The sequence below is a fragment of the Streptomyces sp. NPDC032198 genome, assembly GCF_040636975.1.
Lineage (GTDB): Bacteria > Actinomycetota > Actinomycetes > Streptomycetales > Streptomycetaceae > Streptomyces.
In genome coordinates this window covers 440,980-633,374 of the sequence record NZ_JBEZVL010000004.1, presented here as the reverse complement: position 1 = coordinate 633,374, position 192,395 = coordinate 440,980, and the positions used below count along the sequence as shown (strand labels likewise).

At 70.9% G+C, this 192,395-nt stretch carries 173 protein-coding genes, 4 pseudogenes and 2 riboswitches; of the genes and pseudogenes, 110 read left to right on the top strand and 67 right to left on the bottom strand.

From position 1 onward, the window contains the following. Positions 1 to 759: electron transfer flavoprotein subunit alpha/FixB family protein (locus AB0E78_RS13955; protein WP_361831711.1), on the bottom strand; the 759-nt coding region annotated here is incomplete at its 3' end. A gap of 46 nt (positions 760 to 805) precedes the next feature. Then, positions 806 to 1,591, bottom strand: a complete 786-nt coding sequence (locus tag AB0E78_RS13950; RefSeq protein WP_361831709.1) for an electron transfer flavoprotein subunit beta/FixA family protein — start codon at positions 1,589 to 1,591, stop codon at positions 806 to 808. Between the two features lie 108 nt (positions 1,592 to 1,699). Here AB0E78_RS13950 and AB0E78_RS13945 point away from each other — a divergent pair, with 108 nt between their 5' ends. Both AB0E78_RS13945 and AB0E78_RS13940 read left to right on the top strand, forming a co-directional pair. After that, positions 1,700 to 2,410 carry a TetR family transcriptional regulator gene (locus AB0E78_RS13945; protein WP_361831707.1) on the top strand — a complete coding sequence of 237 codons (711 nt, stop codon included), beginning with the start codon at positions 1,700 to 1,702 and terminating at the stop codon, positions 2,408 to 2,410. 213 nt (positions 2,411 to 2,623) lie between these two features. Then, complete coding sequence (locus tag AB0E78_RS13940; RefSeq protein WP_361831797.1) at positions 2,624 to 2,953, top strand: zinc ribbon domain-containing protein; 330 nt, start codon at positions 2,624 to 2,626, stop codon at positions 2,951 to 2,953. Positions 2,954 to 2,965: 12 nt separating this feature from the next. Here the strand turns inward: AB0E78_RS13940 and AB0E78_RS13935 are convergent, their stop codons facing one another. The 3 genes from AB0E78_RS13935 to AB0E78_RS13925 form a co-directional block, all read right to left on the bottom strand. Next, positions 2,966 to 4,501 carry an AMP-binding protein gene (locus tag AB0E78_RS13935; RefSeq protein WP_361831705.1) on the bottom strand — a complete coding sequence of 512 codons (1,536 nt, stop codon included), beginning with the start codon at positions 4,499 to 4,501 and terminating at the stop codon, positions 2,966 to 2,968. A gap of 74 nt (positions 4,502 to 4,575) precedes the next feature. Then, positions 4,576 to 6,039 carry a cysteine desulfurase gene (locus AB0E78_RS13930; RefSeq protein WP_361831703.1) on the bottom strand — a complete coding sequence of 488 codons (1,464 nt, stop codon included), beginning with the start codon at positions 6,037 to 6,039 and terminating at the stop codon, positions 4,576 to 4,578. Further along, entirely contained in the window at positions 6,026 to 7,414 is a 1,389-nt protein-coding gene (locus AB0E78_RS13925; protein WP_361831701.1) for a family 2B encapsulin nanocompartment shell protein, read from the bottom strand. The genes AB0E78_RS13930 and AB0E78_RS13925 overlap by 14 nt, the downstream gene beginning before the upstream one ends. Before the next feature lie 399 nt (positions 7,415 to 7,813). Between AB0E78_RS13925 and AB0E78_RS13920 the strand changes: the two genes are divergently transcribed. Continuing rightward, positions 7,814 to 8,671 carry a GNAT family N-acetyltransferase gene (locus AB0E78_RS13920; RefSeq protein ID WP_361831699.1) on the top strand — a complete coding sequence of 286 codons (858 nt, stop codon included), beginning with the start codon at positions 7,814 to 7,816 and terminating at the stop codon, positions 8,669 to 8,671. A 63-nt stretch (positions 8,672 to 8,734) separates the two neighbouring features. Here the strand turns inward: AB0E78_RS13920 and AB0E78_RS13915 are convergent, their stop codons facing one another. Next, positions 8,735 to 11,038, bottom strand: coding sequence for a glycoside hydrolase family 3 N-terminal domain-containing protein (locus AB0E78_RS13915; protein WP_361831697.1), 2,304 nt, complete (start codon positions 11,036 to 11,038; stop codon positions 8,735 to 8,737). A gap of 181 nt (positions 11,039 to 11,219) precedes the next feature. Here AB0E78_RS13915 and AB0E78_RS13910 point away from each other — a divergent pair, with 181 nt between their 5' ends. The 9 genes from AB0E78_RS13910 (at position 11,220) to AB0E78_RS13870 (ending at position 18,199) form a co-directional block, all read left to right on the top strand. Next, on the top strand, positions 11,220 to 13,100 hold the full coding sequence (locus tag AB0E78_RS13910; RefSeq protein WP_361831695.1) for an ABC transporter ATP-binding protein: 1,881 nt from the start codon (positions 11,220 to 11,222) through the stop codon (positions 13,098 to 13,100). Between the two features lie 258 nt (positions 13,101 to 13,358). Continuing rightward, positions 13,359 to 14,144, top strand: coding sequence for a basic amino acid ABC transporter substrate-binding protein (locus tag AB0E78_RS13905; RefSeq protein WP_361831693.1), 786 nt, complete (start codon positions 13,359 to 13,361; stop codon positions 14,142 to 14,144). Positions 14,145 to 14,185: 41 nt separating this feature from the next. Beyond that, the gene (locus AB0E78_RS13900; protein ID WP_361831691.1) at positions 14,186 to 14,971 is read left to right on the top strand and encodes an amino acid ABC transporter permease; all 786 of its coding nucleotides are present in this window, start codon (positions 14,186 to 14,188) and stop codon (positions 14,969 to 14,971) included. 11 nt (positions 14,972 to 14,982) lie between these two features. Then, positions 14,983 to 15,810, top strand: coding sequence for an amino acid ABC transporter ATP-binding protein (locus AB0E78_RS13895; protein ID WP_361831795.1), 828 nt, complete (start codon positions 14,983 to 14,985; stop codon positions 15,808 to 15,810). Positions 15,811 to 15,914: 104 nt separating this feature from the next. Then, positions 15,915 to 16,364 carry an aspartate 1-decarboxylase gene (gene panD / locus AB0E78_RS13890; protein WP_361831689.1) on the top strand — a complete coding sequence of 150 codons (450 nt, stop codon included), beginning with the start codon at positions 15,915 to 15,917 and terminating at the stop codon, positions 16,362 to 16,364. Continuing rightward, positions 16,361 to 16,708 carry a GNAT family N-acetyltransferase gene (locus AB0E78_RS13885; RefSeq protein WP_361831687.1) on the top strand — a complete coding sequence of 116 codons (348 nt, stop codon included), beginning with the start codon at positions 16,361 to 16,363 and terminating at the stop codon, positions 16,706 to 16,708. Before panD ends, AB0E78_RS13885 begins: the two co-directional genes overlap by 4 nt. Before the next feature lie 11 nt (positions 16,709 to 16,719). Then, positions 16,720 to 17,376, top strand: coding sequence for an aspartate/glutamate racemase family protein (locus AB0E78_RS13880; RefSeq protein ID WP_361831685.1), 657 nt, complete (start codon positions 16,720 to 16,722; stop codon positions 17,374 to 17,376). Positions 17,377 to 17,441: 65 nt separating this feature from the next. Beyond that, positions 17,442 to 17,888: a nitroreductase family deazaflavin-dependent oxidoreductase gene (locus AB0E78_RS13875; RefSeq protein WP_361831683.1), complete on the top strand. Its 447-nt coding sequence runs from the start codon at positions 17,442 to 17,444 to the stop codon at positions 17,886 to 17,888. Between the two features lie 116 nt (positions 17,889 to 18,004). Next, on the top strand, positions 18,005 to 18,199 hold the full coding sequence (locus tag AB0E78_RS13870) for a hypothetical protein (protein ID WP_361831681.1): 195 nt from the start codon (positions 18,005 to 18,007) through the stop codon (positions 18,197 to 18,199). Positions 18,200 to 18,259: 60 nt separating this feature from the next. Here AB0E78_RS13870 and gndA read toward each other — a convergent pair whose 3' ends face one another. Next, complete coding sequence (gene gndA / locus AB0E78_RS13865; RefSeq protein ID WP_361831679.1) at positions 18,260 to 19,702, bottom strand: NADP-dependent phosphogluconate dehydrogenase; 1,443 nt, start codon at positions 19,700 to 19,702, stop codon at positions 18,260 to 18,262. A 100-nt stretch (positions 19,703 to 19,802) separates the two neighbouring features. Here gndA and AB0E78_RS13860 point away from each other — a divergent pair, with 100 nt between their 5' ends. Further along, on the top strand, positions 19,803 to 20,774 hold the full coding sequence (locus AB0E78_RS13860) for an acetylxylan esterase (RefSeq protein WP_361831677.1): 972 nt from the start codon (positions 19,803 to 19,805) through the stop codon (positions 20,772 to 20,774). Positions 20,775 to 20,889: 115 nt separating this feature from the next. Continuing rightward, positions 20,890 to 22,083, top strand: a complete 1,194-nt coding sequence (locus AB0E78_RS13855; RefSeq protein ID WP_361831675.1) for a transglycosylase family protein — start codon at positions 20,890 to 20,892, stop codon at positions 22,081 to 22,083. A 69-nt stretch (positions 22,084 to 22,152) separates the two neighbouring features. Here AB0E78_RS13855 and AB0E78_RS13850 read toward each other — a convergent pair whose 3' ends face one another. After that, complete coding sequence (locus tag AB0E78_RS13850; RefSeq protein ID WP_361831673.1) at positions 22,153 to 23,181, bottom strand: DMT family transporter; 1,029 nt, start codon at positions 23,179 to 23,181, stop codon at positions 22,153 to 22,155. 423 nt (positions 23,182 to 23,604) lie between these two features. Between AB0E78_RS13850 and AB0E78_RS13845 the strand changes: the two genes are divergently transcribed. Genes AB0E78_RS13845 through glgC form a run of 4 tightly spaced genes read left to right on the top strand, consistent with a single transcriptional unit; the run spans position 23,605 to position 27,555 of the window. Further along, the gene (locus AB0E78_RS13845; protein ID WP_361831671.1) at positions 23,605 to 24,342 is read left to right on the top strand and encodes a methyltransferase domain-containing protein; all 738 of its coding nucleotides are present in this window, start codon (positions 23,605 to 23,607) and stop codon (positions 24,340 to 24,342) included. An 11-nt stretch (positions 24,343 to 24,353) separates the two neighbouring features. Further along, complete coding sequence (locus AB0E78_RS13840) at positions 24,354 to 25,094, top strand: IucA/IucC family C-terminal-domain containing protein (RefSeq protein WP_361831669.1); 741 nt, start codon at positions 24,354 to 24,356, stop codon at positions 25,092 to 25,094. 51 nt (positions 25,095 to 25,145) lie between these two features. After that, positions 25,146 to 26,312 (top strand): glycogen synthase, encoded by a 1,167-nt coding sequence (glgA, locus tag AB0E78_RS13835; protein ID WP_361831667.1) that lies wholly within the window; start codon positions 25,146 to 25,148, stop codon positions 26,310 to 26,312. A 22-nt stretch (positions 26,313 to 26,334) separates the two neighbouring features. Continuing rightward, positions 26,335 to 27,555 carry a glucose-1-phosphate adenylyltransferase gene (glgC, locus tag AB0E78_RS13830; RefSeq protein ID WP_361831665.1) on the top strand — a complete coding sequence of 407 codons (1,221 nt, stop codon included), beginning with the start codon at positions 26,335 to 26,337 and terminating at the stop codon, positions 27,553 to 27,555. Here glgC and AB0E78_RS13825 read toward each other — a convergent pair whose 3' ends face one another. The 5 genes from AB0E78_RS13825 to AB0E78_RS13805 form a co-directional block, all read right to left on the bottom strand. Further along, complete coding sequence (locus AB0E78_RS13825) at positions 27,556 to 28,545, bottom strand: ABC transporter permease (RefSeq protein WP_361831793.1); 990 nt, start codon at positions 28,543 to 28,545, stop codon at positions 27,556 to 27,558. Between the two features lie 29 nt (positions 28,546 to 28,574). Beyond that, the gene (locus AB0E78_RS13820) at positions 28,575 to 29,537 is read right to left on the bottom strand and encodes an ABC transporter permease (RefSeq protein ID WP_361831663.1); all 963 of its coding nucleotides are present in this window, start codon (positions 29,535 to 29,537) and stop codon (positions 28,575 to 28,577) included. A 179-nt stretch (positions 29,538 to 29,716) separates the two neighbouring features. After that, the gene (locus tag AB0E78_RS13815) at positions 29,717 to 31,237 is read right to left on the bottom strand and encodes a sugar ABC transporter ATP-binding protein (RefSeq protein ID WP_361831661.1); all 1,521 of its coding nucleotides are present in this window, start codon (positions 31,235 to 31,237) and stop codon (positions 29,717 to 29,719) included. 1 nt (position 31,238) lies between these two features. Further along, positions 31,239 to 32,336: an ABC transporter substrate-binding protein gene (locus AB0E78_RS13810; RefSeq protein ID WP_361831659.1), complete on the bottom strand. Its 1,098-nt coding sequence runs from the start codon at positions 32,334 to 32,336 to the stop codon at positions 31,239 to 31,241. Between the two features lie 154 nt (positions 32,337 to 32,490). Beyond that, on the bottom strand, positions 32,491 to 33,504 hold the full coding sequence (locus AB0E78_RS13805; RefSeq protein WP_361831657.1) for a LacI family DNA-binding transcriptional regulator: 1,014 nt from the start codon (positions 33,502 to 33,504) through the stop codon (positions 32,491 to 32,493). Positions 33,505 to 33,707: 203 nt separating this feature from the next. Between AB0E78_RS13805 and AB0E78_RS13800 the strand changes: the two genes are divergently transcribed. The 6 genes and pseudogenes from AB0E78_RS13800 to AB0E78_RS13775 all read left to right on the top strand — a co-directional run. Next, complete coding sequence (locus tag AB0E78_RS13800; protein ID WP_361831655.1) at positions 33,708 to 36,317, top strand: PA14 domain-containing protein; 2,610 nt, start codon at positions 33,708 to 33,710, stop codon at positions 36,315 to 36,317. A gap of 93 nt (positions 36,318 to 36,410) precedes the next feature. After that, complete coding sequence (locus AB0E78_RS13795) at positions 36,411 to 37,139, top strand: hypothetical protein (RefSeq protein ID WP_361831791.1); 729 nt, start codon at positions 36,411 to 36,413, stop codon at positions 37,137 to 37,139. Between the two features lie 141 nt (positions 37,140 to 37,280). Beyond that, a complete protein-coding gene (locus tag AB0E78_RS13790; protein ID WP_361831653.1) occupies positions 37,281 to 39,632 on the top strand; it encodes a GH92 family glycosyl hydrolase in 2,352 nt (783 codons plus the stop codon). A 280-nt stretch (positions 39,633 to 39,912) separates the two neighbouring features. Beyond that, a complete protein-coding gene (locus tag AB0E78_RS13785) occupies positions 39,913 to 41,202 on the top strand; it encodes a wax ester/triacylglycerol synthase family O-acyltransferase (RefSeq protein WP_361831651.1) in 1,290 nt (429 codons plus the stop codon). A 70-nt stretch (positions 41,203 to 41,272) separates the two neighbouring features. Then, positions 41,273 to 42,769 (top strand): SDR family NAD(P)-dependent oxidoreductase, encoded by a 1,497-nt coding sequence (locus AB0E78_RS13780; protein ID WP_361831649.1) that lies wholly within the window; start codon positions 41,273 to 41,275, stop codon positions 42,767 to 42,769. A gap of 94 nt (positions 42,770 to 42,863) precedes the next feature. Next, positions 42,864 to 43,283: pseudogene (locus AB0E78_RS13775) on the top strand (GtrA family protein); the annotation flags it as partial. A gap of 8 nt (positions 43,284 to 43,291) precedes the next feature. On the opposite strand, the gene AB0E78_RS13770 reads toward AB0E78_RS13775, so the two are convergent. After that, the gene (locus AB0E78_RS13770) at positions 43,292 to 44,113 is read right to left on the bottom strand and encodes an SDR family oxidoreductase (protein WP_361831647.1); all 822 of its coding nucleotides are present in this window, start codon (positions 44,111 to 44,113) and stop codon (positions 43,292 to 43,294) included. A gap of 306 nt (positions 44,114 to 44,419) precedes the next feature. Here AB0E78_RS13770 and AB0E78_RS13765 point away from each other — a divergent pair, with 306 nt between their 5' ends. The 9 genes from AB0E78_RS13765 to AB0E78_RS13725 all read left to right on the top strand — a co-directional run bounded on the left by AB0E78_RS13765 (position 44,420) and on the right by AB0E78_RS13725 (position 51,483). Then, positions 44,420 to 44,593, top strand: coding sequence for a hypothetical protein (locus AB0E78_RS13765; protein ID WP_361831645.1), 174 nt, complete (start codon positions 44,420 to 44,422; stop codon positions 44,591 to 44,593). Between the two features lie 106 nt (positions 44,594 to 44,699). Then, positions 44,700 to 44,900 (top strand): hypothetical protein, encoded by a 201-nt coding sequence (locus AB0E78_RS13760; RefSeq protein WP_361831643.1) that lies wholly within the window; start codon positions 44,700 to 44,702, stop codon positions 44,898 to 44,900. 64 nt (positions 44,901 to 44,964) lie between these two features. After that, a complete protein-coding gene (locus tag AB0E78_RS13755) occupies positions 44,965 to 45,948 on the top strand; it encodes a YihY/virulence factor BrkB family protein (protein WP_361831641.1) in 984 nt (327 codons plus the stop codon). 141 nt (positions 45,949 to 46,089) lie between these two features. Further along, positions 46,090 to 46,461, top strand: coding sequence for a phage holin family protein (locus tag AB0E78_RS13750; protein WP_361831789.1), 372 nt, complete (start codon positions 46,090 to 46,092; stop codon positions 46,459 to 46,461). After that, positions 46,458 to 46,892 carry a DUF3618 domain-containing protein gene (locus AB0E78_RS13745; protein ID WP_361831639.1) on the top strand — a complete coding sequence of 145 codons (435 nt, stop codon included), beginning with the start codon at positions 46,458 to 46,460 and terminating at the stop codon, positions 46,890 to 46,892. Before AB0E78_RS13750 ends, AB0E78_RS13745 begins: the two co-directional genes overlap by 4 nt. Further along, the gene (locus tag AB0E78_RS13740) at positions 46,889 to 47,155 is read left to right on the top strand and encodes a DUF4235 domain-containing protein (RefSeq protein ID WP_361831637.1); all 267 of its coding nucleotides are present in this window, start codon (positions 46,889 to 46,891) and stop codon (positions 47,153 to 47,155) included. The genes AB0E78_RS13745 and AB0E78_RS13740 overlap by 4 nt, the downstream gene beginning before the upstream one ends. A gap of 162 nt (positions 47,156 to 47,317) precedes the next feature. Continuing rightward, on the top strand, positions 47,318 to 49,204 hold the full coding sequence (locus AB0E78_RS13735; protein WP_361831787.1) for a family 20 glycosylhydrolase: 1,887 nt from the start codon (positions 47,318 to 47,320) through the stop codon (positions 49,202 to 49,204). 91 nt (positions 49,205 to 49,295) lie between these two features. Then, positions 49,296 to 50,960: an alpha-L-fucosidase gene (locus AB0E78_RS13730; RefSeq protein ID WP_361831635.1), complete on the top strand. Its 1,665-nt coding sequence runs from the start codon at positions 49,296 to 49,298 to the stop codon at positions 50,958 to 50,960. A 124-nt stretch (positions 50,961 to 51,084) separates the two neighbouring features. Next, on the top strand, positions 51,085 to 51,483 hold the full coding sequence (locus AB0E78_RS13725) for a nuclear transport factor 2 family protein (RefSeq protein WP_361831633.1): 399 nt from the start codon (positions 51,085 to 51,087) through the stop codon (positions 51,481 to 51,483). A 33-nt stretch (positions 51,484 to 51,516) separates the two neighbouring features. On the opposite strand, the gene AB0E78_RS13720 is transcribed toward AB0E78_RS13725, so the two are convergent. Together AB0E78_RS13720 and AB0E78_RS13715 are read right to left on the bottom strand one after the other, a co-directional pair. Beyond that, positions 51,517 to 51,981, bottom strand: coding sequence for a hypothetical protein (locus AB0E78_RS13720; protein ID WP_361831631.1), 465 nt, complete (start codon positions 51,979 to 51,981; stop codon positions 51,517 to 51,519). A gap of 61 nt (positions 51,982 to 52,042) precedes the next feature. Continuing rightward, on the bottom strand, positions 52,043 to 53,059 hold the full coding sequence (locus AB0E78_RS13715) for a LacI family DNA-binding transcriptional regulator (protein WP_361831629.1): 1,017 nt from the start codon (positions 53,057 to 53,059) through the stop codon (positions 52,043 to 52,045). Between the two features lie 274 nt (positions 53,060 to 53,333). Between AB0E78_RS13715 and AB0E78_RS13710 the strand changes: the two genes are divergently transcribed. The 6 genes from AB0E78_RS13710 to AB0E78_RS13685 all read left to right on the top strand — a co-directional run bounded on the left by AB0E78_RS13710 (position 53,334) and on the right by AB0E78_RS13685 (position 61,634). Then, a complete protein-coding gene (locus tag AB0E78_RS13710; RefSeq protein ID WP_361831786.1) occupies positions 53,334 to 54,617 on the top strand; it encodes an extracellular solute-binding protein in 1,284 nt (427 codons plus the stop codon). Positions 54,618 to 54,640: 23 nt separating this feature from the next. Then, the gene (locus AB0E78_RS13705; protein ID WP_361831627.1) at positions 54,641 to 55,576 is read left to right on the top strand and encodes a sugar ABC transporter permease; all 936 of its coding nucleotides are present in this window, start codon (positions 54,641 to 54,643) and stop codon (positions 55,574 to 55,576) included. 95 nt (positions 55,577 to 55,671) lie between these two features. Continuing rightward, positions 55,672 to 56,517: a carbohydrate ABC transporter permease gene (locus tag AB0E78_RS13700; RefSeq protein ID WP_361831784.1), complete on the top strand. Its 846-nt coding sequence runs from the start codon at positions 55,672 to 55,674 to the stop codon at positions 56,515 to 56,517. A gap of 124 nt (positions 56,518 to 56,641) precedes the next feature. After that, the gene (locus tag AB0E78_RS13695) at positions 56,642 to 57,883 is read left to right on the top strand and encodes a glycosyl hydrolase (RefSeq protein WP_361831783.1); all 1,242 of its coding nucleotides are present in this window, start codon (positions 56,642 to 56,644) and stop codon (positions 57,881 to 57,883) included. A gap of 110 nt (positions 57,884 to 57,993) precedes the next feature. Continuing rightward, positions 57,994 to 61,017 (top strand): glycoside hydrolase family 38 C-terminal domain-containing protein, encoded by a 3,024-nt coding sequence (locus AB0E78_RS13690; protein WP_361831781.1) that lies wholly within the window; start codon positions 57,994 to 57,996, stop codon positions 61,015 to 61,017. Positions 61,018 to 61,262: 245 nt separating this feature from the next. Beyond that, entirely contained in the window at positions 61,263 to 61,634 is a 372-nt protein-coding gene (locus AB0E78_RS13685; RefSeq protein WP_361831625.1) for a VOC family protein, read from the top strand. A gap of 80 nt (positions 61,635 to 61,714) precedes the next feature. On the opposite strand, the gene AB0E78_RS13680 is transcribed toward AB0E78_RS13685, so the two are convergent. After that, positions 61,715 to 62,416, bottom strand: coding sequence for a FadR/GntR family transcriptional regulator (locus AB0E78_RS13680; RefSeq protein WP_361831623.1), 702 nt, complete (start codon positions 62,414 to 62,416; stop codon positions 61,715 to 61,717). Positions 62,417 to 62,626: 210 nt separating this feature from the next. On the opposite strand from AB0E78_RS13680, the gene AB0E78_RS13675 reads away from it, so the two are divergent. The 8 genes from AB0E78_RS13675 to AB0E78_RS13640 are packed head-to-tail and all read left to right on the top strand — an operon-like array spanning position 62,627 to position 70,651. Beyond that, entirely contained in the window at positions 62,627 to 63,712 is a 1,086-nt protein-coding gene (locus AB0E78_RS13675) for a sugar ABC transporter substrate-binding protein (protein ID WP_361831621.1), read from the top strand. Between the two features lie 8 nt (positions 63,713 to 63,720). Continuing rightward, positions 63,721 to 65,280, top strand: a complete 1,560-nt coding sequence (locus tag AB0E78_RS13670) for a sugar ABC transporter ATP-binding protein (protein ID WP_361831619.1) — start codon at positions 63,721 to 63,723, stop codon at positions 65,278 to 65,280. Then, a complete protein-coding gene (locus AB0E78_RS13665) occupies positions 65,273 to 66,316 on the top strand; it encodes an ABC transporter permease (protein WP_361831617.1) in 1,044 nt (347 codons plus the stop codon). The genes AB0E78_RS13670 and AB0E78_RS13665 overlap by 8 nt, the downstream gene beginning before the upstream one ends. A 49-nt stretch (positions 66,317 to 66,365) precedes the next feature. Beyond that, positions 66,366 to 67,706: an L-fuconate dehydratase gene (locus AB0E78_RS13660; RefSeq protein WP_361831615.1), complete on the top strand. Its 1,341-nt coding sequence runs from the start codon at positions 66,366 to 66,368 to the stop codon at positions 67,704 to 67,706. Beyond that, positions 67,703 to 68,467, top strand: a complete 765-nt coding sequence (locus tag AB0E78_RS13655; RefSeq protein WP_361831613.1) for an SDR family oxidoreductase — start codon at positions 67,703 to 67,705, stop codon at positions 68,465 to 68,467. Before AB0E78_RS13660 ends, AB0E78_RS13655 begins: the two co-directional genes overlap by 4 nt. A gap of 5 nt (positions 68,468 to 68,472) precedes the next feature. Then, positions 68,473 to 69,468, top strand: coding sequence for an aldo/keto reductase (locus AB0E78_RS13650; protein WP_361831612.1), 996 nt, complete (start codon positions 68,473 to 68,475; stop codon positions 69,466 to 69,468). After that, the gene (locus tag AB0E78_RS13645) at positions 69,465 to 69,779 is read left to right on the top strand and encodes an L-rhamnose mutarotase (RefSeq protein WP_361831610.1); all 315 of its coding nucleotides are present in this window, start codon (positions 69,465 to 69,467) and stop codon (positions 69,777 to 69,779) included. Before AB0E78_RS13650 ends, AB0E78_RS13645 begins: the two co-directional genes overlap by 4 nt. Beyond that, complete coding sequence (locus tag AB0E78_RS13640) at positions 69,764 to 70,651, top strand: amidohydrolase family protein (protein WP_361831608.1); 888 nt, start codon at positions 69,764 to 69,766, stop codon at positions 70,649 to 70,651. Before AB0E78_RS13645 ends, AB0E78_RS13640 begins: the two co-directional genes overlap by 16 nt. On the opposite strand, the gene AB0E78_RS13635 is transcribed toward AB0E78_RS13640, so the two are convergent. After that, positions 70,635 to 72,053, bottom strand: coding sequence for a lipase maturation factor family protein (locus AB0E78_RS13635; protein WP_361831606.1), 1,419 nt, complete (start codon positions 72,051 to 72,053; stop codon positions 70,635 to 70,637). The two genes, AB0E78_RS13640 and AB0E78_RS13635, sit on opposite strands and share 17 nt — an antisense overlap. A gap of 124 nt (positions 72,054 to 72,177) precedes the next feature. Here AB0E78_RS13635 and AB0E78_RS13630 point away from each other — a divergent pair, with 124 nt between their 5' ends. From AB0E78_RS13630 to AB0E78_RS13620, 3 genes are read left to right on the top strand one after another with little or no spacing between them, the layout of a single operon-like run. Continuing rightward, the gene (locus AB0E78_RS13630; protein ID WP_361831604.1) at positions 72,178 to 73,296 is read left to right on the top strand and encodes a DUF6777 domain-containing protein; all 1,119 of its coding nucleotides are present in this window, start codon (positions 72,178 to 72,180) and stop codon (positions 73,294 to 73,296) included. A gap of 42 nt (positions 73,297 to 73,338) precedes the next feature. Next, positions 73,339 to 75,408, top strand: coding sequence for a SpoIIE family protein phosphatase (locus tag AB0E78_RS13625; protein WP_361831602.1), 2,070 nt, complete (start codon positions 73,339 to 73,341; stop codon positions 75,406 to 75,408). Positions 75,409 to 75,452: 44 nt separating this feature from the next. Further along, positions 75,453 to 76,313, top strand: coding sequence for a DNA-formamidopyrimidine glycosylase family protein (locus tag AB0E78_RS13620; RefSeq protein WP_361831600.1), 861 nt, complete (start codon positions 75,453 to 75,455; stop codon positions 76,311 to 76,313). 18 nt (positions 76,314 to 76,331) lie between these two features. Here AB0E78_RS13620 and AB0E78_RS13615 read toward each other — a convergent pair whose 3' ends face one another. Both AB0E78_RS13615 and AB0E78_RS13610 read right to left on the bottom strand, forming a co-directional pair. Next, entirely contained in the window at positions 76,332 to 76,985 is a 654-nt protein-coding gene (locus AB0E78_RS13615) for a zf-HC2 domain-containing protein (RefSeq protein WP_361831598.1), read from the bottom strand. 106 nt (positions 76,986 to 77,091) lie between these two features. After that, positions 77,092 to 77,607: a hypothetical protein gene (locus AB0E78_RS13610; RefSeq protein ID WP_361831596.1), complete on the bottom strand. Its 516-nt coding sequence runs from the start codon at positions 77,605 to 77,607 to the stop codon at positions 77,092 to 77,094. A gap of 289 nt (positions 77,608 to 77,896) precedes the next feature. On the opposite strand from AB0E78_RS13610, the gene AB0E78_RS13605 reads away from it, so the two are divergent. From AB0E78_RS13605 to AB0E78_RS13595, 3 genes are all read left to right on the top strand, one after another. Next, positions 77,897 to 79,141 (top strand): CapA family protein, encoded by a 1,245-nt coding sequence (locus tag AB0E78_RS13605; protein ID WP_361831594.1) that lies wholly within the window; start codon positions 77,897 to 77,899, stop codon positions 79,139 to 79,141. Between the two features lie 131 nt (positions 79,142 to 79,272). Then, positions 79,273 to 80,205: an NAD(P)-dependent oxidoreductase gene (locus AB0E78_RS13600; RefSeq protein WP_361831592.1), complete on the top strand. Its 933-nt coding sequence runs from the start codon at positions 79,273 to 79,275 to the stop codon at positions 80,203 to 80,205. Next, positions 80,202 to 81,137, top strand: coding sequence for an RNA polymerase sigma-70 factor (locus tag AB0E78_RS13595; protein WP_361831591.1), 936 nt, complete (start codon positions 80,202 to 80,204; stop codon positions 81,135 to 81,137). Before AB0E78_RS13600 ends, AB0E78_RS13595 begins: the two co-directional genes overlap by 4 nt. A 64-nt stretch (positions 81,138 to 81,201) precedes the next feature. Here AB0E78_RS13595 and AB0E78_RS13590 read toward each other — a convergent pair whose 3' ends face one another. After that, entirely contained in the window at positions 81,202 to 84,123 is a 2,922-nt protein-coding gene (locus AB0E78_RS13590) for a glycoside hydrolase domain-containing protein (RefSeq protein ID WP_361831590.1), read from the bottom strand. Positions 84,124 to 84,262: 139 nt separating this feature from the next. On the opposite strand from AB0E78_RS13590, the gene AB0E78_RS13585 reads away from it, so the two are divergent. From AB0E78_RS13585 to AB0E78_RS13570, 4 genes are all read left to right on the top strand, one after another. After that, complete coding sequence (locus tag AB0E78_RS13585; protein ID WP_361831588.1) at positions 84,263 to 85,435, top strand: ROK family transcriptional regulator; 1,173 nt, start codon at positions 84,263 to 84,265, stop codon at positions 85,433 to 85,435. A gap of 206 nt (positions 85,436 to 85,641) precedes the next feature. Next, on the top strand, positions 85,642 to 86,589 hold the full coding sequence (locus AB0E78_RS13580) for an ABC transporter permease subunit (RefSeq protein WP_361831779.1): 948 nt from the start codon (positions 85,642 to 85,644) through the stop codon (positions 86,587 to 86,589). Next, a complete protein-coding gene (locus AB0E78_RS13575) occupies positions 86,586 to 87,509 on the top strand; it encodes a carbohydrate ABC transporter permease (protein ID WP_361831586.1) in 924 nt (307 codons plus the stop codon). The genes AB0E78_RS13580 and AB0E78_RS13575 overlap by 4 nt, the downstream gene beginning before the upstream one ends. 69 nt (positions 87,510 to 87,578) lie before the next feature. Next, entirely contained in the window at positions 87,579 to 89,207 is a 1,629-nt protein-coding gene (locus AB0E78_RS13570) for an extracellular solute-binding protein (RefSeq protein ID WP_361831584.1), read from the top strand. 74 nt (positions 89,208 to 89,281) lie between these two features. On the opposite strand, the gene AB0E78_RS13565 is transcribed toward AB0E78_RS13570, so the two are convergent. The 3 genes from AB0E78_RS13565 to AB0E78_RS13555 all read right to left on the bottom strand — a co-directional run bounded on the left by AB0E78_RS13565 (position 89,282) and on the right by AB0E78_RS13555 (position 92,029). Continuing rightward, positions 89,282 to 89,914: a GNAT family N-acetyltransferase gene (locus AB0E78_RS13565; RefSeq protein WP_361831582.1), complete on the bottom strand. Its 633-nt coding sequence runs from the start codon at positions 89,912 to 89,914 to the stop codon at positions 89,282 to 89,284. Between the two features lie 105 nt (positions 89,915 to 90,019). Then, positions 90,020 to 91,444, bottom strand: a complete 1,425-nt coding sequence (locus AB0E78_RS13560; RefSeq protein WP_361831580.1) for an amino acid permease — start codon at positions 91,442 to 91,444, stop codon at positions 90,020 to 90,022. Between the two features lie 123 nt (positions 91,445 to 91,567). After that, positions 91,568 to 92,029, bottom strand: coding sequence for a universal stress protein (locus tag AB0E78_RS13555; protein WP_361831579.1), 462 nt, complete (start codon positions 92,027 to 92,029; stop codon positions 91,568 to 91,570). Between the two features lie 108 nt (positions 92,030 to 92,137). Here AB0E78_RS13555 and lysX point away from each other — a divergent pair, with 108 nt between their 5' ends. Both lysX and AB0E78_RS13545 read left to right on the top strand, forming a co-directional pair. Next, entirely contained in the window at positions 92,138 to 95,440 is a 3,303-nt protein-coding gene (lysX, locus tag AB0E78_RS13550; RefSeq protein ID WP_361831578.1) for a bifunctional lysylphosphatidylglycerol synthetase/lysine--tRNA ligase LysX, read from the top strand. A gap of 91 nt (positions 95,441 to 95,531) precedes the next feature. Beyond that, complete coding sequence (locus AB0E78_RS13545) at positions 95,532 to 96,380, top strand: polysaccharide deacetylase family protein (RefSeq protein ID WP_361831577.1); 849 nt, start codon at positions 95,532 to 95,534, stop codon at positions 96,378 to 96,380. Between the two features lie 57 nt (positions 96,381 to 96,437). Here AB0E78_RS13545 and AB0E78_RS13540 read toward each other — a convergent pair whose 3' ends face one another. Further along, the gene (locus tag AB0E78_RS13540; RefSeq protein ID WP_361831575.1) at positions 96,438 to 97,094 is read right to left on the bottom strand and encodes a class F sortase; all 657 of its coding nucleotides are present in this window, start codon (positions 97,092 to 97,094) and stop codon (positions 96,438 to 96,440) included. Positions 97,095 to 97,444: 350 nt separating this feature from the next. Here AB0E78_RS13540 and AB0E78_RS13535 point away from each other — a divergent pair, with 350 nt between their 5' ends. After that, entirely contained in the window at positions 97,445 to 97,945 is a 501-nt protein-coding gene (locus AB0E78_RS13535; RefSeq protein ID WP_361831574.1) for a hypothetical protein, read from the top strand. Positions 97,946 to 98,186: 241 nt separating this feature from the next. Here the strand turns inward: AB0E78_RS13535 and AB0E78_RS13530 are convergent, their stop codons facing one another. Continuing rightward, positions 98,187 to 98,732 carry a hypothetical protein gene (locus AB0E78_RS13530; RefSeq protein WP_361831572.1) on the bottom strand — a complete coding sequence of 182 codons (546 nt, stop codon included), beginning with the start codon at positions 98,730 to 98,732 and terminating at the stop codon, positions 98,187 to 98,189. 717 nt (positions 98,733 to 99,449) lie between these two features. Further along, positions 99,450 to 99,668: a hypothetical protein gene (locus AB0E78_RS13525; protein WP_361831570.1), complete on the bottom strand. Its 219-nt coding sequence runs from the start codon at positions 99,666 to 99,668 to the stop codon at positions 99,450 to 99,452. A 321-nt stretch (positions 99,669 to 99,989) separates the two neighbouring features. Between AB0E78_RS13525 and AB0E78_RS13520 the strand changes: the two genes are divergently transcribed. Next, the gene (locus tag AB0E78_RS13520; RefSeq protein WP_361831568.1) at positions 99,990 to 100,631 is read left to right on the top strand and encodes an HAD-IIIA family hydrolase; all 642 of its coding nucleotides are present in this window, start codon (positions 99,990 to 99,992) and stop codon (positions 100,629 to 100,631) included. Positions 100,632 to 100,711: 80 nt separating this feature from the next. On the opposite strand, the gene AB0E78_RS13515 is transcribed toward AB0E78_RS13520, so the two are convergent. After that, positions 100,712 to 101,476: a hypothetical protein gene (locus AB0E78_RS13515; RefSeq protein WP_361831566.1), complete on the bottom strand. Its 765-nt coding sequence runs from the start codon at positions 101,474 to 101,476 to the stop codon at positions 100,712 to 100,714. Between the two features lie 14 nt (positions 101,477 to 101,490). Beyond that, positions 101,491 to 102,081, bottom strand: coding sequence for a hypothetical protein (locus AB0E78_RS13510; protein WP_361831564.1), 591 nt, complete (start codon positions 102,079 to 102,081; stop codon positions 101,491 to 101,493). 202 nt (positions 102,082 to 102,283) lie between these two features. Between AB0E78_RS13510 and AB0E78_RS13505 the strand changes: the two genes are divergently transcribed. The 4 genes from AB0E78_RS13505 (at position 102,284) to AB0E78_RS13490 (ending at position 107,293) form a co-directional block, all read left to right on the top strand. Beyond that, complete coding sequence (locus tag AB0E78_RS13505; RefSeq protein WP_361831562.1) at positions 102,284 to 103,276, top strand: SCO0930 family lipoprotein; 993 nt, start codon at positions 102,284 to 102,286, stop codon at positions 103,274 to 103,276. Positions 103,277 to 103,578: 302 nt separating this feature from the next. After that, positions 103,579 to 104,391, top strand: a complete 813-nt coding sequence (locus tag AB0E78_RS13500) for an SAM-dependent methyltransferase (RefSeq protein WP_361831560.1) — start codon at positions 103,579 to 103,581, stop codon at positions 104,389 to 104,391. Next, positions 104,388 to 106,523 (top strand): EAL domain-containing protein, encoded by a 2,136-nt coding sequence (locus AB0E78_RS13495; protein ID WP_361831559.1) that lies wholly within the window; start codon positions 104,388 to 104,390, stop codon positions 106,521 to 106,523. The genes AB0E78_RS13500 and AB0E78_RS13495 overlap by 4 nt, the downstream gene beginning before the upstream one ends. A gap of 11 nt (positions 106,524 to 106,534) precedes the next feature. Beyond that, positions 106,535 to 107,293, top strand: a complete 759-nt coding sequence (locus AB0E78_RS13490; protein ID WP_361831557.1) for a VOC family protein — start codon at positions 106,535 to 106,537, stop codon at positions 107,291 to 107,293. A gap of 71 nt (positions 107,294 to 107,364) precedes the next feature. Here the strand turns inward: AB0E78_RS13490 and AB0E78_RS13485 are convergent, their stop codons facing one another. Beyond that, on the bottom strand, positions 107,365 to 108,243 hold the full coding sequence (locus tag AB0E78_RS13485) for a LysR substrate-binding domain-containing protein (RefSeq protein WP_361831555.1): 879 nt from the start codon (positions 108,241 to 108,243) through the stop codon (positions 107,365 to 107,367). Between the two features lie 135 nt (positions 108,244 to 108,378). On the opposite strand from AB0E78_RS13485, the gene AB0E78_RS13480 reads away from it, so the two are divergent. From AB0E78_RS13480 to AB0E78_RS13465, 4 genes are all read left to right on the top strand, one after another. After that, positions 108,379 to 109,050 carry a succinate dehydrogenase gene (locus AB0E78_RS13480; protein WP_361831778.1) on the top strand — a complete coding sequence of 224 codons (672 nt, stop codon included), beginning with the start codon at positions 108,379 to 108,381 and terminating at the stop codon, positions 109,048 to 109,050. A gap of 3 nt (positions 109,051 to 109,053) precedes the next feature. Next, positions 109,054 to 111,027, top strand: coding sequence for a fumarate reductase/succinate dehydrogenase flavoprotein subunit (locus AB0E78_RS13475; RefSeq protein ID WP_361831553.1), 1,974 nt, complete (start codon positions 109,054 to 109,056; stop codon positions 111,025 to 111,027). Next, the gene (locus AB0E78_RS13470; RefSeq protein ID WP_361831551.1) at positions 111,024 to 111,770 is read left to right on the top strand and encodes a succinate dehydrogenase/fumarate reductase iron-sulfur subunit; all 747 of its coding nucleotides are present in this window, start codon (positions 111,024 to 111,026) and stop codon (positions 111,768 to 111,770) included. The genes AB0E78_RS13475 and AB0E78_RS13470 overlap by 4 nt, the downstream gene beginning before the upstream one ends. 78 nt (positions 111,771 to 111,848) lie before the next feature. Further along, entirely contained in the window at positions 111,849 to 113,360 is a 1,512-nt protein-coding gene (locus tag AB0E78_RS13465) for an acyl-CoA synthetase (protein ID WP_361831549.1), read from the top strand. Between the two features lie 36 nt (positions 113,361 to 113,396). Here AB0E78_RS13465 and AB0E78_RS13460 read toward each other — a convergent pair whose 3' ends face one another. Beyond that, complete coding sequence (locus AB0E78_RS13460) at positions 113,397 to 114,296, bottom strand: LysR substrate-binding domain-containing protein (RefSeq protein WP_361831547.1); 900 nt, start codon at positions 114,294 to 114,296, stop codon at positions 113,397 to 113,399. A gap of 154 nt (positions 114,297 to 114,450) precedes the next feature. Between AB0E78_RS13460 and AB0E78_RS13455 the strand changes: the two genes are divergently transcribed. The 4 genes from AB0E78_RS13455 (at position 114,451) to AB0E78_RS13440 (ending at position 118,371) form a co-directional block, all read left to right on the top strand. Then, a complete protein-coding gene (locus AB0E78_RS13455) occupies positions 114,451 to 115,461 on the top strand; it encodes an aldo/keto reductase (protein ID WP_361831545.1) in 1,011 nt (336 codons plus the stop codon). A 50-nt stretch (positions 115,462 to 115,511) separates the two neighbouring features. After that, entirely contained in the window at positions 115,512 to 115,928 is a 417-nt protein-coding gene (locus tag AB0E78_RS13450) for an SRPBCC family protein (protein WP_361831543.1), read from the top strand. A 140-nt stretch (positions 115,929 to 116,068) separates the two neighbouring features. Further along, a complete protein-coding gene (locus tag AB0E78_RS13445) occupies positions 116,069 to 116,863 on the top strand; it encodes an SDR family oxidoreductase (RefSeq protein WP_361831541.1) in 795 nt (264 codons plus the stop codon). Between the two features lie 2 nt (positions 116,864 to 116,865). Next, the gene (locus tag AB0E78_RS13440; protein ID WP_361831539.1) at positions 116,866 to 118,371 is read left to right on the top strand and encodes an FGGY-family carbohydrate kinase; all 1,506 of its coding nucleotides are present in this window, start codon (positions 116,866 to 116,868) and stop codon (positions 118,369 to 118,371) included. Positions 118,372 to 118,381: 10 nt separating this feature from the next. Here AB0E78_RS13440 and AB0E78_RS13435 read toward each other — a convergent pair whose 3' ends face one another. The 3 genes from AB0E78_RS13435 to AB0E78_RS13425 all read right to left on the bottom strand — a co-directional run bounded on the left by AB0E78_RS13435 (position 118,382) and on the right by AB0E78_RS13425 (position 122,857). Then, positions 118,382 to 119,251: a glycoside hydrolase family 16 protein gene (locus AB0E78_RS13435; protein WP_361831537.1), complete on the bottom strand. Its 870-nt coding sequence runs from the start codon at positions 119,249 to 119,251 to the stop codon at positions 118,382 to 118,384. A gap of 185 nt (positions 119,252 to 119,436) precedes the next feature. Further along, positions 119,437 to 121,782, bottom strand: a complete 2,346-nt coding sequence (locus AB0E78_RS13430) for an excinuclease ABC subunit UvrA (RefSeq protein WP_361831535.1) — start codon at positions 121,780 to 121,782, stop codon at positions 119,437 to 119,439. A gap of 40 nt (positions 121,783 to 121,822) precedes the next feature. Then, the gene (locus AB0E78_RS13425) at positions 121,823 to 122,857 is read right to left on the bottom strand and encodes an LLM class flavin-dependent oxidoreductase (protein WP_361831533.1); all 1,035 of its coding nucleotides are present in this window, start codon (positions 122,855 to 122,857) and stop codon (positions 121,823 to 121,825) included. Here AB0E78_RS13425 and AB0E78_RS13420 point away from each other — a divergent pair. After that, a complete protein-coding gene (locus tag AB0E78_RS13420) occupies positions 122,856 to 123,263 on the top strand; it encodes a hypothetical protein (protein WP_361831531.1) in 408 nt (135 codons plus the stop codon). The genes AB0E78_RS13425 and AB0E78_RS13420 overlap by 2 nt on opposite strands. Positions 123,264 to 123,278: 15 nt before the next feature. On the opposite strand, the gene AB0E78_RS13415 is transcribed toward AB0E78_RS13420, so the two are convergent. Next, entirely contained in the window at positions 123,279 to 123,500 is a 222-nt protein-coding gene (locus AB0E78_RS13415; protein ID WP_361831529.1) for a dodecin, read from the bottom strand. A 237-nt stretch (positions 123,501 to 123,737) separates the two neighbouring features. On the opposite strand from AB0E78_RS13415, the gene AB0E78_RS13410 reads away from it, so the two are divergent. Continuing rightward, on the top strand, positions 123,738 to 124,991 hold the full coding sequence (locus AB0E78_RS13410) for an extracellular solute-binding protein (RefSeq protein ID WP_361831776.1): 1,254 nt from the start codon (positions 123,738 to 123,740) through the stop codon (positions 124,989 to 124,991). A gap of 22 nt (positions 124,992 to 125,013) precedes the next feature. Here AB0E78_RS13410 and egtD read toward each other — a convergent pair whose 3' ends face one another. The 4 genes from egtD to egtA are packed head-to-tail and all read right to left on the bottom strand — an operon-like array spanning position 125,014 to position 129,396. After that, positions 125,014 to 125,976, bottom strand: a complete 963-nt coding sequence (gene egtD, locus AB0E78_RS13405) for an L-histidine N(alpha)-methyltransferase (protein ID WP_361831527.1) — start codon at positions 125,974 to 125,976, stop codon at positions 125,014 to 125,016. Continuing rightward, a complete protein-coding gene (gene egtC, locus AB0E78_RS13400; protein WP_361831525.1) occupies positions 125,973 to 126,728 on the bottom strand; it encodes an ergothioneine biosynthesis protein EgtC in 756 nt (251 codons plus the stop codon). The genes egtD and egtC overlap by 4 nt, the downstream gene beginning before the upstream one ends. Further along, entirely contained in the window at positions 126,728 to 128,056 is a 1,329-nt protein-coding gene (gene egtB / locus AB0E78_RS13395; RefSeq protein WP_361831523.1) for an ergothioneine biosynthesis protein EgtB, read from the bottom strand. Before egtB ends, egtC begins: the two co-directional genes overlap by 1 nt. Beyond that, positions 128,053 to 129,396: an ergothioneine biosynthesis glutamate--cysteine ligase EgtA gene (egtA, locus tag AB0E78_RS13390; RefSeq protein ID WP_361831521.1), complete on the bottom strand. Its 1,344-nt coding sequence runs from the start codon at positions 129,394 to 129,396 to the stop codon at positions 128,053 to 128,055. Before egtA ends, egtB begins: the two co-directional genes overlap by 4 nt. Before the next feature lie 260 nt (positions 129,397 to 129,656). Here egtA and AB0E78_RS13385 point away from each other — a divergent pair, with 260 nt between their 5' ends. Continuing rightward, the gene (locus tag AB0E78_RS13385) at positions 129,657 to 130,514 is read left to right on the top strand and encodes a TIGR02452 family protein (RefSeq protein ID WP_361831519.1); all 858 of its coding nucleotides are present in this window, start codon (positions 129,657 to 129,659) and stop codon (positions 130,512 to 130,514) included. 3 nt (positions 130,515 to 130,517) lie between these two features. Here the strand turns inward: AB0E78_RS13385 and AB0E78_RS13380 are convergent, their stop codons facing one another. Then, positions 130,518 to 130,976, bottom strand: a complete 459-nt coding sequence (locus AB0E78_RS13380; RefSeq protein WP_361831517.1) for a type II toxin-antitoxin system PemK/MazF family toxin — start codon at positions 130,974 to 130,976, stop codon at positions 130,518 to 130,520. Positions 130,977 to 131,047: 71 nt separating this feature from the next. On the opposite strand from AB0E78_RS13380, the gene AB0E78_RS13375 reads away from it, so the two are divergent. Further along, positions 131,048 to 132,106, top strand: a complete 1,059-nt coding sequence (locus AB0E78_RS13375; protein ID WP_361831515.1) for a glycosyl hydrolase family 18 protein — start codon at positions 131,048 to 131,050, stop codon at positions 132,104 to 132,106. Here the strand turns inward: AB0E78_RS13375 and AB0E78_RS13370 are convergent. After that, positions 132,103 to 133,506, bottom strand: coding sequence for an amidase (locus tag AB0E78_RS13370; RefSeq protein WP_361831513.1), 1,404 nt, complete (start codon positions 133,504 to 133,506; stop codon positions 132,103 to 132,105). The two genes, AB0E78_RS13375 and AB0E78_RS13370, sit on opposite strands and share 4 nt — an antisense overlap. Before the next feature lie 181 nt (positions 133,507 to 133,687). Between AB0E78_RS13370 and AB0E78_RS13365 the strand changes: the two genes are divergently transcribed. After that, positions 133,688 to 134,728, top strand: a complete 1,041-nt coding sequence (locus AB0E78_RS13365) for a LacI family DNA-binding transcriptional regulator (protein ID WP_361831511.1) — start codon at positions 133,688 to 133,690, stop codon at positions 134,726 to 134,728. 22 nt (positions 134,729 to 134,750) lie between these two features. Here the strand turns inward: AB0E78_RS13365 and trxA are convergent, their stop codons facing one another. After that, positions 134,751 to 135,146: a thioredoxin gene (gene trxA, locus AB0E78_RS13360; RefSeq protein WP_361831509.1), complete on the bottom strand. Its 396-nt coding sequence runs from the start codon at positions 135,144 to 135,146 to the stop codon at positions 134,751 to 134,753. Between the two features lie 146 nt (positions 135,147 to 135,292). On the opposite strand from trxA, the gene AB0E78_RS13355 reads away from it, so the two are divergent. Continuing rightward, entirely contained in the window at positions 135,293 to 136,723 is a 1,431-nt protein-coding gene (locus AB0E78_RS13355) for an NAD(P)/FAD-dependent oxidoreductase (RefSeq protein WP_361831507.1), read from the top strand. A 69-nt stretch (positions 136,724 to 136,792) separates the two neighbouring features. On the opposite strand, the gene AB0E78_RS13350 is transcribed toward AB0E78_RS13355, so the two are convergent. Together AB0E78_RS13350 and AB0E78_RS13345 are read right to left on the bottom strand one after the other, a co-directional pair. Beyond that, entirely contained in the window at positions 136,793 to 137,401 is a 609-nt protein-coding gene (locus AB0E78_RS13350; RefSeq protein ID WP_361831505.1) for a chemotaxis protein CheB, read from the bottom strand. 321 nt (positions 137,402 to 137,722) lie between these two features. Beyond that, positions 137,723 to 139,714, bottom strand: a complete 1,992-nt coding sequence (locus AB0E78_RS13345) for a heavy metal translocating P-type ATPase (RefSeq protein WP_361831503.1) — start codon at positions 139,712 to 139,714, stop codon at positions 137,723 to 137,725. A gap of 95 nt (positions 139,715 to 139,809) precedes the next feature. On the opposite strand from AB0E78_RS13345, the gene AB0E78_RS13340 reads away from it, so the two are divergent. From AB0E78_RS13340 to crcB (AB0E78_RS13330), 3 genes are read left to right on the top strand one after another with little or no spacing between them, the layout of a single operon-like run. Beyond that, positions 139,810 to 140,175: a metalloregulator ArsR/SmtB family transcription factor gene (locus tag AB0E78_RS13340; protein ID WP_361831501.1), complete on the top strand. Its 366-nt coding sequence runs from the start codon at positions 139,810 to 139,812 to the stop codon at positions 140,173 to 140,175. Between the two features lie 43 nt (positions 140,176 to 140,218). Next, positions 140,219 to 140,626 (top strand): fluoride efflux transporter CrcB, encoded by a 408-nt coding sequence (gene crcB, locus AB0E78_RS13335; protein WP_361831499.1) that lies wholly within the window; start codon positions 140,219 to 140,221, stop codon positions 140,624 to 140,626. A 22-nt stretch (positions 140,627 to 140,648) separates the two neighbouring features. Next, on the top strand, positions 140,649 to 141,023 hold the full coding sequence (crcB, locus tag AB0E78_RS13330) for a fluoride efflux transporter CrcB (RefSeq protein WP_361831497.1): 375 nt from the start codon (positions 140,649 to 140,651) through the stop codon (positions 141,021 to 141,023). A 55-nt stretch (positions 141,024 to 141,078) separates the two neighbouring features. Here the strand turns inward: crcB (AB0E78_RS13330) and AB0E78_RS13325 are convergent, their stop codons facing one another. Beyond that, positions 141,079 to 141,426: a tetratricopeptide repeat protein gene (locus AB0E78_RS13325; RefSeq protein WP_361831495.1), complete on the bottom strand. Its 348-nt coding sequence runs from the start codon at positions 141,424 to 141,426 to the stop codon at positions 141,079 to 141,081. Positions 141,427 to 141,615: 189 nt separating this feature from the next. Here AB0E78_RS13325 and AB0E78_RS13320 point away from each other — a divergent pair, with 189 nt between their 5' ends. Further along, complete coding sequence (locus tag AB0E78_RS13320; RefSeq protein ID WP_361831493.1) at positions 141,616 to 142,581, top strand: pirin family protein; 966 nt, start codon at positions 141,616 to 141,618, stop codon at positions 142,579 to 142,581. Positions 142,582 to 142,630: 49 nt separating this feature from the next. On the opposite strand, the pseudogene AB0E78_RS13315 reads toward AB0E78_RS13320, so the two are convergent. Further along, positions 142,631 to 142,756: pseudogene (locus tag AB0E78_RS13315) on the bottom strand (transcriptional regulator); the annotation flags it as partial. Positions 142,757 to 142,797: 41 nt separating this feature from the next. Here AB0E78_RS13315 and AB0E78_RS13310 point away from each other — a divergent pair. The 5 genes and pseudogenes from AB0E78_RS13310 to AB0E78_RS13290 form a co-directional block, all read left to right on the top strand. Beyond that, a pseudogene (locus AB0E78_RS13310) lies at positions 142,798 to 143,139 on the top strand (zinc-binding dehydrogenase); the annotation flags it as partial. A 113-nt stretch (positions 143,140 to 143,252) separates the two neighbouring features. After that, positions 143,253 to 143,594 (top strand): metalloregulator ArsR/SmtB family transcription factor, encoded by a 342-nt coding sequence (locus AB0E78_RS13305; protein WP_361831491.1) that lies wholly within the window; start codon positions 143,253 to 143,255, stop codon positions 143,592 to 143,594. 3 nt (positions 143,595 to 143,597) lie between these two features. Continuing rightward, positions 143,598 to 144,107, top strand: coding sequence for an SRPBCC family protein (locus tag AB0E78_RS13300; protein WP_361831489.1), 510 nt, complete (start codon positions 143,598 to 143,600; stop codon positions 144,105 to 144,107). Then, on the top strand, positions 144,107 to 144,727 hold the full coding sequence (locus AB0E78_RS13295) for a dihydrofolate reductase family protein (RefSeq protein ID WP_361831487.1): 621 nt from the start codon (positions 144,107 to 144,109) through the stop codon (positions 144,725 to 144,727). Before AB0E78_RS13300 ends, AB0E78_RS13295 begins: the two co-directional genes overlap by 1 nt. A 220-nt stretch (positions 144,728 to 144,947) precedes the next feature. Beyond that, positions 144,948 to 146,144 carry a cytochrome P450 gene (locus AB0E78_RS13290; RefSeq protein ID WP_361831485.1) on the top strand — a complete coding sequence of 399 codons (1,197 nt, stop codon included), beginning with the start codon at positions 144,948 to 144,950 and terminating at the stop codon, positions 146,142 to 146,144. Between the two features lie 358 nt (positions 146,145 to 146,502). Here the strand turns inward: AB0E78_RS13290 and AB0E78_RS13285 are convergent, their stop codons facing one another. Then, a complete protein-coding gene (locus AB0E78_RS13285) occupies positions 146,503 to 147,333 on the bottom strand; it encodes a PIG-L family deacetylase (RefSeq protein ID WP_361831483.1) in 831 nt (276 codons plus the stop codon). A 421-nt stretch (positions 147,334 to 147,754) separates the two neighbouring features. Next, positions 147,755 to 148,582, bottom strand: coding sequence for a MarR family transcriptional regulator (locus AB0E78_RS13280; RefSeq protein WP_361831481.1), 828 nt, complete (start codon positions 148,580 to 148,582; stop codon positions 147,755 to 147,757). A gap of 178 nt (positions 148,583 to 148,760) precedes the next feature. Between AB0E78_RS13280 and AB0E78_RS13275 the strand changes: the two genes are divergently transcribed. The 3 genes from AB0E78_RS13275 (at position 148,761) to AB0E78_RS13265 (ending at position 151,273) form a co-directional block, all read left to right on the top strand. Next, complete coding sequence (locus AB0E78_RS13275) at positions 148,761 to 150,020, top strand: sensor histidine kinase (protein WP_361831479.1); 1,260 nt, start codon at positions 148,761 to 148,763, stop codon at positions 150,018 to 150,020. Further along, positions 150,005 to 150,652: a response regulator transcription factor gene (locus AB0E78_RS13270; protein WP_361831477.1), complete on the top strand. Its 648-nt coding sequence runs from the start codon at positions 150,005 to 150,007 to the stop codon at positions 150,650 to 150,652. Before AB0E78_RS13275 ends, AB0E78_RS13270 begins: the two co-directional genes overlap by 16 nt. 84 nt (positions 150,653 to 150,736) lie before the next feature. After that, positions 150,737 to 151,273, top strand: a complete 537-nt coding sequence (locus AB0E78_RS13265; RefSeq protein WP_361831475.1) for a MarR family winged helix-turn-helix transcriptional regulator — start codon at positions 150,737 to 150,739, stop codon at positions 151,271 to 151,273. Positions 151,274 to 151,517: 244 nt separating this feature from the next. Here the strand turns inward: AB0E78_RS13265 and metE are convergent, their stop codons facing one another. After that, positions 151,518 to 153,839 carry a 5-methyltetrahydropteroyltriglutamate--homocysteine S-methyltransferase gene (metE, locus tag AB0E78_RS13260; protein WP_361831473.1) on the bottom strand — a complete coding sequence of 774 codons (2,322 nt, stop codon included), beginning with the start codon at positions 153,837 to 153,839 and terminating at the stop codon, positions 151,518 to 151,520. A 162-nt stretch (positions 153,840 to 154,001) separates the two neighbouring features. Then, positions 154,002 to 154,219, bottom strand: a riboswitch (cobalamin riboswitch). A 159-nt stretch (positions 154,220 to 154,378) separates the two neighbouring features. Here metE and tsaD point away from each other — a divergent pair. From tsaD to AB0E78_RS13230, 6 genes are all read left to right on the top strand, one after another. After that, the gene (tsaD, locus tag AB0E78_RS13255) at positions 154,379 to 155,443 is read left to right on the top strand and encodes a tRNA (adenosine(37)-N6)-threonylcarbamoyltransferase complex transferase subunit TsaD (protein WP_361831471.1); all 1,065 of its coding nucleotides are present in this window, start codon (positions 154,379 to 154,381) and stop codon (positions 155,441 to 155,443) included. Then, positions 155,443 to 156,081, top strand: a complete 639-nt coding sequence (locus AB0E78_RS13250; protein WP_361831469.1) for a GNAT family N-acetyltransferase — start codon at positions 155,443 to 155,445, stop codon at positions 156,079 to 156,081. The genes tsaD and AB0E78_RS13250 overlap by 1 nt, the downstream gene beginning before the upstream one ends. A 72-nt stretch (positions 156,082 to 156,153) precedes the next feature. Continuing rightward, positions 156,154 to 156,352: riboswitch (cobalamin riboswitch) on the top strand. Between the two features lie 29 nt (positions 156,353 to 156,381). After that, positions 156,382 to 157,107: an energy-coupling factor ABC transporter permease gene (locus AB0E78_RS13245; RefSeq protein WP_361831467.1), complete on the top strand. Its 726-nt coding sequence runs from the start codon at positions 156,382 to 156,384 to the stop codon at positions 157,105 to 157,107. Next, positions 157,107 to 157,517, top strand: coding sequence for an energy-coupling factor ABC transporter substrate-binding protein (locus AB0E78_RS13240; RefSeq protein ID WP_361831465.1), 411 nt, complete (start codon positions 157,107 to 157,109; stop codon positions 157,515 to 157,517). Before AB0E78_RS13245 ends, AB0E78_RS13240 begins: the two co-directional genes overlap by 1 nt. A 6-nt stretch (positions 157,518 to 157,523) precedes the next feature. Further along, the gene (cbiQ, locus tag AB0E78_RS13235; RefSeq protein WP_361831463.1) at positions 157,524 to 158,273 is read left to right on the top strand and encodes a cobalt ECF transporter T component CbiQ; all 750 of its coding nucleotides are present in this window, start codon (positions 157,524 to 157,526) and stop codon (positions 158,271 to 158,273) included. After that, positions 158,270 to 159,169: an ATP-binding cassette domain-containing protein gene (locus AB0E78_RS13230; RefSeq protein ID WP_361831461.1), complete on the top strand. Its 900-nt coding sequence runs from the start codon at positions 158,270 to 158,272 to the stop codon at positions 159,167 to 159,169. Before cbiQ ends, AB0E78_RS13230 begins: the two co-directional genes overlap by 4 nt. 26 nt (positions 159,170 to 159,195) lie before the next feature. Here the strand turns inward: AB0E78_RS13230 and AB0E78_RS13225 are convergent, their stop codons facing one another. Together AB0E78_RS13225 and AB0E78_RS13220 are read right to left on the bottom strand one after the other, a co-directional pair. Next, positions 159,196 to 160,305 (bottom strand): hypothetical protein, encoded by a 1,110-nt coding sequence (locus AB0E78_RS13225; protein WP_361831459.1) that lies wholly within the window; start codon positions 160,303 to 160,305, stop codon positions 159,196 to 159,198. 2 nt (positions 160,306 to 160,307) lie between these two features. After that, entirely contained in the window at positions 160,308 to 161,378 is a 1,071-nt protein-coding gene (locus AB0E78_RS13220; RefSeq protein ID WP_361831457.1) for a hypothetical protein, read from the bottom strand. A gap of 151 nt (positions 161,379 to 161,529) precedes the next feature. Here AB0E78_RS13220 and argG point away from each other — a divergent pair, with 151 nt between their 5' ends. Continuing rightward, positions 161,530 to 162,978, top strand: coding sequence for an argininosuccinate synthase (gene argG, locus AB0E78_RS13215; protein ID WP_361831455.1), 1,449 nt, complete (start codon positions 161,530 to 161,532; stop codon positions 162,976 to 162,978). Between the two features lie 117 nt (positions 162,979 to 163,095). On the opposite strand, the gene AB0E78_RS13210 is transcribed toward argG, so the two are convergent. Continuing rightward, positions 163,096 to 164,088 carry a winged helix-turn-helix transcriptional regulator gene (locus tag AB0E78_RS13210; RefSeq protein ID WP_361831453.1) on the bottom strand — a complete coding sequence of 331 codons (993 nt, stop codon included), beginning with the start codon at positions 164,086 to 164,088 and terminating at the stop codon, positions 163,096 to 163,098. Between the two features lie 199 nt (positions 164,089 to 164,287). Here AB0E78_RS13210 and AB0E78_RS13205 point away from each other — a divergent pair, with 199 nt between their 5' ends. After that, entirely contained in the window at positions 164,288 to 166,348 is a 2,061-nt protein-coding gene (locus tag AB0E78_RS13205) for a serine/threonine-protein kinase (protein WP_361831451.1), read from the top strand. Between the two features lie 184 nt (positions 166,349 to 166,532). Further along, positions 166,533 to 167,573: an NAD(P)-dependent alcohol dehydrogenase gene (locus tag AB0E78_RS13200; RefSeq protein ID WP_361831774.1), complete on the top strand. Its 1,041-nt coding sequence runs from the start codon at positions 166,533 to 166,535 to the stop codon at positions 167,571 to 167,573. Positions 167,574 to 167,643: 70 nt separating this feature from the next. Here AB0E78_RS13200 and AB0E78_RS13195 read toward each other — a convergent pair whose 3' ends face one another. From AB0E78_RS13195 to AB0E78_RS13185, 3 genes are all read right to left on the bottom strand, one after another. Then, a complete protein-coding gene (locus tag AB0E78_RS13195) occupies positions 167,644 to 168,177 on the bottom strand; it encodes a hypothetical protein (protein WP_361831449.1) in 534 nt (177 codons plus the stop codon). Beyond that, positions 168,174 to 168,797 carry a hypothetical protein gene (locus AB0E78_RS13190; RefSeq protein ID WP_361831447.1) on the bottom strand — a complete coding sequence of 208 codons (624 nt, stop codon included), beginning with the start codon at positions 168,795 to 168,797 and terminating at the stop codon, positions 168,174 to 168,176. The genes AB0E78_RS13195 and AB0E78_RS13190 overlap by 4 nt, the downstream gene beginning before the upstream one ends. Before the next feature lie 234 nt (positions 168,798 to 169,031). Continuing rightward, positions 169,032 to 169,973 carry a helix-turn-helix domain-containing protein gene (locus tag AB0E78_RS13185; protein WP_361831445.1) on the bottom strand — a complete coding sequence of 314 codons (942 nt, stop codon included), beginning with the start codon at positions 169,971 to 169,973 and terminating at the stop codon, positions 169,032 to 169,034. Between the two features lie 108 nt (positions 169,974 to 170,081). On the opposite strand from AB0E78_RS13185, the gene AB0E78_RS13180 reads away from it, so the two are divergent. Continuing rightward, entirely contained in the window at positions 170,082 to 171,161 is a 1,080-nt protein-coding gene (locus AB0E78_RS13180) for a saccharopine dehydrogenase NADP-binding domain-containing protein (RefSeq protein WP_361831443.1), read from the top strand. Here the strand turns inward: AB0E78_RS13180 and AB0E78_RS13175 are convergent. Further along, positions 171,158 to 171,754, bottom strand: a complete 597-nt coding sequence (locus AB0E78_RS13175) for a TetR/AcrR family transcriptional regulator (protein ID WP_361831772.1) — start codon at positions 171,752 to 171,754, stop codon at positions 171,158 to 171,160. The genes AB0E78_RS13180 and AB0E78_RS13175 overlap by 4 nt on opposite strands. A gap of 221 nt (positions 171,755 to 171,975) precedes the next feature. On the opposite strand from AB0E78_RS13175, the gene AB0E78_RS13170 reads away from it, so the two are divergent. After that, a complete protein-coding gene (locus AB0E78_RS13170) occupies positions 171,976 to 172,344 on the top strand; it encodes a hypothetical protein (RefSeq protein ID WP_361831441.1) in 369 nt (122 codons plus the stop codon). 37 nt (positions 172,345 to 172,381) lie between these two features. Here the strand turns inward: AB0E78_RS13170 and AB0E78_RS13165 are convergent, their stop codons facing one another. The 4 genes from AB0E78_RS13165 to AB0E78_RS13150 form a co-directional block, all read right to left on the bottom strand. Next, complete coding sequence (locus tag AB0E78_RS13165) at positions 172,382 to 172,642, bottom strand: hypothetical protein (protein WP_361831439.1); 261 nt, start codon at positions 172,640 to 172,642, stop codon at positions 172,382 to 172,384. Between the two features lie 69 nt (positions 172,643 to 172,711). Next, positions 172,712 to 173,014 (bottom strand): carboxypeptidase-like regulatory domain-containing protein, encoded by a 303-nt coding sequence (locus tag AB0E78_RS13160; RefSeq protein ID WP_361831437.1) that lies wholly within the window; start codon positions 173,012 to 173,014, stop codon positions 172,712 to 172,714. A 10-nt stretch (positions 173,015 to 173,024) separates the two neighbouring features. Further along, complete coding sequence (locus tag AB0E78_RS13155) at positions 173,025 to 173,957, bottom strand: serine protease (protein WP_361831435.1); 933 nt, start codon at positions 173,955 to 173,957, stop codon at positions 173,025 to 173,027. Between the two features lie 273 nt (positions 173,958 to 174,230). Next, positions 174,231 to 174,623: a VOC family protein gene (locus tag AB0E78_RS13150; RefSeq protein WP_361831433.1), complete on the bottom strand. Its 393-nt coding sequence runs from the start codon at positions 174,621 to 174,623 to the stop codon at positions 174,231 to 174,233. A gap of 308 nt (positions 174,624 to 174,931) precedes the next feature. Between AB0E78_RS13150 and AB0E78_RS13145 the strand changes: the two genes are divergently transcribed. The 5 genes from AB0E78_RS13145 (at position 174,932) to AB0E78_RS13125 (ending at position 180,136) form a co-directional block, all read left to right on the top strand. Further along, positions 174,932 to 175,333 carry a BlaI/MecI/CopY family transcriptional regulator gene (locus AB0E78_RS13145; RefSeq protein ID WP_361831431.1) on the top strand — a complete coding sequence of 134 codons (402 nt, stop codon included), beginning with the start codon at positions 174,932 to 174,934 and terminating at the stop codon, positions 175,331 to 175,333. 6 nt (positions 175,334 to 175,339) lie between these two features. Next, complete coding sequence (locus AB0E78_RS13140; RefSeq protein ID WP_361831429.1) at positions 175,340 to 176,272, top strand: M56 family metallopeptidase; 933 nt, start codon at positions 175,340 to 175,342, stop codon at positions 176,270 to 176,272. A gap of 210 nt (positions 176,273 to 176,482) precedes the next feature. After that, positions 176,483 to 177,820 (top strand): hemolysin family protein, encoded by a 1,338-nt coding sequence (locus AB0E78_RS13135; protein WP_361831427.1) that lies wholly within the window; start codon positions 176,483 to 176,485, stop codon positions 177,818 to 177,820. Next, the gene (locus AB0E78_RS13130) at positions 177,817 to 178,842 is read left to right on the top strand and encodes a hemolysin family protein (RefSeq protein WP_361831425.1); all 1,026 of its coding nucleotides are present in this window, start codon (positions 177,817 to 177,819) and stop codon (positions 178,840 to 178,842) included. Before AB0E78_RS13135 ends, AB0E78_RS13130 begins: the two co-directional genes overlap by 4 nt. Before the next feature lie 130 nt (positions 178,843 to 178,972). Then, a complete protein-coding gene (locus tag AB0E78_RS13125; protein WP_361831423.1) occupies positions 178,973 to 180,136 on the top strand; it encodes an acyltransferase family protein in 1,164 nt (387 codons plus the stop codon). Here AB0E78_RS13125 and AB0E78_RS13120 read toward each other — a convergent pair. Next, positions 180,075 to 180,282 (bottom strand): annotated as a pseudogene (locus AB0E78_RS13120) (helix-turn-helix transcriptional regulator); the annotation flags it as partial. The gene AB0E78_RS13125 and the pseudogene AB0E78_RS13120 overlap by 62 nt on opposite strands. Positions 180,283 to 180,429: 147 nt before the next feature. Between AB0E78_RS13120 and AB0E78_RS13115 the strand changes: the two are divergent. Continuing rightward, on the top strand, positions 180,430 to 180,678 hold the full coding sequence (locus AB0E78_RS13115; protein ID WP_361831421.1) for a holin: 249 nt from the start codon (positions 180,430 to 180,432) through the stop codon (positions 180,676 to 180,678). Here AB0E78_RS13115 and AB0E78_RS13110 read toward each other — a convergent pair. The 4 genes from AB0E78_RS13110 to AB0E78_RS13095 all read right to left on the bottom strand — a co-directional run bounded on the left by AB0E78_RS13110 (position 180,675) and on the right by AB0E78_RS13095 (position 185,296). Then, on the bottom strand, positions 180,675 to 182,306 hold the full coding sequence (locus AB0E78_RS13110; RefSeq protein ID WP_361831419.1) for an ABC-F family ATP-binding cassette domain-containing protein: 1,632 nt from the start codon (positions 182,304 to 182,306) through the stop codon (positions 180,675 to 180,677). The two genes, AB0E78_RS13115 and AB0E78_RS13110, sit on opposite strands and share 4 nt — an antisense overlap. Positions 182,307 to 182,347: 41 nt before the next feature. Then, positions 182,348 to 183,361 carry a hemolysin family protein gene (locus AB0E78_RS13105; protein ID WP_361831418.1) on the bottom strand — a complete coding sequence of 338 codons (1,014 nt, stop codon included), beginning with the start codon at positions 183,359 to 183,361 and terminating at the stop codon, positions 182,348 to 182,350. Continuing rightward, positions 183,358 to 184,689, bottom strand: coding sequence for a hemolysin family protein (locus AB0E78_RS13100; RefSeq protein WP_361831416.1), 1,332 nt, complete (start codon positions 184,687 to 184,689; stop codon positions 183,358 to 183,360). Before AB0E78_RS13100 ends, AB0E78_RS13105 begins: the two co-directional genes overlap by 4 nt. Positions 184,690 to 184,870: 181 nt before the next feature. Then, the gene (locus AB0E78_RS13095) at positions 184,871 to 185,296 is read right to left on the bottom strand and encodes a GNAT family N-acetyltransferase (RefSeq protein ID WP_361831414.1); all 426 of its coding nucleotides are present in this window, start codon (positions 185,294 to 185,296) and stop codon (positions 184,871 to 184,873) included. 171 nt (positions 185,297 to 185,467) lie between these two features. Here AB0E78_RS13095 and AB0E78_RS13090 point away from each other — a divergent pair, with 171 nt between their 5' ends. Next, entirely contained in the window at positions 185,468 to 187,039 is a 1,572-nt protein-coding gene (locus tag AB0E78_RS13090; protein ID WP_361831412.1) for a PQQ-binding-like beta-propeller repeat protein, read from the top strand. Between the two features lie 63 nt (positions 187,040 to 187,102). After that, positions 187,103 to 188,746, top strand: a complete 1,644-nt coding sequence (locus tag AB0E78_RS13085; protein ID WP_361831410.1) for a PQQ-binding-like beta-propeller repeat protein — start codon at positions 187,103 to 187,105, stop codon at positions 188,744 to 188,746. Between the two features lie 56 nt (positions 188,747 to 188,802). Here AB0E78_RS13085 and AB0E78_RS13080 read toward each other — a convergent pair whose 3' ends face one another. Both AB0E78_RS13080 and AB0E78_RS13075 read right to left on the bottom strand, forming a co-directional pair. Beyond that, entirely contained in the window at positions 188,803 to 191,367 is a 2,565-nt protein-coding gene (locus AB0E78_RS13080; RefSeq protein ID WP_361831408.1) for an FtsX-like permease family protein, read from the bottom strand. 14 nt (positions 191,368 to 191,381) lie between these two features. Continuing rightward, positions 191,382 to 192,227 (bottom strand): ABC transporter ATP-binding protein, encoded by an 846-nt coding sequence (locus AB0E78_RS13075; RefSeq protein WP_361831406.1) that lies wholly within the window; start codon positions 192,225 to 192,227, stop codon positions 191,382 to 191,384. Positions 192,228 to 192,395 lie beyond the last annotated feature (168 nt).

Below are 192,395 nucleotides of genomic sequence, written 5' to 3'. Positions count from 1 at the left end.
CTTGCCGGTCTGGCCGACCTGGTTGGAGTGCGGGTACCAGCCCGCGTCCACCGCGGCACGCGAGGCGCCGACGGCCGCACCCAGGGAGTCGGCCAACGACTCGATGAGGTGGAAGTTCTCCGCACCGTTCACACCACGGCCGCCGGAGACCACGATCGCGGCCTCGGTCAGCTCCGGACGCCCGGTCGACTCGCGCGGCGTGCGCCCGGTCACCTTGGTGCCGGTGGCCTGCGCCGAGAAGGAGACGGCCAGGGCCTCGACAACGCCGGCGGCCGGGGCGGCCTCCACGGCGGCCGAGTTGGGCTTGACCGTGATCACCGGAGTGCCCTTGGAGACGCGGGACTTGGTGCTGTAGGAGGCGGCGAACGCCGACTGCGTGGCGACCGGACCCTCCTCGGAGGCCTCCAGGTCGACCGCGTCGGTGATCAGACCGGCCTTGATACGGACCGCGAGGCGCGCCGCGATCTCCTTGCCCTCGGCGGACGACGGCACCAGCACCGCGGCCGGGGACACGGCCTCGTAGGCGGCCTGCAGCGCGTCCACCTTCGGCACGACGAGGTAGTCGGCGAACTCGGCGGCATCGGCGGTCAGTACCTTCACCGCGCCGTGCTCGGCCAGGACACCGGCGGTCTCCGCGGCGCCGTTGCCCAGCGCCAGCGCGACGGGCTCACCGATCCGACGGGCCAGCGTCAGCAGCTCCAACGTGGGCTTGCGGACGGCACCGTCCACGTGGTCGACATAGACGAGAACTTCAGCCATGACTCTTCCAGTTTCCTTGAGGTGTCAGCGAATCGGGGGAGGGGGACTAGATGAACTTCTGGCCCGCGAGGAACTCGGCGAGCTGCTTGCCGCCCTCGCCCTCGTCCTTGACGATCGTGCCCGCGGTGCGCGCGGGACGCTCGGTGGCCGAGTCGACCTTCGTCCAGGCACCCGCCAGGCCCACATCCTCGGCCTCCAGGTCCAGATCCGACAGATCCCAAGCCTGAACCGGCTTCTTCTTCGCCGCCATGATCCCCTTGAACGAGGGGTAACGCGCCTCACCCGACTGGTCGGTGACCGACACGACGGCGGGCAGCGAGGCCTCGAGCTGCTCGGTGGCGCTGTCACCGTCCCGGCGGCCCGTGACCTTGCCGTCCGCCACCGACACCTCGGAGAGCAGCGTGACCTGGGGGACACCAAGGCGCTCGGCCAGCAGCGCCGGCACCACACCCGCCGTGCCGTCGGTGGACGCCATGCCGGAGATCACCAGGTCGTACCCGGCCTTCTCGATCGCCTTGGCCAGCACCAGCGACGTACCGATGATGTCCGTGCCGTGCAGGTCGTCGTCCTCGACGTGGATGGCCTTGTCCGCGCCCATGGACAGCGCCTTGCGCAGCGCGTCCTTGGCGTCCTCGGGGCCCACCGTCAGCACGGTGATCTCCGCGTCGTCCGCCTCGTCCGCGATCTGCAACGCCTGCTCGACCGCGTACTCGTCCAGCTCCGACAGCAGGCCGTCCACGTCGTCACGGTCGACGGTCAGGTCATCGGCGAAGTGCCGGTCGCCGGTGGCGTCGGGCACGTACTTCACGGTGACAACGATCCTCAAGCTCACGCCGGCTCTCCTACCTGATCTGGTTCGTTACGACGACGGTATGGCACTCAGTACCCCCTGTAAAGGTACGTAGTGCCAGACAGGCGTTCCCGATGCTACGTTCCCCGCATGAGTGAGGCACGCGGACCAGCGAAGAAGGCCCCCATGCGGGAGGTGCTCGCCAAGGCGGCGTTCCAGTTGTTCATGGAGCGGGGCTTCGAGCGGACCACGGTGGACGACATCGTGGCGCGGGCCGGGGTCGGACGGCGCTCCTTCTTCCGGTACTTCCCGTCCAAAGAGGACGCGGTCTTCCCCGACCACGAGAGCTGCCTGGCCGACATGACGGCGTTCCTCGACGCGGCCGACGGCGACGATCCCGTGGGCGCCGTGTGCGACGCGGCCCGGATCGTGCTGCGCATGTACGCCACGAACCCCGAGTTCTCCGTGCAGCGCTACCGCCTCACGCAGGAGGTCCCCGGTCTGCGTACGTACGAACTCTCCGTGGTACGCCGCTACGAACGCACCATGGCCGGCTACCTCCGCGGTCGTTACGCCGACGCCGAGGACGGCTCCCTGCGCGCCGAGGTGATCGCCGCATCCGTGGTCGCCGCGCACAACAACGCCCTGCGCTCGTGGCTGCGTTCGGGCGGCGACGGTGACGCCGAGGCGGCGGTGGACCACGCGCTCGGGCTGGTCCGGGACGGGTGGGGGAGTGGCGCCACCGGCGGTGAAGGGGCGGCCCCCGACACCGCTGACGAGGTCGTCGTCATGGTGGTCTCGAAGCGCGCCCCCATGTGGCGCGTGGTGCAGCGCGTCGAGTCGGCCCTCGGCCAGGACTGACCCCCGACCGGAGCCGGGACCGAGCACCCGACGGCGGCGGGAACGAGCGAGTAGCACTCAGTACCTTTACGCGCTGGCACTCAGTGCCATATGGTGCGGATGCGTCGACGCCGAGCGTGGCGCATCCGAGCCGAGTGCAGGTCGAATGCAGGGGGTCGAGTCGTGTCCCAGCAGGAATTGAGCATCGCGCCGACAGAGCACGAGCGAACCGGCATGATCTACCAGCGCTGCCGGTGGTGCGGCACCGCGTCCTTCCGGCGCATGCTGTGTCCGGTGTGCGCGTCCAGTGATCTGGAGTCCGAGCAGAGTGACGGCGAAGGTGTCGTCGTCCAGTCGAGCGTGGTCAACCGCTACACCGGCACCGCGCGCAACGAGTCCCTCGTCCGTTTTCCCGAAGGGTTCGTGTTCCGCTGCCGTGTCGTCGGTGCCTCGCCGCATCTTGTGTGGGTCGGCGCGCGCGTGCGGCCCGTGGCCGGGTCCGATCCGGAGACCGGGGAGGCCGTGTTCGAGCTCTGCGAGACGCACGCGAGCGCCGAATGGTAGGGCGGCAGCAGCTCAGTTGACGCCGCGCTCGCGCCCTTCCCAGTAGGGTCCGCGCAGCTTGTACTTCTGGAGTTTTCCGGTGGCCGTGCGGGCCAGTTCCCCGCGGAACTCCACCGAGGTAGGGGCCTTGAAGCCGGCGAGGTGCTCCTTGCAGTGCCGGATGAGCTCCTCTTGTGACGCGTGTGCGCCGGGGGCGAGGACGACCAGGGCCTTGATGGTCTCGCCCCACTTCTCGTCCGGCACCCCGATGACCGCGACCTCGGCGACCGCGGGATGGCTGAAGAGCACGTCCTCCACCTCGATCGAGGACACGTTCTCGCCGCCGGTGATGATGACGTCCTTCTTGCGGTCACTGATCGTCAGATGGCCGTCCGCGCCGATCGACCCGCCGTCGCCCGTGTGGAACCAGCCGCCCTCCAGCGCCTTGGCCGACTCCTCGGGCTGCTCCCAGTACCCCTCAAGGATGACGTTCGAGCGGGCGAGCACTTCGCCGTCCTGCGACGTACGCAGCGTCACGCCCAGGGCGGGAGCCCCGGCCTGGACCAGCTTCTCCGCGCGCTGCTGCGAGCTGAGACCGTCCCATTCGGCGCGGCCGCGGTTGATGGTGAGCAGGGGAGAGGTCTCGGTGAGTCCGTAGATCTGGATGAACTCCCAGCCGAGCTCGGACTCGACCTGTTCCACCGTCTTCGTCGGGGGCGGGGCGCCCGCGACGATGATGCGCACCCGGTCCCGTCCCGGGATCTCCCCCTCCCACGTCCGCGCGGCGGCAAGGACCGCGTTGACCACGGCGGGCGCCGCGCACATGACCGTGACGCCGTGCTCGGCCACCCGGCGCAGGATCTCCGCGCCGTCCACCTTGCGCAGTACGATCTGGCGCGCGCCCATGCCGGACATCGCGAACGGCATGCCCCAGCCGTTCGCGTGGAACATCGGCAGGGTGTGCAGATAGACGTCCCGGTCCGTGACCCCGGCGTGCAGCGCGAACGTGAGAGCGTTCACCCAGATGTTGCGGTGCGTGATCTGAACGCCCTTGGGGCGCGCGGTCGTTCCGCTGGTGAAGTTGATGGTCGCGGTGGCGTTCTCGTCGTGCTGCCAGGGCTCGGGCTCGGTGTTGAACCGGTACAGCTCCGAGTCGGCGTCCGCCCCGAGCGTGAAGCGGTGCTTGCAGGTCACACCCGAGAGGTGGTCCTCCAGCTCGGGGTCGACCAGCAGGACGCTCGCCCCCGACTGCGCGACGATGTAGCTCACTTCCTCGGCCGAGAGACGGAAGTTGACCGGCACGAGGACGCGGCCGTGGCCGCTGATGCCGAAGAACGACGTCAGCAGCCGTGCGCTGTTGGGCGAGACCACCGCCACCCGTGCGCCGTGCGACACCCCGAGTGCGTCGAGACCGGCGGCCTGGGCCCGCGCCAGCTCGCCGACGCGCCGGTAGGTGAGCCCTTCCCAGGGCTCGGCCGGCTGATCCGGCTCGTCGACGATGCCGACCCGGTCCCCGTATACGGCCGTGGCGCGGTCCAGAAAATCAAGGGCCCCGAACGGGACGAACATCCTGGCCTCCCGAAGCTCAGTCGATGTACGCCGCCTATCCGACCATGCCCCACGGGAAACCGGACACCGACCTGTCAGGTCCGCCCGGGTTGTTCCGCCTCCGGCGCCTCCTGCAGCCGTCGCAGGGACGCCACCAGCTGATCCACCTCCTCGGACGTGTTGTAGAGCGCGAGCGATGCGCGGGCTGCCGACTCCAGGCCGTAGTGGGCGAGCGCGGGCTGGGCGCAGTGGTGGCCCGCGCGGATGGCGATGCCGTCGCGGTCGAGCCAGTCCGCGATGCCTGCCGGATCGTGGCCCGCGAGGGTGAACGTGAGGACCGCGATCCGGTCGGGCGCCGAACCGAGGACCTCCAGGCCGGGCACGGTGGCCAGGGCCTGCTGCGCGTACGTCATGAGCGCGGTCTCGTACGCGGCGACGGAGTCCCGGTCGAAGGACGTGAACCAGTTCAGTGCCGCGAGGAGGCCGACCACGCCCGAGATGTGGCCCGTGCCGGCCTCCAGGAGGTGCGGGACCGGCGCGAACGTGGTCCGCGTGAAGTCGACGGACTCGATCATGTTGCCGCCGCCCTGCCACGGCCGCATGCCCGCCAGGATCTCCGGCTTGGCGTAGAGGACGCCGATGCCGGTCGGGGCGAAGAGCTTGTGCCCCGAGAAGGCGTAGAAGTCGGCGTCCAGATCCCGCACGTCGACCGGGAAGTGCGCGACGGCCTGTGCCCCGTCCACCAGGACCTTCGCGCCGTAGCGGTGGGCCAGGGCCGTCATCTCCTTCACCGGCGGGACGGTGCCCAGGACGTTCGACGCGTGGCTGACCGCGACGAGCTGGGTGCGGGACGACAGGAGATCGGCGTAGGCGTCCTGGTCGATCGCACCCTCGGGGGTGAGGGGGATCGGGACGACCCGCGCACGGGTCTCCTTCGCGATCAGCTGCCACGGCACGATGTCGGAGTGGTGTTCGAGGGTGGCCACCAGGATGTCGTCCCCAGGGCCGAGATTGGCCCGCCCCCAGCTCTGGGCGACGAGGTTGATGGCCTCGGTCGTGCCGCGTACGAAGACGATGTCGTCCGGCGACCCTGCCCCCAGGAATGCGGCGACCGCGGCCCGCCCCGCCTCGTAGAGCTCCGTCGCCTCGCGCGCCATGGTGTGCGCGCCCCGGTGGATGTTGGAGTTCGCGGTGCCGTAGAAGGCGCCGAGCGCCTCGATGACCTGGCGCGGCTTCTGCGTGGTGGCGCCGTTGTCGAGCCAGACGAGCGGATGGCCGTTGACGGTGCGGTGCAGGATCGGGATGTCCTGGCGGGCCGACTCGGGGGTGAAGCCCGGGGGTTGGAGCTGCGGGAGCTCGCCCGTGCCGGGTGCCGCGGCCGTGGGGGCGGGTTCCGCCGGGTTCGACGGCAGCACCGCCGTCGAACCCGGCGCAGCTCCCGCACCCGGCAGAGATCCTGCACTCGGCACGGCCCCCGTACCCGGCACGCCCGTCCCCCCGGGGAGCACCGGCAGCACCGGAACCCCCAGCCCTCGCGCGGTGAGGTCAGGAATAGTCATGGTAGTTCGACACCTCGACGTTCTGCAGGACGGCGATGGCGTCCTCGACCAGGACCGCGGTGTTGAAGTACGCCGTCATCAGGTACGACGTGATGCCCTTCTGGTCGACGCCCATGTTCCGCATGGACAGGCCCGGTTCGACCTCGTCGGGGACGCCCGTGGGACGCAGCCCCACCACACCCTGCTCGGCCTCGCCCGTCCGCATCAGCAGAATCTCGGTGGTGCCCATCCCCGCGCCCATGCCGCCCGAGAACCGCACCTTGTCCGACGGCAGCAGCGGAACACCGCGCCAGGTCAGCAGCGGGCTGCCGAAGCGGCTGTCCGTCACCGGGGGCACGCCACGCCGCGTACATTCGCGGCCGAACGCGGCGATCGCCCTGGGGTGGGCCAGGAAGAAGCCGGGCTGCTTCCACACCCGGGTCAGGAGCTCGTCCAGGTCGTCGGGGGTGGGAGCGCCGGTGCGCGCCTGGACCCGCTGCCCGGGGGACACGTTGTGGAACAGGCCGTGCTCCGGGTGGTTCAGGAGCGAGGACTCCTGCCGTTCCCGCAGCGCCGCGACGGTGAGGTTGGACTGCGCGCGGGTCTGGTCGATCGGCCCGTTGTAGAGGTCGGCGACCCGGGTGTGCACGCGGAGCACCGTCTGCGCGAGCGTCATGTGGTACTCGCGGGGCGCGTCCTCGTAGTCGACGAACGTCCCCGGCAGGTCCGGCTCCCCGACGTGTCCCGCGGCCAGGTCCACCGGCACCTCGGCGCCGGGCGTCATGGTGTCGCCTTCGCAGTACGCGGTGATCGCACCCCCGAGCGCCTCGTCCCGGTCGGCTATCGCGGCCAGCGCGCTGCGGTCCGCGCAGAGCGCCGTACCGGGAGTGAGCGCCTTGACGCGGTACGGCATCTCCTCGGACCGGGTCCACGCGCCGAGGTCGAAGAACTGGCCGTCGCCGACGACTTCGAGCAGCGCGTCCTCGCCGTACCGCCCGGTCACCCGCTTCTCGGCCTTGCCCTGCACGATCACCCACAGCCGGTCGGTGGGGTCGCCCTCCTGGGCGAGGACCTGCCCGGCCTCGAAGGTGACCTCGGTGAAGGCGCCGGCCAGCTCCGCGAGCGCCGCGTCGTCGGCGTCACGGAGGTAGGCGATCTCGCGTAAGTCGCCGGGCACGACGCGCTGCGTGCCGCTCTCCTCGTACGTGGTGATGCGGTCGTCGCCGAGCACGAACGTCCTGCGGCGGTTCACCCGGTAGATGCCCGACTCGACGTCCACCCAGGGCAGGGCGCGCAGCAGATAGCGCGGGGTGATGCCGCGCATCTGCGGAGTGGTCTTGGTCGTCGTCGCCAGTTGCCGTGCGGCATCCGGACCGAGTGCGAGCCGGTCGTTCACTGGAACCTCCTGGAAGAACGGTCTTTGTGGCTGCCGTGATGGCTTTCGGCGCCGATCGTCTTCTCGTTGTTCCACGACCGCAAGTGGTCATTTATCAGGGCTAGTTGAGAAAAGGCCGGAAATGAACGGACGGTTGGCCTTGCACCCGGTGACCACCCTCGCAGGGCCCTTCAGGAAAATCCCTCCACAGCAGATATCAGGCTCAAATCACCCCAATACCGGAGCCAAGCACCCCTGAAAGGAGCGCTTATGAATCGGGTATCGGGGCGAGGAGTCGGGAAGGATGGTTCCGGTGCGGCCGGTGATCGTGGCCGCACCGGGGCGGCCTCTCTCCGACGTGTGGGGCGGCCCCTTTCCGGGGCGCGGGACGGTCCCCTCCGGCGTACGAAGGGTGCAGCGATGACAGATTCGGCCCCTGGGCGGCTCACCATCTCGCGGGCGACGCTCGACGACTGGCGGATCGTCAGCGGATGGGCGGCGGACGAGGGCTGGAATCCGGGTCTGCGGGACGGCCCGTCGTTCTTCGCGCAGGACCCCGAGGGGTTCTTCATCGGCCGCATCGGGGGCGAGCCCGTCTCCGCGATCTCGGTCGTGAACTACGACGAGCTGTATGCCTTCCTGGGTTTCTACCTCGTCCGCCCCGACATGCGAGGACGAGGCCATGGGCTCGCCACCTGGCGGACGGCTCTCGCCCACGCGGGCAAGCGCACCGTCGGCCTGGACGGCGTGGTCGCCCAGCAGGACAACTACCGCCGCTCGGGCTTCGAACTCGCCCACCGCACCATCCGGTACGTGGGCCCCGTGCCCGGAGGCGGCCCAAGACCCGCACGGGTCCTGCCGGTCGAGGCCGCGGGCCTGCGGGCGATCACCGCGTACGACGCCGCGAGCTACCCCGCCGACCGCCCGCGCTTCCTGGAATCCTGGCTGACCGCTCCCGGGCACCGCGCCCTCGCCCGGATCGTCGACGGTCACATCACCGGATACGGCGTGCTCCGCCCGGCCCAGGGCGCCCTGCGCGTCGGGCCCCTGTTCGCGGACACGCGCGCCGACGCGGAGGAGGTCTTCGACGCGCTGACGGCCGAGACGGACGGTGAGCCCGTCGTCATCGACGTCCCCGAGACCCAGCCGCACGCGGTCGCCCTCGCCGAGGCGCGCGGCATGAAGCCCACGTTCCCGACCGCCCGGATGTACACCGGGCCGGTGCGGGAGTTCGCGAAGGAGCGGGTCTTCGGCGTGACGACGCTCGAACTGGGCTGATCCGCAAGGGGCCGGGCCCGCCGCCAGGGCCCGGCCGTTTCCGCACGGCCCTTTCCGCATGGCCTACGTGATCGTCAGCCTCTTCTTCGCCTCGGCCTCGGAGCTGTTGCCGACGTAGAGGTCCACCGCCCCCTCCTCGACCCGGAACTCACCGTCCTGGGCGTTCGTCCAGAACCCCAGCTCGTCGGCGCCGAGCTGGAAGCGGACGGTCCTCGACTTGCCGGGCTCCAGCGTCACCCGGCGGAATCCGCGCAGCTTGCGCACCGGTTGCGTGATGCTCGCCGCGATGTCGTGGACGTACAGCTGGACGACCTCGTCGCCCGTGCGGTCGCCCGTGTTGCGGACGGACACCGAGACCTCCAGGGTGTCGCCCTTGCGCAGCGCCCGCCCGGACACGCGGTCGCGGCTCAGCTTCGGCTCGCCGATCTCGAAGGACGTGTAGGAGAGCCCGTGGCCGAAGGCGAACTGCGGGTCCGGGGGCAGGTCGAGGTACTTGGACGTGTACTTGTTGTCCGCGCTGTACGGGCGGCCCGTCGACTCGTGGTTGTAGTGGACCGGGATCTGACCGACCGTCCTCGGGAACGAGACGGGCAGCTTGCCGCCCGGATTGACCTCTCCGAACAGCACGTCGGCGATCGCGTTGCCCGCCTGGAGGCCCGGGTGCCAGGCCTCCAGGACGGCGGGCGCCGACTTCAGCCAGTCGCCGACGGTCAGCGGGCGCCCGTTGACCAGGACCACCACGAACGGCTTGCCCGTCCCTGCGATCGCCTCGATCAGCTTCTCCTGCCCGCCCGGCAGGCTGATGTCGCTGCGCGCGGCCGCTTCACCGCTCATCGCCGGGGGCTCGCCGACCACGACGACGGTGACATCCGCGCCCTTGGCCGCGGCGACGGCCGCCGGGATGCCGCCGGTGTCCTCGCCCTCGGGGTCGACGCCCTTCGCGTACGTCACCTTCGCCCGCGGAGCCGCGGCCTTCACCGCGGCGAGGACCTTCCCCGAGGGGAAGCTCTTCGCGGCGCCGGGGAACGTCCACGTGCCGAGCAGGTCGTCGGAGTCGCCGAACGGACCCACGACCGCGATCGACCCGGTGGACGCCTTGAGCGGGAGCGCCCTGCCGTCGTTCTTCAGGAGCACCATCGAGCGGGCCGCGGTCTCGCGGGCGGCCTTGCGGGCCGCCGCGGACGGCTTGTCGATGGCGTCGCCCTCGTCGACGTACGGATTCTCGAAGAGCCCGAGCGCGAACTTCAGGCGCAGGATGCGCGTGACCGCCTCGTCCAGGCGCTTCTCGCTGATCCTGCCGCCGCTCAGCAGCTTCTTGCCGTGCTTGGCCAGGTCCGTGCTGGCCATCTCCATGTCGACGCCGGCGTTCAGCGCGAGGCGCGCCGCGTCGGCGCCGTCCTCGGCGAAGCCGTGCGCGATGAGCTCGTCGACGCCGTTCCAGTCGCTGACGACGAAGCCGTCGAAGCCCCACTCCTTGCTCAGCACGTCGGTGAGCGTGTGGGAGTTGCCGTGGGCCGGGACGCCGCTGATGGTGTTGAAGGAGGCCATCACCGTGGCCACGCCCGCGTCCAACGCGGCCTTGAACGGCGGCAGATAGTGGTTGCGCAGGCGCGACTCCGACACGTCGACCGTGTTGTAGTCCCGGCCGCCCTCGGCCCCGCCGTACGCGACGAAGTGCTTGGCGCAGGCGGCGATGCGGTCCTTGGCGTCGAGTCCCGAACCCTTCTCGCCCTGGTAGCCCTCCACCTTGGCCACCGCGAACGCCGTCGTCAGGTACGGGTCCTCGCCGCAGCCCTCGGCGATCCGGCCCCAGCGCGGCTCGTGCGTGACGTCCATCATCGGCGAGAACGTCCAGTGCACGCCGTTCGAGCGGGACTCCTTCGCCGACACCTCGGCGTCCCGCCGGGTGACCTCCGGGTCGAAGCTCGACGCCTGGGCGAGGGGGATCGGGAACGTCGTCCAGAGGCCATGGATGACATCGAGTCCGAAGAGCAGCGGAATGCCGAGCCGGGACTCCTCCACCGCGATGCGCTGCAGGGCGTTGCTGCTCTTGGCGCCGAAGATGTTCAGGACCGAACCGAGCCGTCCGGCGCGCGCCGCGTCCTCGACGTCCTTCGTCTCGCTGCCGCCGGGTCCCGTGCTGACGGCCCAGGGGAGCTGCTGAAGCTGGCCCAGCTTCTCTTCGACAGTCATACGGTGGAGCAGCTTCTTGATCTTCGGGTCGAGGGAGCTCGGCTTCGGGTCGAGCGTGCTCGGGCGTTGCGGCGCGGCCTGGGCGATCCCTGTGCCCGCGGCCGTGAGACCGCCTCCTGCGACGGCTGTGCCGCCGATCGCGGACAGCAGAGTACGCCTTCGTAGCTCTCGCATGTGTTCGCCTTCTCGCATCAGGAAGTCGACAACCTCTGTGATGGCCACAAGAGTTGAAGCGAAAGTACGTTCCTGTTACACGCGGGTCAAGGGCTGCGACAGGGACGCGCGGGGGGTCTCGTTCGGGTGCCTCACCACCGACCCTTGACCTCAAGGAAGCTTGAGGTTCTACGTTCTCCTCATGAGCATGGAAACGACAGCCTGGACCCAGCTGCAGAGCGTGATGCGCGCCGAGCAGGACAGCCGTCCCTTCGCCCGCGCCACCTTGCGCCGCATCGGGGCCTTCGCCCGCCCGCACAAACGCCGCATCGTCTACTTCGTTCTCCTGAGCATCGTCACCGCGCTGCTCGCCGTGGCGACCCCCGTCCTCGCGGGCAGCGTCGTGGACGTGATCGTCAAGGACGGCGACTCCTCGCTCGTCGTCCGGTACGCCCTGCTCATCGCCGTGATCGCCATCGCTGAGGCGGGCTTCGGACTGCTCGGCCGCTGGCTGTCGGCGAACCTGGGAGAGGGGCTCATCCTCGACCTGCGGACGGCCGTCTTCGACCACGTACAGCGCATGCCCGTCGCCTTCTTCACCCGCACCCGCACCGGTGCGCTGGTCAGCCGCCTCAACAACGACGTGATCGGCGCCCAGCGCGCGTTCAGCAACACGCTCTCCGGCGTCGTCGCCAACGTGGTCACGCTGCTCCTGACCCTGGCCGTGATGCTGAAGCTCTCCTGGCAGATCACGCTCCTTGCGCTGGTCCTGCTCCCCGTCTTCGTCGTGCCCGCGCGCCGCATGGGCTCCCGGATGGCGAAACTCCAGCGCGAGGCCGCGCACCACAACGCGGCGATGGGCACGCGCATGACCGAGCGCTTCTCGGCTCCGGGCGCCACGCTCATCAAGCTCTTCGGGCGTCCGGGCGCCGAGTCGGAGGAGTTCGCCACACGGGCCCGGCGGGTGCGGGACATCGGTGTCCGTACGGCCATGGCGCAGTCCACGTTCATCACCGCGCTCACCCTGGTCTCGGCCCTCGCCCTGGCCCTCGTCTACGGCCTCGGCGGCTACTTCGCCCTGGACGGCACCCTGGAAGCGGGCGCGATCGTCTCCCTCGCCCTGCTCCTGACCCGCCTCTACGCACCGCTGACCTCCCTGGCGGGAGCGCGGGTCGAGGTCATGAGCGCACTCGTCAGCTTCGAGCGGGTCTTCGAGATCCTCGACCTGAAGCCACTGATCGATGAGAAGCCGGACGCGCGTGAGGTCCCCTCGGGCCCGGTGGCGGTGGAGTTCGACGACGTCCGCTTCGGCTACCCCTCCGCCGAGAAGGTCTCCCTCGCCTCCCTCGAAGAGGTCGCGTCCCTCGACACCCGGGGCGGCGAAGAGGTCCTGCACGGCCTCTCCTTCCGCGCGGAGCCCGGCCAGACGATCGCACTCGTCGGTTCCTCCGGGGCAGGCAAGTCGACGATCGCGCAACTGCTGCCGCGCCTGTACGACACGGACTCCGGAACCGTACGCATCGGCGGCGTCGACGTCCGTGACCTCTCCGCGGCGTCCATGCGCCGGACCCTCGGCATGGTCACCCAGGACGGCCACCTCTTCCACGAGTCGGTCCGCGCCAATCTGCTGCTCGCCCGCCCCGAGGCCACCGAGGACGACCTGTGGGACGTCCTGCGCAGGGCCCGCCTCGAAGACCTCGTACGCTCCCTGCCCGACGGCCTGGACACCGTGGTCGGCGAGCGTGGCTACCGCCTCTCCGGCGGCGAGCGCCAACGCATGACGATCGCCCGCCTGCTCCTGGCCCAGCAGCGGGTGGTGATCCTCGACGAGGCCACCGCGCACCTCGACAACACCTCCGAGGCAGCGGTCCAGGAGGCCCTCGCCGAGGCGCTGGAAGGCCGCACGGCGATCGTCATCGCCCACCGACTCTCGACGGTACGGTCCGCCGACCAGATCCTGGTCGTCGAGGCGGGACGAATCGTGGAACGGGGAACGCACGAGGAACTGCTGGAGGTGGAGGGCCGGTACGCGGAGCTCTACCGCACACAATTCGCCAACAAGGCGGCACAGGCGGCAGCCTGACGACTGCCGACCACCGCAAGAACGGCCCTGACGCAGAGCAAGTACCCGCTCACACAGGGAAGTTGATGCAGTGGAGATCGAGTGTGTTACCCATACGCAATCCCGAGGGCAGGACAAGAGCCCTGGCCGGTGGCAGGATGCACCGCAGCTCGCGCAGCACACAGCGCTGTTGATCTCGCTCGCGCCCTGGTTCGAGCCTGCCCTGGAGGTCCTGTGTCCGCTCGTCCCCCGAAGTCCGTTCGTTCCCTGGTGGCTGTCATGGCCCTGACTGTGGCCGCCGGCCTGCTGGCGGCGGGCTGCACCAGCACCAAGTCCGACAGCGACGGTGACAAGGGCGGCTCGGGGGTCAAGCTCGTCTCGTCCGGCACGCTCAAGACCTGCACGCATCTGCCCTATCCGCCGTTCCAGTCGAAGAAGGACGGCAAGATCGTCGGCTTCGACGTGGATCTGGTCGACCTCATCGCCAAGGAACTGGGGGTGAAGCAGGAGATCGTCAACACGCCCTTCGAGGGCATCGAGACCGGCCAGGATTTCAACATCCGCAAATGCGATCTGGCCGCCGCGGGCATGACGATCACCAAGGAACGCGACAAGGTCATGGACTTCTCGGACCCCTACTTCAACGCCACCCAGGCACTGATCACCAAGAAGGGCGAGCCCTACAAGACCTTCGACGACCTCAAGGGCAAGAAGCTCGGCTACCAGAAGGCAACCACCGGCGGCATCTACGCCAAGAAGGAGAGCAAGGGCCTCGACATCGAACTCGTGGAGTACGAGGACGTCGGGCTGCTGCTCACCGCCGTCAAGGCAGGCAAGGTCGATGCGGGCATCAACGACAACGGCGTGCTCTTCGAGTACGTCAAGGAGAACCCGGACACCGAGGTGACCGCGGAGTTCGACACCGGCGAGGAGTACGGAATCGGCTTCCGTACGGGCAATGACGCGCTGCGCGCCAAGGCCGACAAGGTCCTCAAGGAGGCGCGAGCCGACGGCAGTTACGACAAGATCTACAAGAAGTGGTTCGGTACCACTCCGCAGAGCTGACCTCGAGCACTCAAACGGCTGACCAGAGGAGTTCTGCACGTATGACCATGTCCCGACGGAAGCGGGCACGGCTGGTCCGCGGCGTCCAGTACGCCGTGCTGATCATCGCCATAGCCGTGTTCGCCCTGGTGGCCGACTGGGGGACACTGCGCCAGGCGTTCTTCGACGTGGAGATCGCCAAGGCGATGTTCCCCGAGGTGATCACCACCGCGCTGGTCAACACCGCCTACTACACGCTGCTCGGCTTCGGCTTCGGCCTGGGGCTCGGCATCGTCCTTGCGCTGATGCGGCTGTCCACGGTGGCTCCGTACCGCTGGATCGCGATCGCCTATATCGAGTTCTTCCGCGGCGTCCCCTCCCTGCTGGTGTTCATCGCGCTCGGCTTCGGCGTGCCGCTGGCCTTCGAGGTCGCGCTCGACATGGACATCACGGTGATGCTGTCGCTGGGCCTGGTGGGCGCCGCCTATATGGCCGAGACGATCCGCGCGGGCATTCTGGCGGTGCCCAAGGGGCAGACGGAGGCGGCCCGTTCGCTGGGCATGTCATCGGGGCGTGCGATGGTGTCGATCGTGATGCCGCAGGCGTTCCGGATCGTGCTGCCGCCGCTGACCAACGAGCTGATCCTGCTCACCAAGGACTCCTCCCTGGTGTATCTGCTCGGCCTCTCGCTCGGCCAGTTCGAGCTGGCCAACTTCGGCCGGGACGCGCTGAACGAGCACAAGAGCCTGACCCCGATCCTGATCGCCGGACTGCTGTATCTCGTCATCACCCTCCCGCTCGGCCATCTGGTGCGGCGGCTCGAGGCCCGTACGGCGAAAGCCAGGTGAGCACCGTGAAGTTGGACAGGACACCCGACGCGCCCGCACCCTCGGGCCAGGCGATCGAGGTGCGCGAGCTGCACAAGTCGTTCGGCGATCTGGAGGTGCTCAAGGGCATCGACTTCACGGTCGGGCGCGGTGACGTGGTCTGTGTCATCGGCCCTTCGGGCTCCGGCAAGTCGACCCTGCTGCGCTGTGTCAATCTCCTGGAAGAACCCACGTCGGGCACGGTGACGGTGGCCGGCACGGAGGTCACCGACCCCGATGTGGACATCGATCGCGTACGCCGCCGGATCGGCATGGTCTTCCAGTCGTTCAACCTCTTCCCGCACCTCACGGCACTGGAGAACCTGACCATCGCGCAGCGCCGCGTGCTGCGGCGCGGCAAGGAGGAGGCCGAGCGCATCGCGCGGGCCAACCTCGCGCGGGTCGGCCTCGTCGACAAGGAGCAGTCCTATCCGGCGCAGCTCTCCGGCGGCCAGCAGCAGCGGGTCGCGATCGCCCGGGCGCTGTCCATGGACCCCGAGCTGATGCTCTTCGACGAGCCGACCTCCGCGCTCGATCCCGAACTGGTCGGAGACGTACTCGCGGTGATGCGCTCGCTCGCCAAGGAGGGGATGACGATGCTGGTCGTCACCCATGAGATGAGCTTCGCGCGCGAGGTCGCCGACCGGGTGGTCTTCATGGACGACGGAGTGATCGTCGAGGAGGGCACGCCCGAACGTGTGGTGGGCGACCCGCAGCATGAGCGGACCCGGACGTTCCTGGCGCGCGTACTCGATCCTGCGGCGGCGGAGATCGGCGAGGTCCCGGACACAGGACCGCACGAGAAGCGGGTGGACCGCTGAGCGCACCTCGGAGTATCCCGGCGTGCGGGCGTACGCCCATGTAGAGTGAATAACGCCCTTGACCTGCAATAACGCGGGCAGGGAGCCGATCCCAGGAGTTCAACATGCTGCGCACCATGTTCAAGTCCAAGATTCACCGCGCCACCGTGACCCAGGCCGACCTGCACTACGTGGGCTCCGTCACCATCGACGCCGATCTCCTCGACGCCGCCGACCTGCTGCCCGGCGAGCTCGTGCACATCGTCGACATCACCAACGGCGCCCGTCTGGAGACGTACACCATCGAGGGCGAACGCGGCAGCGGCGTCATCGGCATCAACGGCGCGGCCGCGCACCTCGTACACCCCGGCGATAAGGTGATCATCATCAGCTACGCCCAGGTCGACGACGCCGAGGCCCGCACCCTGCGGCCCAAGGTCGTGCACGTCGACGGCGTCGACGGCGCGGTCAACCGCATCGTGGCCCTCGGCGACGACGCGTCCGCGCCGGTGCCGGGCGCCGACGACATGGCGCGCAGCCCGCAGGCGGTGCACGACCTCCAGGAGAGCCGATGAGCAGTGGGATCGAGATCCGCGACGACCGGGCGCGCGGCGCCCTCGAAGCGCGCGTGGACGGTGAAGTCGTCGGCCGGATCGCCTACTTCACGCTGGACGCGCCCGAGTCCGCCCTGGTGCCGGTGCACACCGAAGTGGTGCCCGCGCACGAGGGCGAGGGCATCGCGGGATCGCTGGCCAGGGAGCTGTACGCGATGGCCGCGCGGGAAGGCGTCGCCGTCGCGCCCCTGTGCCCGTACGTCGTGAAATGGGCCGAACGGCACCCCGACGAGGCGCCCGTGCCCTCGGGAGAGCTGGTCGCCGCCGCTCTGGACAAGGTGAAGTCGGACCCGGCCGCGTGGTGACCCCGGCGGTGGTGACCCCGACTCTCGCCCTGCTGCACACCTCGCCCGTGCACGTCCCCGTCTTCGAGGGGCTGCGGGACCAGGACCATCCGGGGTTCGCCCTGCGGCACCTCGTCCACGAGGACCTGCTCGCGCGGGCCCGTGCCGAGGGGCCGGACGCGGTGGCCGACGACATCCAGGAGCTGCTGGAGCAGGCCGTCGCCGAGGGGGCGAGTGCCGTGCTCTGCACCTGCTCGACGATCGGCGCCGTCACCGAGGCCCGCGCCGCGGCCGTCGGCGTCCCCGTCGTGCGGGTCGACCGGCCCATGGCGGCCGCCGCCGTGGCCGCGGGGCGGTCCGTGGCCGTCGTCGCCACCCTGGAGAGCACCCTGGGTCCGACCCGCGCACTCGTCGAGGAGGAGGCCGCCCGCGCCGGACGGCCCGTCGACGTCACGACGGTCCTGGTGGTCGGCGCCTGGGAGCGGTTCGAGGCCGGTGACCGGGAAGGCCACGTACGTCTGGTCGCGGAGGCCGTCGACGCCCTGGAAGGCGTCGACTCCGTCGTCCTCGCCCAGGCGTCCATGGCGGACGCGGCGGACCGCGCCACCCTGCCCGTACCGGTCATCGCCAGCCCGCGTCCCGGTCTGCGCGCGGCCGTTCTCCGATGCGGCGTCGGCGCCAAGTCGTAGGCTGATCCCGGGGGTTGAGTTGCCACTCGGCCCCCGCGTACCCCTTCGACTTCACAGGAGTGGACATGGCGCAGCAGGACGAAGAGGTCATCGTCAGCCCCACCGGCTGGGTAGCCGAACAGGCCCGTGTCTACGAGGAGTCCGGCGGCACGGAGGGCCACGAGACCCGGGGCGTCACCTGCCTGCTGCTCGACTACCGCGGACGGCGCACCGGGCAGTGGCGCCGCACCGTACTGATCTACGGCCGCGACGGCGACGACTACCTCGTCGTGGCCTCGAACGGCGGCAACGACGAGCACCCCTTGTGGTACCGCAATCTCGTCGACGAGCCCGACGTACGACTCCGTGTGGGCACCGAGGAGCGGTTCGCCGCCCGCGCCGAGACCCTGTCGGCCGAGGAGAAGGCCAGGGTCTGGCCGGGCCTCGTCGAGCTGTTCGCCCCCTACGCGGACTATCAGGCCAAGACTGATCGCGACATCCCCGTCGTGCGCCTCAGCCGTACCGGGAACTGATCGGACGGCACTCGGAACTGATCGGACGGCGCGAGGACGCGTGGACTCGGCAGGCGTGGGCACGCGAGGCGGGAGAGAGTGGTCACGACCCCTCTCCGACCTCGATGGAGGAGACCATGACCGTCCCGTTCCCCGACCCCATGCCGCCGAGCCCGATCCCCGACCCGAACGCACCGAACCCCGTTCCGGACCCCGACCGGCCCACGCCGGGCCCCGGCCCGGGCCCCGTGCCCCGGCCCACGCCGGGCCCGCCGCCGACCCCGCTCCCGCCGCCGGGACCGGAGCCCGAGACCGAGCCGAAGCCGGTCTGACGGCGGACGGGGAGGCCTGGGGCCCGACGGCGGCCCAGGGCCTCCCGGCTGGATCAGGCCCTAGGCCCGGACCTCCGAGCGGTCCCCGCCCCACAAGGTGTGGAACGACCCCTCGCGGTCCGTACGCCGGTAGGTGTGCGCCCCGAAGAAGTCCCGCTGGCCCTGCGTGAGCGCGGCCGGCAGGCGTTCCGCACGCAGCGCGTCGTAGTACGCGAGGGCCGCCGAGAAGCCCGGCGTGGGGACACCCTGCCGGGTGGCCGCGACCAGGACCGCGCGCCAGTCGTCCTGGGCCGCACCGATCTCCTGCGCGAACGTCTTGTCCGAGAGCAGGCTCGGCAGATCCGCGCGCGCGTCGTACGCGGCGCGGATGCGGTCCAGGAAGGCGGCGCGGATGATGCAGCCGCCGCGCCAGATGGCGGCGACCGCGCCCAGGTCGATGTCCCAGCCGTACTCCTCGCTGCCCGCGGCGACCTCGTGGAAGCCCTGCGTGTACGACACGATCTTCGAGGCGTACAGCGCCTGCTCGACCTGGTCGGCGAACGCCGCGGCCTCCGCCTCGTCCAGCGCCCGCGCCGTCGGGCCCGCCAACTCCTTGGAGGCCGCCCGCAGTTCGGAGTGGCCCGAGAGGGACCGGGCGAACACCGCCTCCGCGATGCCCGACACCGGGACGCCCAGGTCGAGGGCGATCTGCACGGTCCAGCGGCCGGTGCCCTTCTGCTCGGCCCGGTCCTCGACCACGTCCACGAACGGCTTGCCCGTCGCGGGGTCCACGTGCTTCAGGACCTCCGCCGTGATCTCGATCAGGTAGGAGTCGAGGCGGCCGGTGTTCCAGGTGCGGAAGATGTCCGCGATCTGCGCGGGGGAGTAGCCCGCCACATCGCGAAGCAGCTGGTACGCCTCCGCGATCAGCTGCATGTCCGCGTACTCGATGCCGTTGTGCACCATCTTCACGAAGTGCCCCGCGCCGTCCGGGCCGACGTGCGTGACACACGGCGATCCGTCCTCGGCCTTCGCCGAGATCTTCTCCAGCATCGGGCCGAGCGAGGCGTACGACTCCTGCGATCCGCCCGGCATGATGCTCGGGCCGAGCAGCGCGCCCTCCTCGCCGCCGGACACGCCCGTGCCGACGAAGTGGATGTCCTGCTCGCGCAGTTCACGCTCGCGGCGCCGGGTGTCCGCGAAGTGCGCGTTGCCGCCGTCGACGATCATGTCGCCCGGTTCCAGGAGCGGGGCGAACTCCCGGATGACGGCGTCCGTGGGCTCGCCCGCCTTCACCATGATGACGAGGCGGCGCGGGCGCTCGAGCGCCGCGACGAACTCCTTGGCGGTCTCGGTGGCGATGAACTCACCCTCGTGACCGAACTCCTCGACCAGCGCCTGTGTCTTGGCCGCCGTGCGGTTGTGCAGGGCGACGGTGTAGCCGTTGCGTGCGAAGTTGCGGGCCAGATTGCGCCCCATGACCGCGAGGCCCGTGACTCCGATCTGGGCTGACGTGCTGCTCATGCCGTGACTCCTGGAAGTGGAAGTGCCGGTGATGTTCGCCAGTATCGCCCCGCGGCGTAGCGTGACATTGACGACACTGTGTCCGACGAAGGAGCCGCCCGTGCCCCATTTCGACATGCCGCTCGACGAACTGCGCCGCTACCGGCCCGAGGTGACCGAGCCCGAGGACTTCGACGCGTTCTGGGAGAAGACCCTTTCGGCCGCACGCGAGCACGACCTGGACGCCCGCTTCGTCCCCGTCGACGCGCACCTGAGCACGGTCGACGTCTTCGACGTGACGTTCGCGGGATTCGGCGGCCACCCCGTCAAGGGCTGGCTGATACTGCCCGCCGGGACGACCGAGCCACTGCCCACCGTCGTCGAGTACATCGGGTACGGCGGCGGCCGAGGCCTCCCGCACGAGCGGCTGCTGTGGTCGGCGGCGGGCTTCGCGCACTTCGTGATGGACACCCGGGGGCAGGGCAGCGGCGGTTCGCCGGGCGACACCCCCGACCCGGTCGGCAGCGGGCCCGCCTACCCCGGCTACATGACGCGTGGCATCGAGGACCCCCACGAGTACTACTACCGCCGCGTCTTCACCGATGGCGTACGGGCGGTCGAGGCGGCCCGCTCGCATCCGCTGGTGGACTCCTCGCGGGTCGCCGCGGTCGGCGGCAGCCAGGGCGGCGGGATCACGCTCGCCGTCGGCGGACTCGTCCCGGACCTGGCGGCGATCGCGGCAGACGTGCCGTTCCTCTGCGACTTCCCGAGGGCCACGACCCTCACCGACCGGCCGCCGTACCGGGAGATCGCGCTCTACATGAAGGCGAAGCGCGGCGTCGAGGAGCGCGTCTTCCGTACGCTCTCCTACTTCGACGGCGTGCACTTCGCGGCGCGGGGCACGGCGCCCGCGCTCTTCTCGGCGGCGCTAGAGGACATGACGTGCCCGCCGTCCACGGTGTTCGCCGCGCACAACGCCTACACGGGGGCGGAACGTTCGATGGAGGTGTACTCCTTCAACGATCACGAGGGCGGTGGCCCCTACCAGCAGAGTGTCCAACTGCGTTGGCTCCCGGAGCACTTGAAGGGCTGACCGATGGCGCGCCCCCTCGGTCGCGCGCCCTTGTCACGGTTGGGTCGGACCGGCTAACTTGCCGCCTTGTCGTGTGTCCGACGTGACTGTGATGTGTGTGACCGAGGGAGCTCTCATGGCCGTACGCGGTCGGCACCGCCGGTATCAGCCGAACCGGATCAACCGAGCTTCGCTGACCGTCACGGCGGGGGGCGCCGGGATGGCGCTGCCGCTGATCGGCACGGGCACGGCGGAGGCGGCCGACGTCGACACCTGGAACAAGGTCGCGGCGTGCGAGTCCACCAGTAACTGGAGCATCAACACCGGCAACGGCTTCTACGGCGGCCTGCAGTTCACACAGTCCACCTGGGAGGCGTACGGCGGCACGGCCTACGCCCCGCGTGCCGACCGCGCGACCAAGGACCAGCAGATAGCCGTCGCCGAGAAGGTCCTCAAGGCGCAGGGCCCGCGGGCCTGGCCGGTCTGCTCGGAGCGTGCGGGCCTGACGCGGGGCGGCGACGCACCCGACGTCACGCCGGTGAGCGCGCCCAAGAAGGCCGCGCCGAAGGCACCCCAGCGCCAGGTCAAGGACGTCAAGCCGGAAGTGACCCCGCAGTCCACCGCGGGCCGTGGCCAGATGTACACGGTCGTCCGCGGCGACACGCTCTCCCAGATCGCCGACGAACGCCGGGTCCGCGGCGGCTGGCAGCAGTTGTACGAGGCCAACCGCACGACCATCGGCGGTGACCCCGATCTGATCACGCCGGGCCAGCGGCTCGCACTGCAGGCCTCGCAGAAGCGGGCGGCCGCCGGGAAGCCGAAGCCGCACACGGAGCCCAAGCAGCGGGCCGAACCGAAGGCAGCGCCGAAGCCGAAGGCCCAGCCCAAGGCCGAGCCGAAGAAGGCGAAGCCCGCCCAGGCCTCGCGGGGCATGTCCGCACCTGTGGCCGCCTCGCCGAGCACGCCGTACCGCGCCGCGGGCGGCTCCTGGTCGAAGGGCTATCACACGGGCGTCGACTTCCCCGTGGCCACCGGCACGTCCGTGAAGGCCGTCGCCGCGGGCACGGTCGTCTCGGCGGGCTGGGGCGGCTCGTACGGCTACGAAGTGGTGATCCGGCACGCCGACGGCAAGTACTCCCAGTACGGCCATCTCTCGGCGCTCACCGTGAAGGCCGGGCAGAAGGTCGGCGCGGGGCAGCGCATCGCGCGCTCGGGGTCCACGGGCAACAGCACGGGCCCGCACCTGCACTTCGAGATCCGCACGGGGCCCGGCTTCGGCTCCGACGTCGACCCGCTCGCGTATCTGCGGGCCGGCGGCGTCCGGATCTGACACGCGTAAGCCCCTGAGGAACGCATCCTCAGGGGCTTCAGGACGTGCTGCGGCCTCGGGCCAAGGCCCTCAGGAGCCGATGCGCTCGCGCCCGTGGCCGTGACGGAACAACACCCGGCGGTGCGGGTGCGGATGCGGGTGTGCGTCCGGTCCGGCCGCGGGCTGTGGGGGCACCGCGGGCAGCTCGTGCGTCCGCGCCTCGGAGGCCGTGGCGTCGGCCGCCACCGGACCGCCCTTGGCCACCGGCACTGTCGCCGGAACACCCTGCGCGCCGATCCGCTCCGTGGTCAGCAGGATCAGACCGCCCGCCGCGACGACCCCGAAACTGAGGGCGACGATCGTGCCCGCAGCGCCGTAGCGGAACGATTCGCCGAAGAGCGTGAGGCCCACCGCGGCGGCGACGACCGGGTTGATGACGGTCACCGTCGACAGCGGCGCCGCGAGGCCCGCACCCCGGTAGGAGGCCTGCGAGATCAGTACACCGGCGCCGGCCAGGACGGCGATGACGGCGAGGCTCGGCACCTGCCGCGTCAGCGACACGTGCGCGTCCAGGTCCACCGCCACCGTCTTGGTGAACACCGAGGCGATGCCGAAGGCGACGCCCGCCGCACTGGCGAGCAGCACGCTGCGCACCACCGGATGACGGTGCACCGCGTGCGCCACGACCATGAGCGCCACCACGGCGCCCGCCGTCACCAGCGCCACCATGACCCGCTCGGCGTCGTCCAGGGACTGCGCGTCGGCCGACTGCGTCAGGGAGAGCAGCCCGGCGAGACCCACGGTCGCCATGATCGCGCCGCGCCACGCGGTGGCCCCTGCCTTGCGGCGCACGAAGAGGGCGGCCATCGGCAGGGCGAAGACGATGGTCAGGGCGCCGAGCGGCTGCACCAGGCTCAGCGGCCCGTACGCGAGCGCCACGACGTGCAGGAGCGCACCGAGGCCGTTCAGCGCGATGGCGAGCCACCAGATGCCCCGGCGCATCGGGGCGTACCGCCGCTCCGGCGTGCTCACGGCGACGCGCTCCTGCAGAATGGCCCCGCCCGCGTAGGCCACGGCCGAGACGAGGGAGAGCAGCACGGCGAGCGTGAGGGCACTCATGAGGTGCTCCACGGCTTGCGTTGCGCCCCCTGGTGGGCCCGGGGCGTCCGGCGCGGCGAACGGTCGGCTTCCATAGTCACTACGATCTCGCGAATTTCGCTCCACGTCGTCGTACCTCAGCAGGCATTGGGTCCTACTGCCGATGGAGTACGACCGGGAAGATGTCCTCCCCCGGGTGGGTTACGCGGCGGTTCGGCAGATCATCCAGAATCTCGAAAATTCTTGCGAGAGCGCACTCCGGAACGCCCCCGTACAGGCCCCTGGGCGCGCCCTGGACGCACCGGACCGCCTTGTGCGGGGTGCGGCCCCTCCGCGCCGCTGCCACCCCCTCGAACGACCGTCAACGGGCTTACGCTCACACGGTCTGACCTGGGCTTTCATGGCGCCCGACCGTATTCTTGACCCTCGTGGAAAGGGGTCCGGATGCACCGGAACATACGCAGTGTCGATGACGTCCTGAAGCTCATGGACGGCCTGTTCGCGGCGGAGGCCGACCGGTGGACCGCCGACGCGGCGAGCTGGTGGGACGGCTTCTACACCGACCGGTCGAGGCCGGTGCCCTTCTTCGTGGCGAAACCGGACGAGAACCTGGCCTCGTACGTCGAGCGAGGCCTCGTCACGCCGGGCCGCGCCCTCGATCTGGGCTGCGGCCCCGGACGCAACTCCCTGTATCTGGCGTCCCTGGGGTTCCAGGTGGACGCCGTCGACCTCTCCCCGGCAGCCGTCGCCTGGGCCGAGGAGCGGGCCCGCGAGGCCGGGGCGGACATCCGCTTCCGCCGCGGCGACGCCTTCGCGCTCACGGAGGCCGAACTGGGCGGCCCGTACGACCTGATCCACGACTCGGGCTGCTTTCACCACCTGCCGCCCCACCGCCGCGTCAGCTACCTCTCCCTGCTCGACCGCGCCCTCGCCCCATGCGGCCACCTCGCGCTCACCAGCTTCGCCGCCGGAGACCCGGGCTCCGGTTCCGAGCTGCCCGACGCGGACCTCTACCGTGCGTCCGGGCTCCAGGGCGGCCTCGCCTACACGCCGGAGTCCCTGCGCTGGATCTTCTCCGACCTCACGGAGGTCGAACTGCGCCGCATGCGCGACGAACCGGCCGGCTCCCCGTACTTCGGCGAGCCCTTCCTGTGGACGGCCCTGTTCCGCAGGGACGCCTAGGCTCTGCTGTCGTGACAGCCTCTCTCGACCTGACCGAAGTCGGCTCCGTCGGCGGATTCTTCGCCCTGCGCACGGGGGCGCCGCCCGACGGCGCCCACGTGACGCCCCTGGCACGGCTGTACGCGGGGGATGCCGGGCCCCTCGCGTTCCGCGTCGACAAGGTCGCCGCCCGGCTCGGGGCGCCCGACGCGCGCGTCGCGGTCTCCGTGGCACAGCTGGGGCTCGCGGCACGGCTGTGGTCGGTGGCGCTCGGCTCGGCCGCGCTGCACGGCGAGCTGCCCGACCTCGACCCGGGGCTGCTGCACTGGGACGCGGACGGCAGCTCGCCCGACGACCTGTGGCTCACGGACGTGCGGACACGGCCCGGCGACGCCGCGAGCATCCGGGAGGCCGTACAGCACGGCCATCTGGCGCCCCTGGCCGACGTGTTGCGCACGCGGTACCGGATCTCCGCGCCCCTGCTGTGGGGCAACGCGGGCTCCGCGCTCGCCGGGGCGGCCCGCGAACTGGACACCTGGGCGCGCCGCACGGGACGTACCGATGTGGGGGAGCGGGCACGGGCGCTGGCCGCCGCACTCTTCGACCACCCCGACCTGCGCGGCACCGGAACTCGGCGCGGCACCGCGTTCCGCCGCCGCAGCTGCTGCCTCTACTACCGCTGCCCAAGCGGCGGCCTGTGCGGCGACTGCTGCTTCGACCGGCCGCCCCAGAGGTCGGTGCGGGCCTCTTCCCCACCGGGCGCTTCTGGGTGACCATGAGGGGGCGGGCGACCGACGGCTGGGGCGGACGGACGGAGGTTCTGCGTGCGAGTGGGACTGCTCACCCGGGAATACCCACCTGATGTGTACGGCGGAGCCGGAGTCCATGTCGAGTTCCTCGCACGGGAGTTGGAGTCCCTCGTCGACGTGGACGTGCACTGCTGGGGGAATGGCGGGTCCGTCGGCGGACCCATGCGCCACCAGGCCTGGAACTCCCTGGAGGGCGCCAACGACGCCCTGCGCACCTTCTCCGTGGACCTGTCCATGGCGGCCGCCCTCACGGGGTGCGACCTGGTCCACTCCCACACCTGGTACGCCAACCTCGCGGGCCACTTCGGCAAACTCCTGCACGGCATCCCGCACGTCATGACCTCGCACTCCCTGGAGCCACTGCGCCCCTGGAAGGCCGAGCAACTGGGTGGCGGGTACGCCCTGTCCAGCTGGGCCGAGCGCACCGCCGTCGAGGCCGCGGACGCCGTGATCGCCGTCTCGCGCGGCATGCGGGACGACATCCTCGGCTGCTATCCCGCCATCGACCCGGCGAAGGTGCACGTCGTGCACAACGGCATCGACACCGGCCTGTACCGCCCCGACCCCGGCACGGACGTCCTCGAACACCTGGGGATCGACCCCGAGCGGCCCTACGTCCTGTTCGTCGGACGCATCACCCGGCAGAAGGGCGTGCCCCACCTGCTGCGCGCCGCGAAGGAGCTGGACCCCGCGACGCAGCTCGTGCTCTGCGCCGGAGCCCCCGACACCCCGCAGATCGACGCCGAGTTCCGCGTGCTCTTCGAGGAGCTGAGCCGCGTCCGCGGGGGAGTCCACTGGATCCCGGAGATGCTGCCCCGGCCGCAGATCATCCAACTCCTCGCGCACGCCCAGGTGTTCGTCTGCCCGTCCGTGTACGAGCCGCTCGGCATCGTGAACCTGGAGGCGATGGCCTGCGGCACCGCGGTCGTGGCATCGGACGTCGGAGGCATCCCCGAGGTCGTCGCCCACGGAAGCACGGGACTCCTCGTCCCGTACGAGGAGAAGGAGCCGGCGGCCTTCGAGGCGCGGCTCGCACAGGCCCTGAACGAACTGGTCGCCGATCCCGGCGCCGCGACCCGCATGGGCGCGGCCGGACGTGACCGCGCCGTCAGGGAGTTCGGCTGGGACGCGGTCGCGCGACGCACGACCGGCGTGTACGAGGAGTTACTCGAGTCCAAGTGATCCCAGTTAAGGGGGCGGCGCGATGCGCGGTGGACCTTCGGTGCTCGGAATAGTCCTGGCGGGTGGTGAGGGGAAGCGCCTGCAGCCCCTCACGGCCGACCGGGCCAAACCAGCGGTCACGTTCGGCGGCACGTACCGCCTCGTCGACTTCGTGCTCTCCAATCTCGTCAACGGCGACATCCTGCGGATCTGCGTGCTGACGCAGTACAAGTCGCACTCCCTGGACCGGCATGTCACCACCACCTGGCGGATGTCGAGCCTCCTCGGCAACTACGTCACGCCGGTCCCGGCACAGCAACGCCTGGGCCCGCGCTGGTACTTGGGAAGTGCGGACGCGATCCTGCAGTCCCTCAACCTCGTCCACGACGAACAGCCCGACTACATCGCGGTGTTCGGTGCCGACCACGTCTACCGCATGGACCCCCGGCAGATGCTCAACCAGCACTTCGAGAGCGGCGCCGGGGTGACGGTGGCGGGCATCCGCGTGCCGCGCTCGGAGGCGTCGTCCTTCGGCATCATCACGCCCGCCCGGGACGGCCGGCGGGTCGACCGGTTCCTGGAGAAGCCCACCGACCCGCCCGGCCTGCCCGGGTCGCCGCAGGAGGTGTTCGCCTCCATGGGCAACTACGTCTTCACCACGAAGACCCTCGTCGACGCGATCCAGCAGGACGCCGAGGACGACAACTCCAAGCACGACATGGGCGGTTCGATCCTGCCCATGCTCACCGAGCGCGGCCTTGCCCAGGTCTACGACTTCGACGACAACCACGTGCCGGGGGAGACCGCGCGCGACCACGGCTACTGGCGGGACGTCGGCACGCTCGACGCGTACTACGAAGCGCACATGGACCTGATCTCCGACCAGCCCGTCTTCAACCTGGACAACCGCCGCTGGCCCATCTACACCCACCCGGGCGGCTTGCCGCCCGCCAAGTTCTGCGCCGCCGGCATCGCCAGCGAGTCCATCGTCAGCCCCGGATGCGTCATCCGGGGGCAGGTCACACGCTCCGTGCTCTCGCCCGGCGTGACGATCGAGGACGGGGCGGTCGTACAGGGTTCGGTGCTGCACGACAACGTCAGTGTGGGCAGGGGAGCGGTGGTGCGGGGCGCCGTGCTCGACAAGAACGTGGACGTCCCGCCCGGGGCGACGATCGGCGTCAACCCCGAGCGGGACGAAGAGCTCTACACGGTGTCGAAGGGGGGAGTGATCGCCCTGGGCAAGGGCCAGATCGTCCCCCTGTAGCTACAGCACACGGCGCCTGCGGCCCAGCCATGTCTGCGCGATCACGACGAGGGCCAGGAAGGCGCCGCTGACCACCTGTTGGTAGGCGGAGTCGAGCGAGCCGATCTGGTTGATGACGTTCTGGATGACCTTCAGGAGCAGCACGCCGACGAGCGAGCCGCTGATGAAGCCGAATCCGCCGGTCAGGAGCGTGCCGCCGATGACGACCGCCGAGATCGCCTCCAGTTCCATGCCCGAGCCGAGGATGGTGACGCCCGAGACCAGCCAGGCCGCGTTGAGCGCGCCCGCCAGGCCCGCGCAGAGCCCGGAGATGGTGTAGACGGTGACCTTGGTGCGGGCCACGGGGGCACCCATCAGGGCCGCCGCGTCCTCGTTGCCGCCGACCGCGTACACGTACTGGCCGAAGCGGCTGCGGCGCAGGACCACGGCGCCGGCGACGAAGAGGACGAGCGTGATCCAGACCGGGGCGCCGACGCCGAGGACCTTCCCCTGGCCGAGTGTCGCGAAGAACGAGTCCTTGTCGACCAGATAGGTCTTCGACCCCTCGTCGGTGATGGACAGGAGGATGCCGCGGGCGCCCAGCATCGCGGCCAGCGTCACGATGAAGGGGGCCAGCCGGGAGCGGGCGATGAGGAGGCCGTTGACCAGGCCGATGAGTCCGCAGACCGCGAGCGGCAGGAGCAGCGCCACCGCCGTCCCGTACTGCGAGCCCCAGGCCGCGAGGACCCCGCCGAGCGCGAACAGCGACCCGACGGAGAGGTCGATGCCGCCGGTGATGATCACGAAGGTCATGCCCAGGGCGACGACCGCGAGGAAGGCGGAGGAGACCGCCATGTTCTCCAGGTTGTCGCCGGTCAGGAACGTGTCGAAGCTGGCCGACGCCGCGATGACGGCGACCACCAGGGTGACCAGGGCGCCGTGCTGCTGGGCGAGTGCGCTGACACGCTCGGAGCGGCTCGCGCCGGTGGGTTCGTCGTCGCTCGGTTTCATGGACTTGGCCTCGGATAGGACGGTGCCGGTCACCGCTTGCCCCTCTCCCGTGCCGCGTAGACGGCGAGAATGATCACTACGGCCTGGGCGATCTGTGTCCAGGAGGGCGGCAGATCGTGCTTGATGAGCGTGGCGGTGAGCAGCTGGATCAGTACGGCGCCCGCGACGGTGCCGCCGATCCGTACGCGCCCGCCGCTGAGCGGGGTGCCGCCGACCACCACGGCGGTGATCGCGGACAGTTCCATCAGGTTGCCCAGCGAGGTGGGGTCGCTGGCGGTGAGACGGGCCGTCGCCAGGACGCCCGCGATCGCCGCGAGGGCGCCGGAGCAGACGTACACGAGGATCAGGACACGGCGTACGGGGAGTCCCGCGAGGCGCGCGGCCGGGCGGCTGTCGCCGATGGCGAGCAGTTGTCGTCCGAAGGTGGTGCGCCGGACGACGAACGCGACGAGGAGTGCGAGTGCCGCCGCGATCAGGACGAGGTAGGGGATGCCGAGCACGGCGCCGGAGCCGAGCGAGGCCATGGTCGGGTCGCGTACGTCCTTGAGCTGGGGGAGGAGCACGAGAGCGAGGCCGCGGCCCGCGACCATCAACGCCAGCGTGGCGACGATGGGCTGGACGCCGATGAACGCGATGAGCGAGCCGTTCGCGATGCCGATGACCGCACCGCCGATGACCGCGACGATGATCGCGATCCATGTCCCGTAGCCGAGGTAGAGGGAGAGCAGTGACGTGGAGAGCGCCATGACGGAGCCGACGGAGAGGTCCACGCCCTCGCTGCCGATGGCCAGCGCCATGCCGAGCGCGACGATGAGGACGGGGGCGACCTGGACCGCCTGGGTGCGGAAGTTCTCGGCGGAGAGGAAGTGCGGGGTGAGCGCGATGTTGAGCAGCAGGAGGACGGCTACGCCCAGGTATACGCCGTAGTTCTGGAGGAAGCGGAGGATGCGTTCGCGGTCGGCGGCTTTTGCTCCTAGGGCGAGGTCAGTCATGAGTACTCCGGGTGCGCCTTGGCTTCTCGGTGAGGCGGGGCCGCGCCGGTATGTCCGTCCTCGCTATCGTCCGGTGGCCCCATGGGTACTTCGGCACCGGAGTCCTGCGAACCGTGCTCCGGGCGGACATACCGGCACGTCCCCTCGGGTTGGTCTGGCGGCTGCGGGCGGGTCGGGGGCTAGTCACCTGGGCTCCCGGTTGTTGCTATCGCTCGCATGAGGGCGTCCTCCGTGACCTGGGCGCCGGTGAGTTCTTCGATCACCGTGCCGTCCTTGAGGACAATCACTCGGTCTGAGCCCTCGATCAGCTCTTCCATGTCGGAGGAGATCAGGAGTACTGCGAGGCCGTCGTTGGCCAGCTCGTCGATGAGCTTCTGGACCTCGGCCTTCGCGCCGATGTCTATGCCTCGGGTGGGCTCGTCGAGGAGGAGGACCTTGGGGTTCATGGCCAGCCAGCGGGCCAGCAGTACTTTTTGCTGGTTGCCGCCCGAGAGTTCGCCCACCTTCTGGTGGGGGCCCGAGGCCTTGATGCGCAGGCGCTTCATGAAGGTGTCCACGATGGAGTCGATCGCCGACTCGTTCACCAGGCCGAAGCGGGAGAGGCGGGGAAGCGCGGCGAGGGCGATGTTCTCGCGGACCGAGAGGCCGGGGACGATCCCCTCGGCCTTGCGGTCCTCGGGGAGGAGGCTGATGCCCGCGCGGATGGCGGCGGGCGGTGAGCCCGTACGGACCGGCGCGCCCGCTATCACCACCCGTCCGGAGTCCGGCGGCAGTGCTCCCGCGATGGCCTTGGCCGTCTCGCTGCGGCCCGAGCCGAGCAGTCCGCCCAGGCCCACCACCTCGCCGGGACGGATCTCGACGGACACGCCATGCAAGTGGTGAAGCATCGTCAAGTTCTCTGCCCGAAGCACTGGTTGGGTCTCCGGGGCGTGTTCTCCGGAGAACTTGGTGACGCCCTCCTCGCGTACCTCCCCGACCTCGCGCCCCAGCATCAGCGAGACGAGGCGGAGCCGGTCGAGGTCCGCGATCCGGCCCGTGTGCACCAGCTTGCCGTCGCGCAGGACCGTGACCGTGTCGCACACCTCGTAGAGCTCTTCGAGGCGGTGGCTGACGTAGATCACCGCGATGCCGCGGTCCCGCAGCATGCGGATCACGCCGAACAGCGTCTGGACCTCGCGGGGTTCGAGGGACGACGTCGGCTCGTCCATGATGACGACCTGCGCGTCGACCGAGACCGCGCGGGCCAGGGCCACCATCTGCTGGGTTCCGACCCCCAGTTCACGCAGGGGGCGGCGCACGTCGACCCGAATACCGAGCCGCTGCAGGGCCTCGTCCGCCTCGCGGTGCATCCGGCGGAAATCGATGAGACCCAGACGGCCGCGCGGCTCGCGGCCCAGGAAGAGATTGCGGGCCACGCTCATCAGGGGGACGAGGTTGACCTCCTGGTAGATGGTGGAGATGCCCGCGTGCTGGGCGTCGAGGGGAGTGGCGAAGCTGACCGGTTCGCCGTTGTGGGTCAGCTCGCCCGCGTCCGGCGCGTACACGCCCGTCAGGACCTTGATGAGGGTGGACTTGCCCGCGCCGTTCTCGCCGATCAGGGCGTGCACCTCACCGGCGCGCGCGGTGAAGTCGACCCCGTCCAGGGCGCGTACGCCCGGAAACGTCTTGCTGAGGTGGGTGACCGAGAGGACGTCGGACATCTCAGTACGCCTTGCCGAGGTCCGCCTTGGCGTTGTCCTTCGTGTACGCGCTGTCCTTGATGACGATGTCCTGCGAGACCTTCGTGCCCTTGGTGAAGGTGTCCAGGGTCTGGAAGGCGAGCGGGCCGAAGCGCGGGTTCGACTCGATGACGCCGGAGATCCAGCCGTCCACGATGCCCTGCACGGCGTTGCGCGTGCCGTCGACCGTCACGATCTTCACGTCGCCGGCCTTCTTGCCCGCGCCCTTGAGGGCGTTGACCGCACCGAGGCCCATCTCGTCGTTCTCGGCGTAGATCCCGTTGATGCCGGGCTTGGACTGGATGAGCTGCTCGGTGACCTGCTGGCCCTTCTCGCGGGCGAACTCGCCCGTCTGCTTGAAGACGACCTTCAGGTCGGGGGCCTTCTCCTTGATGCGGTCCTGGAAGCCCTTGGTGCGTTCGGTGGTGACGTTGTTGCCCGCGGCGCCCAGCAGGATCGCGACGTCGCCCTTGCCGCCCGTCGACTTGATCATCTGGTCGGCCGCGCGCTTGCCCTGCTCGACGAAGTCGGAGCCGATGAAGCTGACGTAGTCCTTGCAGGCCTTGGCGTTGATCTTGCGGTCGATGGTGATGATCGGGATGTGCTTGGCGGAGGCCGCGCGCAGCACCGGCTCCCAGCCGTCGGAGTTCAGCGGTGCGATGACAAGCAGGTCGGCGCCCTTGGCGATGAGGTCCTGGACGTCGCTGATCTGCTTGGAGAACTGCGACTGGGCGTTGGCGGTGAGCAGCTTGACGCCGCGCTTCTTCGCCTCGGCCTTGATGGACGCCGTCTCCGCGATGCGGAAGGGGTTGGCCTCCTTCTCGGACTGCGAGAAGCCGACGGTGGCGCTCTTGAGGTCGAGCTTCTTGCCGCCGTAGGCGTCGATCGCGCAGGCCGGTCCGCCGCCCTCGCTCGGCTCCGAGACGACCTGGCCGGAATCACCCTTGTCCTGTGACGCTGAGCTCTTGTCGCCGTCGTCCTCGGACTTGGCGCAACCGGTGGCCAGCGCGAGGCTCGCGACGAGACCGGCGGCGAGGAGGGTCCTGGCTGAGGTACGGCTAAGGCGTGTGGTCGGCTTCATGGAGTCCCCAAAACGGCACGGCCCCGGCGCTGAGAGCGCTCACGGGAGGATGGCACTTGCGGTCAACTCGGCGGTACGGGGAGCTTTTTACATCGTTGAAAGAGGGCTGTAAACCCTCCGCGCAAACGGAGGCCTCCGCTGCCGACGGGACCGCTCAGCGCCGGCCGAGCGTGCTTTCGCGCTCCACCAGGCGGAATTCCGCGGCCAGTTCACGCCCTTCGGGCTCGCCCGGGCCCTCCAGGCTGCGCAGCAGCGAGGCCACCGCGAGCCGGGCGATGGCCTGCTTGTCCGGCGACACCGTGGTCAGCGTGACCGCCCCGAACTGCCCCTCGGCGATGTCGTCGAAGCCGACCACCGCCACGTCCCACGGCACGCGCAGGCCCCGCTCGTGCAGCACGCGCATGGCGCCGATCGCCACCAGGTCGTTGTAGGCGAACACCGCGTCGGGCCGCACTCCCGCGTCGAGCATCCGCGCCATCGCCTTCGCCCCGTCCCAGCGGTTCCAGCCACCGACCGGGCCGACCAGATTGTCCGGCGCGGCGATCCCCGCCTGCGTCAACTCCTCGCGCCAGCCCTGGAGTCGAAGATTCGCGGGACGGTTCGCGGAGTCCGTGCGGGCACCGAGATACGCGATGCGGGTGCGGCCGCGGCTGATGAGGTGGCGTACCGCCGTGCGGGCCGCCGCGACGTTGTCGATCGCGATGTGGTCGTAGGGCAGGTCGTACTGGCGCTCGCCGAGCAGTACCAGCGGGACGTCGTCCTCGCGGCCGAGGAGGTCGGCCGCCTCCAGCTCCAGCGGGCTCAGGATGAGACCGTCGATGACCCGGGCGCGAAAGCCCTGACTGACCAGGACCTCCTGCTCACGGTCGCCCCTGGTGTGGTCAAGCAGGACCGTGAAGTCGTGCTCGGCCGCCGCGTCGATGACCGCGCCCGCGAGCTCGGCGAAGTATGGGTTGCCCAGCTCCGGAACGGCCAGCGCGATGATTCCCGTACGGCCTTTACGCAGGTGACGTGCCGTCAAGTTCGGTCGGTAGCCCAGCTCGTCGATGGCCTCCTGGACGCGTGCCCGCATCGCCGGGGTGACGTGCTGATACTTGTTCACCACGTTCGAAACGGTCTTGATCGAGACGCCCGCGCGCTCCGCGACGTCCTTGAGGCTAACCCGCACGTGCAGCTCCCTGCGTCGAGGTGCACCCCTGTCCTGGGGTGATTGTCGTGACCCTGGACAGCGCGCCGGAGAGCGTGCTGTCATGCCAACTGCCGTTCCTTCCAACGTTGTACAGATTCGTTGTACAGACTGCGGCGGCGGCCCGCCACCCCCTTCCCCGGCCTTCGAAGCACCGCTTCAAGCAAGGAGGATCTGTGCGCCCCATGAGACCCAGACGAGTCAGGCAGCGGCTGATACTGCTGCTCACCGTCGCACTCGCCTGCGCCGGACTGACGGCCGTCCCGGCCGCGACGGCCGCCGACGAAACCCCCGACGTCCACGGCCTGAAGGGCGAGTACTACACCCAGTCCGCCCCCGGCGCCTTCGACTTCCACGAGCTCAAGGCCACCGGCTTCGACCAGAAGATCGACTTCGACAACCTCGACCCCCGCCTGGCCTTCGCCACCGGAAAGGCGGATGACGCCACCGTCCGCTGGACCGGCAAGGTCGTCCCGGAGAAGACCGGATCGCACACCTTCTCCATGATCGGCGACAACGGCTTCCGCCTCTGGGTCGACGGCAAGCTCGCCATCGACCACTGGGTCGACGACTGGGACAAGGAACAGACCGCGCAGCCCGTCGAGTTGACGGCCGGCAAGGCCTACGACATCAAGGTCGAGTACTTCGAGCACTACGGCGGCTCCAACCTCCACCTGCGCTGGACCGAGCCCGGCGGCAGCAAGGAAGCCGTCCCGCAGTCGGCCTTCCGCCTCCCCGACGGCTTCGACTACGACGGAGCCACCGCCGCCACGGTCCTCAAGGACGGCCGCACCCTGAAGCTGGACTTCGCCCAGAAGCTCGGCGCGCCTCCGAACGGTCTCGCGGACCACATCGAGGCCGTCATCGGCGGCGCGAAGTGGCCGATCAGCACCGTCAAGGCCGACCCCAAGGACTCCCGCGCCCTCCTCGTGGGCCTCAAGGAGCCCGTGGTCGGCAACAAGACCGGCACCGCGAAGGGCACCGCCGACCTGCGCTACGACGGCAAGGGGGGCCTGGCCGGCGACGACGGCAAGGCGGTCGCCGCCTTCTGGAGCAGCGGCCCCAACCACTCCGAGCACCAGCTGCGCACCAAGTTCGCCGATGACGTGAAGCCGGGCAACGTGCTCCCCGAGTACCCCCGCCCCCAGCTCACGCGTGACTCCTGGCGCAACCTCAACGGCTCCTGGCAGTTCGCCTCCGCCAAGGAGGGCGAGAAGCCGCCGGTCGGCAAGAACCTCGCCGAGAAGATCCTCGTCCCCTACCCGGTGGAGTCCCAGCTCTCCGGCCTGGAACGGCACGAGGACCGCATGTGGTACCGCAGGACCTTCACCGTCCCCCAGGGCTGGAAGGTCGGCGACGGCAAGCGCCTCAAGCTCAACTTCGGCGCGGTCGACTGGCAGTCCGAGGTCTTCGTGAACGGCAAGAAGGTCGCCGAGCACAAGGGCGGCTACGACAAGTTCAGCGCCGACATCACGGACGCCCTGAAGCCCGGCAAGACCCAGGAACTGATCGTCGGCGTCTATGACCCGACCGACGCCAAGAACGGCGAGAACCCGCCCGTCGGCAAGCAGCGCCTGGACCCCAGCGGCATCTGGTACACCCCGTCCTCCGGCATCTGGCAGACGGTGTGGATGGAGCCGGTGGCCACCGACCATGCCGACTCGCTCAAGATCACGCCCGACGTGGCCACCAAGCAGGTCACCGTCGAGCCCAAGGGCGTCCGCGACGGAGTGCCGGTCAAGGCAGTCGCGTACGAGGGCAAGAAGAAGGTCGCCGAGGCGAGCGGACGCACGGGCACACCCCTCAAGTTGAAGATCGCCAAGCCGCACCTCTGGTCGCCCGACGACCCCTTCCTCTATGACCTGAAGGTGACCGTCGGCCGCGACAGCGTGAAGAGCTACTTCGGGATGCGCTCCCTCGCGGTGGAGAAGGTCAACGGCACGACGCGCACCATGCTCAACGGCAAGCCCACCTTCCTGATGGCCACGCTCGACCAGGGCTTCTGGCCCGACGGCCTGCACACGGCGCCGACCGACGAAGCGCTGGCGTACGACCTGAAGATGCACAAGGAGATGGGCTTCAACTCGGTCCGCAAGCACATCAAGGTCGAGCCCGACCGCTGGTTCTACTGGGCGGACAAGCTGGGCCTGATGGTCTGGCAGGACATGCCGGCGATGGACGCGGGCCGTAGTCCGAGCGCGGCGGCGCGCACCCAGTACGAGTCCGAAATGAAACAGATGATCGACGAGCACGCGAACCACCCGTCGATCGTCATGTGGGTCACCTTCAACGAGGGCTGGGGCCAGTACGACGAGGGCCGCATCGCCACCCAGGCCAAGGCCTGGGACCCGACCCGCCTGGTCAACGGCATGTCGGGCCTCAACCTCGGCCGCGACGGCGGCACCGGCGACATCATGGACGAGCACGGCTACCCGAGCCCGGCCCTGCCGCCCAAGCCCGACGGAGTACGGGCGCAGATCAACGGCGAGTACGGCGGTCTCGGACTCGCGGTTCCCGGCCACGCCTGGTCCGTCCAGCAGAGTTACGTCGACGTGGACCCGGCGACGTACACGGACGACTACCTCACCAAGCTCGACGAGGTGCGCGCCCTCGCCTGCAAGGGGGGCAACGGCGCCGTCTACACCCAGATCTCGGATGTGGAGGGCGAGTTGAACGGTCTGATGACCTACGACCGCAGGGTCGTCAAGCCCGACGTGAAGCGGCTCAAGGCAGCACATGAGGCCTTGATCGGCGACGCGTCGCGGCCGGATCCGGCGGGGTGCCCGGGTTCCTGACCCGGGTGCGGTGGCGCTCCGGCCCGGTCGGCGGGCCGGAGCGCTTAACCCGTGGACGCGGGCCGGTTCTCCGTGCACCATCAGTTCGTGATCATGGATGACGAGAACAGCGGGTGGGTGCGCGCCGCGGCCCGCAACAACGCCGAATGGTGCGACGCGGTCTGCCGCGCGCACGGACTGCCGGGGGAGTTCGGCGCCGGGGTGTGGAGCAGCGCGCGGCGGACGCCGCCGCTGTACCCGGACGCCGCGACCCTGACCGCCGGTGCCGATGCACGTGACGTGGTCTCCCGCATCGACACCGCGTCGCCGGGCTGCTCGGTCAAGGACAGCTTCGCCGACCTCGATCTGGAGCCGTGGGGTTTCGAGGTGCTCTTCGAGGCCCAGTGGATCCACCGCCCGGCGGGCGAGGCCCCCGGGGGCGGATCCTCCGAGGTTCGCTGGGAGCCGCTAGGCGGCGCGGACTCCCTGCCCGCGTGGGAGACGGCGTGGAGCGGCGGCGACGAGCCCACCGGCCTGTTCCGGCCGGAGCTCCTTGCCGACGGCGAGACCACGATCTTCCTGGCCGGTCATGCGGCAGGGCGGATCGTCGCGGGCGCGATCGCGAGCCCCGGCGATGCGGTCCTTGGCATCTCCAACCTCTTCGCCACGGATGACGCGCCGGGCGGCGAGGCGGCCGCCTGGGCAGGCTGCCTGGCAGAGGCCGCCCGCCGCTGGCCCGGCCTGCCCGTCGTCGGATACGAGAGCGGGGAGAGCCTCGACGCGGCGGTGAGCCAGGGGTTCACGCCGGTCGGACCGCTGCGGGTGTGGCTGCACACCGGCTGACAGGACGGGACAAGACGTGCCGTGACGGTCGCGTCGTCGGGCAGCCGGAGGTCTCCCACCTCTTGACGCCTGCGACGCGACCACCGAAGAATGATCGCGTTCCGCGCTGTGACAACGTTGTCCAAGGAGGCGTTCCCACCCATGAGATGGACCCAACGGCTACGCGGTACGGGGGTGGCGGTGGCCGCGGCCACGCTCCTCGGGGGAGCCCTCGCCATTCCGGCGGCCCAGGCTGCCCCGGCGGCGGGCGGTCAACTGACCGACCTGGTCAACCCGTTCATCGGCACCGAGAACGAGGGCAACACCTACCCCGGAGCGGCCGTGCCCTTCGGCATGGTCCAGTTCTCGCCCGACACCGGGCACAACACCGGCTACGACCACTCCGACACCCACATCCGCGGCTTCTCCACCGTCCATCTCTCGGGCGTGGGCTGCGGGTTGGGCGGCGATCTGCCGGTGCTCCCCACCACGGGTGACGTCAAGGAGACGGACTACGCGAAGTACGCGGCGGAGTTCAGCCACGACGACGAGAAGGCGAGCCCCGGTGCGTACCGGGTGGGCCTGAAGTCCGGCATCGACGCCGAGCTGACCGCCACCAAGCGCACCGGCGTGCAGCGCTACACCTTCCCCGCCACCGACAAGGCCAACGTCCTGCTCAACGCGGGCCAGTCGTTGCACAAGACCGGCGGCACCAAGGTCGAGATCCTCGACAGCCGTACGGTCCGCACGGCGATCACCGGCAGCGGCTTCTGCCAGGACACCAAGCCGTACACGGTCTACACGATCACCCGCTTCGACCGGCCCTTCACCACGTCGGGCACGTGGAAGGGCGACACCGTCACCGCGGGCTCCAAGTCGTCGTCGGCGGGGGAGGAGCGCAACGGCGCCTACGTCCGCTTCGACACCTCCAAGGACCGCACCGTCGAGGCGACCACCGCCCTCTCGTACGTCGACGCCGAGGGCGCCGCGCTCAACCTCCGGGCGGAGGGCGGGCGTTCGTACGACCGTGTGGAGAAGGCGGCCCAGCGGGCATGGGAGGACCGGCTCGACGACGTGCAGGCGCAGGGCGGCAGCGAGACCGTGCGCCGCACCTTCTACTCGTCCCTCTACCGTTCGTTCCTGGCGCCGAACATCGGCAGCGACGTCGACGGCCGGTACACCGGCTGGGACCAGAAGACGCACCGCACTGCTGATGACGGGGGCTTCACCTACTACCAGAACTGGTCCCTCTGGGACACCTACCGCACCCAGGCGCAGCTCCTCGCCCTGCTCGCGCCGCACGAGTCCCGGGACATGGCGCTCTCCGTCCTGAAGATCGACGAGGAGAGCGGCTGGCTGCCCAAGTGGGGCTACGGCACGGTCGAGACGAACATCATGACCGGCGACCCGGTCACCCCTTTCCTCACCAACGCCTACCAGCAGGGTCTGCTGAAGGGGCATGAGGAGGAGGCGTACCGCGCGCTGAAGAAGAACGCGGACGGCGTGCCGCCCGCCGACTCGGCGCCCGTGGGCCGCGAGGCCAACAAGGAGTATCTGAGCGAGGGCTTCGCGCCGTACATCAAGGGCCGCCCGCACGCCAAGCCCGGCGACTCGGACTTCGACCACGGCGCCTCCGCCACCCTGGAGTACGCGCTCTCGGACGCGATGCTCGGTCAGATGGCCGGCGACCTGGGGCACAAGGCCGATGCGAAGCGCTACGCGGACCGTGCGCAGAACTACCGGAAGATCTTCGACAGCTCGACCGGGTTCTTCCGTGCCCGGGACGCCGCGGGCGCCTTCACCGGTCCCGCCGACCCGGCCAAGAGCGAGGGCTTCCACGAGGGCACGTCCTGGCAGTACCAGTGGCTCGTCCCGCAGGACCTGCCCGGCATGGTCGGCCTCATCGGCGGCAAGAAGGCCGCCAACGACCGCCTCGACTCCTTCTTCGCGTACGAGCAGCTCCTGAAGGACCCGGCGAAGACGGCGCGCGAGGTGTGGGTCAACGGCCCGTACGACTACTACAACGCGGACAAGTACAACCCGCAGAACGAGCCCGACCTCATCGCCCCGTACACCTATCTGTCGACGGGCCAGCCGTGGAAGACCACTGATGTCGTGCACGCCGCGCTCACGCTCTTCACGGACGCCCCGACCGGCATGACCGGGAACGACGACCTCGGCACCATGTCCGCCTGGAACGTGCTGTCCTCGATCGGCGTCTTCCCGGTGCAGCCCGGCACGGACACGTGGGGTCTGTCGACGCCCGTCTTCGAGCGCGTCGACCTGACACTGGACCGCCGCTACTACCCGAAGGGCCGTCTCACGGTGAAGGCGCCGGGCACCTCGGACACCCGGCGGTACATCCAGTCGGCACGCGCGGACGGTGCCGACTACGGCAAGACGTACCTGACGACCGACGACATCCGCGACACCCGTGAACTGTCCTTCACGGTGGGCGACAAGCCCTCGGAGTGGGGCACGTCGCAGGACGCCGCACCGCCCGCGCTGAAGTGACACCGCCCGTCCCCCGCTGAAGTGACGTAATCGATACGCCACTTGCGCACCACGAGGCCCGCCTCTCCCAGAGAGGCGGGCCTTAATCTGTTGTTAACTGAGCGTAGCTTGATCGTACTTGACCGTAGTCGCGCAACGGCGATTGACTGCACCTTCGTGCCATCCCCCGCATCGTCCTCGACGCGAGAGCAGCCCGTTGATACCTCTGTCCGCTGAGCCCTCAGACCTGCTCGCACCTCTCGACCTCGCCTTCTGGAACATCGAGTCCGCGGAACACCCCATGCATCTGGGGGCCCTCGGCGTCTTCGACGCCGACTCTCCGGACGCGGCCGAGCGCGCCGCCGAGCTGCTCGCCTCACGCGCGGCCGCCGTGCCGGGACTGCGGCTGCGGATCCGGTCCGTCTGGCTTCCGGTCGGCGGGGCCGTCCGCGCCGCCGCACCCGCCTTCGACCCGCTGGACCACGTCCGCCTGGCCGAGCCCGCAGGGGACTTCCACGCCGCGGCGGGCGCGCTCATGCAGCGCCCCCTGGACCGCGACAGGCCGCCGTGGGAGGCGCATGTGCTGCCGGGCGGCGACGGCACCTCCTTCGCCGTGCTGTTCAAGTTCCACCACGCCCTCGCGGACGGACTGCGCGCCCTGATGCTCGCCGCGGCCGTCATGGACCCCACCGATCTGCCCGCCGCGCGCCCGGCGCCCGCCGTGCCGGAGCCCTCCCGGTGGTCCTGGCTGCCGGACCCGCGCAAGCTGCCGGGCCTGGTCCGCGACACCGTCGGCGACGTGGGGCAGGCCCTGGACATCGGCTCGTCCGTCGCCCGCGCCACCTGGGGCGTACGGTCATCGGCGGCCCTCACGTCGCAGGCCACCGGCACGCGGCGTACCGCGGGGGTGCTGCTCGATCTGGACGACGTGCACCGGGTGCGCAAGACCGTGGGCGGCACCGTCAACGACGTACTCATCGCCGTGGTCGCGGGAGCCCTGCGCCGCTGGCTGGACGAGCGGGGCGACGGCAGCGAGGGGGTGGAGCCGCGCGCCCTGGTGCCCGTCTCCCGCCGCAGGCCGCGCACCGCGCAGCCGCCGGGCAACCGGCTCTCCGGGTATCTGGTCCGGCTGCCCGTCGGCGATCCGGACCCGGTCGCGCGGCTGCGGTCGGTGCGGGCCGCCATGGACCGCAACAAGGACGCGGGGCCGGGACGCGGCGCGGGCGCGGTCGCCCTGCTCGCCGATCATGTGCCGCCGCTCGGCCACCGCATCGGCGGTCCCGTCGTCGCGCAGGCCGCCCGGCTGCTCTTCGACATCCTCGTGACCAGCGTCCCGCTGCCCAGCCTCGGCCTGCGGCTCGGCGGCTGCCCGCTCACCGCCGTGTACCCCTTCGCGCCGCTCGCCCAGGGGCAGGCACTGGCCGTCGCGGTGTCGACGTACCGGGGCCGGGTGCACTTCGGTCTGGTCGCGGACGCAGCCGCCGTGCCGGACCTGGATGTTCTGGCGCGGAGCGTGCGGGAGGAGCTCGCGGGGCTCGTCGATGCGTGCGTAAACCGTCCGCGTTTGGTAGAGGGGCCCGTCGCTACGTAAAGTTCTCTTCTTTGGAGCTTCCGCGGTCACCCAGACGAGCCGCGGCATGAGTGACGCGAGGACAGCGGCGATGACGGTGACAGAAGGCGGCCCGGAGGCTGCCGAACCTGCGGAGGCGTTCGGCCCCGGCATCGACCCCGACCGGCTGGCCGTCTGCCTCAGCGTGCTCGACGAGCTGGACAAGCTCGACGTCGACCACCCCGACGCGATCGCGGTGCGCCGGGCCACGGCCGGGATCTACCGGACCGTGAAGCAGCGCCGCCGCCAGGAGCGCCGGGCCGCCAAGACCGCACACGACAAGGCGGTCACCGAGTCCACCGCCACCGGCTCCGCCGAGCGGATCGACGACGAGACCGAGGGTCTGCTGCCCTCCTCACGGACCGAGGAGGGCCGGATCGCGGGGATACTCCAGCGCCCGCGCTCCTGCTACACCTGCAAGACCCGGTACGTGGAAGTCGACTACTTCTACCACCAGCTGTGCCAGGACTGCGCCGCCCTGAACCGCTCCAAGCGCGACGCCCGCACCGACCTCACCGGCAAGCGCGCACTGCTCACCGGCGGCCGGGCCAAGATCGGCATGTACATCGCGCTGCGTCTCCTGCGCGACGGCGCCCACACCACCATCACGACGCGCTTCCCCAAGGACGCCATCCGCCGCTTCAAGGCGATGGACGACTCGGCCGACTGGCTGCACCGTCTTGAGGTCGTCGGCATCGACCTGCGCGACCCGGCCCAGTCCGTCGAGCTCGCCGAGCGGCTCGCCGCGGCGGGTCCGCTCGACATCCTGATCAACAACGCGACGCAGACCGTGCGCCGCCTGCCCTCCGCGTACGCCGCCCTGGTCGACGGGGAGAGCGCGCCGCTGCCCGCCGGGGAGCTGCCCGCCCACTCCGTCATCGGCGCCTTCAACTCCGGCGCCGTGGACGGCCTCGCCGCGCTGCCCGTCGGCACCAGCGGCCTGGAGGCGCAGCAGGTCGCCGACCTCGCCCTCGTCGCGGGCAACGCCAGCGTCGCCCGGCACCTGGATGGCACCGCCATCGACGCGGGCGGTCTGGTCCCGGACGTCGTCGACAGCAACACGTGGGTGCAGACGATCGAGCAGATCTCCCCGGTGGAGCTCCTCGAGACCCAGCTCTGCAACTACACCTCGCCGTTCATCCTGATCAGCGCGCTGCGTCCGGCGATGGCCGACGCCGCCAAGAAGGCAGCGAGCGGCCGCTCCTACGTCGTCAACGTGTCGGCGATGGAGGGCGTCTTCGGCCGCGGCTACAAGGGCGCGGGCCACCCGAACACGAACGCGGCGAAAGCCGCGATGAACATGGTGACGCGGACCAGCGCCCAGGAGATGTTCCAGACCGACGGCATCCTCATGACGTCGATCGACACCGGCTGGATCACCGACGAGCGCCCGCACTACGACAAGCTGCGCCTGGCCGACGAGGGCTTCCACGCCCCGCTGGACCTGATCGACGGCGCGGCCCGGGTCTACGACCCGGTCGTGCGGGGCGAGGCGGGCGAGGATCTGTTCGGTGTCTTCCTGAAGGACTACGCACCCGGCAAGTGGTAGGCCGTGGGCGGCCGATGGCCGCCCACCGTCGATAAACGGGCGTCTTATACAGGCGACCTATACAAGCGTCATAGACGTCCGTATGGTTACCGCCATGACGCAGACAGCGGCACGCCGACTTCCCGTGTCCCCGGGCCCCTCAGTCACGTTCGCGCGGTTCGTGCTGTGCGGAGGAGGGGTGGGCGTCGCCTCCAGCGGCGCGGTCGTCCTGCTGGTGTCCTGGATGCCGTGGGCCGTGGCCAACGCGCTCATCACCCTGGTGTCGACGGTGCTCGCCACCGAGCTGCACGGCCGGTTCACCTTCGGTGTGCGCAGCGCGAGCCGCGTGCGCACACACCTGCAGAGCGCCGGGACGGCGGCGGCCGCCTACGCCGTGACGACCTTGTCCATCGCCGCCCTGCACCAGCTCCGTCCGGAGCCCGGCGCCCTGTGCGAGCAGGCCGTGTATCTCGGCGCCTCCGGGCTCGCGGGCGTCGGCCGGTTCCTGGTGCTGCGGCTCGTCGTCTTCGCCCGGCCGCCGCGTCAGACCTCGCCCGTCGTGGCCCGCAGCCGCTCGTGCACGGCGTACGGGGCGGTCGTGCCGGCGGCGGCCCGCACCCGGGTCCCGCCGTCCACCAGGACATCGGCCCCCGTCACCCATTCGGCCGCGTCCGAGACCAGCCATGCCACGGCCCGCGCCACGTCCTCCGGCTCGCCGATGCGGCCGAGCGGGAGGCTCGCGGCGAGCTGCTTCTCGGCGCCGTCCCATACGAAGCGGGCCATCTCGGTGCGGATGAGGCCGGGGGACACGGAGTTGACCCGCACCAAGGGCGCCAGTTCGCCCGCGAGTTGGGCGGTCAGGTGCAGGAGCGCCGATTTGCTGGTGCCGTACGCGCCCACGTTCGGGCCCACATGGGACGCACCCTCGGTGCAGATGTTCACCACCGCGCCGCCGTGCTCGCCCATCCAGGCCCGCCAGGCGAGCTGCGTCAGGCGCAGCGCGGCCTCGACGTTCACGGTGAAGGCCTCGCGCCATCGGGTGAGGTCGACGTCCATCAGCGGGCCGTAAGGGGCGTTCGTCGCGGCGTTGTTCACCAGCACGTCGAGCCGCCCGAACTCCCGCAGCGCGAGAGCCACGCATTCCTCCGCCCGACCGGAATCGGCCACACCGCCCACGCACCCGACGGCCTCCGCGCCGTCCGCGCGCAGTCCGGCCACCGCCGCGTCCAGGGCGTCCGGTGCGCGGGCGGTCACGACCAGGCGGTGTCCGGACTCCGCGAGGGCCCGCGCGACCGCGAGCCCGATGCCGCGCGACGCGCCGGTCACCAGGGCCACCGCGCCGTCCCGTGCCTGGGCAGAAGTCATCCCCGTACGGTCCCATGGAGGCCTGGAAAGGCCCATGGGGTCGACCCGTTGGAGATTTTTCGACCCGCGGGCCACCCCCACACCGGGATCAACTGTCCGAAATCCACTCCATCGGCGGAACCCATAGAGCGCGGGCGCGCTCATTTGGTTAATGTGAGGCGAACGGACGGTCTCCAGGGATCCACAAGCGCCCCTTGGCCGCCCCGGGACAGGCTCGCCACCATGGCCGCGATCCCGCCCGAACAACGGCGCCACCGCGACCGAACAGCCCTTGTCCTTCCGTTACGCGACACAAAGGAGTGCGCGGTGACACCAGATCTGACGAAGCAGGAAAAGCGACCGGCGGAACGCGGCAGTGAGCGGGCCGGCAGACCACGCAAGCTCAGCAACCTGGACTCGTGGGCAAAGGCGGCTCCGATCCGCCTCGCCGGCTATGAGGACGACCTCGCGGAGCCGCACATCCTCCCCGGTATCGACTGATCCCTCCGCTTTCGCCGCGTGCCCCCTGCCGATCCCGGCCGGGGGCGCGCGGCGTTGCCGTGGCGCCGTTTGCCTTCAAAATCGAACACATGATCTAGTCGAAGGTATGAGCCACCCCCTCCCCGACGACCTCGTACGCATGCAACGGGAGTGGACCGCCACCTACCGACGGCTGGCCGACCAGCCGGGGCGCACCGTGCTGCGCCGACGCCTGATCCGCCTGTCCGTGCGGCTGCACTTCCATCCGCGGTTGAAGACCGCGGCGGCCCGTACGGAACTGCGCCGCCGCGCGCAGGGCGAACCATGACCCCGCGGAAGGAGAACGGGCCTGGTCGCGCATGGCCCGGCGGTTGCGGGTTACTCCGGGGTGTATGGACGGAACAGCGGATACCGGCAGCGTGGACCGCGCGCCGGAGGAACCGACACAGTTGCCCAAGCGGTCCTGGCGGGCGGTGCTCACCGGCGTCATCCGGGAGTTCCAGGACGACGAGCTGACGGACCGGGCGGCGGCGCTCACCTACTACGGGGTGCTGTCGCTCTTCCCGACGATCCTGGTGCTTGTCTCCCTGCTCGGCGTGGTCGGGAAGTCGGCGATCGACTGGCTCCTCAAGAGCCTCGAGGAACTCGCGCCCGGTTCGGCACGGGACATCATCGGCGACGCCGTGCGGCAGCTGGAGGGCCGGGGCGGTGTCGGCTCTCTGATGGCTGTGGTCGGCATCGTCCTCGCGGTGTGGGCGTCGTCCGGCTACGTGGGGGCGTTCATCCGCACCGCCAACGCCGTCTACGACATGCCCGAGGGGCGGCCCGTGTGGAAGGTGCTGCCGATCCGGGTGGGCGTGACGGTGGTGCTCCTGACCCTGGCGGTCATCAGCGCGCTCATCGTGGTGTTCACCGGCGGCATAGCCCACACCGTGGGTTCGGCTCTGGGGTTCGGCGACGCGGCGCTGACGGTGTGGGCGATCGCGAAGTGGCCCGTACTCGTCGTGCTGGTGACCTTCATGATCGCGCTGCTGTTCTGGGCGACGCCGAACGTGAAGGGCCGCGGCTTCAGGTGGATCACCCCGGGCAGCGTGGTCGCCCTGCTGATCTGGTTGATCGCCTCGGCCGGATTCGCCTTCTACGTGGGGAACTTCAGTTCCTACAACAAGACCTATGGCGCACTGGCCGGAGTGATCATTTTCCTGGTGTGGCTGTGGCTCAGCAACATCGCGATCCTGCTCGGCCTGGAGTTTGACGCGGAGCTGTCCCGGCAGCGTGCCATCGCCGGTGGCCTGCCCCCCGAGGAGGAGCCCTACGTACCGCCCCGCGACACCAGTGCGTGGGACGAGCAGGACCGTCGTCGCATGGACGAGTGACGCACGAGCGACCATGTGCCGATCCCGGAGATTCGGGTACTCGGCCGCTGAACAGACAGGAGGTTGATGACGATGGCCCAGACAGGCCCGCACACCACCGGCCGTGACAGCGCCGGACAGACCGCCACCCACAGCGAGCCGGTGGGCGAGCTCGTGCAGCGCGCGTCGCAGCAGCTCACGGAGCTGGTACGCGGCGAGATGCGGCTGGCGCAGGCGGAGATGAAGGAGAAGACCAGGCGCTACGGCAAGGGCAGCGGCTTGTTCGGCGGAGCCGGTCTCGTCGGCTTCCTCACCCTGCAGGCTCTTGTCGCCACCGCGATCGCGGCGCTCGCCGTGCCGCTTCCGGTGTGGGCCGCGGGGCTGATCGTCACCGCCGTCCTCGGTCTGATCGCCGCGGTACTGGCCATGACCGGCAAGAAGGAGGTCGGCCGGGCCGCCCCGCCGATCCCCGAGCAGGCAATCGACGGCGTGAAGGCCGACGTCGCAGAGATCAAGGAGAGTGCACAGCGATGAACCAGCCCGACAAGAACACCCCCGCCCCCGGGGAACTGCGCGACAAGGTCGAGCAGACCCGCCAGGACCTGGGAGAGACGGTCGAGGCGCTGGCGGCCAAGGCGGACGTCAAGGCCCGCGCGCAGGAGAAGGCGGTCGCGATCAAGGGTCAGACGGCCACGAAGGCCGCCGAGTTGAGCGGGCAGGCCGTGGCGAAGGCCACCGAGGCCGCCCATGTGCTCCAGGACAAGGTGCCCGACCAGGTCAAGGACAAGGCCGCCGCCGCCACCGGGCAGGTGAAGGCCGTGGCAGAACAGGCCTCGGAGGTGTGGCAGGACAAGGCGCCGGAGCAGGTCCGCAACCGTCGTACGGCCTTCATCGCGGGTGGCGTGGCGCTGGTGGCGACGTACGTCCTGGTGCGGCGCAAGCGGAAGCACGGGAGCGCGGTGTGAAGGCATCGAAGATCGCGTACAAGCCCGTCGGGATGGCGCTCGGCGCGCTCGCCGGTGTGGCCGCGGGCGGGCTGTTCAAGCAGGCGTGGAAGATGGCAGGCCATGACGAGGACGCGCCCGACGCCACCGACGAGGACCGCGGCTGGGGCGAGATCCTGCTGGCGGCCACGTTGCAGGGTGCGATCTTCGCCGTGGTCAAGGCGGCCGTCGACCGGGGTGGCGCGGTCGCCACGCGCAGACTGACGGGCGCCTGGCCGGGCTGATCCCGGCCGGCCCCTGCTGGCTCTGCCGACAGAGCGCCCGCCGACAGCGCCGGGATTCATCCGATGGATCTGCGCAGGGCGGCGCAAATGTCCAAGTCCCGGCTGCGGGCAATGCATTGACACCCTCGCGGGGCGCTTGAATCATCGGATGTCATGACTGACATGCGCATGATGGTCGCGCCCCGTGCGCGGCTACGCCGGTGGAGAGGCGCCGCAGTGGCCCTGCTGCTGCTCGCGGCGCCCGTCCCGGCGGCCGGGGCGACCGGTGCCCCGCAGCCCGCCGCGGACCCGCCCCGAACCGTCCCCGCCCTGACCGACTGGACGCCGGGCAAGGGGAGTTACGCCTACGGCCCCGGCGCCCGGCTCGTCGCGCACGGGCCCGCTGCGCGCGAAGCCGCCCGCACCCTCGCCGACGATCTGCGCGCCGCGGGCAGGGGCCGGGTGCCGGTCACCGGCGGCGCCCCGCGCGACGGCGACATCGTGATCGACGTCGCGCCCCGGCACAAGACGCTCGGCGCCGAAGGGTACGAACTCCGCGCGGGCAAACGCCTGGAGATCACCGGAGCGACCGGGGCCGGAGCCTTCTACGGCACCCGCACCCTGCTCCAACTCCTCGCCCGGAGCGACCGCGTACCCGCCGGACGCACGGTGGACGTGCCTCGGTACAAGGAGCGTGGAGTCGGCGTCTGCGCCTGCTACATCCACATCTCGACGCCCTGGCTGGAGAACCTCGTACGCGACATGGCGTACGACAAGCAGAACCAGCTGCTCCTCGAACTCAAGGTGAAGAGCGACAAGCACCCCGAGGCCAACAGCTGGGGCTACTACACCAAGAGCGAGATACGCCGCCTCGTCGCCCTCGGAGAGAAGTACCACGTCACGATCATCCCGGAGATCAACTCGCCCGGCCATATGGACCCCTGGCTGGAGAAGCGCACCGACCTCCAGCTCACCGACTCCGACGGCAAGCGGCAGCCCTCGCGCCTCGACATCACCCAGGACGAGGCCTTCGCGTACTACACGAGCCTGATCGACGAGTACGCCGAGGTGTTCCCCGCGAAGTCCTGGCACATGGGCGCCGACGAGTACATGCTCGGCTCCGACTTCGCCAAGTACCCCCACATCCTCGAGTACGCGAAGAAGAAGTACGGCGAGAACGCGACCCCGCAGGACGCCTTCGTCGACTTCGTGAACCGGGTGCACGCCTACACGGCGGGCAAGGGCAAGCAGCTGCGCATCTGGAACGACGGCCTGACCGGCGCGAACACGGTGCCGGTCGCGGCGGGCACGAGCGTGGAGCACTGGCTCGACGTGAAGACCAAGCCGAGCCAACTCATCTCCCAGGGCCATCCGTTGCAGAACGCCGCCTACTCCCTCTACCTCGTGCGCGGCGGCTTCCACACCGACACCAAGGCGCTGTACGACAAGGCGTGGGACCCGCGCAGCTTCGAGGGCGAGAAGCTCGCGTCTCCCGAGGGCGTCACCGGGGCGAAGATCAGCCTGTGGCCGGACAACGGCCGGGGCGAGACCGAGAACGAGGTCGCGGCCTCCATGGTGATGCCGCTCAGCCACATCGCCCAGGTCACCTGGGGCTCCGCGCAGCCGGACCCGACGTACGCAGGCTTCGCCGCGCGCGCCGAGTCCGTCGGACACGCGCCCGGCTGGCGGGACCTGACGAAGCCGAGGGTGGCTGACGGCACGTACACCCTGCGCGACACCAAGGGGAACGCGGAGCCCGCCGCCTACGAGATCAAGCGCACCCGCGACGGCTACCTCACGCTGAAGTCCACGGCGGGCGGCACCTGCCTGGAGACCCGCAGCGGAAAGCTCACGCTCAACGTGCCCCTGGAGCCCGGAAGTTCGGTCACACGGGAGACGTGCGACGCGGCGAACACCTTGCAGCGCTGGCAGCTGACGAAGGCGGCGGACGGCTACCGGCTGACGAACGCGATCACCCAGATGTCGGTGTACGCGGCCGAGGACGGAAGCCTCCAGCAGTATCCGGCGGATCAACGGACCCCGGCCACCTGGACCTTGACCACACACTGACCGCCCCCTGGTCCCATCGCCCCGAGATTCGCCCCCGAGATTCGCCCCCTCGAGATTGCCTTCGACACCCGACAGGGAGACCCGCGCGCCCATGACTGTCAGCAGACGCCTCTTCGTGACCGCCGCCGTCACCACGGCGGTCGCCGCGTCGAGCAGTTCCCTTGCCCTCGCGGTACCCGGCTCCATCGGGACAGCCGCTGCCGCCGCCCCCGAACCGCCCTACCGCATCCCGATCGGCCCCAAGGACTCCCCGGACGAAGTCGTCGCCAAGGCGTCCCAAGTCCGGCCGACGGAACGGCAGATCGCCTGGCAACGCCTTGAGCAGACCGCGTTCCTGCACTTCGGGGTCAACACCTTCACCGGCCTCGAATGGGGCACGGGCGACGAGGACCCCGATGTCTTCCAGCCGTCGGAACTCGACACCGATCAGTGGGCGCGGGCCCTGCGCGACGGCGGATTCAAGCTCGCCATCCTCACGGTCAAGCACCACGACGGCTTCGTCCTCTACCCGTCCCGCTACACCAAGCACAGTGTGGCGAGCAGCAGTTGGCGAGCCGGGGAGGGTGACGTCCTGCGCTCGTTCGCCGGCTCCCTGCGGCGGCACGGGATCAAGGTGGGCGTCTACATCTCGCCCGCCGACGAGAACCAGTACCTGCATGGCGTCTACGCCAACGGCAGCGCGCGCTCCCGGCGGACCATTCCCACGCCGGTCGAGGGCGACGACCGGGCGGGCGAGTCTTCCGTACGGTCCTTCACGCTCGACGCGACCGACTACGGCGCCCATATGCTCAACCAGCTCTACGAGGTGCTCACCGAGTACGGGCCCATCGACGAGGTGTGGTTCGACGGGGCCCAGGGGCGCATCCCGCCGGAGAAGGTCGAGACGTACGACTGGGACAGCTGGTACGCGGTCATCCGTGCCCTGGCCCCGAACGCGACGGTCGCCGTGCGCGGCCCCGACGTCCGGTGGGTCGGCAACGAGGGCGGGCTCGCGCGCGAGAACGAGTGGAGCGTCGTCCCCGTCAAGGACTCGGGGAACGGCAGTGTCGACTACGCGCTGAAGTACGACGCGCCCGACCAGGGAAGCCGGGAGGCGCTCGCCGAGGCGCGGGCCGTCGCCCAGTACGTGCAGTGGTGGCCGGCGGAGTGCGACGTCTCGATCAGGCCGGGCTGGTTCTACCACGAGGACGAACAGCCCAAGTCCGTCGAGCAGTTGACGGACATCTGGTTCCGCTCCGTGGGCAGGAACTCCGTGCTGCTCCTGAACATCCCGCCGGACGACCGGGGCCTGCTCCCGGAGGCGGACGTGGCGCGCCTGCGGGACTTCCGCGAACGGATCGGGCGCGAACTGCCGGAGGATCTCGCGCGGGGTGCACGGGCGCGCGGTGACGGCAGCCGCCCGTCGTACGCGGTCGACGGCGACCCGGACACGGCGTGGGCGTGCCCTGCGCCCTCCCGGGGGACGCTCACGGTCGACCTGGGCAAGGCGCGGGAGATCGACCGGATCCGGCTGGGGGAGGAGATCCGGCGCGGGCAGCGACTGGAGCACGCAGTGATCGAGGCGCGGCTTCCGGGCGGATCTGGCGGATCTGGCGGGTCTGGGTGGTCCCTCGTGACCGAGGTGGACACGGTGGGGGCCAGCCGGGTCCTGACGCTGGCCACGCCGGTGCGGGCGCGGGAGTGGCGGCTTCGCGTGACCGGGTCGCGCGGGGCGGTACGCCTTGCGGAGTTCGGTCTGTACCGGTCGCGGGTTTAGGCGCCTGCCGGGAGCCGCGCCCGTGGACGGCCTCGCCCGCCACGAGCACGGCTCCCGGTGGCTCCCGGTCCCCGGCCGGGCCCGGCGAAGACCCGTACTCCGAGCCGGTGTTACCGTCACGGCCATGTCCAGGAGCGAGATCGACGCGGTGACCGCCGAGTTCTTCGGCGCCTTCGACAACCGGGACGGGAAGGCCGCCGACGTGGCCCGGCTCCGTCGACTGATGATCCCGGGCGGGGTGATCGTCGTGACCGGCCCCGACTTCAGGGTCTACACGGTGGAGGAGTTCATCGAGCCGCGCGAACGCCTCCTGGGGGACGGCCGGTTGGTCGACTTCTCCGAGTGGGAGACGTCCGAACGGACCGAGATCGAGGGTGACATCGCCTCGCGGTTCGGCACGTACCGCAAGTCCGGGACGCTGGACGGCGAACCGTTCGAGGGGAGCGGCACCAAGGCCATTCAGTTCGTCCGCACCCCGGACGGCTGGCGGATCACGGCATTCTCCTGGTATGACAAGCCCTGACCGACGCTTACGAACAAGCCCTGACAGGCGCGCCTATGAGGGCCAGCCGACCCGGCCGCCGCATACGGTCAATGGGTGGGTCTTGTCCTCCTCGTGGAACCTGGTCCAGCCGACACGGACGGAGCCGTCGAACCGCTCGTGATGGCCCTCGGCCTTGGCCGCGAGCCACGTGAGCAGTTCGCCGACGCGGTCGAAGTCGTCCGGGTGGACCTCCTGCCGAGCCGTCAGCGCCCAGCCGCCCTCGCGCCGGAGCAGCACCGAGGTGAGCGCTCCGCCCGCCTTCGAGGCCGTGTCATGACACCCCAGGAGCGGCGCGGGGTCGTCCTCCGTGACCGGCTCGCCCCGGTCGTCCTCCACCACGACAGGGAACGCGCGCACCACGGTCAGCTCCACCGGGCGGGGGCCCAGGCCGAGATGCCACCGGAGCTCGGCGATCTCTTCCCCGGAGAGTTCGTCACGCAGGTCCAGCGCGATCGAGAGTTCGTAGATGTCCGCCATACCGGCACCGTAACGGCGGGGTGTGACAGACCTGCCGCCGGGCCGGGTGAGCAGGGGCGGCTCAGCCTCCGGCCGCCCCTCCCGTGCTCTCCCGCTCGATGAGCGTGGGCAGCGGTACCTGGACCGTGGCCGCGGGGCCGTCGTCCAGGAGGGACAGGAGTTCGCGGGCCGCCGTCCGGCCGAAGGACACCGTGTCGCGGGAGAGTGCCGTCAGCCACGGGTGCACCATCCGGCACAGCGCCGAGTCCTCCCACGCGATGACTGACACGTCTCCCGGGACGGCGAACCCGAGCGAGGCCGCCGCGGCGACCCCGGCGACGGCCATCACGTCGTTGTCGTACACGAGCGCCGTCGGCGGAGACGCGGCGGAGAGCACCCGCCGTGTCACCGCGGCGCCTTCCGCGTCCGAGTAGTCCGTGGTGACCGAGCGGACCTCCGACAGGTCGCGCCGCTCCGCCTCGGCCCGCAGCGTGCGGATCCGCCGTTCCGTGTGGGCGAGGCCGGGCAGTCCCGCGATGTGCACGATGCGGCGGTGGCCCAGGGCGTGCAGGTGGTCCACGATCGACGCCATCGCGCCCGCGTCGTCCGCCCAGACCGTGGAGAGGTTGGGGTGGTGCGCCTCCGGGTCCGGCACGCCGCCCGTCACCACCGCGGGCAGCCCCAGCTCGTCCAGGAGCGCCGGGCGGGGGTCGTCCGTGCGCGGGTCCACGACCAGGACGCCGTCCACCCGGTGCTCCGCCCACCACCGCTGGTAGACCGCGCACTCGGCGGTCACGTCCTCCACCACCTGGAAGAGCAGACCCAGTTGACGCTCCGCCAGGACTTCCTGGATGCCCGAGATGAGCTGCAGGAAGAACGAGTCGACGCCCAGTGTCCCGGCGGGCCTCGCCACCACGAGCCCCACCGTCGCCGAGCCCTCACCGGACAGCGCGCGGGCTGCCGTGCTCGGGTGCCAGCCCAGCTGCTCGGCGACCCGGCGAACCCGGTCGCGGGTGACGTCGGAGACTCCTGGCCGGTCGTTGAGCGCGAAGGACACGGCGCTCTCGGAGACTCCGGCGCGGCGCGCGATGTCCTTCATGGTCGGCCGGCGTGCCGGGGACCGCTTGCCTTGCACCGGTGTTGCCCCTTTCCTCTGGCGCGCATACTAATGCGCTTGAGTCAGCACACTCTAAAGCGCTTTAGTCGATCCCCGCAAGAAGTTCAACACACCTCGCTGACCTGCAGAGTTGTTGAGATGTGCAGGATTGTTAAACGAATCCATTGACTTTTTACCGGAGTTCCATGCAAGGTCTGCCTCACGCTGGGCCGAGCAAAGGAGCCGTTTCACCGTGCGCATCTCCCATCACCCCCGCATCCCCCGAAGGGCAGCCGCCGCTGCCGCCGTCATCGCCGTGCTCCTGCCGCTGAGCGCCTGCGGTGACGGAGGCGACGGCGGCGGTTCGACCGACGCGTCAGGCAAGGTCGAGGGCGAGATCACCTTCCAGACCTGGAACCTGAAGGCGAACTTCAAGTCGTACTTCGAGGGCGTCGTCGACGGCTTCGAGAAGAAGTACCCGGGCACGAAGGTGCACTGGGTCGACCAGCCCGGCGAGGGCTACGCCGACAAGATCAGCGCCGACGCCGCGGCCGGCACCCTCCCCGACGTCGTCAACGTCTCGCCCGACCTGGTGGCCCCGCTCGCCAAGGCCGGTCTCGCGCTCGACCTCGACAAGGCCGCCGGGAAGTACGAGAAGGAGTACCTGCCGGGTGCGTGGAAGAGCCACCAGATACCGGGCACGGAGGGCACGTACGCCTTCCCCTGGTACCTGAACACCGGGCCGCTCTTCTACAACAAGCGGATCTTCAAGGAGGCGGGGCTCGACGCCGACAAGCCCCCGACGACGTACGACCAGCTCTTCGACGACGCCCTGAAGCTGTCGAAGGAGACCAAGGGCAAGACCGCCACGCTCGCCAACGTCCCCACCATCGAGGACTTCGGGCGCTACGGCGTGCCGCTGATGGACAAGGCCGGGACCAAGTTCACCTTCAACGGCCCCAAGGGCGTCGAACTCCTCACCAAGTACAAGGAGTTGTACGACGCGAAGGCCCTGGACGGCCAGGCGCTCACCGCGACGCCCGAGTCGACGGGCAAGAAGTTCCTCACCGAGGCCGTCGCCATGAACCCCGGAAGCGCCCTGGACCTCGGCAAGTTCAAGAAGGACGCCCCCAGCCTCTACAAGAACATCGGGATCACCCCGCAGATCACCAACACCGGCAAGGACAACATGTACGTGATGGGCGTGATGGTGAACACGCGCACCAAGCAGACGCCCGCCGCCGTGGCGTTCGCCCACTACGTGACGGACGCGCAGCGCCAGATGTCCTTCGCCAAGAAGGTGGCGATCTTCCCCAGCACGGAGGGTTCGCTCGACGACCCGTACTTCACCAAGCAGGACGGCACCGATGACACGCGTGTGCGGATCGCCGCCGCCAAGTCCGTGAAGACCGCGGTCAATTACACGCCCGTGCTGTTCAGCGAGCAGATGAAGATCGAGCTGCGCAACGGCGTCGCCCGGGCGCTGCAGGGCAAGCAGAGTCCCAAGGAAGCACTTGACAACGCTGTCAAGAACTGCGACCGGCTGCTGAAGCAGAGCTGAGAAGACGACACGGGACCACCACCATGAAAAGCTCCAGCGCCGCCACCGTTCCCCGTGCCCCCGCCGACGACCGCGGCCCCCGCCGCCGCATCAGGCGTCAACTCCCGAGCAGCCCCTGGCTGTTCGCAGCCCCCGGGCTGCTGGTCGTCGGCATCTTCATCCTCTATCCGTTCGTCAGCACGGTCATCAACTCCTTCACCGACAAGCGCACCCTGATTCCGGGGGAGTACGTCGGCCTGGACAACTTCCGGGAGCTGCTGCACGACGACATGTTCTGGATCGGGCTTCGCAACTCGACGCTCTACATCGTCGGGGTCGTCCCGGCGCTCGTCCTGCTGCCGCTGCTGCTGGCGATGCTCGTCCAGAAGCACATCCCCGGCATCACCTTCTTCCGGTCGGCGTTCTACACGCCGGTGGTCGCGTCCATCGTCGTGGTGGGCCTGATCTGGGTGTGGATGCTGGATGAACGGGGCCTGGTCAACGCGGTGCTTGAGGCCGTGGGCGTCGGCTCGGTCGGCTTCCTCAGCGACCAGTGGCTGCTGCTCCTGAGCGCCATGGCCGTGACGGTCTGGAAGGGCCTCGGCTACTACATGATCATTTACCTGGCGGCGCTCGCCAACGTGCCACGTGAACTCCACGAGGCGGCATCGGTGGACGGCGCGGGCGCGGTGCGCCGCTTCTTCACGGTCACCGTGCCCGCCGTGCGCTCCACGATGGTCCTGGTCGCCGCACTCTCCTCGGTCGCCGCGTTCAAGGTGTTCACCGAGGTCTACTTGATGGCAGGGCCCAACGGCGGCCCCGCGGGCGAGGACACCACGCTCGTGATGCTGGTGCAGCGCGTCGGCACCGGCCTGACCGGCCGCGTCGGGTACGCGTCGGCCATCTCGGTCGTCGTCTTCATCGTCACCGTCGCGCTGATGCTGCTCGTGCTGCGCGCGGACCGGAAGGAGGACGCGTGAGCACCGCGACGGACACGCGCAAGGCCGAGCAGACGGCGAAGTCGGAGAAGGCGGCGCGGAAGGGCCGGAAGGACGGCTCCCGCAGCCGCGGGCGGATCACCGACGAGAACGGCCGCAGGATGCCCGTGTGGGAGATCATCCTGCGCTACGTGCTCCTGCTCGCCGTACTGGCGCTGATGATCGGGCCCTTCCTCTGGCAGCTCTCCACCTCCCTCAAGGGCCCGCACGAGAACATCTTCAGCTCCCCGCCCAAGTTCCTGCCGAGCAGCCCGACCTTCCACAACTACGAGCGCGTCGCCGACACCATCCCCGTCTGGGACTACGCCTTCAACTCCCTGAAGGTGGCCGCCGCCAACGTGGTGACCAACTGCGTGGGCGCCACCCTCGCCGGCTACGCCCTCGCGCGCCTGCGCTACCGGGGCCGCAGGGCGGCCACGCTCGTCTTCATCCTGGCCATGCTGGTGCCCGTGGAGGGCATCATCATCGCCCAGTTCACGACGATGCGGGAGCTGGGCCTCAACAACACCCTCATCGGGGTGCTGCTGCCGGGCTGCGTCTCCGCGCTCAACGTCCTGCTGATGCGCAACGCCTTCCTGAACCTGCCGTACGAGATCGAGGAAGCCGCGTACGTCGACGGCGCGAACGTCTGGCAGCGGTTCACGCGGATCGCCCTGCCCGCGGTCAAGGGCACGCTCGCCGTGGTGGCGATCTTCGCCTTCATGGGGGCCTGGGACGACTTCCTGTGGCCGCTGATCGTGCTGAGCGACCCGAGCCGGTTCACCCTGACCATCGGCCTGAACTACCTGCACGGCACCTTCGCCAACGACGAACGGCTCGTCGCCGCGGGCACGGTCATCGCCGTACTCCCGCTGATCGTGCTCTTCGCCTGTCTCCAGCGGTACTTCTTCCGCGGGGTGGGCGAGGGAGCGGTCAAGGGCTGACCTGCCGCCCCCTGCCTGCTGCCGTCCCGCCCGCACCGGGCCCCCCACACCCCCGAGAACCAGGACTCGCATGTCTCGTACGACTCGTGTGCCCTCTGTGCCCTCTGTGCCCTCCGCGTCTTCCGTGCCGTCCGGCGCGCCGCGCTTCGGCGCGAACTACACGCCCAGCCAAGGGTGGTTCCACCACTGGCTGGACTTCGACCTCGACGCGGTGCGCGCCGACCTCGACGCGATCGCCGCGCTGGGCCTCGACCACATCAGGGTCTTCCCGATCTGGCCGTACTTCCAGCCCAACCGCACCCTGATCCGGCCGCGCGCGGTGGAGCAGCTCGTCGCCCTCGCGGACGCGGCGGGGGAGCGCGGGCTCGACGTTAACGTCGACGGGCTCCAGGGGCATCTGTCGAGCTTCGACTTCCTGCCCGCGTGGACGCAGACCTGGCACCGGCGGAACATCTTCACCGACCCGGAGGTGGTGGAGGGCGAGGCCACGTACCTGCGCACGCTGGCCGCCGCGCTGGCCGACCGGCCGAACTTCATCGGCATGACCATCGGCAACGAGGTCAACCAGTTCTCGGCGGGCCCCCACCCCGACCCGGACCGCATCACACAGGACCAGGCGGAGGCGTGGCTGCGCCGGGTGCTTGCCGCGTGCGAGGAAGGCGCTCCCGGCAAGCTGCATCTGCACGCCGAGTACGACGCAGCCTGGTACCAGGACGACCAGCCCTTCACCCCGGCCCAGGCCGCCCGCCTTGGCGGTGTGACCGCCGTGCACTCCTGGGTGTTCAACGGAACGGCCCAGCGGCACGGGCGGGAAGGCGTCGCCACCGCGCAGCACGCGGCGTACATGATCGAACTGTCCAAGGCGTGGGCGGACGATCCGCACCGCCCGGTCTGGCTCCAGGAGGTGGGCGCGCCCGCTCCCCTCATCCCCGCCGAACACGCGGCGTCCTTCACCGAGGCGACGGTGGAGGCGGCGCTCGACTGCGCGGACGTGTGGGGGGTGACGTGGTGGTGCTCGCACGACGTGTCGCGGTCGCTGGCGGACTTCCCCGAACTCGAGTACAGCCTGGGCCTGTTGAGCAACGAAGGCCAGGTCAAGCCGGGAGGTGAGACGCTGGCCCGGCTCGCGAAGGAGTGGCGGGGGCGGGAGTACGCGCCTGCGGTGCGGGCCACTGCCGTGGTGGTGGATGACTCGGCCTCGGTGCGGTCCGCGTGTGCTCCTGGGGGAGCGGTGTTCGAGGCGTTCATGAGGCTGGTGGGGGACGGGGTGCGGCCCACCACCGTGCTGGCCGGCCGGGCGGGGGACTCGGCGCACTTGGCTGCGCGGGGCATTACGGAGGTCGTGCGGCCGGGGGAGGTCGGCTAGGCCCAAGACCTGTCCCCAACCCCGCCCGGAAGGGCGGGGTTGGGGACAAGATCATGTACACCGCACCCCCACGCACCCGCACCCGCACCAACAACACCACGGAGAAGCCCATGCACGACGACCGCACCCTCATAGAAGCCCGCCTCAAGCGCGTTCTCGACGAGCGCATCCGCCCGGCGGTCTACCCGGCGTCCGTCCCCCTGGACGTCGCCGTATGGACCGCCCCGGGTGAGCCCGTACCAGTAGAAGAGGGTCTCGCGGCCACCCCCGAACCCACCGAGGTCGGCGCCCCCTGGGGTGCCCCCTGGTCCACCAGCTGGTTCCAGGTGACCGGCACCGTCCCGAAGGAGTGGGCCGGGAAGACAGTCGAGGCCATCCTCGACCTCGGCTTCGACGAGAACATGCCCGGCTTCCAGTGCGAGGGCCTGGTCTACCGCCCCGACGGCACCCCGGTGAAGGGCCTCAACCCCCGCAACCAGTGGGTGCGGATCGCCGCCCCAGCCAGCGGCGGCGAAGACGTTCACCTGCACATCGAGGCCGCCTCCAACCCCGTCATCCTCGACTACCACCCCTTCCTGCCCACCCAGCTCGGCGACAAGGAGACGGCCGGCAGCGAGCCCCAGTACAAGCTCGCCCGCATGGACCTCGCCGTCTTCGACGAGACCGTGTGGCAGCTCGTCGTCGACCTCGAAGTGCTCGGCGAGCTGATGCAGGAGCTGCCCGAGGACTCCGGCCGCCGTTACGCCCTCGTGCGCGCCATCGGCCGCGCCCTGGACGCCGTCGACCTCCAGGACGTGAACGGCTCCGCCGCCGCGGCCCGCGCCGAGCTCGAAGGCGTCCTCACCACCCCCGCCGAGCCCTCGGCCCACCGCATCAGCGCCGTCGGCCACGCGCACATCGACTCCGCCTGGCTGTGGCCGTTGCGCGAGACGGTGCGCAAGGTCGCGCGTACGACGTCCAACATGACCGCACTCATCGAGGACGAGCCGGACTTCATCTTCGCGATGTCGCAGGCCCAGCAGTGGGCGTGGGTCAAGGAGCACCGGCCCGAGGTGTGGGCCAAGGTCAAGAAGGCGGTCGCCGACGGGCGGTTCGTGCCCGCGGGCGGTATGTGGGTCGAGTCGGACACGAACATGCCGGGCTCGGAGGCGATGGCCCGTCAGTTCGTGCACGGCAAGCGGTTCTTCCTCGACGAGTTCGGTATCGAGAACGACGAGGCGTGGCTGCCCGACACCTTCGGCTTCGCGGCCGGGCTGCCGCAGATCATCAAGGCGGCGGGCTCCAAGTGGCTGCTGACGCAGAAGATTTCCTGGTCGCAGACCAACCGCTTCCCGCACCACACCTTCAACTGGGAGGGCATCGACGGGACCCGCATCTTCACGCACTTCCCGCCCGTCGACACCTACAACTGCTCCATGAAGGGCAGCGAGATCGCCCACGCGGCGAAGAACTTCAAGGACAAGGGAGTCGCCCGGCACTCCCTCGCCCCGACGGGCTGGGGCGACGGCGGCGGTGGCACCACCCGCGAGATGATCGCGAAGGCGGGACGCCTGCGTGACCTGGAGGGCTCGGCGACCGTCGAGTGGGAGACCCCGGCGGCCTTCTTCGAGAAGGCGGAGGCGGAGTACCCCAACGCCCCTGTCTGGGTGGGCGAGCTGTATCTGGAGCTCCACCGCGCCACGCTCACCAGCCAGGCGGGCACCAAGCAGGGCAACCGCCGCAGCGAGCACCTGTTGCGTGAGGCGGAGCTCTGGGCGGCCACGGCAGCCGTCCGTTCGCCGGAATTCTCCTACCCCTACGAGGAGTTGGACCGCATCTGGAAGACGGTCCTGCTCCACCAGTTCCACGACATCCTGCCCGGCTCGTCCATCGCCTGGGTGCACCGGGAGGCCCGCGCGACGTACGCGGCGGTCGCCGACGAGCTGAACGGCATCATCGACGCGGCCCAGCGGGCGCTTGCCGGGGAGGGCGGCACAGGCACGCTCGTCTTCAACTCGGCCCCGCACACCCGGGACGGGGTTCCCGCGGGCGGCGCGCGGCCCGCCACCGTCGACGGACAGTCGGCGATCGCCTCGCGCGCCGACGGCGGCTACGTCCTCGACAACGGTCTGCTGCGGGTCGAGATCGACGCACGCGGGCTCGTCGTCTCGGCGTACGACATCGTGGGCGACCGGGAGGCCGTCGCACCCGGCCGGGCGGCGAACCTGCCGCAGATCCACGCGGACTTCCCGAACATGTGGGACGCGTGGGACGTCGACGAGTTCTACCGGAACACGGTCACCGATCTCACCGAGGCGGACGCGGTCGAGCCCGGTGAGGACGGCGCCTCGGTCCGTGTCGTACGCAGCTTCGGCGCCTCGCGCCTGACGCAGGTGCTGTCCCTGACGCCGGGCTCCACGCGCCTGGACATCGAGACCGAGGTCGACTGGCACGAGACGGAGAAGTTCCTGAAGCTGGCGTTCCCGCTGGACGTCCACGCGGAGCGGTACGCCTCGGAGACGCAGTTCGGTCACTTCTACCGGGCCACGCACACCAACACGAGCTGGGAGGCCGCCAAGTTCGAGGCCTGCAACCACCGCTTCGTGCACATGGAGGAGCCGGGCTGGGGCGTAGCGCTTGTCACGGACTCGACGTACGGCCACGACGTGACCCGCACGGTCCGTGCCTCGGACTCCGGTACGACGACGACGGTCCGTGCCTCGCTGCTGCGCGCCCCGCGCTTCCCCGACCCCGAGACGGACCAGGGCGTCCACCGCTTCCGGCACGCGCTGGTGCCGGGGGCCGGGATCGGCGACGCGGTGCGGGAGGGCTACCGGATCAACCTGCCCGAGCGGGAGCTCACGGGCGGCGCCGAGGTGGCTCCGCTGGTGACGGTCGACAATGACGCGGTCGTCGTTACGGCGGTCAAGCTCGCCGACGACGGCAGCGGCGACGTGGTCGTCCGCTTCCACGAGGCACAGGGCGGGCGCGCGAAGGCGACGCTGGCCGCGGGCTTCCCGGTCGGCTCCGTCGAGGTGACGGACCTCCTGGAACGCCCCCTCGCGGACGCCGCGTCGCCGGAGCGCTCGGGCGACGGAATCGCCCTGAAGCTGCGGCCGTTCGAGCTGGTGACGCTGCGGCTGACGCGGGCGTGACGGTGCTGTCCCGCTGAGCGGAAGTCGTGCTCCCCGGTGAAGTGACACCTGGTTTTGGACGGGTTGGAGGCCAGAGGGTGACCCGCCTGGCCAGGTGTCACATGATGAGTGCCTGAGACTGCCGATCACCGGGGGCACGGTGTGTACGAAGCCCGGCTGCACGAACTGACCCGCACTTTTGTCGGACGGGTGGAACAGACCCTGACCGACGGCTGAACCCCCGCTTCCGGCGCACACTGGCCCACATGCCCGTATCCCTGCATCACATCGTCATCGACGCCCATGATCTGCCCGCCCTGGCCCGCTTCTGGGCCGAGGCGCTGCGCTGGCGGATTCTGTCCGAGCGGGAGCGGGAGGTCGTGATCGGGCCCGATGAGACCGCGCCGATGGGCATTTGCTTCATGCCGGTGAGAGAACGCAAGGTCGTCAAGAATCGTCTGCACTTCGACCTGACGTCCGGTGCGCAGGACCGGGAGACCGAGATCGAGCGGCTGCTCGCGCTCGGGGCGCGCAGGGCCGAGGTCGGACAGAGCGGCGCGGAGTCCTGGACCGTCCTTGCCGACCCGGAAGGGAACGAGTTCTGCGTGGTCCGCCCGAAGAGAACCCTCATCGACTAGCAGCCAGGAGCCGCGCCCAGGTGGGCCGCCGGTGGTGGAACGCCCGCCGGAGGGACGGGAGCCCGTCCGTCGCAAGGCGCCTACTCGTCCAGCTGCCCCCGCAGCCAGTCCTCCACCTCTCCCACGTGCGCCGCCGCCGCGGCCCTTGCCGCCTCCGGGTCTCGGGCCACCAGGGCGCGGTGGATGCGCGCGTGCTCCCGGCGGGTGCGTTCGAAGGCGCCCTCTTCCTGGTAGCCGCGCCATACCCGGGCGCGGAACGTGCGGGACGACAGGCCCTCCAGGATGGCCGCCATCGTGTCGTTGCCCGCCGCGAAGGCGATCGTGCGGTGGAACGCCAGGTCGTGGGAGAGGATCTCCTCGGGGTCCTCCGTGGCGTTCATCGCCTCCAAGTGCTTTTCCACGTCGGCCAGTTGGTCGGGCGAGATGCGTGCCGCCGCCAACGCCGTAGCCGTGGACTCAAGGACTCTGCGTACCTCCAGGAGCTCCACCAGACGCGGGCCGCGCGACAGGTCGGCCACTACGCCGAACGTCTCCAGGAGATCCCCGGCCTCCAGCTGCGTGACGTAGATGCCCGAACCGTGCCGGGCTTCCAGGACCCCCATCACCGTCAGCGCGCGGATCGCCTCGCGCATCGAACTGCGCGAGATGCCCAGTTGGGTGGCCAAGTCCCTTTCTGTGGGCAGGCGTTCACCCGGCTCCAGCCTGCCCTCGCCGATCATCGCCTTGATCTGCTCGATGGCCCGCCCGGTCACGGTGCCCTTCTGCGGGGCGGTCTGGTCCACGTAACGCTCCTCCACTAGCCGAGTGCGCCGCAGTCTAATCAGAGATGTGGTCGGACCACTACGGCCTGAAAGCAGGAAAACTTGGCGCCGAGGGGTGTTGTGAGCACCAAGTGGTCTGATAAATATTCGCCCATCAGTCGCTAGGACGCACCAGAACTCACCAGGACTCGCCAGGACTTCGTCCGTTCACGCTCGATGAGGAGCCGTCAGATGGCCGGCAGAACAGTGCGCAACAGGAGCAGCAGGGCGGGGACTTCGCGGATGGTGCGGATCGCCGCCGCGGCCGCCTGCGCGTCCCTCGTGCTCACGGCATGCGGCAGTACGAAGGACAGCGCGGCGCCCGCGGGCGGCGAAGGGGGCGGCGAGGGCAAGGTGGGGGTGATCCTGCCCCTGCTGACCTCGCCGTTCTGGCAGTCGTACAACGACTACGTGCCGAAGATGGCGAAGTCCGAGGACGTCGACACGAACAAGACGGTCAACTCCAACAGCGACCCCTCGCAGCAGATCACCGACATCAACAACCAGCTCAATCAGGGGGTCAAGGGCCTCGTCGTCGCGCCCCTCGACAGCGCCGCGATCTCCGCCGGACTCGACCAGGCCGAACGCAAGGGCGTGCCCGTGGTCGCCGTCGACGTCGCCCCCGAGAAGGGCAAGGTCGCGATGGTGGTACGGGCCAACAACGTCGCGTACGGCGAAAAGGCCTGCGACTACCTCGGTGACCAGGTCAAGACGGGCAAGGTCGTCCAGATCATGGGAGACCTCGCCTCCGTCAACGGCCGTGAGCGCTCCGAGGCGTTCCGCACCTGCGTGAAGAAGAAGTACCCGGGGCTCAAGGTCCTGGAGATCCCCGCCAAGTGGGAGTCCGACACGGCCGCGTCGAAGCTGGACACGCTGCTCAACTCCAACCCCGGCATCAAGGGCATCTACATGCAGGCCGGCGGCGTCTACCTCGCCCCCACCCTGCAGACCCTGAAGTCCAAGGGAATGCTGAAGAAGGCGGGCGAGAAGGGGCACATCACCGTCATCTCGAACGACGGCATCCCGCAGGAGTTCGACGCCATCCGCAAGGGCCAGATCGACGCCACCGTCTCGCAGCCCGCCGACGCGTACGCCAAGTACGGGATGTACTACATCAAGGCCGCGATGAACGGGAAGAAGTTCAAGCCGGGCCCGACCGACCATGACTCCAAGATCGTGAAGCTGCCCAGCGGCATCCTCGAGGACCAGCTGCCCGCTCCACTGGTCACCAAGGAGAACGTGGACGACTCCAAGCTGTGGGGCAACACGGTCAAATGAGTACGCCGATGACCAAGTCCCCGGCTCCGGGGCCGACGCCGCTCGTCGAAGCGGCCGGCATAGCCAAGCGGTACGGACCCACCGTCGCGCTGCAGGACGGTCAACTGACCGTCCTGCCCGGTGAGTCCCACGCCCTCGTCGGCCGCAACGGCGCGGGCAAGTCCACCCTCGTCACCATCCTCACCGGCCTCCAGACCCCGGACGCGGGCACCGTCCTCTTCGACGGCGAACCGGCGCCCGCGCTCGCCGACCGCGACGCCTGGCGCCGCAAGGTTGCCTGCGTCTACCAGAAGCCCACCGTGGTGCCCGACCTCACCGTCGCCGAGAACCTCTTCATCAACCGGCAGCCCGAAGGGCGCGGCGGCTTCATCAGCTGGCGCAAGCTGCGCGCCCAGGCCGCCGAGGTGCTCGACACCTGGGACGTCCGGGTCGACCCGGACGCACGGACCGCCGACCTCAAGGTCGAGGACCGGCAGATGGTCGAGATCGCGCGGGCGCTCAGCTTCGGGGCGCGGTTCATCGTCCTGGACGAGCCCACCGCGCAGCTTGACAACCGGGAGATCGAACGGCTCTTCACGCGCATGCGGGCGCTCCAGGAATCCGGCGTGACCTTCCTCTTCATCTCGCACCACCTCCAGGAGGTGTACGAGGTGTGCCAGACCGTCACGGTCCTGCGGGACGCCCGCTGGATCACCACCGCGCCCGTGGCCGACCTGCCACGCGCGGCCCTGGTCGAGGCGATGGCGGGGGAGGCCCTGCGGGAGAAGGAGGCCGCCGAGGAGTCCGTCGCCCGCACCGAGGTCCCCGCCGACGCCCCGGTGATGCTCGACGTCACGGGCCTCACCAGCGAGTCGTACGAGAACATCGACCTCACCGTCCGCAAGGGCGAGGTCGTCGGCCTCGCCGGTTCCAGCGGCAGCGGCAAGATCAACCTCGCGGAGACCTTCGCGGGGCTGCACATGCCGACCGGCGGCAGCGCCCGACTCGACGGCAGGCGACTGCCGTTCGGGGACGTCACCGCCACGCTGCGGGCCGGCGTCGGCTGCGTACCGCGCGACCGGCACGACCAGGGCCTGGTCTTCGGGATGACGATCGGCGACAACGCCACGATGACCGTGCTCGACCGGCTCGGGAAGTACGGCTTCGTCCGCACCGAGCGCAAGCGGGGCTTCGCCGAGGAGCTGATCGACCGCCTCGACATCCACGCCGAGGGACCGGACCAGCCGGTGTCCGACCTCTCCGGCGGCAACGCCCAGAAGGTCGTCATGGCGCGCGCCCTGGCCTCCGACCCGCGGCTCCTCGTCCTCATCAACCCCACCGCGGGCGTCGACGTGAAGTCCAAGGAGTCACTGCTCGCCCGCATGGACAACGCCCGCGAGGACGGCACCGCCGTCCTCGTCGTCTCCGACGAGCTGGACGACCTGCGGCGCTGCGACCGCGTCCTGGTCCTCTTCCACGGCCGGGTGGCCGCCGAGCACGTAGCGGGCTGGCACGACCACGAGCTGATCGCATCGATCGAGGGCGTGGAAGAAACCGAAGGAGCGCAAGGAGTGAGTGACCGTGGCTGACACGAAGGCCCCGTCGGCCTCGACCGCACCGGACCTGACCGCGAAGACCGACAACGCCCGAGCCCAGGCACGCTCCGTGCTGTTGCGGAGGGCACGCGAACTCGCCCTGGTTCCCGCCCTGTTGCTGCTCATGCTGCTCGGCACGCTGGTGAACGACTCGTTCCTCACCGAGCGCAACCTCATCTCCATCCTCGGCGCCTCCGCCGCCCTCGCGATGGTCGTGCTCGCCGAGTCGCTCGTCCTCATCACCGGCAAGTTCGACCTGTCCCTCGAATCGGTCGTCGGCATCGCGCCCGCCCTCGGCGCGCTGCTCGTGCTGCCCGCCGCGCAGGCCGGATTCGGCACCGAGATGCCCGTCGCGGTGTCGCTGCTCGCGATCCTCGTCGTCGGCGCGGCCATCGGCGCCTTCAACGGCATCCTCGTGGTGAAGCTCAAGCTCAACGCGTTCATCGTGACGCTCGCCATGCTGATCGTGCTGCGCGGACTGCTCGTCGGCGCGACCAAGGGCAAGACGCTCTTCGGCATGCCCGAGGCCTTCTACACCCTCGCCACCTCGACGTTCCTGACCATCCCGCTCTCGGTGTGGCTGGCCGCCGTCTCCTTCGGCGTCGCGGGCTTCGTCCTCAAGTACCACCGCGTGGGACGCGCCCTGTACGCCATCGGCGGCAACGCGGACGCGGCACGCGCGGCCGGCATCCGCGTCGAGCGCGTGATGCTCGGCGTGTTCATCGTCGCCGGATGCCTAGCCGCCGTCGGCGGGCTCATGCAGACCGGTTACGTCGGCGCGATCAACGCCAACCAGGGCCAGAACATGATCTTCACCGTGTTCGCGGCCGCGGTCATCGGCGGCATCAGCCTCGACGGCGGCAAGGGCACCATGTTCGGCGCCCTCACCGGCGTCCTGCTGCTCGGCGTCGTACAGAACCTGCTCACTCTCGCCCAGGTGCCGTCCTTCTGGATCCAGGCCATCTACGGCGGAATCATCCTGGTCGCCCTGATGATCGCGCGCGTCACCACCGGCCGCGCACAGGACTGACCCCGCTCCGGGTTCCCCGTCTCCTTGCCCCTTTCCGGAAAGGCCTCCTGTGTCCCCGACTCCCGCCCGCATCACCGCGGTTGACACCTATGACGTACGGTTCCCGACCTCGCGGGAGCTGGACGGATCCGACGCGATGAACCCGGACCCCGACTACTCCGCCGCCTATGTGGTCCTTCGCACCGACGCCGACGACGGCCTGGAGGGGCACGGCTTCACCTTCACCATCGGGCGCGGCAACGACGTCCAGGTCGCCGCGATCGAGTCGCTGCGCCACCACGTGCTCGGCCGGTCCGTCGAGGACGTCTGCGCCGATCCGGGGACGTTGAACCGCGACCTCATCGGGGACAGCCAACTGCGCTGGCTGGGACCGGAGAAGGGCGTGATGCACATGGCGATCGGCGCCGTCGTCAACGCGCTGTGGGACCTGGCGGCCAAGCGCGCGCGCAAGCCGCTGTGGCGCTTCCTCGCGGACGCCGAACCCCAGTGGCTGGTCTCCCAGATCGACTTCCGCTACATCGCCGACGCCCTCACCCCGCAAGAGGCCCTGGACCTCCTCCAGGCGGGCAGACACGGGTCCGCCGAGCGTGAGGTCCTGCTGCGCGAGCGCGGATACCCCGGCTACACGACGTCGCCGGGGTGGCTCGGCTACAGCGACGAGAAGCTGACCCGCCTGGCCCGCCAGGCCGTGGCGGACGGTTTCACCCAGATCAAGCTGAAGGTCGGCGCGGACCTGGCGGACGACGTACGCCGCTGCCGCACCGCCCGCGAGGCGATCGGACCCGGCATCCGGATGGCGATCGACGCCAACCAGCGCTGGAACGTCGGCGAGGCCGTCGAATGGACGCGTGCCCTCGCGGAGTTCGACCCGTACTGGGTCGAGGAGCCCACCAGCCCCGACGACGTCCTCGGTCACGCGGCGATCCGCACGGCGGTCGCCCCGGTCAAGGTCGCCACCGGCGAGCACGTGCAGAACCGCATCGTCTTCAAGCAGCTCCTCCAGGCAGGCGCGATCGATGTGTTGCAGATCGACGCCGCCCGCGTCGGCGGCGTCAACGAGAATCTCGCGATCCTGCTGCTCGCCGCCAAGTTCGGCGTCCCTGTCTGCCCGCACGCGGGCGGCGTCGGTCTGTGCGAACTCGTCCAGCACCTGTCGATGTTCGACTACGTGGCGCTGACCGGGACCACCGAGAACCGCGTCATCGAGTACGTCGACCACCTCCACGACCACTTCATCGACCCGGTCGTACTGCGCGAGGGCCACTACGTCGCGCCCACCGCACCGGGCTTCTCGGCCACCATGCGGGCCGAGTCCCTCGCCGAATTCACCTACCCGGGCGGCGCCTTCTGGGCCGCCGACCTCGCACAGGGCAAAGGAGCAGCCGCATGACGGACGCCCAGGACTTCGAGGGCCTGAAGGCCCTGGTCACCGGCGGAGCCGCCGGCATCGGCCGGGCCACCGCCGAGCTGCTCGCCGGGCGCGGCGCCCAGGTCGCCGTGCTCGACCTCGACCCGAGCGCCGTGGAGAAGCCGCTCACCGGATACCGCGCCGACGTCTCCGACGACGCCTCGATGCGCGAAGCCGTCGCCGCCGCGGTGGCCGGCCTCGGCGGACTCGACGTACTGATCAACAATGCCGGGATCGGCGCGCAGGGCACCGTCGAGGACAACGACGACGCCCAGTGGCACCAGGTGCTCGACGTGAACGTCCTCGGGATCGTCCGCACCACCCGCGCCGCCCTGCCGCACCTGCGCGTCTCCACCCATGCGGCGATCGTCAACACCTGCTCGATCGCCGCCACCGCGGGCCTCCCGCAGCGCGCCCTGTACTCGGCGTCGAAGGGCGCGGTGCTCTCCCTGACGCTCGCCATGGCCGCGGACCACGTACGCGAAGGGGTGCGCGTCAACTGCGTCAACCCCGGCACCGTCGACACCCCGTGGGTCGGCCGCCTCCTGGACGCCGCGCCCGACCCGGCGGCCGAACGCGCCGCGCTCGCGGCCCGCCAACCCACCGGGCGCCTCGTCTCGGCGGCCGAAGTCGCGGGCGCCATAGCCTACTTGGCGAGCCCGCTCTCCGGCGCCACCACAGGCACCGCGCTCGCCGTCGACGGCGGCATGCAGGGCCTGCGGCTCCGGCCGGCCGGCCAGTGAGCGGCATGGCCCGGCGCGGCATCGGACCCGGCGGCGTCGAGGTGACCGAGCTGTCCTTCGGCGCCGCCGGACTCGGCAACCTCTACGCCCCGATCACCGACGAGGAGGCCGCCGCGGCGCTCGACGCCGCGTGGGACGCGGGCATCCGGTACTTCGACACGGCACCGCACTACGGCATCGGCCTGTCCGAACGCCGGGTGGGCCAGGCACTGCGGACACGCCCCCGGGAGTCGTACACGCTCTCCACCAAGGCGGGCCGCCTCCTCGAAGCGGTGGAGCGGCCCGTGGGCGACGACCTCGCCCACGGTTTCGCCGTCCCCGCCACGCACCGCCGCGTCTGGGACTTCAGCGCGGACGGCATCCGCCGCTCCCTGGAGGCGAGCCTGACCCGGCTCGGCCTCGACCGCGTCGACGTCGTCTACCTCCACGACCCGGACGACCACGCGGAGCAGGCCTTCCGTGAGGGGTATCCGGCCCTGGAGCGGCTGCGTTCCGAAGGTGTCGTGGGCGCGATCGGCGCGGGCATGAACCAGACGGCGATGCTCACCCGCTTCGTCCGTGACACGGACGTCGACACCGTGCTGTGCGCGGGCCGCTACACGCTCCTGGACCAGAGCGCCCTGACCGACCTGCTCCCCGCCGCGCACGAGCACGGCAAGGCGGTGGTGATCGGGGGCGTCTTCAACTCGGGCCTGCTCGCTGCCCCCGGGCCCGGCGCGACCTACGACTACACGACCGCGCCCCGGGCTCTGGTGGACCGCGCCTGCCACCTGAAGGCGATGGCGGAACGGCACGGCATCACGCTGCGCGCCGCCGCGCTGGCCTTCCCCTTCGCCCACCCGGCGGTCGCCACCGTCCTCGTCGGAGCCCGATCACCCCACGAAGTCCGGGACGCGGCAGCACAGTTCGCAACCGCCGTCCCCGACGACTTCTGGAAGGAAGCCCGCGCCGAAGGGTTGCTGCCCCTCGGCACACCCGTCCCCGGAGAGGACCCCGCGTGAGAATCGCCCTGCACACCAAGGTCCGCGCCGACCGCCTCGCCGAGTACGACGCCGCGCACCGCGAGGTGCCCGCCGAGCTGGTCGCCGCCATCCGCGCGGCGGGCGCCACCTCCTGGACGATCTGGCGCGACGGCACCGACCTCTTCCACGTCCTGGAGTGCGAGGACTACGCCCGTATGCTCGCGGAGCTGGACAAGTTGCCGGTCAACATCGCCTGGCAGGCCCGCATGGCCGAGTTGCTGGACGTCGTCCACGACTACTCGGCCGAGGGCGCGGACGCGGGACTGCCCGTCGTATGGGAGCTGCCGTGACACCGGGAATCGTCGACGCCCATCACCATGTGTGGGACCTCTCCGCACGCGACCAGGAATGGATCACCGGTGAGGCGCTCGCCCCGATCCGCCGGAACTTCTCCCTTGACGACCTTCTGCCCGATGCGCGTGCCGCGGGCGTCGGCGCGACCGTGCTCGTCCAGACGGTCACCGCCGCCGAGGAGACCCCGGAGTTCCTCGCCCTGGCCGCGGAGGGCGACCTCGTGGCGGGCGTCGTCGGATGGACCGACCTCACCCGCCCGGATGTCCCCGACGTGCTCGCCGCAATACGTCAACTCCCGGGCGGCCAGCACCTTGTGGGCATCCGGCATCAAGTCCAGTCAGAGCCCGACCCGCAGTGGCTGCTGCGGCCCGACGTGCGCCGGGGCCTGGCCGCGGTCGGCACGGCGGGCCTCGCCTACGACCTCGTGGTCCTGCCCCATCAGCTCCCGGCCTGTGTCAAGGCGGCTCAGGAGCACCCCGAACTCACCTTCGTCCTTGACCACGTGGGCAAGCCGCCCATCGCGTCCGGCGCCCTCGAACCCTGGGCGGGGGCCGTACGCTCGCTCGCCGCGCTCCCCAACACCGTCTGCAAACTCTCCGGCCTGGTCACCGAAGCCGACCCGAAGGCCTGGACGGTGGACGACCTGCGCCCGTACGCGGACACCGTCCTGGAGGCCTTCGGCCCCGACCGGCTGATGTTCGGATCGGACTGGCCCGTCTGCACCCTGGCCGCCACGTACGCGGAAGTCGTCGAGGCAGCAAGGGAGTTGACCGACGCGCTGAGCGCCACCGAACGCGCCGCGCTGTTCGCCGGGACCGCGACCCGCGTCTACCGCCTCCGGCCGCCCCGGCTCAGCGTCGTGGGCTGACCCGGGTCGGCGGCCAGAACTCCCGCACGTATGTCCGCTCCCAGCAGGCGCCCGTCTCCCGCAGCTCACGCCAGGTCGTGTAGCGGTAGCGGTAGAGGCGGGCGCGGATGTACGCGGGAGGCGCGTCCGGCGGGAACGGGACGTGGCCCAGCAGCCGCAGCGTGTCCCGGTCACCGTCCAGGAGCCGCTCCACCAGCGGGCCGAACCACGAGCGCGCGTAGGCGGGGGAGAGCGCGGCGAACCACATCATCCAGTCCAGCCGCAGATGGTAGGGCGCGAACTGCCGTGGCCAGCGGCGCACATCGCCGGGCTTGCCCTTGAACCCGTACTCCCGCCACTCCGCGTCCTGGCGGGGTGCCGTGTCCGCCGTCCCCTCGATGACCACTTCCTGGCGGACGCGGCTGACGCTGCCGAACGCGCCGTACGTGTTGACGAGATGCAGCGGGTCGAAGGAGGAGTTCATGATCTGCCGGCGCGAGAACAGATTGCGCGCGGGCCGGTAACTCAGCCCCAGGACCAGGGCCGTCACCGCGATGACGACCACCTCGTACCAGAGCGGGGCGGCGGGCGACGTCGACGGTGTCCCCGCGCCGCCCAGGTCCACGACGGACACGGCGAGCACGATCGTCATCCAGTTCAGCCAGGAGAAGTTCCCCGAAAGGACCAGCCACAGCTGGGTGACGATCATCAGGCAGGCGGCGGCAGTGGCGACCGGCTGGGGCGTGAACAGCAGGACGGGCACGACGAGTTGGGTGAAGTGGTTCGCCGCGACCTCCATCCGGTGGACCGGCCGCGGCAGATGGTGGAAGAACCAGCTCAGCGGGCCCGGCATCGGCTGTGTCTCGTGGTGGAAGTACAGGCAGGTGAGCCCCCGCCAGCACGCGTCGCCGCGCATCTTGATCAGCCCGGCCCCGAACTCGACGCGGAACAGCACCCAGCGCAGCAGGAAGAGGACGAGCACCGGCGGCGCCGTCTCGTCGTTGCCGAGGAAGACAGCGAGGAAACCCACCTCGAGCAGCAGTGACTCCCAGCCGAAGCCGTACCAGGTCTGCCCCACGTTCACGATCGACAGGTACAGGGCCCACGGCACCACCCACAGCAGCATGCCGCCCCACAGGGGGAGGAGGCCGTCGGCGCCCGCGAGCAGCGCGACCGCGCAGGCACAGCCCGACCATGCGACGAGGGCGAAGAAGCGGTCCGAGTAGTGCAGCTGGAAGAGGCTCGGCGCCCGGCGGAACGGCACGCGCCGGACGTAGCGCGGCACCGGCAGCATGCCGCGTTCCCCGATCAGCGCCCGGAACTGCAGCGCCGCGCCCAAAAACGCGACGAGGTAGACCGCGGCGAGAGCCCGCTGGAAGACGAGGCGGCCGAGCCAGTACTGATCCGCTGTGAACCACTCCACAAGGCCATCTTGCGCCCTGACCGGACCGGCTCCCTCCGGGCTCGACCCCCCGCCCGGCTTGCGCACCGGCTGCGCCTGCCTCAGAGAATGGGGCAAAGTGCCCGATAGTAGGCGGGAGAACGCGGTGCGTGTGCCCACCAGGACCTATGCGACGGCCTTCGCGATATCCGCGGCCCTCGCCGTCGCGGGATGCTCCGGCGGAGGCGACAAGAACTCCGCCGACGGCGGCTCCGAGCTGTTCATGCAGCCGGTCGCCGCCCAGGGCCCCGACCCGTTCACCGACTCCACGGCGACGTCCACGGCGACCCCCTCGCCCGTCACCCGTTCGCAGCAACCCTCGCCGAGCGGAACCTCCTCGCCCACGGCCCAGGACGTGCGCTCCCTCTCGGGCGGTACACCCGGGCTCTACGGCGGTACGCACTCCGTGAGCAGCTGCGACGTCGCCGCCCAGGTCCGCTTCCTCACCGCCGATCAGAGCAAGGGCCGCGCCTTCGCCCAGGCGTCGGGCATCGCCCAGGCCGACATCCCCGGCTTCCTGCGCGGCCTGACGCCGGTCGTGCTGCGGGCCGACACCCGCGTCACCAACCACGGCTACCGCGACGGCGCCGCCACCGGCTTCCAGTCCGTGCTCCAGACGGGCACCGCCGTCCTCGTCGACAACCGGGGGCTGCCCCGCGTGCGGTGCGCCTGCGGGAACCCCCTGAAGCCGCCGGTCGCGCTCAAGGGCACCCCGAGCCATCAGGGCAAAGCGTGGTCGGGCTACCGCCCGGCGCAGGTCGTGGTGGTGACTCCGGCCCCAAAGATCATCGTGAACATCACCATCGTGAACATCGTCGACAACACCTGGATCGAGCGGAAGATCGGCGACCAGGACGGCGGCAAGGACCACACGGTGCCGCCGCCGCACCCGACCCCCACGCCGACCCCCACCCCGACCACGCCGTCCCCGACCGACCCGAGCGACAGCGACACCCCGAGCGGCAGTGACACGCCGAGTGACAGCGACACGCCCAGCGACAGCGACTCGCCCAGGGACAGTGACACTCCGAGCGACAGCGACTCACCCAGCGACAGCGACTCGCCGAGCGGCAGTGACACCCCCAGTGGCAGCGATACGCCCAGCGACCGGGGCAGCACCTCCACGGACTGCCCCACGCCCCTTCCCGCCACGGGCACGGAGCCGCCCACCGGCTCCCCGTCCGGGATCCCGCCCGGCTGTCCGACGCCCACGCCGAGCGGCTGAGCGTGCGCGCTCGGGCCCGACAGCGAAGAATCATGAAGTGTCATGACGCCCACGCCACTGCCGGACGACTGGCCAGCGGATCCACGGTCGATCCTGGCGTCCAACCGCACAGGCTGCTTCGACTGGGACCTCGACAGCCGCCTGCTGCATTTCGACGCCTCGGCACTGGACGTCTTCGACCTGCGGGCCGACGAGTTCGACGGCCATCCGGAGAGCCTCGCCATCCGGGTCTCCGCGGTCGAGTCCCACCGTCTGGACGCCCTCGTCTCGCGCGCGCTGAAGGACGGCAGCGAGACCTACGGCGTCTACTTCCGGGTACGGCTGCGCGCGGGCGGCCTGCGCTGGACCCATACCCAGGGGTTCATCCACCGGGACGGGACGGGGCGGCCGTACCGCATCGTGGGCATCGTCCGTGACGCCACCCAGGAGCTTCGCGACAGCTCGGCCCGCCAGCAGCGCGCCGACGAGGAGGAGGACCGCCGCCGCCGTACGAGCATCGTGCAGGGCACCACGGCGGCCCTCGCGCACGCCCGCACCGTCCGGGACGTCATCGACGTACTCAAGGACACCCACGGCCTCGCGCACCTGGGCGCGTCGAATCTGGTCATGGGCCTGGTCGAGGCCGGGCGGATCCGGCTGGTCGCCGAGGGACCCGTGGGCAGCTTCGTGCCGGGCACCAAGTTCACGCGTATCGACGAGCGCTACCCGATGAGCGACGTCGTGCGCACGCTCTCGCCGCGCTTCATCGAGACGGCGGCCGAGTTCGCGGCCTCGTACCCCGACCTGTGGCCGCACATCGACAAGCTGGGCATCACATCGGCCGCGTATCTGCCGCTGATCGCGCAGGCCAGGCCGATCGGCGTGCTCGGCCTGCTCTACCAGGACAAGACCGGCTTCACCGAGGAGGAGCGCGACGTCCTGGTCGCCCTGAGCAGCGGCATCGCGCAGAGCCTGCAGCGCGCCATGTTCTACGAGCAGGAGAAGGACCTCGCCCAGGGACTCCAGCAGGCGATGCTGCCGCGCACCATCCCCGGCGTGCCCGGCGCCGACATCGCGGTCCGCTACCGCTCGGCGGCGCTCGGCCGGGACATCGGCGGCGACTGGTACGACGTGATCCCGCTGCCCGGCGGTCGCGTCGGGGCGGTCATCGGCGACGTACAGGGCCATGACACCCACGCGGCGGCCGTCATGGGCCAGCTGCGCATCGTGCTGCGCGCCTACGCCGCCGAGGGGCACACACCGGCCACCGTCATGGCCCGCGCCTCGGGCTTCCTGCACGAGCTGGACACCGAACGCTTCGCCACCTGCCTCTACGCGGAGGCCGACCTGTCGTCGGGCATGGTCCAGCTCGTGCGGGCCGGCCATATCGACCCGCTCGTCCAGCAGACCGACGGGAGCTGCCGCAGGGTGCCGGTCGACGGCGGTCTCCCGCTGGGCCTCTCGGCCGAGTTCGGCCGTCTCGAATATCCGGTCACCACCTTCGAACTCGACGCGGGCCAGACCCTGTTGCTCTTCACCGACGGCCTCATCGAGGAGCCGGGCGCCGACCTCGACGACGGTCTGCGCGCCCTGGGCGAGCTCGCCTGTTCGGGCCCGCGCGACCTCCAGCAGCTCGCCGACCGGCTCTGCGGGATCGTGGACGAGCGGGGCGGCGAGGACGACGCGGCGCTGCTCCTCATGCGCCGCCGCCCGAACGACGCGCCCCGCTCCGGCGGCCGCCTCCAGCAGCACGTGGGCCCCGGGGACCCGGAGGCACTGGCCGAGGCCCGGCACATGATCCGGGCCGCGGTGCGCGCCTGGGGCGCCCGGGAGCGCACCGACGAGGTCGAGCTGGTGGCCGACGAGGTGATCACCAACGCGCTGATGCACACCGACGGCGCGGCGGTCGTGACCCTGCGGGTCGTCAGCGGCACCGACCGGCGCCTGCGCGTCGAGGTCGAGGACTCCTCCAGCGCCCTGCCGCGCCGCCGGGAGGCGGGGGAATCGGGAGTGTCGGGGCGCGGGCTGCTGCTGGTGGACATGCTCGCGGACGCCTGGGGCGTCGAGTCGCGGGGCAGCGGCAAGTGCGTGTGGTGCGAGTTCGTCGTGCCCCCGCGGGAGAGCCAGGGTTAGGGGCGAGCTGATGACGCCGTCGGAACTGGGTCAGGAGTGAGTGGATGCCGGAACTTCCCGAGGTCGAGGCGTTGCGCGCCTTCCTCACCGACCACCTCGTCGGCCACGAGATCGTCCGGGTGCTGCCCGTGGCGATCAGCGTCCTCAAGACGTACGACCCGCCGCTCACCGCCCTCGAGGGGCGCACCGTCACGGCCGTGGGGCGCCACGGCAAGTTCCTCGACCTCGACGCGGACGGCCTGCATCTGGTCACCCACCTCGCCCGCGCGGGCTGGCTGCACTGGAAGGACCGCCTCCCCGACGGCACGCCACGCCCCGGCAAGGGCCCCCTCGCGCTGCGCGTCGCCCTGGAGACGGGGGAGGGCTTCGACCTGACGGAGGCGGGCACGCAAAAACGCCTCGCGGTGTACGTGACCGGCGCCCCGGCGGAGATCCCGGGCATCGCCCGCCTGGGCCCCGACCCGCTGGCCCCGGACTTCGACGAGGCCCGCTTCGCCGCCCTCCTGTCGGGCGAACGCCGCCAGATCAAGGGCGCGTTGCGGGACCAGAGCCTGATCGCGGGCGTCGGGAACGCGTACAGCGACGAGATCCTGCACGTGGCCCGCATGTCCCCGTTCAAGCTCACGTCCAGCCTCACCGAGGAGGAGGTCCACGGGCTGTACACGGCGCTGCGGACCACGCTGACCGAGGCGGTGGAACGCTCGCACGGCGTCGCGGCGGGCCGCCTCAAGGCGGAGAAGAAGAGCGGCCTGCGCGTCCACGGCCGCACCGGCGAGCCGTGCCCCGTGTGCGGCGACACCATCCGCGAGGTCTCCTTCAGTGACTCCTCGCTGCAGTACTGCCCCACCTGCCAGACGGGCGGGAAGCCGCTGGCCGACCGGAGGATGTCGCGGCTCCTGAAGTAGCCGCGCGCGAGGCCGGGTTCAGGGCCGTCGCAAGGTCAGCAGGCGCTGTCCGTCCGTCGTGCGCACCTCGTAGCGTGCGATGTCCTGGCGGGGCAGTGCCGCGCCGCCTCGGGTCGAGAGGGCGGCCCACGGCTCGTCCGCGGGCACCTTCCACGTCGTCACCGTCTGCTCGGAGCCGTCGGTGCCGACGGCGACGAGCTCGCAGACATGGGCGCCTACCGGGTCGCTGATGCGCAGCCCGACGTCCGTGCCCCAGTCGCGGCCGCGCGCGGTCAGGGTCGCGGAGACGCCGGTGCGGCCGTCCCGGGCGGAGATCTGTTCAGGGCCGGGCCCCTCGGCGCGCAGGATGGCGGCCGCGGGAGCCGCCAGCGCCAGTGTGACGCCGGCCGCGACCACGCACAGCCACCGTCTGCGCCCGGCCCCGCGCAGCCGCACGGCCTCGGCGAGCAGCCGGTCGAGGAGGCCGGGGCCGGGCACGGCCAGCGGGTCCACGCGCGGCGGCGTGAGACGGTCGTAGGCCGCCAACTGCTCTGCTGCCGGGCCGAGTTCCGCCACCAGGGCCCGGCACTCGGGGCAGTCCATGAGGTGGTCGTCAAAGCGGAAGGTGTCCGCCGCGTCGAGGACACCGAGCGCGTAGGCGCCGGCGTCGCGATGCCGCTCCAGGGACCTCATGGCGTTCCTTGCGTGACGAGACGGGCAGGGGGTGCTTCCTGCCCTCCCGTACGCAGTGGACCGCCGAATCACTCAAGTCATGGGACGCGAACACACGCGCGGGGCGTCAGAACAGATGGATCGCCAGGTGTCCGAGCGGCAGCCCCAGGCGCCAGGCCGCCGTCCACACCTTGGGGCCGTCGTCCTCGCCGCACGGCGAACCACCGCCCGGCACCGCGTCCAGATCGGGTGCGAGCAGCTCCGTCTCCTCCAGCCATCGCCATGCCAGGTCGGCCAGTTCCAGGTCGGGTGCGGGTTCACCGGAGGCGACCGCGTCCGCCGTGAGCACGGCCATCCGTTCGCCGACCCAGTCCAGCCACGGCTGGTCGTAGGCAGTCAGGGACAGCCAGGTCTCCAGCTGCGAGACCACGCGGATGCCCGACAGCTCTCCATTCGTGTCGGAGAGGAAAATAGTCAGGGCCAGAGCATCACGCCCCGCGCGGTATTCGAAAGATGTCGGCGGCATCAAATCGCCGGTGCGCAGCAATTCGTCCGCGATGTACTCGGCGTACAACCACGCCATCGGCACGGCCAGTTCGCCACCACTCGGCCCCTCCGTGTTTCCTCGGCTCTCGTGCAGCATCCCGTCTCGCCTTCCTCCGATCCGTGCGCGTCGCCGGCCTCTGGCCCCCAATCCGGAACACGGATGAGGACAGCCGATTACCAGAAGGGGGCGCTGAGCAAGGCGCTTTACGGAGCCTTGACCCGGCTCTCGGTTTCGTCGCAGGTCGGAGCCGGTCTGTTCTTCGTGTCACATGGCTGGATGATTTACATCCTTTTCGGGGAGTATGACGGCATTGCTGCTTGACTCGACAGTGTGTCCGAATGTGGATTCGTTTCGCCGAATATCCCCCATTCACGGAGCCTGGTCGATGACGCAGCGAACACCACGGAAAACCGCCGTTCTGACCGCCGTAATGATCGGAGCCGCACTCGCCACGACCGCCGCCTGCACGGCGAATGCGGACCCCGAACAGGAGCGGAGTCCGAAGCACGGAAGCGAAAGACACCCGGAAGGCACCCGGGAGGGAAATCGGGACGCCTCACCCCCCGCCCCGTCGGCCGCCGGCGGCGCTCAAGAGGCCCGGCGCGCCTTCACGCTCGTCGCCTCCGGGGACGTGCTCCCGCACTCCTCGATCATCAGCAGGGCCAACGCCGACGCGGGGGGCGACGGATACGACTTCGAACCGATGCTCAAGGGCGTCAAACCCGTCGTGTCCAAGGCCGATCTGGCGATCTGTCACATGGAGACGGTCTACGGCGAGAACGGCGACTACACCGGCTACCCCAACTTCAAGTCCCCGCCCCAGATCGCCCACGCCCTGAAGGCCACCGGCTACGACGCCTGCTCCACCGCCTCCAACCACACGCTCGACGACGGCGCGGCGGGGGTGCGCCGGACGCTCGGCGCGCTCGACAAGGCAGGCGTCAAGCACGCGGGTTCGGGCCGCACGGCCGCCGAGGGCAGGTCCCCCGCCTGGCTGAGCGCGGGCGGCGCGAAGGTGGCGCAGCTCGCCTACACGTACGGCACGAACGACTATCCGCTGCCGGAGGGCAAGCCCTGGACGGTCAACCTCATGGAGCGCGAGCGGATCATCGCGGACGCGCGCGCGGCGCGGAAGGCGGGCGCGGACGTGGTCGTCGTCTCGGTCCACTGGGGCACGGAGTGGCAGGACACCCCGGACAGTCAGCAACTGAGCCTGGGCAAGCAGCTCACGGCATCCCGGACGCGGGGCCGCCCCGACATCGACCTGATCCTGGGCACCCACGCGCACGTCCCGCAGGCGTACGAGAAGGTCAACAAGACCTGGGTCATCTACGGCATGGGCGACCAGATCGCCGGCGACATGATCAATGACGAGGGCGCGCACGACCCGCGGGGCAATCAGGGCACGATCGGCCGCTTCACGTTCGCCCCGCCCGCGGCGCCCGGCGGACGCTGGGAGGTCAGGAAGGCCGAGTTCATCCCCCAGTGGTTCGACACGGGGACGGGACGCGTGACCAACCTGAACGCGGCGCTGGACCGTGGCGCCGACGTCTCCGCCGTCCGCGACCGCATCCGGCGGATCGTCCTGGGCCGGGGCGCGGGCAAGGACGGCCTGGTCATGGGCCAGTAGACGGGGCGCCGCCCGCGAGAACCCTCCGCATGTCACAGACGTCCGGGGCTGCCTCGTCTCTGGAATGAGAGGCAGTTCCGGACGTCCGTATCCGGACGCCAGGTGTCCGGAGACCGGGAAGGTGATGCGGGATGCGCGTTTTTGTGGCCGGGGGGACCGGAGTCCTGGGGCGACGCCTGGTGCCCCAGCTCGTGGCCAGGGGGCACCAGGTGACGGCCACGACGACGAGCGCGGCCAAGACGGCCCTGCTGGAGCGGCTGGGTGCCGAGGCGGTCGTGATGGACGGGCTCGACGCCATGTCGGTCGGCGAGGCGGTGGCCGGGGCCCGGCCGGACGCGGTCGTGCACCAGATGACCGCCATCTCCGTGGCGCACGCGGGCAAGCCCGACATGAAGCACCTGGACCGCTGGTTCGCCACCACGGTCCGGCTGCGCACCGAGGGGACGGACCACCTGCTGGCCGCCGCCGAGGCGACGGGCGTGAGCCATGTCGTCGCACAGAGCTACGCGAGCTGGAACGGCATCCGCCGGGGCGGTTGGGTGAAGACCGAGGAGGACCCGCTCGACCCCGAGACGGGCACCCTGGCGCGCGCGGGGGCGGACGCGCTGCGCCACGTCGAGACCGCGGTCGTCGAGGCCGGCGGCGCGGCTCTCCGGTACGGCGGGCTCTACGGCCCCGGCGCCACCGACGACCAGGTCGAGCTCGTGCGCAAACGGCAGTTCCCGCTCGTCGGCGGCGGGGCGGGCCACAGCTCCTGGGTGCACCTCGACGACGCGGCGAGCGCTACCGTCCTGGCCGTGGAGCAAAAGGCGAGGGGTGTGTTCAACATTGTCGACGACGAACCGGCTCCGGCGAGCGAGTGGTTGCCGTATCTGGCGGCCTGCGCGGGCGCGAAGCCTCCGATGCGGGTGCCCAAGTGGCTGGCGCGGCTCCTGGCCGGGGACGTGGCGGTGACGATGATGACCGAGGGGCGCGGTTTCTCCAACGCCAAGGCCAAGCGGGACCTCGGCTGGGAGCTGTGCCATCCCTCGTGGCGCCAGGGATTCAAGGAGGACCTCAGGTGAACCGGACCGAGGAGTTCGAGGAGCTGCGGCCCCTGCTGTTCGCGATCGCCTACCGGATCCTCGGCAGCGTGAGCGAGGCCGAGGACGCGGTGCAGGAGAGCTGGCTGCGCTGGGAGGCCTCCCCGACGGAGCCCCGGTCGACCAAGGCCTTCCTGTCGGCGGTGGTCACCCGGGTCTCGATCGACGTGCTGCGCTCGGCCCGCGTCCGGCGGGAGGCGTATGTCGGGCCGTGGTTCCCCGAGCCGCTCCTGACCGACCCCTACCAGGACCCGGAGCGTTCGGCGGAGCTCGCCGATTCGCTGTCGATGGCGGCGCTGGTGCTGCTCGAACGGCTGACCCCGCTGGAGCGCGCGGTGTTCGTGCTGCGGGAGGTGTTCGGGTTCGGCTTCCCGGAGATCGCGTCGTCCGTGGAGCGCTCGGAGTCGGCATGCCGCCAGCTCGCCGTGCGGGCGCGGCGGCACATGGACGCGGGCCGGCCCCGGTTCGAGGCCGACCGCAGGGAGCGGGAGGAACTCGCCGACCGCTTCTTCGGCGCGTTCAGGGAAGGCGACGTGGACGGGCTGCAGGAGCTCCTGGCCGCCGACGTCACCATGGTCGGGGACGGCGGCGGCAAGGCACCGCAGTTCGCCCGGAGCATCGTCGGCGCCGCGAACGTGGCCCGGGTGTTCGCCACGCTCGCCCCGCAGTTCCTCAGCATCGGCGTCGTGGTGGAGCCGCGCCGGATCAACGGCCAGCCCGGCGCGATCTTCCGGGACCGGGACGGCAAGGTCGTCAGCACCTTGGTCCTTGAGTTCCTGGACGGGCAGATCCAGACGATCCGCTCGGTGCTCAACCCCGACAAGCTCACGCACGTGGGCCCGGTGGCGGACGCCTGGGCGCTCAAGCGGGAGGCGGGCGAGGCCCGCAGGCCACGGACCGGCCGGCAGGGCTGAACCGCTCCGGTGGGGGCGGCCGGTGGGGGCGGCCGCGCCCCGGCCGCCCCCACCGGAGGACGTCTCAGCCGATCCGCACCAGCCACCCTCGCCCCGGCTCCACCCGCATCGCCTCACCCGCGGCGAACCTCCGCTCCGGCTGGAACCCCTCGACCGCGGGAGCGTACGCGGCGACGGGCCCGCCCTCCGAGGAGAGCACCACGTCCACCGCCTCCGGTGCCCACGAGGCGAGCGCCGTCACGGTCCCGCCCGGCCCCTCCCACGTGGTGGCGAGGATGTCGTCCCGCCCGGTCCGCACCGGCGGCGTGCCGGTGGCCCACCACCCCGTCATCTCCGCCTCCGGGAGCCGGAGTCGGTCGAAGGCCCGCCACAAGGGCCGTACGTCCGTCATGGGCGCCCGCGCGGTCATCCCGAAGACGAGTCCGCGCCAGGGATTGCCGCCGCCCTCCAGCATCTCGCCCATCAGGCCGAAGGGGATGCCCGAGATCTCCACGAGCCAGTACGCGGGGTCGGCTCCGGCGGACCCGTCCGCGCCGTCGTAGTCGAAGAGCTCGCCCAGCCAGAGCCGGTCGACATAGGGCAGCAGCTCCGCGTACAGGTTCGCGCTCGAGGCGAAGCCGTCCGGCTCGCGGAACTGGTTGCAGGAGTGCAGGTCGACCAGGGGCGGCGTCTCACCGGACGCGGAGAGCACCTTCCGGACCCGCTTCATGGTCGTCCGGTCGTACGCCACGTCGTCGAGGTAGAGCCCGTCGACGCCGACGACCCTGCGCAGCCGCTCGATCCCGTTCACATAGGAGTTGTGCCACCGCGAGTCGCCGGACGTGACGACCGCGACGTCCCCCACATCGGGCGCCACCCACCCGGGCACGTAGTCCCCGCCCAGATGCTCGCGCAGCCACGCGTGCCCGCCCCCGGGGCCGGGCGCGAAGATCTCGTCGCCCAGCGACGCGAGCACCGGCAACTCCGTTGTGTGGCGCGTCAGTTCACGCACGGTGTCGTACACCTTGACCTGGATCCCGAGCCGGTGCGCCTCCTCGGTGTAGGAGCGCAGGGCGTCCGCGCCCAGGAGCGGGTCGTTGATGTACGGATTGGGCGGCGTGGCATGGTGCAGATTGGCGACGTTCGCGCCGTACTCGGCGATCTCCGGCGGTGACGCGTACGCGTGGAAGTAGCGCTCGGACAGCTGCCGTGCCGGGTCGAGCGGCTTGAACGGGGTCAGGAGCAGCCGGAATTCAAAGCACCGGCTCTCGCCCGCGCGCAGCATGAGCGCCCCGCTGAAGGCGGTGAGGCGGCGCACCCCCTCGCTCGTCCGCAGCCGCACACCGCCCGCCCCGTCGCCCGCCCAGGAGCGCGGGGTGCGCAGGGGCTTCTCGCGGTAGTAGTTGGTGTTGAGCGGCCGCGCGTAGTGCTCGTCACGAAGGCTGAGCTGGAGTCCTGCCGCCGGGTCGCCGAGCCAGAACGCGTCCTGGTTGCGGGTGGGCGTGTCCCACTCCCAGTCGTACGCCGCCGGGCACGCACGGCCGGTCAGTCCGAGCCCCATTGCGTACCGCGCGACCTCCTCGTGGACCGGCACCTCCAGTGTCACGTCGAGCTGGGTGTCGGCGGTGGCCTCCACGGCGGCGCGGATCACGAGGAAGCCGTCGGCCTCCAACTCGCCCTCGGTACGCAGGATTACGTCCTGTCCGGCGGCCCGCGCCGACCAGCACACCCGCGCCGGGCCCGGCCGGTCCAGGCTGAGCGGCCCGTGCTCCAGGGGGCGGCCGAGGTCCAGGGTGACGGGCGCGGCGAGCAGGTCGCGCGGCGGTCCGTCGGCGCGTGTGACGCTCGGTGTGAAGGTGGAGACCAGCCGCCGGGGGAGCCCCTCGGGGCCGAGCTCGACCGTGCGGCCGAGCAGCGTCAGCCGCTGTCCGCCGGCCGTGGCGGCCGTCTCGACCGGGGTGAACGGCGCCACCGGCTCGTCGTCCTGGGCGAGCGTCGAGTCCAGCCATCCGAGTCGCGAGAGCCGCGACGGTTCACCGGCACCGCCGTCGCGGACGAGGTCGGGGCCGACGGTCAGGCGCAGCGGCAGCACCCGCTCCGGGACACCGGCCGCGCGTACGGCGACCTCCCCCTCGTACCGGCCGGGCCGGGTGTCCTCGGGCACGTCCACGCCGAACCAGAGCGATCCCGCGCGCCCCTCGCCGACCGTGACGCGCCGTTTGAAGGCCCGGCCGCGGGCGTCGGTGCCGCCCGTGCTGACACACCGGGCGGAGAAGGGCAGCCCGCGGATCTCGGCGCGCACATCGGGCAGCTCCTGGAGCGCGTACACGCCGACCTGCACCGCGTAGAACTCGCCGCGTTCCGCCGTGACGTCGAGTGGCGCGAAGGGGGTGGCCAGCGCCCAGCGTGCGGGCAGCCGTTCGTAGCGGCCCAGCGGATGGGCGCGGTCCTCGCCGAAGAGCAGCAGCCGGGCGTCGCCGTGCTCCTGCCGGAGGCGGGCGCATTCGTCCTCGGTGGCCGCGAAGCCGAGCGGCGCGAAGGAGTCGACCGCGCTCGCCGCCTCGTAGCCGAAGGCCTCGGCGCGCGGCAGCTTGTCCCATCCGGAGTCGTCGTGCAGGCCGCAGCGGTGGACCCAGCCCGGGTCCGCCGTGCGCGTCGGGGGCCGGTAGGCGGCCTGCGGATAGTAGGGCTTGCCCGTGTGCGCGTACGGGAGGTAGTGCACGGCGTAGGTGCCCGGGCCGTCCACCGGCTCGAAGGCGATGCGCCCCACCTCGCCGGTGACCTGCACGGCGACGGTGTTGCGCACGCGTTCCCCGGACGGCCCGACCACGATCACGTCCACCGCCGCGGGGTCCGGGTCCTGGCGCCGCCACGGAAGTTCGGCCGCCACGGCGGGTGCCGCGGTGTCGGAGGCTTCGGCGCGCACGAGAAGCCGGTGGTTACCGTAGACGTCGCTGTCCCAGGATCCGATCCCGCATGCCAGCTCCGGATGACCAGTCTCACCCATCTGTGCTCCCCCAAGGGCGCTATTTATTAGGTAAGTTTCTCAATCGCTCCGGGTCACCCTGGAGATCAACCGACCGCGCTGTCAAGGGGGACGCCTTGAATCGCGGAGACCGGGAGCGGAGTCCATGAAGAAGGAACCCATGAGCCCCACGAGTGCTGCGGGCGCCACGAGCACCACGGGTGCCATGAGCGGTGACCCGTCGCTGCTGCGCCGCCTCAACGCGGCCGCCGCCCTGCGGGTGCTGCGCGAGCGGGACGAGATCACCGTGCCCGAACTCGCCTCCCTCATCGGGGTGTCGAGGCCCACGGCCCAGGACCTCACGGCCCAGCTCCTGCGCGAGGGCCGCCTGGTGGAGCTGACGCCGGGCAGCGGCAGTGTGGGCAGGCCCGCCCGCAGGTTCCGCTTCCGGGCCGAGGCCGCCCATGTCCTGGGCGTGGACATCGGCGCGCACAAGATCCTGGTGCACGCCGCCGACCTGCTGGGCCGCACCGTGGCCACCCAGCGGGTCGCCGTCACGCCCGAACTCCCGGCGGACCGGCGCCTCGACGCCGTCCGCGAGGCGATCGCGGGCTGTCTGGCCCAGCCTGCCGCGACGAACGTGCGCCCGCTGGCGACCGGCGTCGGCACCAGCGGCATGGTGGACGCCGCGGGCCGGGTCGTGGAGAGCGACTCGCTGCCCCAGTGGACGGGCCTTGACCTCACCAGGGAACTCGCAGACCCGGGCCACGGCCCCGTCGTCGTGGGCAACGACATCCAGCTCGCGACGCTCGCCGAGTGCACCGGGGGAGTGTCGGTGGGCGCGGGCGACTGCGTGTACCTGTATGTCGGCAACCGGCTCGGCATCGGCCTCTGGCTCCGCGGCGAGCTGCACCGCGGACACCGTGGCGCGGCGGGGGAGATGGTCGCCGGGGACGGCTGGGAGCGGTGCTACCAGCGGCTCCTGGACTGGTTCGCGGGGCACGAGGGCGCGGACAGGCCCACGCGTGAGAACGCCGCCCGCGCGGTGGTGACCGCGGCGGCGGCGGGCGACGGCGGGGCCCGGTACACCCTGCGTGCCTTCGCCGAGGCGCTGGCCGACAGCCTGGCCCGCCACGTCGCCGTACTCGACCCGCAGTCCGTCGTGCTCGGCGGCGGCATCTCCCGGGCGGGCGCCCTGCTCAGCGAGCCGTTCGCGGCACGGCTCGGCGCGCTCTGCCCCTACCGGCCGACGGTCCAAACCTCCGTACTCGGCGAGGAATCCACCGCAATCGGGGCAGCTCGTCTCGCACTGGAGCACATCGACCACGCCGCGGAGAAAAGTCCAACTCTCTAGGACCGGCAGGTGGTTGACGGGCGGGAGTCACGCTTCGATGATGTGGCTCTCTTTCGGCAAGTTGGCTTCTTAATTGGCCGGCTCTCGACGGCCGTCCCGGCTGTCGGCTGCCATTTTTCTGTTCCGTCGTGCCGCCAGGCCAGGGAGTACGTGTGACATCCCCAGCAACGCAACGCAGGCCACGCGCCGCGTCGCCGCCACCGTCCGTGTCGGATCCGAAGTCCCCGAACCCGCCGCGCCACCGCCGCGTCCCACTCCGCGTCCGACTGCGGAACAACTGGGTGATGCTGGCCCTCATGGCCCCTGGCCTGCTGTTCTTCCTGCTGTTCTTCTATCTGCCGATGCTCGGCAACGTCATCGCCTTCCAGGACTACCAGCCCTTCATCGGCTTCAAGGACAGCCCCCTGGTGGGCCTCGCCAACTTCCAGGAGCTCTTCGCCGACCCGGCGTTCTGGGAAGCGGTCCGCAACACCCTCGCCTTCGCCGCGCTCCAGCTGATCTTCTTCTTCCCGGCACCGCTGGCCCTCGCCCTGCTCATCAACAGCCTGGTCAGCCCGCGCATCAAGAAGTTCGTGCAGAGCGTCGTCTATCTGCCGCACTTCATCTCCTGGGTCCTGGTCGTCGCGCTCTTCCAGCAGGTCCTCGGCGGAGCCGGTCTGTTCAGCAACTACCTGCGCGACCACGGCATGTCCGCCCTGGACGTGATGACCGACCCCAGCACCTTCTCCCTCCTCATCACCGGCCAGGTCATCTGGAAGGACATCGGCTGGGGCATGATCATTTACCTGGCGGCGCTGGCGAGCGTCGACCAGAGCCTGTACGAATCGGCGGCCGTCGACGGCGCCGGACGCTGGCGCCGCATGTGGCACGTCACCCTGCCCGCCGTACGCGGCGTCACGATCATGCTGCTCGTGCTCCGCCTCGGTGACGTCCTGTCCGTGGGCTTCGAGCAGTTCCTGCTTCAGCGCGACGCGGTCGGCGCCCGCGCCTCGGAAGTCCTCGACACCTACATCTACTACCACGGCGTCGTCTACGGCGACTGGGGCGTCGGCGCCGCAGCCGGCCTGGTCAAGGGCGTCATCGGGGCCTTGATGATCTACGGCGCCAACAAGGTCGCCCACGCCTTCGGAGAGCACGGGGTGTACAGCAAATGAGCAGCTTCGGATTTCCCCTGCGATCGCCGCGCACCCGCGAGGAGCGGCCCGCCTGGGAGGAGCCGCCGACGAAGATCGGCTCGACCGCCAAGGCCGTCGTCATCACCGTCATTTGCGCCGTGATGATCCTGCCCTTCCTCACGGTCCTCTCCACCAGCCTCGCATCGCGCGAGGAGATCACCGAGGCGGGCGGCTTCGTCCTCTTCCCCACGGACCCGACCCTGGAGGCGTACCGCACGATCCTCTCCGGCGGCATCGTCTCCCGCGCCGTCGTGGTCAGCGTCCTGATCACGCTCGTCGGCACGGCGCTCTCGCTCCTGACGACGATCGCGCTCGCCTACGGCCTCAGCAAGCGCGGCGTCCCCGGCAGCAAGCCGATCCTCCTGATGGTGCTCTTCACGCTGCTCTTCGTGCCGGGCATGGTGCCGATGTACGTGGTGGTCAAGGAGCTCGGACTCCTCGATTCCTACTGGTCGTTGATCCTCCCCGTCATGATCAACGCGTTCAATCTCGTCGTCCTGCGGGCGTTCTTCATGAACATCCCCGAGGAGCTGTACCAGGCGGCGCGGATCGACGGCGCGGGTGACTGGCGGATCCTGACGCGCATCGTGATGCCGCTCTCCAAGGGCGTCGTCGCCGTCGTCGGCCTCTTCTACGCGGTGACGTACTGGAACGCCTTCTTCAACGCGATGCTCTACCTGAACGACTCGGGCAAGTGGCCCATCCAGCTGGTCCTGCGCACCTACGTCGTCCAGGGCAAGTCCATCTCGGGCGACCAGCTCGGCGTCAGCCACATGCCGCCCCAGCAGTCGATCTCCATGGCGGTCGTGATGATCGCGCTCATCCCGATCCTGCTGCTCTTCCCCTTCCTGCAGAAGTACTTCACCAAGGGCGTGCTCACCGGCGCCATCAAGGGCTGAACCTCCCTCCCTCCGAGCTCCCTCCCCCGAGACCCCCTGACACCTTTCGCGGAGATTCCCATGACAGGCATGTCCCGACGCACTTTCCTGAGCCTCTCCACCGCCGTCGCCGCGGGCGCGGCGGCCACTTCGCTGGCGGGCTGCGGCTCGGGTGCGAAGAAGACCGGCGAGGCGGCGTCGTCGAAGGTGAAGCTGCCTTCGTACGTCCCCTACACCAAGGTCAAGCCCGACCTGCCGCCGAACGCGAAGGGCCTTTCGGCGGGGTTCCTCTCGTACCCGAAGGACCTGGTGCGCAGCGTCCCGAAGAAGCCCGGCGACGGCTCGAAGATCACGCTGCTGACCGAGATCTGGACCCAGCCGCCGGCCCCCGCGGGCTCCAACTCCCACTGGAAGAAGGTGAACAAGGAACTCGGCGTCGACCTGGAGGCGATCCTCGGCACCGACCCCGGCTACGAGGAGAAGTTCTCCGCCGTCATCGCGGGCGGCGACCTGCCCGACCTGATGTGGATACCGCCGAACCAGGGCATCCAGCACGTCGCCGAGCTCCTGGAGGCCAAGTGCGCGGACATCACGGAGTACGTCTCCGGTGACGCCGTGAAGGACTATCCGAACCTCGCCGCGATGACCCCCGCCCACTGGAAGACCGCGGTCGTCAACGGCAAGATCTGGGGCGCGCCCAGCCCGTATCCCGCCTTCGGGCAGGTTTATGGCGGCAACCCGAAGGTCTGGGAGAAGGCGGACGGCTTCTCGGCCACCAGCCCCGACGAGTTCCTCGCCAAGTGCAAGGAGGTCACGGGCGGCAAGGTCTGGGCCCTCGAGCCGATCTACGTCAACGCGGCCAGCGTGCTGAGCCAGTGCTTCGGCGCCCCCAACAAGTGGCGGCAGAACAAGGACGGTTCACTCACCTGGTTCCAGGAGACCGACGAGTACACCGAGGCCCTGAACTTCGTCCTCAGGCTGAAGAAGGCCGGGGTCTTCTACCCCGGCAACCCCAAGATGGCGGACGCGAACACCAAGCTGGCGCAGGGGTCGATCGGTGCCACCGTGCACGCCAACCCCTTCAACGCGCGCCACGACATCCGCGTCCAGGACCCCGGCCTGGCAGCCGAGATCCTGATCCCGTTCGGTGTGGACGGCAAGAAGCCGAAGCACCACTACCACCTCGGCACCATCGGCTACACGGCCATCAAGAAGGGCGACGAGAAGCGTGTGCGCATGCTGCTCGGCGTGCTCAACTACCTGGCCGCGCCCTTCGGGACCACCGAGCGCGAGTTCCTCGAGTTCGGCACCGAGGGCGAGGACTTCACGTACGACAAGAACGGCTTCCCGGAGCGCTCGAAGCAGGGCAAGCAGCAGGTCGAGGGTCTCTTCAGCGGGCTGACCACGGCGACCACCTCTCCTTTCGCGCTGGTCGCCTCGTCGTTCCCGGGCACCGACCGTGCCCAGGACGTCAAGGACGTGTACGCCGCCGAGCAGAAGCTCATCGGGACCGCGATCCAGAACCCGGTCGTCGGCCACTACTCGGACGCGTATACCCAGCACTACGGCCGCATGTCGACGGAGGCGAACGACCTGGTCAACGACATCGTCAGCGGCCGCAAGAAGCTGAGCGAGTGGAAGCCCTTCTGGGCGGAGTGGCGGAACAAGGGCCTGGAGCAGATGGCGCGGGAGTTCCAGAAGTCCATCGAGAGCGCCTGACCCCCGGCCCGCCCAGTCGCGGCCCGCGACCCGCGTCCCGGCGCACCGCGCCGTCCCGGGACGCGGGTCTCGGTTCACGGAGCGACGGGTTTGTGGAGGAAGCCGGTCAGCGGTGCGAGGACCTTCCAGTCGAGCGTTTCGTAGAGCGCCCGGCCCGCGACGGTCGCGCCCAGGAGGCCGGTGTCCGCACCGCTCTCGATGGCCGCGTCGGTGAGTGCGCCCATCACGAGGGTGCCGAGGCTGAGGCGCCGGTGAGCCTCCTCGGTGACGATCTGGTCGAAGACGCAGGCGCCACCCGTCAGACCGGTCTGACCGCGCGCGGCGAGTTCCCCGTCGGCGGCCAGCACGCGCACGGTGATCACACCGTCGGCGGCCTCGGTGGTGGCCGTGTAACCGTCGGGTGCGCGCACGGCGGACGGCCGCAGGTCGACCGCCATCAGGAAGCCGGGGTCGGTCGGCTCCCACTCGGGCGGGAACCAGGGCTCCATGACGTCCGGTTCGAGAAAGGCCTTGACGCAGGTGGTGGGTTCGGTGACCGAGCCGATGAGCCCGCGGGCCGTCCCGGTATCGGCGTCGAGCAGGACGTGACGGACCGTCTGGGTCGGCAGCCCGACCTGGATGCTCAGCCCCCACGGTTCGTCCACCGGCCTCGGCGTCCTCCGCGAGACGGTCCATCCCTCGACCCACGCGCGCGCGAGCTCCCCCATCAGAACACCCCTCCCAGTAATGACTGAAACCCGAAAGTGGATGTTACACAAGCTCCCTGCTCGTGTGCGCGCCGGCCGGAGCCCGGCCCTTCCGGAGCCCGGCCCTCAGGGAACGCGGTCGGTCTTGGCGAGCTCCGACTTCCGGTAGGAGTAGCCGAAGTACACGATGAGGCCGACCACGAACCACACCGCGAACCGCACCCACGTCTGCCACTGCAGGAACGTGATCAGCCAGATGGAGAAGACGACCCCGATGGCGGGCACCACCGGCATCCCCGGACAGCGGAACGTACGCGGCAGGTCGGGCTGCTTGTAGCGCAGCACGATCACCGCGACGCACACCACGACGAAGGCCAACAGGATGCCGATGTTGGTGAGTTCGGCCGCCTCGCCGATCGGCAGGAACCCGGCGATGGCCGCCGACGCGAAGCCGACGATCCAGGTCACGCGGGTCGGCACGTGCCGGGTCTTGTGCGTCTTGGCGAACCACTTCGGCAGCAGCCCGTCGCGCGACATGCTGAACCACACGCGGGTCACGCCGAGCATGAAGGTGAACATCACGGTGAGGATGCCGATGATCGCGCCGACCGCGATGACATCGGCGAGACCGCCCAGGCCCACCGACTTGAAGGCGGTGGAGAAGCCGCTCTCCGGGTCGATGTCCTTGTAGCTCTGCATGCCCGTCAGGACCAGGCAGGCCAGCACGTACAGAACCATCGAGATCGCGAGCGAGTAGAGGATCGCCTTCGGCATGTGGCGCTGCGCGTCCTTGGACTCCTCGGCGGCGGTGCTCATCGCGTCGTAGCCGAAGACCGCGAAGAAGACCGTCGCCGCACCCGTGAACGCCCCGCTGACACCGAAGGGGAAGAACGGCTTGTAGTTCCCGGTGTTGATGTGGAAGAAGCCGACCGCGATGACGATGAGCACCACGATGACCTTCAGGACGACCACGATCATCTCGAAGCGGGCCGCGTTCTTGATGCCGAGGGTCAGCAGGTACGCGATGAGCAGGCAGAGCACCGCCGCGAACAGATCGACCCTGTGGCCGTCCCCGGTGCCGGGCGCGCCCAGCATCCAGTTCGGCAGCTCCGCGCCCATGTCCTCGATCAGGAAGTTGAAGTAGCCGGAGATGCCGATCGCGACCACCGCCACGATCGCCGTGTACTCCAGGAGCAGGTCCCAGCCGATGAACCAGCCGGTGAGCTCGCCGAGCACCACATAGCCGTACGTGTACGCCGATCCCGCCTTCGGGATGAGGCCCGCGAACTCGGCGTACGAGAAGGCCGCTGCCGCGCTCGCGACACCGGCGATGAGGAAGGAGATGAGGACGGCGGGCCCGGCCGTGCCGTTGGCCACCGTCCCGGCGAGCGTGAAGATGCCGGCGCCGATGATGCCACCGACGCCGATCGCGGTGAGCTGCCAGAGGCCGAGCGAGCGGGAGAGCCCACCGCCCGATTCCCCCTCGGTCTCTTCGATGTTCTCGATGGGCTTGCGGCGCAGTACGCCATGCCCCATCCGGAGTCCCGCCATGAGCTCCACCTTTTCGCGGACGGCAGTCGGCTGATGGCGGATCATGATGGCGCAGGCATGGGCATGACGGAAGACGCCACACCCCTCATACCTGTGCGGGTTCAGCAGTCTGGCGCCCGCGGGTTACGGCACCACGGTGACGGGCCAGCGGCCCGCCTTGACGAGACGCACCGCGACCGAGCCGACGATCCGGTGGCCCGCCTGCTCGGAGGCGCCGACGACGACGGCGTCCGCCTTGAGGTCGTCCGCCGCGGTGACCAGACCGCTGTAGGGGTCACCACGGAAGGTGTGAAATTCCCAGCGGATGTCGAATATGTCCTTCACCCGCTCGGTCGCCTCCCTGATGTCCGCGATCAGGCCCTCCGCGATCTCGTCCGTCGTCTCGGCCACCGGGGCGCCGAGGGCGGCGCCCGCGGCCATCACCGGCTGGATGTAGACGACGGCGAGCAGGGCACGCTGCCTCCGCGCCAGACCTCCGGCATATGCCGCGGCCCGGAGGGAGGAGTCCGAACCGTCGACGCCGACGACGATCACCTTCGGTCCGTCGGTGCCGCGTTCGAACTGGTGGGAGTGGTCTTCAGTCACAGCCGAGAGGTTAACGGAGAGCGCCGTTCCTGTTGAGGGCGCCCATGGCCGACGCGATGGGCACCGTCTCGACGGGCGGCACCGGCCGACCCTTCCTAGGGTCGGTCCATGAGCATCACCGTGGAGAGGCCGACCGCCGAGCCGCCGCAGCACGCCCGAGAGCGCTTCCTGAGGCGCGTCCCGGAAGGGTTCGCCACCTTCTTCGGCACCCTGGGCCTCTTCTGCGCGATCCTCGCGGTCATCGCCCCGCTGCGCCACCTCCTGCGCCCGGTGGTCCGCGTCCTCGACCTCCTCACGGTCCCGGTGAGCCCCAACCTGGCGTACGCCGTCTTCCTCTTCCTTCTCGCCGCGGCCACCGCAGCCCGCAAGAAGGTCGCGTGGTGGCTGGTCATCAGCTACCTGGGGCTTCTCCTCGCCTTCGACGTACTGGGCATCGCCCTCGGCTACTGGGCGGACTCGCTCCCTTCCCTCGTCGTCTGCGGCATCGCCTTCGTCCTGCTGGTCCTGGCCCGCAAGGAGTTCTCCGCGGACTCCCGCCGCGGCGCGGTCCGGCGGGCCGTCCTGGTGCTCGCCGCGGGCCTCGCCCTGGCGGTCCTGGTCGGCTGGGGTCTCGTCGCGCTCTTCCCGGGGACGCTGCCACGCGGCCAGGCCTTGCTGTGGGCGGCGGACCGCGTCTGCGGCGGGCTCTTCACCGGCGGCGACTACTTCGACGGCAGACCGCCGCGCGCCCTGCACTTCTGGCTCGGCCTGTTCGGCGCCCTCGCCCTCCTGAACGCCGCCGCGACCCTCTTCCGCTCCCAGCGCATGGAAGCCGCCCTGCACGGCGACGAGGAGCCCCGCATCCGCGCGCTCCTGGGCACGTACGGAGCCCAGGACTCGCTCGGCTACTTCGCCACCCGGCGCGACAAGGCCGTCGTCTTCTCGCCCAGCGGCAAGGCCGCCGTCACCTACCGCGTCGAGGCGGGCGTCTGCCTGGCCAGCGGCGACCCCGTGGGCGACCGCGAGGCCTGGCCGCACGCGATCGGCGCCTGGCTCGACGTGGCCCGGCGGTACGCCTGGGCGCCCGCCGTGATGGGCGCCTCCGAGGAGGGCGCCACCGCCTACGCACGCTCCGGGCTCGGCGCGCTCCAGCTCGGCGACGAGGCGATCCTGCAGGTCGCCGGCTTCGACCTGGACGGCCGCGACATGCGGGTCACCCGCCAGGCGGTGAACCGCGTCCGCCGCACCGGCGCCACCACCCGCATCCGCCGCCACTCCACCCTCACCGACGAGGAGATGGAGGAGATCATCGACAAGGCGGACGCCTGGCGGGACACCGAGACCGAGCGCGGCTTCTCGATGGCGCTCGACCGCCTCGGCGACCCCGAGGACGGCGACTGCCTGCTCGTCGAGGCGCTGGACGCCGACGGCCGGCTCATCGCCCTGCTCTCCCTCGTCCCCTGGGGCAAGGACGGCATCTCCCTCGACCTGATGCGCCGCGACCGCGCGACCGCGCCCAACGGCGTCATGGAGTTCATGGTGGCCGAACTCTGCGCGGGCGCGGCCAAGTTCGGGGTGCGCCGCATCTCCCTGAACTTCGCCGTGTTCCGCTCGGTCTTCGAGGAGGGCGCCCGCATCGGCGCCGGGCCCGTCCTGCGGCTGTGGCGCAGGCTGCTGCTCTTCTTCTCCAAGTGGTGGCAGCTCGAAGCGCTCTACCGCTCGAACGCCAAGTACCACCCCGAGTGGTATCCCCGCTTCATCTGTTACGGCGACGCGGGCGCCCTCGCCCGGATCAGCCTCGCCTCGGGCATCGCCGAGGGCTTCGTCTCCGTGCCCTCGCTGCGCAAGCTCTGGGGCAAGGGCCGCGGCTCCAAGGGCGTCACCAAACCCACCAGCACCGAGGGCCTCCCGCCGATCTCCGCCCTCGGCCTCGCGGGCCACGGCGACACCGCGGACGCCGACCCCCTGGCCGCGCTGCCCGACCAGGTCCGCATCCGCCACCGCAAGCTCGAACGGCTGCGCGCCGACGGCGTCGACCCCTACCCCGTGGGCCTCCCGCCGCGCACCCACACCCTCGCCGAGGTGACCCCCGCCCTGACGGGGGAGGAGGTCACGGTCGCGGGACGCGTCATGCTCGTACGCGACTTCGGCGGGGTCGTCTTCGCCGTCCTGCGCGACTGGTCCGGCGACCGCCAACTCGCCCTGACCCGCGACCGGTCGGGCCCCGGCGTCCTGGACCGCTTCACCTCCGGCACCGACATCGGCGACCACATCACCGCCACCGGCACGGTCGGCGCCAGCGACCGGGGCGAGCTCACCGTCTTCGTCACCGGCTGGCAGCTCACCGGCAAGTGCCTGCGCCCGCTGCCCGACAAGCGCCGCGGCCTCACCGACCCCGAGGCCAAGGTCCGCCGCCGCTACCTCGACCTGGTCGCGAGCCCCGGCGCGCGCGACGTCGTACGGGCCCGCTCCACCGCCGTACAGGCCCTGCGGCAGGGGCTGTTGGACCGCGGCTACCTGGAGGTCGAGACGCCGATGCTCCAGCAGATCCACGGCGGCGCCAACGCCCGCCCCTTCACCACCCACATCAACGCCTACGACCTCGACCTCTATCTGCGCATCGCACCCGAGCTGTATCTCAAGCGGCTCTGCGTCGGCGGCATGGAGAAGGTCTTCGAGATGGGCCGCACCTTCCGCAACGAAGGCGTCTCGTACAAGCACAACCCCGAGTTCACGATGCTGGAGGCCTACCAGGCGTTCGCCGACTACGACGTGATGCTCGACCTCACCCGCGAGCTCATCCAGGGCGCCGCCACCGCCGCCTTCGGCGCACCCGTCGCCCGCAAGGCCGACGCGGACGGGCGGCTCACCGAGCACGACATCTCGGGGCCCTGGCCGGTCAAGACGGTCTACGGCGCGATCTCCGAGGCGCTCGGCGACGAGGTCGACGCGGACACCCCACTGCCGCGCCTTCAGCGGCTCTGCGACCGCGCGCACGTCCCGTACCAGCCGGACGACGGCCGCGGTGACGTCGTACTGGAGATGTACGAGCGCCTCGTCGAGGAGAAGACGACTCTGCCCACCTTCTACAAGGACTTCCCGACCGACGTCTCCCCGCTGACCCGCCAGCACCGCACCGACCCGCGCCTCGCCGAACGCTGGGACCTGGTCGCCTTCGGCACGGAACTCGGCACCGCCTACTCGGAGTTGACCGACCCCGTCGAACAGCGCCGCCGCCTCACCGCGCAGTCGCTGCTCGCCGCCGGGGGAGACCCGGAGGCCATGGAGCTCGACGAGGACTTCCTGGACGCGCTGGAGTACGCGATGCCGCCCACCGGCGGGCTCGGCATCGGTGTCGACCGCCTCGTCATGTTCCTCACCGGCCTGACGATCCGGGAGACGCTGCCCTTCCCGCTCGTACGCCGCCGCTGATCCCCTTGGTTGCTGGTCCCATCGGGTGCTTTCGGGGCCCGGCCCGGTGTTGATGTCCCGTGTCGGTCTTCCGCCATGCGACTGATTAGTAATGAAAAAGGATCACATGACTCCAGGGCGTCGCGCACTCCTGCGCGGCGCCGCTGTCTTCGGTCTGGCCGCGACCGCCGGCTGCGCGGGCACGGAGCGGTCGGCCGCTCCAGGACCCACGGCTCCCAGCGGCGCGGCGGCCGGTGGCCCGCCCGCCGCACGCGCCGCCCTCAAGCCCTCCGCGTACCGCCTCCAGCCCATGGCGGGCAACGGCCCGCCGCGCGCCGCACGCGCCCTGCCCCGCGTCCGCAAGGCGCCGATCCTGCGCATGGACGGGCAGGGCCGCACCATCGTGCTGACCTTCGACGACGGACCCGACCCGCTCTACACGCCGGGCATCCTGAGGACGCTGCGCAAGTACGACGTCCGTGCGACGTTCTTCGTCTGCGGCGAGATGGCCGTCGACAACCAGGACCTGCTGCGCGAGATGGCCGACGACGGGCATGTGATCGGCAATCACACCTGGACGCATCCGCTGCTGCCGAAGATGAGCCGCAGCGCGATGCGCGAGGAGATCGAGCGCACCTGCGAGGTCATCGAGGACGCCGTGGGCGAACCTCCCGCCTGGTTCCGCGCCCCCTACGGAGCGTGGAACCGCAACGCCTTCCAGCTGGGCGCCGACCTCGGCATGGAGCCGCTCGCCTGGACCGTGGACACCCTGGACTGGACCGAGCCGGGCACCGCCACCATCATCCGGCGCGTACGGGCCGGTGCGGCGCCCGGAGTCGTGGTGCTCTCGCACGACGCGGGCGGCAACCGTTCCCAGAGCGTGGAGGCCCTGCGGACGTATCTGCCGGAGCTCATCGATTCCGGATACCGGCTCACCGTGCCGAGCCGCCACGGAATGTAGCGGAACGCAGGACGGTATTTCGCCCGCCCGGTGCCGTGTGCCGCGACGCATTCGCCGTCAGCGCACGTCCACCAGGCGGGCGAAAACGACGACATTCCCGTCGTATCCGGACCGCTTCGAGAATCCGCCGCCGCAGGTGATGACGCGCAGTTCTGGGGCTCCCTTGTCGCTGTAGACGCGGCTGCCCGGGAAATTGCTCTTCTCGAACACTTCAATTCCATAGATCTCGAAAACCGCGGTCTTGCGGTCCCTGCGCAGGACCTCGACGCGATTTCCCTTCTTCAGCGAGCCCAGGCCGTAGAAGACGGCAGGACCCTGCTGATTGTCCACATGGCCGACGATCACCGAGGTGCCCCGCTCTCCCGGCGAGACGGCTCCGGTGAACCAGCCGGCCAGGTTCGGGTCCTCCGGGGGCGGCGCGTCCACCCAGCCGTCCTGGTCGAGGCCCACCGGCATGACCGGCGCGTCCACCTGGATGCCCTTGATCCCCACCCGTTCGGCGGGCGAGAACGTCAGCGGCGCGACGTCCTGCCCCGACCCGTCGGGCGCCCGGTCCGCCGCCGCGGCCGACGCGGGCTGCGGAGGACCCACGTCGAATTCCCCTGAACCATTCCGGATCAGCGCGAGGCCGGTCAGCAGAACTAGCGCCATCGCGCCCCACGGCGCGCGCTTCCGCTGCGGTTCCTCTTCATCGGCCGGCTGGGACGAAGGCATTCTCTGATCCCCTCTCAACGCGGCATTCGAACCGCGTCCGTTGCGCGTACAAGAACGCTAAGCGCGGCGCGCGCGACGGGCGACAGAGCGGGAGCGAACGGGTGGCGCCCATACCGGGCATGCGCCATCCGAGTCGCGGGCGGCAGGAAATTTCTGACGGTCCGTGACCTGCGGCAATATCGGCTTGTGCGTTCACGCTTCGGCGTGTCGCCTCACCAGGACGGCCGATCGCCGAAATGCGGGTCTGTGCAGGGCAACTGAGGGTCAGTCTGGGAGGCGCTCTCGCCGATCGACCGGGGACGGTTACCCCGGGGCGTCTTCCGCGGAGGATTCACATGCGTACTTCTCGTATGCGCACCACTCGTGCCCTCGCGGTCGCAGTCACCGCGGGTGCCGTCGTCGGCCTCGCCGCCCCGACGGCATCGGCCTGGGCCGATCCGTCCAACATCGTCGCCATGCCGAGCGTGATCCCCCGCGGGGGACAGCTGACGGTCACGGTCGACGGCTCGGCCTGCCACACCCCTGGCAGCAAGGTCACGTCGGACGCCTTCCCCGACACGAACCTGCGGACCATGGGCGGCGGCACGGCCAGCGCGAACCCCATGATTCACCACCACGCCACTCCCGGGGCCCACAGCATCACCGTGCACTGCGGCGGCAAGACCCTCACCAAGCCCGACGCGTTCACCGTCATCCACGGTGGCGTCCGGGGTGGCCTCGGCGGCAGCAACAGTTCCGGGGCGACCGGCACCGACATGGCGATCGGCGGGGCGCTGGTGACCGTCGCCCTGGTCGGTGGCGGGGTGTTCTGGATGCGCCGCCGCTCGGAGAACGCGGGACGCGGATTCTGACGTCGGGCGCCGGCGACCGGCACGCCCGTCACTCGCACGGAGGGCGTCGCCCCCTCGCCCCCCGGCTTGCTCGCCCGCTCGCCCACGCCGGGTGAGAACCGTTCCGCCTCGCCTTCCTGACCGGTGCGTCCCCCTTCCGCGCCGGTCGGGCGGGCGGCGGTCCGAGCCCGGCCAGGCCGCATGCCGCTGCCCGGTCACCCACTGAGCGCAGCGGGCGACCGGGCAGCGGCATGCGGCCGGGTCAGGAGTCGCCGTTCCCGGTGCGACGGCGCATCCGGTAGTACGCGGTGCCGAGTGTGCCCGCGATCAGGGCGCCGCCGAGGGCGATTTCGTGCAGGTCGAGCCCGCCGAGGCTGCCGCCGACGCCCGCCTTGACCCCGTGGTGGGTCGGGCCGGTGGGGTGCGAAGTGGGGTGATGGGTGGGACGGCCGGTGGCGATGGTGAGGTCCGTGGTCCCCTTCTCGCCCTTGCAGTCGAAGGTCACCTCGTACATCGCGCCCGGCTTGGCGTCCTCGAAGACCGTCGCGGTGGCCGACTGCTGCCCCTGGGCGATCTTGGTGTCGTCGAAGACACCGGAGGTGACGGTCGTGTCGCCCTCGCAGCCGTCCACGCTGAGCGTGACCTGGCCGCCGGCGGCGATGGTGGACGGGGTGACGCGGAAGCCGAACGAGGTGATGTTGCTGTCGGAGCCACCGTCGTCCGCGACGGCCGTCGTGACGGTGGTGGCGGTGAGGGTCAGGGTGGTGGCGGCGAGCAGTGCGGCCGAGGCGACGCGTATCGCGCGCATGATGATTCCTCCGGGTCCCCGAGGAGCAGCCGCGGACCTTCTTCCGCTTTCACCTGATATGCACCTCGATACCGCAGACGCTAAGCAGCACCCGGCCCACCCGCGATCGCAGCCGCGCGAACGGGGCAACGGTGTGGGCCGGACAGGGGAACGGGGCGGGGTGTCGCGGGGGTGGTGCGGGGGTGCGGGGTGCGGGGCGTGTAGGGGGCTCGCGCTCGGCGAGGGGGGATGCGGCTTGTGGGCCGCCTGGGCTCTCTGCTTGTGCTGGGTGTGGGGGGCGGGGTTGTGCCCGCATGGGGCGCGTTCGGCCGGGGCAGGTACGTCGCGTCCGCGAGGGCCGCACGGTGCTCGTACCGAGCGTGCGGGAGAGGCGGGGCGAGCCCGAGGACTCGTGCTCGGCCCACATCAGGTCCCACTCTTACGGCGATGGTACTGAGCTCGTGCCGCGGGGGCGTCAGGGCGGGCCCGTGCTCGACTCGGCCAGGTGCGTCGCGTCTGCGAGCGGGGTGCTGGGTTCGTGCTGGCGGCGGCAGGGCCCGGGACACCTTCCAGGGCACAGCCGCCGCGGATGCCAGATGCCAGATGCCGGACGCCGGATGCCGGACGCCGGGGCGTGCGGCGCGGTGTGACCAGCCCCCGGCGGCGGGCTCAACCCGCCCTCCTCGCAGAGGAGTCCGGGCCCGCGGACGTTCGGGGAACGCGCACCCCGAGGCCGGGTCAGGAACTCTTCGTCCATTCATGTGCCCCGCCGCCGCGCCACTCCACGAGGTGCGGGTCGTCGAGGGCCATGTCGGCGTCGCCGAGGCCCGCCCGGCGTAGGAACTCCACCAGGTCGCGGTCGTCGCGCGCGACGCCGACGTCCTGCCCGCGCACGGAGATCCGCCGTCCGCCGTCGGGAGCGGGCGGGTGAACGATGATGGGTGTCTGCCAGGTCATGCCACCAGAGTGCGCCGCGCGAGGCCGCCGCGCAGCCCGGTTTACGGACCTGTGTGCGAAGCCGGTGCTAACGAGCGGGGGTCGGAACCCTGGTGGGACCCGGGGTACCCCTGCGCCGGCATCCCTCCCCAGGCGCGCCCGCCGACCGGCGCGCCGACGCGTCGGGGTGCCACGCCTCGGTCAACTCCTTCGCCGACCGGGTGGGTTCGAGGCTCTCCATGGATCGGCTCCGCCGCATCTTCGTGGCGTACACGTGAACCCGCCTGCGCGGCGCGGGCCAGGCGGCCGGTCGGGCCGTGGTGGGCCCATAGGCTGGGCCCGATGATTGAGACCGTCGTGTTCGCCGTGGGGGAGACCCTCACCAAAGATGACCGCTACTGGGCGTCCTGGGCCGATTGGCTCGGCGTGCCCCGCCACACTGTCTCCGCGCTCGTGGGAGGTGTCGTCACGCGGGGCCGTGACAACACCGAAGCGCTGCGGCTGCTGAGCCCGGACATAGATGTCGCCGCCGCCTATCAGGCCCGCGAGGTCGCGGGGCGCGGCGAGCACCTGGCCGAGACCGACCTCTACCCCGATGTGCGTCCCGCTCTCGGCGGGCTGCGCAAGCAGGGGCTGCGGGTCGTCATCGCGGGAAACCAGACGCCGCGCGTGGGCGAGCTGCTGCGTGCCCTGGATCTGCCCGCCGACCTCGTGGTCACCTCGGGGGAGTGGGGCGTGGCGAAGCCGGACCCCACGTTCTTCTCCAGGGTGATCGAGGTGGCTCAGGCCGCGCCGGAGCAGACCCTGTACGTGGGCGACCATCCCGCGAACGACATCTACCCCGCGAAGGCCGCCGGGCTGCGGGTGGCGCACATCCGGCGCGGGCCCTGGGGGCACTGGTGGGCCGACGACCCGACCGTCGTCGAAACCGCGGACTGGCGGATCGACTCCCTCACCCAGGTCGCTTCGATCATCGCTGAGTGAGCGTCAGCTGCTGCCATCGCCGTCAGACCTGCGGCCCCATCCAGCACTCTTCCGTTCTGGGTGGGGCCGCAGCGCATCCCTCATCTTCCGAGATTGCTGAACAGCGCCTGGAACGGCTCCGGAGTCGCCGCGACGCCGCGGCTGTAGGGCGCGTCGAAGTCCCAGATGAGGAAGAGCAGGAACGCGAACAAGGCCGAGAACAGCCCCGCGAGGACGAGTTCGCGCGGGGTCCGGCGGATCTGCAGGATGAAGATCATGCCGATCGTGACGAGGCCACCCGCGATCAGACCGAACCAGACCACGCCGGGCATGGTCGCCCCGGCACTGTCGCCCCGGGAGGAACGCGCGTCGTCGGCGGCGGCGACCTGGTCGACGAGCGGCTGGTAGGCCTGGGCCTCGAAGTCGGATTTTGGCTCGTAGTCGGTGACGTCGTGGCGTACTCGGGACAGGAGTTGGGAGCCGCGGTCGGTGAGTTCGCCGTGCTGGGCCATGTAGTCCCACTCGGTGGTGACGACATGGCTGACGTACGTGTGCACGTCCGTGCGAATGCGCTCGCGGACGTCGGCCGGATAGACCCGCGCACGTTCGGACACCTCGTGCAACGCCTGGGCCTCGGCGTGCACATGGTCCTGGGCGACGCTGCGGGCCTCCCAGACACCGGCGATGGCGAGGCCGAGGACGATGGCGTACACCACGCCGATCATCATCGTCATGTACTCGATGACGTCCGGGGTCTCCGAAGCGTCATAATCCGGACTCGTCCTGCGGTGTCGCAGGAAGGTGACGACCAGGACGACGCCGCACGCGGCTGCCATCGCGAGGGTGAGAACAAGCCATTCCGACATGTGACCTCCTACGGTCAGCGCGGCCGCAGCGCGGCGACGGCGAGCACCGCGGGCGCGGTGATGAGCAGGGTGAGAGTGACCAGGGACGGGCCGCCCCGGGGCGGCGGCTTGCGGGGCGCGGCACGCTGTGAGGGGTAACTCACCGGCTGCGGCATGACCTTGGCCCGGGCGGAGGGGCTGGGCTTCGGCTTCGGGGCCGGACGCGGCGGCGGGGGCGGCGCGGGCTCAGGAGGGGCCGGGCGCACGGGCGGTGGCGGAGGCGGCGGAGGTGGCGGCTCCGGCGCCGGTGGCTCCGGACGGGGCGGTGGAGCCGGAGCGGGCGGCGGTGGTGGTGGAGGCGGGGGTGGTGGCGGAGGCGGCGGTGGCGGTGGCTTCGGGTGCCGCGTGGGACCCGCCCTGCAGACGACTCCGTCACCCGCGACCGCCACCGCGTCACCGCCGGGAGAGTCACCGATCGAGGCATAGGCGCAGTTGTCGGCGGGCGCGATGGCGGGCGCGATGACCGGCGCCGCGGCGGCCGTCGGCGCACCGAGCAGCCAGGCCAGCACCAGAAGCGCCAGTAAGCGTGTGACCAGGCCGGACGAGGCTCTAGTGGATCCATGCACGACAGGGATCATGGGCAGTATGTCGCCCTGCCACGCCGCTGCGGCCCTCCTATGGCCCGAAGGGGGGAGACGCCGGGCGCGAGATTGACGAACAAAAGAATTTTGAACCCGGGTTGAACGCATCAGCCATTCCCACCCGTACCTAGGGCCATGCGTGACGCACTCAGCGGCGCGACACCCAAGCGGACAGCGGGAGTTAGAGATGCTTCATCCAACAGGGGGTTCCCCCCGAGCCTGGCGGAGCGCCTCGCTCGTAGCGACGGCCGCGGCCATGCTGGCGCTGACGACGGCGTGCGGCCAGGACCAGGGTGACCAGTCGCCGAACGGACAGAACGTGGGCAACCAGGCCCCGGCCAAGCAGGGCGGATACGGGGCGGGCGACGGCTACGGCGCCGACACGGGGGACGCGAAGGAAGGCGCGGGGGAGGCGAAAGCCGCCGGTCAGCTCGCTGTCTGGGACAGCAAGAAGCTCGGCAAGGTCGTCACCGACAGCGAGGGCTTCACGCTCTACCGCTTCGACAAGGACACCGCCCAGCCCCCCAAGTCGAACTGCGACGGCGCCTGCGCCACGACCTGGCCCGTCGCGTCGCCCGATGGCGCGGTCGCCCCGCCCGGCGTCGACAAGTCCCTGCTGGGCGAGGTCACCCGGACCGACGGCAGCAAGCAGCTCACCATCGACGGCTGGCCGATGTACCGGTACGCCAAGGACACCAAGGCCGGCGACGCCAAGGGCCAGGGAGTGGGCGGCACTTGGTACGCCTCCGCCCCCGACGGCAAGAAGGCCGCGCCCGCGGCCGAGGCCGAACCCCCCGCCGAGAAGGCCCCCGTCGACCCGGCGGGGCTCTCCACCCGCAAGGACCCCAAGCTCGGGGAGATCGTCGTCGACAAGAACGGCATGACCGTCTACCGCTTCACGAAGGACTCCGCCTGGCCGATGAAGTCCGCGTGCACCGGCGCCTGCCTCCAGAAGTGGCCGGTGGTACCGCCCGTCGAGAAGAACGACACCAAGGGAATCCTCAAGAAGGGGTTCGTCGTCTTCGACCGCCCCGACGGACAGCGTCAGCAGACGATCGACTGCTGGCCGATGTACACCTTCGCCGGTGACAAGAAGCCCGGCGACACCAACGGTCAGGGCGTGGGCGGCACTTGGTACGCCGCCGGGCCTGACGGAAAGCCTGTCGGCGCCCCGAAGTAGGCGTACAGGAAATAGACGTACAGGAAATAGAGGTACAGAAGCAGGGCGCCGAAGGGCACGTGCGAAGAAGAAGTCAGCCAGGAAGGGGGTCAGTCAGAAGTACCTCGCGTACGGTCTACCGGTCCGTTCCTTTCCCCCTCCCGGGGAGGAACGGACCGGTTCTTTGGGTTGATATTCGGCACTTGCCACAGGCAGTGACCGAGAACGGACGGCCAATTTCCGTTTTGACTCGCTCCCTTGGCGGACGATCAGTAGCCTCACCTTCGAACACCGGCTCGTCTCGCCTACGTCTTGGAGTCCTGATGGAGCGTCCCGCCTGGGCCCCGCAGGGCATCGACCTCACGATGCCCAGCGTGTCCCGCATCTACGACTACTACCTGGGCGGTTCGCACAACTTCGAGGTCGACCGGGACGCGGCCCGCCGGGCCATGGAGTTCATGCCGGGGCTGCCCAAGATCATGCAGGCGAATCGTGCCTTCATGCGCCGAGCAGTGCGTTTCGCCGTGGGCGAGGGCATCACCCAGTTCCTCGACATCGGTTCGGGCATCCCCACCTTCGGCAATGTCCACGAGGTCGCGCGGCGGGCGGACCCCGAGGCCCGTGTGGTGTACGTCGACCACGACGCGGTGGCCGTCGCGCACAGCCGTGCCGTGCTCGACGGTGACGAGAAGGCGACCGTCGTCGCCGCGGATCTGCGCAAACCACAGGACATTCTGGGCAGTTCGGAGGTCAACGGACTGCTCGACCTGGACCGCCCGGTGGCTCTTCTCCTCGTCGCCGTCCTGCATTTCGTGGAGGACGCGTACGATCCCTACACAGCGGTCGCCGAACTGCGGGACGCACTCGCGCCCGGCAGCATGATCGCCCTCACGCACGCCTCGTACGAAGGGATGCCGATCCCCGCCGAGCAGGCCGGTCAGGCCGTCGGCGTCTACAAGGACATCCGCAATCCACTGATCATGCGCTCGCGCGAAGAGATCGCGCGGTTCTTCGAGGGATACGACATGGTGGAACCCGGCCTCGTGCCGATGCCGCGCTGGCGGCCCGAGACCGCGCCCGAGGAGGAGGATCCGTACTCCTTCTCCGGGTTCGCCGGCGTTGGGCGCAAGGCATGAGCGGGGAACCGGACGGCCCCGAGGGCAGAGTGCGCAGGTTCGCCACGATATGGAGCCGCGCCATCTTCCCGGTCACGGCGACGTCGCTGACCCGCCCCGAGTTCGAGCTGCAACTGGTGCCGCTGGCCCGGAGGTTGCGTGCCGCGCTGCACGAGCGGATCTTCGACGCCGCCGAGGGCCAGGCGATCGGCGCCGCGCTCGTCGGCACGCACTGCACCGACCCCGAGGCGCTGAGCCGCACGCTCGACTGCGTGGACGCCTACCTCGTCCTGTACTGCGGCGACGACGGCCCCCAGGAGGAGCTGCGGGCCCGGTGCGCGCGCCTGCAGCACGCCGTGGCCGCGGGGTTCGCGGCAGCCCTGCGTGAGCGGACCCTCGCCGAGCAGGAGGCGATATCCCGGGCCGCCCTGAACGCCCGCAGTGCCGTCGCCGAAGCCCTGCACGCGAGCGAGGCACGCTTCCGTGCCGTCTTCCACGGCGCGGCGATCGGCATCGGCATCGCCGACCTCACGGGCACGGTCCTCGAGGTGAACGACGCGCTGATCCGCATGTTCGGCGGCCTGGAGAGCCAGCTGCGCGGACGCAACGTCGCGAACTGGACGCACCCGGACGACTCACCCCACGTATGGAAGCTCTACGAGGAGCTGGTGCGCGGGGAGCGCGAGCACTACCGCGTGGAGAAGGCCTTCTACCGGCCCGACGGCACCGTCCTGTGGACCAACCTGACCGTCTCGCTGCTGCGTGACGCGGACGGAGTGCCGCAGTACCAGCTGGCGTTGATGGAGGACACCACCGAGCGCCGGCTGCTCAATCTGCGCCTTCGCTACGAGGCCACGCATGACGCGCTCACCGGCCTGCCGAACCGCACCCTGTTCTTCGAGCGCCTGGAGAAGGCCCTCGCGGCGGGCGACGGTGCCCGGTTCGGGCTCTGCTACCTCGACCTCGACGGCTTCAAGACCGTCAACGACAGCCTCGGGCACGCGGCGGGCGACCGGCTGCTCGTCGAGGTCGCCGACCGGCTCCAGTCCTGCGCCACCGCCCCCGGCGAGATGGTCGCTCGGCTCGGCGGCGACGAGTTCGTGGCGCTGACCACGGGCCGCGACACCGAGTCCGAGGTGGACGACCTGGCCGGGCGCATCATGCACGCGCTCTCCACGCCCATCCGCGTCGAGGGCCGGGAACTGACCGTGCGCGGCAGCATCGGCATCGTCGAGGGCCCGGCCGGGGAGCGCGGCGCGGCGGAGGTGCTGCGCAGCGCGGACATCACGATGTACCGCGCGAAGTCCGCGGGCGGCAACCGCTTCGAGCTCGCCGATCCCGAGGCCGACGCCCGCGCCATCACCCGGCACGGACTGACCACCGCACTGCCCGCCGCCCTGGAGCGGGGCGAGTTCTTCATCGAGTACCAGCCCCTGGTGCACCTCGGTGACGGCAGCGTGCGCGGGGCGGAGGCGCTGGTGCGGTGGCTGCATCCGCAGCACGGCATCATCGGCCCCGACCGGTTCATCCCGCTCGCCGAGCACACCGGTCTGATCGTGCCGCTCGGCCGCTGGGTCCTGGAGGAATCGGTCCGCCAGGCCCGTACGTGGGAGGCGCGGCACAAGGACGCCGGGCCGCTGCGCGTGAACGTGAACCTCTCGCCCATGCAGCTGAACCACCCCGGCCTGGTCTCGGACACGGTGGAGATCCTGGAGCGCGCCGGGCTCGAACCGGGGGCCCTGTGCCTGGAGGTGACCGAGTCCGCGCTGATCGGCGCCGACGACGACCTGCTCAAGCCGCTGCGGCGGCTCGCCGAGATGGGCGTGGACATCGCGCTCGACGACTTCGGCACGGGCTACTCGAACCTCGCGAACCTGCGCCGCCTGCCGGTGAGCATCCTCAAGCTCGACCGCTCCTTCACGCAGGGCATGCAGCACTTCCCGGCCGACCCCGGGGACCTGAAGCTCGTCGAGGGGATCGTCTCGCTCGCCCACAGCCTGGACCTCGCGGTCACGGTCGAGGGCGTGGAGACGGGCGCCCAGGCGGATCAGCTGCGAGAGTTGGGCTGCGACACGGCCCAGGGCTGGTACTACGCACGGCCCGGCCCGCCGGACCAGCTGCACGAGCTGGCCCTCGCGGACGCGACGACCTGAGGAGCACGAGCATGGCACCCGAAACGATCCAGTGGGTGTACGCCTTCGTGGACCGGCCCAAGGACCGGTTCGCGCAGGCGCACGCCTTCTGGTCGGCGGTCACCGGGACGCGTCTCTCCGCGTTCCGCGGCGAGGACGAGCAGTTCGTGACGATGCTGCCGGACGGGGCCGACGCCATCCTCAAGGCGCAGGCCGTCGACGGCCCCGGCGGCGCGCATCTCGACTTCGCCGTGGACGACGTGGTCGCCAAGGCGGCCGAGGCCCGCGCGCTCGGGGCCACCTCGGTCTTCGCTGAGGAGGGCCTTGAGGTCCTGTGCTCTCCGGGCGGGCAGCTGTTCTGCGTGGTGAAGTGGCAGGGCGAGCGGGTACGCCCCGAGCCGCTCGCCCAGGCGGACGGCACCACGAGCCGCCTCGACCAGGTGTGCCTCGACGTGCCGCCGGCGGTGTTCGAGGTGGAGAAGGCGTTCTGGCCCGCCTTCACGGGGTGGTCCGACCGTCCGGGGTCGCGCCCCGAGTTCCACCTCGTCGAGCCGGACCCGCGGCTGCCGATGCGGATCCTGCTCCAGCGCCTCGACGATGACGGGCCCGCCGGGGCGCACCCGGACTTCTCCTGCTCCGACCTATACGCGGACCGCGTCCGGCATGAGGCGTGGGGCGCCGAGGCCGTCTGGCGCGGGCCGCACTGGATCGTGATGCGGGATCCGGCGGGCGGGACGTACTGCCTGACGATCCGGAATCCGAAGACCGGCGGTCTGCCTGACGCGCGCTAGCTTCACCGGAACCTGCGGGCCGGTGGGGGCTGGTCGCGCAGTTCCCCGAGCCCCTGAAGGGGCGCTGTCGCTCACCGCTCCAGCAGCATCCTCTGCAGCTCCCGCGCAGCCCGTGGCGGCGCCACATCGCTGCGGTGGGCCAGCGCGATCGTGCGGTGCAGGGCCGGGCGGGCCAGCGCGGTCATCCGCAGGCCGCGCCCGGCGCGCTCGGCCACCATGCGCGGCACGACCGCCACCCCGAGCCCGGCCCGCACGAAGCCGAGCACCGCGTCCATCTCGCCGCCCTCGACCGCGAATTCGGGCTCGAACCCCTCGGCGCGGCAGGCGGCGACCGTCAGCTCCCGCAGGTCGTAGCCGTGCCGGAACATCACAAGGCGCTCCCGCTGCAGATCCGCGACCCGCACGGACGAGCCGCCGAACCCCGGCACGTCCGGCGACGACACCACGACCAGGTCCTCACGCAGCAGCTCCACGGTGGTCAGGGCGGGCGACGGGCTCGGCAGCGGCAGCACGACGACGGCCAGATCCAGGGCGCCGCGCGCCAGCTCGCGCACGAGGTCGTGGGAGCCGCTCTCCTCGAGGAGGAGCTGGATGCCGGGGTGCCGGTCGTGGAAGGCGCGAAGGACCTCGGGCAGCAGACCGGTGCAGACGCTGGGTGTCGCCCCCAGGCGGATCCGGCCGCGCCGCAGCTGCGCCAGCTCCTGGACCTCGATCCGCGCGGTGTCGGCGTCCGCGAGGATCCGGCGGGCCAGCGGCAGCAGCGCCTCGCCCGCGTCGGTCAGCGCGATGTTGCCGCGGGCCCTGCTGAACAATTCGGCGCCCAGCTCCTTCTCCAGGGCGCGGACCTGCTGGGAGAGCGAGGGCTGGGAGACGTGGACCTGCTCGGCGGCCCGGGTGAAGTGCCTGGTCTCGGCCACCGCGACGAAGTAGAGGAGCTGCTGGAACTGCATACACGGCAGCGTACGGCCGATGATAGTCATTCGCTATCGAGATGAGCTGATCCATCTCTTGGACCGATCGGGACCTTCGGCCTTAGCGTCGGTCCCATGGCTCTGGCAACGCGGACGGACCGAAAACGGTCGTCGATGACGCGCACGATCTGGGACTCGTCCGTCGGCAAGAAGACAGTGATGGCAGTGAGCGGCCTGATCATGCTGCTCTATCTGATCGCCCACATGATCGGAAACCTGAAGATCTTCTTCGGGCCGGAGGAGCTCAATCACTACGCCCACTGGCTGCGCACGGTCGGCGAGCCGTTCATGCACTACGAGTGGACGCTCTGGCTGATCCGTGTCGTCCTCGTCGTCGCCGTGGTGGCGCACGCGGTCTCCGCGTACCAGCTCAGCCGCCGTGACATCAGGGCGCGCCCCGCCAAGTACGTCAACAAGAAGGCGGGCAAGAGCTTCGCCACGCGCACGATGCGCTGGGGCGGGATCATCCTCGCCCTGTTCATCGTCTGGCACATCCTGGACCTGACGACCGGCACCGTGCACCCGGGCGGCTACGAGCACCTGCACCCGTACCAGAACATCATCGACACGTTCTCCACGTGGTACGGCAACGTCATCTACATCGTCGCCGTCGTCGCCCTGGGCTTCCACGTCCGGCACGGGCTCTGGAGCGCCGCGCAGACCCTCGGGGCGGGCAGGGCGACCCGCGACCGCGCCCTGAAGATCATCGCCAATGGCGTCGCGTTCGTCCTGACGGCGGGCTTCGTCGTCGTCCCCGTGGCCGTCATGACCGGAGTGGTGAGCTAGCCCATGAATTCCTCCCGTGATCACGCCTCCCGTGAGTACGCCGATTACGCGACCGGGGAGCCGGTCGTCGACACCAAGGCCCCGGCAGGGCCCGTCGCCGAGCGCTGGGACACCCGCCGCTTCGAGGCCAAGCTCGTCAACCCCGCCAACCGCCGCAAGCACACCGTGATCGTCGTCGGCACCGGCCTCGCGGGCGGCTCCGCCGGCGCCACGCTGGCCGAGCAGGGCTACCACGTCGTGCAGTTCTGCTACCAGGACTCACCGCGCCGCGCCCACTCCATCGCCGCGCAGGGCGGCATCAACGCCGCGAAGAACTACCGCAACGACGGCGACTCCGTGCACCGCCTCTTCTACGACACCGTCAAGGGCGGCGACTTCCGCGCCCGCGAGTCCAACGTGCACCGCCTCGCACAGATCTCGGTGGAGATCATCGACCAGTGCGTCGCGCAGGGCGTGCCGTTCGCCCGCGAGTACGGCGGTCTCCTCGACACCCGCTCCTTCGGCGGCGTACAGGTCTCCCGGACGTTCTACGCGCGCGGCCAGACGGGCCAGCAGCTCCTCCTCGGCGCCTACCAGGCGCTCTCGCGGCAGATCGCGGCCGGGAACGTCGAGATGCATCCGCGCACCGAGATGCTCGACGTCATCGTCGTGGACGGGCGCGCCCGCGGCATCGTCGCCCGCGATCTGATCACCGGCAGGATCGAGACGTACTACGCCGACGCGGTGGTCCTGGCCTCCGGCGGCTACGGCAACGTCTTCTACCTGTCGACGAATGCCATGAACTCCAACGCCACGGCCGTGTGGCGGGCCCACCGGCGCGGCGCCTACTTCGCCAACCCCTGCTTCACGCAGATCCACCCCACCTGCATTCCGCGCACCGGCGACCACCAGTCGAAGCTGACGCTGATGAGTGAGTCGCTGCGCAACGACGGCCGGATCTGGGTGCCCAAGGCACAGGGCGACGACCGCCCGGCCAACCAGATCCCCGAGGACGAGCGCGACTACTACCTGGAGCGCATCTACCCCGCCTTCGGCAACCTCGTGCCCCGCGACATCGCCTCGCGCGCCGCCAAGAACGTGTGCGACGAGGGCCGTGGGGTCGGCCCCGGCGGCCAGGGCGTCTATCTCGACTTCGCCGACGCCATCAAGCGCATGGGCAAGAAGGCCGTCGAGGAGAAGTACGGCAACCTCTTCGACATGTACGCGCGGATCACCGCGGAGAACCCCTACGAGACGCCGATGCGGATCTATCCCGCCGTGCACTACACGATGGGCGGACTCTGGGTCGACTACGACCTGCAGACCTCCGTCCCCGGCCTCTTCGCGATCGGCGAGGCCAACTTCTCCGACCACGGTGCGAACCGGCTCGGCGCCTCGGCCCTGATGCAGGGCCTCGCCGACGGCTACTTCGTGCTGCCGTCCACGATCAACGACTACCTCGCGCGCAATCCGCACCACGAGGAGGTCTCCGACGAACACCCCGCCGTACGGGAGGTCCTCAATGAGACCTCGGAGCGGCTCGCGAAGCTCCTCGCCGTCGACGGCGACCGCACCCCCGACTCCTTCCACCGCGAACTCGGCGAGCTGATGTGGGAGTTCTGCGGCATGGCCCGTACGGAGACGGGGCTGCGCAAGGCCCTGGAGCGCATCCCGCAGATTCGCGAGGAGTTCTGGCGCCGCCTCAAGGTCCCCGGCACCGGAGAGGAGTTCAACCAGTCCCTGGAGAAGGCGAACCGCATCGTCGACTACCTGGAGCTCGCCGAGCTGATGTGCCTCGACGCCCTGCACCGCGCCGAGTCCTGCGGCGGCCACTTCCGCGAGGAGTCGCAGACGCCGGACGGCGAGGCGGCACGCGTGGACGAGGAGTTCTCGTACGCCGCCGCCTGGGAGTTCACCGCCACCGGTGAGGCCCCCGTCCTTCACAAGGAAGACCTCGTCTTCGAGTACGTCCACCCCACTCAGCGGAGCTACGCATGAAGCTCACCCTGCGCGTCTGGCGCCAGCAGAACGCCGACGCCGACGGCGCCATGTCCACCTACGAAGTGGACGGCATCTCGTCCGACATGTCCTTCCTGGAGATGCTGGACACCCTCAACGAAGAGCTCATCGTCAAGGGCGACGACCCCGTCGCCTTCGACCACGACTGCCGCGAGGGCATCTGCGGCGCGTGCTCGCTCGTCATCAACGGCGACGCACACGGGCCCGAGCGCACCACCACCTGCCAGCTGCACATGCGGTCCTTCGAGGACGGCGACACGATCGACATCGAGCCGTGGCGCGCCTCCGCCTTCCCGGTGGTCAAGGACCTGGTCGTGGACCGCTCGGCCTTCGACCGGATCATCCAGTCCGGCGGCTACATCAGCGCCCCGACCGGCGCCGCACCCGAGGCGCACGCGGCGCCCGTGCCGAAGCCGGACGCGGACTTCGCGTTCGAGCACGCGGAGTGCATCGGCTGCGGGGCGTGCGTGGCCGCCTGCCCCAACGGCTCGGCGATGCTGTTCACCTCGGCCAAGGTCAACCACCTCAACGTCCTGCCGCAGGGTGCGCCGGAGCGCGAGACCCGGGTGCTGGACATGGTGGCGCAGATGGATGAGGAAGGCTTCGGCGGCTGCACGCTTACTGGCGCCTGCGCCACTGCCTGTCCCAAGGGCATCCCGTTGCCTTCCATCTCAGCGATGAACAAGGAGTGGCTGCGGGCCACGAGGAAGGTGAGCCGCTAGGGGCAGTGGGAGCCTGCGGGCCGTTCGTGGCTGAGCGCGCAGTTCCCCGCGCCCCTTCGGGCCGCTACCGTCGCCCGCATGCATCCGGGAGCGTACGACCCCGCCAGGTTGGCCGTCGTCACCGCCGACGGCACACGGACCCTCACCTACGGACAACTCGAAGAACGCTCCCTGCGGCTCGCGGATCATCTGCGGGCCGCAGGTCTGCGTCGGGGCGACCACTTCGCCCTCCTCTGCGACAACGACCCGCGCGCCCTTGAGGTCTACTGGGCGGCGCTGCGGTCCGGCCTCTATCTCACCGCCGTCAACCATCACCTCACCACGGACGAAGCCGCGTACATCGTCAAGGACTGCGGGGCGAAGGCACTGATCGTCTCCGGGTCGCTGACCGAACTCGGCACAGATGTGCGGGAGTTGGCGGGCGGCCCGCCGATCGTGCTCGGGCTCGACGACGGAACGTACGAGAAGGCCCTGGAGGCCGCGTCCGCCGAACCGCCCGCCCACCAGCCGCGCGGCACCGACATGCTCTACTCCTCCGGCACCACGGGCCGCCCCAAGGGCATCAAGCCCGCGCTGCCCGAGGGTGACGTGCGCGACGAGCCGAGCACCTACGTGCTGATCTTCCAGGCCATGTACGGCTTCGGCGAGGACACCGTCTACCTCTCGCCCGCCCCGATCTACCACGCGGCGCCCCTGCGCTTCTGCGGGGTCGTCACGGCGCTCGGCGGCACGGTCGTCCTCATGGACGCGTTCCACGCGGAAGGTGCTCTCGCCGCCATCGAGAAGCACAGGGTCACACACAGCCAGTGGGTGCCGACCATGTTCGTACGGATGCTGAAGCTGCCCGCCGAGGTGCGCGAGCGCTACGACCTGTCCTCGATGACGACCGCCATCCACGCCGCCGCGCCCTGCGCCGTCGAGGTCAAGCGGCGGATGCTGGAGTGGTGGGGCCCGATTCTGTACGAGTACTACTCCTCGACGGAGGGGAACGGCATCACGTTCATCTCGCCCGAGGAGTGGCTGCGCAAGCCGGGATCCGTGGGCCGGGACGGGTTCCTCGGCGCGCTGCGGATCTGCGACGAGACGGGTGCGCCGCTGCCGGCCGGCGAGACCGGCATCGTCTACTTCGAGCGCGACGAAACGCCCTTCCGCTACCACAACGACGACGGCCGCACCCGCGAGGCCCAGCACCCCGAGCATCCGAACTGGACCACCACCGGGGACATCGGGCACGTCGACGAGGACGGCTACCTCTTCCTCACCGACCGCAAGGCGTTCATGATCATCTCGGGTGGTGTGAACGTCTATCCGCAGGAGGCCGAGGACTGTCTCGTCCTGCATCCGGCGGTGTCGGACGTCGCGGTGATCGGCGTGCCCGACCCGGATATGGGGGAGGCGGTCAAGGCGGTGGTGCAACCGGCCGACGGGGTGACCACCGGGCCCGAACTGGAGCGGGAGCTGGTCGAGTTCGTACGGGAACGCCTCGCGCACTACAAGGCGCCGCGCTCCGTGGACTTCGCGGAGTCGCTGCCTCGTACTCCCACCGGGAAGCTGGCCAAGTCCTCCCTGCGGAAGTCCTATTGGGAGTGAGCGGGTCCGCGACTCGGGAGTGTGCGGAACCGCGTCTCAGTCGATGGTGCCGCCCTCCAGGACCGTCTCACGGAAGGACGCGACCACCGGGCGCAGGTCGATGGAGTGCCACGCCGCCCAGAGGTGAACGGACGCCTCGTGCCAGGGCAGTTCGCGTACGGCGACTCCGTCCGTCGTGCCGCGCACCATGCTCTTCTGGATGAGCGCGAGACCGAGTCCGGACGCCACCAGGCCGAGCGCGGTGAGCGGTTCGGCGGCGTCGAGGCGGATGTCCGGGGTGAACCCGGACGCCACGCAGGAGGCGAGGAACGCGTCACGCCAGGCCGGGTCCTGGGAGTTCTCCACCGCGATCCACGCCTGGCCGTCCAGGTCGCCCGGCGTCAACTCCGCCTGTGCGGCCAGCGGATGGTGCGCGGGCAGGGCGAGCAGCAGCGGGTCTTCGAGGAGGGGCGCGGCGAGCAGATCCGGATCGTCCTTCGCGGGGGGCTCCTGGACGAGCGCGATGTCGAGGCTGCGCTGCCGCAGCCCCTCGAACTGTTCCGCGGTGGAGAGGCTGTAGAGCGCGACGTGGATGCCGGGACGCTCCTCCTGGAGGCTGCGCAGCGCGCCCGGCAGGACTCCGGTGTGCATGGCGTCGCCGACGTATCCGATGCAGAGTCCGCCCTCCTCGCCGCGCCCGAGCCTGCGGCCGAGGTTTTCCAGCCGGTCGGCGTGCCGCAGCAGGGCGCGGGCCTCGCTCAGGAAGACCCGGCCGTCGGCGGTGAGGCGGATGCGCTGCTGGCTGCGCTCGAACAGGACGAGGCCGAGCTGCTTCTCCAGCTGGGCGATCTGGCGGCTGAGTGGCGACTGCGAGATGTGCAGCGCCTCCGCCGCCCTTCCGACGTGTTCGGTCTCGGCGACGGCCACGAAATAGCGGAGTTGTCGCAGGTCAAGCATGTAAGACCTCGGGGGACTCAAGTGTGTCCAAGCGAGTCTTGGACAGTCTCAAGCATCGATCCTAACCTCGAACTCGCAAGGCCGACGGATCACCCGAACCGCCGGGAAGTACCAGATACCCACCAACAGATACTCACCATCGCGAGGACCCCTCATGAGCATCAAGTCCCTCCTCCCCGGAGCGCTCGGCTTCGGCACCGCCCCGCTCGGCAACATGTTCCGCGCCATCCCTGACGAGGAGGCCGCGGCCACCGTCGAGGCCGCCTGGGACCAGGGCATCCGCTACTTCGACACCGCGCCCTTCTACGGCGCGGGCCTCTCCGAGATCCGCCTCGGCGACGTCCTCGCGGGCCAGCCCCGCGACGACTACGTCCTGAGCACGAAGGTCGGCCGCGTCATCCTGGACGAGGTCGAGGACCCGGCCGCGCGCGACCTCGGCGAGAAGGGCGGGCTCTTCGAGCACGGCCGCCCCAACAGGATCGTCAACGACTACACGGCCGACGCCACCCTCCGCTCCGTCGAGGACAGCCTGAAGCGGCTCAGGACGGACCGGCTCGACATCGTGTGGGTGCATGATGTCGCGCAGGACTTCTACGGAGACGAATGGCTGGCCGCCTATGAGCAGGCCCGTACGGGCGCTTTCCGCACCCTGGACCGGCTGCGCGACGAGGGTGTCATCAAGGCCTGGGGGCTTGGCGTCAACCGCGTGGAGCCACTCGAACTCACCCTCGACCTGGACGAGCCGAAGCCCGACGCGTTCCTCCTCGCGGGCCGCTACACCCTCCTCGACCACGACCGCGCCCTCCAGCGCCTGCTGCCGGCCGCCGCCGCGCAGGACGTCGACGTCGTCGTGGGCGGGCCCTACAGCTCGGGCATCCTCGCGGGCGGGCAGCACTTCGAGTACCAGAAGGCGCCCGCGGAGATCGTCGCCAAGGTCGAGCGCATCAAGGCGCTCACCGAGCGGCACGGCGTCGGCATCAAGTCCGCCGCCCTGCAGTTCTCCCTCGCCCACCCGGCGACGGTGGCGGCGATCCCCGGCGCCACCAGGCCGAGCCGCATCGCCGAGGACGTCGCCGCGCTCGGCGAGAAGGTCCCGGCCGCGTTCTGGGCGGACCTGCGCGCGGAGCAGTTGATCGCCGCCGACGCGCCGGTGCCCACCGCCTGACCCGCCAACTCCCCCCGCCCACCACCCCGTACCCCTCTGAAGGAGCAACCGTGGCTTCCACCTCCGCGTCCATCGAGATCCCCGTACCGGCCGACCGTGTCTGGCAGCTCATCGGCGGCTTCGACTCGCTGCCCGACTGGCTGCCGTTCATCCCCGCCAGCGAATCCAGCGAGGGCGGCCGCGTCCGCAGCCTCACGAGCGAGGACGGCGGCGTCATCGTCGAGCGCCTGCTGACCTTCGACGAGAAGGCGCGCACGTACAGCTACTCCATCCTCGAGGCCCCCTTCCCCGCCACCGACTACGTCGCCACTCTCGCGGTGCACGAAATGCCCGGCCAGGACGCGTCGCGGGTGGAGTGGTCCGGCGTCTTCACACCGGTGGGTGCCGAGGAGGAAGAGGTCATCAGTCTGTTCCACGGCATCTTCAGCGACGGTCTCGCCGCCCTGAGGCAAAGCCTCGCCGCCTGAGCGGACACCGGATCCGCCGTCGCGTTCCGCACGCGCATCCGCAGCCGCCCGGACCCCCGGAATGATCTACTGGGCCGGGGGGCAAGGCGGGCCCGCGTGCCGGGTCCCGCCCCGTCACACCACAGCAGGAGGTACGCAGCATGCTCGTCGATCTCTCCGGCAAGACCGCCCTCGTCACCGGATCGACCCAGGGAATCGGGGCGGCCATCGCGGTCGGTCTGGCCAAGGCGGGGGCCCGGGTCGCCGTCAACGGACGGTCCGCCGCCTCCGTCGACAAGGCCGTCGAACGGCTGAAGGAGGAGCACGGTGGCGCCGAGTTCATCGCGGCTCCCGGTGACATCTCCACCGACGAGGGTGCCGCGCAGGTCTTCGCGGCCGTCCCCCGGGCGGACATCCTCGTCAACAACCTGGGCATCTTCGGCGCGGAGCCGGCGCTCGACATCAGCGACGACGAATGGCGCCGCTACTTCGAGGTCAACGTACTGACCGCCGTCCGCATGATCCGGCACTACCTGCCCGGGATGAAGGACCGCTCCTGGGGGCGGATCCAGAACATCGCCAGCGACTCGGCGATCGTCACCCCCGCCGAGATGATCCACTACGGCACCTCGAAGACCGCCCTCCTCGCGGTCTCCCGGGGCTTCGCCAAGGAAGCCGCCGGTTCGGGCGTGACCGTCAACTCCGTGATCGCGGGCCCGACGCACACCGGCGGCGTGGAGGACTTCGTGTACGAGCTGGTCGACTCCGCACTGCCCTGGGACGAGGCGCAGCGCGAGTTCATGGTCAAGCACCGCCCGCAGTCCCTCATCCAGCGGCTCATCGAGCCGGAGGAGATCGCGAACATGGTGGTCTATCTCAGCTCGCCGCTCGCCTCGGCCACGACGGGTGGCGCCGTGCGGGTCGACGGCGGCTACGTCGACGCGATCGTCCCGTAGCCGTGACCTCCGCCACCGAGCCGGCACGCACCGGCTTACTGCTCGGCGTCGACATCGGGACGTCCTCCTCCAAGGGTGTCCTCGTCCGCCCCGACGGCACGCTCGTCGCCCGGGCGCAGCGCGAGCACACGACGTCCACCCCGCACCCCGGCTGGTTCGAGCACGACGCGGACGGCGTGTGGTGGGCCGAATTCTGTTCTCTGGCACGGGAGTTGCTGGCCGGTATGCCCGCGGGCGAGTCGCTCGCCGCGGTCGGCGTCAGCGGCATCGGACCCTGCCTGCTCCCCGTCGACGAGAAGGACACGCCGGTCCGCCCCGCCATCCTGTACGGCGTCGACACCCGGGCCGGCGCCGAGATCACCGAGCAGAACGAGCGCTACGGCCCCGACGCCATCATCCGGCGCTGCGGCTCGCCCCTGACCAGCCAGGCGATCGGCCCGAAGCTGGGTTGGCTGCGCCGCCGCGAACCGGCGGCCTATGGGCGCACCCGCCGCTGGTACATGGCGAGTTCGTACCTCGTGCACCGCCTCACCGGCCGGTACGTCCTCGACCACCACTCGGCGAGCCAGTGCACTCCGCTGTACGACCTGGCCGCCCGGGAGTGGATCGGCGAGCGCTGCGAGGAGATCGCCCCCGGACTTGAGTGGCCCGAGCTGGTCTGGCCGTCCGATGTCGTCGGCGCCGTGACCCCGCGGGCCGAGGCCCTCACCGGCCTTCCCGCGGGCACCCCCGTGGTCGCGGGCACGGTCGACGCCTGGGCGGAGGCGGCCGGTGTCGGCGTCGCCGCTCCCGGCGATCTCATGCTCATGTACGGCACGACGATGTTCCTGGTCGGCATCCTGCCGGAGCCGCTGACCAGCCCGCACCTGTGGGGCACGGCGGGCGCGTTCCCCGGCACGTACTGCCTGGCCGCCGGGATGGCGACGTCGGGGGCGGTCACCGGCTGGCTGCGTGACCTCACCGGCAGCTCGTACGAGCAACTGACGGCGGAAGCGGGGGAGTTGCCGCCCGGTGCCGAGGGGCTGCTGATGCTGCCGTACTTCGCGGGGGAGCGCACCCCGCTCTTCGACCCCGACGCGCGGGGCCTCGTGCACGGCCTGACGCTGCGGCACGGCCGCGGTCACCTCTACCGGGCCGCCCTGGAGGCCACGGCGTACGGCGTCCGGCACAATCTCGCCGCCATGACGGAGGCGGGTGCCACCGCCGAACGCCTGGTCGCGGTCGGTGGTGGCGCCCGTGCGCTGTGGACCCGGATCGTCTCCGACGTGACCGGACGCGAGCAGCACCTGCCGCGCCACACCGTCGGAGCCGCCTATGGCGATGCCTTCCTCGCGGCGGTCGGCGCCGGGCTCGCCGGGCCCGGCGATATCGCGCACTGGAACCCGACGGTCGAGGTGGTGGCTCCGGACGCCACCACCTCGACCGTCTATGACCGGCTCTACGGGCTCTACCTGGACCTGTATCCGGCGACCCGCGAGGCCGCGCACCTGCTGGCGCGGCTCAACTAGGCTGCTCCGCCTAGTTGTTGGTGGTCACGTGTACGTAGTCGACGACGAGCTGCTGGGGGAAGCTCGTGCTGCCGTCCGGGTCGCCGGGCCAGTAGCCGCCGACCGCCAGGTTGAGGATCAGGAAGAAGGGCTTGTCGAAGACCCACTGCTTGCCGCTGACGTCGGCCGGGGTGCGGGTCTGGTAGACGTTGCCGTCCACGGACCAGGTGACCTTGTTCGGTGACCAGTCCACCGCGAAGGTGTGGAACTTGTCCGCGAACGCCTCGCCGCCGGGCAGCGTGTAGCCCGCGCCGACGCCGCCCGAGCCCGAGTAGCCGGGCCCGTGCAGGGTGCCGTGGACGGTCCCCGGTTCGAAGCCGACGTTCTCCGTGACGTCGATCTCACCGCTCTGGGGCCAGCCCACGCTGCCGATGTCGGCGCCGAGCATCCAGAACGCGGGCCATATGCCCTGGCCCCGCGGGATCTTCATCCGGGCCTCGACATGGCCGTACGTCTGCGTGAACTTGCCGGAGGTGTTGAGCCGGGCCGAGGTGTACTCGCAACGCCCGTACCAGCACTGGTAGTTGCCCGGGTTCTCCTTGCGGGCGGTGATGACCAGGTTGCCCTGGCCGTCCAGGGCGGCGTTCTTGTTGCCCGAGGTGTAGTACTGCCGCTCGTGGTTGTTGACGTTGTCGCCGGTCTCGACCTGCCACTTGCCGCCGTCGACCGCCGAGCCGGCGGGCCCGTTGAAGTCGTCGGTGAAGGTGGCGGCCGCGGCGGAACCGGTGGGGGAGGGGGCCGCCGACGCTCCGGCGGGCAGTCCGGCCAGGGCCGTGGCACAGCAGGCCAGGGCGGCCGTGGAGAGCGCCGCGCGGCGGCGCCAAGAGGTGTGCACTGTCATCACATCGCTTCACGTGGGGGTGGCGAGGGAGTGGGGGGTGCTGGGAGGTCCCGAGTAGTGGGGCATGCGCATGACAACCCGGTGTCGAGAACTGAACGCGACGAGCGATCAACCCCGACGCTTTGTTCAGTACTTGATTTAAGGCAGACTCCGGTGCGCAGTCAAGGAGTTGGTGCGGACCAACCTCACCGGCTCCCGGCCGCCGCCCGCGCCAGATACGGCGCCGTCCGGCTCCCCGCGGCCGTCGCCACCACCGCGGGCGGTCCCGAGGCGACGACACGTCCGCCCTCGTCACCGCCGCCCGGACCCAGGTCGATCACCCAGTCCGCGCCCGCCACCACCGCCATGTCGTGCTCGACGACCACCACCGAGTGGCCCCCGTCCACCAGGCCGTGCAGCTGGCGCATCAGGACCTCGACGTCCGCCGGGTGCAGGCCGGTCGTCGGCTCGTCCAGGAGGTACAGCGTGTGACCGCGCCGGACCCGCTGCAGCTCGCTGGCCAGCTTGATGCGCTGGGCCTCGCCGCCCGACAGCTCCGTCGCGGGCTGCCCGAGGCGCAGATAGCCCAGGCCCACGTCGAGGAGGGTCCGCAGGCTGCGGGCCACGGCCGGCGTGTCCGCGAAGAACTCCGCGGCGGCCTCCACCGTCAGATCGAGCACCTCCGCGATGTTCCGTCCCTGGTACGTCACTTCGAGGGTCTCGGGGTTGTAGCGCGCGCCCCCGCAGTCGGGGCACGGCGCGTACGTACTGGGCAGGAAGAGCAGCTCCACGCTCACGAACCCCTCGCCCTGGCAGGTCTCGCACCGCCCGCCCGCGACGTTGAACGAGAAACGCCCGACGCCGAATCCCCGGCTCCGTGCCGCGTCCGTGGCCGCGAAAACCTTGCGCACGACGTCGAAGAGGCCGGTGTAAGTGGCCAGGTTCGAGCGGGGCGTGCGGCCGATCGGCTTCTGGTCGACGCACACCAGGCGCCCCACGCCGTCCAGTTCCTCGGTGACCTCGCCGATGAGCGTGGACTTGCCCGAGCCGGAGACGCCGGTGACCGCGGTGAAGGCGCCGAGCGGGAACTCGGCCGTCACGTCGCGCAGGTTGTGCCGCGTCACAGGCCCGACCTTCAGCCAGCCGCGCGGGACGCGCACCTCGCGTGGCCCGGCGGCCGCACGGCCGAAGAGGAAACGGGCCGTCGCGGACTCCGTGACGGCCTCCAGATCCGCGACCGGGCCGCTGTGCAGCACCTGCCCGCCGTGCTCACCCGCGTCAGGACCCACGTCGACGAGCCAGTCCGCGTGGCGCATGACGTCGAGATGGTGCTCCACGACGAAGACCGAGTTCCCCGCGGCCTTGAGCCGGTCCAGGACGGTGAGCAGGGACTCCGTGTCCGCCGGGTGCAGACCGGCCGACGGTTCGTCCAGGACGTACACCACGCCGAAGAGCCCCGAGCGGAGCTGGGTCGCAAGGCGCAGCCGCTGCAGCTCGCCCGTCGAGAGGGTGGGCGTGGCGCGGTCCGGGCTCAGATAGCCGAGGCCCAGCTCGGTGATCGTGGCGATGCGGGCGAGCAGGTCGGCGGCCAGGACCCGGGCCGCCTCCGAACCCGCCGCACTCTCCAGGGACTTGGCGAGCTCCGACAGGGGCAGCGCGGCGAGATCGGCGATCGTGCGGCCCGCGAACGTGACCGCCATCGCCTCCGGGCGCAGCCTGCTGCCGCCGCACGCCGGGCAGTCGGCGCTCGCCAGGAACCGCTCGGCCTTGGCACGCAGCGTCTGGCTCTTGGAGTCCGAGAACGTCTTCAGCACATAGCGCCGGGCACTCATGTACGTGCCCTGGTACGGGCGTTGGATGCGGTCCGCGTCCCGCACCGGATGCACCGTCACCACCGGCTGCTCGTCCGTGAACAGGATCCAGTCCCGGTCCGCCTGCGGCAGCTCGCGCCAGGGCCGGTCGACGTCGTACCCGAGGGCGTCCAGGACGTCGCGGAGGTTCTTGCCCTGCCAGGCACCGGGCCAGGCCGCGATCGCGCCCTCGCGGATGGAGAGGGACGGATCGGGGACCAGGAGCTCCTCGGTCGTGCCGTGCACCCGGCCCAGGCCGTGGCACTGGGGGCAGGCCCCGGCGGCGGTGTTCGGCGAGAAGGCGTCCGAGTCGAGCCGCTCGGCGCCCTCGGGATAGGTGCCGGCGCGGGAGAACAGCATGCGCAGGGAGTTCGACAGGTTCGTGACCGTGCCCACCGAGGAGCGCGACGTGGGCGCCGAGCGGCGCTGCTGGAGCGAGACCGCCGGTGGCAGGCCGGTGATCTCCCCGACCTTCGGCGCCCCCACCTGATGGATCAGCCGCCTGGCGTACGGGGCGACGGACTCGAAGTAGCGGCGCTGGGCCTCCGCGTAGATCGTCCCGAAGGCGAGGGACGACTTCCCCGACCCCGAGACACCGGTGAAGACCGCAAGGACGTCACGCGGGACGTCCACGTCGACGTCCCGGAGATTGTGCTCGCGGGCACCCCGGACACGTACGAACGGATCGTGGGGGCTGTGCATGGGGGACTCCGTACGCGGCTCGGGGGCAAACCCCACGATTCTAGGTCCCGGCCAGACCCGCGACCCGGGCCAGGCGCCGGAAGGAGTCGAGGAGGCGCTCACGGTCGTACGTACTGGTCGTGACCAGCACTTCTTGTGCGCCGCTCTCCTTGACCAGCGTTTCGAGCTCGTCGGCCACCTGTTCCTCCGTGCCGTGGATGTGACCGGCGAGACCGGATTCGTAGAAGCCGCGCTCCTTCTCGGTCATCGTCATCGCCGGTGACTCGACGCGCTCCGCCGGCGGCAGGGGCGGGAAGGTGCCGTGGGTGCGTGAATACGCCATCGACCAGGCTTCCGGTATCAGCAGGCGGCGGGCTTCCTCGGGGGTCGCGGCGACGGCGATCGTGCCCGAGACGACCACGTACGGCTCGCTCGACCACTCCGAGGGGCGGAAGGAGGCGCGGTAGTGCTCGATGCCGCGGAGCATCTTGTCGCGGCTTTTGATGTCGCCGATGACCATGGGAAGCCCGGCTCGTGCCGCGATGGTGGCGCCCTCGCCGATGGCCAGGACGAACGGCGGGACGGTCATGCCCTCGCTGGGGCGGGCGTGCGCTCCGGTGTCCGACGTGCCGCGGAACCAGCCGAGGAGCTCGGTGAGCTGCGCCGCGAAGTCCTCGGCGTCGTGCTTGTCCCGGCCCAGGGCCTTGCGCACCCCGTCGGTGAACCCCACCGAGCGGCCGAGCCCCATGTCGATGCGCCCGGGGAAGAGCGCTTCGAGAACCCCGAACTGCTCGGCGACGATGAGGGGTTGGTGGTTCGGCAGCATCACGCCGCCCGTGCCGACCCGGATGGTGCGTGTCGCGGCGGCGACCGCCGCGGCGAGCACGGTCGGCGCTGAGCCCGCGACGCCCGGTACCGCGTGGTGCTCCGACACCCAGAGGCGGTGGTATCCGAGCGCTTCGAGCTCCTGGGCCAGGCGCACGGTGTCGCGCAGGGCCTCGGGGCCGTCGTGCCCCTCACGGGTGCGGGAACGGTCGAGGACGGAGAACCGGGTCGTTTCCACACGAGATCCCTTCGCCTGCGCTGCACTCTCCATGATCCGTGAGGTTCGGGACGCGGGCAAAGTGATTTTGGTCGCCGCGGAGGCCAGGGGGCGGCTATTCGTGGCGCTCGCCCTGGAGAGTGCGCGGGAGTGCGAGGTCGTCCACCTCACGGGCAGGCCCGAGCGGTGCCGCCAGGACACCGTGGCGTGGCTGGCCGCCCAAGGGCTTCCGGCGGGGCGCGTCTGGATGCGCCGCAACGACGACCGGCGGCCCGCCCGCCGTACCAAGCCGGAGATCCTGCGGAAGATCTCCCGGCCCCGCGAGGTCCGGATGCTGGTGGACGACGACGAGCTGGTGTGCGACGAGGCGGAGCGGGCGGGCTTCACGGTCGTACGGGCACGCTGGGCGAGCGCGTCCGCCGCTCTCAAGGACGCTCAGGAGCGTGAGGGGCGAACGTGAGGCCCGGCGCCGGGGTCAGGCGCTGTCGCCGTCGTCGAGGCGGAACCCGACCTTCAGGCCCACCTGGTAGTGCTCGATCTCGCCGTTCTCGATGTGGCCTCGCACCTGGGTGACCTCGAACCAGTCCAGCGAGCGCAGCGTCTGCGAGGCGCGGGCGATGCCGTTGCGGATGGCCTGGTCGACTCCTTCGTGCGAGGTGCCGACGATCTCGGTGACCCGGTAGGTGTGGTCGGACATGAGGCTGTTCCTCTCCGCCGTGTGGTGACCTCACAGCTGTGGGGTGACGTCACTCCACCGTGCCCCACCACGCGGCGGTGCGCGAGACGGTGGGCGCAAGGCCTTGACCGACTCATTGGTACAGACCAAAATCCAGACATACCCGTTCGAGCCATCAGCTCACCCCCCGCGTCGGGCCGACCTTCCCCTGTCCGCAGGCAGAAAGTGACCCACGTGAAACCGCACCGCCGCGTCGCCATGTCCCTGACCCTCGCTCTCGCCGCCACCGTGCTGCTCCCCGGCTGCGGCGTCCTGCCGGGCGGAGAGGACGAGCGGCGGACCGTCACCGTGTGGCTCATGCGGGGCAGCGCGTCACCGGAGTTCATCAAGCGGTTCACCACGGACTTCGAGAAGCGGAACGGCGACATCGACCTGGAGATACGCCTCCAGGAGTGGACCGGCATCGGCGGCAAGGTCAAGGCCGCGCTCAAGGCGGAGGACGGGCCCGACGTCATCGAGGTCGGCAACACGCAGGTGGCCCAGTACGTCGACGAGGGCGGGCTCTACGACCTCACCCTGGAGTCCGCCCGCGACCTCGGCATGAAGGACTGGCTGCCGGGCCTGGCCGAGCCGGGCCGCTACAACGGCAGTCAGTACGGCATCCCCTGGTACGCCGCCAACCGCGTCGTCATCTACAACAAGGACCTCTTCGCGCGGGCCGGGATCGAGGAGCCGCCGAAGACCCGCGCCCAGTGGCTCGACGCCACGGAGCGGCTCAACTCCGGCGGCGGCCAGGGGATTTACCTGGCGGGCCAGGACTGGTACACCCTGGCCGGATTCATCTGGGACGAGGGCGGCGAACTGGCCACCGAGGCCAAGGGGTCGAGAGGCGTGTGGGAGGGCAGCCTGCACGCGCCCGCGGCCCTGCGGGGGATGGACTTCTACCAGCGGCTGCAGGCGTTGGGCGAGGGTCCGCGGGACGCGGACGAGGAGCATCCGCCGCAGGCCGGGGTCTTCGCCAAGGGAGATGTGGCGCAGATCGTCGCCGTGCCCGGGACGGCGCGGGCCATCGAGGAGGCGAACCCCAAGATGAAGGGGAAACTCGGCTACTTCCCGATCCCCGGCAAGACGGCGGCGAAGCCGGGAGCCGTCTTCACCGGCGGCTCCGACCTCGTCGTGCGCGGGAAGACGGACGACCGTGCGGGCGCGGTCGCCGTCATCGAGGCACTCGCAGGCAAGAAGTGGCAGAAAGACCTGGCGCGGACCATGAACTACGTGCCGAACAAGACGACCCTCGCCTCCGCCGTCTCGGACGAGGAGGGCGTCGCCGCGATGGCCGCGGGCGCCGCACGCGGCCGGGCGACACCGGCCTCGCCGAAGTGGGCGGCGGTGGAGGCGGACAACCCCATCAAGGTGTACATGTCGAAGGTGCTCGCCGGAGGTGATCCGGCGACGGAGGCCGAGGCGGCCTCGCGCCGGATCACCAAGACGCTGGACGTCAGCGGGCCGTGACGGTCACGCGCCCCCGGCCTGCCTAACGCGCCTCACTCAGCGACAGCGCGAAGCGCGCCCGCTCGTCCGTCCACCAGTGGGTGAGCTTTAGATCCGCCGCGGACAGCTCGGCCCGCACCGTCTCCTCGCGGAACTTCGCCGAGATCTCGGTGCGCATCTCCTCGTGACGGTCGAAGTCGACCGCCAGGTCGAGCGCCGGGATCTTCACCGTCTGGGCGGCCAGGGAGCGCAGACGCATCTCGATCCACTCGTGCTCGCGGTCCCAGACGGCCACGTGCGAGAACGCCTCGGGGTCGAAGTCCGCGCCCAGCTCACGGTTGATCACGGCAAGGACGTTCTTGTTGAAGGAGGCGGTGACGCCCGACCCGTCGTCGTAGGCCGAGACGAGGACCGACTCCTCCTTCACCAGGTCCGTGCCGAGCAGCAGCGCGTCACCGGGGGAGAGCAGGGTGCGCACCGACGCCAGGAACGCCGTGCGCTCGGCGGGCAGCAGGTTGCCGATCGTGCCGCCCAGGAAGGCGACGAGCCGCGGGCCCGGGGTGCCCGGCAGGGCGAGGCCGCGGGTGAAGTCGGCGATCAGGGCGTGCACGTTGAGCGAGGGGCGTGAGGCGATCAGGGTGTTCGCGGCGCCGGTCAACGCGCTCTCGCTCACGTCCACGGGCACGTACGTGTGCAGGTCCGCGAGTGCGTCGATCAGGTGGCGGGTCTTCTCCGACGAGCCCGAGCCCAGCTCGATCAGCGTGCGCGCGCCCGTCGCCGCGGCGATCTCCGCGGCGCGGGTCTGCAGGATCTCCCGCTCGGCGCGCGTCGGGTAGTACTCGGGCAGCGTGGTGATCTCGTCGAAGAGCGCGCTGCCGCGCGCGTCGTAGAACCACTTGGGCGGCAGCGTCTTGGGCGTGCGGGTGAGGCCGTGCAGGACATCGGCGCGCAGGGCGGCGTCCGTGGTGTCCTCGGGCAGGGTGCGGGTCAACTGGAACGGGCTCACGCGGATGGCTCCTTGAGCGGGGTCAGCAGGACATCGGTACGGCTGGCGGCGAGCAGGGTGCGGTCGGGCACCTGACGCCAGTGCGGATCGTCGTCGTAGGGCTCGGATGCCACGACGGTGCGACGGCCCGGTTCGGAGAGGTACCAGAGGGTGTCGCCCCAGGCGGTCGCGGCGATCGTCTCGCCGTTGGTGAGCAGCAGGTTGAGGCGTGATCCGGGGGCCGCCTCGGCGACCTCGACCACGGTGTCGGCGAGGGCCTGGCCCTCGTCGTCGCCGCTGCGCAGCCGGTGCAGGACGAGCGCCCACACCAGGGCGGAGTCGCAGCGCGCCTCCATGGACAGGAGGTCCTCGGGCGGCAGCAGGCGGGACACCGGGGCCAGCGAGCGGGGCCAGCCCGTGACCGCGCCGTTGTGGCTGAACAGCCAGGTCCCGGCGGCGAACGGCGCCGCCGCGGCCTCGCCGTCCGCGCCCGCCTCGGTGGCGTCACGCACCGCGGCGAGCAGCGCACCGGACCGCACGACCCGGGCCAGGTCCGCGAAGGACTGGTCGCCCCAGATCGGCCCGGAACGGCGGTAGCGAGCGGGCGCCGGGTCGTCCCCGGCGTACCAGCCCACCCCGAACCCGTCGGCGTTGACCGTGCCGTGGCGCTGCTGCCGAGGCGCCCATGACTGGCGGAACAGGCTGTGCAAGGGGTCCACGAGGAGCTTGCCCAGCGGCTCCTCGGGCCCCAGGAACGCCAGATGACGGCACATCAGGGAGCCTCCGTCGGATCCGCGTCGCGTGCGGTGCGGAACCCGGAGAAGATCTGCCGCCGGACCGGGTGGTCCCAGTTGCGGAACGTGCCCCGGCAGGCCACCTCGTCCACGGAGAACGCCCCGCCGCGCAGCACCTTGTGGTCGCCGCCGAAGAAGACGTCCGAGTACTCGCGGTAGGGGAAGGCGGCGAACCCCGGATACGGCAGGAAGTCGCTGGAGGTCCACTCCCACACGTCGCCGATCAACTGGCGTACGCCGAGCGGGGATTCACCGGCGGGATAGCTGCCGACGGGCGCCGGGCGGAGATGCCGCTGGCCCAGGTTGGCACGCTCGGGCGTGGGGTCCGCGTCGCCCCACGGGTAGCGCATCGAGCGGTCGGTGGCCGGGTCGTACCGGGCGGCCTTCTCCCACTCCTCCTCGCTGGGCAGCCGCCGGCCCGCCCACCGGGCGTACGCGTCCGCCTCGTACCAACTGACGTGCAGCACCGGCTCGTCGGGCGGAACGACTTCGACGGTCCCGAAGTGGCGGCGCAGCCACTGGCCGCCTTCCCGGCGCCAGAACAGCGGAGCCGAGAGCCCGTTGCCGCGGACCATGTCCCAGCCCGCCGGGGCCCACCACCGCTGCTCCTCATAGCCGCCGTCGGCGATGAAGCGCTGGTAGTCGGCGTTGCTCACCGGCGTCGTGTCGATGTGGAACGACGGCACGAGACGGTGGTGCGCCGGACGTTCGTTGTCCAGTGCCCACGGCTCGGTGGACGTGCCCATCGTGAACGGGCCGCCCGGCACGAGGACTTCGGCCGGACCGCTGAACGCCGGGGCGGGCGCGGGATCCGGCGCCGTGAGCGCCGTGGGGCCCGAGCGCAGCTGATGGGTGATCAGCATCGTCTCGTCGTGCTGCTGTTCGTGCTGCGCGATCATGCCGAACGCGAAGCCCGCGTCGGTCAGCGGGGAACCGCGGAGCGGCGTGCTCTCCAGGACGTCGAGCGCGCGCCCGCGCACCTCGGCCGCGTAGCGGCGGGCCTCGACGGGGGCCAGCAGCGGCAGGCTCGGCCGCTCGGAGCGGGGGTGCTCGAAGGCGTCGTACAGGCCGTCGATCTCGGGCCGCATGGCATCACGGCCCGCCACCGCCCGCAGCAGCCACAGCTCCTCCTGGTTTCCGATGTGCGCCAGGTCCCAGACGAGGGGCGACATCAACGGCGAGTGCTGCGCGGTCAGTTCGGGTTCCTCGACGCACGTGGTGAGGAGTGAGGTGCGGTCCCGGGCGGCGAGGAGCGCCGTCAGGGCGCGCTGTCGAAGCGCATCGGGGTCGCTGACTGTTCCGGTCATCGGAGGATGCCCTTCTCGTGCTCGTGATCGTAGGTGTGGCCTGCCAGGTGCCCGTCGAGCAGGTCGTCCGCCGGGCAGCGGCCCCGCGCGACATACCGCTCGGCGTACGCGGCGACCGCGTCGCACACCTCGGTGCTCGCGCCCATCCGGGGCAGCGCGTCGGCGGCGGCCGCGAAACACACGGCCGCGGCCTCCCGCAGCTCCGGGTCGGCGAGCCCGTGCCGGGCCGCGTCCAGCCACAGCGGGCTGCGCGGCGCCGCGGGCGCGCCGGGCGGGCAGGCGCGCTCGGCCAGCGGCTTCACGGTGCGGTAGGCGGTCTCGGCGGCCTGCGGATCGTCGAACAGGGCGCTCGTCACCGCCAGCGGCACGATCCAGCCGTGCCGGCCCGGCTGGGCGTCGACCATCCGCAGCTCCAGGTGGCCGCGCGGGCGTACGGGCGGGAACAGCGTGGTCAGGTGGTAGTCGAGGTCGTCGCGTGTGGGCGGGCGCGGGCCGCCCGAGCGGGTCCAGGTGCGAAACGTCAGCCCCTCCGGGACGGCCCAGGGCGTCTCGTCGTCGCCGTCTTCCTCGTCGACACCCCGGATGAACATCACCGGGGCGTCCAGCGCGTGCCGCGCCCAGGCCTTCCGGGGCTCCGCGTCCAGCGGCGGTGCGCCGGACGTGCCCGGATCGATCGACGCCCACACGGCCTGCCGCGTGGAGCGCCAGCCGGTGGAACGCCCGTCCTGGATCGGCGAGTTGGCGAATGCGGCGACCAGTACGGGGCCCAGCAGGTGGGAGAGCCGCCAGCGCCGTCCGTAGCCGAGCGGGCCGGGCTCCTCGTGCCCCGCGTCCAGGCAGATCTGCACGGATGCGGTGGAGCACATCATGCGGCGGCCCGCGGGGCCGGTGCGGTCGAGATAGCGCTCCATCGCGTCATAGCGCGGGCGGTGCAGGATGCGGGACGGCGGGCGCCAGGGATCGGCACCGAGTCCGGTGAGCGTCAGATCCAGGGTGGCAAGGCGGTCGCGTACCAGGGAGAGATCGGCCGATACGGCGGATACGCACTCCATGAGCGAGGCGGCGGGGAGCGAGCTGAGCTCCAGCTGGCCGCCTGGTTCGACGGTGATCAGGGAGTGCAGGGGCAGGGCCCGCAGTGCGGCGTAGGCCGCTTCCAGGCGGGCGGGGGAGACGGGCAGATGGAGCCGGTGCGGCTCGTGGATCAGCCATTCCAGTTCGACACCGGTGACACGAGGCGGTCCGGTCTTGAAGCAGATGCCGGTGACCAGCGCCTCCGCTTCGGACTCGGATACCGCGGTGCCGTACTTCGCGCGGTAGGTCGTACACTCGCCCTCGGGCATGCAGGGGTCCTCCTGTTCAAGTTCTGCCTGGTCCAGCGGTTGTGGACCACTCGGTCAACCCGATATGGGGGTCGATCGGGCCGGTCTGGGTCGGCAGCGCTCGTACCACCCAAGACCCTGGCGGCCAATCGCACAAGAGTGCCCCTGAGGCCAAGTTGGTGCCATCGAATTCTGTTGCGGCGGGGGACGCCGAGAGCTCACGATGCGTTCATGTGCGAGATGGGGGACAGGACAGCAGTGAGCGGAACGGGGGAGCGGGCATGAGTGCGCGACTGCGTGGCATAGCGACGCGGACCGAGGACATCGTGGCGGCGGGGTGGTACGCCGCTCCGGGTGGCCGCGAGGTGGTGATCGCGGATGCGGTGGACGCCGCGCGCTCCGGCACGCGGATGTTCGGTCCGGCGGCCCTGGACGTGGCTCCCGTGACGCCGCCCGAGCTGACCTCCACGGTAGTCGAGGTCACCGGCGAGAGCAGCTTGGAGGCCGCGCGCCGCCTGACGGGCGGGGAAGGGGGCCCGGTGGCCGTTCTGAACTTCTCCTCGGCACGCAATCCCGGCGGCGGCTATCTGAACGGTGCCCAGGCGCAGGAGGAGGCGCTGTGCCGGGCGTCGGCGCTGTACACCTGCGTGCGGTCGGCCAGGGAGTTCTACGACCACCACCGCGCCCACCGCGACCCGTTCTACACGGACCGCGTGATCCACTCCCCGGCCGTGCCGGTCTTCCGCGACGACCGGGGGCAGCTCCTCGACGCGGCGTACAGGGTCGGCTTCCTGACCTCGGCGGCGCCGAACGCGGGCGTCGTGCTGCGCCAGACCCCGGAGCGCGCCGCCGATCTGCCGTCCGCCCTGGCCCGGCGCGCGGAGCGGGTCCTGGAGACCGCGGTGGCCTGCGGCTATCGGCGGCTCGTGCTCGGCGCGTGGGGCTGCGGCGTCTTCCAGAACGATCCCGTCCAGGTGGCGGACGCGTTCCGGGTGCCGCTCGACGAAGGCGGCCGGTTCCACGGGCACTTCGAGCACGTCGTGTTCGGGGTGCTCGACCGTACGCGCGGCGCGGTGACGCGGGCCGCCTTCGAGGAGGCGTTCGGGGCGGGGTTCAAGGGCGCGGCTCGGCCCGCCTAGGGGCTACCGCCAGCCGTAGCGCTCCTGGAGCCGCCGCACGACCAGGTTGAACCGCATCCGGTCGAGCGCGCACGCCTCGCGCCGCATGCCCGCGTCGTGCACCCGAAGGACCCGGTCGATGGCGACCCAGGATTCACGGCCCTCGCGGTCCCAGGGACCGCTGCCGATCGGCACCCACTCCCCATCATTGGCGTGCTGCTTGCTGGAGAGCTGCACCGCGAGCAGCGTGCCGCGCGCCTCGCGGGCGACGACCAGGACGGGACGGTCCTTGCCGCGCCCGTCGTTCTCCTCGTAGGGCACCCACGTCCAGACGATCTCGCCGGGGTCGGGATCGCCGTCATGGGCGGGGGCGTACGTCGTCTGGACCCGGCCGACCTCACGGGGCTCGGCCTCGGTGGTCGCGGCGGGGCCCATGCGGCCCGGATGCTCGGACATCTGCTGGTCATCGGTGTTGGCAGTCACGCGGGCCACCGTAGAACCTGTCTGGCCCAACCCGCAGGGCGGGTCCGCGCGATGGGCCGCAGGCTCGGTCCATGGCGCACCGACGACACCTCAGCCGAGCCCGGGTCATCGCCGTCCTCGCCCTCTGTGGCACGGCACTTGCCCCGACGCTCCCCCAGTCCGCCGACCGATCCGTGCCGCCGCCGCGCACCGTCTCCGGCTGGCTCCCCTACTGGGGCCAGGAGACCGCGTACCAGGACGCCCTGCGCCACGCCGCCCAGCTACACACCGTCAGCCCCTTCTGGTACGAGGCGAAATCGGCCGGCAGCGTGGCGGGCCACACCGGGGCGGGCTCGCGCCGCGTCATCGACGGACTCCACAGGGCGGGCATCAAGGTCGTGCCGACCGTCATGGAACGGATGCGGCCCGGAGCGCTCGCGGCGATCGTCACGGACAAGGCGCGCCGCGCCGAACACATCGCCGCGCTCCTGAAGATCGTGCGCAGCCGTTCGTACGACGGCATCGACCTGGACTACGAGAGCATCGCGCCCACCGGGGACGCCGCCTACAAGAAGGTGGGGGCGGGCTACGCGACGATGGTCACCGACCTGTGCGCGCGGCTCCACGCGCTGCGCAAGCAGTGCCTGATCACCGTGTCGCCGAAGACGCGGATCAGCGGGCGCGTCTGGGACTACCGCCGACTGGGCGCCGCCGCCGACCGGTTGCGCATCATGGCCTACGACCAGCACTGGGCCTCCGGCTCACCCGGCCCGCTCTCGTCGCCCGCCTGGTACGAGGAGATCCTGCGCCGCGCCACCGCCGAAGTCCCGGCCGCCAAGCTGGAGATGGGCCTGCCCGGCTACGGCTGGGACTGGCAGGTCGGCAGCGGCGACCGCGCCCGGCACGTCACCTGGAAGGAGGCCGAGGCCCTGCGCCGCCGGGTCGGCGCGCCCTACGGCATCGACCCCGAGTCGGGCACGCCCCACTTCACGTACAAGGAGGGCGGCAAGAGCCGCACGGTCTGGTACCAGGACGCGCGCGGGACGGCCGCGCACCTGCCCGTCCTGCGGAAGTACGGCGTGCGCCACACCGTCCTGTGGGCCCTCGGCTTCGAGGACCCGGCGGTGTGGCGCACGCTGGCAACCGGTTAGACGGCCTGCGGCCACTGCTCGTACCACCGCTGGTCCGCCTCCAGCTGTGCGGCGAGCGATATCAGGAGCGGCTCGGCGCCGGCGGGCCCAAGGAGCTGCGCGCCGACCGGAAGGCCGCCGTCCGCCTTGCCCGCGGGCACGTTGACGCCGGGCCAGCCCAGCACGTTCCACGTCCACGCGTAGGGGCAGGCGGCGATCATGGCCTGGTCGGTGCGCCAGCCGCTGAGGGCGGCCATGCTGCCGATCCGCGGCGGGGGAGTGGCGGTGGTGGGGGTGAGGACGACGTCGTACGTCGAGAAGATCGCGCCGACCCGCCGGTGCAGGGCAGCTTCCGCGCGGCGGGCCAGGCGCAGCGGGGCGCCGCCGAGCACGCGCCCCAGGCGGGCCGCCTCCTTGGTACGCGGGTCGAGGAGGTGCGGCTGGGGGATCTCGCGGGCCCATTCGGTGATGCCCGCCGTGGCGCGCGGCACGAAGTCGAGGCCTATCTGGCCGTAGCGAGGGTCGGCCTCCTCCACGTCGTGGCCGAGCGCGGCGAGGCGGTCCGCCAGGACGTAGACCTTCCGGCGCACGAGGGGGTGCAGGCGCTTGGGGGTCGCGGTGAACGGCATGCGCAGCGAGAGGGCGATCCGCAGCCGCCCAGGCTCGCGGGTCGCCGCGTCCGTGGCGCTGATGGCGGGCGGCTGGTGCAGGTCACCGCTGTGGTTGCCGCTCGCCGCGTCGAGCAGCAGGGCCGCGTCGGCGACGGTCCTGGCGAGCGGGCCGTTGACGGTGATGCCGTTGAAGGACTCGGGCCAGGGCCAGGTCGAGATGCGGCCACGCTGCGGCTTGATCCCGACGAGGTGGGTCCAGGCGGCGGGGATGCGCACCGAGCCCGCGCCGTCCGAGCCGAGCGCTGCGGGGACGAGGCCCGCGGCGACCGCGGCCGCCGAGCCGCCCGACGAACCGCCGGGAGTGTGTCCGGTGTGCCACGGATTGCGGGTGTCCCCGAAGCCGGGACCCTCAGTGAAGGGCCACTGCCCCAGCTCGCAGGTGTTGGTCTTGCCGACGATCACGGCGCCGGCCGTCCGCAGCCGGCGCACCGACTCGGCGTCCTCGGTCTTCGGCGGAAAGTCACCCCGGCAGCCGAACGCGGTCGGCTCGCCCGTTATGTCGGTGTCGTCCTTCACGGCGAGCGGCACACCGAGCAGCGGCCGCCCCGAACCGCCGGCCGCCAACTCCCGGTCCGCGGCATCCGCTTCGGCGAGCGCGGCCTCGGCCCGCACCAGCTTGAAGGCGTTGAGCACGGGCTGCGAGGCCTCGATCCGCGCCAGCGTGCGCTCCGTCAGCGCACGCGAGGACACTTCTCCGTCGGCCAGCGCGCGAGCGGTGCGCGCGAGGCCATCGGCACGGTCGACAGTCATGTGGGGGCACCTTTGATCGACGGACAGGTGCACGCACGCTAACCGGCGCCGGAGGAACGCGGTACGGGGGCAGGGCAGTTCACGCCGCGCACGGCGTCCGCGAGTGCCCCGCCGCAGGCCGGTGGCGCCATGGCGCCCGCCTGGGAGCGCGCCCACGCCGTCTGGAAGGATGAGCCCTGCCATGGCGCAGATACCGAACAAGACCGCACACCAGCCCGAGCAGTACTCCGTGCCGACGAGTGCCGACGTGGCGCGTCTGGCGGGAGTCTCGCGCGCGACCGTCTCGTACGTCCTGAACAACACGAGCGCCGTCCGTATCAGCGAGCCCACCCGCCGCCGCGTCCACGAGGCCGCCAAGGAACTGGGGTACGTCCCGCACGCCGCGGCCCGCAGCCTGCGCGCCGGGCACACGCGGGTGGTCCTGATGCCCACGCCGCAGATCCCGGCGGGCCCGCTCTTCAGCGAGTTCTTCAACGAGCTGCAATGGGCGCTCAGCAGGTTCGACTACACCGTCGTGCAGTACGGCAGCCTCGGCCTGACCGGCGAGGAGGCGGCCCGCGCCTGGGCCGAGCTGCGCCCGGTGGCGGTCCTCGCCCCCGACGCATCGGGACTCGGCGCGCGCGGTGTGAGCGTCCTGAAGCGCTCGGGCGCCAAGGCCGTCTTCACGATCGGCCCGCAGCGGGCCGAGGGCGCCCACGCCCTGCTGATGGACCAGCGCCTGGTGGGGCAGTGCGCCGCCACCCACCTCCTGGAGCGCGGCAGCCGGCACATCGGCGTCGTGATCCCCGAGGAACGAGGCCTTGAGCCCTTCGCTCGTCCACGCGCCGAAGGCGTCCGCGGCACCGTCGCACAGCACGGCACGGACGCCACGGTGACCGAGCTGCCCCTGGCCTACGACGAGGGGTCGGCGGCCCGGCTCGCGGCGCGCTGGCGCACGCTGGGCGTCGACGGAGTGTTCACGTACAACGACGAGTACGCGATGCTGCTGATGCGGGCGCTGCAGGACGAAGGCATCGCCGTCCCCGAGGAGACGGCGATGATCGGCGCCGACGACTTGATGCTCGGCAGGCTCCTGCGGCCGCGGCTCAGCACGGTCCGCATCGAGCTGCCGTCGGGTCAGAAACTCGCGCAGCTCGTCGACCGGGTCGTGCGTGACCCGGGCATGGAGCCCGAGGTGCACGACGTGCTCGGTGCGACGGCAGTGCACCGCGAGTCGAGCTGACCCTGCTGCTGGTGGGTCTTCCTTACTGCTCCTGCCCCTGAGCCTGCGCCTTGGCCTGCTCCTCGGCGACGGACTGGCGGACCTCGTCCATGTCCAGCTTCCTGGCCTGCCCGATGACGTCCTCGAGGGCGGCCTCCGGCAGGGCGCCGGGCTGCGCGAACACGGCCACCTGATCGCGGACGATCATCAGCGTGGGAATCGACTGGATGCCGAAGGCCTGAGCGAGCTCAGGCTGCGCCTCCGTGTCCACCTTGCCGAAGACCATGTCGGGGTTGGCCTCGGCGACCTTGTCGTAGACGGGCGCGAACGACTTGCACGGACCGCACCACTCCGCCCAGAAGTCGATCAGGACGAATTCGTTGTCCGTGACCGTCTGGTCGAAGTTTTCCTTGGTGAGCTCCACAGTCGTGCTGCTCATGGTGTTTCCCTCTTCCTGCTGCTGTCGGTCGAAGCCGCTGTGCACAACGGCCCGGGTGGCGGACGTATTCCACGCGCTCACCCGATGCTCGTTCCGCGCGCGTACCCATGTGGCCACGTCGCACACCTGCGACCACACTGGCTTCCATGACGGATTCGAAGACATACGACGTAGTGGTTCTGGGTGCGGGTCCAGTGGGGGAGAACGTCGCGGACCGCGCCCGTGCGGGCGGCCTGAGCGTGGCGATCGTGGAGAGCGAACTCGTCGGGGGCGAATGCTCGTACTGGGCGTGCATGCCGAGCAAGGCGCTGCTGCGCCCGGTCATCGCCCGCGCGGACGCCCGCAAGGTGCCCGGGCTGCGCCAGTCGGTGCAGGGCCCCCTGGACGCGGCGGCGGTCCTCGCGCACCGCGACTACTACACCTCGCACTGGAAGGACGACGGCCAGATCGGCTGGCTGGACTCGATCGGCGTGGACCTCTACCGCGGCCATGGCCGCATCGCCGGAACACGACAGGTGACCGTCGCGGGCTCCGACGGCACCGAGCACACCCTGACCGCCCGCCACGCGGTGGCGGTCTGCACCGGCACCCGCGCCGCCCTGCCCGACCTGCCGGGCCTGGCCGAGGTGAAGCCGTGGACGAGCCGCGAGGCCACCAGCGCGGACCACGTGCCCGGCCGCCTCGCGGTGGTCGGCGGCGGTGTGGTCGCCGTGGAGATGGCCACGGCCTGGCAGGCGCTCGGCTCGCAGGTCACCGTGCTCGTCCGCGGCGATGACGGGCTGCTCCCGCGCATGGAGCCGTTCGCCGGAGAGCTGGTCACCAAGGCGCTCACGGAGGCGGGCGCGGAGGTCCGCACCGGTGTCTCCGTCACGGGTGTGCGGAGGGAGAACGGCACGGTCACGGCGACCCTGAGCGACGGCGGCACCCTGGAGGCCGACGAGATCCTGTTCGCCACTGGGCGTGCGCCGCGCACCGACGACCTCGGCCTGGAGACCATCGGCATGGACCCCGGCTCCTGGCTGCCGGTCGACGAGAGCCTGCGGGTGCAGGGCAGCGACTGGCTCTACGCGGTCGGTGACGCCAACCACCGCGCGCTGCTCACCCACCAGGGCAAGTACCAGGCGCGTATCGCCGGCGCCGCGATCACCGCCCGCGCCCAGGGGGTTCCGCTCCTGGAGACCGACACCTGGGGCGCGCACGCGGCCACCGCCGACCACGCCGCCGTACCCCAGGTGGTCTTCACCGACCCCGAGGCGGCATCGGCCGGCCTCACCCTCGCGGAGGCGGAAGCCGCGGGCCGCCGCGTGCGTGCCGTGGACTACGACATGGCGGGCGTGGCGGGTGCCGGGCTCTACGCGGACGGCTACGAAGGCCGGGCCCGCATGATCGTCGACCTCGACCGCGAGATCCTGCTCGGCGTGACCTTCGTGGGCCCCGGCGTCGGTGAACTCATCCACTCGGCGACGGTGGCGATCGCGGGGGAGGTGCCGATCGACCGCCTGTGGCACGCGGTCCCGGCGTACCCCACGGTCAGCGAGGTGTGGCTGCGGCTTCTGGAGACCTATCGCGGGGCGTGAGCCCGCGCCGCTCGAACCGCTCGGGGCCCGTCACCACTGCGGTGACGGGCCCCGTCACGTGCGCGTGTCTCAGGAGCTGTGGGCCGGTTGGAGGAGGCTGCGGATAAGGGGCGCGATCTCCTGTGCGGGGCGTACGTGGTCGACCTGGCCGGTCCCGATGGCGGACTTGGGCATGCCGTGGAACTCGGCGGTGGCGGGGTCCTCGACGATGACGATCCCGCCACGTGATTTCACCGCCTCGACTCCCCGGGCGCCGTCGCCGTCGGCTCCGGTGAGCACACAGGCGATGATCTGCGTTCCGTAGACCTTCGACGCGGATTCGAAGAGGGGGTCGGCGGCCGGGCGGGCGTAATTGACCGGGCCCTGCTGGGTCAGCGCCAGCGTGCCGCCCTCGGTCACGCACAGGTGGTGGTCGGGCGGCGCGATGTGGACACATCCGGCCTGCGGGTGCTCGCCGTCGTCGGCCAGTTTGACGCGGAGTCCGGTGGCGCGGGACAGGATGGCGACGATGTGCGTGCGCCGGGAGCGGCGCAGGTGCTGGGCCACCAGCACGGACGCCGGAAGATCGGCACCGAGTCCGCCGAGCAGGGTCTGCAGCCCCTGGACACCACCGGCGGACGAGGCCACCATCACGATCGCGCGGCGCCCGGGGGCCGGTTCGCTCTGCCTGCTGTTCACGCGTCGACCCTAGCCCGGTCATGTTGCCGCGGCGGGGACGGCCGCGGGTGTCGACGGATCGGCGGATGGCGGACGACGGATCCTGAGGTGGGCGGGGCCGCCCGGTCGACGCCCCCAAGACTCGGCGCGGATGCCGTAGGCCGGGGGCGCCCGCTCAGTGGCCCGCGTCCTGCCGTGCCGCGTCTCGTAGGAGTCGAGTCCGTTGAGTCTCGCGATTGTGGTGGCGGGTTCGTGGCTGAGGGCGTGGAGGGCGGGGCGGGAGGTTGCCGGGCGGTTCCCGGTGGGCGGGGAAGGTGGATGCCGTAGGCCGGGGGCGCTTCCTCAGTGGCCTGCGTCCTGCCATGCCGCGTCCCGTAGGAGCCGCAGTCCGTTGAGGCCCACGAGCACCGTGGAGCCCTCGTGGCCGAGTACGCCGAGGGGGAGCGGGAGGTTGCCGAGCAGGTCCCAGGTGACCAGGGCCGCGATGAACGTTCCGGCGATCACCAGGTTCTGCACCACGAGCCCGCGGGCGCGCCGGGACAGGGCGATCACCCTCGGCACGGTGGCGAGTTCGTCCCGCACGATGACGGCGTCGGCGGTCTCCAGGGCGAGGTCGGAGCCGGTACGGCCCATCGCGATGCCGGTGTGGGCCGCGGCCAGGGCAGGCGCGTCGTTGACTCCGTCTCCGACAACCAGGATCCTGCGCCCGGCGCTCTCCGCCCCGCGCACCGCCACGACCTTGTCCTGGGGGAGCAGCCCGGCCCGTACGTCGTCGATGCCGACCTCCGCAGCGATGCGGGCCGCGGCCTGCGCGTTGTCGCCGGTGAGCAGCATCGGAGCCGTGCCGGTGAGGGATTCCAGGGCGGCGACGGTCGTCGCGGCGTCCGGGCGCAGGCGGTCGGCGATGCCGAGGGCACCCGCGGGGATCCCGTCGCGCAGGACGAGCACGGCGGTCTGGCCGTCCTCGCCCAACTGCTCTGCCCGACGCAGGACTTCGTAGCTCGCCGGGTCCTCGCGCCCATCGGTCGGCCCGGTGCCGAGCAGCCGTGCCGGCGCACCCACCTCCACAATCGCGCCCCCGACCGTGGCACTCACCCCGACACCCGGCGCCGACGCGAAGTCCGAGACCGGCGGAAGGTCCAGGCCCCGGGCGCGCGCCGCGCTCACGACCGCGCGGGCCAGCGGGTGTTCGCTGCGGTGCTCGGCCGCCGCCGCGAGGGTGAGGAGGCCGTCATCGGTCAGGCCGCTGCCGGGAAGGACGTGGACGGCGGTCACCCGGGGCGTGCCCTCGGTCAGGGTGCCCGTCTTGTCGAGCGCGACCGTGTCCACCTGCCCAAGACGCTCCATGACGACGGCCGACTTGACCAGAACACCGTGCCGCCCCGCGTTCGCGATCGCCGAGAGCAGCGGCGGCATCGTGGCAAGGACCACCGCGCAGGGCGACGCCACGATCATGAAGGTTATCGCCCGCAGCAGTGCCCCGGTCAGGTCGTCGCCGAACGCCGGCGGCACGGCGAACACGGCGAGCGTGGCGACGACCATGCCGAGCGAGTACCGCTGCTCGACCTTCTCGATGAACAGCTGAGTGGGCGCCTTGGTCTCCGACGCCTCCTCGACCATGGCCACGATCCGCGCGATCACCGAGTCCGACGCGTCACGCCCGACCCGCACCCGCAGCGCCCCCGCCCCGTTCAGCGTGCCCGCGAACACCTCGTCCCCGGCCTCCTTGGCGACCGGCAGCGGCTCCCCGGTGATCGTCGCCTGATCGACGTCACTCGCCCCCTCAAGTACCTCGCCGTCCGCGCCGACCCGCTCACCGGGTCGTACGAGGATGACGTCGCCGACCTTCAACTCCGCCGTGCCGACTGTCTCTTCGCCGCCCGCGACGGTCAGCCGCGTGGCCGTGGCGGGCGCCAGGTCGAGCAGGCCGCGCACCGAGTCGGCGGTGCGCGCGGTGGCAAGGGCCTCAAGGGCGCCCGACGTGGCGAAGATGACGATGAGCAGCGCCCCGTCCATCACCTGCCCGATCGCCGCCGCACCGAGCGCCGCGACGATCATCAGCAGATCGACGTCCAGGGTCTTCTCGCGCAGCGCCCGCAGCCCGGCGAGCGCGGGCTCCCAGCCCCCGGCGACGTACGCGACGGCGTACAGCGCACCCCACAGCCATGAGGGGGCCCCGGTCAGCTGAAGCGGCAGCGCGATCAGGAACGCGGCCGTGGCCGCCGCCGCCCAGCGGGCCTCGGCCAGCGCGAGAACACGGGTGCGGCGACGCGGAGCCCCGCCGGAGGCGGCGGAAGTTCCCTGGTCGGAGCGGGGGAGCAGGGCAGTGGGCATGGCGAAGGAACCCTTCACGGGCTGGGGAACGGCAACGCCCACACCGTACAGGAATGAATGAACAGCTTTTCATGTGTCATCGATAGGATGGCGCCATGGGTCACGGAGTCGACGACAAGAGCAGCGCCACCACGCGCGAACGCCTGGACACCGTGGGGGCCGCCGACGTCGCAGCCACTCTTCAGGCCCTGGCGACGCCCTCACGGCTGCTGATCCTCGCCCGTCTGCAGGAGGGCCCCTGCGCGGCCGGTGATCTGGCGGAGGCGGTCGGCATGGAGCAGTCGGCCTGCTCGCACCAGCTGCGTCTGCTGCGCAATCTCGGCCTCATCACCGGCGAACGGCACGGCCGTTCCGTCATCTACGCCCTCTACGACCACCACGTGGCCGAACTCCTCGACCAGGCGCTCTTCCACGTCGAGCACCTGCGCCTCGGTCTGCGGGATACCCCGCCGGGCGGTTAGCCTGACAGCGATCTTCAGTCATGACCTCAATCATGATCTTCAGGTGAGGGAGAACGGCGTGTGGCCCGTGGTGGCGGTCGTGGCCGTCGGCGGCGCCATCGGCGCGTCGGCACGCTATGGGGCGTCCCTGATCTGGCCCACCGTCCCCGGCGCCTTCCCCACGACGACGCTCCTGGTGAACGTCATCGGATGTGCGGTCATGGGCGCCTTCATGGTGATCCTCACCGAGGCGCGGACACCGCACCGCCTCCTCCGGCCCTTCTTCGGCACGGGCGTGCTCGGCGGCTTCACCACCTTCTCCACGTACGCGCTGGACATCGAACGCCTGGTGGACGCCGGTCACGCCCGCACGGGCCTGGCCTATCTCGGCCTCACGCTGCTCGCGGCCCTCGCGGCGGTGTGGAGCGCGGCATGGGCGACGCGCCGCCTGGTCCTGGCGAGGCGGCCGTGACCGGCCGGGACGGGGCACGCCGGTGAACTGGCTCTGCGTGGTGGCCGGGGCGATGATCGGCGCCCCGCTGCGGTTCCTCACCGACCGTGCCGTGCAGACCAGGCATGCCACCGTCTTCCCATGGGGAACGTTCACCGTCAACGTGCTGGGCAGCCTGATCCTCGGCGTGCTCACCGGCGCGACGGTCGCGGGCGCCGCCTCCTCCCACACCCAACTGTTCCTGGGCACCGGCCTGTGCGGCGCCCTGACGACGTATTCGACCTTCTCGTACGAGACGCTGCGGCTCTCCGAGGGCGGGGCCAGGTTCTACGCGGCGGCCAACGTCCTGGCCAGTGTGACCGCGGGGCTCGGCGCGGTCTTCGCGGGCGTCGCGTTGGCGGAGGGGCTGTGGGTCTGACAGGGCGCCGGTGGTCAGTGCCACCGGCGCCCTGTGTGCGTAGTCGCTCTCGGGATCAGACCTCGGTGAAGTCCCCCGAGAGGGCCGCCGCCATCCGCAGGTGCGGGGCCGCGTCCGTGTCCCGGCCCTGCCGTTCGAGCGTGCGGCCGAGGAGCAGCCTGGCGTACTGCTCCACGGGGTCGAGCTCGATGACCGTACGCAACTCGCTCTCGGCGCGCCGCAGTTGCGCCGAGTGGTAGTAGGCGCGGGCCAGCAGCAGACGCGGGGCGACCTGCTCCGGTACCTCGTCGGCCAGGGTGCCGAGGATGCGCGCCGCCGTGGCGTACTCCTTGGCGTCGAAGAACTGCCGCGCGCGCTCCCAGCGCTCCGCCGCGGTTCCGTGGTCGTAGTACGTCGTGTCCACTGTTGCCTCCTTCGAGCCGTCCAACGGACACGGTTAGTTAAATATTCCACTACACACTTCCGCCCCTGTTTCTACCCCCGCCTCTGCCTCCTCCGGGACGGCATCGGTCAACACGGCTACGGCGGTTACGCCGGAATGACCGGGGCGGACGCCTGACGGTCGGCGTCCCACGGGTCTAGGTTGTGCGACATGAGCAATCTTGATCGCGAGGCGGTCCCGTCCCTGTGCGGCGGTCGTGGGTTCGTCGTCGCCGAACCGGTACGGGAACTCCTCAGCCCCCGGAAGGTCAAGCTCGGTGAGTCCACCGAGGTCCGCCGCCTGCTGCCCAACCTGGGACGCCGCATGGTCGGAGCCTGGTGCTTCGTCGACCACTACGGCCCTGACGACATCGCGGACGAGCCGGGCATGCAGGTGGGTCCGCACCCGCACATGGGCCTGCAGACGGTGAGTTGGCTGCACGAAGGTGAGGTCCTGCACCGCGACTCCACGGGCAGCCTCCAGACGATCCGCCCTCGCGAGCTCGGCCTGATGACCTCGGGCCGGGCGATCTCGCATTCGGAGGAAAGCCCCAGGTCCCACGCCCGCCTCCTGCATGGCGCCCAGCTGTGGGTGGCGCTGCCCGACATCCACCGCAACACCGACCCGCGCTTCGAGCACCACGCGGAACTGCCCCTGGTCACGGCCCCCGGCCTCACGGCGACCCTCATCCTGGGCACGGTCGACGGCACCACGTCACCCGGCACGACCTACACCCCGATCGTCGGCGCGGACCTCGCCCTGACCCGGGACGCGGACGTACGCCTGCCGCTGAACCCCGACTTCGAGTACGCGGTCCTCGGCATGTCCGGCGAGACCCGGGTGGACGGCGTCCCCGTCCTGCCAGGATCGATGCTGTACCTGGGATGCGGCCGCACCGAACTGCCGCTGCACGCCGAGTCGGACGCGGATCTGATGCTGCTGGGCGGCGAGCCGTTCGACGAGGAACTCATCATGTGGTGGAACTTCATCGGCCGCACGAACGAGGACATCGCACAGGCCCGCTCGGACTGGATGGCCGGCTCGCGCTTCGGCGAGGTGAAGGGGTACGACGGCGGCCGGATCCCTGCCCCGGAACTCCCGGCGGTTCCCCTGAAACGGCGGGGGCGGGTGCGCTGATCCGCGCGGATGCCGGCAGGCGGAGGGGCGGGACCGAAGGGCATGGGGCCTAGAACGCGTCGCGCAGGGTCTCCAGGAGGCGGGCGATGTTCGCCTCGTCGCGGCGATAGTAGGCCCCCTTGCCCCGCCGGGTGGCGACCGCCAGCCCCGCCTGCCGCAGGATCGCGAGGTACTGCACCCAGCGCACGGACCTGCGGCACGTAGTCACCGGCCGAGGTGGACGTCGTCCTGGACACGGTGGGCGGGGGCACCCTCGCCCGCAGCCGGGAGGTTCTCGCCGACCGAGGCCGCGTGGTGTCCATCGTGGACATCCCCGAACCGCAGAACCTGCTCACTGCGTGGGGCGTGAACGCGACCTGTCACTTCGTTTTCGTCAGCCCCGGGCGGGCGAAGATCGAGGCCCTCGGCCGGCTGGTCGACGAGGGCAGGCTCCGGCCGGTGATCGGCGCCGTGCTGCCGCTGGCCGACATCGCGAAGGCGCACGCCCTGCTGGAAGGCGGCTCGGGCGGCGCGGGCCGCGGACACCCACGCGGCAAGATCGCCGTCGCCGTGCACCCCCCTGGACGAGTCGTCGCGCGGGACAACGTCCTTGTCTTGACTCGAAGCGTCCGGCAGGACGCGCCCGATTCCGCATCGCTTGACGCATGCCGATATGGGAATATGATGTTGCCATGGCACGAGCAGCGACGACGTCGGACGTCTTCAACGCGATCGCAGAGCCGCAGCGCCGCGACATCCTCTTGCTGCTGCGGGCGGGTGAGCGGCCGGTGACCGAATTGGCCGAGGAGCTGGGGATGACCCAGCCGGGGGCGTCCAAACACCTGCGGGTGCTCCGGGAGGTCGGGCTGGTGCGGGACCGCAAGGCGGGCAAGCAGCGCCTGTACGGCCTCGACGCCCGCGGGTTGCGACCGGTCCATGAGTGGACCGGCGGGTTCGAGCAGTTCTGGAACGAGAGCTTCGACCGGCTTGACGCATATGTGCAGGACCTCAAGCAGGCACAACAGGAGGAGTGACCGATGGCAGCGACAGGACGGGACCACGCGCCGGCGCAGTCGGCGACGGCCGACCGCGAGATCGTGATCTCCCGGGCCATCAACGCCCCACGGGAGCTGGTGTTCGACGCGTTCACCGAGGTGCGGCACCTGTCACGGTGGTGGGGGCCGGAGGGGTTCACCACCACCACGCGGGCGTTCGAGTTCCGCGTCGGCGGGGAGTGGGACTTCGTGATGCACGGCCCTGACGGGACGGACTACCAGGAGTGGATCTCCTGGACGCAGCTCACCCCACCGGAGCGGATCGAGTTCCTGCACGGCGAGTCCCGCGACGACCCGAACGCCTTCGAGTCGGTCCTCACGTTCACGCCCGACGGCGCGGCGACCCGGATCGAGATGCGCACGCTGTTCCCCACCAGGGAACTGCGCGACGAGGCGGTCGAGAAGTACCACGCGATCGAGGCCGGCGGGCAGACCCTGAGCAACCTGGCTGACTACGTCACCGAGATCGCTTCGAAGGGAGCGGAGGGCTGATGGCCGGCAAGGTGTTCTTCAGCGTGTCGATGTCGCTCGACGGGTTCATCGCGCCCGAGACCTCCGAGGAGTTGATGGGGAAGCAGTGGATGGAACTGCAGCAGTGGGTCTTCCCGCTGCGGTCTTTCCGGGAGAACCTGAAGCTCGGCGGGGGTGGTGAGGAAGGGCGCGACAACGACATCGTGCGGGAGACGTTCGAGCGCACCGGCGCGAGCGTGATGGGCAAGCGCATGTTCGACGCCGGCGAGAAGATGTGGCCGGCGGAAGCGCCGTTCCACACGCCGGTGTTCGTCGTCACGCACGAGAAGCGTGACCCCTGGGAGCGGCCCGGCGGGACCACCTTCCACTTCGTCAACGACGGCATCGAGACCGCGCTCGACCTGGCCCGCGAGGCCGCGGGCGACCGGGACGTCCGCATCGCGGGCGGCGGCGCGACGATCCTGGAGTACGTGAACGCGGGTCTCGTCGACGAGTTCTCGATCGCGCTGTCACCCGTGCTGTTCGGCTCCGGCATCCGCCTGTTCGACGGCGTGGACGCGTCCAGGGTCGCGCTGGAGCCGGTCCGTTCGGAGCCGTCGTCACGGGTGACGCACCTGACCTACGCCGTGCACCCGCGGTAGCCCTGGCAAACACACTGATGTCCCCGAAGTGCACGCTGTCCGCGTAGGTGACCGGTCTCCATACCGGTCCGACTCCGCGAACGCCGCCGGATCACGCAGTGAGTGGGCAGCGGGCAGTGGGCTCCTTCTTCTGGCCCACGCCTACACTGACCGTGCCAAATGTGCCGCGGACGGCGGCCACGCGGCACCAGTAGGAGCCTGAGAGTTGGAGCCTGAGAGCATGACCGACCCGACTCAGGACCCCCGCTTCCTCCAGGACCCCTATCCGGCCTACGCGGCCATGCGGGCCACATGCCCGGTGCAGCCCATGCCCACCGGATCTACGGGACCTGCCGGCTCCGGGAAGCATTCCAGCTACGTGGTCACCGGCTACGCGGAAGCCCGAGAAGCCCTCGCGGACGCCCGACTCTCGAAGGACACGGCCGCCTTCTTCGCGGGCAAGGCATCACGGCGGCGCCTGCACCCTGCCGTCGCGCACAACATGCTGGCCGGCGATCCGCCCCAGCACACCCGGCTGCGCAAGCTGGTGACCAAGGCATTCACGACCGGGGCCGTCAAGGAGCTGCGTCCGTTCATCGCCCGCGTCACCGATGAGCTGCTCGATCAGTGGCCCTCCGACGAGCAGTTCGACTTCGTGGCCGGACTGGCCGTACCACTGCCGGTGAGCGTGATCTGCGAACTGCTCGGGGTCCCGGAGGCCGACCGGGCCGATGTCCGGCGCTGGTCCGCGGAGCTGTTCGCGGCGGGGGAGCCCGACGTCATCGACGCTGCCTCGCACGCGCTGGCCGAGTACATGACGGGCCTCATCGCCGCCAAACGCCTGGAGCCGGGCAGCTCACTTCTCGACCGGCTCATCTCGGCCCGCGACGGAGGCGATCAGCTGAGCGAGGAGGAGCTGGTCTCGCTGGCGGTGCTGCTGCTCGTGGCCGGACACGAGACCACCACCAACTTCCTCGGCAACGCCGTCCTTGCGCTGCTCCAGCACCCGGCCGAGCTGAATCGACTGCGGGGGAATCCGGACGAGGTCCCTGCCGTACTGGATGAGCTGCTGCGCTATGAATCCCCCGTGAGTACGGCCACCTTCCGGTTCACCACGGAAGACGTCACGCTCGGCGGTACCGGGATTCCGGCCGGTGTCCCGGTCCACGTCTCTCTCGGCGCGGCCAACAGGGACCCCGAGCGGTTCCCGGCACCGGACCTGCTCGACCTGGACCGGGACGCCTCGGCCCACCTCAGCTTCGGCCATGGAATCCACCGTTGTGTCGGCGCTCCCCTGGCCAGAGCCGAAGCGGAGATCGCCCTCAGAGCGGTGCTGGCCCGCTTCCCCGGGATCCGTCTCGCCGTACCGCCCGATCAACTGACCTGGCGCCGCACTCGTCTCGTTCGCGGCCTCGCATCGCTTCCTGTCCTGGCCTAGGCAGCCAGCGACGTGCGGCGGACAGCGTCACCTCGATGTCGTCGCTCCACGAACAGACTTCCAGCCACGACAGGTAGCCGGCCTGTGTGAAGACCAGAACCTCACCGGGGTACTCGCCGGCCTCGGTGACCAGCTGTGCCTCGGCCGCCACGACGGTGCGGGGGCCGGTGGGCGCGGGCTCCGCCTCGCCGGTGTCGAGTGCGAAGTACGTGGTCCCGCACCCGCAGGTGCAACGCCCCCGCACGCTGAGGTACGGAACCTGCCTGCGGAGCGCGGCGTGCACCGGATCGTCCGTGTTCAGGACAAGGGCCAGCACGTCGGCCACGTCGGCAGGCAGGCTCTCGTTCATCTCAGGGGATCAGCGCAGTCCGGCGAAGAGGTCGGTCTCGGGTTCGGCCGCGCCGGTGGCGTCCTTGACCCGTACGAAGGTCTCCACGCCCATCAGCTCGCCGAACCGCTCCTTGCCCATCTTGAGGAAGAAGATGTTCTCGCCCTGACTGGCGTGCGCGGCCAGCGCGTCGAACTTCTGGCCGCTGAACGCGGTGGTGTCCACCCAGGTGGTGATCTCGTCGTCCGGGAGGCCGATCTCGGCCATCGCGGCGGCCTCGGCAGGGTCCGGCTCCGGCATGTCACCGAGCTCGCGCATGGTCTCCCCGAACCGCTGCATCGCCGAGCGGGGCATCGTCGTCCAGTACACCTTCGGGGTCAGGTCGACCATCTCCAGCGCCGCCATCGTGATGCGGTGGGCCTGGATGTGGTCGGGGTGGCCGTAGAAGCCGTTCTCGTCATAGGTGACGACCACGTCGGGACGGTAGTGGCGCATGAGTTCCGCGAGCCGGGCGGCGCCTTCCTCCACGGGGGTCTGCCAGAAGGAGCCGGGGGCGTCGTTGCTCGGCCAGCCGATCATCCCGGAGTCGGCATAGTCCAGCATCTCCAGATCGCTGATCTTCAGGACGTCACGGCTCGCCTCGAGTTCCTTGCGGCGCATCGAGGCCACGGCTGCCGGATCGTGCCCTGGCTCGCCGGGCTTGACACCCCCCGGTCCGTCACCGCAGCCGCCGTCGGTACAGGTCACGAGAACCGTGCGGATTCCTTCCGCCGCGTACCGCGCGAGGATCCCTCCGGTCCCGGTGGCCTCGTCATCGGGGTGGGCGTGCACTGCCATGAGCGTCAAAGGCCGGTCGGTCATGGTGAAAGTCCTCCTGCGGAAATTACGTCGTGGTCCACGTGCCATGCACGGTGGGCATATCGCGGTGCCGGAGCCCGGCCACCGTAGAGGCGGACGACCTGGTGGTCTCCCGTGTTCCCCGCCCCCGTACGCCACCGGTCCCTCGGGTGATGCAACAGCGCGGGCCGGGCCGACTGTTCCCGGCGCGGCTGCTTGATCTTCCGGGGAGCTGTCCCCATTGCGACAGCGGCAGCGGAGAGCCCACCGAACCGGCGTCGAGGGTGCCGTCGCCGGTGGGGCTCTGTGGTCGTCCCCACCCCGCATCCGGGCGGTCGCCCCATCCCGTCGTCCCGCACGCCCCGACCAGCCGCCATCCCGACGGCGCTCTACGAGGGCAGTCCCGCGCCCTGACGCCGGCGCTGGCTCCCCGTCGAGAACCGCCTCACCGCGAACCCGCGGCCACCAGCGTCGCGGTGAGGGGTTCGAGCTCGGTGACCAGCTCGTCGAGCTCGGCGGGGGACAGGGCGTCGTACGGCGGGGCGGCGAGCTCGTCGGTGAGGGCCTCGATACGTTGCTTGGTCTCGCGCCCCGCGTCGGTGAACCGGCCGTCGGCGTCGACGAGCCCGCGCCCGCGCAAGCCGTCCATGACCGCTACCAGCCGCTCCTTCGGCAGATGATGGATGCGCCCGAACGACTCCGGCGGGTGGATGCCCATCTCCAGCGCGCTGAGCACGTGGGCCTCCGCGCCGCCGATGCGCGCGCCGACGAGCGCGGCCACGTGCCCGTCGCCGCGGTGCTCGCGCAGCATGGTCGCGGAATGCCACAGCCGCGCGACCGGGTCGCCCGGCACCGGCAGGGAGCGCATCCCGGCGTACATCACCCGGCCTTCCGTGGGCGCGTTCGTCGCGGCTTTGGTGGTCAGGTCGGCGGCGCGCACCAGGCCCGGGGAGCGGGCGAGTTCGGCGCCGAGGATCCGCCGCAGGGAGGCCGCGCTGCCCCGCTCCCGCGCGGCGACGGACGCCTCGGGCGGGATCGTCTCCCACGCGCTCGGGATGTGCCGCGCGGCCTCCCCGTCGGCGAAGTTGTAGAAGGCCGCGTGCACGACCTGTGCGGGAACCCGCCCCAGCGGCGCGGCCCGGCTGGCGAAGTAGCCGTCCCAGTAGGTGCGGTGGCCGAGCGCGGCCAGCTCCTCGTTGCACTCGTCGGCGAAGAAGGTGACCAGGCAGATCGGTTCCAGGAGCTCGAACATGCGGCGGGCGGTGTGCGTCATGGCCGACATCATGCCCGCGAGGTGTACGAGGAACCGTGTCGCCGTATGGGCCTGGGCGCAGAGGTGGGTGGGTCTGGACCCACTTCATGGCTGACCTGGGAGGCATCGGGCTCCGTGCCGTGCAGAGTGGAGTCACCGGGCCGGACCGGCCGGGGGTGATGAAGCCGAGGGAAGAGTCATGAGACAGGTCGTGTCGTGGGCCGCGGGTGCCTGCACGGGGTTCGTGCGGGCATGCGCGGTGGTGGGCGTCAGCATGCTGGTCCCGGCGGTGTGGGCCGCCGCCGTGGCGCTGGGCATCTGGTGGGGCGCGGGAAACCCGTGGTCGTGGCTCGCGCCGGTGGTGTTGGTGACGGTGGGGTCGCTCGCCCTTTCCCGTCCGGTCTGCCGGATCTTCCGCTATCTCGTCGCGCGGTGGACGGCCACCGTCGTTCCCGCCGGGTACCGGCAGGCCGAGCCGGTGGTGCGGATGTCCACCGGGTACTGGTGGAACGGCTTCTCCTATGAGCGCACCCGCCGCGACGCCCTCATGGACCAGCGGTGGCGGATCTGGCGGAGCGACCCGGCCAACTGGCGTGACCTGCGCTTCACGGGGATCGTGCCGTTCACCGCGGGCCTGGTCGCGGCCGTCCCGCCCGCCGGTGCCGCGGTGGCAATCCTGGGGTTCGGCCAACCGGCCATCGGCGCACGCCTTTTCGGGGCGCTCGGCCTGGTCGTGGCCCTCGGGAGCGCTCCGTACGCCTGGCGGGTCGTCGAGCCGGTGACCGTACGCTTCCTGCGGCCGTCGGCCGCGATGGTCCTCGCGGACCGGGTGGACGAGCTGACGGCGCAGCGGGCGGACACGACGGTCGCGCAGGCCGCCGAGATCCGCCGGATCGAGCGGGACCTGCACGACGGGGCTCAGGCCCGCCTGGTCGCGCTCGGGCTCTCCCTTGCGACCGCGGAGAAGCTGATGGAGAGCGACCCCGAGCAGGCCAGGGCGCTGATGCGGGAGGCACGGGTGGGCGCCACGACGTCCCTGACCGAGCTGCGCGAACTGGTCAGGGGCATCACCCCGCCGGTGCTCAACGACCGAGGCCTCATCGACGCCGTACGCGCCCTCGCCCTGGACTGCCCGGTCGAAGCGACGGTCAGTTCCGACGTCCGGCTGCGGCTCGACCCGCCCATCGAGTCCGCCGTGTACTTCGGGATCGCCGAACTGCTCACCAACGCGGTCAAGCACGCCCGGGCAACCCGGGCACGGATCGCCGTCGCGTGGGACGGCACCGGCCTCGTCGTCGACGTCGAGGACGACGGTCGGGGCGGGGCGAACGCGCGCGTCGGCGGTGGACTGGCGGGGCTGCGCCGCCGGCTCGCGGTCTTCGACGGCACCCTGGAGATCACCAGCCCGGCAGGCGGGCCGACCCGCGTGAGAATAGTGGTGCCATGCGAATCGTTGTAGCCGAAGACCTCTACCTCCTGCGCGACGGAATGGTCCGCCTGATCGAGGCGTGCGGACACCAGGTGGTGGCCACGGCGGGAACCGGTCCCGAGACGCTCGACGCGCTCCTGACCTGGCGCCCGGACGTCGCCGTCGTCGACGTGCGGATGCCGCCGACCCAGACCGACGAGGGCCTGCGGGCGGCCATCGCCGCACGCGCCGAACTGCCCGGTCTGCCGGTCCTGATCCTCTCCCAGTACGTCGAACAGCTCTACGCCCGGGAGCTGTTGGCCGACGGCACCGGCGGCATCGGCTACTTCCTCAAGGAGAGCGTGTTCGACGCCGACCAGTTCATCGATGCCCTGGAACGCGTCGCCGCGGGTGGAACCGCCATGGACCCGGCCGTCATCGCGAAGCTGCTGTCCAGCGGGTCGTCCGGCCGGCTGCTCGAACGGCTCACCGAACGCGAGCACTCCGTGCTCGGTCTCATGGCCGAAGGGCTGTCCAACCAGGCCATCGCCCGGCGGCTCTTCCTGAGCGACAGCGCCATCAGCAAGTACACGACGTCCCTGTTCGGCAAGCTCGGCATCACCGATGACGACAACAACAACCGGCGGGTCCTCGCCGTCCTCACCTATCTGAACAATCCCTGACGGGCAGCGAGAAAAGAGGGGCCGGCGGGCAGAAGAGAGGAAACAGAGCCGCCCGCGCACCACCGATCAGGGAGAGCGCCCCTCATGACGAGTCGGAAGAGCACCGCCGAGCCCGTGGAGGATGGAACCGTCGACGAGGGCGCGCCCTGGACGCGGGGCCTCCACGGCGACACGGGATACCTGCTCTACCGTCTGGGCCTGCGCTCGGGCCAGCTCTTCAACGCGGTGCTCCAGAGATCCGGCCTGCGCCTGCGCCACTACGCACTGCTGCGCCATCTGGCCACCGTGGAGGGTGCGGCGCAGCGGGAGCTGAGCCAGGAGCTCGGTCACGACCCCAGCGCGATCGTCGGCCTGGTCGACGACCTGGAACGTCTCGGCTTCGTCGAACGCCGCCCCGCCCCCGACGACCGACGCCGTCGCATCGTCGTCCTCGCCCCCGCGGGCCACGACTTCCTGCGCGCATCGCACGAGGCGGCCCGCGGCGTCACCGACGAACTCCTGTCGGCACTCGGCCCGGAGGAACGCGAGACGCTGCACGGGCTGTTGTCGCGCATGGCTCATACGGGTGACGGCCCATCTCCCGCAACTCGTGGAGCACGGTACGGAGGTAGCGTTCGATGAAGTCCTGGAACTCCGGCTCCGATCCGGGCAGGCTGCGCAGCGCTCTCTGCACAGTGATGCGGTGCAGTTCCGAGGCAGCCGTTGCGGGCCCCTCGTGCCGGGCCGCCCAGAGCTGGAGCAGGGCGTGCGCCGCCGAGACCTCCTCGCCACCCCTCATCCAGGAGATGCCCCCACGCTGCTCGCTCCAGCCAGGAACGGGGCGGCCGTTCCCCCTCGAACGGCCGCCCCGTTCCGCGCGTTCAGGTCATGGGCGTGGGGGCAGCTCCGCCCGCACCTCGCGTGCCGCCGCGACCAGGTTCTCCAGGGAGGCCCGGGTCTCGGGCCAGCCCCGGGTCTTGAGGCCGCAGTCCGGGTTCACCCACAGCCGGTCGGCGGGGATGGCCTCAAGTCCCTTGCGCAGCAGGGCCGCTGCCTCCTGTGTGCTCGGGACGCGCGGGGAGTGGATGTCGTAGACGCCCGGCCCCGCCTCGCGCGGATAGCCGTGCTCCGCCAGCTCGCGGGCCACCTGCATGTGCGAGCGGGCGGCCTCCAGGCTGATGACGTCGGCGTCGAGGTCGTCGATGGCCTGGACGATGTCGCCGAACTCGGCGTAGCACATGTGGGTGTGGATCTGCGTGTCCGGCCGTACGCCGCTGGTGGTCAGGCGGAAGGATTCCGTGGCCCAGTCGAGGTAGTCGGTGTGTTCGGCGGCGCGCAGGGGGAGCGTCTCGCGCAGTGCGGGCTCGTCGACCTGGATGACCGAAGTGCCCGCGGTCTCCAGGTCGTTGACCTCGTCGCGCAGGGCGAGGGCGACCTGGCGCGCCGTGTCGCCGAGCGGCTGGTCGTCGCGGACGAAGGACCAGGCGAGCATGGTGACGGGACCGGTGAGCATGCCCTTCACGGGGCGGTCGGTGAGGGAGTTGGCGTACGAGGTCCAGCGCACCGTCATCGGCTCGGGCCGGGAGATGTCGCCCGCGAGGACCGGCGGGCGCACATAGCGCGTGCCGTACGACTGGACCCAGCCGTGCTGCGTGGCGAGATAGCCGGTGAGCTGCTCGGCGAAGTGCTGGACCATGTCGTTGCGTTCGGGTTCTCCGTGCACCAGGACGTCGATGCCCGCCTTCTCCTGGAAGGTGAGGACGTCGCGGATCTCCGAGCGGATGCGCTCCTCGTAGCCGTGCGTGTCGATGCGGCCCGCTCTCAAGTCGGCCCGAGCGGTGCGCAGTTCGGTGGTCTGTGGGAATGAGCCGATGGTCGTCGTGGGCAGTTGGGGCAGTCCAAGGCGCGCTCGCTGGGCCGCCGCGCGCTCCGGGTAGGCGTGGGCGCGCCGGGCATCGGACGCGGTGACGGCGGCGACGCGGGAGCGTACCGCCGGGTCGTGGGTGAGGGATGACCCCGAGCGGGACGCCAGGTCGGCCCGGTTGGCGGACAGTTCGGCGGTGATGGCGCCCGTGCCCTGGGCGAGGCCACGGGCCAGTGTGGCGATCTCGGTGGTCTTCTGGCGGGCGAAGGCCAGCCAGCGGGCGACCTGCGGGTCGATGTCCCGCTCGGCGGTGGAGTCCAGCGGGACGTGAAGCAGCGAGCAGGATGCGGAGACGTCGACCCGGTCGGCGAGACCCAGGAGCGTGCCCAGCGTGGCCAGGGACTTCTCCAGGTCGTTGATCCAGATGTTCCGGCCGTTGACGACGCCCGCGACCAGACGCCTGCCGGGCAGCCCGCCGACGGCGGCGAGGTCCTGGAGCTGGCCGGCGGCGGCCTCCGTGAAGTCCAGGGCGAGTCCCTCGACCGGCGCCTTGGCGAGCACGGGCAGTGCGTCGCCGAGCCGGCCGAAATAGGAGGCGACCAGGAGCTGAGGGCGGTCGCTGAGGGCACCCAGGTCGCGATAGGCGCGGGCGGCGGCGTTGAGTTCCGCCGGGGTGCGGTCCTGGACCAGGGCGGGCTCGTCCAACTGCACCCACTCGGCGCCCGCGGCCCGCAGATCGGCGAGGACCTCGGCGTACACGGGCAGCAGCCGGTCGAGGAGCGTGAGCGGCTCGAAGTCGGCGGCAACGCCGGGCGCGGGCTTGGCGAGCAGCAGATAGGTCACCGGGCCGACAAGGACCGGGCGCGCGGCGAGGCCCAGGGCGACGGCCTCCTTGAGCTCGGCGACCTGCTTGGCGGAGTCGGCGGTGAAGACGGTGTCGGGACCGAGCTCCGGCACGAGGTAGTGGTAGTTGGTGTCGAACCACTTGGTCATCTCGAGCGGCGCCACGTCCTGGGTACCGCGGGCCATCGCGAAGTACCCGTCGAGCGCGTCGGTGTCGACGGCCTCGCGGTGCCGTTGCGGGACGGCACCGACCATGACGCTGGCGTCCAGGACGTGGTCGTAGTACGAGAAGTCGCCCGTCGGCACTTCATGGATGCCCGCGTCGGCGAGCTGCCGCCAGGTGGACCGGCGCAGCATCGCCGCGGTCTCCCGGAGGGCGTCGGCGCTGACGCGGCCCTTCCAGTAGCCCTCGATAGCCTTCTTCAGCTCCCGGTCGGGGCCCTGGCGGGGGTAGCCGTACACGGTGGCCCGTGCTGCCGCGGCTGCGGACTTCGCTGTCACGGAAATCTCCTTCGCGAGATGACTCCTGAGAATCCCGGGGACGGGACACGGACGCGAAGGGATGACGGACCGGGCGGACCGGACGCGCGCCACCGGCGCGGTGCTCCACCTGATCTGTACGCCGACCCGCCCACGAGGTCACCGGGATGTCCGCACATGAGGGATCACGTACGGGCAACGGGCAGGTCTTCGGACTCGCGGGCACACCTGCCGAGGCAGGTTCCTACTGACCGTCGCTTCCCGGGTCCGCGACGGACCCAGTGCGTATGACGGCGGTCGTTCCCACTCACCGCTGCGGGGCAGTCCCGGATTTCCACCGGGTTCCCTCTTGCGACGCGTCTGCCTGGCGGGCAGGGCGAACCAGCTGCACACATCAGGCTAGAGGGTGGATCGGCGTCTTGGGCAGTACTGATCACATTCCGGACCGTGAGGTGAGACACGGAGCCACCCGGCGGTGGGGGCACCGACCGGAGGTCTTATTGCATATTGGTTGCAACTACACTTCACAGGCAGAAAGTCTGTGGGTGGAGGAGACGCCGGTGGCAACGGGGCGCATTGTGCTGGGGATCGAGTCGTCCTGCGACGAGACCGGAGCGGGGATCGTCGCGCAGGGGCGGCTGCTCGCCCATGCGGTGGCGTCCAGCATGGACGAGCACGCCCGGTTCGGCGGCGTGGTCCCCGAGATCGCCGCACGAGCGCATCTGCACTCCTTCGCCCCGGTCGTCCAAAACGCCCTCGACCAGGCGGACCTGAAGCTCTCCGACATCGGAGCGGTGGCGGTCACCACGGGTCCCGGCCTGTCCGGCGCGCTGCAGGTCGGCCTCGCGGGGGCGAAGACCCTCGCGTACGCGCTCGACGTCCCGTTGTACGGGGTGCACCACTTGGCCGGGCATGTCGCCGCCGACACGCTGGAGCACGGCCCGCTGCCCGATCCCTGCGTGGTCCTGATCGTCTCCGGCGGGCACACCTCGCTGCTGCTCGTCAGGGACCTGGCCCGTGATCCGATCGTGCACCTGGGGGACACCTTGGACGACGCGGCGGGCGAGTGCTTCGACAAGGTCGCCCGCGTCCTTGGCCTGCCCTACCCGGGCGGCCCCGCCATCGACCGTGCGGCCCGCAGCGGCGACCCGCGTGCGGTGGCCTTCCCGCGCCCGCTCACCGGACCGAAGGACGACCTGTACGCCTTCTCCTTCTCCGGACTCAAGACGGCAGCCGCGCGCTGGGCCGAGGGGCACGCGGGGCGCGAACTGCCGGTGGCCGACGGCGCGGCCTCGCTCCAGGAGGCCGTCGCGGACGTACTGACCCGCAAGGCGCTGGCCGCCTGCCGGGATCACGGCGTCCGCACCCTCGTCGTGGTCGGCGGTGTCGCCGCGAACTCGCGGGTGCGTGCGCTCACCGAGGAGCGGTGCGCGGCCGAAGGCGTACGGCTGCGCGTGCCCCCGATGACCCTGTGCACGGACAACGGCGCGATGATCGCCGCCGTCGGCGACCTGCTCGTACGGGCCGGGGCCGAGCCCGCGCCCTGGGACATGTCGATCGACCCGTCCGCCCCTCTGACGTACGCGGCCCTGCGGCCGGGGGCGGCCGCGGCGAGGGCCGCCTGATGGCGGCGGAAGTCCGGCTTCTGCGCGGCGATCAACTCCTCGCGCACGGCGCCGCCTTGCGCACCGTCTACGCCGAAGCCTTCCGCGTGCCGCCCTGGCACGAGGACGAGGAGAGAGTGGCGGAATTCATGGTCCGGCTCGGCGACGACATACGGCGTCCCGGGTTCACCTCGGCGATCGCCCTGGAAGGGGCGGACGTCGTCGGATTCACCACCGGGTGGACCACGCCCGACCCTTTTCCCGCCGACCGCTGCTATCCGCAGGCGGCGGCCGGACTCGGCGCCGAGCGCGCCCGGTCGTGGCTGTGCGGGGCCCGTGAGATAGACGAACTCGCCATGCGGCCCACGGCGCAGGGCGCCGGGATCGGGGCCGTCCTGCTGGCGGCGATGGCCGCCGGTGCTCCCAACGGCCGCGTCTGGCTGCTCACTTCGGTCCGGTCGGCGCAGGCCATGGGCTTCTACGAGCGCCAGGGCTGGACCCAGGCGACCCACCCCTCGCCAGACGGCAAAGGCGTCGTCGTCTTCCTCGGGCCCCGCCACCCCGCCCGGACGCTCGCGGTGCCGCGCGGCGGAGAAGTGGCGGCCGCCCGCGAAGTGTGGCCCGTGCCAGGGGTGCACGGGCCGATGCACAGGGGCTGACCAGGGGCGTACGCCCCTGGTCGGGTGCGCTCGCGCGTGCCACAGGTGGGGCGACCCCACAAGTTGTCAGGAAACTCGGATGCGCACTATGGTCACCACGCCTTGGTGCTCGGGAAATCCGGTGTGATGCCGGTGCGGCCCTCGCCACTGTGATCGGGAAGTCCGGCTCCAGCCCTCGCGGCAGCCACTGGGTGCACACGCACCCGGGAAGGCGGAGTCCGGTCGGTACGACCCGTCAGCCAGGAGACCGGCCAAGGCACGTTGTCCATCCACGAGGTGCTGGAGAGGGTCTGCTTAGCCATGCACATTGCCGAGGGTTTCCTCCCACCGGCGCACGCGATCGCCTGGGGCGTAGCGTCCGCGCCGTTCGTCGTCCACGGAGTCCGCTCCCTGACCCGTGAGGTCAAGGAGCACCCTGAGAGCACTCTGCTCCTGGGCGCCTCCGGAGCCTTCACTTTTGTCCTTTCCGCACTGAAAATCCCTTCCGTCACAGGTAGTTGCTCGCACCCGACGGGCACCGGGCTCGGCGCGATCCTGTTCCGGCCGCCGATCATGACGGTGCTCGGCACCATCACGCTGCTGTTCCAGGCCCTGCTGCTCGCCCACGGCGGTCTCACCACGCTCGGCGCCAACGTCTTCTCCATGGCGATCGTCGGGCCATGGGCCGGATACGCCGTCTACCGCCTCCTGAAGCGGTTCGACGCGCCGCTCATGGTCGCCGTGTTCTTCGGCGCGTTCGTCGCCGACCTCTCCACGTACTGCGTCACCAGCGTCCAGCTCGCCCTGGCCTTCCCGGACCCCAGCAGCGGATTCATCGGCGCCCTGGGCAAGTTCGGCGGCATCTTCGCCGTCACGCAGATCCCCCTCGCCGTCAGCGAGGGACTGCTCACGGTCCTGGTGATGCGGCTGCTCGTGCAGTCCAGCAAGGGCGAGCTCACGCGGCTCGGCGTCCTGCTGCAGGGCAAGAAGGCGGACGCGAAGTCCGAGAAGACGGACACCAAGACGGAGTCGGGGGCCAGCGCCTGATGAGCCGGAACGCGAAGATCAACACCCTGCTCCTCGTCATCGTCGCCGCACTCGCGGTGCTGCCGTTGGCGCTCGGCCTCGGCGACGACAAGAAGGAGCCGTTCACCGGGGCCGACTCCCAGGCCGAGACCGCGATCACCGAGATCGAGCCGGACTACAAGCCCTGGTTCTCACCGCTGTACGAACCCCCCTCCGGGGAGATCGAGTCGGCGCTCTTCGCGCTGCAGGCGGCGCTGGGCGCGGGCGTCCTCGCGTACTACTTCGGTCTGCGCAAGGGACGCCGTCAGGGCGCGGAGATCGCGCTGGCGAAGGAAGCCCCCGCGAAGAAGACCGCGGAAGGAACCGCCGAACGGACCGAGGGACGGACCGCCGACGCGGACAGCACCCGGGCCGAGACCGAGCAGGTCTGATCCCGCGTGCTGCCCATTGACGCGGCGGCGCACAGCAGTCCCTGGCGCCGCCGCCACCCCGTGGACAAAGCCGTGCTCGGGCTCGGCCTCACTGTCCTTGCCGTCTCCCTGCCGCCCTGGCCGGGCGCCGCCCTCGTACTCGTCGCCGCGCTCGCCGTGCTGCTCGGACCGGCGGGTGTGCCGCCCCGCAAACTGTGGCGCGCCTACCGCGTACCGCTCGGCTTCTGCGTCACCGGCGCCCTGACCCTGATCGTCCAACTCGGCGGGCCCGAAGGGTTCGTCACGCTCGCCGACGGCGGCCCCGCGAGAGCGGGCGGTCTGCTCCTGCGCACGTCGGCGGCCTCGCTCGGCGTCCTGCTTTTCGCCTTCACCACACCCATGTCGGACCTGCTGCCCCGCCTGGTGAAGGCGGGCGTGCCGGCGCCCGTCGTCGACGTGGCCCTCGTCATGTACCGGATGAGCTTCCTGCTCCTGGACTCCATGAGCCGTATTCGGCAGGCGCAGGCCGCGCGGCTCGGCCACACCACCCGCGCCGCGACTTGGCGTTCCCTCGGCGGTCTTGGGGCCACCGCGTTCGTGCGGGCCTTCGACCGGGCCACCCGGCTGCAGGCCGGGCTCGCCGGACGCGGGTACGACGGAACCCTGCGGGTGCTCGTGCCGGAGGCCCGGATCTCCCGGCGCTTCGTGGCCGCGAGCGCGGTCCTCCTCACGGGCCTCGCGGCCCTCACCCTCGTACTGAAATGGCTCCTTCCATGAAGGCTTCCTCCCTGAGCGAGCCGCGCGCCTCCAGTGATCCGGGCGGGTCCCTGGTCGCTCTGCGTGCCGCTTCCTACGCGTACGAAGACGGGCCCACCGTGCTCAGCGGCCTGGACTTCGACGTCACCGAAGGGCGCGCCCTCGCGCTGCTCGGGCGCAACGGCAGCGGCAAGACCACCCTCATGCGGCTGCTGAGCGGCGGACTCCGGCCGGACCGGGGCGGGTTGACCGTCGGGGGAGCCCCGGTGACGTACGACCGCAAGAGCCTCACCCGGCTGCGTACGACCGTTCAACTGGTGGTCCAGGACCCGGATGACCAGTTGTTCGCCGCCTCGGTCGAACAGGACGTGTCCTTCGGGCCGTTGAACCTGGGGCTGCCGGACGGTGAGGTGCGGGCCCGGGTCGCCGAGGCGCTCGCCGCGCTCGACATCAGCGCCCTGGCGGACCGCCCCACGCATCTGCTCTCCTACGGCCAGCGGAAACGGACGGCCATCGCGGGCGCTGTGGCGATGCGCCCCCGCGTCCTGATTCTCGACGAGCCGACCGCGGGGCTCGACCCCGACGGCCAGGAGCGCCTCCTGACCACTCTGCAAGGCCTGCGGGACGCGGGGACGACCGTGGTCATGGCCACCCATGACGTGGATCTGGCCCTGCGCTGGGCCGACGACGCGGCCCTGCTGACTCCCTCCGGGGTGCGTACGGGGCCGGTCGTGGAGATGCTCGCCCAGCGGGACCTCCTGGGGCAGGCGGGGCTCCGCCTGCCCTGGGGGATCGCGGTCACGGAGCTGCTGCGGACGAAGGGCCTGCTGACCGGGGCGGGCGACGGGCCGCGCACCCCCGAGGAGTTGGCCGCCCTCGCGGCGGCCCCGGCGATGCCCGGCGCGTCAGGCGGCTGACCAGGGCGCAGACCTGCTCCGTCCGCTCAGCCGAACCGCAGGATCCGCGGGGCGAAGGTGCCCTCGGGCCCTGCGGCGCGGCCGACCGACCACACCGTCTCCGTGCCCGGCACCGGCGCAAGCCGCTGCATCGAGGAGTCGCCCTCCCCGGGCACCGCGGGTTCGTCGTACGCGGTGAACGACTGACCGTTCCAGGCAAGGAAGTCCGGCCCGGGGACGAGCGGCGGACTGCTGCCCGGCGGGCCCCACTTCAGCGAGCGGGCCACCGATACCCAGCCCAGCTTTCCGGAGTCGGCGGCCGACAGGGACGAGATGTAGCCGAAGTCGGTGGGCATGGTCACCCGGCTCCACTCCGTCCCGTCCCAGCGCATGAGCAGCGGCGGGATCGGCTTGCCCGGCGGGCCCCCGACGAAGCCTGCCGTGCCGCCCGCCCACACCTCCGTCGGCGAGACCGCCAGCACGCTGGCCACGGCCGCCCGCGGGAATCCGTCCACGACCGTCTGCTGCCATGCCTGCCCGTCCCAGTGCGACACGGTCGCGCCCGAGCCGCTGGAGCCGGCGGCCCAGACGTCGTCGCCCGCCACGATGTCCAGGCCGCTCACGTACCCCGGCGGCGCCGGAACGTCCTGCCACGCGCGCCGGTCCCAGCGCAGCAGCACCTGCACGCCGTCCCGCGAACCAATCAGCCAGGTCTCACCGCCGCCGGCGACGACCTTGTCAAGGACGACACCGCGCGGCGCCCGGCTCTCCTTCCAAGCACTGCCGTCGAAGCGGAGCAGGCGGGAGCCGCCCGCCGAGTCGCGGCCGACCGCCCAGACCGCGGTCGGCGAGGTCCCGGCGACCGACACAAGGTCGCCCTGCCAGCCGATCCCGGGCAGGCTCTGGCGCTGCCACGCCGTGCCGTTCCAGCGCAGCACCAGCGGGAAGCCCGGCGCCTCACGGCCGACGGCGTCGGCGCCCACCGCCCACGCCCGGTCCGGCCCGAACGCCACGGCTTCGTTCAGCCCGGCCTGCGGGCGTACCTGCGCCGGGACCGGAACGTGCTGCCAGGACCCGGGTTCCGCCGTCGCCGAGCTCACGGCGGCGATGACGGCCAGGACGACGGCGAGCGCCGCGACGAGAAGTCTGCGTGCCATGGTCAGCCTCCCAGCCGCTCGCTCATCAGGTTCGCCTTCGAGCCGTAGATCTCGACGGTCCCGAAGGACAGCAGTGCGGGCCCGGCCCTCGTCAGGGCACTCGGTTTGACGAGGATCGCGTTCGTGCGCTCCGGGCCGTAGGAGAAGGTGGTGCGGCGGCCGTCCACCCGCGCGTACTTCGACTGGAACGCGCGGTCGCTGCGCACCGGAAGCCACAGCGCGCCGTCCGGGCCGCGCACCATGCCCTCCGTATAGGTGTCGCCAAGCGCCGGGTCAGTGGTGCGCCAGGCCTGCCCGTTCCACGTCATCAGATAGGTGCGGGACACGCCGTCGGTGTACTGGCTGCCGCCGATCGTGGCCCGGCCGTTCGGTTCGAGCAGGATCGTGTGGATGTTGCTGTTGGCCGGCAGCGGCACCTTCGCGTCCCGCCATGCCGTGCCGTCCCAGCGCAGGACGGCGGTCCCGGTGTCGGTGTCCGCCCAGGCCCAGGCGTCGGTGGCCGTGCGCGCGGTGATCCCCATCAGGTAGCGCACGCCGTCCGGGGTGGACTGTTCTGCCCAGCCGGAACCGTCGTAGTGCAACACCTTCAGGCCGGTCTCGTCCTCACCGACCACCCAGGCGGCACCCGGTACGGCGGCGAAGTCCTGGTAGGTCCACAGGGTCTGCGGCAGCGGGACGGTGCTCCATCCTCCTGTCGCCGACCGGCGCAGGATCTCCCCTTCACCGGCGCGGTTGTGGAAGATCCACGTTTCCTTGCCGACGAACTGCACCCCCCTGAGGTAGCCCGGCTCGGCGGTGCCGGGGAAGGTCGTGTCCCGGCTCCACGCCTTGCCGTCCCACCGGTACAGGAGCGGCCGCTGCCCGTCGGCGGCCTGCTCGTAGCCGGTGGCCCACGCCTCGCCAGGACCGCGGGCCGCGAGGTCGAGCACAGTCACCGGCGGGGTGGCCGCGGGCACCGGCAGCGCCGACCAGCTCGGTGCCACGGGCGCGGCTCGTGCCACGGCGGCGGCGGGCGACACCACCGCGGTACACGCGAGCACAAGAGAGACAAGGACCGCACGGAGACCGTTCACGAGACCCCCCAGTACGCGAAGGCCGCTCACCTTAGGGGCATGCACCCGCCCGTGGATAGACGGGTACATGCCAATCTGGCATTCGTCTTCGGGTGCCGACTCCTCACGAGCCGACGTTGCATGGTCATGCGAAGTGATGCATACTCTTCCTATGTCCAAGGTCCTCACCTCCCTCCCCACCGGCGAGCGCGTCGGCATTGCCTTCTCCGGCGGTCTCGACACCTCCGTCGCCGTCGCCTGGATGCGTGACAAGGGCGCCGTCCCCTGCACGTACACCGCCGACATCGGCCAGTACGACGAGCCCGACATCGCCTCCGTGCCCGGCCGCGCCTCGGCGTACGGCGCCGAGATCACCCGGCTCGTCGACTGCCGTGAAGCGCTGGTCGAGGAAGGGCTCGCGGCCCTCGCCTGCGGCGCCTTCCACATCAGGTCGGGCGGGCGCCCGTACTTCAACACCACGCCGCTGGGCCGCGCCGTCACCGGCACGCTCCTGGTGCGGGCCATGCTCGAGGACGGGGTGCAGATCTGGGGCGACGGCTCCACGTTCAAGGGCAACGACATCGAGCGGTTCTACCGCTACGGGCTGCTCGCCAACCCGCACCTGCGGATCTACAAGCCCTGGCTGGACGCGGACTTCGTCACGGAGCTCGGCGGCCGCAAGGAGATGTCGGAGTGGCTGCTCGCGCACGAGCTGCCCTACCGGGACTCGACGGAGAAGGCGTACTCCACGGACGCCAACATCTGGGGCGCCACACACGAGGCCAAGACGCTCGAGCACCTCGACACCGGGCTCGAGACGGTCGAGCCGATCATGGGCGTGCGGTTCTGGGACCCCTCGGTGGAGATCGACACGGAGGACGTGACGATCGGCTTCGACCAGGGTCGCCCGGTCACGATCAACGGCAAGGAATTCGCCTCCGCGGTCGACCTCGTCATGGAGGCCAACGCGATCGGCGGCCGGCACGGTCTCGGCATGTCCGACCAGATCGAGAACCGGATCATCGAGGCCAAGAGCCGTGGCATCTACGAGGCGCCCGGCATGGCGCTCCTGCACATCGCCTACGAGCGCCTGGTCAACGCGATCCACAACGAGGACACGCTGGCCGCGTACCACAACGAGGGCCGGCGCCTCGGCCGGCTGATGTACGAGGGCCGCTGGCTCGACCCGCAGGCGCTGATGATCCGCGAGTCGCTGCAGCGCTGGGTCGGCACGGCGGTCACCGGCGAGGTGACGCTGCGGCTGCGGCGCGGCGAGGACTACTCGATCCTCGACACCACGGGCCCGGCGTTCAGCTACCACCCGGACAAGCTCTCCATGGAGCGGACCGAGGACTCGGCGTTCGGCCCGGTGGACCGCATCGGCCAGCTCACCATGCGGAACCTCGACATCGCCGACTCCCGTGCGCGCCTCGAGCAGTACGCGGGCCTCGGCCTGGTCGGCTCCGGCCACCCCACGCCGATCGGTGCGGCGCAGGCGGCCTCGACCGGCCTGATCGGCGCGATGGACGGCGGCGGCGCCGAGGCGATCGCCTCGCGCGGCGAGACCACGGACGAAGAGTCCATGCTGGACCGCGCCGCGATGGAGTCCGGCACGGACTGACACGGCTCACCGGTCGTACGTGCCGTCGGCCGCGCGTGCCTCTGGTCGTACGTACCTGAACGGCGGGCCCCGGCGGATTCGATCCGCCGGGGCCCGCCGTCGTCGTGGGTTCGCGGGTCAGGAAGCGGCAGCCGTGCGGTCGGCGCGGACCACGCCGAAGGCGTCCGCCATCCGCAGCCCCGCCTCCGGGTCGCCGCTGACCTCGATGACCTGGGCGCTGAGCGCGTCCTCCAGCGGCAGGGAGCCCACGCCCAGCTGAAGAAAGGTGCCCAGGTCGGTGACGATCGTCGCGACGGCGTCCGGGGCGGGGCCGAGGTCCATCTCGACGGTTCCGTCGTCGACGCGGGCGTGGAAGACCAGGTCGCCGACCACGAACTCGTAGGTCTCGCGTATGCCGAGAGCGTGGTCGGGGCGGAACGTGGCACCGACGGCTCCGACGATGCCGTGGCGTCCGCCGGTGGCCTCGGGGTGCGCGCCGAGGATGGCCACCACCCGTGCGGCGGCCGCGAGTTCACCCTCCAGCTTCGCCAGGCCACGGGCGACGGCGTCCTCGATGTCCACGAGGCGGGCGCCGATGGCGAGGAACGAACCGAGGTCGGTGGTGATGGCGCAGACGGGGTCTGTGGCGCTGCCGTTCTGGATGTCGAGCGCGCCGTCGTCGACGCGGAGGTGGAACGTGTCGCCGTCCACCCGGAACTCGTATGTCTCCCGTACGCCACTGGCCTCTTCGGGCCGGAAGCTGGCGCGCAGGCAGCCGAGCACCCAGCTCAGCCGGAAGGTGTCGCCGGGCCGGGGTGAGGTCGGCAGCCGCATGCCCCAGCGGGTCAGCTCGTCGAGCACCGGACGCATGGCGGTGCCGAGTTCGGTCAGTTCGTAGACCGCCGATGACGCCGGGGGCGGCAGTTTGACCTGGCTGAGGATGCCCGCCTTGCGCAGCGCGCGCAGCCGCTCGGCCAGGACGTTCGGGCCGATGCCGGGCAGACCCGTGACGAGGTCGGTGTAGCGCCGGGGGCCCAGCAGTAGTTCGCGCACGATCAGCAGGGACCACCGGCCGCCGACGACGTCCAGGGCTCGGGCCGCCGGACAGGACTGGTCATAGCTGCGTGTCATGCGGGCCGGGCCGCCTTCCCCATTGATAGCAGGCACTTAGGTTTTCTATAGTACCGATCAACTCGCGGGTCACGTCGGTCTGTTGAGTCGCACTGGGGGGTGACTGTCCCATGCGGCGCACCATGAGATAAGACAGCGTGCGGGAACGGGAACTCCGGCCGGGAGTACGGGACATGGAACAACGGGGGAACAGAGCGGCATGAGCGGTGACCACGGCGACGAGCGGGGCAGCGGCGACGGCGGCAACGGCGGTGACGGCGGTGACGGCGGCGGAGGCATAGAGCCGCTGGCGCCGGGCGACCCGCGTCGGATAGGCCCCTACCCGCTGCTGGGACGGCTGGGATCCGGCGGCATGGGCCGGGTCTACCTGGCCCGCTCCGAAGGCGGCCGTACGGTCGCCGTGAAGGTGGTGCACGAAGAGCACACCTCCAACGGGGAGTTCAGGGCCCGGTTCCGCCGGGAGATCGAGGCGGCGCGGCGCGTCGGCGGGCGCTTCACGGCGCCGGTGCTCGACGCGGACCCGGACGCCGCACGGCCCTGGGTGGCCACCGGTTACGTGCCGGGCCCCTCCCTGGAGCAGGCGCTCCTGACGTACGGTCCGCTGCCCGCCTCCTCGGTGCACGCGCTGGCCGACGGGTTGCTGCGGGCGCTGCAGGGCATCCACGGCGCCGGAATCGTGCACCGGGACCTGAAGCCGTCCAACGTGCTGCTCACCGTCGCGGGCCCGAAGGTCATCGACTTCGGCATCGCGCGGGCGCTACAGGTCTCGGTGGAGTCGATGCTCACCAGCACGGGCATGGTCATCGGCTCGCCCGGCTTCATGGCGCCCGAGCAGATCCTGGGCGAGGAGACGGGCGCACCGGCCGACGTCTTCGCGCTCGGCTGCGTCCTGATGTACGCGGCGACGGGGCAACTGCCCTTCGGGCACGGCGCGAGCAACCAGCACGCGGTGATGTACCGCATCGTCGAGGGCGCGCCCGACCTGACCCGCATCGAGGACGAGCCGCTGCGCACGTTCATCGCCCGCTGCCTGACCAAGGCTCCCGCTGAACGCCCCGGCGTGGACGAGCTGTTGGCCGACCCGGAGCGGCCGCGCCCCTCGGGAGCGGAGAGCGCCGCGTGGCTGCCGCCCGCTCTGGTGGCCCGTCTCGCGCAGGACGCGGCGAGGCTGCTGGACGTGGAGGCACCGGAGGCGCCGGAGGATCCGGAGGGACCGGAGGCCTCAAGCGCGTCGGAGGTTGCAGCGGCATCGGAACCCGCAGAGGCGCCGGAGGCCGCGAAGGCCTCGGAGCCCGCCAAGGCGTCGGATGTCGCGACCTTCGGGCTGCGGGCGGCGCCGAAGCCGCAAGCCGATGCCAATGCCGATGCCGATGCCGATGCGCCCGAGTCACGTGAGAAGGCGGAACCGGCAGTCATCGCTCCGGCCACGGCCGCGCCCGTCCCCGATCGCACCCACCGGCGCACCCGCAGAAACTGGGCCGTGGCAGTCGCCGTCATCGCCGTAGTGGCATCCGGCGGAACCGTGGCCCTGCTCGACGGAAAGGACGGCGCCCAGGGCGCCCCAGGCGCCGACGGCGCACCTCCCGGCGCCGACAACTCCCCGACGGCTCCCACGCCTTCGGGGTCCAAGGGCTCTGACGGCAAGGGCAAGGACCGTAAGGACGGAAAGGACGGAAAGGAGAAGGGCAAGGGCAAGGACGACGACTCCTCGCGCGGCAAGGACGGCGACCCCTCCGACGGCGCCGGCAGCGATGAGCAGGCCTCGGACGACGACGCCGCTTCCACCGGGAAGGGCGGGGGCGGGGACCCCGAAGCGCCCTCGGGCGGCGGGAGTTCGGGCTCCGGCGGCTCGTCGGGATCCGGCTCGGGCTCGGGCTCGGGAGCCGGTTCCGGTTCGGGCTCCGGCGCCTCCGGCAACGGCGTCCCGCAGGGCTTCACCGGCACCTGGGCCCTCAACTCGCCGTACGTCCAGCAGCCGCAGAAGGTGATCATCTACCGGGTCGCGCCGGGCGGCCGAGCCGTCAAGCTCATCACCGATTCGGGCAGCGGCGGGCACTGCGAGAACGTGGCCAAGCTGGTGTCCGTGACGGACGGCGGTAAGCGCATCAACATCGGCACCGCCTACCTGGACGAGGGGCGCTCGAGCCAGATCGTGTGCGGGGACATGGACCCCTCCTACTTCACCCTCGACGAGCCGAGCGGCATCCGCCACAACGTCGGACCCTCCCACGGCGACGGCTACCACTACGACCGCGGCTGAGTCCGCACGATTCCCGAAGCGTCAAATGTCTCAAAGAGTCACGTGTCTCAATGGGTCACGTGTCTCAATGAGACGTCTTGAGGAGTACAGTCGAGGACAGAGGGGGACATCAGGCGCACAGTACGCAGAACGAGAAGAGGCATCCCAGATGTCAGCGCAAGAGAACCCCGGCATGCCCGCCGAGATGAAGGCCGTCCAGTACCGCAGCGTCGGCGCCGCCCCCGAGGTGGTCACCGTCCCGCGTCCCGAGCCGGGCCCCGGCCAGGTACTCCTGAAGGTCACGGCGGCGGGCGTCTGTCACTCCGACATCGCCGTGATGAGCTGGCCCGCGGAGGCGCTGCCCTTCCCGCTGCCGCTCACCCTCGGCCACGAGGGCGCGGGGACCGTCGCCGCGCTGGGTGAGGGCGTCACCGGCTTCGAGGTCGGCGACTCCGTGGCCGTCTACGGACCGTGGGGCTGCGGAGCCTGCCTGATGTGCGCGCAGGGCAAGGAGAACTACTGCACGCGCGCCGCGGAGCTTGGCATCCTCCCGCCCGGACTCGGGGCGCCCGGTGCCATCGCCGAGTACATGATCGTGGACGACGCGCGCCATCTGGTCCCGCTGGGCGGCCTTGACCCGGTGACCGCCGTGCCGCTCACCGACGCGGGCCTGACCCCGTACCACGCCATCAAGGCCTCCCTGCCCAAGCTGACGCCCGGCAGCACCGTCGTGGTCATCGGCACCGGTGGCCTGGGGCACGTCGCCATCCAGTTGCTGCGCGCGCTGACCCCGGCCCGGGTGATCGCCCTGGATGTCACCGACGGAAAGCTGCGACTGGCCCACCAGGTCGGCGCCCACGAGACCGTCCTGTCGGACGAGCACGCGGCGGCGAAGGTCCGTGAGCTGACCGGCGGCCTCGGCGCACAGGCGGTGTTCGACTTCGTCGGCGCACCGCCCACCGTCGCCACGGCGACCGCCTGCGCGGCGGTGGAGGCGGACGTGACCATCGTGGGCATCGGCGGCGGAGCCGCGTCCGTCGGCTTCGGCGCGACCCCCTACGACGCGGCGGTCCGCGCCCCGTACTGGGGCAGCAGGTCCGAGCTGATCGAGGTCCTCGACCTGGCCCGTTCCGGTGCGATCGACGTCCATGTGGAGACGTACGCACTGGACGACGCCCCCAAGGCGTACGAGCACCTGCACGAGGGCCGGATCAACGGCCGCGCGGTCATCCTGCCCAACGGCTGACCGGTACGCGCACCGACGTGGGGCCCGAGGCTTTTCGCCTCGGGCCCCACGTCGTGCCGTTCCGGATGTTCTAGATGCGCAACAGTCGTTCCGTGGCTTCCCGGTACTGCCGCAGCGCGAGGCGCAGTTCTTCCGTGTGCGCTTCGGTGTCGTGGCCCTGCCAGCCCTCGCGCAGGGTGCGCCGTCGTTCCGTGAGGGTTTCGGTCAGGTGCCTGACGGCGTCGTCGAAGAGGCCGTCGGCCTCCTCCACCGCCTGGCGCGGGCTGTCCACGAACGTGCTGAGTGCCTGCTGGAGGCGCAGCCCGAGTTTGTCCCGCTCATCCTGCGCGAGCAGTACGGGACCGGATTCGGAGCCGGGTCCGGCGGCGTGCGCGGGGGAGCCGGTGGCCGGGGAGCCGGCGGCGGGGGAGCGGTTCGCGGCGTGCGCGGGAGCAGGGGCCGGAGCGGGTGTGCCGCTGCCCATGGCCGGGTCGCGGGGTGTGCCGCTACCGACTGCCGGGTCGCGGGGTGTGCCGCTACCGAATGCAGGGTCGCGCGGCGTGCCGCTGCCCATGCCCTGTTCGCGTGGTGTTTCGCGGGGTGTCAGGTGCTCGGCGTCCGTCATGATGTGCCACTTCCCTTCGCGTGACGTCGGGGCAGTGCCCACGGCGTGTGGCCGCGGTCGGCGGTGGAGTGCCCGCCGTTCCGGCTGGAGTCGACCGTGTGCTCGGCGACCAACGCCTCGAAGAGGCGACGGGCGTCGACCATGGCCTCGCGCATTTCCTCGGTGCCGCCCTGCCCGCGGGTCGCCGTGTGCACGGCGCGGTATCCGTGGACGGAGTGGGCGTGGTGGACGGAGAGCGCGGCCATCTGCTCGTCGAAGCGCTCACCGTCGGGGAAGCCCCGGTCCCTGGCCAGTCGGGCGAGCAGTGCGTCGGCCTCGGCCACGGCCTGCTGCGGTGATTCGACGAACTGCTCCTGGACGCCGGCCCACTGGGCGACGTAGCGCTCGCGCGCCCCGGGCGGCAGCGGCTCGGGCTTGACGGAGCCGTGGAGTCGTACGCGCTCGCGGAGCTCCTGTTCGGCTGCCCGTACGTCGCCGTCGTGCCGGGCGACGGTGTGGTCGTACTCGGGCCCGAAGCGGCGCTTCAGGCTGCCTCCGCCGCCCCGGGCTCGCCGCAGTCCGACGAAGAGGACGACGGCTGCCGCGATGACGACCACGGCGATGATGACGGCGGTGATCATGGCTGCCTCCCTTGATGTCGTGGTCCGTTCAGCTTTTCTCGTGTTTCGTTCGGCGCCGAAGCCGGCCGATGGGCACCCACGCGACGCGGGCACCGATCGGGGCGTCTGTGATCAGCGGTCGAACGACTGCTTCCGGGTTCGCATGGCGGCCGAGTACCCCCATGTCCGGCAATCAGTCGGACGAGGGGCACTTCACGAGCGTTCGCCGGAGCGCCGGGACGAGCCGACCGGCACTCAGGAGGCGCCGAAGGTGCGCCGGTAGGCCTCGGGCGGCAGACCCGTGACCCGCGTGAAGTGCCGCCGGAGCGTGGCGGAGGTCCCCATGCCCGTACGGGCCGCGATCCGCTCGATGCTCTCGTCGCCCGACTCCAGCAACTCCTGTGCCAGCCGCACCCGTTGGCTGAGCAGCCAGCGCAGCGGCGCCGTACCGGTGACGGCATGGAAGTGCCGGGACAGATTGCGGCTGCTCATCCCGGCCTGTCGGGCCAGGTCCTCGATGGTGAGGGGCTGTTCGAGGCGGCCAAGGACCCAGGGCAGCAGATCGGCCAGCGGGTGGTCGCGCCCGTGCGCCACCGGTGCCGGGATGAACTGCGCCTGGCCGCCGTCCCGGTGGGGCGGGGTCACGAGCCGCCGGGCCAGTGCGTTGGCCACCGTCGCCCCGTGGTCGGCGCGGACGAGGTGCAGACACAGGTCCATGCCCGCGGCCTTGCCCGCCGAAGTGAGCACGCTGCCCTCGTCGGTGAAGAGGACGTCGGGGTCGACCGTGACCCGGGGATGGAGCCTGGCGAGCCGCTCGGCGTGGGCCCAGTGCGTGGTGGCCCGGCGGCCGTCGAGGAGTCCGGCGGCGGCGAGGACGAAGGCGCCGGTGCACAGCGAGACGATCCGGGAGCCTGCCGCGTGGGCGGTGCGCAGGGCCTCGATCAAGTCGCCCGGCGGCTGCGTGCCGATGTCGCGCCAGGCCGGGACGATCACCGTCTGCGCGGCGGCGACGGCCTCCAGGCCGTGGGCCGTCTCGGCGCGGAGCCAGTCCCCGACGCGTGTGCCGTTCGCGCCGCACACGGTGAACGAGTACCAGGACCCGGCCAGATCGGAGTGGTCCGAGCCGAAGACCTCGAAGGCCGCCGCGGCCTCGAAAAGCATGCTGCCCTCGGGAAGTGCCATCGCCACGGTCCTCATGTCCGAAACTGTACGCCCCTCGTCATTCCGGCCACTGGTGGGGCGTGGTCCGGACGCGGATCATGGTGCGTGCGGGGCGCACCGCCCTCCGGACACAGGGAGCCAACGATGAGCAACACCCCTTTCACGACTGCCGTTTCGGACGCCGGAGTGCGGCTCGAGGGGCGGACGGTCGCCGTCGTCGGCGCGTACGGCCACACCGGCCGCTTCGTCGTGGCGGAACTGCTGCGCCGCGGCGCCACACCGATCCTGGTGGGAAGAGACCTGGAGAAGCTCGAAGCGCTGCGCGCGCTGGCCCCCGGCGCGCCGGTGCGGGTGGCGTCCACCGGGGACGCGGCGTCCCTCGACCGCGCACTCGACGGCGCGTCGGCGGTCGTCAACGCCGCCGGACCGTTCCTGGAGACGTCCCTGCCCGTCGCCGACGCGGCGCTGCGCGCGGGCATCCCGTACCTGGACGTCGCCGCCGAACAGGGCGTCAGCGCCGCCCTGTTCGACACCTACGGCGACCGTGCGCGAGAGGCGGGCGTCGTCATCGCGCCGTCCCTGGCGTTCTACGGCGGCCTGGGCGACCTGCTGGCCACCGCGGCCCTGGGGGACTGGCCGGACGCGGACGAGATCACTCTCGCGTACGGCCTCGACAGCTGGCACCCGACCCACGGCACCCGGCGCACCGGCGAGACCAACGCCGGGCAGCACCTCGTGTACACCGGCGGCGAACTGCGCCCGTTCGACTACTCCCAGGACGTCTTCCCGTGGGACTTCCCGGAGCCGCTGGGCACCCAGGACGCCCAGGCGTTCGCAACGGCCGATCAGGTCACCCTGCCGCGCCACGTGCGCACCCCCGAGGTGCGGGCGGTGATGAACCTCGCGCCGCTGCGGGACATCCGGGCCGAGGGCACCCCGGAGCCGCGGCCCGCCGACGCCGTGGGGCGTTCCGCGCAGACCTTCCTCGTCGAGGCGGTCGTCCGGCGCGGCAGGGAGACCCGTCGCGCGGTCGCGGGCGGGCAGGACATCTACGCCGTGACGGCACCGCTCGTCGCGGAGGCCCTGGAACGCGTCCTCGACGGGCGCGGCGGGGCGCCGGGCGTACGGGCGGCCGGGGAGGCGTTCGACGCCGCGGACTTCCTGCGCGCGCTCGCCCCCGAACACCTCACGCGGCTCGACCTGCCGGCCCGGCTTGCCGTCTAGTCCGGCCGCAGCGAGCGCCAGATCCGGTCGGGCAGGAACCGTGCGGCCTCGTCGAGATCCATGTCGTACGTACTGGCCAGCCAGCGGTGGGCGGCCTCGGTGACCGGCCCCATGACCAGGACCTCGATGACGGGTGCGGGCAGGGGCGCGATCTCGCCCGCCGCGACCCGCGGCAGCATCCACTCCGCGATGACCGCCAGCTTGTCGGCCTTGGCCCCGCGGATCTGGTCCGCGTGTGCCGCGAGGTAGCCCGAGTGGGCGGAGGCGTGCAGGAAGAGGGCGGCGTCCGGGTGTTCCCGGGTGAACCGCAGATAGGCGGTGACCAGGGCACGGACTCCGCCGCGGGCGGTCCGCGCGGGGCCGAGGGCGGCGATCATCTCGTCGAAGAGCTGCTCGACGCAGCGGGTGTACAGCGCGGCGGCGAGGCCGTCGATGCTGCCGAAGTGGTGGTACAGGCTGCCGAGACTGACGCCGCCCGCCGCGGTCACCGCGTTGACGGTGAACCCCGGCCTGCCCGACGTGGCGTACACCTCCAGCGCCGCGCTCAGGAGCCGGTCGACGGTGGCTTCGCCGCGTTGCTGCTTAGGCGACACGTTGCGCCGTGCCCGCTCTGCCACTAGGCGTCATGATCGGAGCCTATCCCATGAAACTAGAGCAGGTATCTAGAAAACCACTCTACAATCAACTCCGCGACCGAGCCGACACGCCAGCGCTCCCGGGGTCGCCGGATCCGCCGCGTCGGATGACATGCTGAAACGATCAGCGAAGTCGATGTCGCCGGTGAAACCTGGACCACGCGAAGGGCAAGTGCGAAGTGCTGACCGTGCTGGTGCTGGCCGCCGATCACCGGGCGAGCGACCTGATCCCGCGGATCGAGGCCGTCCCCGGCGTGTACGTCATCTCCCAGACGGACGACAGTTTCCTCGCCATGGCGAGGGCCCGCGCCCTGCTGCCCGACGTCCTGGTCATCGACCTCAGCGCCCGCTTCGCCGGGGACGCCGCGACGGTCATCGACCAGGCCCGCCAACTCCGGCCGCCCAGCCACATCCTGGTCCACTCGGGCGACTCCGTGGTGGGAACCGTCTCCCCCGCGGGGTCGGTCGGAACCGCTTCCCCCGGCTCGCCGCCGGGGCTCGCGGACGCGCTGGCACGGCTCGCCGGCGACATGGCCCCGCCGCCGTGACCCGGTGGCCGCCCCGCCCGCGCGGGGCCAGGCCTGCCTACGCCTCGGCGACCCGCACCGAGAGTCCGTAGTCCAGTTCGGCACCGTCGACCAGGAGCGCCTCGACGGTACGGGTACCGGGATCGATGTCGGCCTCCATGCCGTCACCCGCGTACCGGGGAAACCCGGAGGCCCCGGTCTCGCCCGTGGCCACCACGACGGCCGAGCGCAGGGCGTCGCGGGCGTCGGTCGTGCTCACGCCGTCCCCCGAGAACTCGGGAACCACCAGGATCTCGAAACGCTGCGGGTCAGTGTTCATGCTCGTGACGCTAGACAGGAGTCGCGCCGCACGCACGTCCACCGCTGCCGCCCGGCGCGGAACACGCCACTAACCGAGGGTCAGCTCGACCCGCAGCCGCCCGGGCGCCGCGGCCCCCGCGGACGGCTCGACGTGGACGGTGGCCTCGGCCGTGCCGGGCGGGCCCATGAGCGGGTCCGCCCGGCACAGGAGCGTGTACTCGCCCGCCGCGGGTGCGCCGAGGGAGAACCGGCCCTCGGCGTCGGTCAGGGCAGCGATGTCCGGCAGGGGCTGTGGCCCGTCGCTGAACAGGACGTGCGCGCCCGCCACCGGGGCGCCCGACGCGTCGCGGACGACGCCGGTGATCTCCACTGCCCTGCCGCTGCCGTTCATGGGGTTTCGCTCACGCCTTCCATGCCACGTAGTTGTTGAAGACCGGTGTGGTGAACCGGGTCCCCGAGTTCACCCGCGATCCGCCGTAGGCGTGTATCGCGAAGCCGTAGCGGCCGCTGCTGTCGATGCGGTAGACGGAGCTGCCGCTCTGCCCACCGGCGGTGTCGATGTCGTAGTACACCTTGCGCGCGGCCACCGAGTCGATCCCGCGGGCCCCGTACCAGAGCGTCCCGGACGGCTTGTCGCCCGGATAGCCGGCGATGTTCCCGGTGGTCTTGAGCAGGTCCGAGTCCGAGTAGACGCCGAAGCCGAACCAGCCCGTGGTGGAGCCGATGTTGGACGGCGTGATGATGGCGCCGTAGTCGAAGTTCTCGTCGCCGTTCTCCGTCCAGCCGACCACGGAACGGAAGCTCGTGCAGGTGATGCTGCCGTACGGCAACGAGGCGCCGTTGCGTCCCGGCATGACCTGGATGCTCTTCACCCAGCCGTCCCGGCCCGCCACGCCGCTGCCCTTGATGTAGACGACGTGACCCGCCGTGGCGAGCGTGTGCGGTCCGAGGAGCCAGCCGGTGCCCTGGTAGAGGGCGTTGTCGCGGGCCGTGATCAGCAGGTAGCAGTGCACCCGCCACGGGTAGACGCTCGTGGTGCTGATCTGTACGCGGTCATCCGGACCGTGCACCGTCTCCTGGGCCGGCGGCGGCGCGCCGAACGACGCCTCCCCGATGTCGGGCAGGGTGGCGGTCGGGGCGGTCCAGGCCTCCGGGGCGAAGTGCTCCGGACGCCGGTAGCCCTCGACGTGCTCCAGGCCCTCACCCATCGAGTGCTGGGCCTCGCCCTGCGTCCCCTCGGAGGGCGGCTGCAGGATCGCCTCCTGCTCGGTGGCGAGTGAGACGGCACTGTCCTCGGGCTCGTTCGATACTGCGCTGTGCGGGTCTTGCAGCATTCTGGATCACCCGGCTTCTTCAGAGCTTCGATGTGATGCCTTTCCGAACGCCGCGGCCGCAACGTTTAGGGTCAATGCCCCTTCTACTGCCGCCGGAAGAGTGCCGCAATGAGCCTTTTGCGCCGACCCGTCTCGCGGGCGCGCACGCTTCCGGACGGTGGTGAACGCGCCGGACCGGGGCTCGGCTGCCCCGGCCCGGCACCCGCGCCCCGCCCGCCACGGGAGCGGCCGGGACACGGGTGCCGCGGTGGCGGGCCGGGGTGGCCGAAGACGCTACGGGCGGGCGTAGGGCCGGGTCATGATCTCCATGTTGTGGCCGTCCGGGTCGGCGAAGTACGCGCCCCGGCCGCCGAACAGGCGGTTGATCCGCCCGGGTTCGGTGTGGCTCGGGTCGGCGTAGTAGGTGACCCCGACCGTCTCCAGGCGGGTGATCATGGCGTCGAACTGCTCGTCGGGCACGAGGAACGCGTAGTGCTGCGACTGCACCGGCTCGTCGCGCAGCTCGTAGTAGTCGAGCGTCACGCCGTTGCCGAGGTCGACGGGCAGGAACGGCCCGAACGGTGCGCCGACCTCCAGGCCCAGGATGACGGCGATGAACTCGGCCGACAGCTGCCGGTCCTTGGCGTAGACAGCGGTGTGGTTCAACTGGACGGTCGTGACAGGCATGTGTGGTGTCTCTTCCGGGTCTTGGGTCCGCTGGATGCGCGCCGCATGGGGCGCGGGGAGTTAAGACGGAAGAGGGAAGGCGGGGCTCTGGCCCGCCTCGCGCTCACGCGGAGGCCGGATGCCCCACTCGTACATGGCTCAAGGCCGACCCGGCAGTCACCCGAGTGACCTTAATGTCGGCCGACGGCCGGTGCAATGCTGTTTTACGCGTACACGATCATGGGCCTGTGCCGTGCCTGGCGCGCCGACCACCGCCGTCCGGGCGTTAGCCTCGTCCAGGACGGCAAGGCAGTGGAAGGGAGACGGGCGTGGCGGAGCAGCGGCGGCGTTCCCGGCGGCGGGGGCAGGGTGAGCTGGAGGCGCAGGTCCTGTCGGCCCTGCGCGAGGCGGAGGGTCCCGCGACCGCGGGCTGGGTGCAGGAGCGGCTCGGCGGGGACCTCGCGTACACGACCGTCGTGACGATCCTGAGCCGGCTCCTGGACAAGGGGGCGGTGACCCGCGAGCGCGCGGGCCGCTCCTTCGCCTGGATGCCCGCGGCCGACGAGGCGGGCCTCGCGGCACGCAAGATGCGCAAGGTGCTCGACGGCGAGGACGACCGGGAGGCGGTCCTCGCCAGCTTCCTCACCGCGCTGCCGCCGGGTGACGAAAAGCTGCTGCGCGAGCTCCTGCGGCAGGCCGAGGCGCAGGCCGCGACGGAGAGGGACGACTGAACCGTCATGGGGATGTTCGTCCTTCTGCCGCTGGTGCTGCCGCTGACCGCCTGGCCGGTCGCCCGGCTCGCCGAGCAGCGTCTGCACCCGCGGACCGCGACCCGGCTGCTCACGACGGTCGCCGCGGTCATGGCGCTCTGCAGCACCCTGTGCCTGGGCCTCCTGATGGTCGTCGGCACGGCCCAGCTGCCCGGGAACCCGCTGCCGGACGGCTGGTCGGACCCCGAGGTGCGCGCCGCGGTCCCGTACGACGAGATCGCGGGACGCCTCGCCATTCCGGGGCTGCTGGCCGTGGCCGTGGCGTGCGGCAGGACACTGTGGCGCCACCACCAGGTGCGGCGTGCCGCCCACCGCGCCCTGGCCGGGCTGCCCGGCACCGCCGTCGCCGTCCTGCCCGACGACGTGCCCTACGCGTACGCGCTCCCCGGCGGTACCCGCGACCGGGTCGTCGTCACCACCGCCCTTCTCGACTGCCTCGTACCCGCCGAGCGCCGCGCCCTGTTCGCCCATGAACGCGCCCACCTCGCGACCCGGCACCACCGCTACCTCCTCGCCGTGCAGCTGGCCGCGCGCGCCAATCCGTTCCTGCGCCCGCTGCGCACCGCCGTGTCCTACACGACCGAGCGCTGGGCGGACGAGGACGCCGCCCACGCCGTCGGCGACCGCAAGGCCGTCGCCCGCGCGATCGGCAAGGCGGCACTCCACTCCCGGGGCGCCCCGGCCGCCACCCTGGCCGGGCTGGCCGCACCGGGTCCCGTGCCCCGCCGGGTCGCGGCGCTCCTCGGCCCGGCTCCCACGGCGCGCAGCTGGCCGTCCCTGTTCACCGCGGTGGGACTCGCCGCGTGGGCGGCCACCGCGGGGGCGGCGGCCTCCGCCATGTCCTCGGCGAACTCCGCCGTGACGATGGTCCTGATCCTGCACGCGGCCACGCCGCTCTAGGCGCGAAGGACAGGGCCGCCACCCTGCCGGTTCACTTTGCCTTTCCTTTACAGTGGCTGGAGAAGCCCTACCGCTTCCCTGCCACCGCTCTCGTACGACACTTCGTACGAGTACGAGAAGGAGCCACGGACCCGCAATGGGTGAGCCTCCCAGTACGAACCGTGCCACGTCCCGCCCGCTGTCCGAGCGCGAGGGAACGGGGGTGGCACGGTGACCGAGATCCTGCTCCTGCTGCTCGCCCTGCTCCTCACGCTCGCCTGCGCGCTCTTCGTGGCGGCCGAGTTCTCCCTGACCACCGTCGAGCGCGGTGACCTGGAGCGCGCCGCCGCCGCGGGGGAGCGGGGCGCCGAAGGTGCCCTGAAGGCGGTCCGGCGGCTGACTTTCCAGCTCTCCGGGGCCCAGCTCGGCATCACCGTCACGTCGCTGGTGATCGGCATGCTCGCCGAACCGTCCCTCGCGGCGCTCCTGCGCAGCCCCCTGGAAGCGGCCGGTCTCGGCGCCGCCGCCCCGACCGTGGCCACCCTGCTCGGCGTGGTCCTGTCCACCGTGGTCCTGATGGTCGTCGGCGAGCTGGTGCCGAAGAACTGGGCGATCTCCCGGCCACTGGCCGTCGCCAAGGTGGTGGCGGCACCGCAGCGCGGCTTCACCGCCGCCTTCGGCCCGTTCATCCGGCACCTGAACAACACCGCGAACCACGTCGTACGCCGCTTCGGCCTGGAGCCCGCCGAGGAGCTCGCCTCCGCGCGCACCCCCGAGGAGCTGGTCGCCCTCGCCCGGCGCTCGGCTGCCGAGGGCGCCCTGGAGGCGGACTCCGCCGAACTGTTCGTCCGCACCCTGCACCTGAGCGAGCTGACGGCGGAGAACGTGATGACCCCGCGGGTGGACGTACGGGCCCTGGAGGCGCACGCCACCGCGGCCGACGCCGCGAACCTGACGCACGCCACGGGCCTGTCCCGCTTCCCCGTCTTCCGCGACAGCCTGGACGAGGTCATCGGCACCGTCCACATCCGCGACGTGCTCGCCCTCGACCCGGAGAAGCGGCAGCTCACCCCGGTCACCGACCTCGCCACCGAGCCCCTGCTGGTGCCCGACAGCCTGCCCGCGGACCGGCTTCTGGAGCGGATGCGGGAGACCCGCACGATGGCCGTGGTCATCGACGAATACGGCGGCACGGCCGGTGTGGCGACGGTGGAGGACATCGTCGAGGAGGTCGTGGGCGAGGTCCGCGACGAGCACGACCCCGTCGAGGTCCCCGACCTGCTGCCCTCGCGGACGGCCCCGGACGGCCGCACCGCGTGGGAGGCCGACGGCGGCGTCCGCATCGACCAGCTCGCCGCGATAGGACTCACCGCGCCGGAAGGACCGTACGAAACCGTGGCCGGACTGATCGCCACCCGCCTCACCCGCATCCCGGCCCAGGGCGACGCCCTCGACCTGGAGGGCTGGGAGCTGTCCGTCCTGACGGTCGAGCACCACCGCGCCGACCGCATCCGCATCACCGAACCGGCACTCCACGTGCCCCGCCAGGCCGTGGAGGAGGCGCGATGACCACCCTGCAACTCATCATCGGTGCCCTGACCCTGCTCACCAACGCGTTCTTCGTCGGCGCCGAGTTCGCCCTGATCTCCGTGCGCCGCAGCCAGATCGAGCCCCGCGCCCAGGCGGGCGACAAGCGCGCCCGCGTCACCCTTTGGGGCCTGCAGCACATCTCCGCAATGATGGCCACCGCCCAACTCGGCATCACGGTCTCGTCGTTGGTGCTCGGCGCGGTCGCCGAACCCGCCATCGCGCACCTCCTGGAGCCCGGCTTCGAGGCGGTCCACATCCCGCACACCCTGGTGCACCCGATCGCCTTCGTCATCGCCCTGACCGTGGCGACGTATCTGCACATGCTGATCGGCGAGATGGTCCCCAAGAACATCGCGCTCGCCGCGCCCGCCCGGACCGCCCTGCTGCTCGGTCCGCCGCTGGTGGCCCTCACCCGCGCGCTCAAGCCGTTCGTCTTCGGCATCAACGCCTTCGCCAACACCCTCCTCAAGCTGCTCAGGGTCGAACCGAAGGACGAGGTCGAGTCCGTCTACACCGACGACCAGCTCGCCCGCATGGTCGTCGACTCCAGCGCGGCCGGGCTCCTCTCGGCGGCCGACGGCGAGCGGCTGCGCGACGCGCTGGAGCTCGGCACCCGGCCGGTCGGCGAGATCCTCGTACCGGCCGCCAAGATGAGCAGCGTCGACCACACGGTCACCCCGGCACGTCTGGAGCGGGTCGCCGCGGACGCGGGCTTCTCCCGCTTCCCCGTCACCGGACCCGACGGCACCCTGCTCGGCTACCTCCACATCAAGGACACGCTGGGCATCGCCGAACGGGACCGGCCCTTCCCGCGCGGCGCGTTCCACGTGGTCACGCGGGTGCACATCGACACGCCGCTCGACGACACCCTCACCGCGCTGCGGGCCGCGGACAGCCATCTGGCCGCGGTCACCGGCGCGAGCGGCACGGTGCTCGGCTTCGTCACCATGGAGGACGTCCTGTCCGAGCTGGTGGGACCCTCACCGGCGGCACTCGGCTGATTCACAGGTGGCGCGACTGTACGCGCGGGGGCTTCGGTGGCTAGGGTGCCCGTGATGTTCTACACAGGTGTAGCACCCGCATTGAACGTAAGACGCGAGACCGCGGGCCCGGGTTCCCCCGGGAGGTCCCGTGAGTGAGCCAGTCCGCTCGATGGACCGGACCGGGGCCCTGCGCGCGCCGCTGCCCGCCGCGCGCAGTTCCTCTCCACAGGCTCCGGTGCCCACCACCGTGGCGCCGGAGCCTCCGGTCAAACGCCGGGACTCGTTCTTCGACAACGCCAAGTACCTGGCGATCGTCCTGGTCGCGATGGGCCACGCGTGGGAGCCGCTGCGCGGCGACAGCCGGGCAGCGGCCGCGCTCTACATCACCGTCTACACCTTCCACATGCCGGCGTTCATCGTCATCTCCGGCTATTTCTCGCGGAGTTTCGACGCGAGCCCCGGCCGGCTCAAGCGCCTGGTGACGGGCATCGCCGTGCCGTACGTCATCTTCGAGGTCACGTACACCTTCTTCAAGCGCTACGCGGGCGGCGACCCGACGTACCCGATCAGTCTGCTCGACCCCTGGTACCTCACCTGGTTCCTGGTCGCGCTCTTCGTCTGGCGGCTGACGACCCCGCTGTGGAAGCTGGTCCGCCGGCCCCTGCCGATCGCGCTCGCCATCGCGGTGCTCGCCTCGGTCTCGCCGGACATCGGCGACGACCTGGACCTGCAACGGGTGCTGCAGTTCCTGCCGTTCTTCGTCCTCGGCCTGTGCCTGAAGCCCGAGCACTTCCAGATCGTGCGCCGCAGGGAGGCCCGCATCCTGGCGCTGCCCGTCTTCACGGCGGCCCTGCTGTTCGCGTACTGGGCGGCGCCGCGCATGAACGCCGCCTGGTTCTACCGCCGGGACAGCGCGCAGGAGCTGGCCGCGCCCGGCTGGTCCGGAGCCGTGATGACGCTCGGGATGTTCGGCTGCTCGGCGATCCTCGTCGCGTGCTTCTTCGCCTGGGTGCCCGGCCGCAGGCTCTGGTTCACCGCGCTCGGCGCGGGCACGCTCTACGGCTATCTGCTGCACGGGTTCGTCGCCAAGGGCTCGCGCTTCTGGGACTGGTACGAACTCGACTGGCTGCACACCCCGCTCGGCGAGATCACCGTCACCCTCGGCGCCGCGACCCTCATCACCGTTCTCTGTACGCCACCGGTGCAGCGCCTCTTCCGGTTCGCGATGGAACCCGACATGGAGTGGGCGTTCAAGAAGGACGCGAAGGCGCTGGCGCGGGACCGAACCGGCGTCGGTACGCCGACGGGCTGAGCCCCGTCTCGCGGCGCATCAGGGCCCGCAGGTTGGCGGTGGTGCAGGGTCGCGGGGCTGAGCGCGGCGTGCGCCGCCAGATCCGGCACCGACAGGGGTGAGTCGAGGCGCTCCTGGGCCCACGCCAGGACCGGGGCCAGGGACTCGACCGCCACGACGAGGTCCCGGACCATGTCGACGCGACGACGGGCCACAGCCTCGATCTCTGACGGGCCCGTCGGCCTTCTGGGCAGCGGCACACAACAGCGGTATGCCAAGGGTTGACCCGTCAATGACGAGAGGGTGGGCCAGACATGTGGACCGCTGGATTCTGGAAGGCCACCGCGGAGCGTGCGCTCCGTACCTTCGCGCAGTCGCTCGCCGCCGTCCTGGTCGCCGGGGCGACCACCCTCCTGGACGTCGACTGGAAGGCGGCGCTCGCCACCGCGGGGATGGCGACGCTGCTCGCCGTGCTCACGGCGGTCGGCGCCGCGAACTTCGGAGCACACGGCCCCGGCATCACGGAAACGCCGACCGCCCGGCACAGGCAGGCCACCCCCTAGGGACCGGCCACCCGGCCGGACGTGACCGAGAGTCGCTGGCCCCGGAACCGTTCCCGCAGCCTTCGGTCGTGTGAGACCACGATCAGCGTGCCCCGGTAATCCGCCAGTGCCTCGTCGAGTTCCTCGACCAGGGCGGGGGAGAGGTGGTTCGTCGGTTCGTCGAGCAGGAGGAGGTCGGCCGGGCGGGTCACCAGGCGGGCGAGCGCCAAGCGGCGCCGCTGGCCCACGGAGAGTGCCTTCACCGGCACGGCCAGGTCCTCCTCGCGGAACAGGCCGAGCGACAGGAGGGCCTCCGCGTGGTCGTCGGGCAGCCCGGAGAGCCCTGCCGCGAAGGCGTCGAGCAGCGGCCTCGCCATGTCCTCGTCGGCGATGTACTCGACTTCCTGCGGCAAGTATCCGATGCGGGCCGGTAGTTGGACCTCGCCCCGATCCGGGGCGAGCGCTCCGGCGAGGACGGCGAGCAGCGTCGACTTGCCCGCGCCGTTCACCCCGGTCACCAGCGTGCGCGAGCCCGGATCCAGGATCAGCCGGTCGACCGCCAGGCGCTCGCCCACCACGACATCCGTCAGCGCGACCGGGCGTACGAAGGGATGGTCGCCGCCCGCCAGGCCGCCACCGGCCGTGAAGTGCAAGGGGTCGGGCGGGCGCGGCACCGGCTGCGCCCGCAGCCTGCGCAGCCGCTCGCGGGCGTTGCGCACGATCCCGGAGAGCTGGCCCTCCACCGACCGCTGATGGCCCGCGAAACGAGGGCTCTCGCTCATCCGCCAGCCCCCTGAGAGCCGGTCGGAGCCGCCATCGGCGAGCCGCTCCTGGCGCGCGACCTCGTCGCTCCACTCCCGGTAGCGCTCCTCCCAGCGGCGCCGGGCCGTGGCCCGCTGCTCCAGGTAGCCGTGCCAGCCGCCGCCGAAGCGGGCCACGGACCTGCGGTCGCCGTCGACCTCGACGATCACCTCGGCGACCCGGCCCAGGAAGACCCGGTCGTGGGTGACGGCCACGACCGTGCCCCGGTGGGCGCGCAGCCGCTCCTCCAGCCAGCCGAGCGCCTGGTCGTCCAGGTGGTTCGTCGGCTCGTCCAGGAGGAGCAGCTCGGGCTGCGGGGCCAGGACGCACGCGAGCGCGAGGCGCGCCGCCTCGCCCCCGGACAGTGATCCCAGGGTCCGCGCACGGTCCAGATGCGGGACGCCCAGACCGTGCAGCGCCGCATCGAGGCGGGCGTCGGCGCGGTAGCCGTCACGTGCCTCGAAGACGGCGATGAGGTCCCCGTACGCGGCGAGGCCTTCGGGTCCCGCCGCACCGAGCGCGTCCTCCGCCTCCCGGATCCGCCGCTCCAGGTCGCGCAGTTCGGCGAGCGCGTCGTCCACCGCGTCCTGCACGGTGGCGTGCGGCGGAAGCCGCAGGGTCTGCGCGAGATAGCCGGTGCCGCCGTCCGCGACGACGGCCACCTCACCGTCGGCGGGCGCGAAATCGCCCGCCATCAGGCGCAGCAGCGTCGACTTGCCCGAGCCGTTCTCACCGATGACGCACGCCTTCTCGCCGGGGCGCACCGAGAGGGAGATCCGTTCGAGCACGGGCCGCTCGGGATAGCCGTACGACACGTCGCGCAGGACGAGTTGACTCACGGTGCGCATCCCCCTCGCTTCAGATCGCTCCAGATCGCGTCGGTCAGGCCTCAGACGGGCTGACCGAACAGCTCCCTCAGGACGTCCTCCATCGTGACCATGCCGGCCAGCCTGCCGTCCGAGCCGAGCACCGCCGCCACGTGCGTGCGACTGCCGCGCATCGCGGTCAGCACGTCGTCCAGCGGCGTGGCCTCACGGACCTGGGCGATCTTGCGCATGTCCGGCACCCGGAACGGCAGATCGCGCGGCATCCGGTCGAGCGCGTCCTTGACGTGGAGATAGCCGACGATGCGACGGCCGTCGTCCACGACGGGGAAGCGCGAGAAACCCGACTCCGCCGAAAGCCGCTCCAGCTCCTCGGGCGTCACGCCCACGCGGGCATAGACCACGCTCTCCAGCGGCAGCACCACATCCCTGACGGGACGACGGCCCAGCTCCAGGGCGTCGTGCAGCCGCTCCTGGGCGCGGTCGTCGAGCAGGCCCGCGTCGCCGGAGTCCTTGACCATCCGGGCGAGTTCGTCGTCCGAGAAGGACGCGCTCACCTCGTCCTTGGCCTCGACCCTGAGCAGCTTCAGGAGGCCGTTGGCGAACGCGTTGATCGCGAAGATGACCGGGCGCAGCGCCCGTGCGATCGCGACCAGCGGCGGACCGAGCAGCAGAGCCGTGCGCACCGGCTCGGCCAGCGAGATGTTCTTGGGGATCATCTCGCCGAGCAGCATGTGCAGATACGTCGCGACGGCCAGGGCGATGACGAACGAGATCGGGTGGACCAGACCGTGCGGCACCCCGACACCGTCGAACATCGGCTCCAGGATGTGCGCGATCGCGGGCTCGGCGACGATGCCGAGCACCAGCGTGCACAGCGTGATGCCGAGCTGCGCGGCGGCCAGCAGCGCCGAGACGTGCTGCAGGCCCCACAGCACGCTCTTGGCACGCCGGTCGTCGTCCTCGGCGTACGGCTCGATCTGGCTCCTCCGTACGGAGATGAGGGCGAACTCGGCGCCCACGAAGAAGGCGTTGACGACGAGGGTCGCCAGGCCGATCAGCAACTGGATGACGGTCATCGCTCCTCCTCCTGGTGGTCGTCGTGCAAGGGTGCGTGCAGCAGGACGCGGGCCGCGCGGCGGCCACGGGCGTCCACGACGTCGAGCCGCCAGCCGCCCACCTCCAGGCGGTCGCCCTCGGCGGGGATACGGCCGAGCTCGGTCGCGACGAGTCCGGCGAGTGTTTCGTAGGGCCCGTCCGGCGCGCGCAGGCCGACGCGGGCCAGCTGGTCGGTGCGGGCCGAGCCGTCGGCGGAGTACCGCGTCCGGCCGTCGTCGTCCGTGCCGTCCGCGGCGATGTCGGGCGTCTCGTGCGGGTCGTGCTCGTCCCGCACCTCGCCGACGACCTCCTCGACGATGTCCTCCAGGGTCGCGACGCCTGCCGTGCCGCCGTACTCGTCGATGACCACGGCCATCGTGCGCTTGCCGGAGAGCCGGTCGAGCAGGCGGTCGACGGTCAGCGACTCCGGTACGAGGAGCGGCTCGCGCATCAGCTCGGCGACGGGGTAGCGGGCCCGGCGCTCGGCCGGGATGGCGAGGACGTCCTTGATGTGCGCGACGCCGACGACCGAGTCGAGGTTGCCGCGGTAGACGGGGAAGCGGGACAGGCCCGTCGCCCGGGTGGCGTTCGCGACGTCCTCGCAGGTGGCCATGACGTCGAGGGCCATGACCTGGACCCGCGGCGTCATCACGTTCTCCGCGGAGAGGTCGGCCAGGTTCAGGGTGCGGACGAACAGCTCGGCGGTGTCCGCCTCCAGGGCGCCCTCCTTGGCGGAGTGCCGGGCGAGCGCCACCAGCTCCTTGGGGCTGCGGGCGGAGGCCAGCTCCTCGGTGGGCTGGATGCCGAAGCGGCGTACGGAGCGGTTCGCGGTGTTGTTCAGGTGCGCGATGAACGGGCGGAACAGGGCGCTGAACCAGCGCTGCGGGGTCGCCACCCGTTTGGCGACGGCCAGCGGCGACGAGATCGCCCAGTTCTTGGGGACCAGTTCACCGACGACCATCAGGAAGACCGTCGACAGGGCCGTGCCGATGACGAGGGCGATCGAGGAGGCCGCCGAGGCGGGGATGCCCAGGGCGCGCAGCGGGCCCGAGATCAGCTTGGCGATGGAGGACTCGGAGAGCATGCCGACGACCAGGTTGGTGACGGTGATGCCCAGCTGGGCCCCGGAGAGCTGGAACGTGAGGTTCTTGACGGCCTTGAGGGCGCCGGCGGCACCGCGCTCGCCGCGTTCGGCGGCGCGCTCGAGCTCGCTGCGCTCGACCGTCGTGAGGGAGAACTCGGCCGCGACGAAGACACCACAGGCCAGCGACAGCAGCACCGCCACAAGGAGCAGGAGCACTTCGGTCATCGGGTCACCTCCGTCCCATGATCGGACAGGAGGCGGGGGAATGCGCGATGTCGGGTACTGGGAGGCTCGCCCATGGGCGGACGCTCACACCTTTCGTAGAGGGCCGAGTGGTCCGTCCATTTTAAAGGATCAGCAAAGCCCACTCGGGCGGACCGGACACAGGTACCCACGGTCCGGCCGCTCAGGCGGTGAGGTGCTTCACCCAGCGGCTCCACTGCGGCTGGGGAGCGTAGCCCGCGGCATGCCAGGTGTGATGGGCCTGCTCGTTGCGGTTGAGGACCATGGCGTCGCCGCGGCGCCCGCCCAGGCCCACGAAGCGCTCCTCCGCCGCGGCGAGCAGCGCGGAGCCGATGCCCTGGCGGCGGTGGTCCGGGTGCACGGCGAGGCGGTAGAGGTGGCAGCGCCAGCCGTCGAAGCCGGCTATCGCGGTCCCGACGAGGAGGCCGTCGCGCTCGGCGAGCAGCAGGGCCTGGGGGTCGCGTGCGACGAGGCGGGCCACCCCGTCCTGGTCGTCGCTGATGCTCGTCCCTTCCGCGGCATCGCGCCAGAACCGCAGTACGGGGTCGATGTCCGAAGGGGTCGCGCAGCGGATGCGGAGATCACTCATGGAGAGATGTAAGCAGGGCCGCCGCCTGCCGGGCCAGTGATTTCCGCCCGCCCGGCCAGTGATTTCCGCCGGTCCTGACGGTGCCGTCCGGCGCGGGACGGAAACCTGCGTTAAAAACTTTTTCTAGAAAATGTCTCTAGATAGGGTGCTCATTGGTCCAGAATCTCGGTCATGGTCAATCGTGAGTCCGAGCCGGTGCGTCAGCCCGTGCCCGGCAACCCCTACGTCCAGCCGGTGCCCCCGGCCGGCACCCCGCGAAGGCTCCGCTTCGCCCTCGGTGCCGGCGCCGTCGCCCTGGTCCTGATCGGTGTGGGTCTCTACGCCGTCACACAAACAGACGGAGACGGGGACGGGAGCGGTTCCCGTCGGCCCGTGGCCGGGCAGACGCGTCAATCGCCGGACGGCGGGCGGGAGTCGGCCGAGCCCGGGCAGGACGCCGACTCCGACGCCGACGGGAAGGACGAGGGGTCGGGCGCCGTAATCGACGTCAACGCGGGGCGCAAGCCCGGCGAGGCCAAGGCCTGGGTCGCGATGAACGACGTCAAGCTGCCGGGCAAGGGCGCACAGCTCCTCGACCTCTGGCACGTGGACGGGATCGTGGCTCAGGCCGAGTACGACGAGGTCACCGGATACCGGACCGCCGACGGCTCCAAGGCCTGGTCGGTGCCGCTGCCCGGCACGGTCTGCGACACGCCGGTGAACCCCACACCGGACGGCAAGGTCGTCGTCGTGTACACGAAGCGGAAGTCCGAGCGGAACACGAAGTGCGACCAGCTGCGGATGATCGACCTGAAGACCGGCGAGAAGGGCTGGCACAAGGAGCTCGTCGACGGCGGCTTCTGGGACGACACGAGCATGACGCACGTCTCCATCACGGGCAGCACCGTCATGGTCGACCAGAGCGCCACCATGCGCGGCTACCGGATCGGCGACGGCAAGCGGCTGTTCACCACCGAGCGGGAGCGCAAGGGCGGCTGCTCCCTGGACGGCGTCGCGGGCGGTTCGCGGCTGCTCCAGGTGGAGGGCTGCCAGCCGGGCAGCCCCAGCACGCATGGCAGGCTCAAGCGGCTCGATCCCCGCACCGGTGACGTCAAGTGGAGCTACCGGACGAAGAAGGGCTGGAGCATCCGGAAGGTCTACTCCGTGGACCCCGCCGTGATCGCCGTCCAGAACCGCGAGGAGATGGACGAGTGGGGGGTCGTCGCCGTCGACGACAAGGGGAAGCAGCGTTCCTGGATCCGCCTCGACAAGGGCCCGGACGTCTTCTCGATGTGCGCCGGGGCGGGTGACTCCGGCGAGGGCGTGCAGAACTGTCCGGGTGCCGCCGTCGGCGCGGACACCCTCTACCTGGCGAGCGAGCCCAAGGACGGCATCCTCGGCCCCAACAAGATCGTCGCGTACGACCTCCGCACGGGGAAGTCCAAGTGGACCGGTTCGGTCGGGGGCGGGCGGCAGATCACGCCGGTGACGGTGGCCGGAGGCAAGCGGCCCGGGGTGATCGCCTACGCGTGGGCGCAGGGGGGCAAGGGCGGGCAAACCGTGCGGTTCGGCCCCCGCGGCGGCAAGCCGGACGTGCTGCTGCGGCACACCTCGTCGGCCCAGGAGATGGAATCCGGGATGCTCGCGGGCCACACCCTGTACGCCGACGAGCGGTTCTTCGTGACCCCGACGCGCCTGGAAGGCAAGGCGTACGGCGGCAAGGGCGAGGAAGGCAGCGCCCGCATGCTCTCCTTCGCCCGGTGAGGCCCCGGTCGAGCAGCAGACATCCCCACCCTCACCCGCACCCTCACCAGCAGTGGAGTCACGATGACGCAGCCCCCGCCACCCCCTGAGCAGCACCCCCAGCACCCCCAGCACCCCCAGCACCCGCAGGGCCCTGTGCCCCCGCAGCAGGGAGCCTTCGGGCCACCTCCACAAGGCGCCTTCGGACCGCCCCAGCAAGGGCAGGCACCGGGTTTCGGCCCGCCCGTCGCCCCGTCGCCCGACGGCTTCGGCCCTCACCAGGTCTACCAGCCGATACCGGGGCCCGCGCGATCACCGGGCGGAGGCGGACGGCCCGGCCGCCGCACCGCGATCGTCGTCTCCGTCGTCGCCGCGATCGCCCTGATCATCGGCGGCGGCGTCTGGTACGTCACCGCGGCCGGCGGCGGCTCGAAGGACAAGACCGAGGCCAAGCCGGGCGGCGACAATGCGGCGCCCAAGTACGAGAGGCCGAAGGAGACGGCACCGAAGGCCCCCAAGGCCTTCTTCACGACCAAGGCCCTCCAGCCCAAGTTGCCGAAGGGGGAGACCACTTGGAAGGCGCAGGGGTCCTGGCTCACCGACAAGGTGTACGCGAAGGCCTCGGTCGAGGCGATCGTCGGCGTCGACGCCACGTCGGGGAAGGGGCTCTGGCGCCTGCCGAAGCCGGGGGAGTCCTGCGCGGGCTCCCCGGATCTCGGCAAGGACAACATCGCCGTCGTCGTCACGGGCGCGAAAGTGCATGACGACAAGGGCTTCAAGGACGCGTGCACCGAGGTCACCGCCTTCGACGTGGACACCGGCAAGAAGCTCTGGACCAAGTCGATCACCATCGGCTACCAGAAGAAGAAAACGCCGTTCAACCAGGTCACCATCACCGGTGACACGGTCGCCGTAGGAGGCCTCTACGGTGGCGCGGCTTTCGACCTACGCAGCGGTGATGTGCGGTGGGAGCCGAAGCAGGGGGACAAGTGCCGCGATGTCGGGTACGGAGGCGGCGAGCGGCTCGTGGCGGTCCGCTCCTGCGGTGACTACGGATCGGAGCGATTCCAGGTCCAGCTCCTCGACCCCACCACGGGAAAGTCGAAGTGGACCCACAAGCTGCCCGCGGGCGTCCGCAGCCCCAGCGTGGTCTCCACCAAGCCGGTGGTTCTCGCTCTCGACTCCGGTGAGATCAGCTCGTCCGGCGCCACGGACGTCTTCTCCATCGACGAGAAGGGCGAGCGGCGCACGAGGATCGCGCTGCCGGACGACAAGTACCTGCACGAGTGCGGCACCGCGTCCATCGTCCAGGACTGCCGGGGCATCGTGGCGGGCAACGACAAGCTCTACGTCCCCACCGAGCAGCGCGACGGGGCGAAGGAGTACTCGTCGACGAACGACATCGTCGTCTACTCCCTGGCCACCGGAAAGACGACGGGGGAGAAGGTGGAGGCGGGCGACAGCTCCCCCATCTTCCCGATCCGCATGGATGGCGGGAACGTACTCGTCTACAAGAGCGGCCCGTACGCCCAGGTCGTCTCCCTCGACGGCAGGGACCTGAAGAAGGAGACGGTGCTCCTCGACGCCGGCACCCGGCCGACCGCGCTGCCGCCCCTGATCTCCGAACTGCGCTTCCACCGCAACAAGCTGTTCCTCAGCTCCGATCTGCTCGGCCAGTACTCCGACGACAAGAAGACGATCATGATGTTCGGATTCGCCGCCAAGTAGCCCGCCAAGCAGTCCGTCAGGCCCGGCCGCACGCGCGGCCGGGCCTGGCCATCGGCTCACTCGTGCGCGATGGCCGCGAGTACATTCATGCGCGAGGCGCGCAGCGCGGGCAGCAGGGCGGCCGCCAGGCCGACGACCACTGAGCCGACCAGCACCGCGATCACTGTCGTCCAGGGGACCGCGAACGCGGTCATGCCCTGCAGGGCGAGGACCTGCTGTGCCGAGACGCCCCACACCAGGCCGAGCGCGAGCCCGAGCAGCGCCCCGAACACCGCGATCACCACCGACTCCAGGCGGATCATCCGGCGCAACTGCCGCCGGCCGAGCCCGATGGCGCGCAGCAGACCGATCTCGCGGGTGCGCTCGACGACCGACAGGGCAAGGGTGTTGACCACGCCGAGGACCGCGATGATGATCGCGAGGCCGAGCAGCGCGTAGACGAGGTAGAGCATCACGGCGATCTGCTGGCGGATCAGTTCCTTGTAGTCGGCCTGGTCGCGGACCTGTACCTGCGGATACGGGTCGAGCGTCTTCTCGAGCCGGTCGCGCAGCGTGCCGGTGTCCGTGCCCGATGCGGCGTTGACGTACAGCGCGGAGTCCTGGCCGCCCGGCACGTACTTCTCGACGGTCTTCATGCCGAAGAAGATCCCGCCCTCGACGCCGAACCCCTCGGCTCCCGGCTGGTCGGTGAGCGCGCGCACCGTCAGCTCCGCCTTGCGCCCGTCGGGGAACTCCACGGGCAGCCTGGAGCCCATCCGCGCCTTGTGGTCCCGCGCGAAGTCCCGCTGCATGGCGATGCTTCCGGGCGCGAGCGCCCGGGCGGTGCCGCCGTCGGTGTACGTGACGCGGGCGACGTCGTCGAGGCGCGGATCGTAGCCCGCCGCGGTCGTCTCCACGCTCTTGCCGTCCGGCATGGACACCTTCACGGGAGCGAACCGCTGGCGCACGACGAGCCCGGCGCCCTCGGTGTCCCGCACCTTCTCGGTGATCTCCTGCGAGAAGGGCATGAAGTTGCTGTTCTGTACGACGAAGTCGGCGCCCAGCGTCTTGTCGATCTGCTCGTCGAACGACTTGGTCATCGACGCGCTCGCCACGGACATGCCGCACACCAGGGCGAGGCCCACCATCAGCGCGGCGGCCGTGGCACCCGTACGGCGTGGATTGCGCAGCGCGTTGCGCTGGCTCATCCGGCCGACCGAGCCGAACAGGGCGGGGAACGCGCCGCCGAGCACCCGGATCACCGGGCGGACGAGGAGCGGTCCCGCGACGACGGTGGCGATCAGGGTGAGGACGAGCCCGAGGCCGAGCAGGGACGCCGCCGACGAGGTCTTCTCCGCGGTGGCACAGCCCACGAGCGCGGCGGCGCCCGCCGCCCCGATGACCGCACCGGCCACCGCGCGGATCTTCAACGGCCGTCCCACGCCCGCGATCTCCGCGTCGGCGAGCGCCGCCATCGGCGACACCTGCGCGGCCCGGCGCGCAGGGAGATACGCCGCGACGAACGTGACGCCGACCCCGACGACGTACGAGGCGACGGGTGTTACCCACCCGATGACCATCTCGGTGGACTTCAGGTTCATCCCGAACAGGCCCATCAGCTCGATGAGCCCGGCCGCGAGCCCGATCCCCGCCGCGAGACCGACCGTCGAACCGACCACGCCGAGCAGCACCGCCTCGGTCAGCACGGAACGGCGGACCTGCCTGCGGTCGGCGCCGAGCGCGCGCAGCAGGCCCAGCTCGCGGGTGCGCTGCGCGATCAGCATCGAGAAGGTGTTGACGATCAGGAAGATGCCGACCAGGACGGCGATCCCGGCGAAGGCGAGCATCACGTACTTGATGACGTCCAGGAAACCGCCCAGTTCGGACGCCGCCGATTCGGCCTGTTCGTCCGCGGTCTTCAGGTCGTAGCCCGAACCCAGTTCGGCGCCGATACGGCGCTTGAGCTCGGTGTCGCTCACCCCGGGGACGGCGTCCACCGAGATGCCCGTCGCCGCGTCCTTGTCGCCGAGGAGCTCGCGCTGGGCGGTCGCGGTGTCCAGGAAGACCAGCGCGGCACCGGGGTTGGTGGTGGTGAAGGTGACGATGCCGACGACCTTGACCTTGAACGAGCCGGGCGCGGCGAGCACCGTGAGGGTGTCGCCGATCCCGACGTCCTTCTTGTCGGCGGTGTCCGCGTCGAGCAGCGCCTGGTGCCTGCCGCGAGGGGCGTGCCCCGAGGTGAGCTCGACGGGGCTGCGGTCGGTGACCTGCCAGTTGGTGGCGATGGTGGGGGCGCCGGTGGTGGAGCCCACCGGGTCGTTGTCGCTGTCGACGACCGTGATGTTCTCGACGGCCGCGTCGACGCGGGTCCTGGCGACCCCGTCGACCTCGGCGACACGGCCGGCGAGCTTCGCCGGGACCGTCGGCGTCTGCCCCGAGGGCACCGCCTCGTCGAGGTTCTTCTTCGGCTCGACGGTCACATCGGCGGAGGTCGAGGCGAAGAGCCGGTCGAAGGTGCGGGCCACCGTGTCCGAGAAGATGAGGCTGCCCGCGACGAACGCCACCGAGAGGATCACGGCGAGCGCGGAGAGCAGCAGTCGGCCCTTGTGTGCGAGGAAGCTCCTGAGTGTCGCCTTCAGCATGGCCGCGGGCCGCCTCAGTCCCGGTCCGGCGAGCTGTCGGTGTGCTGACCGCCGTCGGCTTCGGGACGGCTCTCCTGCGGCGCCGCATGGATCACGTCGAACTGCTTGAGACGTTCCAGGACCGACTCCGCCGACGGGCGCGGCATCTCGTCGACGATGCGGCCGTCCGCCAGGAAGAGCACCAGGTCGGCATGGGCGGCGGCGCCGGGATCGTGGGTCACCATCACGACGGTCTGCTCCAGTTTGTCGACGGCCTCGCGCAGGAAGCCGAGCACTTCGAGGCCCGCGCGCGAGTCGAGGTTGCCGGTGGGTTCGTCCGCGAAGATCAGTTCGGGGCGCGAGGCGAGCGCACGCGCGCACGCCACGCGCTGCTGCTGGCCGCCGGAGAGCTGGGCGGGCCGGTGCTTGAGGCGGTCGCGCAGGCCGAGCGTCTCGATGACGTGGTCGAGCCACTCGCGGTCGGGGCGCTGGCCCGCGATGTCCATCGGCAGCGTGATGTTCTCGAGGGCGTTCAGGGTGGGGATGAGGTTGAAGGACTGGAACATGAATCCGATGCGGTCCCGCCGCAGCTGCGTCAGCTCCCGTTCCCTGAGCCCGGTGATCTCGGTGTCGCCGAGCCACACCTGACCGGCGGAGACCGTGTCGAGCCCGGCGAGCAGATGCATGAGCGTGGACTTCCCCGAGCCGGACGGGCCCATGACCGCGGTGAAACGGCCGCGTGCGATGTCCACGTCGACCGAGTCGAGGGCGAGCACGGCGGTCTCGCCGGATCCGTACGCCTTGGTCAGACCGCGTGCCCGTGCGGCGACCCCGGCGGGTTCCGCAAGGCCCGAGGCCGCTGTCGAAGCAGGTGTGGACAAGGCCGCCTCCTGGGTCGTGGCCGCTCCAACTCCCGTAATCCTGCCGAGAGTAGAGGGTCGGGGCGGCTGCCGGTATCCCTCCAAGGTCGTGAACCGGAGACGTATGTAAGGGGCACTGGACCGGTGCCTCGTGTGCGCCTCCGCGCCCTCCCGTGCCCTCTTGTCGGT

Excerpts from the sequence above, each read along its gene's own strand:
- AB0E78_RS13945 (WP_361831707.1), top strand. The coding sequence starts at position 1,700 with ATGAGTGAGGCACGCGGACCAGCGAAGAAGGCCCCCATGCGGGAGGTG.
- AB0E78_RS13940 (WP_361831797.1), top strand. The coding sequence starts at position 2,624 with ATGATCTACCAGCGCTGCCGGTGGTGCGGCACCGCGTCCTTCCGGCGC.
- AB0E78_RS13935 (WP_361831705.1), bottom strand. The coding sequence starts at position 4,501 with ATGTTCGTCCCGTTCGGGGCCCTTGATTTTCTGGACCGCGCCACGGCC.
- AB0E78_RS13930 (WP_361831703.1), bottom strand. The coding sequence starts at position 6,039 with ATGACTATTCCTGACCTCACCGCGCGAGGGCTGGGGGTTCCGGTGCTG.
- AB0E78_RS13920 (WP_361831699.1), top strand. The coding sequence starts at position 7,814 with ATGACAGATTCGGCCCCTGGGCGGCTCACCATCTCGCGGGCGACGCTC.
- AB0E78_RS13915 (WP_361831697.1), bottom strand. The coding sequence starts at position 11,038 with ATGCGAGAGCTACGAAGGCGTACTCTGCTGTCCGCGATCGGCGGCACA.
- AB0E78_RS13910 (WP_361831695.1), top strand. The coding sequence starts at position 11,220 with ATGAGCATGGAAACGACAGCCTGGACCCAGCTGCAGAGCGTGATGCGC.
- AB0E78_RS13905 (WP_361831693.1), top strand. The coding sequence starts at position 13,359 with ATGGCCCTGACTGTGGCCGCCGGCCTGCTGGCGGCGGGCTGCACCAGC.
- AB0E78_RS13900 (WP_361831691.1), top strand. The coding sequence starts at position 14,186 with ATGACCATGTCCCGACGGAAGCGGGCACGGCTGGTCCGCGGCGTCCAG.
- panD (WP_361831689.1), top strand. The coding sequence starts at position 15,915 with ATGCTGCGCACCATGTTCAAGTCCAAGATTCACCGCGCCACCGTGACC.
- AB0E78_RS13885 (WP_361831687.1), top strand. The coding sequence starts at position 16,361 with ATGAGCAGTGGGATCGAGATCCGCGACGACCGGGCGCGCGGCGCCCTC.
- AB0E78_RS13875 (WP_361831683.1), top strand. The coding sequence starts at position 17,442 with ATGGCGCAGCAGGACGAAGAGGTCATCGTCAGCCCCACCGGCTGGGTA.
- AB0E78_RS13870 (WP_361831681.1), top strand. The coding sequence starts at position 18,005 with ATGACCGTCCCGTTCCCCGACCCCATGCCGCCGAGCCCGATCCCCGAC.
- gndA (WP_361831679.1), bottom strand. The coding sequence starts at position 19,702 with ATGAGCAGCACGTCAGCCCAGATCGGAGTCACGGGCCTCGCGGTCATG.
- AB0E78_RS13855 (WP_361831675.1), top strand. The coding sequence starts at position 20,890 with ATGGCCGTACGCGGTCGGCACCGCCGGTATCAGCCGAACCGGATCAAC.
- AB0E78_RS13850 (WP_361831673.1), bottom strand. The coding sequence starts at position 23,181 with ATGAGTGCCCTCACGCTCGCCGTGCTGCTCTCCCTCGTCTCGGCCGTG.
- AB0E78_RS13845 (WP_361831671.1), top strand. The coding sequence starts at position 23,605 with ATGCACCGGAACATACGCAGTGTCGATGACGTCCTGAAGCTCATGGAC.
- glgC (WP_361831665.1), top strand. The coding sequence starts at position 26,335 with ATGCGCGGTGGACCTTCGGTGCTCGGAATAGTCCTGGCGGGTGGTGAG.
- AB0E78_RS13825 (WP_361831793.1), bottom strand. The coding sequence starts at position 28,545 with ATGAAACCGAGCGACGACGAACCCACCGGCGCGAGCCGCTCCGAGCGT.
- AB0E78_RS13820 (WP_361831663.1), bottom strand. The coding sequence starts at position 29,537 with ATGACTGACCTCGCCCTAGGAGCAAAAGCCGCCGACCGCGAACGCATC.
- AB0E78_RS13815 (WP_361831661.1), bottom strand. The coding sequence starts at position 31,237 with ATGTCCGACGTCCTCTCGGTCACCCACCTCAGCAAGACGTTTCCGGGC.
- AB0E78_RS13810 (WP_361831659.1), bottom strand. The coding sequence starts at position 32,336 with ATGAAGCCGACCACACGCCTTAGCCGTACCTCAGCCAGGACCCTCCTC.
- AB0E78_RS13800 (WP_361831655.1), top strand. The coding sequence starts at position 33,708 with ATGAGACCCAGACGAGTCAGGCAGCGGCTGATACTGCTGCTCACCGTC.
- AB0E78_RS13795 (WP_361831791.1), top strand. The coding sequence starts at position 36,411 with ATGGATGACGAGAACAGCGGGTGGGTGCGCGCCGCGGCCCGCAACAAC.
- AB0E78_RS13790 (WP_361831653.1), top strand. The coding sequence starts at position 37,281 with ATGAGATGGACCCAACGGCTACGCGGTACGGGGGTGGCGGTGGCCGCG.
- AB0E78_RS13785 (WP_361831651.1), top strand. The coding sequence starts at position 39,913 with ATGCATCTGGGGGCCCTCGGCGTCTTCGACGCCGACTCTCCGGACGCG.
- AB0E78_RS13780 (WP_361831649.1), top strand. The coding sequence starts at position 41,273 with ATGACGGTGACAGAAGGCGGCCCGGAGGCTGCCGAACCTGCGGAGGCG.
- AB0E78_RS13770 (WP_361831647.1), bottom strand. The coding sequence starts at position 44,113 with ATGACTTCTGCCCAGGCACGGGACGGCGCGGTGGCCCTGGTGACCGGC.
- AB0E78_RS13760 (WP_361831643.1), top strand. The coding sequence starts at position 44,700 with ATGAGCCACCCCCTCCCCGACGACCTCGTACGCATGCAACGGGAGTGG.
- AB0E78_RS13755 (WP_361831641.1), top strand. The coding sequence starts at position 44,965 with ATGGACGGAACAGCGGATACCGGCAGCGTGGACCGCGCGCCGGAGGAA.
- AB0E78_RS13745 (WP_361831639.1), top strand. The coding sequence starts at position 46,458 with ATGAACCAGCCCGACAAGAACACCCCCGCCCCCGGGGAACTGCGCGAC.
- AB0E78_RS13735 (WP_361831787.1), top strand. The coding sequence starts at position 47,318 with ATGCGCATGATGGTCGCGCCCCGTGCGCGGCTACGCCGGTGGAGAGGC.
- AB0E78_RS13730 (WP_361831635.1), top strand. The coding sequence starts at position 49,296 with ATGACTGTCAGCAGACGCCTCTTCGTGACCGCCGCCGTCACCACGGCG.
- AB0E78_RS13725 (WP_361831633.1), top strand. The coding sequence starts at position 51,085 with ATGTCCAGGAGCGAGATCGACGCGGTGACCGCCGAGTTCTTCGGCGCC.
- AB0E78_RS13720 (WP_361831631.1), bottom strand. The coding sequence starts at position 51,981 with ATGGCGGACATCTACGAACTCTCGATCGCGCTGGACCTGCGTGACGAA.
- AB0E78_RS13715 (WP_361831629.1), bottom strand. The coding sequence starts at position 53,059 with ATGAAGGACATCGCGCGCCGCGCCGGAGTCTCCGAGAGCGCCGTGTCC.
- AB0E78_RS13705 (WP_361831627.1), top strand. The coding sequence starts at position 54,641 with ATGAAAAGCTCCAGCGCCGCCACCGTTCCCCGTGCCCCCGCCGACGAC.
- AB0E78_RS13690 (WP_361831781.1), top strand. The coding sequence starts at position 57,994 with ATGCACGACGACCGCACCCTCATAGAAGCCCGCCTCAAGCGCGTTCTC.
- AB0E78_RS13685 (WP_361831625.1), top strand. The coding sequence starts at position 61,263 with ATGCCCGTATCCCTGCATCACATCGTCATCGACGCCCATGATCTGCCC.
- AB0E78_RS13675 (WP_361831621.1), top strand. The coding sequence starts at position 62,627 with ATGGCCGGCAGAACAGTGCGCAACAGGAGCAGCAGGGCGGGGACTTCG.
- AB0E78_RS13670 (WP_361831619.1), top strand. The coding sequence starts at position 63,721 with ATGACCAAGTCCCCGGCTCCGGGGCCGACGCCGCTCGTCGAAGCGGCC.
- AB0E78_RS13655 (WP_361831613.1), top strand. The coding sequence starts at position 67,703 with ATGACGGACGCCCAGGACTTCGAGGGCCTGAAGGCCCTGGTCACCGGC.
- AB0E78_RS13650 (WP_361831612.1), top strand. The coding sequence starts at position 68,473 with ATGGCCCGGCGCGGCATCGGACCCGGCGGCGTCGAGGTGACCGAGCTG.
- AB0E78_RS13640 (WP_361831608.1), top strand. The coding sequence starts at position 69,764 with ATGGGAGCTGCCGTGACACCGGGAATCGTCGACGCCCATCACCATGTG.
- AB0E78_RS13625 (WP_361831602.1), top strand. The coding sequence starts at position 73,339 with ATGACGCCCACGCCACTGCCGGACGACTGGCCAGCGGATCCACGGTCG.
- AB0E78_RS13620 (WP_361831600.1), top strand. The coding sequence starts at position 75,453 with ATGCCGGAACTTCCCGAGGTCGAGGCGTTGCGCGCCTTCCTCACCGAC.
- AB0E78_RS13615 (WP_361831598.1), bottom strand. The coding sequence starts at position 76,985 with ATGAGGTCCCTGGAGCGGCATCGCGACGCCGGCGCCTACGCGCTCGGT.
- AB0E78_RS13610 (WP_361831596.1), bottom strand. The coding sequence starts at position 77,607 with ATGCTGCACGAGAGCCGAGGAAACACGGAGGGGCCGAGTGGTGGCGAA.
- AB0E78_RS13605 (WP_361831594.1), top strand. The coding sequence starts at position 77,897 with ATGACGCAGCGAACACCACGGAAAACCGCCGTTCTGACCGCCGTAATG.
- AB0E78_RS13600 (WP_361831592.1), top strand. The coding sequence starts at position 79,273 with ATGCGCGTTTTTGTGGCCGGGGGGACCGGAGTCCTGGGGCGACGCCTG.
- AB0E78_RS13590 (WP_361831590.1), bottom strand. The coding sequence starts at position 84,123 with ATGGGTGAGACTGGTCATCCGGAGCTGGCATGCGGGATCGGATCCTGG.
- AB0E78_RS13585 (WP_361831588.1), top strand. The coding sequence starts at position 84,263 with ATGAGCCCCACGAGTGCTGCGGGCGCCACGAGCACCACGGGTGCCATG.
- AB0E78_RS13575 (WP_361831586.1), top strand. The coding sequence starts at position 86,586 with ATGAGCAGCTTCGGATTTCCCCTGCGATCGCCGCGCACCCGCGAGGAG.
- AB0E78_RS13570 (WP_361831584.1), top strand. The coding sequence starts at position 87,579 with ATGTCCCGACGCACTTTCCTGAGCCTCTCCACCGCCGTCGCCGCGGGC.
- AB0E78_RS13565 (WP_361831582.1), bottom strand. The coding sequence starts at position 89,914 with ATGGGGGAGCTCGCGCGCGCGTGGGTCGAGGGATGGACCGTCTCGCGG.
- AB0E78_RS13560 (WP_361831580.1), bottom strand. The coding sequence starts at position 91,444 with ATGGCGGGACTCCGGATGGGGCATGGCGTACTGCGCCGCAAGCCCATC.
- lysX (WP_361831578.1), top strand. The coding sequence starts at position 92,138 with ATGAGCATCACCGTGGAGAGGCCGACCGCCGAGCCGCCGCAGCACGCC.
- AB0E78_RS13545 (WP_361831577.1), top strand. The coding sequence starts at position 95,532 with ATGAAAAAGGATCACATGACTCCAGGGCGTCGCGCACTCCTGCGCGGC.
- AB0E78_RS13540 (WP_361831575.1), bottom strand. The coding sequence starts at position 97,094 with ATGCCTTCGTCCCAGCCGGCCGATGAAGAGGAACCGCAGCGGAAGCGC.
- AB0E78_RS13535 (WP_361831574.1), top strand. The coding sequence starts at position 97,445 with ATGCGCACCACTCGTGCCCTCGCGGTCGCAGTCACCGCGGGTGCCGTC.
- AB0E78_RS13530 (WP_361831572.1), bottom strand. The coding sequence starts at position 98,732 with ATGCGCGCGATACGCGTCGCCTCGGCCGCACTGCTCGCCGCCACCACC.
- AB0E78_RS13525 (WP_361831570.1), bottom strand. The coding sequence starts at position 99,668 with ATGACCTGGCAGACACCCATCATCGTTCACCCGCCCGCTCCCGACGGC.
- AB0E78_RS13520 (WP_361831568.1), top strand. The coding sequence starts at position 99,990 with ATGATTGAGACCGTCGTGTTCGCCGTGGGGGAGACCCTCACCAAAGAT.
- AB0E78_RS13515 (WP_361831566.1), bottom strand. The coding sequence starts at position 101,476 with ATGTCGGAATGGCTTGTTCTCACCCTCGCGATGGCAGCCGCGTGCGGC.
- AB0E78_RS13505 (WP_361831562.1), top strand. The coding sequence starts at position 102,284 with ATGCTTCATCCAACAGGGGGTTCCCCCCGAGCCTGGCGGAGCGCCTCG.
- AB0E78_RS13500 (WP_361831560.1), top strand. The coding sequence starts at position 103,579 with ATGGAGCGTCCCGCCTGGGCCCCGCAGGGCATCGACCTCACGATGCCC.
- AB0E78_RS13495 (WP_361831559.1), top strand. The coding sequence starts at position 104,388 with ATGAGCGGGGAACCGGACGGCCCCGAGGGCAGAGTGCGCAGGTTCGCC.
- AB0E78_RS13490 (WP_361831557.1), top strand. The coding sequence starts at position 106,535 with ATGGCACCCGAAACGATCCAGTGGGTGTACGCCTTCGTGGACCGGCCC.
- AB0E78_RS13485 (WP_361831555.1), bottom strand. The coding sequence starts at position 108,243 with ATGCAGTTCCAGCAGCTCCTCTACTTCGTCGCGGTGGCCGAGACCAGG.
- AB0E78_RS13480 (WP_361831778.1), top strand. The coding sequence starts at position 108,379 with ATGACGCGCACGATCTGGGACTCGTCCGTCGGCAAGAAGACAGTGATG.
- AB0E78_RS13475 (WP_361831553.1), top strand. The coding sequence starts at position 109,054 with ATGAATTCCTCCCGTGATCACGCCTCCCGTGAGTACGCCGATTACGCG.
- AB0E78_RS13470 (WP_361831551.1), top strand. The coding sequence starts at position 111,024 with ATGAAGCTCACCCTGCGCGTCTGGCGCCAGCAGAACGCCGACGCCGAC.
- AB0E78_RS13465 (WP_361831549.1), top strand. The coding sequence starts at position 111,849 with ATGCATCCGGGAGCGTACGACCCCGCCAGGTTGGCCGTCGTCACCGCC.
- AB0E78_RS13460 (WP_361831547.1), bottom strand. The coding sequence starts at position 114,296 with ATGCTTGACCTGCGACAACTCCGCTATTTCGTGGCCGTCGCCGAGACC.
- AB0E78_RS13455 (WP_361831545.1), top strand. The coding sequence starts at position 114,451 with ATGAGCATCAAGTCCCTCCTCCCCGGAGCGCTCGGCTTCGGCACCGCC.
- AB0E78_RS13445 (WP_361831541.1), top strand. The coding sequence starts at position 116,069 with ATGCTCGTCGATCTCTCCGGCAAGACCGCCCTCGTCACCGGATCGACC.
- AB0E78_RS13435 (WP_361831537.1), bottom strand. The coding sequence starts at position 119,251 with ATGACAGTGCACACCTCTTGGCGCCGCCGCGCGGCGCTCTCCACGGCC.
- AB0E78_RS13430 (WP_361831535.1), bottom strand. The coding sequence starts at position 121,782 with ATGCACAGCCCCCACGATCCGTTCGTACGTGTCCGGGGTGCCCGCGAG.
- AB0E78_RS13420 (WP_361831531.1), top strand. The coding sequence starts at position 122,856 with ATGATCCGTGAGGTTCGGGACGCGGGCAAAGTGATTTTGGTCGCCGCG.
- AB0E78_RS13425 (WP_361831533.1), bottom strand. The coding sequence starts at position 122,857 with ATGGAGAGTGCAGCGCAGGCGAAGGGATCTCGTGTGGAAACGACCCGG.
- AB0E78_RS13415 (WP_361831529.1), bottom strand. The coding sequence starts at position 123,500 with ATGTCCGACCACACCTACCGGGTCACCGAGATCGTCGGCACCTCGCAC.
- AB0E78_RS13410 (WP_361831776.1), top strand. The coding sequence starts at position 123,738 with ATGTCCCTGACCCTCGCTCTCGCCGCCACCGTGCTGCTCCCCGGCTGC.
- egtC (WP_361831525.1), bottom strand. The coding sequence starts at position 126,728 with ATGTGCCGTCATCTGGCGTTCCTGGGGCCCGAGGAGCCGCTGGGCAAG.
- egtB (WP_361831523.1), bottom strand. The coding sequence starts at position 128,056 with ATGACCGGAACAGTCAGCGACCCCGATGCGCTTCGACAGCGCGCCCTG.
- egtA (WP_361831521.1), bottom strand. The coding sequence starts at position 129,396 with ATGCCCGAGGGCGAGTGTACGACCTACCGCGCGAAGTACGGCACCGCG.
- AB0E78_RS13385 (WP_361831519.1), top strand. The coding sequence starts at position 129,657 with ATGAGTGCGCGACTGCGTGGCATAGCGACGCGGACCGAGGACATCGTG.
- AB0E78_RS13375 (WP_361831515.1), top strand. The coding sequence starts at position 131,048 with ATGGCGCACCGACGACACCTCAGCCGAGCCCGGGTCATCGCCGTCCTC.
- AB0E78_RS13370 (WP_361831513.1), bottom strand. The coding sequence starts at position 133,506 with ATGACTGTCGACCGTGCCGATGGCCTCGCGCGCACCGCTCGCGCGCTG.
- AB0E78_RS13365 (WP_361831511.1), top strand. The coding sequence starts at position 133,688 with ATGGCGCAGATACCGAACAAGACCGCACACCAGCCCGAGCAGTACTCC.
- trxA (WP_361831509.1), bottom strand. The coding sequence starts at position 135,146 with ATGAGCAGCACGACTGTGGAGCTCACCAAGGAAAACTTCGACCAGACG.
- AB0E78_RS13355 (WP_361831507.1), top strand. The coding sequence starts at position 135,293 with ATGACGGATTCGAAGACATACGACGTAGTGGTTCTGGGTGCGGGTCCA.
- AB0E78_RS13345 (WP_361831503.1), bottom strand. The coding sequence starts at position 139,714 with ATGCCCACTGCCCTGCTCCCCCGCTCCGACCAGGGAACTTCCGCCGCC.
- AB0E78_RS13340 (WP_361831501.1), top strand. The coding sequence starts at position 139,810 with ATGGGTCACGGAGTCGACGACAAGAGCAGCGCCACCACGCGCGAACGC.
- AB0E78_RS13320 (WP_361831493.1), top strand. The coding sequence starts at position 141,616 with ATGAGCAATCTTGATCGCGAGGCGGTCCCGTCCCTGTGCGGCGGTCGT.
- AB0E78_RS13305 (WP_361831491.1), top strand. The coding sequence starts at position 143,253 with ATGGCACGAGCAGCGACGACGTCGGACGTCTTCAACGCGATCGCAGAG.
- AB0E78_RS13300 (WP_361831489.1), top strand. The coding sequence starts at position 143,598 with ATGGCAGCGACAGGACGGGACCACGCGCCGGCGCAGTCGGCGACGGCC.
- AB0E78_RS13295 (WP_361831487.1), top strand. The coding sequence starts at position 144,107 with ATGGCCGGCAAGGTGTTCTTCAGCGTGTCGATGTCGCTCGACGGGTTC.
- AB0E78_RS13290 (WP_361831485.1), top strand. The coding sequence starts at position 144,948 with ATGACCGACCCGACTCAGGACCCCCGCTTCCTCCAGGACCCCTATCCG.
- AB0E78_RS13285 (WP_361831483.1), bottom strand. The coding sequence starts at position 147,333 with ATGACCGACCGGCCTTTGACGCTCATGGCAGTGCACGCCCACCCCGAT.
- AB0E78_RS13280 (WP_361831481.1), bottom strand. The coding sequence starts at position 148,582 with ATGACGCACACCGCCCGCCGCATGTTCGAGCTCCTGGAACCGATCTGC.
- AB0E78_RS13275 (WP_361831479.1), top strand. The coding sequence starts at position 148,761 with ATGAGACAGGTCGTGTCGTGGGCCGCGGGTGCCTGCACGGGGTTCGTG.
- AB0E78_RS13270 (WP_361831477.1), top strand. The coding sequence starts at position 150,005 with ATGCGAATCGTTGTAGCCGAAGACCTCTACCTCCTGCGCGACGGAATG.
- AB0E78_RS13265 (WP_361831475.1), top strand. The coding sequence starts at position 150,737 with ATGACGAGTCGGAAGAGCACCGCCGAGCCCGTGGAGGATGGAACCGTC.
- AB0E78_RS13250 (WP_361831469.1), top strand. The coding sequence starts at position 155,443 with ATGGCGGCGGAAGTCCGGCTTCTGCGCGGCGATCAACTCCTCGCGCAC.
- AB0E78_RS13245 (WP_361831467.1), top strand. The coding sequence starts at position 156,382 with ATGCACATTGCCGAGGGTTTCCTCCCACCGGCGCACGCGATCGCCTGG.
- AB0E78_RS13240 (WP_361831465.1), top strand. The coding sequence starts at position 157,107 with ATGAGCCGGAACGCGAAGATCAACACCCTGCTCCTCGTCATCGTCGCC.
- AB0E78_RS13230 (WP_361831461.1), top strand. The coding sequence starts at position 158,270 with ATGAAGGCTTCCTCCCTGAGCGAGCCGCGCGCCTCCAGTGATCCGGGC.
- AB0E78_RS13225 (WP_361831459.1), bottom strand. The coding sequence starts at position 160,305 with ATGGCACGCAGACTTCTCGTCGCGGCGCTCGCCGTCGTCCTGGCCGTC.
- argG (WP_361831455.1), top strand. The coding sequence starts at position 161,530 with ATGTCCAAGGTCCTCACCTCCCTCCCCACCGGCGAGCGCGTCGGCATT.
- AB0E78_RS13210 (WP_361831453.1), bottom strand. The coding sequence starts at position 164,088 with ATGACACGCAGCTATGACCAGTCCTGTCCGGCGGCCCGAGCCCTGGAC.
- AB0E78_RS13205 (WP_361831451.1), top strand. The coding sequence starts at position 164,288 with ATGAGCGGTGACCACGGCGACGAGCGGGGCAGCGGCGACGGCGGCAAC.
- AB0E78_RS13200 (WP_361831774.1), top strand. The coding sequence starts at position 166,533 with ATGAAGGCCGTCCAGTACCGCAGCGTCGGCGCCGCCCCCGAGGTGGTC.
- AB0E78_RS13195 (WP_361831449.1), bottom strand. The coding sequence starts at position 168,177 with ATGACGGACGCCGAGCACCTGACACCCCGCGAAACACCACGCGAACAG.
- AB0E78_RS13190 (WP_361831447.1), bottom strand. The coding sequence starts at position 168,797 with ATGATCACCGCCGTCATCATCGCCGTGGTCGTCATCGCGGCAGCCGTC.
- AB0E78_RS13185 (WP_361831445.1), bottom strand. The coding sequence starts at position 169,973 with ATGAGGACCGTGGCGATGGCACTTCCCGAGGGCAGCATGCTTTTCGAG.
- AB0E78_RS13180 (WP_361831443.1), top strand. The coding sequence starts at position 170,082 with ATGAGCAACACCCCTTTCACGACTGCCGTTTCGGACGCCGGAGTGCGG.
- AB0E78_RS13165 (WP_361831439.1), bottom strand. The coding sequence starts at position 172,642 with ATGAACACTGACCCGCAGCGTTTCGAGATCCTGGTGGTTCCCGAGTTC.
- AB0E78_RS13160 (WP_361831437.1), bottom strand. The coding sequence starts at position 173,014 with ATGAACGGCAGCGGCAGGGCAGTGGAGATCACCGGCGTCGTCCGCGAC.
- AB0E78_RS13155 (WP_361831435.1), bottom strand. The coding sequence starts at position 173,957 with ATGCTGCAAGACCCGCACAGCGCAGTATCGAACGAGCCCGAGGACAGT.
- AB0E78_RS13150 (WP_361831433.1), bottom strand. The coding sequence starts at position 174,623 with ATGCCTGTCACGACCGTCCAGTTGAACCACACCGCTGTCTACGCCAAG.
- AB0E78_RS13140 (WP_361831429.1), top strand. The coding sequence starts at position 175,340 with ATGGGGATGTTCGTCCTTCTGCCGCTGGTGCTGCCGCTGACCGCCTGG.
- AB0E78_RS13130 (WP_361831425.1), top strand. The coding sequence starts at position 177,817 with ATGACCACCCTGCAACTCATCATCGGTGCCCTGACCCTGCTCACCAAC.
- AB0E78_RS13115 (WP_361831421.1), top strand. The coding sequence starts at position 180,430 with ATGTGGACCGCTGGATTCTGGAAGGCCACCGCGGAGCGTGCGCTCCGT.
- AB0E78_RS13110 (WP_361831419.1), bottom strand. The coding sequence starts at position 182,306 with ATGCGCACCGTGAGTCAACTCGTCCTGCGCGACGTGTCGTACGGCTAT.
- AB0E78_RS13105 (WP_361831418.1), bottom strand. The coding sequence starts at position 183,361 with ATGACCGTCATCCAGTTGCTGATCGGCCTGGCGACCCTCGTCGTCAAC.
- AB0E78_RS13100 (WP_361831416.1), bottom strand. The coding sequence starts at position 184,689 with ATGACCGAAGTGCTCCTGCTCCTTGTGGCGGTGCTGCTGTCGCTGGCC.
- AB0E78_RS13095 (WP_361831414.1), bottom strand. The coding sequence starts at position 185,296 with ATGAGTGATCTCCGCATCCGCTGCGCGACCCCTTCGGACATCGACCCC.
- AB0E78_RS13090 (WP_361831412.1), top strand. The coding sequence starts at position 185,468 with ATGGTCAATCGTGAGTCCGAGCCGGTGCGTCAGCCCGTGCCCGGCAAC.
- AB0E78_RS13085 (WP_361831410.1), top strand. The coding sequence starts at position 187,103 with ATGACGCAGCCCCCGCCACCCCCTGAGCAGCACCCCCAGCACCCCCAG.
- AB0E78_RS13080 (WP_361831408.1), bottom strand. The coding sequence starts at position 191,367 with ATGCTGAAGGCGACACTCAGGAGCTTCCTCGCACACAAGGGCCGACTG.